This is a genomic window from Actinomycetospora flava (assembly GCF_037400335.1).
Lineage (GTDB): Bacteria > Actinomycetota > Actinomycetes > Mycobacteriales > Pseudonocardiaceae > Actinomycetospora > Actinomycetospora flava.
Map to the genome: position 1 here is coordinate 112,954 of NZ_JBBEGM010000001.1, position 227,414 is coordinate 340,367.

Annotated in this window: 213 protein-coding genes and 1 pseudogene (2 of these 214 only partly in view); 67 read left to right on the forward strand and 147 right to left on the reverse strand. The window is 74.5% G+C overall.

All coding sequences use genetic code 11. From position 1 onward, the window contains the following. The 4 genes in view from WCD58_RS00560 to WCD58_RS00575 are tightly spaced (at most 40 nt apart) and all read right to left on the reverse strand, a layout consistent with a single transcriptional unit that may run on beyond the window. Positions 1–1,071, reverse strand: partial view of a glutamate--tRNA ligase gene (locus WCD58_RS00560; RefSeq protein ID WP_337698685.1) — the 5' portion only. The gene continues 588 nt to the left of window position 1, outside the view; the window shows 1,071 of its 1,659 coding nt (coding positions 1–1,071); its start codon is at positions 1,069–1,071; the stop codon falls past the left edge of the window. A 30-nt stretch (positions 1,072–1,101) separates the two neighbouring features. Next, positions 1,102–2,283, reverse strand: a complete 1,182-nt coding sequence (locus tag WCD58_RS00565) for an SPFH domain-containing protein (RefSeq protein ID WP_337698686.1) — start codon at positions 2,281–2,283, stop codon at positions 1,102–1,104. Further along, positions 2,283–2,771, reverse strand: a complete 489-nt coding sequence (locus WCD58_RS00570; RefSeq protein ID WP_337698687.1) for an NfeD family protein — start codon at positions 2,769–2,771, stop codon at positions 2,283–2,285. Before WCD58_RS00570 ends, WCD58_RS00565 begins: the two co-directional genes overlap by 1 nt. A 40-nt stretch (positions 2,772–2,811) precedes the next feature. Further along, complete coding sequence (locus tag WCD58_RS00575; protein WP_337698688.1) at positions 2,812–3,756, reverse strand: DUF3097 domain-containing protein; 945 nt, start codon at positions 3,754–3,756, stop codon at positions 2,812–2,814. Between the two features lie 327 nt (positions 3,757–4,083). On the opposite strand from WCD58_RS00575, the gene WCD58_RS00580 reads away from it, so the two are divergent. Next, positions 4,084–4,875, forward strand: coding sequence for an Rv1486c family protein (locus tag WCD58_RS00580; RefSeq protein WP_337698689.1), 792 nt, complete (start codon positions 4,084–4,086; stop codon positions 4,873–4,875). A 27-nt stretch (positions 4,876–4,902) separates the two neighbouring features. On the opposite strand, the gene WCD58_RS00585 is transcribed toward WCD58_RS00580, so the two are convergent. The 3 genes from WCD58_RS00585 to WCD58_RS00595 are packed head-to-tail and all read right to left on the reverse strand — an operon-like array spanning position 4,903 to position 7,525. Then, positions 4,903–5,355, reverse strand: a complete 453-nt coding sequence (locus WCD58_RS00585) for an FmdB family zinc ribbon protein (RefSeq protein ID WP_337698690.1) — start codon at positions 5,353–5,355, stop codon at positions 4,903–4,905. Positions 5,356–5,374: 19 nt separating this feature from the next. Next, the gene (locus WCD58_RS00590) at positions 5,375–6,667 is read right to left on the reverse strand and encodes a hydroxyacid-oxoacid transhydrogenase (RefSeq protein ID WP_337698691.1); all 1,293 of its coding nucleotides are present in this window, start codon (positions 6,665–6,667) and stop codon (positions 5,375–5,377) included. Between the two features lie 33 nt (positions 6,668–6,700). After that, positions 6,701–7,525, reverse strand: a complete 825-nt coding sequence (locus tag WCD58_RS00595) for an N-acyl homoserine lactonase family protein (protein WP_337698692.1) — start codon at positions 7,523–7,525, stop codon at positions 6,701–6,703. Between the two features lie 263 nt (positions 7,526–7,788). On the opposite strand from WCD58_RS00595, the gene WCD58_RS00600 reads away from it, so the two are divergent. Further along, positions 7,789–8,577, forward strand: a complete 789-nt coding sequence (locus tag WCD58_RS00600; protein ID WP_337698693.1) for a hypothetical protein — start codon at positions 7,789–7,791, stop codon at positions 8,575–8,577. On the opposite strand, the gene WCD58_RS00605 is transcribed toward WCD58_RS00600, so the two are convergent. Genes WCD58_RS00605 through WCD58_RS00615 form a run of 3 tightly spaced genes read right to left on the reverse strand, consistent with a single transcriptional unit; the run spans position 8,574 to position 11,154 of the window. Beyond that, entirely contained in the window at positions 8,574–9,626 is a 1,053-nt protein-coding gene (locus WCD58_RS00605) for a ferrochelatase (RefSeq protein WP_337698694.1), read from the reverse strand. The genes WCD58_RS00600 and WCD58_RS00605 overlap by 4 nt on opposite strands. An 18-nt stretch (positions 9,627–9,644) precedes the next feature. Then, the gene (fabI, locus tag WCD58_RS00610) at positions 9,645–10,409 is read right to left on the reverse strand and encodes an enoyl-ACP reductase FabI (RefSeq protein ID WP_337698695.1); all 765 of its coding nucleotides are present in this window, start codon (positions 10,407–10,409) and stop codon (positions 9,645–9,647) included. A 40-nt stretch (positions 10,410–10,449) separates the two neighbouring features. Then, entirely contained in the window at positions 10,450–11,154 is a 705-nt protein-coding gene (locus WCD58_RS00615; protein WP_337698696.1) for a beta-ketoacyl-ACP reductase, read from the reverse strand. Positions 11,155–11,324: 170 nt separating this feature from the next. On the opposite strand from WCD58_RS00615, the gene WCD58_RS00620 reads away from it, so the two are divergent. Next, on the forward strand, positions 11,325–12,440 hold the full coding sequence (locus tag WCD58_RS00620; protein WP_337698697.1) for an alpha/beta hydrolase fold domain-containing protein: 1,116 nt from the start codon (positions 11,325–11,327) through the stop codon (positions 12,438–12,440). A 72-nt stretch (positions 12,441–12,512) separates the two neighbouring features. Here the strand turns inward: WCD58_RS00620 and WCD58_RS00625 are convergent, their stop codons facing one another. From WCD58_RS00625 to WCD58_RS00640, 4 genes are all read right to left on the reverse strand, one after another. Continuing rightward, positions 12,513–13,484, reverse strand: coding sequence for a VWA domain-containing protein (locus WCD58_RS00625; protein WP_337698698.1), 972 nt, complete (start codon positions 13,482–13,484; stop codon positions 12,513–12,515). Continuing rightward, positions 13,484–14,482, reverse strand: coding sequence for a DUF58 domain-containing protein (locus tag WCD58_RS00630; RefSeq protein ID WP_337700743.1), 999 nt, complete (start codon positions 14,480–14,482; stop codon positions 13,484–13,486). The genes WCD58_RS00625 and WCD58_RS00630 overlap by 1 nt, the downstream gene beginning before the upstream one ends. A gap of 137 nt (positions 14,483–14,619) precedes the next feature. After that, positions 14,620–15,741: an AAA family ATPase gene (locus WCD58_RS00635; protein WP_337698699.1), complete on the reverse strand. Its 1,122-nt coding sequence runs from the start codon at positions 15,739–15,741 to the stop codon at positions 14,620–14,622. Positions 15,742–16,009: 268 nt separating this feature from the next. Continuing rightward, a complete protein-coding gene (locus WCD58_RS00640; protein WP_337698700.1) occupies positions 16,010–17,374 on the reverse strand; it encodes an NlpC/P60 family protein in 1,365 nt (454 codons plus the stop codon). Between the two features lie 389 nt (positions 17,375–17,763). Here WCD58_RS00640 and WCD58_RS00645 point away from each other — a divergent pair, with 389 nt between their 5' ends. Then, positions 17,764–20,586: an aconitate hydratase gene (locus tag WCD58_RS00645; protein WP_337698701.1), complete on the forward strand. Its 2,823-nt coding sequence runs from the start codon at positions 17,764–17,766 to the stop codon at positions 20,584–20,586. A gap of 70 nt (positions 20,587–20,656) precedes the next feature. On the opposite strand, the gene WCD58_RS00650 is transcribed toward WCD58_RS00645, so the two are convergent. Next, entirely contained in the window at positions 20,657–21,523 is an 867-nt protein-coding gene (locus tag WCD58_RS00650; RefSeq protein ID WP_337698702.1) for a siderophore-interacting protein, read from the reverse strand. Positions 21,524–21,598: 75 nt separating this feature from the next. Between WCD58_RS00650 and WCD58_RS00655 the strand changes: the two genes are divergently transcribed. The 3 genes from WCD58_RS00655 to WCD58_RS00665 all read left to right on the forward strand — a co-directional run bounded on the left by WCD58_RS00655 (position 21,599) and on the right by WCD58_RS00665 (position 25,127). Next, entirely contained in the window at positions 21,599–22,612 is a 1,014-nt protein-coding gene (locus WCD58_RS00655) for a class I fructose-bisphosphate aldolase (RefSeq protein WP_337698703.1), read from the forward strand. A gap of 200 nt (positions 22,613–22,812) precedes the next feature. Beyond that, complete coding sequence (locus tag WCD58_RS00660; protein WP_337698704.1) at positions 22,813–24,396, forward strand: HlyD family efflux transporter periplasmic adaptor subunit; 1,584 nt, start codon at positions 22,813–22,815, stop codon at positions 24,394–24,396. Next, positions 24,393–25,127: an HlyD family secretion protein gene (locus tag WCD58_RS00665; protein ID WP_337698705.1), complete on the forward strand. Its 735-nt coding sequence runs from the start codon at positions 24,393–24,395 to the stop codon at positions 25,125–25,127. Before WCD58_RS00660 ends, WCD58_RS00665 begins: the two co-directional genes overlap by 4 nt. Before the next feature lie 6 nt (positions 25,128–25,133). On the opposite strand, the gene WCD58_RS00670 is transcribed toward WCD58_RS00665, so the two are convergent. The 8 genes from WCD58_RS00670 to WCD58_RS00705 form a co-directional block, all read right to left on the reverse strand. Further along, positions 25,134–26,744, reverse strand: coding sequence for a DHA2 family efflux MFS transporter permease subunit (locus tag WCD58_RS00670; RefSeq protein ID WP_337698706.1), 1,611 nt, complete (start codon positions 26,742–26,744; stop codon positions 25,134–25,136). A gap of 62 nt (positions 26,745–26,806) precedes the next feature. Continuing rightward, on the reverse strand, positions 26,807–28,594 hold the full coding sequence (locus WCD58_RS00675; RefSeq protein ID WP_337698707.1) for a choline/carnitine O-acyltransferase: 1,788 nt from the start codon (positions 28,592–28,594) through the stop codon (positions 26,807–26,809). A 29-nt stretch (positions 28,595–28,623) separates the two neighbouring features. Further along, positions 28,624–29,475, reverse strand: a complete 852-nt coding sequence (locus tag WCD58_RS00680) for a HalD/BesD family halogenase (RefSeq protein ID WP_337698708.1) — start codon at positions 29,473–29,475, stop codon at positions 28,624–28,626. 135 nt (positions 29,476–29,610) lie between these two features. Further along, positions 29,611–31,182, reverse strand: a complete 1,572-nt coding sequence (locus WCD58_RS00685) for a GMC family oxidoreductase (RefSeq protein ID WP_337698709.1) — start codon at positions 31,180–31,182, stop codon at positions 29,611–29,613. Then, a complete protein-coding gene (locus tag WCD58_RS00690) occupies positions 31,182–32,744 on the reverse strand; it encodes an APC family permease (RefSeq protein ID WP_337698710.1) in 1,563 nt (520 codons plus the stop codon). Before WCD58_RS00690 ends, WCD58_RS00685 begins: the two co-directional genes overlap by 1 nt. Next, the gene (locus WCD58_RS00695) at positions 32,741–34,231 is read right to left on the reverse strand and encodes an aldehyde dehydrogenase family protein (protein WP_337698711.1); all 1,491 of its coding nucleotides are present in this window, start codon (positions 34,229–34,231) and stop codon (positions 32,741–32,743) included. Before WCD58_RS00695 ends, WCD58_RS00690 begins: the two co-directional genes overlap by 4 nt. Positions 34,232–34,376: 145 nt before the next feature. Continuing rightward, complete coding sequence (locus tag WCD58_RS00700) at positions 34,377–34,895, reverse strand: class I SAM-dependent methyltransferase (RefSeq protein ID WP_337698712.1); 519 nt, start codon at positions 34,893–34,895, stop codon at positions 34,377–34,379. Positions 34,896–34,905: 10 nt separating this feature from the next. Beyond that, entirely contained in the window at positions 34,906–35,745 is an 840-nt protein-coding gene (locus WCD58_RS00705; protein WP_337698713.1) for an SAM-dependent methyltransferase, read from the reverse strand. Between the two features lie 177 nt (positions 35,746–35,922). On the opposite strand from WCD58_RS00705, the gene WCD58_RS00710 reads away from it, so the two are divergent. The 6 genes from WCD58_RS00710 (at position 35,923) to WCD58_RS00735 (ending at position 39,991) form a co-directional block, all read left to right on the forward strand. Next, positions 35,923–36,798, forward strand: coding sequence for a Sco1979 family transcriptional regulator (locus WCD58_RS00710; RefSeq protein ID WP_337698714.1), 876 nt, complete (start codon positions 35,923–35,925; stop codon positions 36,796–36,798). 138 nt (positions 36,799–36,936) lie between these two features. Further along, positions 36,937–37,194, forward strand: coding sequence for a DUF397 domain-containing protein (locus tag WCD58_RS00715; RefSeq protein WP_337698715.1), 258 nt, complete (start codon positions 36,937–36,939; stop codon positions 37,192–37,194). Further along, positions 37,191–37,454 (forward strand): hypothetical protein, encoded by a 264-nt coding sequence (locus WCD58_RS00720; protein ID WP_337698716.1) that lies wholly within the window; start codon positions 37,191–37,193, stop codon positions 37,452–37,454. Before WCD58_RS00715 ends, WCD58_RS00720 begins: the two co-directional genes overlap by 4 nt. A 302-nt stretch (positions 37,455–37,756) precedes the next feature. Beyond that, positions 37,757–38,812, forward strand: a complete 1,056-nt coding sequence (locus WCD58_RS00725; protein ID WP_337698717.1) for a hypothetical protein — start codon at positions 37,757–37,759, stop codon at positions 38,810–38,812. Then, the gene (locus tag WCD58_RS00730; RefSeq protein ID WP_337698718.1) at positions 38,809–39,249 is read left to right on the forward strand and encodes a hypothetical protein; all 441 of its coding nucleotides are present in this window, start codon (positions 38,809–38,811) and stop codon (positions 39,247–39,249) included. The genes WCD58_RS00725 and WCD58_RS00730 overlap by 4 nt, the downstream gene beginning before the upstream one ends. 28 nt (positions 39,250–39,277) lie before the next feature. Further along, the gene (locus WCD58_RS00735) at positions 39,278–39,991 is read left to right on the forward strand and encodes a hypothetical protein (protein ID WP_337698719.1); all 714 of its coding nucleotides are present in this window, start codon (positions 39,278–39,280) and stop codon (positions 39,989–39,991) included. Here WCD58_RS00735 and egtD read toward each other — a convergent pair. The 7 genes from egtD to WCD58_RS00770 all read right to left on the reverse strand — a co-directional run bounded on the left by egtD (position 39,942) and on the right by WCD58_RS00770 (position 48,771). After that, positions 39,942–40,913 (reverse strand): L-histidine N(alpha)-methyltransferase, encoded by a 972-nt coding sequence (gene egtD / locus WCD58_RS00740; RefSeq protein WP_337698720.1) that lies wholly within the window; start codon positions 40,911–40,913, stop codon positions 39,942–39,944. The two genes, WCD58_RS00735 and egtD, sit on opposite strands and share 50 nt — an antisense overlap. Positions 40,914–41,007: 94 nt before the next feature. After that, positions 41,008–41,808, reverse strand: a complete 801-nt coding sequence (gene egtC, locus WCD58_RS00745) for an ergothioneine biosynthesis protein EgtC (RefSeq protein ID WP_337698721.1) — start codon at positions 41,806–41,808, stop codon at positions 41,008–41,010. A 3-nt stretch (positions 41,809–41,811) separates the two neighbouring features. Continuing rightward, positions 41,812–43,170 (reverse strand): ergothioneine biosynthesis protein EgtB, encoded by a 1,359-nt coding sequence (gene egtB, locus WCD58_RS00750; RefSeq protein ID WP_373696166.1) that lies wholly within the window; start codon positions 43,168–43,170, stop codon positions 41,812–41,814. Then, positions 43,167–44,576 (reverse strand): ergothioneine biosynthesis glutamate--cysteine ligase EgtA, encoded by a 1,410-nt coding sequence (egtA, locus tag WCD58_RS00755; protein ID WP_337698722.1) that lies wholly within the window; start codon positions 44,574–44,576, stop codon positions 43,167–43,169. Before egtA ends, egtB begins: the two co-directional genes overlap by 4 nt. A 152-nt stretch (positions 44,577–44,728) precedes the next feature. After that, a complete protein-coding gene (locus WCD58_RS00760; protein WP_337698723.1) occupies positions 44,729–46,591 on the reverse strand; it encodes an ABC transporter ATP-binding protein in 1,863 nt (620 codons plus the stop codon). Positions 46,592–46,755: 164 nt separating this feature from the next. Then, a complete protein-coding gene (locus WCD58_RS00765; protein WP_133828818.1) occupies positions 46,756–46,965 on the reverse strand; it encodes a helix-turn-helix domain-containing protein in 210 nt (69 codons plus the stop codon). 180 nt (positions 46,966–47,145) lie between these two features. Continuing rightward, complete coding sequence (locus WCD58_RS00770; RefSeq protein WP_337698724.1) at positions 47,146–48,771, reverse strand: ABC-F family ATP-binding cassette domain-containing protein; 1,626 nt, start codon at positions 48,769–48,771, stop codon at positions 47,146–47,148. 92 nt (positions 48,772–48,863) lie between these two features. Here WCD58_RS00770 and WCD58_RS00775 point away from each other — a divergent pair, with 92 nt between their 5' ends. The 5 genes from WCD58_RS00775 to WCD58_RS00795 all read left to right on the forward strand — a co-directional run bounded on the left by WCD58_RS00775 (position 48,864) and on the right by WCD58_RS00795 (position 52,884). Then, entirely contained in the window at positions 48,864–49,640 is a 777-nt protein-coding gene (locus tag WCD58_RS00775; RefSeq protein WP_337698725.1) for an SDR family oxidoreductase, read from the forward strand. Positions 49,641–49,726: 86 nt separating this feature from the next. After that, complete coding sequence (locus tag WCD58_RS00780) at positions 49,727–50,119, forward strand: hypothetical protein (protein ID WP_337698726.1); 393 nt, start codon at positions 49,727–49,729, stop codon at positions 50,117–50,119. Continuing rightward, positions 50,116–51,360, forward strand: a complete 1,245-nt coding sequence (locus WCD58_RS00785; RefSeq protein WP_337698727.1) for a lycopene cyclase family protein — start codon at positions 50,116–50,118, stop codon at positions 51,358–51,360. Before WCD58_RS00780 ends, WCD58_RS00785 begins: the two co-directional genes overlap by 4 nt. Positions 51,361–51,427: 67 nt before the next feature. Continuing rightward, positions 51,428–51,874: a universal stress protein gene (locus tag WCD58_RS00790; protein WP_337698728.1), complete on the forward strand. Its 447-nt coding sequence runs from the start codon at positions 51,428–51,430 to the stop codon at positions 51,872–51,874. Further along, positions 51,871–52,884 (forward strand): adenylate/guanylate cyclase domain-containing protein, encoded by a 1,014-nt coding sequence (locus WCD58_RS00795; protein WP_337698729.1) that lies wholly within the window; start codon positions 51,871–51,873, stop codon positions 52,882–52,884. The genes WCD58_RS00790 and WCD58_RS00795 overlap by 4 nt, the downstream gene beginning before the upstream one ends. 77 nt (positions 52,885–52,961) lie before the next feature. Here WCD58_RS00795 and WCD58_RS00800 read toward each other — a convergent pair whose 3' ends face one another. The 7 genes from WCD58_RS00800 to WCD58_RS00830 are packed head-to-tail and all read right to left on the reverse strand — an operon-like array spanning position 52,962 to position 59,463. After that, positions 52,962–53,366, reverse strand: a complete 405-nt coding sequence (locus WCD58_RS00800; RefSeq protein ID WP_337698730.1) for a metal-sulfur cluster assembly factor — start codon at positions 53,364–53,366, stop codon at positions 52,962–52,964. Next, positions 53,363–53,824 (reverse strand): Fe-S cluster assembly sulfur transfer protein SufU, encoded by a 462-nt coding sequence (gene sufU, locus WCD58_RS00805; RefSeq protein ID WP_337698731.1) that lies wholly within the window; start codon positions 53,822–53,824, stop codon positions 53,363–53,365. The genes WCD58_RS00800 and sufU overlap by 4 nt, the downstream gene beginning before the upstream one ends. Further along, positions 53,821–55,122: a cysteine desulfurase gene (locus WCD58_RS00810; RefSeq protein ID WP_337698732.1), complete on the reverse strand. Its 1,302-nt coding sequence runs from the start codon at positions 55,120–55,122 to the stop codon at positions 53,821–53,823. The genes sufU and WCD58_RS00810 overlap by 4 nt, the downstream gene beginning before the upstream one ends. Further along, the gene (gene sufC / locus WCD58_RS00815) at positions 55,119–55,889 is read right to left on the reverse strand and encodes a Fe-S cluster assembly ATPase SufC (RefSeq protein WP_337698733.1); all 771 of its coding nucleotides are present in this window, start codon (positions 55,887–55,889) and stop codon (positions 55,119–55,121) included. The genes WCD58_RS00810 and sufC overlap by 4 nt, the downstream gene beginning before the upstream one ends. A gap of 36 nt (positions 55,890–55,925) precedes the next feature. Next, positions 55,926–57,188 carry a Fe-S cluster assembly protein SufD gene (gene sufD, locus WCD58_RS00820; protein ID WP_337698734.1) on the reverse strand — a complete coding sequence of 421 codons (1,263 nt, stop codon included), beginning with the start codon at positions 57,186–57,188 and terminating at the stop codon, positions 55,926–55,928. Then, positions 57,185–58,636, reverse strand: coding sequence for a Fe-S cluster assembly protein SufB (gene sufB / locus WCD58_RS00825; RefSeq protein ID WP_337698735.1), 1,452 nt, complete (start codon positions 58,634–58,636; stop codon positions 57,185–57,187). The genes sufD and sufB overlap by 4 nt, the downstream gene beginning before the upstream one ends. Further along, complete coding sequence (locus WCD58_RS00830) at positions 58,633–59,463, reverse strand: helix-turn-helix transcriptional regulator (RefSeq protein ID WP_337698736.1); 831 nt, start codon at positions 59,461–59,463, stop codon at positions 58,633–58,635. Before WCD58_RS00830 ends, sufB begins: the two co-directional genes overlap by 4 nt. A gap of 68 nt (positions 59,464–59,531) precedes the next feature. Between WCD58_RS00830 and mptB the strand changes: the two genes are divergently transcribed. The 6 genes from mptB (at position 59,532) to WCD58_RS00860 (ending at position 65,956) form a co-directional block, all read left to right on the forward strand. Continuing rightward, the gene (gene mptB / locus WCD58_RS00835; protein WP_337698737.1) at positions 59,532–61,076 is read left to right on the forward strand and encodes a polyprenol phosphomannose-dependent alpha 1,6 mannosyltransferase MptB; all 1,545 of its coding nucleotides are present in this window, start codon (positions 59,532–59,534) and stop codon (positions 61,074–61,076) included. A gap of 10 nt (positions 61,077–61,086) precedes the next feature. Continuing rightward, a complete protein-coding gene (locus WCD58_RS00840; RefSeq protein ID WP_373696167.1) occupies positions 61,087–62,016 on the forward strand; it encodes an ABC transporter ATP-binding protein in 930 nt (309 codons plus the stop codon). Continuing rightward, positions 62,013–62,783 (forward strand): ABC transporter permease, encoded by a 771-nt coding sequence (locus WCD58_RS00845; protein WP_337698738.1) that lies wholly within the window; start codon positions 62,013–62,015, stop codon positions 62,781–62,783. The genes WCD58_RS00840 and WCD58_RS00845 overlap by 4 nt, the downstream gene beginning before the upstream one ends. A 65-nt stretch (positions 62,784–62,848) precedes the next feature. Continuing rightward, positions 62,849–63,817, forward strand: coding sequence for a COX15/CtaA family protein (locus tag WCD58_RS00850; RefSeq protein WP_337698739.1), 969 nt, complete (start codon positions 62,849–62,851; stop codon positions 63,815–63,817). 2 nt (positions 63,818–63,819) lie between these two features. Further along, the gene (locus WCD58_RS00855; protein WP_337700749.1) at positions 63,820–64,785 is read left to right on the forward strand and encodes a quinone oxidoreductase family protein; all 966 of its coding nucleotides are present in this window, start codon (positions 63,820–63,822) and stop codon (positions 64,783–64,785) included. 214 nt (positions 64,786–64,999) lie between these two features. Next, a complete protein-coding gene (locus WCD58_RS00860) occupies positions 65,000–65,956 on the forward strand; it encodes a hypothetical protein (RefSeq protein ID WP_337698740.1) in 957 nt (318 codons plus the stop codon). On the opposite strand, the gene WCD58_RS00865 is transcribed toward WCD58_RS00860, so the two are convergent. Beyond that, a complete protein-coding gene (locus WCD58_RS00865) occupies positions 65,953–66,888 on the reverse strand; it encodes a heme o synthase (RefSeq protein ID WP_337698741.1) in 936 nt (311 codons plus the stop codon). The two genes, WCD58_RS00860 and WCD58_RS00865, sit on opposite strands and share 4 nt — an antisense overlap. A 363-nt stretch (positions 66,889–67,251) precedes the next feature. Between WCD58_RS00865 and tkt the strand changes: the two genes are divergently transcribed. The 7 genes from tkt (at position 67,252) to WCD58_RS00900 (ending at position 75,851) form a co-directional block, all read left to right on the forward strand. Then, positions 67,252–69,339 carry a transketolase gene (gene tkt / locus WCD58_RS00870; protein WP_337700751.1) on the forward strand — a complete coding sequence of 696 codons (2,088 nt, stop codon included), beginning with the start codon at positions 67,252–67,254 and terminating at the stop codon, positions 69,337–69,339. 35 nt (positions 69,340–69,374) lie between these two features. Next, a complete protein-coding gene (tal, locus tag WCD58_RS00875) occupies positions 69,375–70,499 on the forward strand; it encodes a transaldolase (RefSeq protein ID WP_337698742.1) in 1,125 nt (374 codons plus the stop codon). Further along, entirely contained in the window at positions 70,496–72,199 is a 1,704-nt protein-coding gene (locus WCD58_RS00880) for a phosphoglucose isomerase-related protein (RefSeq protein ID WP_337698743.1), read from the forward strand. Before tal ends, WCD58_RS00880 begins: the two co-directional genes overlap by 4 nt. Further along, a complete protein-coding gene (gene zwf / locus WCD58_RS00885; protein WP_337698744.1) occupies positions 72,196–73,740 on the forward strand; it encodes a glucose-6-phosphate dehydrogenase in 1,545 nt (514 codons plus the stop codon). Before WCD58_RS00880 ends, zwf begins: the two co-directional genes overlap by 4 nt. Before the next feature lie 22 nt (positions 73,741–73,762). Continuing rightward, on the forward strand, positions 73,763–74,728 hold the full coding sequence (locus WCD58_RS00890) for a glucose-6-phosphate dehydrogenase assembly protein OpcA (protein ID WP_337698745.1): 966 nt from the start codon (positions 73,763–73,765) through the stop codon (positions 74,726–74,728). After that, the gene (gene pgl / locus WCD58_RS00895) at positions 74,725–75,486 is read left to right on the forward strand and encodes a 6-phosphogluconolactonase (protein WP_337698746.1); all 762 of its coding nucleotides are present in this window, start codon (positions 74,725–74,727) and stop codon (positions 75,484–75,486) included. Before WCD58_RS00890 ends, pgl begins: the two co-directional genes overlap by 4 nt. A gap of 68 nt (positions 75,487–75,554) precedes the next feature. After that, entirely contained in the window at positions 75,555–75,851 is a 297-nt protein-coding gene (locus WCD58_RS00900; RefSeq protein WP_337698747.1) for an aldolase/citrate lyase family protein, read from the forward strand. Here WCD58_RS00900 and WCD58_RS00905 read toward each other — a convergent pair. Next, positions 75,773–76,090, reverse strand: coding sequence for a hypothetical protein (locus tag WCD58_RS00905; RefSeq protein WP_337698748.1), 318 nt, complete (start codon positions 76,088–76,090; stop codon positions 75,773–75,775). The two genes, WCD58_RS00900 and WCD58_RS00905, sit on opposite strands and share 79 nt — an antisense overlap. Before the next feature lie 121 nt (positions 76,091–76,211). On the opposite strand from WCD58_RS00905, the gene yczR reads away from it, so the two are divergent. Then, complete coding sequence (gene yczR, locus WCD58_RS00910; protein WP_337698749.1) at positions 76,212–77,735, forward strand: MocR-like transcription factor YczR; 1,524 nt, start codon at positions 76,212–76,214, stop codon at positions 77,733–77,735. On the opposite strand, the gene WCD58_RS00915 is transcribed toward yczR, so the two are convergent. After that, complete coding sequence (locus WCD58_RS00915; protein ID WP_337698750.1) at positions 77,719–78,000, reverse strand: hypothetical protein; 282 nt, start codon at positions 77,998–78,000, stop codon at positions 77,719–77,721. The genes yczR and WCD58_RS00915 overlap by 17 nt on opposite strands. Before the next feature lie 84 nt (positions 78,001–78,084). Here WCD58_RS00915 and WCD58_RS00920 point away from each other — a divergent pair, with 84 nt between their 5' ends. Then, positions 78,085–78,576, forward strand: a complete 492-nt coding sequence (locus WCD58_RS00920; RefSeq protein ID WP_337698751.1) for an Lrp/AsnC family transcriptional regulator — start codon at positions 78,085–78,087, stop codon at positions 78,574–78,576. A gap of 5 nt (positions 78,577–78,581) precedes the next feature. Here the strand turns inward: WCD58_RS00920 and mdlC are convergent, their stop codons facing one another. The 42 genes from mdlC to pyrR form a co-directional block, all read right to left on the reverse strand. Then, positions 78,582–80,150, reverse strand: a complete 1,569-nt coding sequence (gene mdlC / locus WCD58_RS00925) for a benzoylformate decarboxylase (protein ID WP_337698752.1) — start codon at positions 80,148–80,150, stop codon at positions 78,582–78,584. 217 nt (positions 80,151–80,367) lie between these two features. Beyond that, positions 80,368–81,654, reverse strand: a complete 1,287-nt coding sequence (locus WCD58_RS00930; protein WP_337698753.1) for a TrpB-like pyridoxal phosphate-dependent enzyme — start codon at positions 81,652–81,654, stop codon at positions 80,368–80,370. Between the two features lie 14 nt (positions 81,655–81,668). After that, positions 81,669–82,013 (reverse strand): RNA polymerase-binding protein RbpA, encoded by a 345-nt coding sequence (locus WCD58_RS00935; protein ID WP_337698754.1) that lies wholly within the window; start codon positions 82,011–82,013, stop codon positions 81,669–81,671. A gap of 57 nt (positions 82,014–82,070) precedes the next feature. Next, on the reverse strand, positions 82,071–82,307 hold the full coding sequence (gene secG / locus WCD58_RS00940; protein ID WP_116707491.1) for a preprotein translocase subunit SecG: 237 nt from the start codon (positions 82,305–82,307) through the stop codon (positions 82,071–82,073). A 157-nt stretch (positions 82,308–82,464) separates the two neighbouring features. Beyond that, positions 82,465–83,250, reverse strand: a complete 786-nt coding sequence (gene tpiA, locus WCD58_RS00945; RefSeq protein WP_337698755.1) for a triose-phosphate isomerase — start codon at positions 83,248–83,250, stop codon at positions 82,465–82,467. Further along, positions 83,250–84,458, reverse strand: coding sequence for a phosphoglycerate kinase (locus WCD58_RS00950; RefSeq protein WP_337698756.1), 1,209 nt, complete (start codon positions 84,456–84,458; stop codon positions 83,250–83,252). Before WCD58_RS00950 ends, tpiA begins: the two co-directional genes overlap by 1 nt. Before the next feature lie 55 nt (positions 84,459–84,513). Next, the gene (gap, locus tag WCD58_RS00955; protein WP_337698757.1) at positions 84,514–85,530 is read right to left on the reverse strand and encodes a type I glyceraldehyde-3-phosphate dehydrogenase; all 1,017 of its coding nucleotides are present in this window, start codon (positions 85,528–85,530) and stop codon (positions 84,514–84,516) included. Between the two features lie 131 nt (positions 85,531–85,661). Continuing rightward, positions 85,662–86,651: a DNA-binding protein WhiA gene (gene whiA / locus WCD58_RS00960; protein WP_337698758.1), complete on the reverse strand. Its 990-nt coding sequence runs from the start codon at positions 86,649–86,651 to the stop codon at positions 85,662–85,664. Continuing rightward, positions 86,642–87,715 (reverse strand): gluconeogenesis factor YvcK family protein, encoded by a 1,074-nt coding sequence (locus tag WCD58_RS00965; RefSeq protein WP_337698759.1) that lies wholly within the window; start codon positions 87,713–87,715, stop codon positions 86,642–86,644. The genes whiA and WCD58_RS00965 overlap by 10 nt, the downstream gene beginning before the upstream one ends. Positions 87,716–87,744: 29 nt before the next feature. Beyond that, positions 87,745–88,653 (reverse strand): RNase adapter RapZ, encoded by a 909-nt coding sequence (gene rapZ / locus WCD58_RS00970; RefSeq protein WP_337698760.1) that lies wholly within the window; start codon positions 88,651–88,653, stop codon positions 87,745–87,747. Then, positions 88,650–90,662 carry an excinuclease ABC subunit UvrC gene (uvrC, locus tag WCD58_RS00975; RefSeq protein WP_337698761.1) on the reverse strand — a complete coding sequence of 671 codons (2,013 nt, stop codon included), beginning with the start codon at positions 90,660–90,662 and terminating at the stop codon, positions 88,650–88,652. Before uvrC ends, rapZ begins: the two co-directional genes overlap by 4 nt. 119 nt (positions 90,663–90,781) lie before the next feature. After that, positions 90,782–91,915, reverse strand: a complete 1,134-nt coding sequence (locus WCD58_RS00980) for a cobalamin-independent methionine synthase II family protein (protein WP_337698762.1) — start codon at positions 91,913–91,915, stop codon at positions 90,782–90,784. Positions 91,916–91,943: 28 nt separating this feature from the next. Then, positions 91,944–92,927, reverse strand: coding sequence for an MBL fold metallo-hydrolase (locus tag WCD58_RS00985; RefSeq protein WP_337698763.1), 984 nt, complete (start codon positions 92,925–92,927; stop codon positions 91,944–91,946). Between the two features lie 58 nt (positions 92,928–92,985). Continuing rightward, the gene (locus WCD58_RS00990) at positions 92,986–93,567 is read right to left on the reverse strand and encodes a MarR family transcriptional regulator (RefSeq protein WP_337698764.1); all 582 of its coding nucleotides are present in this window, start codon (positions 93,565–93,567) and stop codon (positions 92,986–92,988) included. A gap of 209 nt (positions 93,568–93,776) precedes the next feature. Continuing rightward, positions 93,777–94,070 (reverse strand): hypothetical protein, encoded by a 294-nt coding sequence (locus tag WCD58_RS00995; RefSeq protein ID WP_337698765.1) that lies wholly within the window; start codon positions 94,068–94,070, stop codon positions 93,777–93,779. A 163-nt stretch (positions 94,071–94,233) separates the two neighbouring features. Continuing rightward, complete coding sequence (locus WCD58_RS01000) at positions 94,234–94,980, reverse strand: PIG-L deacetylase family protein (protein ID WP_337698766.1); 747 nt, start codon at positions 94,978–94,980, stop codon at positions 94,234–94,236. A gap of 10 nt (positions 94,981–94,990) precedes the next feature. After that, positions 94,991–95,830, reverse strand: a complete 840-nt coding sequence (locus tag WCD58_RS01005) for an SWIM zinc finger family protein (protein ID WP_337698767.1) — start codon at positions 95,828–95,830, stop codon at positions 94,991–94,993. Next, complete coding sequence (locus tag WCD58_RS01010) at positions 95,820–98,840, reverse strand: DEAD/DEAH box helicase (protein WP_337698768.1); 3,021 nt, start codon at positions 98,838–98,840, stop codon at positions 95,820–95,822. The genes WCD58_RS01005 and WCD58_RS01010 overlap by 11 nt, the downstream gene beginning before the upstream one ends. 6 nt (positions 98,841–98,846) lie before the next feature. Further along, positions 98,847–99,302, reverse strand: coding sequence for a Rieske (2Fe-2S) protein (locus WCD58_RS01015; RefSeq protein WP_337698769.1), 456 nt, complete (start codon positions 99,300–99,302; stop codon positions 98,847–98,849). 99 nt (positions 99,303–99,401) lie between these two features. After that, on the reverse strand, positions 99,402–100,106 hold the full coding sequence (locus tag WCD58_RS01020) for an HAD family hydrolase (protein ID WP_337698770.1): 705 nt from the start codon (positions 100,104–100,106) through the stop codon (positions 99,402–99,404). Next, on the reverse strand, positions 100,103–101,113 hold the full coding sequence (locus WCD58_RS01025; RefSeq protein ID WP_337698771.1) for a quinone-dependent dihydroorotate dehydrogenase: 1,011 nt from the start codon (positions 101,111–101,113) through the stop codon (positions 100,103–100,105). Before WCD58_RS01025 ends, WCD58_RS01020 begins: the two co-directional genes overlap by 4 nt. Further along, positions 101,113–101,583 (reverse strand): PH domain-containing protein, encoded by a 471-nt coding sequence (locus WCD58_RS01030; protein ID WP_337698772.1) that lies wholly within the window; start codon positions 101,581–101,583, stop codon positions 101,113–101,115. The genes WCD58_RS01025 and WCD58_RS01030 overlap by 1 nt, the downstream gene beginning before the upstream one ends. Continuing rightward, the gene (ribH, locus tag WCD58_RS01035) at positions 101,580–102,053 is read right to left on the reverse strand and encodes a 6,7-dimethyl-8-ribityllumazine synthase (RefSeq protein ID WP_337698773.1); all 474 of its coding nucleotides are present in this window, start codon (positions 102,051–102,053) and stop codon (positions 101,580–101,582) included. The genes WCD58_RS01030 and ribH overlap by 4 nt, the downstream gene beginning before the upstream one ends. Then, the gene (locus tag WCD58_RS01040) at positions 102,050–103,333 is read right to left on the reverse strand and encodes a bifunctional 3,4-dihydroxy-2-butanone-4-phosphate synthase/GTP cyclohydrolase II (protein ID WP_337698774.1); all 1,284 of its coding nucleotides are present in this window, start codon (positions 103,331–103,333) and stop codon (positions 102,050–102,052) included. The genes ribH and WCD58_RS01040 overlap by 4 nt, the downstream gene beginning before the upstream one ends. Positions 103,334–103,339: 6 nt before the next feature. After that, positions 103,340–103,966 (reverse strand): riboflavin synthase, encoded by a 627-nt coding sequence (locus tag WCD58_RS01045; RefSeq protein ID WP_337698775.1) that lies wholly within the window; start codon positions 103,964–103,966, stop codon positions 103,340–103,342. 106 nt (positions 103,967–104,072) lie between these two features. Further along, positions 104,073–104,741 carry a ribulose-phosphate 3-epimerase gene (gene rpe, locus WCD58_RS01050; RefSeq protein ID WP_373696184.1) on the reverse strand — a complete coding sequence of 223 codons (669 nt, stop codon included), beginning with the start codon at positions 104,739–104,741 and terminating at the stop codon, positions 104,073–104,075. 103 nt (positions 104,742–104,844) lie between these two features. After that, positions 104,845–106,299 (reverse strand): RsmB/NOP family class I SAM-dependent RNA methyltransferase, encoded by a 1,455-nt coding sequence (locus WCD58_RS01055; RefSeq protein WP_337698777.1) that lies wholly within the window; start codon positions 106,297–106,299, stop codon positions 104,845–104,847. A 28-nt stretch (positions 106,300–106,327) separates the two neighbouring features. Continuing rightward, positions 106,328–107,254 (reverse strand): methionyl-tRNA formyltransferase, encoded by a 927-nt coding sequence (gene fmt / locus WCD58_RS01060; RefSeq protein WP_337698778.1) that lies wholly within the window; start codon positions 107,252–107,254, stop codon positions 106,328–106,330. Positions 107,255–107,257: 3 nt separating this feature from the next. After that, positions 107,258–107,809 (reverse strand): peptide deformylase, encoded by a 552-nt coding sequence (def, locus tag WCD58_RS01065; protein WP_337698779.1) that lies wholly within the window; start codon positions 107,807–107,809, stop codon positions 107,258–107,260. A gap of 78 nt (positions 107,810–107,887) precedes the next feature. Further along, positions 107,888–108,448 (reverse strand): TIGR03086 family metal-binding protein, encoded by a 561-nt coding sequence (locus WCD58_RS01070; protein ID WP_337698780.1) that lies wholly within the window; start codon positions 108,446–108,448, stop codon positions 107,888–107,890. A 67-nt stretch (positions 108,449–108,515) separates the two neighbouring features. Beyond that, positions 108,516–110,600: a primosomal protein N' gene (locus WCD58_RS01075; protein ID WP_373696168.1), complete on the reverse strand. Its 2,085-nt coding sequence runs from the start codon at positions 110,598–110,600 to the stop codon at positions 108,516–108,518. Positions 110,601–111,186: 586 nt separating this feature from the next. After that, complete coding sequence (metK, locus tag WCD58_RS01080; RefSeq protein ID WP_337700755.1) at positions 111,187–112,383, reverse strand: methionine adenosyltransferase; 1,197 nt, start codon at positions 112,381–112,383, stop codon at positions 111,187–111,189. A 146-nt stretch (positions 112,384–112,529) separates the two neighbouring features. Further along, entirely contained in the window at positions 112,530–113,786 is a 1,257-nt protein-coding gene (coaBC, locus tag WCD58_RS01085) for a bifunctional phosphopantothenoylcysteine decarboxylase/phosphopantothenate--cysteine ligase CoaBC (protein ID WP_337698781.1), read from the reverse strand. Continuing rightward, complete coding sequence (rpoZ, locus tag WCD58_RS01090) at positions 113,783–114,064, reverse strand: DNA-directed RNA polymerase subunit omega (protein WP_208114446.1); 282 nt, start codon at positions 114,062–114,064, stop codon at positions 113,783–113,785. Before rpoZ ends, coaBC begins: the two co-directional genes overlap by 4 nt. Beyond that, on the reverse strand, positions 114,061–114,651 hold the full coding sequence (gene gmk / locus WCD58_RS01095; protein WP_337700757.1) for a guanylate kinase: 591 nt from the start codon (positions 114,649–114,651) through the stop codon (positions 114,061–114,063). The genes rpoZ and gmk overlap by 4 nt, the downstream gene beginning before the upstream one ends. 40 nt (positions 114,652–114,691) lie before the next feature. Continuing rightward, positions 114,692–115,009, reverse strand: coding sequence for an integration host factor, actinobacterial type (gene mihF, locus WCD58_RS01100; protein ID WP_133830239.1), 318 nt, complete (start codon positions 115,007–115,009; stop codon positions 114,692–114,694). Between the two features lie 245 nt (positions 115,010–115,254). After that, a complete protein-coding gene (pyrF, locus tag WCD58_RS01105) occupies positions 115,255–116,136 on the reverse strand; it encodes an orotidine-5'-phosphate decarboxylase (protein WP_337698782.1) in 882 nt (293 codons plus the stop codon). Beyond that, a complete protein-coding gene (gene carB / locus WCD58_RS01110) occupies positions 116,133–119,522 on the reverse strand; it encodes a carbamoyl-phosphate synthase large subunit (RefSeq protein ID WP_337698783.1) in 3,390 nt (1,129 codons plus the stop codon). Before carB ends, pyrF begins: the two co-directional genes overlap by 4 nt. After that, positions 119,522–120,637, reverse strand: a complete 1,116-nt coding sequence (gene carA, locus WCD58_RS01115; RefSeq protein ID WP_337698784.1) for a glutamine-hydrolyzing carbamoyl-phosphate synthase small subunit — start codon at positions 120,635–120,637, stop codon at positions 119,522–119,524. Before carA ends, carB begins: the two co-directional genes overlap by 1 nt. Further along, positions 120,634–121,959: a dihydroorotase gene (locus WCD58_RS01120; protein ID WP_337698785.1), complete on the reverse strand. Its 1,326-nt coding sequence runs from the start codon at positions 121,957–121,959 to the stop codon at positions 120,634–120,636. Before WCD58_RS01120 ends, carA begins: the two co-directional genes overlap by 4 nt. Then, entirely contained in the window at positions 121,956–122,915 is a 960-nt protein-coding gene (locus WCD58_RS01125) for an aspartate carbamoyltransferase catalytic subunit (RefSeq protein ID WP_337700759.1), read from the reverse strand. Before WCD58_RS01125 ends, WCD58_RS01120 begins: the two co-directional genes overlap by 4 nt. Before the next feature lie 26 nt (positions 122,916–122,941). Beyond that, on the reverse strand, positions 122,942–123,526 hold the full coding sequence (gene pyrR / locus WCD58_RS01130) for a bifunctional pyr operon transcriptional regulator/uracil phosphoribosyltransferase PyrR (protein WP_337698786.1): 585 nt from the start codon (positions 123,524–123,526) through the stop codon (positions 122,942–122,944). 315 nt (positions 123,527–123,841) lie between these two features. Between pyrR and bldD the strand changes: the two genes are divergently transcribed. Further along, the gene (gene bldD / locus WCD58_RS01135; RefSeq protein ID WP_337698787.1) at positions 123,842–124,336 is read left to right on the forward strand and encodes a transcriptional regulator BldD; all 495 of its coding nucleotides are present in this window, start codon (positions 123,842–123,844) and stop codon (positions 124,334–124,336) included. Positions 124,337–124,419: 83 nt separating this feature from the next. Here the strand turns inward: bldD and nusB are convergent. From nusB to WCD58_RS01150, 3 genes and pseudogenes are all read right to left on the reverse strand, one after another. Then, positions 124,420–124,883 (reverse strand): annotated as a pseudogene (gene nusB, locus WCD58_RS01140) (transcription antitermination factor NusB); the annotation flags it as partial. Position 124,884: 1 nt separating this feature from the next. Then, positions 124,885–125,448, reverse strand: coding sequence for an elongation factor P (gene efp / locus WCD58_RS01145; protein WP_337698789.1), 564 nt, complete (start codon positions 125,446–125,448; stop codon positions 124,885–124,887). A 14-nt stretch (positions 125,449–125,462) separates the two neighbouring features. Beyond that, positions 125,463–126,590, reverse strand: coding sequence for a M24 family metallopeptidase (locus WCD58_RS01150; RefSeq protein ID WP_337698790.1), 1,128 nt, complete (start codon positions 126,588–126,590; stop codon positions 125,463–125,465). A gap of 40 nt (positions 126,591–126,630) precedes the next feature. On the opposite strand from WCD58_RS01150, the gene WCD58_RS01155 reads away from it, so the two are divergent. Then, positions 126,631–127,596, forward strand: a complete 966-nt coding sequence (locus tag WCD58_RS01155) for a hypothetical protein (protein WP_337698791.1) — start codon at positions 126,631–126,633, stop codon at positions 127,594–127,596. 128 nt (positions 127,597–127,724) lie between these two features. Here WCD58_RS01155 and aroB read toward each other — a convergent pair whose 3' ends face one another. From aroB to WCD58_RS01225, 14 genes are all read right to left on the reverse strand, one after another. Further along, positions 127,725–128,816 (reverse strand): 3-dehydroquinate synthase, encoded by a 1,092-nt coding sequence (aroB, locus tag WCD58_RS01160; RefSeq protein WP_337698792.1) that lies wholly within the window; start codon positions 128,814–128,816, stop codon positions 127,725–127,727. Beyond that, positions 128,803–129,330 carry a shikimate kinase gene (locus WCD58_RS01165; RefSeq protein WP_337698793.1) on the reverse strand — a complete coding sequence of 176 codons (528 nt, stop codon included), beginning with the start codon at positions 129,328–129,330 and terminating at the stop codon, positions 128,803–128,805. The genes aroB and WCD58_RS01165 overlap by 14 nt, the downstream gene beginning before the upstream one ends. Then, a complete protein-coding gene (gene aroC / locus WCD58_RS01170; RefSeq protein ID WP_337698794.1) occupies positions 129,327–130,523 on the reverse strand; it encodes a chorismate synthase in 1,197 nt (398 codons plus the stop codon). Before aroC ends, WCD58_RS01165 begins: the two co-directional genes overlap by 4 nt. 27 nt (positions 130,524–130,550) lie before the next feature. Then, the gene (locus tag WCD58_RS01175; RefSeq protein ID WP_337698795.1) at positions 130,551–131,168 is read right to left on the reverse strand and encodes a prepilin peptidase; all 618 of its coding nucleotides are present in this window, start codon (positions 131,166–131,168) and stop codon (positions 130,551–130,553) included. Between the two features lie 300 nt (positions 131,169–131,468). Further along, the gene (locus WCD58_RS01180) at positions 131,469–132,362 is read right to left on the reverse strand and encodes a shikimate dehydrogenase (RefSeq protein ID WP_337698796.1); all 894 of its coding nucleotides are present in this window, start codon (positions 132,360–132,362) and stop codon (positions 131,469–131,471) included. 10 nt (positions 132,363–132,372) lie between these two features. Then, entirely contained in the window at positions 132,373–133,761 is a 1,389-nt protein-coding gene (locus WCD58_RS01185; RefSeq protein ID WP_337698797.1) for an endolytic transglycosylase MltG, read from the reverse strand. A 98-nt stretch (positions 133,762–133,859) separates the two neighbouring features. Then, positions 133,860–134,312, reverse strand: a complete 453-nt coding sequence (ruvX, locus tag WCD58_RS01190; protein WP_337700761.1) for a Holliday junction resolvase RuvX — start codon at positions 134,310–134,312, stop codon at positions 133,860–133,862. After that, positions 134,302–136,971: an alanine--tRNA ligase gene (gene alaS / locus WCD58_RS01195; RefSeq protein WP_337698798.1), complete on the reverse strand. Its 2,670-nt coding sequence runs from the start codon at positions 136,969–136,971 to the stop codon at positions 134,302–134,304. The genes ruvX and alaS overlap by 11 nt, the downstream gene beginning before the upstream one ends. 54 nt (positions 136,972–137,025) lie before the next feature. After that, positions 137,026–137,328, reverse strand: coding sequence for a hypothetical protein (locus WCD58_RS01200; protein WP_337698799.1), 303 nt, complete (start codon positions 137,326–137,328; stop codon positions 137,026–137,028). Continuing rightward, on the reverse strand, positions 137,325–137,726 hold the full coding sequence (locus WCD58_RS01205; RefSeq protein WP_337698800.1) for a DUF948 domain-containing protein: 402 nt from the start codon (positions 137,724–137,726) through the stop codon (positions 137,325–137,327). The genes WCD58_RS01200 and WCD58_RS01205 overlap by 4 nt, the downstream gene beginning before the upstream one ends. 152 nt (positions 137,727–137,878) lie before the next feature. Next, positions 137,879–138,670 carry a hypothetical protein gene (locus WCD58_RS01210; protein WP_337698801.1) on the reverse strand — a complete coding sequence of 264 codons (792 nt, stop codon included), beginning with the start codon at positions 138,668–138,670 and terminating at the stop codon, positions 137,879–137,881. 279 nt (positions 138,671–138,949) lie between these two features. Next, a complete protein-coding gene (locus WCD58_RS01215) occupies positions 138,950–140,356 on the reverse strand; it encodes a replication-associated recombination protein A (protein WP_337698802.1) in 1,407 nt (468 codons plus the stop codon). Continuing rightward, positions 140,353–140,796, reverse strand: coding sequence for a hypothetical protein (locus tag WCD58_RS01220; RefSeq protein ID WP_337698803.1), 444 nt, complete (start codon positions 140,794–140,796; stop codon positions 140,353–140,355). Before WCD58_RS01220 ends, WCD58_RS01215 begins: the two co-directional genes overlap by 4 nt. Beyond that, entirely contained in the window at positions 140,796–141,686 is an 891-nt protein-coding gene (locus tag WCD58_RS01225; RefSeq protein WP_337698804.1) for a polysaccharide deacetylase family protein, read from the reverse strand. Before WCD58_RS01225 ends, WCD58_RS01220 begins: the two co-directional genes overlap by 1 nt. 46 nt (positions 141,687–141,732) lie before the next feature. Here WCD58_RS01225 and WCD58_RS01230 point away from each other — a divergent pair, with 46 nt between their 5' ends. After that, on the forward strand, positions 141,733–142,212 hold the full coding sequence (locus WCD58_RS01230; RefSeq protein WP_337698805.1) for an Lrp/AsnC family transcriptional regulator: 480 nt from the start codon (positions 141,733–141,735) through the stop codon (positions 142,210–142,212). Beyond that, the gene (locus tag WCD58_RS01235) at positions 142,212–143,381 is read left to right on the forward strand and encodes an aminotransferase class I/II-fold pyridoxal phosphate-dependent enzyme (protein ID WP_337698806.1); all 1,170 of its coding nucleotides are present in this window, start codon (positions 142,212–142,214) and stop codon (positions 143,379–143,381) included. Before WCD58_RS01230 ends, WCD58_RS01235 begins: the two co-directional genes overlap by 1 nt. A 41-nt stretch (positions 143,382–143,422) precedes the next feature. Here the strand turns inward: WCD58_RS01235 and WCD58_RS01240 are convergent, their stop codons facing one another. Beyond that, positions 143,423–144,196, reverse strand: coding sequence for an isocitrate lyase/PEP mutase family protein (locus WCD58_RS01240; protein WP_337698807.1), 774 nt, complete (start codon positions 144,194–144,196; stop codon positions 143,423–143,425). Positions 144,197–144,315: 119 nt separating this feature from the next. On the opposite strand from WCD58_RS01240, the gene WCD58_RS01245 reads away from it, so the two are divergent. Next, positions 144,316–144,978: a hypothetical protein gene (locus WCD58_RS01245; protein ID WP_337698808.1), complete on the forward strand. Its 663-nt coding sequence runs from the start codon at positions 144,316–144,318 to the stop codon at positions 144,976–144,978. Positions 144,979–144,985: 7 nt separating this feature from the next. On the opposite strand, the gene WCD58_RS01250 is transcribed toward WCD58_RS01245, so the two are convergent. From WCD58_RS01250 to WCD58_RS01265, 4 genes are all read right to left on the reverse strand, one after another. After that, positions 144,986–146,218 (reverse strand): hypothetical protein, encoded by a 1,233-nt coding sequence (locus WCD58_RS01250; RefSeq protein WP_337698809.1) that lies wholly within the window; start codon positions 146,216–146,218, stop codon positions 144,986–144,988. Positions 146,219–146,278: 60 nt separating this feature from the next. After that, positions 146,279–148,078, reverse strand: a complete 1,800-nt coding sequence (gene aspS / locus WCD58_RS01255) for an aspartate--tRNA ligase (protein WP_337698810.1) — start codon at positions 148,076–148,078, stop codon at positions 146,279–146,281. 69 nt (positions 148,079–148,147) lie between these two features. Further along, positions 148,148–148,558, reverse strand: a complete 411-nt coding sequence (locus tag WCD58_RS01260) for a PPOX class F420-dependent oxidoreductase (RefSeq protein WP_337698811.1) — start codon at positions 148,556–148,558, stop codon at positions 148,148–148,150. Positions 148,559–148,577: 19 nt separating this feature from the next. Next, positions 148,578–150,101, reverse strand: a complete 1,524-nt coding sequence (locus WCD58_RS01265) for an Rv2578c family radical SAM protein (protein ID WP_373696169.1) — start codon at positions 150,099–150,101, stop codon at positions 148,578–148,580. A 112-nt stretch (positions 150,102–150,213) separates the two neighbouring features. Here WCD58_RS01265 and WCD58_RS01270 point away from each other — a divergent pair, with 112 nt between their 5' ends. Next, positions 150,214–151,062, forward strand: coding sequence for an SCO6745 family protein (locus WCD58_RS01270; protein WP_337698813.1), 849 nt, complete (start codon positions 150,214–150,216; stop codon positions 151,060–151,062). Positions 151,063–151,098: 36 nt separating this feature from the next. Then, positions 151,099–152,469 (forward strand): acyl-CoA dehydrogenase family protein, encoded by a 1,371-nt coding sequence (locus tag WCD58_RS01275; RefSeq protein WP_337698814.1) that lies wholly within the window; start codon positions 151,099–151,101, stop codon positions 152,467–152,469. A 96-nt stretch (positions 152,470–152,565) separates the two neighbouring features. Here WCD58_RS01275 and WCD58_RS01280 read toward each other — a convergent pair whose 3' ends face one another. Further along, a complete protein-coding gene (locus tag WCD58_RS01280; RefSeq protein ID WP_337698815.1) occupies positions 152,566–153,582 on the reverse strand; it encodes an alcohol dehydrogenase catalytic domain-containing protein in 1,017 nt (338 codons plus the stop codon). Between the two features lie 54 nt (positions 153,583–153,636). Here WCD58_RS01280 and WCD58_RS01285 point away from each other — a divergent pair, with 54 nt between their 5' ends. Further along, positions 153,637–155,136 carry a YibE/F family protein gene (locus WCD58_RS01285; protein WP_337698816.1) on the forward strand — a complete coding sequence of 500 codons (1,500 nt, stop codon included), beginning with the start codon at positions 153,637–153,639 and terminating at the stop codon, positions 155,134–155,136. After that, complete coding sequence (locus WCD58_RS01290; protein WP_337698817.1) at positions 155,133–156,683, forward strand: hypothetical protein; 1,551 nt, start codon at positions 155,133–155,135, stop codon at positions 156,681–156,683. The genes WCD58_RS01285 and WCD58_RS01290 overlap by 4 nt, the downstream gene beginning before the upstream one ends. 43 nt (positions 156,684–156,726) lie before the next feature. Here WCD58_RS01290 and eutC read toward each other — a convergent pair whose 3' ends face one another. The 4 genes from eutC to WCD58_RS01310 all read right to left on the reverse strand — a co-directional run bounded on the left by eutC (position 156,727) and on the right by WCD58_RS01310 (position 161,684). Beyond that, a complete protein-coding gene (gene eutC, locus WCD58_RS01295; protein ID WP_337698818.1) occupies positions 156,727–157,452 on the reverse strand; it encodes an ethanolamine ammonia-lyase subunit EutC in 726 nt (241 codons plus the stop codon). A 10-nt stretch (positions 157,453–157,462) separates the two neighbouring features. Continuing rightward, a complete protein-coding gene (locus tag WCD58_RS01300) occupies positions 157,463–158,836 on the reverse strand; it encodes an ethanolamine ammonia-lyase subunit EutB (RefSeq protein WP_337698819.1) in 1,374 nt (457 codons plus the stop codon). Continuing rightward, the gene (eat, locus tag WCD58_RS01305; RefSeq protein WP_337698820.1) at positions 158,833–160,263 is read right to left on the reverse strand and encodes an ethanolamine permease; all 1,431 of its coding nucleotides are present in this window, start codon (positions 160,261–160,263) and stop codon (positions 158,833–158,835) included. Before eat ends, WCD58_RS01300 begins: the two co-directional genes overlap by 4 nt. Positions 160,264–160,355: 92 nt before the next feature. After that, complete coding sequence (locus WCD58_RS01310; RefSeq protein WP_337698821.1) at positions 160,356–161,684, reverse strand: MFS transporter; 1,329 nt, start codon at positions 161,682–161,684, stop codon at positions 160,356–160,358. Positions 161,685–161,799: 115 nt separating this feature from the next. On the opposite strand from WCD58_RS01310, the gene WCD58_RS01315 reads away from it, so the two are divergent. After that, positions 161,800–162,675 carry a PaaX family transcriptional regulator gene (locus WCD58_RS01315; protein WP_337698822.1) on the forward strand — a complete coding sequence of 292 codons (876 nt, stop codon included), beginning with the start codon at positions 161,800–161,802 and terminating at the stop codon, positions 162,673–162,675. A gap of 14 nt (positions 162,676–162,689) precedes the next feature. Here the strand turns inward: WCD58_RS01315 and WCD58_RS01320 are convergent, their stop codons facing one another. Beyond that, positions 162,690–163,133, reverse strand: a complete 444-nt coding sequence (locus tag WCD58_RS01320; RefSeq protein ID WP_337698823.1) for a MarR family winged helix-turn-helix transcriptional regulator — start codon at positions 163,131–163,133, stop codon at positions 162,690–162,692. Between the two features lie 126 nt (positions 163,134–163,259). Between WCD58_RS01320 and WCD58_RS01325 the strand changes: the two genes are divergently transcribed. The 7 genes from WCD58_RS01325 (at position 163,260) to WCD58_RS01355 (ending at position 172,125) form a co-directional block, all read left to right on the forward strand. Beyond that, positions 163,260–164,045 carry a crotonase/enoyl-CoA hydratase family protein gene (locus tag WCD58_RS01325; RefSeq protein ID WP_337698824.1) on the forward strand — a complete coding sequence of 262 codons (786 nt, stop codon included), beginning with the start codon at positions 163,260–163,262 and terminating at the stop codon, positions 164,043–164,045. Further along, the gene (locus WCD58_RS01330) at positions 164,045–165,937 is read left to right on the forward strand and encodes an acetoacetate--CoA ligase (protein ID WP_337698825.1); all 1,893 of its coding nucleotides are present in this window, start codon (positions 164,045–164,047) and stop codon (positions 165,935–165,937) included. Before WCD58_RS01325 ends, WCD58_RS01330 begins: the two co-directional genes overlap by 1 nt. Positions 165,938–165,986: 49 nt before the next feature. Then, positions 165,987–166,826: a 3-hydroxyacyl-CoA dehydrogenase NAD-binding domain-containing protein gene (locus tag WCD58_RS01335; RefSeq protein WP_337698826.1), complete on the forward strand. Its 840-nt coding sequence runs from the start codon at positions 165,987–165,989 to the stop codon at positions 166,824–166,826. Next, positions 166,823–167,686, forward strand: coding sequence for an amidohydrolase family protein (locus WCD58_RS01340; protein ID WP_337698827.1), 864 nt, complete (start codon positions 166,823–166,825; stop codon positions 167,684–167,686). The genes WCD58_RS01335 and WCD58_RS01340 overlap by 4 nt, the downstream gene beginning before the upstream one ends. Before the next feature lie 30 nt (positions 167,687–167,716). Then, on the forward strand, positions 167,717–170,584 hold the full coding sequence (locus WCD58_RS01345) for an ATP-binding protein (protein WP_337698828.1): 2,868 nt from the start codon (positions 167,717–167,719) through the stop codon (positions 170,582–170,584). Positions 170,585–170,650: 66 nt separating this feature from the next. Further along, positions 170,651–171,379, forward strand: coding sequence for an oxygen-binding di-iron domain-containing protein (locus WCD58_RS01350; RefSeq protein ID WP_337698829.1), 729 nt, complete (start codon positions 170,651–170,653; stop codon positions 171,377–171,379). Then, a complete protein-coding gene (locus WCD58_RS01355) occupies positions 171,379–172,125 on the forward strand; it encodes a maleylpyruvate isomerase family mycothiol-dependent enzyme (RefSeq protein WP_337698830.1) in 747 nt (248 codons plus the stop codon). The genes WCD58_RS01350 and WCD58_RS01355 overlap by 1 nt, the downstream gene beginning before the upstream one ends. Before the next feature lie 2 nt (positions 172,126–172,127). Here the strand turns inward: WCD58_RS01355 and hisS are convergent, their stop codons facing one another. Continuing rightward, positions 172,128–173,402 (reverse strand): histidine--tRNA ligase, encoded by a 1,275-nt coding sequence (hisS, locus tag WCD58_RS01360; RefSeq protein ID WP_337698831.1) that lies wholly within the window; start codon positions 173,400–173,402, stop codon positions 172,128–172,130. Next, positions 173,399–174,091, reverse strand: a complete 693-nt coding sequence (locus tag WCD58_RS01365) for an MBL fold metallo-hydrolase (RefSeq protein WP_337698832.1) — start codon at positions 174,089–174,091, stop codon at positions 173,399–173,401. The genes hisS and WCD58_RS01365 overlap by 4 nt, the downstream gene beginning before the upstream one ends. A 92-nt stretch (positions 174,092–174,183) precedes the next feature. Between WCD58_RS01365 and WCD58_RS01370 the strand changes: the two genes are divergently transcribed. Then, entirely contained in the window at positions 174,184–174,999 is an 816-nt protein-coding gene (locus WCD58_RS01370; protein ID WP_337698833.1) for a peptidylprolyl isomerase, read from the forward strand. Between the two features lie 74 nt (positions 175,000–175,073). Further along, on the forward strand, positions 175,074–175,877 hold the full coding sequence (locus WCD58_RS01375) for an alpha/beta fold hydrolase (RefSeq protein ID WP_337698834.1): 804 nt from the start codon (positions 175,074–175,076) through the stop codon (positions 175,875–175,877). Here the strand turns inward: WCD58_RS01375 and WCD58_RS01380 are convergent. After that, positions 175,870–176,625 carry an SDR family oxidoreductase gene (locus WCD58_RS01380; RefSeq protein WP_337698835.1) on the reverse strand — a complete coding sequence of 252 codons (756 nt, stop codon included), beginning with the start codon at positions 176,623–176,625 and terminating at the stop codon, positions 175,870–175,872. The genes WCD58_RS01375 and WCD58_RS01380 overlap by 8 nt on opposite strands. A gap of 61 nt (positions 176,626–176,686) precedes the next feature. Between WCD58_RS01380 and WCD58_RS01385 the strand changes: the two genes are divergently transcribed. Together WCD58_RS01385 and WCD58_RS01390 are read left to right on the forward strand one after the other, a co-directional pair. Next, positions 176,687–177,676, forward strand: a complete 990-nt coding sequence (locus WCD58_RS01385; RefSeq protein WP_337698836.1) for a helix-turn-helix transcriptional regulator — start codon at positions 176,687–176,689, stop codon at positions 177,674–177,676. A gap of 9 nt (positions 177,677–177,685) precedes the next feature. Next, on the forward strand, positions 177,686–178,063 hold the full coding sequence (locus WCD58_RS01390; RefSeq protein WP_337698837.1) for a nuclear transport factor 2 family protein: 378 nt from the start codon (positions 177,686–177,688) through the stop codon (positions 178,061–178,063). Positions 178,064–178,124: 61 nt separating this feature from the next. Here the strand turns inward: WCD58_RS01390 and WCD58_RS01395 are convergent, their stop codons facing one another. From WCD58_RS01395 to WCD58_RS01435, 9 genes are all read right to left on the reverse strand, one after another. After that, complete coding sequence (locus tag WCD58_RS01395; protein ID WP_337698838.1) at positions 178,125–179,639, reverse strand: glutamate synthase subunit beta; 1,515 nt, start codon at positions 179,637–179,639, stop codon at positions 178,125–178,127. After that, the gene (gene gltB, locus WCD58_RS01400; RefSeq protein ID WP_337698839.1) at positions 179,632–184,239 is read right to left on the reverse strand and encodes a glutamate synthase large subunit; all 4,608 of its coding nucleotides are present in this window, start codon (positions 184,237–184,239) and stop codon (positions 179,632–179,634) included. Before gltB ends, WCD58_RS01395 begins: the two co-directional genes overlap by 8 nt. 233 nt (positions 184,240–184,472) lie before the next feature. Further along, positions 184,473–185,597: a prolipoprotein diacylglyceryl transferase gene (gene lgt, locus WCD58_RS01405; protein WP_337698840.1), complete on the reverse strand. Its 1,125-nt coding sequence runs from the start codon at positions 185,595–185,597 to the stop codon at positions 184,473–184,475. Between the two features lie 24 nt (positions 185,598–185,621). Further along, complete coding sequence (trpA, locus tag WCD58_RS01410; RefSeq protein WP_337700763.1) at positions 185,622–186,413, reverse strand: tryptophan synthase subunit alpha; 792 nt, start codon at positions 186,411–186,413, stop codon at positions 185,622–185,624. Between the two features lie 17 nt (positions 186,414–186,430). Then, positions 186,431–187,720, reverse strand: a complete 1,290-nt coding sequence (gene trpB / locus WCD58_RS01415; protein WP_337698841.1) for a tryptophan synthase subunit beta — start codon at positions 187,718–187,720, stop codon at positions 186,431–186,433. A gap of 74 nt (positions 187,721–187,794) precedes the next feature. Next, on the reverse strand, positions 187,795–188,604 hold the full coding sequence (trpC, locus tag WCD58_RS01420; RefSeq protein WP_337698842.1) for an indole-3-glycerol phosphate synthase TrpC: 810 nt from the start codon (positions 188,602–188,604) through the stop codon (positions 187,795–187,797). Between the two features lie 40 nt (positions 188,605–188,644). Beyond that, the gene (locus WCD58_RS01425) at positions 188,645–189,340 is read right to left on the reverse strand and encodes a TIGR02234 family membrane protein (RefSeq protein WP_337698843.1); all 696 of its coding nucleotides are present in this window, start codon (positions 189,338–189,340) and stop codon (positions 188,645–188,647) included. Continuing rightward, positions 189,337–190,962, reverse strand: a complete 1,626-nt coding sequence (locus WCD58_RS01430) for an anthranilate synthase component I (RefSeq protein WP_373696170.1) — start codon at positions 190,960–190,962, stop codon at positions 189,337–189,339. Before WCD58_RS01430 ends, WCD58_RS01425 begins: the two co-directional genes overlap by 4 nt. A 58-nt stretch (positions 190,963–191,020) precedes the next feature. After that, a complete protein-coding gene (locus WCD58_RS01435) occupies positions 191,021–192,013 on the reverse strand; it encodes a DMT family transporter (RefSeq protein ID WP_337698845.1) in 993 nt (330 codons plus the stop codon). Between the two features lie 74 nt (positions 192,014–192,087). Here WCD58_RS01435 and WCD58_RS01440 point away from each other — a divergent pair, with 74 nt between their 5' ends. Further along, a complete protein-coding gene (locus WCD58_RS01440) occupies positions 192,088–193,071 on the forward strand; it encodes a LysR family transcriptional regulator (protein WP_337698846.1) in 984 nt (327 codons plus the stop codon). Here WCD58_RS01440 and hisI read toward each other — a convergent pair. The 11 genes from hisI to WCD58_RS01495 form a co-directional block, all read right to left on the reverse strand. Continuing rightward, positions 193,026–193,415 (reverse strand): phosphoribosyl-AMP cyclohydrolase, encoded by a 390-nt coding sequence (gene hisI, locus WCD58_RS01445; RefSeq protein ID WP_337698847.1) that lies wholly within the window; start codon positions 193,413–193,415, stop codon positions 193,026–193,028. The two genes, WCD58_RS01440 and hisI, sit on opposite strands and share 46 nt — an antisense overlap. Next, positions 193,412–194,185, reverse strand: a complete 774-nt coding sequence (gene hisF, locus WCD58_RS01450) for an imidazole glycerol phosphate synthase subunit HisF (RefSeq protein ID WP_337698848.1) — start codon at positions 194,183–194,185, stop codon at positions 193,412–193,414. The genes hisI and hisF overlap by 4 nt, the downstream gene beginning before the upstream one ends. 10 nt (positions 194,186–194,195) lie before the next feature. After that, complete coding sequence (gene priA, locus WCD58_RS01455; protein WP_337698849.1) at positions 194,196–194,939, reverse strand: bifunctional 1-(5-phosphoribosyl)-5-((5-phosphoribosylamino)methylideneamino)imidazole-4-carboxamide isomerase/phosphoribosylanthranilate isomerase PriA; 744 nt, start codon at positions 194,937–194,939, stop codon at positions 194,196–194,198. Positions 194,940–194,965: 26 nt separating this feature from the next. Then, positions 194,966–196,183: an RNA polymerase sigma factor gene (locus WCD58_RS01460; protein ID WP_337700765.1), complete on the reverse strand. Its 1,218-nt coding sequence runs from the start codon at positions 196,181–196,183 to the stop codon at positions 194,966–194,968. A 53-nt stretch (positions 196,184–196,236) separates the two neighbouring features. Further along, complete coding sequence (locus WCD58_RS01465; protein WP_337698850.1) at positions 196,237–196,659, reverse strand: YciI family protein; 423 nt, start codon at positions 196,657–196,659, stop codon at positions 196,237–196,239. Positions 196,660–196,691: 32 nt separating this feature from the next. Continuing rightward, a complete protein-coding gene (locus WCD58_RS01470) occupies positions 196,692–197,126 on the reverse strand; it encodes a YciI family protein (RefSeq protein WP_337698851.1) in 435 nt (144 codons plus the stop codon). Positions 197,127–197,262: 136 nt separating this feature from the next. Then, positions 197,263–197,886, reverse strand: a complete 624-nt coding sequence (hisH, locus tag WCD58_RS01475; RefSeq protein ID WP_337700767.1) for an imidazole glycerol phosphate synthase subunit HisH — start codon at positions 197,884–197,886, stop codon at positions 197,263–197,265. A gap of 47 nt (positions 197,887–197,933) precedes the next feature. Beyond that, complete coding sequence (locus tag WCD58_RS01480; protein WP_337698852.1) at positions 197,934–198,587, reverse strand: class I SAM-dependent DNA methyltransferase; 654 nt, start codon at positions 198,585–198,587, stop codon at positions 197,934–197,936. 78 nt (positions 198,588–198,665) lie between these two features. Next, on the reverse strand, positions 198,666–198,824 hold the full coding sequence (locus tag WCD58_RS01485) for a CG2302 family histidine operon protein (protein ID WP_337698853.1): 159 nt from the start codon (positions 198,822–198,824) through the stop codon (positions 198,666–198,668). A gap of 31 nt (positions 198,825–198,855) precedes the next feature. Then, positions 198,856–199,461 (reverse strand): imidazoleglycerol-phosphate dehydratase HisB, encoded by a 606-nt coding sequence (hisB, locus tag WCD58_RS01490; RefSeq protein WP_337698854.1) that lies wholly within the window; start codon positions 199,459–199,461, stop codon positions 198,856–198,858. Between the two features lie 28 nt (positions 199,462–199,489). Beyond that, complete coding sequence (locus tag WCD58_RS01495) at positions 199,490–200,149, reverse strand: dihydrofolate reductase family protein (protein ID WP_337698855.1); 660 nt, start codon at positions 200,147–200,149, stop codon at positions 199,490–199,492. A gap of 102 nt (positions 200,150–200,251) precedes the next feature. Here WCD58_RS01495 and WCD58_RS01500 point away from each other — a divergent pair, with 102 nt between their 5' ends. Beyond that, complete coding sequence (locus WCD58_RS01500; RefSeq protein ID WP_337698856.1) at positions 200,252–200,746, forward strand: winged helix-turn-helix transcriptional regulator; 495 nt, start codon at positions 200,252–200,254, stop codon at positions 200,744–200,746. Here the strand turns inward: WCD58_RS01500 and WCD58_RS01505 are convergent. From WCD58_RS01505 to WCD58_RS01520, 4 genes are all read right to left on the reverse strand, one after another. Beyond that, positions 200,743–201,870: a histidinol-phosphate transaminase gene (locus WCD58_RS01505; RefSeq protein WP_337698857.1), complete on the reverse strand. Its 1,128-nt coding sequence runs from the start codon at positions 201,868–201,870 to the stop codon at positions 200,743–200,745. The genes WCD58_RS01500 and WCD58_RS01505 overlap by 4 nt on opposite strands. 3 nt (positions 201,871–201,873) lie before the next feature. Beyond that, complete coding sequence (gene hisD / locus WCD58_RS01510) at positions 201,874–203,202, reverse strand: histidinol dehydrogenase (protein WP_337698858.1); 1,329 nt, start codon at positions 203,200–203,202, stop codon at positions 201,874–201,876. Between the two features lie 13 nt (positions 203,203–203,215). After that, positions 203,216–203,686, reverse strand: a complete 471-nt coding sequence (locus WCD58_RS01515; RefSeq protein ID WP_373696171.1) for a GtrA family protein — start codon at positions 203,684–203,686, stop codon at positions 203,216–203,218. A 75-nt stretch (positions 203,687–203,761) separates the two neighbouring features. Continuing rightward, complete coding sequence (locus tag WCD58_RS01520) at positions 203,762–204,541, reverse strand: GH12 family glycosyl hydrolase domain-containing protein (RefSeq protein ID WP_337698860.1); 780 nt, start codon at positions 204,539–204,541, stop codon at positions 203,762–203,764. Positions 204,542–204,669: 128 nt separating this feature from the next. On the opposite strand from WCD58_RS01520, the gene gnd reads away from it, so the two are divergent. Next, complete coding sequence (gene gnd, locus WCD58_RS01525; protein ID WP_337698861.1) at positions 204,670–206,109, forward strand: NADP-dependent phosphogluconate dehydrogenase; 1,440 nt, start codon at positions 204,670–204,672, stop codon at positions 206,107–206,109. Between the two features lie 16 nt (positions 206,110–206,125). Here the strand turns inward: gnd and WCD58_RS01530 are convergent, their stop codons facing one another. Then, a complete protein-coding gene (locus tag WCD58_RS01530; protein WP_337698862.1) occupies positions 206,126–206,419 on the reverse strand; it encodes a YrhK family protein in 294 nt (97 codons plus the stop codon). A gap of 145 nt (positions 206,420–206,564) precedes the next feature. Here WCD58_RS01530 and WCD58_RS01535 point away from each other — a divergent pair, with 145 nt between their 5' ends. Then, positions 206,565–207,266 (forward strand): DedA family protein, encoded by a 702-nt coding sequence (locus WCD58_RS01535; protein WP_337698863.1) that lies wholly within the window; start codon positions 206,565–206,567, stop codon positions 207,264–207,266. A gap of 52 nt (positions 207,267–207,318) precedes the next feature. After that, positions 207,319–208,806, forward strand: coding sequence for an FAD-dependent oxidoreductase (locus WCD58_RS01540; protein WP_337698864.1), 1,488 nt, complete (start codon positions 207,319–207,321; stop codon positions 208,804–208,806). Here the strand turns inward: WCD58_RS01540 and typA are convergent. Together typA and WCD58_RS01550 are read right to left on the reverse strand one after the other, a co-directional pair. Beyond that, complete coding sequence (gene typA, locus WCD58_RS01545; RefSeq protein WP_337698865.1) at positions 208,745–210,658, reverse strand: translational GTPase TypA; 1,914 nt, start codon at positions 210,656–210,658, stop codon at positions 208,745–208,747. The two genes, WCD58_RS01540 and typA, sit on opposite strands and share 62 nt — an antisense overlap. A 43-nt stretch (positions 210,659–210,701) precedes the next feature. Beyond that, positions 210,702–211,688, reverse strand: a complete 987-nt coding sequence (locus WCD58_RS01550; protein ID WP_337698866.1) for an FAD-dependent oxidoreductase — start codon at positions 211,686–211,688, stop codon at positions 210,702–210,704. Positions 211,689–211,766: 78 nt separating this feature from the next. Between WCD58_RS01550 and WCD58_RS01555 the strand changes: the two genes are divergently transcribed. Continuing rightward, the gene (locus WCD58_RS01555; RefSeq protein WP_337698867.1) at positions 211,767–211,976 is read left to right on the forward strand and encodes a hypothetical protein; all 210 of its coding nucleotides are present in this window, start codon (positions 211,767–211,769) and stop codon (positions 211,974–211,976) included. A gap of 3 nt (positions 211,977–211,979) precedes the next feature. Here WCD58_RS01555 and WCD58_RS01560 read toward each other — a convergent pair whose 3' ends face one another. Then, positions 211,980–212,873, reverse strand: a complete 894-nt coding sequence (locus tag WCD58_RS01560) for an SCO6745 family protein (protein WP_337698868.1) — start codon at positions 212,871–212,873, stop codon at positions 211,980–211,982. A gap of 52 nt (positions 212,874–212,925) precedes the next feature. Here WCD58_RS01560 and WCD58_RS01565 point away from each other — a divergent pair, with 52 nt between their 5' ends. Then, on the forward strand, positions 212,926–213,771 hold the full coding sequence (locus WCD58_RS01565; protein ID WP_337698869.1) for an esterase/lipase family protein: 846 nt from the start codon (positions 212,926–212,928) through the stop codon (positions 213,769–213,771). Between the two features lie 81 nt (positions 213,772–213,852). Continuing rightward, positions 213,853–214,146, forward strand: coding sequence for a DUF1330 domain-containing protein (locus WCD58_RS01570; protein ID WP_337698870.1), 294 nt, complete (start codon positions 213,853–213,855; stop codon positions 214,144–214,146). A gap of 49 nt (positions 214,147–214,195) precedes the next feature. Here the strand turns inward: WCD58_RS01570 and WCD58_RS01575 are convergent, their stop codons facing one another. The 5 genes from WCD58_RS01575 to WCD58_RS01595 all read right to left on the reverse strand — a co-directional run bounded on the left by WCD58_RS01575 (position 214,196) and on the right by WCD58_RS01595 (position 220,517). Further along, on the reverse strand, positions 214,196–215,782 hold the full coding sequence (locus tag WCD58_RS01575) for an HNH endonuclease signature motif containing protein (RefSeq protein WP_337698871.1): 1,587 nt from the start codon (positions 215,780–215,782) through the stop codon (positions 214,196–214,198). Positions 215,783–216,233: 451 nt separating this feature from the next. Further along, complete coding sequence (locus WCD58_RS01580; RefSeq protein WP_337698872.1) at positions 216,234–217,250, reverse strand: ABC transporter permease; 1,017 nt, start codon at positions 217,248–217,250, stop codon at positions 216,234–216,236. Continuing rightward, the gene (locus WCD58_RS01585) at positions 217,247–218,251 is read right to left on the reverse strand and encodes an ABC transporter ATP-binding protein (protein WP_337698873.1); all 1,005 of its coding nucleotides are present in this window, start codon (positions 218,249–218,251) and stop codon (positions 217,247–217,249) included. The genes WCD58_RS01580 and WCD58_RS01585 overlap by 4 nt, the downstream gene beginning before the upstream one ends. After that, positions 218,248–219,372: a hypothetical protein gene (locus tag WCD58_RS01590; protein WP_337698874.1), complete on the reverse strand. Its 1,125-nt coding sequence runs from the start codon at positions 219,370–219,372 to the stop codon at positions 218,248–218,250. Before WCD58_RS01590 ends, WCD58_RS01585 begins: the two co-directional genes overlap by 4 nt. A 77-nt stretch (positions 219,373–219,449) precedes the next feature. Then, positions 219,450–220,517: a TerC family protein gene (locus WCD58_RS01595; protein WP_337700770.1), complete on the reverse strand. Its 1,068-nt coding sequence runs from the start codon at positions 220,515–220,517 to the stop codon at positions 219,450–219,452. Between the two features lie 309 nt (positions 220,518–220,826). On the opposite strand from WCD58_RS01595, the gene WCD58_RS01600 reads away from it, so the two are divergent. The 3 genes from WCD58_RS01600 to WCD58_RS01610 all read left to right on the forward strand — a co-directional run bounded on the left by WCD58_RS01600 (position 220,827) and on the right by WCD58_RS01610 (position 225,253). Then, complete coding sequence (locus WCD58_RS01600) at positions 220,827–223,724, forward strand: alpha/beta fold hydrolase (protein ID WP_337698875.1); 2,898 nt, start codon at positions 220,827–220,829, stop codon at positions 223,722–223,724. Next, the gene (locus WCD58_RS01605; protein ID WP_337698876.1) at positions 223,721–224,557 is read left to right on the forward strand and encodes an ABC transporter permease; all 837 of its coding nucleotides are present in this window, start codon (positions 223,721–223,723) and stop codon (positions 224,555–224,557) included. Before WCD58_RS01600 ends, WCD58_RS01605 begins: the two co-directional genes overlap by 4 nt. A 315-nt stretch (positions 224,558–224,872) precedes the next feature. Next, complete coding sequence (locus WCD58_RS01610) at positions 224,873–225,253, forward strand: DUF1761 family protein (RefSeq protein WP_337698877.1); 381 nt, start codon at positions 224,873–224,875, stop codon at positions 225,251–225,253. Here the strand turns inward: WCD58_RS01610 and WCD58_RS01615 are convergent. Next, positions 225,243–225,743, reverse strand: coding sequence for a hypothetical protein (locus WCD58_RS01615; RefSeq protein WP_337698878.1), 501 nt, complete (start codon positions 225,741–225,743; stop codon positions 225,243–225,245). The two genes, WCD58_RS01610 and WCD58_RS01615, sit on opposite strands and share 11 nt — an antisense overlap. A 128-nt stretch (positions 225,744–225,871) precedes the next feature. Here WCD58_RS01615 and WCD58_RS01620 point away from each other — a divergent pair, with 128 nt between their 5' ends. Continuing rightward, positions 225,872–226,129, forward strand: coding sequence for a hypothetical protein (locus tag WCD58_RS01620; protein WP_337698879.1), 258 nt, complete (start codon positions 225,872–225,874; stop codon positions 226,127–226,129). A gap of 14 nt (positions 226,130–226,143) precedes the next feature. Beyond that, positions 226,144–227,414: the 5' portion of a glutamine--fructose-6-phosphate transaminase (isomerizing) gene (glmS, locus tag WCD58_RS01625; protein ID WP_337698880.1), read on the forward strand. The gene runs 541 nt beyond the window's last position; the window shows 1,271 of its 1,812 coding nt (coding positions 1–1,271); the start codon lies at positions 226,144–226,146; the stop codon falls past the right edge of the window.

Sequence of the window (227,414 nt, forward strand, 5' to 3'; positions counted from 1 at the left end):
CAGCGGGCCGGCGAGCCCGAACTCGTCGAGGCGCAGCGGGGTGGTCAGGGCCTCGGCCAGCGGCATCTCGGCGAGCCGGGGGTTGGCGAGCCCGCGCAGGTAGTACTGCACGGCGGGCACCGGGAAGCCGGCCTCGAGGTAGAAGTCGACCGACGCCTCGGGGTCCTTGCGCTTGGAGAGCTTGCGCTTCGACCCGCCCTCCTGCTTCATCAGCGGCGCGAGGTGGGCGTAGTCGACCGGCTCGAAGCCCAGCGCGGCGAACAGCTGGCGGTGCGTCGGCACCGACGACAGCCACTCCTCGGTGCGCACGACCAGGTTCGTGCGCATGAGGTGGTCGTCGACGGCGTGCGCGAAGTGGTAGGTCGGGAGGCGGACCGGGCTGGCCGAGGTCTTGAGGATGACCACGTCGTTGTGGTTGTCCTCCATCTCGACCCGCCCGCGCAGGCGGTCGGAGAACGCGAACCGCTCCCCCACCTTGCCGTCCGAACGGAACCGCGCGACCCACGGCTTCCCGGCGTCGAGGGCGGCGCGCACGTCGTCCTCGCTCGCGTCGCGCCACGGCGCCCAGCGGCCGTAGTAGCCGGTGGGCAGCTTGAGGGTGCGCTGCGCGTCGGAGATCTCGGCGAGCTCGGACTTCGTGGCGAAGTCCGGGTAGGCCTTCCCCGCGCGCATGAGCTCGCGCACGAAGCTCTGGTAGATCGCCGCGCGCGCCGACTGGTGGTACGGCCCGTAGTCGCCCTGCGGCGCCGGCAGCGCGACGTCGCCCTCGTCGGGCACCAGGTCGAACGCCTCGAAGGCGCGCCGGAACTGCGCGTCGGCGCCCTCGACCTCGCGGCTCTGGTCGGTGTCCTCGATCCGCAGCACGTAGACGCCGCCGGTGGAGTGGGCGAGGTCCCGGGACACCATCGCCGTGTAGAGGCCGCCGACGTGCACGAACCCGGTCGGGCTCGGGCCGAAGCGCGTCACGAGGGCCCCGTCGGGCAGCGAACGCGGGGGGTAGCGCTCCTCGAGCTCGGCGGGCTCGGGCAGGTCGGCCGGGAAGAGGCCGTCGACGAGGGCGCGATCGAGCATGACGCCCGATCCTACGAGGTGGCCGGACGGTCAGACCGTGTCGGGCGGCGCTCCGTCCCCGCTCGCGTGGCGCCCGGCGCCGTTCGACTCCGGCTCGGCCGAGCTCGCCGCCTCGGCGCGCTGCTCGGCGGCGGCCACGACCTTGGCGATCTCCGGGTCGGTGCTCGTGTCGAACCAGTCCGCGACGTCGGCGTCGGTCTCGCCGGGCCGCGTCGCGGGCGCCCCGTCGTCCGGGGAGGGCGTGTAGCGGAAGACGCCGTCCTCGCCGGGCGCGCCGAGCATCTTCGTGAAGCCCTCGAGGGCCTTGCCGAAGTCGCTGGGCACCATCCAGACCTTGTTGGCCTCGCCCTGCGCCATCTGCGGCAGCGTCTGCAGGTACTGGTAGGCCAGCATCTCCGGGGTCGGGCGGCCGGCCTTGATGGCGGCGAACGTCTTCTCGATCGCCTTCGCCTCGCCCTGCGCCTGGTAGTACTGCGCGGCCCGCTCGCCCTGGGCGCGCAGCATCGTCGACTGCCGGTCGGCCTCGGCCTCGAGGATCGCGGCCTGCTTGGCGCCCTCCGCGGAGAGGATCGCGGCCTGCTTGTTGCCCTGCGCCTGCGCGATCGCGGCCTCGCGGTGGCCCTCGGCGGTGAGGATCATGGCGCGCTTCTCGCGGTCGGCCTTCATCTGCCGCTCCATCGAGTCCTGGATCGAGGGCGGCGGGTCGATCGCCTTGAGCTCGACGCGGACCACCCGCAGGCCCCAGGGCCCGGTGGCGTCGTCGAGGGCGCGGCGCAGGCGCGAGTTGATCGTCTCGCGGGACGTCAGCGCCTCCTCGAGGCTCATGCCGCCGACGACGTCGCGCAACGTCGTGGTGGTGAGCTGCTGGACGCCGTTGATGTAGTCGGAGATCTCGTAGACCGCGTTGCTCGGCTCGGTGACCTGGTAGTAGACGACGGTGTCGATCGAGACCGTCAGGTTGTCCTGGGTGATCACCGGCTGGGGCGGGAACGAGACGACCTGCTCCCAGAGCGCCACCCGCTCGCGGATGCGGTCGATGAACGGCACGAGGAACGTGAGCCCCGGGGCCGCGGTGCGCTGGTAGCGCCCGAGCCGCTCGATCACCGCGGCCTCGGCCTGGCGGACCACGGTGATGCTCTTGACCACCGCCGTGATGATGAGGATCAGCGCGGCGGCGATGACCACGTAGAGCACGAGCGTCGCGGGCTCCATCAGCTCTCTCCCTGGAGGGGCGGGCGCGACGGGCGGGACGGGTCGGGCGCGTGGCCCGGGCCCGTGACCACCGCGGTCGCCCCGCGGATGTCGACGACGACCACGGGGTCGCCGGTGGCGAGGGTGTCGCTCTCGTGCAGGGCGCGCGCGGTCCACAGCGCGCCGCCGATCCGCACCGTGCCGGCGTCGCCCGTGGTGATCGGCTCGACGACCTCGGCCTCGGCGCCGAGCAGCGCCTGCGGCCCGGCGTTGACCCCCTCGGGCCGGTCGGTGCGGAACCGGCGCTGCAGCGCGGGGCGGGCGAGCAGGATCAGCGCCAGCGCGCTGAGCCCGAAGACGGCGACGTCAGGGCCCAGCGGGACCCCGAGCGCGGAGGCCCCGGCGGTGACGAGCGCGGCGAGCCCGAGCATGAGCAGCACGAAGGTGCCGGTCACGAGTTCGACCGCGACGAGCACCACCCCCGCGATCGCCCACAGCAGCGGGATCACGGCCCGAGTGTGCCAGACGCCACTTCCCGTGAGCGTGAGTTCAGGGATCGACGGTGACGAAGTCGATCAGTTGCTCCATCGCCGTGATCAGGGGCGTCTCGAGATCCGCCCAGGTCGACACCGACGAGAGCACCCGGCGCGCGCCGGCGCGGTCGTCGCCCCAGCCCAGGGCCTCGCAGACCCCGCTCTTCCAGTCGATGCCGCGCGGGACGGTGGGCCAGGCCTCGATGCCCACCGCGCGGGGCTTCACGGCCTCCCAGATGTCGACGTACGGGTGGCCGAGCACGAGCACGTGGGCCGCGGCGGGACCGAGGTCGCGACGCAGCCCCTCGGCGATCCGGGACTCCTTAGAGCCGGTGACGAGGTGGTCGACGAGCACCCCGAGGCGCCGGTCCGGGCCCGGCCCGAACTCCCGCGCGGCCTCGACGAGCACGTCCGCCCCGTGCAAGGGCTCGACGACGACGCCCTCGACGCGCAGGTCGTGGCCCCAGACCCGCTCCACGATCTCGGCGTCGTGCAGGCCCTCGACCCAGATCCGGTGCGGGAGCGCGGTGCGCGCCTTCACGTTCTCGACGCGGCGCGAGCCCGAGGCCGAGCGCTGCGGGGCCTTCTCGGGGGTGGCCGCCCGCTGGGGCGGGACGAGCGTCGCCGGCCGGCCCTCGTGGAGGAACGCGGCGGGCTTGTTCGGGAAGAGGCGTCGGCGGCCGGCCGCGTCCTCGAGCACGACCTCGCGCACGTCGGCGCGGATCACCGCGCCGCAGAAGGTCTCGGCGGCGTCCTCGACGACCAGCCCCGGCTCGGCGACGACCGACACCACCTCGCGGGCCGGCTTGTGCGGTGCCAGCCCCGGCAGCCCGCCGGTGCGCCCGGCGCCCGACGACGGCCCGCCGCCGCCCCGGCCCGGGGCGCGCACCGCCCCGCCGGTCGATCGGAATCCGGGGTCGCCGGTGGAGCCGTGCATCCCCCGGCCCTGCGTCCTCGCCACGATCGGCGACGCTAACGGCGCAGCGTGATCGTCCGGGGCCGACACGCCCGTGCGCCGTCCGAGCGGTCGGCCCGCGACCTGCCGGACCGGGCGGGGTGCTCGTCGCGAGCGGCACCCTGAGCACGAGCGAGCCGCCCGGTCGCCTGCGGACGGTGCCGCTCGCGGCGACGTCTCCCACCCGATCTCTCGAGGATGTCGTCAGGGTCGATGGGCGCCCCTGCCGAAGGAGCGAGGGTCACCCTCGCTGCGTCCCACGCAGCCGGGGAGTCCCTCGCTCACACCGCGGACGGCGCGCCCCGGTCGGGGGACGCCGGTAGCGTTGATCGGGTGCCCTGTGCGAGTGCCTCCCTCGCGGTCTGGAGTGCGGCGTGGCTCGCCGGCGCCGCGGCGGCCGACGACGTCCTCGACGCGCTGGCCCCGTGGTCCGAGGCCCACGACGTCGTCGCCGCCGACACCGCGACCGCCGCGGTGACCGACCTGCCCACCCCGGACCACGCGGGGTCGGGGCTCGCGGCGCTGCTGGTGCTCGCCCGGCAGCGGGTGTCGCCGGCCGGGTCCGACGCGCGGCTCGTCATGCCGGCACCCGGGGACGTGCGCGGGCTGCCGGGTCCCGAGGCGCTGCGGACCGCGGCGATGGAGGCCGGCGAGTGCGCGGTGCTCGCCGGGGTGGGGCTGGCCGCCGTGCCGTCCCCGGTCGCCGACGGCGTCCTGCGCTGGACCGTGCACCTCGTCGACGACGTCCCGCCCGCCGCGCACCCGAGCCTGCCCGACGCCGAGCACGAGCTGCGCACCTCCGTCCGCGACGCCGCCGACACCCTCGCCGCGATGGACGTCGCCAAGCACCGCGCGGGCGTGCGCGAGGAGATCGCCGACCGCCTGCGCCGCCGGCCCCACCCGAGCTGGCCCGCCGGCACCCCGGGCCGTCCGCTGCGCGTGCTCCAGCACGCCGACGAGGTGGAGGCGATCCTCGTGGCCGCCTCGGGCGACGACCCGGGCGGCGCGGTGTCGGCGACGGCGGCGCTGGCCCGCACCGACGCCCTGCGCCCCCTCGCCACGGCGGTCCGCGCCGCGCGGGTCGCCGCGGTCGCCGAGACCGTGCGGGCGCTGACCGCCGCCTAGGAAGCGGCGGCCAGCACCCGTCAGGGCCTAGTGCCCGTGGCCGTGCCCGTGACCGTGGCCATGACCGTGGCCGTGCCCCGAGTCCTTCTTCGGGGACGAGGACTCCGACGAGGACGAGCCGGAGTGCCCCAGGTACGGCTCCCCCGCCCGCAGGGGCGCCTGCTCGTAGCGACCCTCGTGGGCCGCGACGGGCCGGGTGTCCCCGCGGAGCTCGGGGTGCTTCGCCTCGAGCTTCTGCCGCTGGTCCCACTGCTTCTGGAGACCGGTGACGTACTCCCGGTTGCCGCGGTAGGTGCCCTTCCAGGTCTGCGGCATGTACTCCTTGGACGGTCCGGGGTCGGCGGTCCCGTGGAGTGCGGGGCGGGACGGCACCTTGCGCGTCTCGCCACCGCACTCCGGGCACGCCGGCGCCGGGGCGTCCCGGCCGATCAGCCGCTCGAACCGCAGGCCGCAGTCGCAGCGGTAGTCGTAGATCGGCACAGTCTCACCCCCTCTTGGGCTACCAGTTCTCGATCGACTTGCGGAAGATGTCCGCGATGTCGTCCTCGGTGGGCATCCGGGGACACGTCGCGAGCAGTCGCTGCTGCTTCATCGTCCCGTCGACGAGGTCGGGGATGTCGCCCTCGCCGAAACCGACCGCCCCGATGCCGTTGGGGATGTCGATGTCGCGCATGAGCTGGGTGACCACGTGCGGCAGCTGCTCCGACGCGCTGTTCTGCGTCTCGGCGTTCGGTCCGAGCATCCGCGCGGCGGCCATATGCCGGTCGGGCGCGGAGTCGAAGCTGAACCGGAAGGCCTCCGGCGCCGTCAGCGACACCGACATGCCGTGCGGCACCATCGCCTCGTCCGAGGGGTAGCCGGCCGGGTGGAAGTCCCGGACCTGCCCGGCGATCGGGTAGGCGTTGGCGTGCGGGATGTGCACGCCGGAGTTGCCGAAGCCCATGCCGGCGAAGGTCGCCGCCATCATCATGTCCATCCGGGCGTCGACGTCCTCGCCGCCGCGCTCGACCGCGGTGCGGAACGAGCGGGCGAGCAGCGACATCGACTTCTCGCACCAGAGGTCCGAGACCGGGTTGGAGCCGCAGTAGGTCACCCGCTCCTCGGGCTTCTTGCGGTCGAACGTCGTGTACCAGCGCGCGGTGTACGACTCGAGCGCGTGGCAGACGATGTCCATGCCCGACGCCGCGGTGACCTCCGGCGGGAGGGTCATCGTCAGCAGCGGGTCGACGACGGCGAGGGTCGGGCGCAGCCGCCAGTGGCTGATGCCCGTCTTCACCCGCAGCGACAGGATGTCCAGCACGCACATGGCGGTGGACTCCGAGCCGGTGCCCGCCGTGGTGGGCACGGCGATCAGCGGCTTGAGCTGCCCGGGCGGCACCTGGGCGTTGCCGACCGGCTTGTTCACGTAGTCCATCAGCTCGCCGGGGAAGGTCGTCAGGAGGTTGACGGCCTTGGCGGTGTCGATGGCCGAGCCGCCGCCGACCGCGACCAACCCGTCCCACGGGCCCTGCTCGCTGGCGTAGCCGACGGCCTTGTTCATGGAGTCGTCGGTGGGCTCGACGTGGACGCCGTCGAAGATCTCGACGGTCATGTCGTAGCGGCGGATCTGGTCGGCGATGCGGTCGGGCAGGCCCGTCTGCTGCATGCCGGGGTCGGTGATCAGCAGGATGCGCTTCGCGCCGTACTGGGCGAGGTCGAAGCCGATCTCGTCGCAGGCACCCGCGCCGAACTTCAGCGGCGGGGCGCCCCACGTGAACACCGACTCGTCGGTGGGAACCGGGGGGACGGTCATACCGGTGCGATCTCCGATCAGGTTGCCGAATCGTCAGGTGTAGTGGCCGCCGCCGTTGCCCACGGTCTTGAGCTGGTGGATCTGCTCGGCGTCGTGGCCGAAGACGACCGTCGCGTTGGTTTTCTCCGCGACGCCGCGGATCTTCTCGACCGACGAGTAGAACTGCCCCATGTCGTTGACGATGGCGGCGGGCGTGGTGGGCGGGCCGTAGCTCTCGCCCATGTAGACGGCGTCCGAGGTGAAGATCATGGTGCCGGTGTCGGGCAGGTCGACCTGCATCGACATCGTGCCCGGCGTGTGCCCCGGGGTCTGGAGCAGCGTGACGCCGGGGAGGAACTCGGTGTCGCCGGACACCGTCTCCCAGTTCAGCTCCTCGTAGTCGGTCTTGAGGTGGGCGCCGTTGAACAGGCCGTCGAAGCCGAAGGCCCAGTCCTTCTCCTTGTCACTGCAGATGAGCTTGGCCGACGAGTCCTTGAACATGTCGGCGTTGCCGCAGTGGTCGAAGTGCAGGTGCGAGAGCACGACGTAGTCGATCTGGTCGACCCCGATGCCGAGCTGGCGCAGGCGCGAGTCGAGGTACTCGTCCTCGTTGACCTTGTCGTACGGGAAGAAGTCCTGCAGCCCCGTCGGGCCCCAGCGGTCCTCCCAGTCGCGGGGGCAGCTGGTGTCCCACAGGAGCGTGCCGTCGGGGGTCTCGACGAGCACCGTGTGCGTCGGGACGTCGGCCCACTCGGTGGGCTGGTCCCGCATCTGACGGGGCCGGATCGAGCGCCCGGGCTTGAGGAGCAACCACGTCAGGTCCGCGGTCATCATGCCGCAGTCCAGGATGCTCACCTTGATCTCGCCACTCGCAGCCATCAGCGCTCCTCCGCGTGCCGCGTGCCGATCGGGGACCGCGGCCGGGAGGCGCCGACACCGATGATGCATGCATCACCGACCACGTGATGCGGGACACTAGCCATGCTCACCATCGACGGCAAATGATCAGCTGAGACGTCTCAGCAGGTCGCCCTACTGCTCCGAACGGGTGGCCTGATCTGTGACGGAGGGTGACGATCGGGCAGGCTGACGCCGTGGCCGCCCCGCATTCGACACCCGGTACGTCGACCCACCGTCGCGCTGTGTGGGCGCGACGTTCCCGGCTCGCGACGGCCCGCCGGGGCCCGTTCTGGCTCCTGCTGACGGCTGGTGTGGTCGCGGGGCTGTCGGTGCCGATGATCCACCTCGCGATGACCGACCGGTGGCGTGACGCCGAGGGGATCCTTCCCGAGAACCTGGTCCGCCTCACCGTGCTGGCCGCCTTCGGCCTGATCGTCGCCGTGCTGGCGACCGCCGCCGGCGTGTTCCTGGTCCTCGGTGCCCTCGGAGAGGCGCCCACCGACGACGTCGAGCACTACGGCGGCGGCCGGCGCGTCGATCTCGCCTGGACCGACCGCTACGCCACGACCGGGCGGACGACGCTCGAAGACGCCCCCGACGCGCGCGTGGCGGCGGGCCGCGACACCCAGGGGCGGCGGGCGCTGCCGGCCACGGTCGCCGGGACCCGGGTCGCCGCGGCCCGCGAGCGCCTGTCCGCACCCGCGGACTACACGGTGACCGACCCCGTGACGGTCACGGCCCACGAGGGCCCGCGCGGCCTCGTCGACTGGACCCTCGACGACGGGCGGGGCACGACGCTGCGGTGGCGCCACCACGTCGCCGACCGCGTGCCGCGCCTGACGCTGATCGACGCCCACGGCACCGGGTGGTGGGTCCGGCGCATCGGCCGGGCGGCGCTCGCGGCCGAGGTCCCCGACGAGCTCGACCCCGCGGCCGCCCGGGTGCTCCTGCTCGTCGTCGACGACCAGCTGACCAACGCCCGGCACCTGCGCTCGGCGATGGCCGCGTCGGGCGCGGGCGGGGGCGACTAGCGGGGCGGACGTTTCGTCGGCTCGCAGCACCCCGCGTGGCAGAGCTCCCCGTTGCAGCCCACTCCCGCCCGCGGCGCCGCCCCGAGCGCCCGGACCGGCGCCCCGTCGACCTGCTCGGCGATCAGCTCGACGACCATCTCCACGAACCGGGGGTCGGAGCCGGCGCTCGCCGCGCGGGCGAACCCCATCCCGAGCTTGCCGGCGTGCTCGGCGGCCTCGTTGTCGAGGTCCCAGACGACCTCGAGGTGGTCGGACACGAACCCGACGGGGCTCACGACGACCGCGCCGACGCCGCGGTCGTGCAGGTCGTCGAGGTGGTCGACGATGTCGGGCTCGAGCCACGGGATCTGCGGGGGGCCGGAACGCGACTGCCACACCAGGTCGTGGTCGGGGGCGTCGACGGCGACGGCGACCAGCGCCGCGGCCTCGGACATCTGCCGCGAGTACCGGTGACCGCCCTCCCCGGGCGGGCCGGCGGTGCGGTCGGCCGACTCGGGGATCGAGTGCGCGGTGAAGACCAGCCGGGCGTCGTGCCCGGCGTCGAGGGTCTCGCGCGCGGCCCGCACGCCGTCGGCGACGGAGGCGACGAACAGCGGGTGGTCGTAGAAGTGGCGGAGCTTGACCAGGTCGGGCGCGCTCCCGGTCCTCGCGATCGCCGCCTCGCGGGCCCGGGCGATGTCCTCGTGGTACTGGCGGCAGGCCGAGTACCCGCCGTACGCGCTGGTCGCGAACACGAGCGCCCGCCGGACGCCGTCGCGGGCCATGCCCTCGACGGTGTCCTCGGCGAGCGGGTGCCAGTTGCGGTTGCCGAAGTAGACGGGCAGGTCGCGCCCGGACTCCCGCAGCGCGCGCGACAGGTCGGCGACGAGGCGCCGGTTCAGCTCGTTGATCGGGCTGACGCCCCCGAAGTGCTGGTAGTGCTCCTCGACGGCGTCGAGCCGCTCGGGCGGCACCCCGCGGCCCCGCGTGACGTTCTCGAGGAACGGACGGACCTCGTCGGGACCTTCCGGCCCGCCGAAGGACAGGACCAGCACGGCGTCGTAGGGCACGGCCCCAGGATGCCCCGCTCAGGCGCCCATCGCGTGATAGCCCCCGTCGGCGTGCACGACCTCACCCGTGGTCGCCGGCATCCAGTCCGAGAGCAGCGCGCAGATCGTCCTGGCGACGGGCGTGGGGTCGGCGAGGTCCCAGCCCAGCGGCGAGCGCTGCACCCAGGCCTCCTCGAAGGTGTCGAAGCCCGGGATCGACTTCGCCGCCATGGTGCGCACGGGGCCGGCGGCCACGAGGTTGGCGCGGATGCCGTCGGGCCCCAGGTCGCGGGCCAGGTAGCGCGTGGTGGCCTCGAGCGCGGCCTTGGCGACGCCCATCCAGTCGTAGCCGGGCCAGGCGACGGTGTTGTCGAAGTCCATGCCGACCAGCGACGAGCCGGGGCCGAGCAGCGGCTTGCACGCCATCGCGAGCGACTTGAAGGAGTACGCGGACACCTCGACGGCGGTCGCGACGTCCTTCCACTCGGTGTGCAGGAAGTTGCCGCCCAGGGCGTCCATCGGCGCGAAGCCGATCGAGTGCAGGACGCCGTCGAGGCCGTCGACGTGCTCGCGGACCTGGTCGGCCAGGCCGTCGAGGTGCTCCTGGTTCTGGACGTCGAGCTCGATCACCGGCGCCTCGGTGGGCAGCCGCTTCGCGACGCGCTTGACCAGCGAGAGGCGCCCGAAGCCGGTCAGCACGACCGTGGCGCCCGCCTCCTGGGCCGCCTTCGCCGCGTGGAAGGCGATCGAGGCGTCGGTGATGATCCCGGTGACCAGGATCCGCTTGCCCTCGAGCAGGCTCACTGTGGCTCCGTCCGTGGCGTGGATGTACTGCGGCTGATGTCTAGTGGCCCATGCCGATGCCGCCGTCGACCGGCAGCACCGCGCCGGTGACGTACCCGGCGTCGTCGGAGGCCAGGAAGGCGACGGCCTTGGCGATGTCCTCGGGCGCGGCGGTGCGGCCCAGCGGGATCGACGCGAGGATCTCCTCGCGGCGCTTGTCGGTCAGCTCGGCGGTCATGTCGGTGTCGACGTAGCCGGGCGCGACGACGTTGGCGGTGACCCCGCGGCCCCCGAGCTCGCGCGCCGTCGAGCGCGCCAGCCCCACGAGCCCCGCCTTCGACGCGGCGTAGTTCACCTGGCCGGGCGCGCCGGCGAGCCCGACGACGCTCGAGATGTAGATCAGGCGGCCGAAGCGGGCCTTCATCATCCCGCGGACCGCGCGCTGGGTGACCCGCCAGGCGCCGGTGAGGTTGGCGTCGAGGACCTCGGTGAACGCGTCCTCGGGCATCCGCATGAGCAGGCCGTCGCGGGTGATGCCGGCGTTGGCGACCACCACCTCGACCGGCCCGTGCTCGGACTCCACCTGCGAGAACGCGGCGTCCACCGAGGCGGAGTCGGTGACGTCGGCCTGCACGCCGTGCAGACCCTCCGGCGGCTCCCCCGAGCGGTGGGTGACCACCACCGTGTGCCCGCGCTCGGCGAGCTCCCGCGCGGTGGCGAGCCCGATCCCTCGGTTGCCTCCGGTGACCAGCACGACGCGGCTCACGCGGCTCCTCTCCACGGTGCGTACGGCGGCGGAAGGCTACCGACTACCCGGACCGTGAGCCCACCGGAACCCGTCCGTGATCGCGGCCGAACGGCGCTTTGCGGGGTGTGTCCCACGCCATAGGGTCGATCGCGGAGTCGATCAATCCTGCCGCTGCACCCGGAGGCCCGATGACCGCGACCGACGCACCCACGACCCTCCCGGGCCGGCTCGGCGACCCGTCGCTCGACCTGCGCACCGACCCGCGCGCGAAGCCCGACCTCGTCGCCGCGCTCGCGGCGTTCGGGCTGGACGGACCCGCCGCCGAGCCGCCGCTGACCCGGGAGGCCGGCCGGGAGGCGGTGGCCGAGGCCGTCGGCGGGCTGCACGAGGCGTTCAGCGGCCTCTACGCGAACATCCCCCTCGACCTGCCGGGGGACGCGCCCGACGACGCCGTCGAGGTCACCGAGACGTCGGTGCCGTCCCCGGACGGTCACCTCGTCCCGGTGGTCCTGTACCGCCCCGCCGGGGTCGAGGGCCCGCTCCCGTGCGTCGTCTACATCCACGGCGGCGGGATGACGATCCTCGACGCCGAGACCCGCGTGCACGACCGCTGGTGCCGCGAGCTCGCGCTGACCGGGGTCGTCGCCGCGCGGGTCGGGTTCCGCAACGCGTGGACCGAGCTGGGCCCGCATCCGTTCCCCGCGGGCCTCGACGACTGCGCGACGGCCCTGCGCTGGCTCGACGACCAGCGCGGCGAGCTGGGACTGACCCGCATCGTGCTGCAGGGCGAGTCCGGCGGCGCGAACCTCGTGCTCGCGACGACGCTGCGGGCCAAGCGCTCCGGCGACCTCGACGCCATCGACGGCGTGTACGCCTCGGTGCCCTACGTCAGCGGCGGCTACGGGTGGGACCGCGCGCGCAAGCTCCGCGAGCTCCCGTCGATGGTCGAGAACGACGGCTACTTCATCAACTGCGCCCTCATGGACCTGCTGGTCGCGCAGTACGACCCGCACGCCCGGCACACCGAGGACCCGCTGGCCTGGCCGTACTTCGCGACCGCCGACGACCTCGCCGGCCTGCCGCCGCACGTCATCACGGTCAACGAGCTCGACCCGCTGCGCGACGAGGGGCTGGCCTACTACCGCAAGCTCCTCGCGGCCGGGGTGCCCGTCGAGGGGCGGGTGAACCTCGGCATCGTCCACGGCGCGGAGATGATCTTCCGGCAGGCGCTGCCCGCGGAGCACCGCGCCGCGATCGCCGACATCCGGGCGTTCGTCGACCGGCTGTCCGTCGACCACATCTGACTAGGGCTCTCACAGCGACGAGGAGACGGCCCGACAGCGCTCCTTCGTCGCGCTGCCCTGCCGTTCCCGCGCCTAGGGCAGCCGCTGCCCCGTGACGATCGCGGTGGCGGCGCCCAGCACGACCAGGATCGTGGCCGCGAGGAACCAGCGCCCGGAGAGGTCGACCGTGCGCTCCTCGTAGCCCACCTGCTCGGCGAGGTTGGCGTAGGTCTCGCGCAGGTCGAGCTCGGTGGACGCGCGGCGGAAGTCGCCGCCGGAGAGCTGGGCGATCTCGCGCATCTGGTCGTCGGCGACCGCGACCGACACCGGGCGCCCGTCGATCTCGATCTCGCCGTACTCGGTGCCGAAGGAGATCGCCGAGATCGGGACGCCGGCGGCCCGGGCCTCGGCGGCGGCCGGGAAGGCGCCCCGGTCGTCGGCGGGGTCGGTGGTCGGCGTCGTCTGCTTGCCGTCCGAGAGCAGGATGATCCGCGCCGGCGGCGGGCCCTCCGGGCCCCGGATCTGGCTGCCGAACGCGCGGATCGCGGCGAGGCTCGCGCGGATCGCGTCGCCGGTGCCCGTCGACTCGGCGAGCTGCAGGCTGCCGATCGCGTTCTTCACCGCCTGGCGGTCGGTGGTGGGCGTGACCAGCGTGCTCGGGGTCGCCGCGAACGACGAGAGGCCGAGGTTGATGCCGGCGGGGAGCTGGTCGGCGAACGCGGAGGCCGCGGTCTCGGCGACCTGCAGCCGCGAGGGCTCGACGTCGGTGGCCCGCATGGACAGCGACACGTCGATCGTCAGCATCACCGTCGCCCGGTTGCGGGGCACCTGCGCGGTGCCCTGCGGGCCGGCCAGCGCGATCGTCATGAGCACCAGCGCGACCAGCACGAGCGCCATCGGGACGTGGCGCCAGCGCCCCGGCCCCTTCGGGGCGACGCGCTCGAGCAGCGCGAGGTTGGTGAAGCGCATCGTGTAGCGCTGCCGGCGCCGGTTGATCCACCAGTAGCCGACCGCCAGCGCGGCCACGACCAGCAGGAACAGGAACCACCAGGGGTGCGCGAACATCAGCGGCTCCCCGCGGGAGACGAAGCGGAGCGGAGCTCGACCAGTGCAGTGGGCTCCGGGACGCGGCCGGTCGTCGCCCCGCCCGACCAGCCGCGCTTGCGGGCCACGGCGAAGCGCACGACGTCGGCGATCCAGTCGCGGTCGGTGCGCAGCACGAGGTGGCCCGCCCCGCAGGCGCGCAGGGCCGCCGCGACCCGGTCGCGGTGGGCGGCGGCCTCGGCGGCGAAGCGCCGGCGCAGCGTCGGGGTGGTGGTGACCTCGCGGTGGTGCCCGGTCTCGGGGTCGGCGAGCACGACGGTGCCGACGTCCGGGAGCTCCTCGTCGCGGGGGTCGACGACCTCGACGGCGAGCAGGTCATGGCGCGCCCGCAGGGCCCGCAGCGCGCGCTCCCAGTCGACGTCGCCGAGGAAGTCCGAGACCACGACGACGAGTCCGCGCCGGCGCGGCGGGCGGCGCAGGGCCTCGAGCGCGCCGGGCAGGTCGCCGCGGGTGCCCTCGGGCGCGAGCGGGGTGGAGGCGATCCGGCGCAGCAGGTCGCGGGCGGCCGCCTCGCCGCCGCGGGCGGGCAGGCGCACGGTGTCGGCACCGGTGGCGACGACGGCACCGATCCGGTTGCCGCCGCCACGGGTCAGGTGCACCACCGCGGCGCACGCGGCGACGGCGAGGTCGCGCTTCTCGCAGGCCGCGGTGCCGAAGTCGAGGCTCGGCGAGAGGTCGACGACGAGCTGGGTCTCCAGCTCGCGGTCGGCGATCGTCTCGCGGATGTGGGGCTCGGTGGTGCGGGCGGTGACTGACCAGTCCATGCGCCGCACGTCGTCACCGGGCTGGTAGGGCCGCGGCTCCCCGGCCTCGGTGCCCGGCCCGGGGACCAGGCCCAGGTGGTTGCCCTGCAGCAGCCCGTCGAGGCGGCGGCGGACCGACAGCTCGAGGGTGCGCAGCGACGCCGAGAGCCGGGCCTGGGTGCGCTCGCCGGCGACCTCGTCGGGACCCGAGGGCACCGGGGCCGTCGGCGGCGGCGCCCACGCCGGGCGGGGGTCGCCGGTGGGGGTCGTCGCCGGCGGGGCGCCCGGCGGCCGCGGGCCGGGCTCGGGGACCGTGGCCGAGGGCGAGTCGTCGGGCGGGTCCCCCGGTGAGGTCACCGACCCGCCGCCGGCACGGGCGCCGGGCCCATCCCGACCGGGCGGGCCGACACCTGCGGCAGCGGGACGGTCTGCAGCACGCGGGTGACGACGTGATCGACCGGCACGCCGTCGGCCAGCGCGTCGTAGGACAGCACCAGGCGGTGGCGCAGCACGTCGGGGGCGATGTCCACGACGTCCTGGGGCAGCACGTAGTCGCGCCCGCGGACCAGGGCGAGCGCCCGCGCGCCGGCGATGATGCCCAGCGACGCGCGCGGCGAGGCCCCGTAGGCGACCCAGCCGCCGACGTCGGCCATGCCGTGCTCGGCGGGCGAGCGGGTCGCGACGACGAGCCGCACGACGTAGTCGACGAGGGCGTGGTGGACGAACACCTGGGCCGCGACGTCCTGCAGGCGGCGCAGCTCGGCGGGGTCGAGCACCCGGTGCGGGGAGGGCGGGTCCACGCCCATCCGGTAGACGATCTCGCGCTCCTCGTCGGCCGTCGGGTACTCGACGAGGATCTTGAACAGGAAGCGGTCGCGCTGCGCCTCGGGCAGCGGGTAGACGCCCTCGTTCTCGATGGGGTTCTGCGTGGCGAGCACGAGGAACGGGTCGGGCATCGCGTGGGTCTCGCCGCCGATGGAGACGTGGCGCTCGGCCATCACCTCGAGCATCGCCGACTGCACCTTCGCGGGCGCGCGGTTGATCTCGTCGGCGAGCACGAAGTTCGAGACGACCGGGCCCAGCTCGACGTCGAACTCCTCGCGGCCCTGGCGGTAGATGCGCGTGCCGAGGATGTCGGCGGGCACGAGGTCGGGCGTGAACTGGATGCGGGCGAACGAGCCGCCGACCACGCGGGCGAAGGTCTCCACCGCGAGGGTCTTGGCCACGCCGGGCACGCCCTCGAGCAGCAGGTGGCCCTTGGCGAGCAGGCCGACGAGCATCCGCTCGACCAGGCGGTCCTGGCCGACGATGACGCGCTTGACCTCGAGGACGGTGCGCTCGAGCTGCTCGGCGTCGTGGGCCGGTGTCGAGGGCTGGCCCGACCCGGTCCCCGTCTGCGCCGGGGGCGCCGGCGATCCCGACGGGCCCTGCCGTCCCGTCTGGCCCGTCTGGCCGGCGTCCGTGGGCTCGGTCACCGCTGTCCCTCTCTGCTCGGCGCACGCTGCGCCCCCGACCGCGCCGGACGGGGGCGTCCGGGGCGGCACGCTACCCGCCGGTCCACCAGGCAACCCGGTGGCCGGTGTGGGTGCGGTGAATGCGGCACGCAGCGCAGCGGAGCTGCCGCGCCGGAGGCCGTGAATGCGGCACGCAGCGCAGCGGAGCTGCCGCGCCGGAGGCCGTGAATGCGGCACGCAGCGCAGCGGAGCTGCCGCGCCGGAGGCCGTGATTGCTGGTCACACCAGCTCACACCAGTCGGGTGACCGTCGGGACGATCTCGTCGTCGAACCGCACGGACGCGATCCGCACGGTCTTGCCGGACTCCGGGGCCTCGACCATCTGGTCGCCCCCCAGGTAGAGCGCGACGTGGTGCACGGCGCCCTGCCCGTCGTCGTCGGCCCAGAAGAGCAGGTCCCCGGGCTTGCGGTCCTCGATCGCCACCCGCTGCCCCGCCTCGGCCTGGTAGCCGCTGTAGTGCGGGAGGTCCTTCCCGAGCGCGGCGAACGCGTAGATCATCAGGCCCGAGCAGTCGAAGCCGGTCTTGTCGTAGTCGCCGTGCTGGTCGGCGACCCCGCCGTCGCGGATGCCCTGGGTCGGGCCCTGCTCGTCCCCGCCGCCCCAGGCGTAGACGACGCCGAGCTGCGAGAGCGCGCGCTCGAGCACCGTGCGCACCTCGTCGGTCATCCCGTCGGTGCTGATGCCGGCGTCGGCGAGGGGGTCCTCGGCAGCGGCTGCCCGCGGGGTCGCGGCCCGCGCCGCCCGTGCCTCCAGCCCGGCGCTCGCGGCCCGGCGGACCCGCTGGTCGCGCGCGGTGTCGCGGGCCGTGGCGGCGGCGTCGAACGCCTCGGCGCGGTCGCGCTGCGCGGCGAGGGCCGGGTCGGCGTCCTCCAGGTCGCGCAGGCGGGCCTCGGCGGCGTCGCGCCGGGCGGTGAGGTCGCGCAGCTGCGCCTGCTGCGCGTCGGTGTCGGTGCGCACGCGGGCGAGCTCGGCGTCCGCGGCGACCCGCGCCGCGGCCGCCTGCACGGCGAGGTCGTCGGCGGCGATGCGCGCGGCGCGGGCCCGCGAGTCGGCGTTGGCGGCCTCGATGCGGGCGCGCTCGGCGCCGTCGAGGGCGGCCCGCTGGTCGGAGGTCACCACGTCGCGCAGGTGCGCCCGCGCGGCGACGTCGTCGGGACCCGACGAGCCGGAGAGCACCGAGAGCGGCCCGAGGACGTCCGCCTGCTGGAACCAGGCGGTGATCCAGGCGTCGACGTCGGCGCGGGCCCGCTCGGCGGTCGCGGCCGCGGCGTCGGCCCCGCGCCGGCTCTCCTCGGCGGCCTTGCGGGCGTCGTCGGCGCGGCGGCGGGCGGTGGTGTCGTCGGCGAGGGCGCGGTTGGCGAGCTCCTGGCGCCTGCCGAGGTCCGCGGTGAGGCGGTCGAGGTCCGCGCGGGCGGTGGCGATGCGCGCGACGAGGGAGCCGGCCTCGTCGGCGGAGTCCTGAGCGCTCGGGGCGGGCGGCGTCGGCGGCGTCGGTGACGGGCTCGGCGGTGCGGCGAGGGCGGGCGGGACGAGGGTCAGCGCCGTCGTGAGCACGAGAGCGACCACGGCCGGGACCGCGATCGCACCACGCACGCCGTCCTCCACTCCCCCGGTGCCGGCTCTCGGGCGGGAGGAGGATCGCGGCCTGCGGAGCCGCGCACGGGCTCCGACACGCGGTGGTGTGGCGTGAATCGCCCGCTCGTGGGGCCATCCGCCCCCGTACGGACCGCAGGTGGAGCCATACGGAGGGGTACCCGGTCGTAGGCTGGTGAGGGCGGGGGTGCGGCAGCCGTGAGGGTGCGCGAGACTCCCGCCCGACCCCCGGGCCGGGCGTCGCCACTGCATCGTTCGCACGGGCCGGACCGGACCACCACCCGGACCGGCCCGGCCTGCACCGGGCGACGCCGCCGGGACCGTAGCGACCCCGGGTCGCGGCCGACCACCACTCGCCGCGCCCGCGAGGAACGAGGAGGAACGTGTCCGTGAGCTCGTCAGACCAATCCGCCGACTCCTTCGGTGCGAAAGGCACCCTCGAGGTCGGCGGGCAGTCGTATGAGATCTTCCGCCTGTCCGCGGTCGAGGGCTCGCAGCGCCTTCCGTTCAGCCTGAAGGTGCTGCTGGAGAACCTCCTGCGGACCGAGGACGGTCTCGTCACCACCGAGGCGTCGATCCGGGCGCTCGCCGAGTGGGACCCGACCGCCGAGCCGGACACCGAGATCCAGTACGTCCCGGGCCGCGTGGTGATGCAGGACTTCACCGGCGTCCCCTGCATCGTCGACCTCGCGACGATGCGCGAGGCGGTCACCGAGCTGGGCGGGGACGCGCAGAACGTCAACCCGCTCGCGCCGGCCGAGCTCGTCATCGACCACTCGGTCGTCGCCGACCTGTTCGGCACCCCGGACGCCTTCGAGCGCAACGTCGAGCTGGAGTACCAGCGCAACGAGGAGCGCTACAAGTTCCTGCGCTGGGGTCAGACGGCCTTCGACGAGTTCAAGGTCGTCCCGCCGGGCACCGGCATCGTCCACCAGGTCAACATCGAGCACCTGGCCCGCGTCGTCATGACACGGAACGGCCAGGCCTACCCCGACACGCTGGTCGGCACCGACTCGCACACCACGATGGTCAACGGCCTGGGCGTGCTCGGCTGGGGCGTCGGCGGCATCGAGGCCGAGGCGGCGATGCTCGGCCAGCCGGTGTCGATGCTCATCCCCAAGGTCGTCGGCTTCCAGCTCTCCGGCGAGCTGCCCGCGGGCGCCACCGCCACCGACCTCGTGCTGACGATCACCGAGATGCTGCGCGAGCACGGCGTCGTCGGGAAGTTCGTCGAGTTCTACGGCGAGGGCGTCGGCGCGGTGCCGCTGGCCAACCGCGCGACGATCGGCAACATGAGCCCGGAGTTCGGCTCCACGGCGGCGATGTTCCCGATCGACGACGAGACGCTGACCTACCTGCGCTTCACCGGGCGCGACGACGAGCAGGTCGCGCTCGTCGAGGCGTACGCCAAGGAGCAGGGCCTCTGGCACGACCCGACGGCCGAGCCGGACTACTCCGAGACGCTGTCGCTGGACCTCTCGACGGTCGTCCCGTCGATCGCCGGCCCGAAGCGCCCGCAGGACCGCATCCGGCTCGACGCCGCGAAGGAGTCGTTCCGCCAGTCGCTGCCGGAGTACGTGAGCAACGGCGCGGAGCCGAAGGCCGGGTCCGAGGAGTGGTACTCCGAGTCGTTCCCGGCGTCCGACCCGCCCGCCGAGACCCGCGACGAGGAGGCCGACAAGCCGGCGGTGCACAAGCAGCCCGTCGACCCGGCCGGCCGCCCGTCGCACCCGACGCCGGTCACCACGGCCGACGGCGTGGAGCTCGAGCTCGACCACGGCGCGGTGACGATCGCGGCGATCACGTCGTGCACCAACACCTCGAACCCGTCGGTGATGATCGGCGCGGCCCTGCTGGCCCGCAACGCCGTCGACAAGGGCCTCGAGCGCCGGCCGTGGGTGAAGACCTCCCTGGCCCCGGGCTCCAAGGTCGTCATGGACTACTACGAGCGCTCGGGCCTGCTCCCCTACCTGGAGAAGCTGGGCTTCAACCTCGTCGGGTACGGCTGCACCACGTGCATCGGCAACTCGGGCCCGCTGCCCGAGGAGATCTCGAAGGCGATCAACGACGAGGACCTCGCCGTCACCGCGGTGCTCTCGGGCAACCGCAACTTCGAGGGCCGCATCAACCCCGACGTCAAGATGAACTACCTGGCCAGCCCGCCGCTGGTCGTGGCGTACGCGCTCGCCGGGACGATGGACCTCGACCTCGCCACCGAGCCGCTCGGATACGACACCGACGGCAACCCGGTGACCCTCGAGGACATCTGGCCCTCCCCGCAGGAGATCCAGGACACGATCTCCTCGGCGCTCTCGCCGGAGCAGTTCACCGAGGGCTACGCCGACGTGTTCGCCGGCGACGAGCGGTGGACCTCGCTGCCGACCCCCGAGGGCGAGACGTTCACGTGGGACGAGGCGTCGACCTACGTGCGCAAGCCCCCGTACTTCGAGGGCATGTCGCGCGAGCCCTCGGAGGTGTCGGACATCGAGGGCGCCCGCGTGCTGCTCAAGCTGGGCGACTCGGTGACCACCGACCACATCTCCCCCGCCGGGTCCATCAAGGAGGACTCGCCGGCCGGCCGGTACCTCAAGGAGAACGGCGTCGAGCGCAAGGACTTCAACTCCTACGGCTCGCGGCGCGGCAACCACGAGGTGATGATCCGCGGGACGTTCGCCAACATCCGGCTGCGCAACCTGCTGCCCACCGGCGACGGCGGCTCGCTCGACCAGGGCGGCAACACCGCCGACTACACCCAGGGCGGGAAGCAGGTCGCCGTGTACGACGCGGCGCAGAACTACGCCGCCGAGGGCACGCCGCTCGTGGTGCTGGCCGGCAAGGAGTACGGCTCGGGCTCGTCGCGCGACTGGGCGGCCAAGGGCACGACGCTGCTGGGCGTGCGCGCGGTCATCGCCGAGTCCTACGAGCGCATCCACCGCTCCAACCTGGTCGGCATGGGCGTGCTGCCCCTGCAGTTCCCGGACGGGCAGAACGCGGACTCGCTGGGTCTGACGGGCACCGAGACGTTCGCGATCAGCGGGGTGACGGCGCTCAACGACGGCGGCGTGCCCGACACGGTGCACGTCACCGCGACGCCGGAGTCCGGCGACGCGATCGAGTTCGACGCGCGCCTGCGCATCGACACCCCGGGTGAGGCGCAGTACTACCTCAACGGCGGCATCCTGCCCTACGTCCTGCGCAAGATGCTGGGCTGAGCGGGACCGTTCTTCCTGAGCGAAGGGCCCCTCCGGTCGACTCTTTCGACCGAAGGGGCCCTTCGCTCGTTCAGTCGTCCTGTTCCGGGGGCGCGGTGCCGTCCATCGCGGCGCGCACCTCCTGCTCCTCGGTGCGCCCGCGGCGCCAGTAGCCGGTGAAGCAGACGTCGCGCTTGTCGACGCCGCGCTCGCGCACGATGTGCCGGCGCATCGCCTTGACCTCCGAGGCCTCGCCGGCGAGCCACACGTAGGGCCGGTCGCCGGGGAGGTCGAGCTCGCGGAGGCGCTCGGCGAGCCGGTCCGGCGAGGTCCAGTAGGTGGTGACGTCCCCGTCGGTCGCCCAGACCTGCTGCTCGGTGACGTCCCGGACGCTCGCCAGCACCGTCACCCGCCGGCCGGGCGGGAGGCCCTCGACGATGGCGCCGATCGCCGGCACCGCGGTCTCGTCGCCCGCGAGCAGGACGCCGTCGTGCTCGTCGCGCGGGTCGTAGAGCCCGTACGGGCCGGTGAACGCGATGTGTGCGCCCGGCGCGGCCCGGACCGCCCAGTCGCGCGCGGGGCCCTCGTCGTGCAGGACGAAGTCGACGTCGATCTCGACCGGGTCCTCGCGCCGCTGCCGCAGGGTGAACGTGCGCATGGACGGGCGCACGTCGTCGGGCATCGCCAGGTAGCGGGCGAACCAGCCGGCGATGTCGGGGCCGTCGCCGGTGTCCTCGACGAGCGGCGGCAGCTGGGGCTCGACCTCGCCGGGACGGGGGAAGAAGAGCTTCATGTAGCCGTCGGGGGCGACCACGGGGAGGTCCGCGAGGTCGGGCCCCGCGAACGTCACCCGCACCACCCGCGGTGTCGGACGGGCCACCGCGCGCACCACCGCGCGCCGCAGCCGGACCGCCGGACGTGTCGACGCCGCCGTCACGCACTCCCCTTCCGTCGCCACCAGGTGAGGTCACCCTAACTCGGGCATGCCGATCGCCGCGCCGGTCAACCCCGGGCGGAGACGGAAGGAGTAGCGATGACGCTGCAGGACACCGCGCGCGAGATCCTCGCCGGCTCGAAGGGCATCCTCGCCGCGGACGAGAGCACCGGGACGATCACCAAGCGGTTCGAGGCGGTCGGGGTCGAGTCGACCGAGGAGACGCGGCGCCGGTTCCGGGACCTGCTGTTCACCACCAAGGACGTCGAGGAGCGCCTCGGCGGGGTGATCCTCTACGACGAGACCGTGCGGCAGGACGCCCTCGACGGCACCGGGATGGTCGACCTGCTGCGCCGGCGCGGGATCGTGCCCGGCATCAAGGTCGACGGGGGCGCGAAGGACCTCGTCGGCTTCCCCGGGGAGAAGGTCACCGAGGGGCTCGACGGGCTGCGCGAGCGGTTCGCGGAGTACGCCGACCTCGGGCTGCGCTTCGCCAAGTGGCGCTCGGTGATCACCGTCTCGGACGCCCTCCCGACCGCCACGGCGATCGAGCTCAACGCGGCGGGCCAGGCCCGCTACGCGGCGCTCGCCCAGGAGGCAGGCCTGGTGCCGATCGTCGAGCCCGAGTCGATCATGGACGGCGACCACGGGATCGCCCGGTCCGCCGAGGTCACCGAGCAGGTCCTGGCGGCGACGATCGAGGCACTGCGCCGCCAGCGGGTCGCGCTGGAGGGCGTGCTGGTGAAGACCAACATGGTCGTCTCCGGCTACGCGGGGTCCGACCAGGCCGGGCCCGACGAGGTCGCCGACCGCACCCTCGAGGTACTGAGCCGGACGATCCCGGCCGCCGTCCCCGGGGTCGTCTTCCTCTCCGGCGGGCAGGACGACGAGCAGGCCAACGCCAACCTCGACGCGATCGCCCGCCGCGGCCCGCAGCCGTGGACCGTGAGCTTCTCCTACGCCCGCGCGCTGCAGGGCCGCCCGATGGCGGTCTGGGCGGGCGCGGAGGAGAACGTCGCCTCGGCCCAGGACGCCTTCGCCGAGCGGCTGCGGCTCACCGGCGCCGCCAACCGTGGCGAGTGGAGCGCGGACGCGGAGCGCGCCACCGGGTGAGACAGCCCGTGATCGTCGTTTCGGTGACGTTCGCCGGTGGATCGACCGGGGTTCGTCACCGGGATGACGATCAACGTCGATTGCGCGCGCTCTACTCCGCCAACCGGTCGAGTGTTCAACACCCGAACGTCGGTGTGACATGACCCGCACGGTGGCTCACACGGACGTCACTCAGCTGCTTGAAGCTCGTTTGGCCGAGCATGATCTTCTCCCCCCGGAGGGCGGTCGGGGCCACGGCGCTGATCACGGCGGTGCTGGTGGTCAGCGGATGCGGCGGGGGGTCGGCGCCGCCGCCCCGGACGGTGCCGGTGGCCCGGGCGGCGGTGGAGACGGGTGTCTCGGCGCAGGGCTCGGTGTCGGCGACCGCCAACAACAACATCGGCTTCCCCAAGGGCGGGCAGCTCACCGAGGTCAACGTCGACGTCGGTGACCAGGTCCGCGCGGGCCAGGTCCTCGCGAAGATCGACGACTTCAACGCCCGCCAGGCCGTCGACCAGGCCGAGGCCGCGCTCGCCGGGCAGCAGGCCGCCTACCAGCAGGCGCTCGACAACACCGCCGTCGACGGCGCCGGGAACTCGGTCGCCCAGGCGCGGCGGATCGTGCAGGCGACGGAGCGCCAGGTCGACGCGACCCTCGACGCCGACGGCGAGGCGATCCACCAGGCCGAGCGGGCGGTGAACCAGGCAAAGAAGGGCGCGGCCGCGGCGCAGGCCCAGTACGCAGCCGACCAGCAGAGCTGCGCTTCTCAGGGAGGCGCCAGCGCCTACGGGCCTCCGCGCATGCCGTTCCTGCCCGTCCCGGGGCAGACCCAGCAGCAGCAACAGGCCGGGGCGGCGGCCACCAACTCCTGCATCACGCTCCCGGGGTCCCAGAACCAGGCCGCCATGGCCCAGCAGGGCGTCGCGCAGGCCGAGGCCCAGCTCTCCCAGGCGCGGTCGAAGAAGCAGATCGACGAGGCGTCCGGCCGCGTGCAGATCGAGCAGGCCCGCAACGGTCTGGTCCAGACCCAGAACCAGCTCGACGCGTCCCGCGCCGACCGGCCCCACCAGCTCGACGGGGCCCAGGCGCAGGTGGACAACGCGCGGGTCGGGGTCGAGAACGCGCAGCGCGACCTCGCCAACACGACGCTGCGCGCCCCGGTCGACGGCGTCGTCACCGCCATCAACGGGGCGGTCGGCGAGTTCCTCCAGCCGAGCTCGGGCACCACGCCGCTGGCCCCCGGCGGCGAGGCCGCCATCCCCGGCGCGGCGTCCGCCAACGCCGGTGCCGCAGCCGCGTCGATGGGCGGCGGCGGGGCCTCCCCCGGCCGCCCGGGCGGCTCCCAGTTCCTGGTCCTGCAGAACACGTCCGGGTTCTCGGTGGTCGCCCCGTTCCAGGAGATCGACGCCGCCGCCCTCGTCCCCGGCCAGGCCGCGCACGTCACCCTCGACGCGCTGCCCGACGTGACGCTCGACGGCACGGTGCTGGCGGTGTCGCCGGCCTCGACCGACATCGCCAATGTGATCAACTACTACGTCACCGTCGCGGTCGCCCGGCCCGACAGCCGGCTCAAGGACGGGCAGACGGCCCAGACCTCGGTGATCACCGGGGAGGGTCCGGACGCGATCAGCGTCCCGAACTCCGCGGTGATCCGGCAGGGCGACCGGACCTCGGTGGTCGTGGTGGAACCCGGCGGGCGCCAGGTGCCGACGCCGTTCACCCCCGGGCTCGTCGGCGCCGACCGCACCGAGGTCCGCAGCGGCCTCACCGAGGGCCAGCAGGTGCTCGTGGCGGCCCGCCGATGAGCGACCACGACACGACCACGGGCCCCGTGGCCACCGACACCCCGGAGACGACCGAGGACGGCGGGCGCCGCCCCATGCGCCGCGGCACCCGCATCGCGCTGATCGTCATCGTGGTCATCGCGCTGCTGGCGGCGGTCGGCTTCACGCTGAGCTACTTCCTCGACGCCCGCCAGTACGTCTCCACCGACAACGCCCAGGTCGACGGCACCCAGATCCCGATCGTCGCCCCGACCAGCGGCACCCTCATCGGCTGGACCGGCACCCAGGGCTCGGTCCTGCGCGCCGACCAGGTCGTCGGGCGCATCGAGATCGACGGCGGATACGTCCGCCCCCAGCGCAGCATCCGCGCCCCCGCCGCCGGCACCGTCGCCATGGAGGACACCACCGACGGCGCCTACGTCACCGCGGGCCAGCAGCTGGCGATCGCCTACGACCCGGCGGGCGTCTACGTCACCGCCCGCGTCGACGAGACCGACATCGACGCCGTCCGGGTCGGCCAGGAGGTCGACTTCGCCGTCGACGCCTATCCCGACCGCACGTTCACCGGCTCGGTCCGCGAGATCCAGGGCGGGGCGGCGGGTGTCTTCTCGCCGCTGCCGCAGTCGAACAGCCAGGGCAACTTCCAGAAGGTCACCCAGGTGATCCCGGTCAAGATCACGATCGACGACCTGCAGGGCTTCGAGCTGATCCCCGGCATGAACGTCGAGGTCAACATCCACCGCAACGGCTGAGCGGGCTCAGCCCTCCATCACCCGCGGCCCCTCGCTCGGCGCCGGCTTCCCGCTGGGCAGCATCAGCGCCAGCAGCACCGCCCCCGCGGTGAGCACCGTGGTCACGACCATCAGGTCGCCGAACGCGGTGTCGAACACGCGGGTCTGCAGCTGCTGGTACATCGAGTACTCGCCGAGCACCGAGCCGAACGTCTCCGGGTCGGCGGGCACCAGGCTCGCCCGGTCCGCGTAGCCCTGGGACTGCTGCGCGGTCATGAGCGCGGTCATGGCGGCCAGCCCGATCGCCGACGACGAGCGCTGCACGACCGTGTTGAACGCGCTCGCGCCGTCCACGCGGTGCGGCGGCAGCGCCGAGAGCCCACCGGTCATGATCGGCATCATCGCGAGCCCGATCCCCGCCGCGCGGAAGCCGAGGATCCACGCCAGGTCCCCGTGCGAGGTGTCGATGGTGAGGTCGCGCAGCATCCACGTGCCCCACGCCGTGATGACCAGACCGGCCACGGCCGGCCAGCGGGCGCCGATCCGGTCGTAGATCTGCCCCGCCAGCGGCATGATCACCGCCATCACGAGCGCCTGCGGGAGCAGCAGCAGGCCGGTCTCGAACGCCCCGAGCCCCTGGTTGAGCTGCAGCGACTGCGGGATGTAGAAGAGCACCCCGAACAGCCCGGCCGAGATGACCGCGATGAGGATCAGCGAGTTCGTGAACGGCCAGGAGGCGAACACGCGCACGTTGAGCAGCGGGTGGTCGACCTCGAGCTCGATCACCACGAACAGCGCCATGGCCAGGACGCCGTAGGTGATGAGGATGAGCACCGGGTACGACGTCCAGCCCCAGTCCTCGGCCTCGTGGAGCCCCAGCAGCAGGGCGAACAGCCCCGTCGCGATGGCCAGGAAGCCGGGCAGGTCGAACTTCCGCGCCGTGCCGCCCCCGAAGTTCGGCAGCCACACCATCGCCGCGATCGTGCCGACGATGCCGATCGGCACGTTGATGAAGAAGATCAGCCGCCAGTCGACGTACTCGACGAGGTAGCCCCCCAGCGTCGGCCCGATCGCCGGCGCGAAGACGATGCCGAGCCCGTACATGCCCATCGCCGCGCCGAGGCGGTCCTTCGGCACGATCTTGTAGAGCATCGTCAGCGCCACCACGGGGATCACGCCGCCGGGGATCGCCTGCAGGATGCGGAAGGCGATCATGGAGTTCAGGTCCCAGGCGAGCCCGCACAGCACCGACCCGATCGCGAAGCCGACCATCGCGACGATGTACGCGCGGCCCAGCCCGAGCCGCAGGCCCAGCCAGGCGCTCGCCGGGACGATCACGCCCTCGGCGAGCGAGTACGACGTCGACACCCACGAGATGTCCTCGGTGGTGACCCCGAAGTCGTTCTGCATGACCGGGATCGCGACGTTGACGATGCTGATGTCCAGCACCGACATGAACATCCCGGCGACGAGCACGAGCAGCGCGACGACCCAGCTGGTCTCCCGGGCGGGCGCCGGCGTGGTGGGCTCGACGTGCTCGGGGACGGCCGGGACGGGTCGGTGACCGTTCGTCTCCACCGGCTCCGGGAGCGGGGTCGGCGCCGCCTCGGTCTCCCGCGTCTCGGGCCTCGCCGTCACCGGTCGAGGCTACGTCGACCGGCGCAGCGCTTCACGCCGAACGCACAGTGACGGTGATCGCCTCATCGCCCCTGGAGCAGGGCGACGATCTCGTCCACGGCCCGGCGCAGCTCCGTCGCGAACCGCTCCATCTCCTCGCCGACGGTCGCCGGCGTGCTGAGGTGCACGACCAGCCGCGCGGGCAGGAGCACGTACGCGACGCCGATGCACTGGGTGCTCGTGGAGCCGAAGCCGAAGACGCGCACGTTCTCCGACGGCGCCGAGCTCGTCGACAGGTAGTCGTCGCGCATCACCGTCCATCCGGGCGACGAGACGACCTCCAGCGGCTCGGTCGCCCCGAGCTCGCCGCCGCGGCGCTGCTGGATCAGCGAGAGCTCCCAGAGGTGCTGCTCGGGCGCGTGGCCCGCCTGGCACTCCTGGGCGCGCCGGACGTGGGCGGAGGCCGCGGCGTCGAACGCCTCCCGGCGGGCCGTCCCGTCGGCGCCGGGGTCGTCCATGGCGGCCGTGAGCGCGAGGATCTCCGGCGTCACCACCCGCATCGCCTCGGTGCGCCCGTGGTGGAACTGCAGCGTGGCGATCGACTCGTAGGTCGCGCCCACGAAGCCCTTCGCGCGCACGTGGGCCAGCTGGTAGGCCATCTGCACGAAGGCGTCCGGCGACACCCCGAGCTTCTTGATGCGGTCGCTGCCGAGGTCGTCGAACACCACCAGCTGCGTCGCCACCGACGCGGTGAACCGCGCGAAGTCCTCCCCCGCCGCCGCGATGTCGGCCGCGCGCTCGTCGGTCACGGCGAACGGCAGGGGCGACGCCGCCGGCACCCCCAGCGGGCGTGCGCCCAGGGCCGCCGCGTGCTCCGCGGTCGTCGCGCCGAGCACCCCGTCGACCAGCGCGAGCACCGTCGTGCCGTCGAGGCGGCAGTGCTCGGTGTTGATCCCGGCGGTGCCGTCGGGGAGCACGACGAAGGTGACGGCCTTGTCGAACCACCGGTTCGCGCTGTCGCCGCCGAGCAGCTGCTTGCCGACCGCCCGGTCGTCGCCGGGATGTTCGTCCTCGAGCGCCACGCAGAACAGCGCGGTCTCGAGGGCGTCCAGCGCGGCCTCGTTGCCCTCGGCGAGCAGCGCCCGCCGGCTCGCCGCCCACTCCGCGCGAGCCTTGGTGGTCAGGTGCCCGACCCCCGGGCCGCGGCTCTCCCCCACCTGCGCGCGGATCGCCCGCAGCCCCTCGGCGATCTCCTCGGCGGTGTGCGCGGTGCCGTCGGGCCCGAGCACGTCCATCCGGTACGCGTGCCCGCGGACGAGCACGACGACGTGGCGCTCGGCCGACGGGCCGGGCCAGGCGACGGTGTAGGGCGTGCGGGCGGTGTCCTGCTCGTCGCCGGGGATCCGCGTCGAGGAGAACAGGAACTTGTGCTGCTCCATCGTCATCGGCGCGCCCTTGCGGGTCGCCGGCGGCAGCGTCTCGGTGTCGACGCGGTGCTTGTGGTCGAGCGCGCCGAGCACGAGGCCCGCGGCGCGGGTGGCCTGGTCGTCCTCGCCGGCGGCGTCGGCGAACAGGAAGAAGAAGTTGGCGTTGAGCGCGATCCGGTCGCGGCGCCCCAGGTAGCGCGACTCCCAGAAGTCGTCGAGCCAGCTGTGGGTGGAGGGCTCGGCGTCGTAGGCCTCGAGCGCGGCCTGCAGCACCGGGCCGGGGCCGTCGGGGCGCAGCAGCTGGTCGACGGCCGCCCGCGTCCGCGCGCGCTGCTCGTCGTCGAGCAGCGGCTCGCTCCAGGCGAGGAACTGCTCGGCGCTGGCGGCCAGGGTCGGCACCGGGACCCGGGGCAGGTCGTCCTCGGCGTCGAACGTCCCGGTCATGGGTGTCCTCTCGGGTCAGGGCCGGTCGGTCAGTCGAGCAGGGTGTCACTACGGACGCTCGCCCCGGCCAGGTGCTCCGGGGCCACACGGCCGAAGAGCTGGCGCGTCCGCGCCGGCGAACCGACGACACCGGGGCGCTCGCTGTAGGCGAGGATCGCGGCGTGCCGTGGCGTCGTGCCGCCCACGGGTGTCACACGGTGCAGCGAGAACCGGCCGCGGAACAGCTGCAGGTCACCGGGGCGCAGCTCGAGGCTCCGCACCGGGGCGCGGTCGCCGTCGAGCACCGCGCGCACCCCGGCGTGGTTCTCGTCGCCGGCGGCGCGGATGCCCGGGCAGTACTCGAACAGGCCGCCCGACGCGGGCGCGCGGGTCAGCAGGCTGACCGCGAGCTCGTTGGTGTCGAAGTGCCACGGGTGGTCGTCACCCGGGGCCACGACGTTGAGGGTCAGGCCGGCGTACGGGTCGGCGAGCCCGTGCACCGCGCGGACCTCGAAGCAGGCCGCGACCAGCCGCTGCAGGCCCGGGTGCGTGTAGAGGCGCTGGACCAGGTGGTCGGCGGGGATGTGGTCGCGCGCCACGAACGCGTTGCGTCGCTGCAGCACGACCCGCGCCGGGTGGTCGTCGGGCAGCGCCGGGTCCGGGTCGGTGTTGTAGACGTTGACCTCGGCGACCTGCGCGTGCGCGGCCCCGGCGACCGCGTCGCCCTCGTCGCGCAGCCGGTCCCGGTGCGCGGCGGGCACCACGTCGCGCAGCACCGTGCACCCGTCCGCCCGCAGGTCACGGCGCGCCTGCTCGACCACGGCCCGCCAGACGGGGTCAGCGGGGTCGTCGAGCGGATAGCGCCGGGTGTCGACGACGCCGTCGGATGCCTGCGAACCCACGGACGGGAACCTAGCGACGATCACCCGTCCGTGGCCCGCCCGGCACGCCGGGCCCGCCCCGTCCTGTTCGTCAGGGCGGGGCGGGCGGCACGGAACCTGCGGAGCTGCCGCGCCGGAGGCCGGTGACGGTCCTCGCTAGCGCGGGTTCTTGATGAAGTCGGCGCAGCGCTCACCGATCATCATCGTGGTGATGCACGGGTTCACCGTGATCAGGTCCGGCATGACCGACCCGTCGGCGACGCGCAGGCCGTCGACACCCCGGACGCGCAGCTGCGGGTCCACCGGGGCGAGGGGGTCGTCCTCGGCACCCATCTTCACCGTGCACGACGGGTGGTAGACGGTGTTGTGGGTGTTCTTGATGTAGTCGAAGAGCTCCTCGTCGGTCTGCGCGCCGTCTCCGGGCGCGAGCTCCTTGCCCACCCACTCCTTGAGGGCCGGCGCCGACGCGATCTCCCGGGCCACCCGGATCCCGCGGATCATCACCTCGCGGTCGTGCTCGTGGGTGAAGTACCGCGGGTCGACCCTGGGCTTGTCGTGGAAGTCGCGCGACGACAGCCGCACCGTGCCCTTCGACTGGGCCCCGGTGACGTTCGGCGTGAGGCAGAACGTGTTGTCCGCCGTCGGGTAGCCGTAGCGGACGATGTTCATGTCGAACGGCACGGACCCGTAGTGGAACATCAGGTCGGGGGTCGTCCGGCCCTCCGAGCCGGCGAAGATCCCGATCTGCCACCACTGCGTCGACGCCGTCGGCATCGGCTGCAGGGCCTCCCACTGCACGAGGCCCTCCGGGTGGTCCTGCAGGTTCTCCCCGACCCCCGGGGCGTCGACGACGACCTCGATCCCGATCTCGCGCAGGTGCGCGGCGGGCCCGATGCCCGAGAGCATCAGCAGCTTGGGCCCGTCGATCGCCCCGGCCGAGAGGATCACCTCGCGGCGCGCGGAGACGTCGACCGCGTGCCGGGTGTCCGGGGTGCGCAGGCGGGCGCCGGTGGCCCTGGGGCGGGCGCCGGAGGTGTCGAGGTTCAGCTTCTCGGCCCGGTAGCCGGTCATCACCGTGAGGTTGGGCCGGTCCAGGTTCGGGTGGACGTAGGCCACCGACGCCGACGACCGCGAGCCGTCGGGCTTGGCGTTGACCTGGAACCAGTTGGCTCCGCGCAGCACCGTGCGCCCGGTGTTGAACGGCGTGGTCGGGAGCCCCACCTGCTCGCAGGCCTCGAGCAGCGCCTCGCCGCAGGGGTCCTGGTCCCCCACCGTGCGGATGGTCACCGGCCCGTCGGTGCCCCGGCCCGGCGCCTCGGCCTCCTCGGTCGTGTCCAGCGCGGTCTCGAGCTTGCGGTAGAAGGGGTAGCACTCCTCCGCGCTCCAGCCCGTCGCCCCGCCAGCGGCCCAGTCGTCGAGGTTCTCCCGCGGCGCCCAGAAGGCGATCGCCGAGTTGTGCGACGAGCACCCGCCGAGCACCTTCGCGCGGGCGTGCCGCATCCAGGAGTTGCCCGACTCCTGGGGCTCGATCGGGTAGTCCCAGTCGTAGCCGGACTCGAGCAGCTCCATCCAGCGGCTCAGGTCGAGGATCTGGTCGTCGCCGACGTCCGACGGCCCGGCCTCGACGAGGCACACCGAGACGTCCCGGTCCTCGGAGAGCCGGGAGGCCACCGCACAGCCGGCGGTGCCCCCGCCGACGACGACGTAGTCGAATTCCCTGTCGGCCATCACGCCTCCTGGACGGGCTTGTCGGTGGGCTGGACGGACTCGACGCGCGCGTGCTCGGCGACGACGCCGGTCTTGTGCCGCTGGACCGTCCAGTAGTAGGCGAACCCGGCCCCGAGGATGACCCCGGGCAGCAGCACGCCGCCCCACTGCAGGTACCAGTGGAACGGCTCGCTGGCGTTGTAGACCTCGTTGCGCGGCCACGCGAGGTTCACCGTCATGAACCCGCCCCAGATGATCGCGAGGACGTTGACGGGCAGGCCCCACCGGCCCAGCGAGAAGCCGTCGGGCCGGGGCTGCCACGTCCCCCGCACCCGCTGGATGAGCATCGGGACCGTCACCAGCAGGTACGCCGTGTAGATCATGATGATCGCGATCGACGTGACCACCGTGTAGATCTGCGGGCTGAAGGTCACGAACAGCAGGACGATCGCGATGACCCCGATCGTCACCGAGGACACCACCGGCGTGCCGAAGCGGGGGCTGATCGTGCAGAGCTTCGAGCCCGCGGGCAGGTTGTTGTCGCGGCTCATGGCGAACGCGAGCCGGATCGCCGCGGCGTGCACCGCGAGGTCGCAGACGACGACCGCGATGACGACGGCGATGAGGATGACGACGCCGACACCGCCCCCGAGCACCTGGAGGATCAGCGTCTGCAGACCGCCCAGCGAGCTCAGCGCCGGGTCGGACAGGTCGGGCGCCGACATGATCGCGAACAGCAGGATGAGGCCGCCGAGGACGAACGAGAAGAACAGGGCCCGCAGGATCGCCTTGGGGGCGTTGCGGCGCGGGTCGTGCGACTCCTCGGCCAGCGAGCTCGCCGTGTCGAACCCGTACATCACGTACAGCGACGCGAACATCGCCACGAGGAACGCCCCGGCGTAGCCGAGCGGCCGCCCGCTCGCGTCGATCCCGCCGGTGTCGAACACGATCTGCGGCCCGCGCACGATGTTGACGGCCAGCAGGATGATCAGGACGACGGCGGCGATCAGCTCGAGGAACACCCCGGTCGAGTTGATCTGCGCCATGAGCTTGGTGCCGAAGGCGTTGATCAGCGTGGTGAACACGATGAGGGCCGTGGCGAGGATGACGCCGTTGAGCGCCTCGGCGTTGGTCACGTCCTCCGGGATGAACTGGAACCCGGACCAGATCTCCGGCAGCGTCGCCTGCAGCGCCAGGGCGACGGCCGCGAGGGAGACGATGGAGGCGGTCAGCATCGTCCAGCCGGCGAGCCACGAGACGCCGTGGTTCGAGAGCCGCTTGCTCCAGTTGTAGATCGACCCGGCGACCGGGTACCGGGCGGCCAGCTCGCAGAAGCAGAGCGCGACCATCAGCTGCCCGACGAAGACCAGCGGCCACGACCACCAGTACGCCGGGCCGGCCGAGCCGAGCCCGAAGTAGAAGAGCTGGAACGTGCCGGTGAGGATCGAGATGTAGCTGATCCCCGCCGCGAACGTGTGGAAGCTGCCGAGCGACCGCACGAGGCTCGGCTTGTAGCCGAACTCGTCGATGTCCTCGGCGTCGGCCGCGCTCGCCTGCTTGTGGGCTTTCTCGGGACTGCTCATGAACCACTCCCTGAGGTGGAAGAGGGGAACCACCCGGTCGGACCCGGCCGGGTGTTGGTCCAGATGTGCTTCGGCTCCTGGTACTCGGCGAACCCCGCGCGGCCGAGCTCGCGCCCGACCCCGGAGTGGCCGAAGCCGCCCCACTCGGCAGCCGGGACGTACGGCCCGAAGTCGTTGATCCAGATCGTGCCGTGGCGCAGCCGCGCCGCGACCTCCTCGCACGTGCCGTGGTCGGACGAGAAGACCGCCCCCGCCAGGCCGTACTCGGTGTCGTTGGCGATGCGCACCGCGTCGTCGATGTCGGTGAACGTCTCGACGGTGAGCACCGGGCCGAACGACTCGTCGTGCACCACGGACATGTCCTGGGTGCAGCGGTCCAGGATCGTCGGCGGGTAGAAATAGCCGTTCTGCAGCGCCGGGTCCGTGGGCCGCTCGCCGCCGCAGCGCAGCACCGCGCCCTCGGCGACGCCGGCCGCGACGTAGGCCTCGACCTTGTCGCGGTGCGCCGCGGAGATCAGCGGGCCGGTCTCGGTGCCCGGGTCGTCGGGCCCGCCGAGACGGATCCGCCGGGCGCGCGCGACGAGGTCGTCGACGATCCGGTCGTGCGCGGACTCCTCGACGACCAGCCGCGCGCCGGCGGAGCACACCTGCCCGGAATGCAGGAAGATCGCGGTGAGGGCGTTGTCGACCGCGGTCTCGTGGTCGGCGTCGGCGAACAGCACGAACGGGTTCTTGCCGCCCAGCTCGAGCGCCACCTTCTTCACCGTGGGCGCCGCCGACTCCATGATCTTCCGGCCGGTGACCAGCCCGCCGGTGAAGCTGACCATGTCGACGCGCGGGTCGGTCGACAGCGGTGCCCCCGCGGTGGCCCCGGCCCCGAGCACGAGGTTCGCGACGCCGTCGGGCAGGCCGGCCTCGGCCAGCAGCTCCATGAGGATGATCGCGGTGCTCGGCGTGAGCTCGCTGGGCTTGAGGACGAACGAGCACCCCGCCCCCAGCGCCGGCGCGACCTTCCACGCGGTCTGCAGCAGCGGGTAGTTCCAGGGCGTGATCAGCCCGCAGACCCCCACCGGCTCGTGCACGACCTTGCTGCGGGCGGCGGCGATGCCCGTGTCGACCAGCCGCCCGTCGTCGGTGGAGGCGAGGTGCCCGAACCACCGGAAACAGTTGGTGATGTCGTCCATGTCGATCTCGGACTCGACGACGCGCTTGCCGGTGTCGTCGGTCTCGGCGCGCGCGAGCCGCGCCCTGTCCCGCTGGAGGAGGTCGGCCACGCGCAGCAGCAGGGCACCCCGCTCCGGGGCGGGCACCGACGACCAGCGGTGGTCGTCGAACGCCCGTCGCGCCGCCGCGATCGCGAGGTCGGTGTCCTTGGCGCCCGCCTCGTCGACCTCCGCGACGAGCGAACCGTCCGCGGGCGAACGAATCTCCCGCCTTCCCCCGTCGACCGCTGTCGTCCACGCTCCGTCGATGAACAGCTGCCCCACTCCTGGCGCCTCCTCGTCGTCGTCACCCGGTCGGCCCTGACCGACCGGTCGCCCGAGTATCGACCTGACGCACCGTCCGCACCATGCCTTGACACGGACCACACGCGCTGTCGTCCCGGGGTGACGCAGGGAGCACGGCGACAGCTCAGCCGCGCGCGACCAGGCTCTCCTCGCCGTGGCCCTCGGCGTGGTGGAGCACGGCGAGCCCGCCGAACGCCGCGAGCAGCTCGCCCGGCGGGGCCCGGAACGGCCCGCCGGCGTCACCGGCCTGCGACAGCACGCTGATCACGAGCAGCCCGCCGGGGGCGAGCGCGCCGATCAGCGCCGGGTGGAGCGCCGGGTCGCGGAAGCGCTGGCAGACGATCACGTCGTAGGGCCCGGTGACCGGCAGGCCGTCGTCCAGGTCGGCCCGGATCCAGTGCACCTCGGGAGCCTGGGCGCGCCCGGCCGCGAGCCCCACCGGCGACACGTCGACCGCGTCCACCTCCAGGCCGCGGCGCGCCAGCCAGACCGCGACCGTGCCGCGCCCGCAGGCCAGGTCGAGCGCGCGCCCGGAGGCAGGAACGAGGTGCTCGCGGCCGACGAGCGCCCCCGGCGGGCCGGGCTCCCCGGGCCCGAGGCCGGTGAAGCGGGCGTCCCAGCGCTCTCTGTCGGAGTCGGTCACCGGGCCGGGCTCAGGGCTTGCGGCCCACCACACCCGCGATGCAGTGCTGCGCGGGCAGGAGCGGGGCGAGCTGCGGGCCGTCCGGCCACCACTTCACGCAGAGCTCGAGGCCCGGGTCGACGAGCTCGAGGCCCGGCATCATCGCGAGGATCTGCTCGCGGGTGCGGTACACGCCGGTGCCCAGCGGGCTGTGGAGGAAGACGTCCTCCATGCGGCGGGCGACCACGCTGTGCTCGTTCTCCGGGTCGAGGAAGTGGCTCAGCGCCACCCAGGAGCCCGACGGCAGCGCGTCGACGTACTGCTGCATGATCTCGGCGCAGGACAGCCGGCTCTCGTCGTAGTGGTGCAGCGTGCCGAGCTGGAGCAGGGCGATCGGCCGGTCGAAGTCCAGGTTCTTGGTGACCACCGGGTCCGCGAGCACCTCACTCGGCACCGTGAGGTCGCCCGGCGAGAAGAACGTCCGGTCGTTCTCCTCCAGCAGGGCGCGCCCGTGGGCGACGACGCTGGGGTCGTTGTCGACGTAGACCACGCGGGCCTCGGGACGCAGGCGCTGCGCGGCCTGGTGGGTGTTCTCGGCCGTGGGCAGGCCGGAGCCGAGGTCGAGGAACTGGTCGATCCCGGCCGTGCCCGCGAGGAAGCGCACGGCGCGCACGAGGAACGCCCGGTGGTCGACGGTGAACTGGCCGATCTCGGGCGCGACCTGGCGCAGCTTCTCGACGACCTCGCGGTCGGCCGGGTAGTTGTCCTTGCCGCCGAGCGCGGTGTCGTACACGCGCGCGATGCTCGCCTTCGTGGTGTCGACGTAGGCGGGAGCCGACCCCGAGCGGGAGGACGAGTGCGCAGCGGTCATCGGGTTCCCATCGGGGCGTACGTCACGGTCGGGCGCTCACCCTAGGAGGGTACTGATGTTCCTCCCGGCACGGGTCGATCAGCGGACACCCGGACACGACGCCGTGTAACGTCTCGGATTCGGCGACCCGACCGGCGCCGGCAGCGGGGCCCGAGGACAGCGGGGAGCGCACCAGACGTGGCCGAGCAGGAGCACACCGAGCCGGAGGGCACCGGGCCCACCGCGCGCCGGATCATCCTCGGAGCCCAGCTGCGGCGCTTGCGTGAACGCGCCGGCGTGGCGCGCTCCGACGCCGCGTGGTCGATCCGCGGGTCCGACTCGAAGATGAGCCGCCTCGAGGCCGGCAAGGTCGGCTTCAAGGAGCGCGACGTCGCCGACCTCCTGACGATGTACGGCATCACCGCGGACGCCGAGCGCGAGCTCCTGCTCGACATGACCCGGCGCTCCAACGAGCCGGGCTGGTGGCAGCCCTACGGCGACGTGCTCCCCGACTGGTTCGAGGACTACGTGGGCCTGGAGACCAGCGCTTCGCGCATCCAGACCTACGAGCTGCTGTTCGTGCCCGGCCTCCTGCAGACCGAGGACTACGCCCGCGCGATCATCACGTCCGGCCACCCGGACCGCGCCACGCCCGACGACGAGCGCCGTCTCACCGTCCGCATGCGCCGCCAGCAGATGCTCGGCCGCCGCGACTCGCCGACGCTGTGGGCGATCATCGACGAGTCCGCGCTGCACCGGCCGATCGGCGGCCACTCGGTGCTCGTCGGGCAGGTCGAGCGCCTGCTCGAGCTCTCGGCGCTCCCGAACGTCGTCGTGCAGGTCCTGCCGTTCACCCTGTCCGGGTACGCCGCGGAGAGCACGTTCTCGATCCTGCGCTTCTCCGAGCCCGAGCTGCCCGACCTGGTGTACCAGGAGCACCTCACCCACGCGACGTACCTGGACAAGCGCAACGAGGTCGAGCAGTACAGCCGCGTCATGGACCGGGTGGCCGTCGACGCGCTGACGCCGGACGAGACCCGGCAGTACCTCACGAAGATCGCCGCCGAGCGCTGAGCCGGTCCGGCCGGGGTCACGCCGCCCGAACCGGTCGGTAACCGGACGACCCGCCCGCGTCACATGCACGTGCAGATGATCGGCACGCTTGCTATCGTGCTCTCGACGGATGCACGTGCAGACGATCGAGGCGGTCGCATGGGCCAGGTGCCGAATGCACACGACGCTCTGCCCGACGTGATCTGGCGCAAGAGCGCCCGGTCCGGCAAGCAGGGCAACTGCGTGGAGCTCGCCCCGGTGCGCTCGCAGGGGGTCGCGGTGCGCAACTCCCGCTTCCCCGAGGGTCCGGCCCTCGTGTTCTCCGTCGCCGAGATGAGCGCCTTCCTCGCCGACATCAAGGGCGGGGCGTACGACGACCTGCTGGGCGCCGACGGCGTGGCGGGTGTCGCGTCGTGAGGCGCAACCGCCCGATGTGGCTGACGTGCGCCGTCGACGGCGCCGACCACGCCGTCTCCGACGCCGCCTTCCTCGCCGCGCAGGGCGGCGACGGCCGGTTCGAGGCGATGTGCCACGCCACCGTCTGGGCGTCGTCGCTGTCGGCTCCCCCCGCCTCCCGGTGCGAGACGTGCGCCTCGGAGGCCGGCGAGCCCGCCGACACGTCGCCCGACCGCCGTGGTGGCCTCTGGTCGCGCCTGGTCCCGCGCGCGTCGGCCTGAATCGTTCCCGAGGCTGTCGATCCGCCGTTCCGGTCACGGCGTCACCCTCGTGCGTCGACGCTTTCCGGGAACACTGAGACCACACGGCCGTTCGGCGTAGAGTAATCACTCCGTCCACGGACGAACGGTTGCATCACCCGGCTAGGCACTGTCAGCCGAACGGCCAATTGCTCTCCGTAACTCTCGTACCTAGGCTCGTGACTCCACCGAGCAGCGAGCGAGAGGATTCCGTGACCACGGCGGCGACACGTCCGGCGACCCCCACAGGGCCCGCCCCGGGAGCTCCACCGAGCCCCGCCGCCGTGATGTCCCCCGCCGCGCCCGCGCAGCCCGCGCTGCTGCTCACCTCGTTGCGCGACCTCCCGGGCTTCGCCCACGCGCTGCTCACCGACACCGACCCCGACGGCCACGACCGGCGTGTGGTCGCGGAGGTCGGCACCGACGAGGGCACCGCCGCCGCCGTGCTCGGGTGGGGCCGGCGCGCCGCGGGCGTGGCGGGCGACCGCGACCTCGCGCTCGACGACGTCATCGTCACCACCGACACGGCCCACCACCTGCTGCGCGCCGTCGGCACGCCGATCACCGGCTGGATCTACCTGCGCGTCCGGCGCGACGGCGGCAACCTCGCCCTCGCCCGCCGGCGCCTCGCGGCCCTCACCGCCCCCCAGGCCCCCGCGGCGGGCCGGGCCCCGGCTCCGGCCGGGCCGCCCGAGCTCCCCGCGGGTCCGTCGTCGACACCCTCGGCGACGCCGCCCCTCGCGGCCCGGTCCACCCCGTGGCCGGACCGCGTCCCACCCCCGACCCGCCCGCCGGCAGCGACGCCGACGGGCGCAGGTCCGGCGACGGTCACGGCCGCGACGACGCCGGGAGCCCCGGCCGCGCTGCCCGCCCCGCCGGGCCCGGCCCCCTCGCGACCGCGGGACGAGGCACCGGCCCCCGCGCCGGCGCCCCCGCCCCGGTCCGTCCCGGCGACGCCCTGGGCGCCGCCGCCGGCGCGCGTCGCGGCACGGGGACCGTCACGCACGGCGGCGGCATCGGCGCCGCCGCCGGCGCGGGAGATCCCGGACATCGCTCCGGAGCTCCCCTGGCCCCGGCGCCCACCGGCCGCGTCCGCCCTGCCCGCAGTCCCGGCCCCTCGGCCGGACCCGGCGTCGGACACCGGACCGGACGGCGACCCGGGAGCACCGAAGGACTCGGCCGGCGTGCTCGGCCAGCGCTGGCGCTCCGACCCCGAGACCTTGCGGCGCGTCCTCGCCGGACTGCTCCGCCTGGGACGAGCGCCGCAGACGGCTCTCGCCGGCCCCGAAAGCACCACCACCCGCTCCCCCGGAGCGACCCCGACACGGAGGAACCCATGAGTGATGTCGAGTACGCCCTGAACGCCGCCGCCAACATCAAGGGCGCGTTCGCCGTGGCGATCGTCGACTACGACAGCGGTATGACCCTCGGGTCACGCGGAGGCAGTGCCGAGTTCGACCTCGACGTCGCCGCCCCCGGCAACAGCGAGGTCGTGCGCGCGAAGTTCGACGTCATGCAGAAGCTGGGCCTGCGCGAGACGATCGAGGACATCCTGATCACGCTCGACACGCAGTACCACCTCATCCGCCCGATCTACTCGAACGGCGACGACAAGCTGTTCTTCTACCTGGTGCTCAACCGGCAGCAGGCCAACCTGGCGATGGCCCGCCGGGACCTCAAGGTCATCGGCCAGCGCTTCTACCTCGACGACCCGTCGTCGCAGGCGTCCGTGCCGGCGCAGGACCAGGGCTACTACCAGCAGGTCGGCCGGCGCTGACGCCGGTCACGGAAAGGGAGCCGCGAGGGTGGGGCGACATCGCCACCTGACGTGCGTGCGGTCGGACGGGCTGTCGGCGGTGCTCCGCCCGCTGCTCGACGACCGCCGCATCGTCGCCGCCACACTCGTGGACGTCGACAGCGGGCTGGTCCTCGACGGCTACGTCGACGACCCGGGCGAACACCCCGGGCTCGCCGACCTCGAGCTGCTCGGGGCCGCCCACGCCGACATGGTCAAGGCCGCCACGGTCGTCTCCGCGTCGCTCGCGGAGCTGACCGTGAGCACCGACGACGGCCACCACCACGTGCTGCACGCCGTGCCCGACCCGCACGGCGAGCGGCTGGTGGTGGCCGTCGTCGTCCACGGCGCGCCCCGCCACGTCACGCGGGCGCGCCTGCGCCTGCGCACGGTGTCCGTGGAGGCGCTCACGGCCGGGCCCACGCTCGCGCGCCGGCCCGTCGACGGCAGCTGGGTCGTCGAGGAAGCCGCACCGGAGATGCCCGACACGGACGACGAGGACAGCGAGGAGCCCGCCGAGGCCCCGGTGCCCAGCGGCGCGCCGCTGTCGGCCATGGCCCCGCGGGGCGCCACGGCGCCCAGCACCGACCGCACGCCGTCGCCCACGGTCTCCTCGGTGGCGTCGTCGCTGGCCACGGGCCTGGGCGCGGGGATCTCGTCCCCTCTCGTGCCCCTCAGCGACGCACGGCGAGGGACAGCGCGAACCGGCCCTGCGGGTCGGTGAACCACCCGTCGTGGGAGAACCCCGCGGCGGCCAGCTCGTCGCGGATGCGCTCGCGGGTGAACTTCGTCGAGATCTCGGTGCGCATCTCCTCGCCCTCGGCGAAGTCGATCTCGAGGTCGAGCTCGGGGACCCGCACGTGCATGGCGCGCCGGGCCCGCAGCCGCATCTCGATGCGGCTGGCCTGCGGCACCCAGACGGCGAGGTGCTCGAAGCCGTCGGGGTCGAAGTCCGCGCCCAGCACGCGGTTGAGCACGCCGAGCACGTTGAGGTCGAACGCGGCGGTGACGCCCGCGGGGTCGTCGTACGCGGCCACCAGCGTCGCCTCGTCCTTGACGAGGTCGGTGCCCACGAGGAACGCCTCCCCCGGGTCGAGCGCGTCGGCGAGCGCGGCGAGGAACGCCTTGCGCCCGTCGGGCTCGAAGTTGCCGAGGGTGCCGCCGAGCAACGCCACGAGCCGGCGGCCGTCGCGCGGGACGCTGCGCAGGTCGCTGGTGAAGTCGGCGACGACCCCGTGCACGTCGAGGCCCGGGTACGCCGCGATCAGACCCGGCACGGCCTCCTCGAGCGCCGAGGGCGACACGTCGACCGGGATGTAGCGGCGCAGCGTCCCGGCGCGGTGCAGGGCGTCGAGCAGCACCGGGGTCTTCGACGACGACCCGGAGCCCAGCTCGACGAGGGTGTCGGCGTCGGCGGTGCGCGCGATGGCGTCGGCGTTCTCGGTGAGGGCCTCGCGCTCGGCGGTGAACGGGTAGTACTCGGGCAGTGCGGTGATCTGCTCGAACAGCTCGCTGCCGCGGGCGTCGTAGAGCCACTGCGGGGTGAGGACCTTCGGGGTGGAGGTCAGCCCGCGGCGGGCGTCCTCCCGCAGGGCGGCGTCGGCGTCGTCGGCGGTGAGATGGATGTCGAGCGCGGGCAGGCTCATCGGTCTCGGGTCACGTCCTGGGGTCGGGGCCCGCGCCCGGTGGGGCGCGCGCAGGCGTTCACGGCATCGGGAACGGCGGTGTGGCGGCGCCGGGTCACAGCGCCGACACGGTCACGGCGGGTGGGTCGTGCGACCCGCCGGGACGGGCGACGAGCAGGGAGCCGTCGGGGACCGGGACCCAGGCGGGGTCGGGGTCCAGGGGTTCGGAGGCGACGGTGACGGCACCGTCGGCGTGCGTCCGGTAGGACAGGGCGTGGTCGACGGCGGTGGCGACGATCTGCTCGCCGTCGCCGACCAGCAGGTTCAGCCGCGAGCCGGGGGCGGCCGCGAGGGTCTCGGCGACGACGCCCGCGATCGCGTCGGCGACGTCCTTGCCGGCGGCCAGGCGCGCGCGGACCAGGGCCCACAGCAGCGCCGAGTCGGTGGCCGCCTCGAGGGTCAGCAGGTCGAGCGCGGGCAGCGTGGCGGCGAGGTCGGCCATGCTGTGCGGCCAGCCCCGCACGACGCCGTTGTGGCTGAACAGCCGCCCGTCGGCCCGGAACGGCGCGCACGCCGCGGTCGACACCGGCATGCCGACCGTCGCCGAGCGCACGGCCGCCACCAGCGCCGTCGTCGTCACCCCGCGCGCGAGGTCGAGGAACGACGCGTCGGTCCACATCGGGTCGTCCCGCCGGTACAGGAGGGCTTCGCCAGGTGAGTGGAACGGGTCGCCATGGCGACCCATTTCACTCACCTGGCGAAGCCATCCCACGCCGAAGCCGTCGGCGTTGACCGTGCCGCCGCCGCGCATGTCGGCGGGCGCGTAGCTCTGCACGAGCAGGGAGTGCGCGGGCTCGGTCAGCAGCGACGCGAGCGTGACCGGGGTCGGGCCCACGTGGGCCAGATGTCGGCACACCTCTCAGACGTCCCGCGCGCAGCGGAAGCCGGAGAAGATCTGGCGCCGGATCGGCAGGTCCCAGTTGCGGAAGGTCGCACGGGCGTTCGGGGTGCCGACGCCGAACGAGGAGCCGCGCAGCATCCGGAAGTCGCCGCCGAAGAAGACCTCGGAGTACTCCTTGTACGGGAACGGCTCGAAGCCCGGGTAGCCCTCGAACCCCGAGTCGCACCACTCCCACACGTCACCGATGAGCTGGTGCACGCCCAGCGGGGACGCGCCCGCCGGGTAGGCGCCGACCGGGGCGGGCTGGAGGTGGCGCTGGTCGAGGTTGGCGCGCTCGGGGGTCGGGTCCTCGTCGCCCCACGGGTAGCGCCGGGTGGTGCCGGTGGCGTGGTCGTGGCGCGCCGCGAACTCCCACTCGACCTCGGTGGGCAGGCGCTTGCCCGCCCAGGCGGCGTAGGCGGCGGCCTCGTGGAAGCAGACGTGCAGCACCGGCTGGTCGGCGACCTCGTCGATCGCCTCGCGCACGCCGAACGACGTGCGGTGCCAGCGCCGCGTCCCGTCCTCCTGGCTGACCTGCTCCCACGTCATCGGCGCGGTCCAGCCCTCGCCGGTGATGTGGTCCCAGCCGGCCTCGGACCAGAACGACCGGTCGCGGTAGCCGCCGGCGTCGACGAAGCGCGCGTACTCGCCGTTGGTCACCGGGGCGGCGTCGAGCCAGAAGTCGGCCACGGTGACGGGGTGGGCGGGCTTCTCGTTGTCCAGCGCGGCGGTCTCGGTGGAGGTGCCCAGCAGGAACTGCGCGCCCGGGTGGAACACCTCGGTGCCCGCCAGGCCCGGCACCACCGACGGCGGCGGGGGGTCGGCGTGCAGCACCGGCGCGCCGGCGCGCAGCTGGTGGGTCGCGAGCATCGTCTCCACGTGCTGCTGCTCGTGCTGCACGATCATGGAGAAGACGAAGCCGTCGGCGAGCGTGCGGCGCTCGTCGAAGGACCCGGCCTCGAGGTGCTCGAGCGCCTTCTCGCGCACCCGGTCGCCGTAGACCCGCGCCTCGGCCGGGTCGAGCAGCGGCAGCGCCGGGCGCCCGGCGCGCGGGTTGGTGAACGCGTCGTAGAGGTGGTCGATGTCCTCGCGCACGCCGGTGACCAGGTCGGTGTCGGGCGCGCCGCGGCGCACCAGCCAGTAGTCCTCCATGTTCGCGATGTGCGCGAGGTCCCAGTGGAACGGCGACATCAGCGGGGAGTGCTGGTGGGTGAAGTCGGGGTCGTCGCCCGCGAAGACCCCGTGCGTGAGCGAGCGGGTGCGCGCCCGGGCCGCCGCCAGCTCGGCGGCGAGACGGCGGCGCAGGGTCGTGCGGTCGGTGGGGGTGCCGGCGGTCACGAGCGTTCACCTCCGAGGAGGGTCGGGGGCCCGGCGACGGTGTCGGTGTCGTCGGGGGGCGGGTCGTCGGCGCCGGCCAGGGGCGCGAGGCCCGCCTCGGCGTCGTCGAGCGGGTCGTCGGCCGGGCAGCGCCCGCGCAGGACCCGCTCGCTGATGACGCGGTCGACGAGCTCGTGCACGTCGGCCGGGAGGTCGGCGAACGCCGGGCCGGCGAGCGTGCGGTGCGCCTGCGCGAAGACGTCGCCGGCGGCGCGGCGCAGGACACGGTCGGCGAGGCCGTGGCGCGCGGCGGCGGTCCACCGGTCGACGGCGGGCTCGGCGGCGGCGCGGGCACGGGCGACCGTGTCCGGGTCCTGCATCAGCGCGGCCACGACGACCAGCGGGACGACCCACTCGTCGCCGGCCTGCTGGTCGAGGTAGCGGACCTCGAGGTGGCCCTGCGGGCGCACGGGCGGGAACAGGGTCGTGAGGTGGTAGTCGAGGTCGGCGCGGGTCGGGGCGGGCTCGAGCGCGCCGTCGATCCACTCGGCGAACGTGACGTCGGGCGCTTCCCAGGACACGCCGTCGGCGCCCTCGCGGCGCACGCACAGCAGCCGGGTGTCGAGCGCGCGACGGGCGTACTCGGCGGCCGGGTCGCCGTCGAGGGTGCGCGGCGGGCTGGTGCGCTCGGGGTCGAGCGCCATCCACGCCGCCCACCGGGAGGACTTCCAGCCGGTCCGGCGGCCGTGGACGGCGGGCGAGTTGGCGAACGCGGCGAGCAGGACGGGCCCGAGCTCGTGCAGCGCGGCCCACCGCCGGGCGATCTCGTCCCCCTCGCCGGCGTCGACGCAGACCTGCACGGCCGTCGTGGAGCACATCATCGTGCGCCCGTGCGGGCCGATCCGGTCGAACGTCGCCTCCATCGCCGCGTAGCGCGGGACCTGGAGCAGGCGTCGCGGGGGACGCAGCGGGTCGCTCGCGCGCGGGGTGGTGGTGAGTCCCTCGGCGGCGAGCAGCGTGTGCAGACCCGCGACGTCGGTGCGCACGGCGTCGACGAGGGCGCCGACGCGGGGCAGGGGCCGGCTGGCGATCTCCACCTGGCCGCCGGGCTCGACGGTGATCGTGCCGCCTGCGGGGAGGGGCGCGGGACCGGAGCCGTTGGTGGTGCGCAGGGAGCCGAGGGTGTCGGGGGCGTGCGGTCCGAGGGCGCGGGCCAGCACGGCGGGGTCGAGGGGGCGGGCGGGGTCGTCGACGTGGCGCACGAGCCACTCGAGCTCGGTGCCGACCAGCCGCGGCGGGCCGTGCTTGAAGCACACCGACGCCACGTAGGCCTCGGCGACCGCGCGCTCGGTCAGCGGGGCCGCCGGGTCGAGCGCGATACCGGGCCGGGCACCACCGGAGCGCACGGACGGGGTCGGAGCCGACACGAACCCTCCCTGGTCGGCCGACACCGGCGGTGATCACCGGACGGCCGCGGCGAACGAACACGGACGCGAAACGACGCTACACGCGGGTACGTCGCCCCGCAGGGGGTCGAGCGGCGAGTGGCCGCGATGCGAAGATCACAGTGAGTGATCGCTCAGGCCGCGGTCTGCGACGGCGCGAACTGGGTGTGGTAGAGGTCCGCGTACCGCCCGCCGCGCTCCAGCAGCGACGTGTGCGTGCCCTGCTCGACCACGCGCCCGTGCTCGACCACCGCGATGGTGTCCGCCGCCCGGACCGTCGAGAGCCGGTGCGCGATCACCACCGAGGTCCGCCCGACCAGCGCCTCCGTCAGCGCCTCCTGCACCGCGTGCTCGGACTCGGAGTCCAGGTGGGCGGTGGCCTCGTCGAGGATGACGACCCGCGGCGACGCCAGGAGCAGCCGCGCGATCGTCAGCCGCTGGCGCTCGCCGCCCGACAGCCGGTGCCCCCGCTCCCCCACCACGGTGTCGAGCCCGGCGGGCAGCTCGTCGAGCAGGTCGCCGAGCCGCGCCCGCACCATCGCCGCGCGCAGCTGGGCCTCCGTGGCGTCCGGCGCCGCGTAGAGCAGGTTGGCGCGGACGGTGTCGTGGAACAGGTGGCCGTCCTGGGTGACGACGCCCACGGCCCCCCGCAGGTCCGCGAACGAGAGGTCGCGCACGTCCACCCCGCCGACGGTGATCACGCCGGAGTCGACGTCGTAGAGCCGCGGGATCAGCGAGGCGATCGTCGACTTCCCCGCCCCGGACGGCCCCACCAGGGCGAGCATCCGCCCGGGCGCCACCGCGAGGTCCACGCCGTGCAGGACCTCGTGGCCGGCCCGGTCGTCGAGGCGGCTGACCTCCTCGAGCGAGGCCAGCGACACCGCCGACGCCGAGGGGTAGGTGAAGTGCACGTCGCGGACGGCGACCCCGACCGGGCCCTCGGGCAGCGGGGCCGGGCGCTCGGGCTCCTTGAGCGCGGGCTCGAGGTCGAGCACCTCGAAGACCCGCTCGAAGCTCACCAGGGCGCTCATGACGTCGACGCGCGCGTTCGCCAGCGAGGTCAGCGGCGAGTACAGGCGCGTCAGCAGCAGCGCGAGGCTGACGACGGTACCGGCGTCGAGGCGCCCGGTGACGGCGAGCCAGCCGCCGAGGCCGTAGACCGACGCCTGGGCGAGGGCGGCGACGAGGGTCAGGCAGGTCAGGAAGACGCGGCTGACCATGGCCGTGCGCACGCCGACGCCGCGCACGCGGTCGGCGCGGTCGCCGAACTCCTCGGCCTCGGCCTCCGGGCGCCCGAAGAGCTTGACCAGCGTCGCGCCGCCCGCCGAGAAGCGCTCGGTCATCTGGCCCGTCATGGCGGCGTTGAGGTCCGCGGACTCGCGCTGCAACGACGCGATCCGGCGGCCCATCCGCCGGGCGGGCAGCAGGAAGATCGGCAGCAGCACCAGCGCGAGCAGCGTCACCTGCCACGCGAGCGCCACCATGACGACGACCGCGAGCACGAGCTGGATGACGTTGGTGACCAGCCCCGAGAGCGTCGAGGTGAAGGCGCGCTGGGCGCCGATCACGTCGTTGTTGAGCCTGCTGACCAGCGAGCCCGTGCGGGTGCGGGTGAAGAACGCCAACGGCATGCGCTGGACGTGCGCGAACACCGCACGCCGCAGGTCGTAGATCAGCCCCTCGCCGATGCGGGCCGAGAGCCAGCGCTCGCCGAGGGTCAGGCCGGCGTCGACGACGGCGAGCCCGGCGATCACCAGGGCGATCGTGACCACGACCGACGGCGCCGACCGGTTGGTGATCGCCGTGACCACGCGCCCGGCCAGCACGGGCGTCGCGACGCCGATCACGGCCGAGGCGGTCGCGAGCAGCAGGAACACCGCGAGCGTCCGGTGATGGCGCCCGGCGAAACGCCAGATCCGGGGCAGCGTCCCCCGCGGTACGGACCGCGGGACGCTGTCCGCCCGTGCCGCGGACTGCATCAACGACCAGGCGTCCATGCCCGCTCCCGTCGCTCGTCAGGACCGTGTGTCCCACGAGCGTGCGACCTCGACGATGGTCGAGGTCAAGCGGGCGCCCGCTCGGGACCGGCGTGTGGTGTACACCGGGTCCGTCGCGGTCGGGATACCCCTCGCTCGCCCCCGCAGGCGAGAGGTGTCCTGTCCTACTTCTTCTTCGTGCGCGTGGCGCCCCCGCGCCCGCGCAGGGTCACGCCCGATTCGGAGAGCACGCGGTGCACGAATCCGTACGAGCGACCCGTCGACTCGGCCAGCGAACGGATGCTCGCGCCCTTCTCGTACTTCTTCTTGAGGTCGTTGGCGAGCTTGTCGCGTTGGGTGCCGGTGATCCGAGCACCCTTCTTCAGGTCGGCCATCTCGTGTTCCACCCCTCGTCCCACCGCAGGTCCGGTCGACCCATGATGATCGTTGAGTGGAGTGTGCGCCATCGCACATTTCCCGTGATCGGTAAGCGGTTCGGCCGATCGGAGTGATCGACGTCCGTTTGTCTGATCCTTCGGGAGCTGCACGAACTCGCTCGGTGAAGAACCGTTCAGTCAGGCGAGCTCGACGAGTTCCAGGTGATCGGCGGAGAAATGGTCCTCGGTGCCGTCGGGCAGCAGGATGACGCGTTCCGGCTCCAGCGCCTCGACCGCACCCGGGTCGTGGGTGACGAGCACGACCGCGCCCTCGAAGCGCCGCAGGGCGTCGAGCACCTTCTCCCGGCTCGCCGGGTCGAGGTTGTTGGTGGGCTCGTCGAGGAGCAGGACGTTGGCGGCGCTCGACACGAGGCCGGCGAGCGCGAGCCGGGTGCGCTCGCCGCCGGAGAGCGTGCCGGCGGGCTGCTCGAGCTGCTCGCCGGAGAACATGAACGCGCCGAGCAGCGTGCGCAGCTGCTGCTCCGGGGTGTCCGGGGCGGCGCTGCGGGCGTTCTCCCAGACGCTGCGCTCCATGTCGAGCGTGTCGTGCTCCTGCGCGAAGTACCCGGTCCGCAGCCCGTGGCCCGCCAGCACCGAGCCGGTGTCGGGCGTCTCGGCGCCGGCGAGGATGCGCAGCAGCGTGGTCTTGCCGGCGCCGTTGAGGCCGAGGATGACCACCCGCGAGCCGCGGTCTACCGCGAGGTCGACCCCGCTGAACACCTCGAGCGAGCCGTAGGTCTTCGACAGCCCCTCGGCGGTCATCGGCACCCGGCCGCACGGGGCGGGCGCCGGGAAGCGGATGTGCGCCACCTTGTCGTCGACGCGCTCGTCGTCGAGGCCGTCGAGCATGGCCTGGGCGCGCCGGGCCATCTGCTTGGCCGCGACGGCCTTGGTGGCCTTCGCCCCCATCTTCGCGGCCTGGGCCTGCAGGGCGCCCGCCTTCTTCTCGGCGTTGGCGCGCTCGCGGCGGCGCCGGGCCTCGTCGTCGGCGCGGGCCTGCTGGTACTTCTTCCAGCCCATGTTGTAGACGTCGAGCTCGCCGCGGGTGGCGTCGAGGAACCACACCTTGTTCACCACGGCCTCGATGAGCTCGGTGTCGTGGCTGATGACCACGACGCCGCCCTCGTGGGCCTGGAGGAACGAGCGCAGCCAGCCGATCGAGTCGGCGTCGAGGTGGTTGGTGGGCTCGTCGAGCAGCAGCGTCGTGCCCGCGTTGCCGCCCGAGTCGCCGCTGGCGGCGAACAGGATGCGGGCGAGCTCCACGCGCCGGCGCTGACCGCCCGACAGCGTGCGCAGCGGCTGGGCCAGCACGCGCCCGGGCAGGCCGAGGTTGGAGCAGATCCGCCCGGCCTCGCTCTCCGCGGCGTAGCCGCCGAGGTCGGCGAACCGCTCCTCGAGGCGCCCGTACCGCGCGATCGCCTTGTCGCGCGCCGCGTCGTCGGCCAGCTCGGCCATCGCGCTCTGCGTCTTCTCCATCTCGCGCAGCAGCTCGTCGAGGCCGCGCGCCGAGAGCACCCGGTCGCGCGCCAGCACGGTGAGGTCGCCCTCGCGCGGGTCCTGCGGCAGGTAGCCGACCGGGCCGGTCGACCGGATCGTGCCGCCGTAGGGCTCCCCGACACCGGCGAGGCAGCGCAGCGACGTCGTCTTGCCCGCGCCGTTGCGCCCGACGAGACCGATCCGGTCGCCCGGCTGGACGCGCAGCGTGGCCCCCGCGAGCAGGACGCGGGAGCCGGCGCGCAGCTCGAGATCGGACGCGGTGATCACAGGGAGGTCCTCGGGGAGGTGTCGGTGCGGACGAATGCCGACTCTCCAGTGTAGGCGGCGCCCCGCGTCCCACCCCGATCTAGGGTGCGCGCATGACCGACGCCACGCCCCCTGTCCCCCGGGATCTCGCCGGCCGTGCGGCGCTCGTCACCGGCGCGAGCCGCGGCATCGGCCACGGGATCGCCCGCCACCTGCTCGAGCGCGGGGCCGCGGTGACGATCACCGCCCGCAAGCAGGCCGAGCTCGACGAGGCGGCCGCGGCGCTGGGGGCGCCGGACCGGGTGCTGGCGGTCGCGGGCAACGCGGGCGACGCCGCGGCGCGCACGGAGGCCGTCGACCGGACCGTCGAGCGGTTCGGGTCGCTGGACGTCCTGGTCAACAACACCGGCATCAACCCGCAGTACGGCCCGCTGGTGCACGCCGACCTCGCCGCCGTCTCGAAGATCTTCGACGTGAACGTCGTCGCCGCGCTCGGCTTCGTCCAGGAGGCGTACCGGGCCTGGATGGGCGAGCACGGGGGCACCATCGTGAACATGGCGTCGGTGGGCGGGCTGCGCTCCAGCGGCGTCATCGGCGCCTACGGGGCGTCGAAGGCCGCGCTGATCCGCCTCACCGAGGAGCTCGCCTTCCAGCTCGGCCCGACGATCCGGGTCAACGCCGTCGCGCCGGCGGTGGTGAAGACGAAGTTCGCCGAGGCCCTCTACATCCAGGGCGAGGACGAGGTCGCGTCCCGCTACCCGATGAAGCGGCTCGGCACCCCGCAGGACGTCGCCGCCCTCGTCGGGTTCCTCGTCTCCGACGCCGCGTCCTGGATCACCGGGGAGACCGTGCGCGTCGACGGCGGCATGCTCGCGACCGGGAGCACGTGAACCCGCCGTCACGAACCCAACGGCCATCTCAACCGGACACCGGCACAATGGTGATGATCGGGAGTTGGCCAAAGAGGTGACACAGCATGGGTCTCTTCAGCAGGTGGCGCCGCGGCGGTGGCAGCGGGGTAGGGGCCGGTGGCCAGCGCCAGGTGCTCGACCGCGAGGGCGGTCCGGCCGACCTGGAGCACCTCCGAGCGTTCGCGAAGAGCCGCGAGGGCGTCGCGTTCTACGTCGAGCCCGAGACCACGGCCACCGACACGACGGTGGTCGCCGTGGCGTTCGACGGCGAGTGGACGCGCCGGCGCGTCGGGACCCCGAGAGCCGCGGAGAAGCTCGCGCGCTCGGTGAAGGTCGCGTGCCACGACGTCACGGTCACCGGCTACCCGCCGGAGATGCGGCGCTGGAACGCCCGCGCGAAGGCCGACCGCGCCGCGCTGGAGGAGATGGCGCAGGCCGAGGAGGACCGCAACCGGTGAGTCCCTCCGCCCCGGTCGCGGACGTCGTCGTGGCCGGCGCGGGACCCGCCGGCCGGGCGCTGGCGCGGTCCTGCGCCGCCCGCGACCTGCGCACCCTGCTCGTCGACCCCCGCCCGCAGCGGGCGTGGACGCACACCTACGGCGCCTGGGTCCACGAGCTGCCCGACGACCTGCCGGGCGAGATCGTCGCCGCGCGCGGGCGGGGCGTGGCCATCGCCCAGCGCACCCACGAGCTCGACGACGAGTACGCCGTGCTCGACACCGCCGCGCTCCAGCGCCACCTCACCGACCCCGCGGTGGCCGTCCGGCGCGCCCGGGCCGTCGGCGCGACGCCCGCCGGCGCCGGGCGCCACCCCGGGCTGGTCCTCGAGGACGGCAGCACCGTCACCGCGCGCGTCGTCGTCGACGCCACCGGTGCCCGGCAGGCCCTCGCCCGGCGCGGCACGGCCCACGAGCTCGACAGCGGGCGCCGACGGGCCGAGCAGACGGCGTTCGGCGTGGTCGTGCCCCGCGCGGTCGCCTCGCGGGTGAGCGGCGACCGGCTGCTGTTCATGGACTGGCGACCCACCCACGGGCGGCCCGGCTGGCCGACGTTCCTCTACGCGGTGCCCCTCGACGACGACCGGGTGCTGCTCGAGGAGACCTCGCTCGCCCGCCGCCCGGGGCTGCCGATGCCCGAACTGCGCACGCGGCTGCGGGCGCGCCTGCGGGCCGCGGGGCTGTCCGACGCCGAGATCCCCGACGACCCCGCCGACGTCGAGAAGGTGCGCTTCCCCGTCGACTCGCCGCGGCACCGGTCGCCGTCGGGGGTGGTCGCGGTCGGCGCGGCCGACCCGCTCGTGCACCCCGCGTCCGGGTTCAGCCTCGCGACCTCGCTGCGCCTGGCCCCCCGCATCGCCACCGTGCTCGCCGACGCGCTGCGGGGCGGCACGGAGCCGGTCGGCGTCGCCCGCGCGGCCCGGCGGGTCGTGCGCTCCCCCGCCGCGGTCACCGTGCACGCCCTGCGCCGCCGCGGGCTCGAGACGCTGCTCGCGATGCCGCCCGGCGAGGTGCCCGCGTTCTTCGACCGCTTCTTCTCGCTCCCGCAGGCCCACCGGCGGGCCTACCTCGACGCGCGCGAGGACGTCGGCGCATCGTTGGCGGCCATGTCCTCGTTGTTCGGACGACTGACACCCCGACTGCGCGGCCACCTGATCAGGGGAACGCTCCTCGGGGCCCAGAGCGTCCGAACGGAGCAGTAGCGGTACGCTCGCGAACCGTATTCGTGACGGGTTCGTGACCCGCCACCGAGGAGGAGGGTTCTCCGCGATGGGTGCTTACCAGACCGTGGCCGTCGGCACGGACGGCTCGGAGTCGTCGTTCCGCGCCGTCGACCGCGCCGCCACGATCGCGGCCGACAGCAAGGCCCAGCTGCTCATCATCTGCGCCTACAAGCCGGCCAAGTCGACCGGCGAGGCCGAGCAGGCGCTCGGCGAGGACGCGGCCTTCCACGTCGTCGGCTCCACGCCCGCCGAGGAGACGCTGCGCGACGCCCGGGAGCGCGCCGCCTCCAAGGGCTCGACCGACATCGACACCGTGGCCGTCCAGGGCGACCCCATCGAGCGGGTCATCGAGGTCGTCACCGACCGCAAGGCCGACCTGGTCGTCGTCGGCAACCGGGGGCTGAACAGCCTCGCGGGCCGCCTGCTCGGCTCGGTCCCCCAGGGCATCTCCCGGCGCGCCGGCAGCGACGTCCTCATCGTCCACACCACGTGACGGCGGGTCCGGACCCCGCGTCCACCGACCCGGAACGGTGGGCGCGGGCGCAGGAGCGGATCGAGGATCTGCTCCTCCGCGGGCCCCGGACCATGACGCGCGGCGAGGTCCAGAGGCGCACCGGGTTCTCCCCGGAGCACACCTCGCGGCTGTGGAGCTCGCTCGGCTTCCCGGCGACGCCCGACGACGTCCGCGGGTTCGCGGAGGCCGACGTCGACGCCCTCGAGCTCTCCGGGCGCCTGCTCGACGAGGACACCTTCGACGAGGCCGAGGAGCTGGCCGTCGCCCGCGCGCTCGGCCAGGGCCTCGGCCGGCTCGCGGAGTGGCAGGCCACGCTGGTGCGCCGCACCATCGCCGACGCGGGCCTCGCGCACGACCCGGACGCGATCGTCGACGCGGTCGAGGCGCTGGTCCCGACCCTCGAGAAGCTGCAGTCCTACGTCTGGCGCCGGCACCTCGCGGTGACCGCCGGGCGGATGCTGTCGACCCTCGCCGACCCGGACGGTGACGGGCAGCCCGAGAACCGCGTGGTCGTGGGCTTCGCCGACATCGTCGGGTTCACCGCCCTCTCCCGCAAGATCGACGAGGTCGAGCTGCGCGCGCTGCTCGAACGCTTCGAGACCGTGTCCGCCGAGGTCGTCGCGCGCCGGCGGGGGCGGATCGTCAAGACCCTCGGCGACGAGATCCTGTTCGTGTGCGAGCGCGTCGAGGACGCCGTCGACATCGCCTTCCGCCTCCACGAGGAGGTCACCGGCGGCGAGGAGCGCCTGACCCTGCGCGTCGGGCTCGCGCTCGGCGAGGTCCTCCCCCGCTACGGCGACGTCTACGGCCCCGTCGTGAACATCGCCAGCCGCCTGACCTCCGAGGCCCGCCCGGGCACGGTGCTCGTCGACGAGGACCTCACCGAGGCCCTGCGCGCCTCGGACCTCGAGCTCGACATCCGCTCCGTGCCCGGCGTCGCCGTCCGCGGCTACCGGCACCTGCGCCCGCACGTGGTGCGCGAGAAGTAGTCGCCCTGGACGCACGAACGGCGCCCTCGCTGCCTCGGAAGCAGCGAGAGCGCCGTTCGTTCGCTCGCGGGGTGGTGCTAGACGGTGAAGCCGAGCGCGCGGAGCTGCTCGCGCCCGTCGTCGGTGATCTTGTCCGGACCCCACGGCGGCATCCAGACCCAGTTGATCCGCACGTCCTTGGCCAGTCCCCCGCCGGGGCCCTGGGTGAGGGCGGCGCGGGCCTGGTCCTCGATGACGTCGGTCAGCGGGCAGGCCGCCGAGGTCAGCGTCATGTCGAGGGTGACCACCGGGCCGCCGTCGTCGCCGTGGACGTCGATGCCGTAGAGCAGGCCCAGGTCGACGACGTTGATCCCGAGCTCGGGGTCGACGACGTCGCGCATGGCCTCCTCGAGGTCGTCGTAGGAGGGCAGGTCCGCGCCGGGGGCCGGGGCCTCGGGCATGCCGGCCGCACCGCGCTGGACGGTCTCGTCGATCTCGGTCATGGGTTACCTCCAGCTTGAGCCTGCGCGACGGCGTCCTTGAACGCCAGCCAGCCGAGCAGGGCGCACTTCACGCGCGCCGGGTAGGCCGCCACGCCCGCGAAGGCGACGGCGTCGTCGAGCACGTCCTCGTCGGGTTCGACCTTGCCGCGACCCTGCACCATCTCCTGGTAGGCCTCGAGGGTCTCGAAGGCCTCCCCGACGGTGTGCCCGACCAGCAGGTCGTGGGCCACCGACGTCGCCGCCTGGCTGATCGAGCAGCCGAGCGCGTCGTACGAGAGGTCCTCGACCTTGGCGTCGCGTCCCTCGCCGCCCGACAGGTGCACGCGGACGGTGACCTCGTCGCCGCAGGTCGGGTTGACGTGGTGGACCTCGGCCTCGAAGGGATCCCGCAGCCCGCGGCCGTGCGGGTTGCGGTAGTGGTCCAGGATGATCTCCTGGTACATCGAGTCGAGCTTCATCGTGGCTGCACTCCGAAGAACTCCTGGGCGCGACGCACGCCCGCCACCAACGCGTCGACCTCCTCCAGCGTGTTGTACACGTGGAAGCTGGCGCGGATCGACGACTGCACGCCGAACGCGCGGTGCAGCGGCCACGCGCAGTGGTGCCCGACGCGCACGGCGATGCCGGAGTCGTCGAGCACCTGCGAGGCGTCGTGGGGGTGGATGCCCTCGATCTCGAAGGCCACCGCTCCCCCGCGCGCCTCGGTGGTGCGCGGACCGATGATCGTGACGCCGGGCAGGTCCTGGAGCTTCACCAGTGCGGCGCCGGTCAGCTCGTTCTCGTGGGCCTTGACGGCGTCCATGCCGATCGCCGAGAGGTAGTCGACGGCCGCGCCGAGCCCGATGGCCTGCGAGGTCATCGGCACGCCGGCCTCGAACCGCGCCGGCGGCGCCGCGTAGGTCGAGCCCTCCATGCGCACCAGCTCGATCATCGAGCCGCCGGTGAGGAACGGCGGCAGCGCCTCGAGCAGCTCGCGCCGCCCGTAGAGCACGCCGATCCCCGACGGCCCGAGCATCTTGTGCCCGGAGAACGACGCGAAGTCGACGCCCAGGGCGTGCAGGTCGACCGGCGCGTGCGGCACCGACTGGCAGGCGTCGAGCACGGTGTACGCACCGACAGCGCGGGCCCGCCGCACCAGCTCCTCCACCGGCGGGACGGTGCCCAGCACGTTGGACTGGTGGGTGAACGCGACGACCTTGGTGCGCTCGTTGATCGGGTCGTTCTCGAGGTCGAGCCGCCCGTCGGACGTCACCGAGAACCACCGCAGCGTCGCCCCGGTGCGCCGGCAGAGCTCCTGCCAGGGCACGAGGTTGGCGTGGTGCTCCATCTCGGTGGTGACGACCTCGTCGCCCGGCCCGAGGCGGAACCGCTCGGCCGCGGCCTCCACGCCGTCGCCGACGGACGCGTTGCTCATGCCGTACGCGACGAGGTTGAGCCCCTCGGTCGCGTTCTTGGTGAACACGATCTCGCCGACGTCCGCGCCGACGAACGCCGCGATCCGCTCGCGGGCGGACTCGTAGGCGTCGGTGGCCTCCTCGGCCAGGGCGTGGGCGCCGCGGTGCACGGCGGCGTTGGACGTCTCGAGGAACGTGCGCTCGGCGTCCAGCACCTGGCGCGGACGCTGGGAGGTCGCGCCCGAGTCCAGGTACACGAGCGGCTTCCCGTCGCGGACGGTGCGGCTCAGGATGGGGAAGTCCGCACGGATCTTCGCGACATCCAGGGTCGCACCCGGGGAACTGGGTGCGAGGGCCGTCATGCCGGCTGCTCCTCCTTCGTACCGACGAAGCGCTCGTAGCCGTTGGCCTCGAGCTCCTCGGCGAGCTCCGGCCCGCCGGACTCGGCGACCCGGCCGTTCACGAACACGTGGACCTTGTCCGGCGCGATGTAGCGCAGGATCCGCGTGTAGTGCGTGATCAGCAGGATGCCGACGTCGGAGGCCGCCTTGTAGTCGTTGACGCCCTTGCTCACGACGCGCAGGGCGTCGACGTCGAGGCCGGAGTCGGTCTCGTCGAGCACGGCGATCTTCGGCTTCAGCAGCGCCATCTGCAGCACCTCGTGGCGCTTCTTCTCGCCGCCGGAGAAGCCCTCGTTGACGCTGCGCTCGGCGAACGCCGGGTCGATGTCGAGGTCGGACATCGCGCCCTTGACCTCCTTGACCCAGTGCCGCACCTTCGGCGCCTCGCCGCGCGTGGCGGTGGCCGCGGAGCGCAGGAAGTTCGACATCGAGACGCCGGGCACCTCGACGGGGTACTGCATCGCCAGGAACAGCCCCGCGCGGGCGCGCTCGTCGACGGCCATCTCCAGGACGTCCTCGCCGTCGAGGAGCACCTGGCCCTTCGTGACCGTGTACTTCGGGTGGCCCGCGATCGAGTAGGCGAGCGTCGACTTGCCGGAGCCGTTCGGACCCATGATCGCGTGGGTCTCGTTCGAGCTCACGGTGAGGTCGACCCCGCGGAGGATCTCCTTGGGGCCGGACTCGGTCTCGACCTCGACGTGGAGGTCGCGGATCTCGAGGGTGGACATCAAGCCTCTTTCAGCAGTACGTGGTGGAAGGGTGCTCTAGGTACCGATCGCTTCGAGCTCGGCCTCGATCGCCGCCTCGAGCCGGTCGCGCAGCGCGGGCACGCGGACCTTCTGGATGACCTCGCCGAAGAATCCGCGCACGACCAGCCGCCGCGCCTGGGGCTCGGGGATGCCGCGCGCCATCAGGTAGAACAGCTGCTCGTCGTCGAACCTTCCGGTCGCGCTCGCGTGGCCGGCGCCGACGATCTCGCCCGTCTCGATCTCGAGGTTCGGCACCGAGTCGGCGCGGGCGTTGTCGGTGAGCAGCAGGTTTCGGTTGAGCTCGTAGGTGTCGGTGCCCTCGGCCGCCTTGCGGATCAGCACGTCGCCGATCCAGACGGTGTGCGCAGCCGTGCCACCCTCGGCACCCTGCAGCGCGCCCTTGTACATCACGCGCGAGCGGCAGTTCTCTACGGAGTGGTCGACGAGCAGGCGCTGCTCGAAGTGCTGACCGCCGTCGGCGAAGTACAGCCCGTCGAGCTCGACGTCGCCGCCGGGCGCCCGGTAGTTGATGACCGGGGACAGCCGGACGAGGTCGCCGCCGAGCGTCACCGACGTGTGCCGGATGGTGGCGTCGCGCCCGACCGACAGGTGCTGCGCGCCTACGTACACGGCGTCGTCGGCCCAGTCGTGCACCTCGACGACCTCGAGCTTCGCGCCGTCCGCCACCACGAACTCGGTGTTGGCGGCGACCGTGCCCGACCCGCGGTGGTCGAGGACCACCACGGCCTCGGCGTGGTGCTCGAGGCGCACCTGCACGTGGGCGTAGGCGGTCGTGCCCGCGCCGGGCCCGCCCACCGTCACGGTGAGCGGCTCGTCGTCGGAGCGCGCCTCGTTGACCGACACCACGTGGGCCTCGGTGAACGACGACCACGCCTGCGCGGCGACACGGTCGGCGGGGATGCCGCCGTCGCCGAGGCGCGGGTCGTCGCGGCCGACCTTCTCGTGCTTCGTCCCGGTGCCGGTGAGGTCGGTGGCGCTGTCGCCGAAGCCGGCGCGCACCGTCACCTCGATGGCGCCGTCCGCGCTCGCCGAGCCGTCGTGGAGCCCGCGCAGGCGGCGCAGCGGCGTGAAGCGCCACTGCTCCTCACGCCCGCGCGGGACCTCGAAGGACTCGACGTCGTAGGAGGTGTGTCGCTCCTCCCACGGCGCGGTCTTCGGGCTGGAAGCGGTCTTGATTCCGGGGTCTACGTCGAGGACCGGAGCCCCGGGGGCGGTCGTCGTGCCGCCCCCGGTGCTCGCGACAGTTCCGTCGGTCATCCGACCGCGCCCTCCATCTGCAGCTCGATCAGGCGGTTGAGCTCGAGGGCGTACTCCATGGGGAGCTCGCGCGCGATGGGCTCGACGAACCCGCGCACGATCATCGCCATGGCCTCGTCCTCGGTGAGGCCGCGGGACATCAGGTAGAAGAGCTGGTCCTCGCTGACCTTCGAGACGGTCGCCTCGTGGCCCATCGTCACGTCGTCCTCGCGGACGTCGACGTACGGGTAGGTGTCGCTGCGGCTGATCGTGTCGACCAGCAGCGCGTCGCACTTCACCGTCGACCGCGAGTGGTGCGCGCCCTTGTTGACGCGCACGAGACCGCGGTAGCTGGTGCGCCCGCCGCCGCGCGCCACCGACTTCGAGATGATCGTCGACGACGTGTGGGGCGCGAGGTGCACCATCTTGGCGCCCGCGTCCTGGTGCTGGCCCTCGCCGGAGAACGCCACCGAGAGCACCTCGCCCTTGGCGTGCGGACCGGTCAGCCAGACGGCCGGGTACTTCATGGTCACCTTGGAGCCGATGTTGCCGTCGACCCACTCCATGGTCGCGCCCTCTTCGGCCTTGGCGCGCTTGGTGACCAGGTTGTAGACGTTGTTCGACCAGTTCTGGATGGTCGTGTAGCGGCAGCGGCCGCCCTTCTTCACGACGATCTCGACGACCGCGGAGTGCAGCGAGTCCGACGAGTAGATCGGCGCCGTGCAGCCCTCGACGTAGTGGACGTAGGCGTCCTCGTCGACGATGATCAGCGTCCGCTCGAACTGGCCCATGTTCTCGGTGTTGATCCGGAAGTAGGCCTGCAGCGGGATGTCCACGTGGACGCCCTTGGGCACGTAGATGAACGAGCCGCCGGACCACACCGCGGAGTTCAGCGCGGAGAACTTGTTGTCGCCGGCCGGGATGACCGAGCCGAAGTACTCCTCGAACAGCTCCGGGTGCTCACGCAGGCCGGTGTCCGTGTCCATGAAGATGACGCCCTGCGCCTCCAGGTCCTCGCGGATCTGGTGGTACACGACCTCGGACTCGTACTGCGCCGCGACGCCGGCGACGAGGCGCGCCTTCTCCGCCTCGGGGATGCCGAGCTTGTCGTAGGTCGACTTGATGTCCTCGGGCAGGTCCTCCCAGCTCTGGGCCTGCTTCTCCGTGGACCGCACGAAGTACTTGATGTTGTCGAAGTCGATGCCCGAGAGGTCGGAGCCCCACTGCGGCATCGGCTTCTTCTCGAACGTGCTCAGCGCCTTGAGCCGCGCCTGCAGCATCCAGTCCGGCTCGCTCTTCTTGTCCGAGATGTCGCGCACGACGGCCTCGTTCAGGCCTCGCTGCGCACTCGCCCCGGCGACGTCGCTGTCGTGCCACCCGAACTGGTACTGCCCGAGCGCCGCGAGGGTCTCCTCCTGGGTGAGCTCGGCCGGGGCGGTGGGGGTGGTCCGCTCCGCGGAGGTGGTCATACGACCTGCCTTCCCTTGACGTCGGTGGTGGTGGAGCCCTGCTGCCCTTGTTGCTGGCGGGGCACGTGCGTGGTGCACGCGGCGTCGCCGCGCGCGATGGTGGACAGCCGCTGGACGTGGGTGCCCAGGAGCTCCGCGAAGACCTCGGTCTCCGCCTCGCACAGCTGCGGGAACTCGGCGGCCACACCGGCCACCGGGCAGTGGTGCTGACACAGGGCCTCGCCGGCCGTGGTGGCCCGGGACGAGGCCGCGTAGCCCTCGTGGGAGAGCGCACCGGCGAGCGCGTGCACCCGCTCGGCGTGGTCGGCGTGGGACCCGATCTCCTCGCGGTGCTCGGCGAGCATGCCCTCGACGCGCTTGCGGGCGAACGCGCGGACCGCGTCCTCCCCCAGCACGTCGGACAGCTCGCGCATCACCGCGACGGCGAGCTCGGCGACGTCGTCCTCGTCGCCCCCGGCACGCCGGCGGCCCTGCTCGGTGAGCAGGTGCTGTCGTGCGGGACGACCACGCCCGCGCCCGGCGCGGGGAGCGTCCCGGGTGGTCACGGCCGCCTCGGCGATCAGGGCGTCGAGGTGCCGCCGCACCGCCGCCCCCGACAGCCCCAGCACCCCGGCGAGGTCGTTCGCCGTGGTGGGGCCGTGCTCGAGGAGCCGGCGGACGATGAGGTCCCGTGTCCGGCCGTCGTGGCCGTCTCCCATGGTCCTCACCTCCTGGGCGTGCTTCTTAGGTCTGCCTTCTTTTTGACAACACCAGTCTTGCTTATTTGTCGCCGCCCGGCAAAGCGGACCCCCGCACCGGGCGAGGTGATCGCACTCACCCAGGGTCACCTAACCCGAACCCGCGGCCGGGGTACGGCGGGCGGGAGCCGCGATCGGCCTCGGTATCGTCCCTGCCCGTGACCGGCACGACGGAGGCCCCCGCGCCGGTGCCCGCTGCCGTGTCGCCGTCCGTGACGCCGCCGGGCGCGCAGCCTCCCCCGCCGACCCCCGACGAACGCCGCCGCCTGCGCACCGTGCGGCGCTTCGGCACCACCGGCTCGCTGCTCATGGCGATCGGGGCGCTCGGCTGCGGGGCGACCCCCGCGCCGGCGTACAACCCGCTGCTCGGCACGCGGGTGCTCGGCCTCTGGGGCCGGATGCCGACCGTGTCGCTGACGCTGGCCTACATCGGCATGGGCATGCTCGTGCTCGCCTGGCTCTGGCTCGGGCGGCTCGCGTGGCCGGGCCGCGTGCGCCTCTCGGTGCGCCAGCTGACCCGGATCCTCGTCATGTGGATGGCGCCGCTCGCCGTCGCGCCGCCCCTGTTCTCCACCGACGTCTACGGCTACCTCTCGCAGGCCGAGGTCGTCTCCCGCGGGTTCGACCCCTACATCTACGGCGCCGCGCAGGCCCTCGGGCTCTCCGACCCGCTGGTCGCGAGCATCCCGACGATCTGGCGCACCACGCCGTCGCCGTACGGGCCGGGCTTCCTCTCCTTCGGGCGCCTCATCACCGCCATCGCCGGGGACGACATCGTGCTCGGCGTCTACCTCCACCGGGCGCTGGCGCTCGCCTCGCTGGGCCTCGTGATCTGGGCGGTGCCGCACCTCGCCCGCCGCGCCGGCGTCGAGCCGATCGCCGCGCTCTGGCTCGCGATCAGCCCGCTGGTGCTCTTCCACCTGGTCAGCGGCATCCACAACGACGCGATCATGATGGGCGTCGTCCTCGCCGGCATGGAGCTGGGGATGCGCCGCTCCTGGGTGCTCGGCGCGCTGCTCATCGGGCTCGGCGCCTCCGGGAAGATCCCCGCGGTGGTGGCGCTCGGCTTCCTGGCCGCGCACGTCGCCCACGAACGCGGCGGCGGGTTCGCGCGCCTGGTGCGCTACGGCGCGGGCTGCTCGGCGCTCGGGCTCGGCATGGTCGTCGCCGTGTCGGTCGGCAGCGGGCTGGGCTTCGGGTGGATCCAGGCGCTCGCCGTGCCGAACCTGCTGCGCAGCTGGCTCTCGGTCACCACCGACCTCGGGGTGCTGGGCGGCTGGCTCGGCGGGATCCTCGGCCTCGGCGACCACACCGACGCGGTCCTCGACCTCACCCGCTCCGCCGGGCTGGGCGTCGCGGGCGTGGTGTGCCTGATCCTCGTGTTCATGGTGCTCAACGGGCGCCTGCACGCCGTCGCCGGCATGGGCTACGGCTTCGGCGCGGTGTTCCTCGCCGGGCCCGTGCTGCACCCCTGGTACCTGCTGTGGGCGGTCGTCCCGCTCGCGGCGTCGGTGCGCAACCCGAGGATCCGGGGCTTCGCCGTCGCGATCTGCGCGATCGTGGCCCTGCTGGTGCCGCCCACGGGCGCGGACTTCTCGTTCCGCACCTACCAGCTGCCCATGGCCATCACCGCCGCCGCGCTGCTCGCGCTGGTCCCGCTGCTCGCGGTGCGCGGGCGCGTGACGCGCACCCCGGCGACCTAGGCTGTCGGCCGTGTCGGGATCCGCAGGCGCGCTGGAGGTGCGCGACCTCGTCGTGCGCTACCAGGGCCAGGCGGCCGTCGACGGGCTCGACCTCGACCTCGCGCCCGGCCAGGTGCTCGCCCTCCTCGGGCCCAACGGCGCCGGCAAGACCACGACCGTCGAGGTGTGCGAGGGCCTGCGGGACCGCGACTCGGGACAGGTCCGCGTGCTCGGCACCGACCCGGCCGGCGCGCCGGACGCGCTGCGCGCCCGCATGGGCGTGATGCCGCAGGGCGGCGGTGCCTACCCCGGTGTCCGCGTGCGCGAGATGGTCGGCCTCGTCGCGGCCTGCTCGGCGCACCCGCTCGACCCCGACTGGCTCGTCGAGACGCTCGGGCTGGGCGCCTGCGCCCGCAAGCCCTACAAGCGGCTCTCGGTCGGCCAGCAGCAGCGCCTGGCCCTGGCGTGCGCCGTCGTCGGGCGCCCGGAGCTCGTCTTCCTCGACGAGCCGACCGCGAGCCTCGACCCGCAGGGCCGCCGCCTCGTGTGGGACCTCGTGCGCGCCCTGCGCGCCGACGGCGTCGCGGTGCTGCTGACCACGCACCTCATGCAGGAGGCCGAGACCCTCGCCGACCACATCGTGATCATCGACCACGGCCGGTCCGTCGCCGAGGGCAGCCCGGACACCCTGACCGCCGCCGGCGCCGACCGCGAGCTGCGCTTCCGCGCCGCCGCGGGCATGGACCTGCGCCTGCTCGCCGACGCCCTGCCCGAGGGGTGCACGGTGTCGGAGCCGACGCCGGGCAGCTACCTCGTCGAGGGCTCCATCGACCCGCAGGTGCTCTCCACGGTAACGTCGTGGTGCGCGCGCCAGGGCGTGCTCGCCGACGACCTGCGCGTCGCGCGCCGCAGCCTCGAGGACGTGTTCCTGGAGCTCACGGGCCGAGAGTTGCGCTCATGACGTTCCCTGCCGGCACCTTCACCCCCGCCCCCGAGCGCGGCCCGCTCGGGCGCATGCTCGCGACCCAGGTCGCCCTCGAGACGCGGCTCGCGCTGCGCCAGGGCGAGCAGGTGCTGCTGACGCTGATCATCCCGCTCGCCCTGCTCGTCGGGCTCTCGCTGCTGCGGGTCGTGCCGCTGCCCGAACCCCGCCCCGCGTCCGCGCTGGGGACGGTGCTCGCGCTCGCGGTGATGTCGACGGCGTTCACGAGCCAGGCGATCTCGCTGGGCTTCGACCGCCGGTACGGGGTGATGCGCCGGCTCGCGGCCACCGCGATCCCCCGCTGGCTGATCGTGCTCGGGCGCCTCGGCGGCATGGCCGCGGTCGTGCTGGTGCAGCTCATGGTGCTCGCGGCGGTCGCCCTCGCGCTGGGCTGGCGTCCCGAGGCGGGGTCGCTCGGCGCGGTGCTGCTGCTCGTCGTGCTCGGCACGGCGGCGTTCGGGGCCGTCGGCGTGCTGCTCGGCGGCAGCCTGCGCGCCGAGCTCGTGCTCGCGGTGGCCAACATCGTCTGGTTCGTGCTGCTCTTCGCCGGCGGTGTGCTCGTCCCGACCGCCGACCTGCCCGGCCCCCTCGCCGCCGTCGTCCAGCTGCTGCCCTCGGGGGCCCTCGCCGACGGCCTGCGGGCGGCGCTGCTCGGCGACGGGGTCACCGGCGGGCAGATCGCCGTGCTGCTCGTGTGGGCCGTGGTCGGCGGGGCCGTCGCCACCCGCACCGTGCGCTGGTCCTGAGTCCCTACGACGACCCGTAGGACTGGGTCCGGCTCGGCGGGGCTCCGCGTCCTAGGATCAGCCCTGTGCTGGAGCGTCTCCCCGCCACACCGCCCCGGCTGATGCTCGGCCTCGCCATGGCCGCGGTCGTCGGCCAGGCCGGCATCGCGGTCACGGGTGCCGTCGTCCGCGTGACCGGATCCGGGCTCGGCTGCCCCACCTGGCCCGAGTGCTTCCCGGGCAGCCTCGTCCCGGTGCCGCACCCCGAGATCGCGGTGCTGCACCAGTGGGTCGAGTTCGGCAACCGCCTGCTCGGCATCGCCCTCGTGCTGATCACCGGCGCGTGCCTGCTCGCCGCCCTCAACGTGCGGCCGCGGCGTCGGCGGTTGATCCTGCTCGCCGCGACGATGCCCCTCGGCGTCGTCGCACAGGCCGTCATCGGCGGCGTCACCGTGCTCACCGGCCTCGCCTGGTACACCGTCGCGCCGCACTTCCTCGTGACGATCCCACTGATCTGGCTCGCGGTGCTGCTGGTGCGCGAATCCTCCCCCGCCGCCCTGGCCACCCCGCCCGGCACGCCCTGGACCCCCGCGGTCCCCGCCGCCCTGCGCGGGCTGCTCGCGGTCACCTCGGTCGTGCTCGTGGCCCTGCTCGTCGCGGGCACGCTGGTCACCGCGGCCGGCCCGCACGGCGGCGACGCCGCGACCCCGCGCCTCGAGGTGGTCCCGCTCCCCACGCTCGCGACGGCCCACGCGCACCTGCTCTTCGCCTTCCTCGGGCTGCTCGTCGGCGTCGGCTTCATGGCGCACGCGGTGGCCGTGCCCCGCGCGGTGATCGTGCGCCTGCGCGTGCTCGTGCTCCTCACGCTCGCGCAGGGCGCCCTCGGCGGCATCCAGTACGCCCTGGGCGTCCCGGAGCTGCTCGTGGCCCTGCACGTCCTCGGCGCGGTCCTCACCGTCGCCGCCGCGGCCTGGCTGTGGTCCGCGACGGCCACGGTCGACCCGGCGCCCGACCCCGTCGACACCCCCGCGCCCGCCCTCGCCGGGAGGCCGTGACCGTGCACGCGATCCAGGTCTCGCAGCTCGGCGGTCCCGAGGTCCTCGAACCCGCCGACCTCCCCGACCCCGCGCCCGGCGACGGCCAGGTCCTCGTCGAGCTCGCCGCGGTCGGCGTCAACTACATCGACACCTACTTCCGCACCGGCCTCTACCCCACCGCGCTGCCCTTCGTGCCCGGCCTCGAGGGCGGCGGGACCGTGCGCGCCGTCGGCTCCGGCGTCACCACCGTCGCGCCGGGCGACCGCGTGGCGTGGACCAACACCCTCGGCGCCTACGGGACGCTCGCGGTGGTGCCGGCGACCGACCTCGTGACGGTCCCCGCCGGCGTCGACCTCGAGACCGCGGCCGCCGTCGCCCTCCAGGGCATGACCGCGCACTACCTGCTCCACGACACCTACCCCGTGGCGCCGGGCGACGACGTCCTCGTGCACGCCGGGGCCGGCGGCATGGGCCTGCTGCTCTGCCAGATGGCGCGCTCGCTCGGTGCGCGGGTGATCGCGACGACCTCCTCGCCGGAGAAGGACACCCTGGCCCGCGAGGCCGGCGCGGACGAGACCCTGCGCTACGGCGACGACCTCGCCGACCGCGTGCGGGCCCTGACCGGCGGCGAGGGTGTCGCCGTGGTCTACGACGGGGTGGGCACGTCCACCTTCGACTCCTCGCTGGCCAGCCTGCGCATCCGCGGCGTGCTCGCCCTCTACGGCGCGGCGAGCGGTCCGGTGCCGCCGGTCGACCCTCAACGGCTCAACAGCGCAGGCTCGCTGTACCTCACCCGCCCGTCCCTGCACTGGCACGTGCGCACCCCGGAGCAGCTCGCCGCCCGCGCCGCGGCGGTGTTCTCGGCGGTGGCCGCCGGCGACCTCTCGGTGCGCCTCGGCGGCCGCTACGCCCTGGACGACGCCGCGACGGCCCACCGCGACCTCGAGTCCCGCCGCACCACGGGGAAGCTCCTGCTGCTGCCCTGAGCCCGGCGAGCGCGTCGTGCCAGTTCCCCAGGGGGTCACCGCCGCGCGCGGTGGCTCTCTCTTTCGACGAGCTCTAGGAACAGCGCACGTAGCTCTCCATCTCGATCTCTCGACGATGTCGCCACGGCTCAGCCCAGACGACATCCCCGAGAGATCGGGATGGAGAGCACGGGCGAGACGGAACCGTTCGGGCCCGGGCGGCGTCGAACCCCGCATGGAGCTCGACCGACCGTTCCGCGGGTCGGAGGTGATGGCGCGCGGCGAGGTCAGCAGGGGACGGCTGCGCGGTCACGGGTTCGTCACGCTGGGCCATGACGTCTACCTCGCCGCGGGCGTGCCCGTGGACCAGGTGACGATGGCGCGTGCCGCGATGCTGCGCCTTCCCGACGGCGCGATCACGGGCCTCGCGGCGGCCGTGCTCTGGGGTGCCGGGACCGCCGTCGCCGACGTCGACGCCTCGCTTCCGGACGCGCCCGGCACCACGGAGGTGATCGTCCCCGGGACCGGCACACGATCGCGCGGCGACCTCGACGTCCGGCGCGCCGAGCTCCCCGACGACGAGGTCGTCACCTGGCGGGACGGCCCCGACAGGCGGATCCTCCGGCTCACCTCGCCGGCGCGCACCGTGCTCGAGGTCGCGCGACGCCTGCCCACGGTCGAGGCCGTGGTGGTCGGGGATGCGCTGGCCCGCCGCACCGGGGTCACCGCCGCCGACATCGTCTCGCTCGCCGATCGGCACGCCCACGAGCGCGGCATCGCCCGGGTGCGGGCGGTCGCGGCGCTCATGGACCCGCGGAGCGACACGCCGCGGCGCACGCGGGTGCGGCTCGGGGTCCTGCTCGCTCAGCTGCCGGCTCCGACCGTCGACGCGCTCGTCACGCACACCGCGACCGGGCAGACCGTCGGCGCGCTGGACCTCGGGTGGTCCGAGACGTCCAGTGGCGTGCTCGTCGACCGGCATCCTGCGCAGGCCCGCCTGTGCGCGGAGGAGCTGATCGCGCACGGCTGGGAGGTGGCGTCACTCGGACGAGAGGGCGAGCAGCCCGTCGCCGAGGTGGTGGCCGACGTCGTCACCTTCCTGGCGCGCGTCGACCGGCGGCGGTGGCGCGACCTGCCGGACCTCCGCGGGCGGTACCCCCGGCGGCCGACTCGTCCGAAGGTCTGGGCCTAGAAGGGCCAGCCGAAGGCCGGCCAGCCGAAGGCCGAGTCGACCGCCACCGCCACGAACAGGCCCGTGAGGTAGGTGTTCGAGAGGTGGAACAGGCGCATCGACTGCACGACCTCGTCGCGCTTCACCGCGGCGTCGAGGCGGTGGGCCGCGACCAGGAACCAGACGCCGCCGAGGGCCGCGACGGCGAGGTAGATCCAGGAGGTCGCGGGGATCAGCAGCGCCGACCAGGCCACCATCGCCCACGAGTAGGCGACGATCTGACGGCTCACGCGCCGGGGCGAGGCGACGACCGGGAGCATCGGGATGCCCGCGGCCGCGTAGTCGTCGCGGTAGCGCATCGCGAGCGCCCAGAAGTGCGGCGGCGTCCAGAAGAAGATGATCGCGAAGAGCACCCAGGCGGGCCACCCGACGCCGCCCGTGACGGCCGCCCAGCCGATCACCACGGGCATGCAGCCCGCGGCGCCGCCCCAGACGATGTTCTGGGCGGTCCGGCGCTTGAGCAGCAGCGTGTAGACGAGGATGTAGAAGGCGATCGCGGCGACGGAGAGGCCGGCGGCCACCCAGTTCGCGGTGAACCCGAGCCAGACCGCCGACAGCGCGCCCAGCACGAGCCCGAACACCAGGGCGTGCGAGCGCGGGACGGCGTCGCGGGCGAGCGGGCGCTTGCGGGTCCGCGCCATCTTGGCGTCGATGTCGGCGTCGACGACGCAGTTCAGCGCGTGCGCGCTGGCCGCGGCGCCGGCCCCGCCGACGAGGACGGAGAGCACGAGCCACAGGGACGGCACCGACCGCTCGGCGAGCATCATCGCCGGCACCGTGACCACGAGCAGCTGCTCGATGATCCGGGCCTTGGTCAGCGCCAGGTAGGCCCGCACGGTGGTGAGCAGGCCGCCCCGCCGCGTCGCGGGGACCGGGCCGACCGCCGTGCTCACTCGGTGGCACCTCGCTGTGGTGGACGAACTTGCTTCGGGCACGACCCGCGTCTCCTACACGCTGTCGTCGGTGAAGTCTGCACCCCCGCGGCGCCGTCCGCTCGCGGGGGTCGTCCCTCGACCGGTGCGGTGTCCGCCACGTCACGACCCGACGACGCCAGGATGATAGGTGGACGGTGTCCGCGCCGGGGCGCGAGGGTATCTCCGGGGCAGTCCCACCACGGGGGATCGACGCAGGTCCGTAGGGACTTGAATCGATCCCGTGGGAGCATCGCCCGCACTCCGGACCGACACGCAGGAAGGCACCTCGTGACCGCCACCGATGTGAGCAACACGCAACCCGCGAGCGAGGACCCCGACGAGATCCAGGCACTGCTCACGCCGCACCGTCCCGACGACTGGTCGGAGCTGGACCAGAAGGCGGTCGACACCATCCGCGTGCTCGCCGCCGACGCGGTGCAGAAGGTCGGCAACGGCCACCCGGGCACCGCGATGTCGCTGGCGCCGCTGGCGTACACGCTCTTCCAGCACACGATGCGCCACGACCCGTCCGACCCGGGCTGGCAGGGCCGCGACCGCTTCGTCCTGTCCTGCGGGCACTCGAGCCTGACGCTGTACCTGCAGCTGTTCCTCGCGGGCTACGGCCTGGAGATGCGCGACCTCGAGGAGCTGCGCACCTGGGACTCGGCGACGCCGGGCCACCCCGAGTACAGCCACACCCCCGGCGTCGAGATCACCACCGGCCCGCTGGGCCAGGGGCTCGCCTCCGCCGTGGGCATGGCGATGGCCGCCCGCCGGGAGCGCGGCCTGTTCGACCCGGACGCCCCGCAGGGCGAGAGCCCGTTCGACCACTTCGTCTTCGTCATCGCCTCTGACGGCGACATCGAGGAGGGCGTGACGGCCGAGGCGTCCTCGATCGCCGGCCGCCAGGAGCTCGGCAACCTCGTCGTGATCTACGACGACAACCACATCTCGATCGAGGATGACACCAGCGTCGCCCTCGACGAGGACGTGGTGAAGCGCTACGAGGCCTACGGCTGGCACACCCAGGTGGTGCGCGGCGGCGAGAACGTCGTCGGCATCCGCGAGGCGCTGGCCAACGCGAAGGCCGAGACCGGGCGCCCGAGCTTCATCGCGCTGCGCACGATCATCGGCTATCCGGCGCCGGACAAGATGAACACCGGCGCCGCGCACGGTGCCGCCCTCGGCGAGCCGGAGGTCCGGGCGGTCAAGGAGATCCTCGGGTTCGACCCCGACCAGCACTTCGCGATCGACGCCGACGTGCTCGCGCACGCCCGTTCGGTCGGCGAGCGGGGCAAGGCCGAGCACGAGCAGTGGGACAAGCAGTTCGCCGACTGGGCCGAGGCCAACCCCGAGCGCCGCGCGCTGCTCGAGCGCATGGCCCGCCGCCAGCTGCCCGACGGCTGGCACGACAAGCTCCCGAGCTGGGAGGCCGGCGGCGACCCGGTCGCCACCCGCAAGGCGCTGCAGAAGATCCTCGGCGAGATCGGGCCGGAGCTCCCCGAGCTCTGGGGCGGGTCGGCCGACCTCGCCGAGAGCAACAACACGACGATCAAGGGCGCCGACTCGTTCGGGCCCTCGACGGTCTCCACGAACATGTGGGGCCAGATGAGCCCGTACGGCCGCACGATCCACTTCGGGGTCCGCGAGCACGCGATGGGCTCGATCCTCAACGGGATCGCGCTGCACGGCGGCACGCGCGTCTACGGCGGCACGTTCCTGATCTTCTCGGACTACATGCGGCCCGCGGTCCGGCTCGCGGCGCTGATGAAGCTGCCGACCACCTACATCTGGACCCACGACTCGATCGGGCTCGGCGAGGACGGCCCGACCCACCAGCCGATCGAGCAGCTCGCCTCGCTGCGCGCGGTGCCGGGCCTGTCGATCGTGCGTCCCGCCGACGCCAACGAGACCTCGGCGGCGATCCGCGCGGTGCTCGACAACCCCACCGGCCCGGCGGGGCTCGCCCTGACCCGGCAGAACCTGCCGATCCTCGAGGGCACCGACGCCGACGGCGTCGCCCGGGGCGGCTACGTCCTGGCCGACGCGAGCGGCGGGCAGCCCCAGCTGATCCTCATCGCCACCGGCTCCGAGGTGCAGCTCGCCGTCGAGGCCCGGAAGGTCTTCGAGGCCGAGGGCGTTCCCACCAGAGTGGTGAGCATGCCCTGCGTGGAGTGGTTCCAGGCGCAGGACCGCTCGTACACCCGCCACGTCATCCCGCCCGAGGTCAAGGCCCGCGTGTCCGTCGAGGCCGCGATCGCCCTGACCTGGCACCAGTTCGTCGGCGACGACGGCGAGTGCGTCTCGATCGAGCACTTCGGCGCCAGCGCCGACTACAAGACGCTGTTCCAGCAGTTCGGCTTCACGACGCAGCACGTGGTCGAGGCCGGACGCCGCACGCTCGCGCGCGCGGCCGAGCACTCCGCCTGACCGGCCTGAACGCGCGTCTCGAGGAGGACACCCTCATGGCCACCGACACCCCCCTCGCCGACCTCTCCGCGGCCGGCGTCTCCATCTGGCTGGACGACCTGTCCCGCCAGCGCATCGAGTCCGGCAACCTGACGTCGCTGATCCAGGACGACCACGTCGTCGGCGTCACCAGCAACCCGACGATCTTCGCGAGCGCCTTCGCGGACGCCGACCACTACGCCGAGGACCTCGACGCGCTCGCCGCGCGCGGTGCCTCGGTCGAGGACGCGATCCGCGAGCTCACCACCGAGGACGTGCGCCGCGCCTGCGACGTGTTCCGCGGCGTGTGGCAGCAGACCGGCGGCGTCGACGGGCGCGTGTCCCTCGAGGTCGACCCGGGCAAGGCCCACGACACCGAGGCCACCGTGGCCGAGGCCGCCGACCTGTGGAAGACGGTCGACCGGCCCAACCTGATGATCAAGATCCCGGCCACCCGCGAGGGCATCCCGGCGATCACGCGCACGCTCGCCGAGGGCATCAGCGTCAACGTCACCCTGATCTTCTCGGTGCAGCGCTACCGCGAGGTCATGGAGGCCTACCTCGCCGGCATGGAGCAGGCCCGCGCCAACGGGCACGACCTCACCGGCATGGCCTCGGTCGCGTCGTTCTTCGTCTCGCGCGTCGACTCCGAGGTCGACAAGCGCCTCGACGCGATCGGCAGCGAGGCCGCGCTGAACCTGCGCGGCACCGCGGCGATCGCCAACGCCCGCCTCGCCTACGCCGCGTTCCTCGAGGTGTTCGGCACCGAGCGCTGGGCGGCGCTCAAGGGCGCGGGCGCCAAGCCGCAGCGCCCGCTGTGGGCCTCGACCGGCGTGAAGAACAAGGCCTACCCGGACACGCTCTACGTCACCGAGCTGGTCGCCCCGAACACCGTGAACACGATGCCGGAGGCCACGCTCCGTGCGTTCGCGGACCACGGCGAGCTGCACGGCGACGCCGTGACGGGCACCGAGGACGCGGCCCGCGAGGTGTTCGCGAGCCTCGCCCACGTCGGCATCGACGTCGACGACGTCTACCAGGTGCTCGAGGACGAGGGCGTCAAGAAGTTCGACGACTCCTGGTCCGAGCTCACCGAGACCGTCTCCGACCAGCTCACCCGCCGCAGCCCGGGGCAGAAGTGAGTGCCGGCGCCGAGGTTCGCATCGTCGACCGGGCGCTCGCGGACGCCGCGAACGCGCTGGTCGAGAAGCTCGTCGGCGACGGCGCGGCGTCCAAGCTGTCGGCGAAGGACGCCACCCTGTGGGGCCCGGACGCCGAGCCCGAGGCGAGCAAGCGCCTGGAGTGGGTGAGCCTGCACGAGACGTCGCGCCCGCTGGTGGACGAGCTCGCCGCCCTGCGCCGCGAGCTGCACGACGACGGCGTCGACCGCGTCGTGCTCGCGGGCATGGGCGGCTCGTCGCTCGCACCGGAGGTCATCTGCGCGACGCGCTCGGGCGGGTCGGTGGGCGGCGAGTTCCCGCTGGTCGTGCTCGACACCACCGACCCGATGCAGGTCTCCGACGCGCTCGCCGGCGACCTGACCCGCACGGTGCTCGTCGTGTCGTCGAAGTCCGGCGGCACCGTCGAGACCGACAGCCAGCGCCGCGTGTTTACCGAGGTCTTCGAGGCCAACGGCATCGACGCCGCGTCGCGGATGGTCGTCGTCACCGACCCGGGCACGAAGCTCGCCGACCTCGCCCGCGACGAGGGCTACCGCAAGCTCGTCGAGGCCGACCCCGGGGTCGGCGGGCGCTACTCGGCGCTCACCGCCTTCGGGCTCGTGCCCTCGGCGCTCACGGGCGTCGACATCGGCGAGCTGCTCGACGAGGCCGCCGCGGTGGCCCCGGAGCTCGCGCGCGACAGCGCCGACAACCCGGCGGTCGTGCTGGCGGCGGCCATGGCCGCGGCCCACAACGCCGGCGCCGAGAAGCTCGTCCTCGCCGACACCGGCTCCGGGCTCGTCGGCTTCGGCAACTGGGCCGAGCAGCTCATCGCCGAGTCCACGGGCAAGCAGGGGACCGGCCTGCTCCCGGTGGTCGTCGAGGGCAGACCCACATCGGATCCTGGGACAGCCCCGGGCTTCAGCGACCACGGCAGCGACGCCACCCCCGTGGCGATCGGCCCGGCGGACGCGGGCGCCCAGGTGTCGGTCACCGGCACGCTCGGCGGGCAGTTCCTGCTCTGGGAGCACGCGGTCGCGCTGGCCGGGCGCCTCATCGGCATCAACCCGTTCGACCAGCCCGACGTCGAGTCGGCGAAGCAGGCCACGCGCGACCTGCTCGCCTCCGCCGAGAGCGGTGCCGGCGACGCCGGGTCGAACGGAGGGGCCGACGACGCCCCGATCGCGACCGACGGCGTCATCGAGATCCGCGCGGCGGGCGACGCGAGCTGGCTCGGGACGCCGGAGACGGTGATCGACGCGCTCCAGGCGCTGGTTGATGCCGCGCCGGACCACGGCTACATCGCGATCCAGGCCTACCTCGACCGGCTCGACGACGCGTCGTTCGCGACGCTGCGCCCGGAGCTGGCCAAGGCCACGGGCCTGCAGACGACGTTCGGGTGGGGCCCGCGGTTCCTGCACTCCACCGGCCAGTACCACAAGGGCGGCCACCAGAACGGCGTGTTCCTGCAGGTCACGGGCTCGGTCGCCGACGATCTGGCGATCCCCGGGCAGCCGTTCTCGTTCGGTACGCTCGAGCACGCGCAGGCCCGCGGCGACGCCGGCGTGCTCGCGGCGGCCAAGAACGGGGGCTCGCCCCGTCCCGTCCTGCGGCTGCACCTGGCCGACCGCGCGGCCGGGCTGGTGGCGCTCGCGAACGCGGTGCGGGCGGTGAGTCGGTGACCCCTGCGACGGGGCACGAGGACTGGATCAATCCTCTCCGCGATGCGCGGGACAAGCGGCTCCCGCGCATCGCCGGGCCCTCGGGGCTGGTGCTCTTCGGGGTCACCGGTGACCTGGCGCGCAAGAAGCTGATGCCCGCCATCTACGACCTGGCCAACCGCGGCCTGCTGCCGCCGGGCTTCGCGCTCGTCGGGTTCGCGCGCCGCGACTGGGCCGACCAGGACTTCGCGGAGGTCGTGCACGACGCGGTGCGCGAGCACTCCCGCACCCCGTTCCGCCAGGAGGTGTGGGACCGCCTCGCCGAGGGCCTGCGCTTCGTGCAGGGCACGTTCGACGACGACGAGGCGTTCGACAACCTCGCCGCCTGCGTCGCCGAGCTGGACAGCGAGCGCGGCACCAACGGCAACCACGCGTTCTACCTGTCGATCCCGCCGTCGGCGTTCCCGACCGTGTGCAAGCAGCTCTCGCGGTCGGGCCTCGCCGACGACGAGGGCGACGTCTGGCGCCGCGTCGTCATCGAGAAGCCGTTCGGCCACGACCTGCGCTCGGCGCAGGAGCTCAACGGGATCGTCAACGACGTCTTCCCCGAGGACTCGGTCTTCCGGATCGACCACTACCTCGGCAAGGAGACCGTCCAGAACCTGCTGGCGCTGCGGTTCGCCAACGAGCTGTTCGAGCCGATCTGGAACGCCCACCACGTCGACCACGTGCAGATCACGATGGCCGAGGACATCGGGGTGGGCGGGCGCGCCGGCTACTACGACGGCATCGGCGCGGCCCGCGACGTCATCCAGAACCACCTGCTGCAGCTGCTCGCGCTCACCGCGATGGAGGAGCCGGTCTCCTTCTCGCCGCACGACCTGCGCGAGGAGAAGATCAAGGTCCTGTCGGCCACGACCCTGGCCGAGCCGATCGACGAGACCACCGCCCGCGGCCAGTACACCGCGGGGTGGCAGGGCAGCTCGGAGGTCAAGGGCCTGCAGCAGGAGGAGGGTTTCCCTCCGGACTCGGTCACCGAGACCTACGCGGCGATCACCTGCTCGGTGAACACCCGGCGCTGGGCGGGCGTGCCGTTCTACCTGCGCACCGGCAAGCGCCTGGGGCGGCGGGTCACCGAGATCGCCGTGGTGTTCAAGCGGGCCCCGCACCTGCCGTTCGACCAGACCATGACCGAGGAGCTCGGCCAGAACGCGCTGGTCGTGCGCGTGCAGCCGGACGAGGGCGTCACCCTGCGGTTCGGCTCGAAGGTGCCGGGCTCGGGCATGGAGGTCCGCGACGTCACGATGGACTTCGGCTACGGCACGGCGTTCACCGAGGCCTCGCCGGAGGCCTACGAGCGCCTGCTGCTCGACGTCCTGCTCGGCGAGCCGTCGCTGTTCCCGACCAACACCGAGGTCGAGCTGTCCTGGCGGATCCTCGACCCCGTGATCGACAAGTGGCACCGCGAGGGCTCCCCCGACAGCTACGCGGCCGGCACGTGGGGCCCGCCGTCGGCCGACGTGCTGCTCGAGCGCACCGGGCGCCAGTGGCGCCGGCCCTGACGCCTCTCCGAAGGGACTTCCCGTGATCGTGGACCTGCCGTCGACGGACACGTCGGCGGTCAACCGCACGATGGTCGACCTGCGCGAGAGCGCGGGGGCGGTGGCGCTCGGCCGCGTCCTGACGCTGCTGATCATCACCGAGGACGGCCCGGAGGCCGAGGCCGCCATCCAGGCCGCCAACGACGCGAGCCGTGAGCACCCCTGCCGCGTGCTCGTCCTGGCCCGGGGCGTGCGCCGGGCGGCCTCGCGCCTCGACGCCCAGATCCGCATCGGCGGCGACGCGGGCGCCAGCGAGGTCATCGTGCTGCGTATGTACGGGCCGCTGGCCGACCAGGGTGGGGCGATCGTCGTGCCGCTGCTGCTGCCCGACGCGCCGATCGTGGCGTGGTGGCCGGGCGAGGCGCCCGCGGTGCCCGCCGAGGACCCGGTGGGCAGCGTCGCCGGGCGCCGGATCACCGACGTCTCGTCGGCGAAGTCGCCGTCGAAGGCGCTCGCCAAGATGCGCCAGCGCTACCACCCGGGCGACACCGACCTCGCGTGGAGCCGCATCACGAGCTGGCGCGCGCTGCTCACCGCGGCGCTCGACCAGCCCCCGCACGAGCGGATCACCGGGGCGACCGTGTCCGGCGCGCCGGACTCCGCGTCCACCGACCTGCTCGCGGGCTGGCTCTCGTCGCGCCTGCACTGCCCGGTGACCCGGAGGAGCGAGGACGTGCCCGGCGGGCAGGGCGGCCAGATCGCCGCCGTGCGCCTCGAGCGCGCCGGCGGGGCGGTGGAGCTGCGCCGCCTCGACGCGAAGAGCGCGGTGCTGTCCCAGCCGGGCCAGCCCGACCGCCGCGTGGCCCTGTCCCGGCGCACGACCCGTGAGTGCCTCGCCGAGGAGCTGCGCCGCCTCGACCCCGACGACATCTTCGCCGAGGCGCTCGAGGCCTCGCAGAACAAGCCGCCGGGACGCTCGCGGTCGGCGACGAAGAAGGTGAGCGCATGACCACGGAGATCGTCGTCCACGCCGACGAGGACACCGCGGCCCGCGACGCCGCCGACCGGCTGCTGACCGCGCTCGCCGCCGCCCAGGCCGCGCGGGGCCTCGCCTCGGTGGTGCTCACCGGCGGCGGGATCGGCATCGCGATGCTGCGGGAGGTCGCGGCGTCCGCGCGCCGCGACGCCGTCGACTGGGGATCGGTCGAGGTGTTCTGGGGCGACGAGCGCTTCGTCCCCGCCGGCGACGCCGAGCGCAACGACGCCCAGGCCCGCGAGGCGCTGCTCGACGCGCTGCCGCTCGACCCGGCGCGCGTGCACCCGATGGCGGCCTCCGACGCCCCCGAGGACGCCGGTGGCGGCGACCCGGACCTCGCGGCCGACGCCTACGCCAAGACCCTGTCGGCCGCCGCGACCCGGCTGGGCGGCACGGAGGCGATCCCCGCCTTCGACGTGCTGCTCGCGGGCTGCGGCCCCGAGGGCCACGTGCTGTCGGTGTTCCCCGACTCCCCCGCCGTGCACGCCGGCGGGGCCGGTGTCGTCGGGGTGCGCGACTGCCCGAAGCCGCCGCCGACGCGCGTGAGCCTCACGCTGCCGGCGGCCCGCCACGCCCGCGAGATCTGGCTCGTCGCGGCGGGTGGCGGCAAGGCCGAGGCGCTCGCGCGGGCGCACGGCGGCGCGTCGGAGATCGACGTCCCGATCGCCGGCCTGCGCGGGACCGAGCGGACGCTCTGGTTGCTCGACCAGGAGGCTGCCGCGCAGCTCTGAGGCGCGGCAGGATCGGCCCCACGGCGGCAGACGTTGCGCCGAGGGGGCGGACACATGGGCGGTGGGGCGTGACCGGGCTGCGGGCCCGGTGGCGGGCCGGGGACGTCGACGCCGCGGTGATCGGCACCCACGACCTCGCGGTGAGCATGGGCCACCGCGGGCGGCCCGACCATCCCGAGGTGCAGGCCGCCGTCGCCCGGGCCGAGGCCGCCGTCCTCGACAGCCCCGTGGTGCTCGGCGGCAACGCGTTCTCGCCGGCCGAGGCCCGGGCGATGGCCGACCGCGGCTACCAGGTGATCGCGCTGGGGTTCGACTGGGTGCTGCTCCAGCGGGGCGCCACCGCGGTCCTCGACGGGCTGCGCTGAGCGTCCGCCTCCCACGGCCGCAGGGTCTGCTCGAAGAGCTCCCAGCAGCGGCGGTGGGCGAGCCAGGCACGCACGAGCCGCAGGTCCGAGGCGGGCGTGTGCTCGCGGGTCGGGCGGGACGGCCACATCGGGTCGCGACCGGTGGGGTCGCCGGTGGGACGGGAGTCGGCGCCGTAGCGCGCGACGAGCAGGAGCCCGGCGACGACCGCGACGCCGAGCACGGTGACGGTGATGACCATCGGAGGCTCCTCGGGGAGAAGTGGCTGGACGTCATCCAGAGTGGCTTCCATTGGCAGCGCGCGCCACGGCCAATCACGAGCAAGTGGCACCCATAGTGGCAGAAGTGGCAGACTGTGTGGCATGGACGACCACCTCGGCGCCGGGAGCCTGGCCCGCCTGCTCGGCGGATGGCGCGAGGGCGCCGGTCCGGGGGTCAGCGCGCAGGCCGCGCTGGCGGGCCGGATCACCACGCTGCTGTCCGACGGCCGCCTCGCGGTGGGGACGCGGGTGCCCAGCGAGCGCGAGCTCGCCGTGGCCCTCGGCGTCGGGCGCGGGACGGTCGCGGCCGCCTACCAGGAGCTGCGCGAGGACGGCTACCTCGTGCGCCGCCGCGGGTCGGGCACGTGGACCGCGTCGCCCGCGACGCCGGCGTCGGGCGCAACCGGCGGGACGCCGCTCGACGGGCCGCTGCCCGTCGGGCCCTCGGCCATCGCGCCCTTCGCGCCGATGGGCACGCCGACCGGGCAGCTCGGCGACCGCGCGGTCATCGACCTCGCGCACGCGGCCCCCTGGGCGCCGATGGAGGCGATGGGCGCCGCGGCGGCCCGCGCCCTCGCCGAGCTGCCGATGCACCTGGCCTCCACCGGGTACGACGTCCTCGGCCTGCCCGCGCTGCGCGAGGCCGTCGCCGCCCGGCTCACCGCGCAGGGCCTGCGGACCTCCGCCGACGAGGTGATGATCACCGCCGGCGCCCAGCACGCCCACTCCCTCGTGGCCCGCACGCTGGTGCGTCCCGGCGACCGCGTGCTCATCGAGCAGCCCACCTACCCCGGCGCCATCGACCTGTGCCGCCACGTCTCGGCGCGGGCGGTGCCGGTCGCGATGGTCGAGGACCCAGCCAGCGGGCGGCCGGGCTGGGACCTCGACGCGCTGTCCGCGGCGATGCGGGCCGCGACGCCCACGCTCGGCTACCTCGTCGTCGACCACCAGAACCCGACGGGCGCGGTGATGAGCCCGGAGACCCGGGCCGCCGTGGTGGCCGCCGCCGGGCGCCACGGGGTCACGCTGGTGGTCGACGACTGCCTGCGCGACATGTGGCTCGACACCCCGGTCCCGCCGCCGCTGGGCGCCTGGGCCGGTGGCACGCCGGTGATCACCACGGGCGGCCTGTCGAAGACGGTCTGGGGCGGGCTGCGCATCGGGTGGCTGCGGGCCCCCCGGACCCTCCTGCGCCGGATCGCGGCCGCCCGGGCCTCGGACGACATCTCCACGCCGGTCCTCGAGCAGCTCGTGGCGGTCGGCCTCCTCGAGCGCCTGGACGAGCTGGTGGAGCAGAGCCGCGGGGTGCTGGCCCAGCGCCGCGACCACCTGCGCGGGGCGCTCGCGCGGGCCCTGCCGGAGTGGCGGGTGCCGAACCCCTCGGGCGGCTTCAGCCTCTGGGTCGATCTCGGCGTCCCGCGCTCGAGCGCCTTGGTGGAGGCGGCGGGGCGGTTCGGCGTGCACCTCGCCGCCGGGCCCCGCTTCGCCACCGGCGGCGCGTTCGAGCAGTACCTGCGCCTGCCCTACACCCTCTCCCCCGACGCCCTCGACGACGCCGTCGCGCGGCTCGCCGAGGCGTGGGACTCCCTCGGCGTCGACACCACCACGCTCACGACCGTCGTGTGAGCTCGCGCCGCTCCTGCTCGTCGGTCTCCCACGGTCGCAGACTGCGGTCGTAGGCGGCCCACAGCCGCCGGTGGGCGTCGATCCGGCGGGCCAGCTCGCCCAGCAGCACCGCGTCCCCGCGCAGCGTGTGCGGCCGGCGCGTCACCGGCCAGGCCGGGTCGCGACCGGTGGGGTCGGAGCCGCTGCGGCTGTCGACGCCGTAGCGCGCGACCGCCAGGAACCCGACCACCAGGAGCACCCCGAAGAACGTGACCATCTCGACCATCCCCTCGTCCGTCGTGCCGATGAGGACAATTGTCGAAGGCCCAGGCTCTGGACTCCATGGCGTTCTCACGGGGATAGTGGCCAGATGACTGCAGTTTCCGAAGTCCGGGGCACGTCGCGCCTGGAGAACGACAAGGTGCTCGACGAGACCAACCGGCGCATCCTCGCGGAGCTCGAGGAGGACCCCCGCCAGAGCATGTCGGCGCTGGGCCGGCGGGTCGGGATGTCCGCCCCGGCGGTCACCGAGCGGGTGCAGCGCCTCGAGCGCACGGGTGTGATCCGGGGCTACCGCCTCGACATCGACCCGGGGGCGCTCGGCTACCCGATCGCCGCGTGGGTGCGGGTCCGCCCGGCGCTGGGCCAGGGGAAGATCTCCGAGCAGCTCGCCGCCCGGCAGCCCGAGGTCGTCGAGTGCCACAAGATCACCGGCGAGGACTGCCTGCTCATGCGCGTGCAGGTCCGCGACGTCGCCGACCTCGACCGCGTCCTCGAGATCTGGCAGGACCACGCCGCCACGGTCACCGCGGTCGTGAAGTCGAGCCCGGTGGAGCTGCGGAACATGCCCGTCGACTCCTGACCGCGTCAGGCGACGATCACGTCCAGCACCACCGGTCCGGGCGCCCGCAGCGCGTCGGCGAGGGCGGGCTCGAGCTCGTCCGGGTGCTCGACGCGCACCCCCGCGACGCCCTGGCCGGCGGCGAGGGCGACGAAGTCGAGGCCGGGCAGGGCGGTGCCCACGGGCTTGGTGATGCCGAAATGCTCGGCGAACTGGTCGAGGGCGCGGTAACGGGCGTTGTGCACCACGACGACCGTCAGCGGCACGCCGAGCTGCGCGGCCGACCAGAGCGCCTGGATGCCGTACATCGCGGAGCCGTCGCCGATCAGGGCGACCACCCGCTCGGAGCGCGCCAGTGCCATCCCCACCGCGGCGGGCAGGCCGTGGCCGAGGCCCCCGCTCGCGCAGGTGTAGAAGCTGCCGGCGCGGTCGAAGGGCAAATGGGCGTGCATCGGCCCGCGGGTGGCCGGCGCCTCCTCGACGACGACGGAGTCGGCGGGGCGCAGGTCGGCGAGGGTCTGCAGCAGCAGCGCCTCGGTGATGACGTCGCCGTCGGCCGCGACACGCTCCACCCGCGGCGCCGGGGCCGGCAGCGGGCGGTCCGGCGGGGGCGGCCCGGCGAGCAGGGCCCGCACGCCGTGCCGCACGCCCGTGACCACCGAGGTCCCGACGGGCGTCCAGGCGGCGTGCGCGGGGTCCTCGGTGAGCTGCATCAGCTCGGTGCCCTCGGGGACGGCGGTGTCGCCGGGCACCGCACCCTCGGTGTGGAAGGGGAACACCGGCGAGCCGAGCACCAGCACGAGGTCGTGGGCGTCGAGCGCGGCGCGGATGCCGTCGTGCGCGGCGGGCAGGAAGCCGCCGAAGAGGCGGTGGCGCTCGGGGAAGCCGCAGCGCGGGGACATCGGCGCGACGTACACGCGCGCGGCGTGCCGCTCGGCGAGGGCGACGACGTCGGCGAACGCCCCGTCGCGGTCCACCTCGCCGCCGACCAGGAACGCGGGCGACCGTGCGGCGGCGAGGCGGGTGGCGACGTCGGCGAGCACGTCGGGGTCGCCCGCCACCGTGCCCGCGACGGCGTGGGCGGGCACCGGCGTGGCGGGCTGGTCCCAGTCGTCCACCGGCACCGAGAGCAGCACCGGACCGCAGGGTGGGGTCGTGGCGACGTGGATGGCGCGGGCCAGCGTCGCCGGCACGTCGACCGCGCGGGCGGGCTCGCGGCTGAACTTCACGTAGGGCTCGGGGAACTCCGCCGGGCGCTCGGCGAACAGGAACGGCTCGCCGATCAGCAGCGAGCGGGCCTGCTGCCCGGCGACGAGCACCAGTGGCGTCCGGTTGCGGAACGCGGTGAACACGTTGCCCAGCCCGTGCCCGACCCCGGCGGCGGAGTGCAGGTTCACCAGCGCCGCCCGCCCGGTGCCCTGCGCGTAGCCGTCGGCCGCGCCGACCGCCACCGACTCCTGCAGGCCGAGCACGTAGCGGAAGTCGTCGGGGAAGTCGCGGAACATCGGCAGCTCGGTCGAACCCGGGTTGCCGAAGATCGTCGTGATGCCGTGGCGGCGCAGCACGGCCAGGGACGCCTCCCGGACGGTCACCATGCCGTCACCTCATCACGGTGCGGTGCCCGCCCGCGAGGTCCCTCCCGCTGCCCGGAACCCGCGGGGCGTGGCGATTCCGGCGAAAGGTGCCCCTCACCCGTCTGTCCGACCGAAGGCACCCCTCGCCGGAACGCGGGCCCTCGCCCCGTTCTGGCGAAAGGGTGCCCCTCGCCCATCTATCCGACCGAGGGCGCCCTTCGGTCGGAAACGCGCGGGGTCACGCCGTGGGCTCGTCGACGAGCTCGCCCGACAGGTACTCCTGGTAGGCGGCGAGGTCGAGCAGGCCGTGGCCGCAGTAGTTGAAGAGGATCACGCGCTCCTCGTCCTTCTGCGTCGCGTCGTCGGCCTCCTGGATCACCGACGCGATGGCGTGGCCGGCCTCCGGCGCCGGGACCTTGCCCTCCACGCGCGCGAACAGCACGTTCGCCTCGAACACCGCGCGCTGACGATGGGCCACCGCCTCCATGCGGCCCTCGTGGACCAGCTTGGAGATGATCGGCGAGTCGCCGTGGTAGCGCAGCCCGCCGGCGTGGATGCCGGGCGGCACGAAGTCGTGGCCGAGCGTGTACATGTTCATCAGCGGCGTGAACCCGGCGGTGTCGCCGAAGTCGTACTCGTAGCGGCCCTGGGTCAGGGTCGGGCAGGACGCCGGCTCGGCGGCGAGCAGGCGCACCGACGGGTCGGGCAGGAACGGCAGCGCGACGCCGCCCAGGTTCGAGCCGCCGCCGCACGGCGCGATGACGACGTCGGGCCGGGTCTCCCCCGCGCTCGCCAGCTGCTGCTGCGCCTCGAGGCCGATGACGGTCTGGTGCAGCAGCACGTGGTTGAGCACGGAGCCGAGCGCGTAGTGGGTGTCGTCGCGCCCCACGGCGTCGCGGACCGCGTCGGAGATCGCGGCACCGAGCGAGCCCGGGTGGCCCGGGTCGTCGATCGGCGACGGGACGACGGTGCCGCCCCACGTCTCCATGATCACCTTGCGGTAGGGCTTCTGCTCGAAGCTCTTGCGCACCATGTAGACCGCGCACTCGAGGTCGTACTGCGCGCACGCGAACGCCAGCGCCGTGCCCCACTGGCCCGCGCCGGTCTCGGTGGACAGGCGCGTCATGCCCTCCTTGGCGTTGTAGAACGCCTGGGGCACCGCGGAGTTCGGCTTGTGCGAGCCGGCGGGCGACACCGACTCGTCCTTGAAGTAGATCCGCGCGGTGGTGCCCAGCGCCTTCTCGAGGCGGCGGGCGCGCACCAGCGGCGTGGGCCGCCAGAGGCGCAGGACGTCGAGGACCTCGCCCGGGATGTCGATCCACGGGTCGGCCGACATCTCCTGGCCGATCAGCTCCTGCGCGAAGAGCGGGGCGAGGTCGTCGGGGCCGACGGGCTCCCGTGTCGCCGGGTGCAACGGCGGGTCGAGCGGCGAGGCCAGATGCGGCGCCACGTTGAACCACGCCGTCGGCAGCGCCGACTGCGGGAGGGAGAAGCGGGTGTCTGTGGTGTCAGCTGGAGCCGCCATGACCCCGCATCATGTCAGCTCTCGCCGCGCCGGGCCCGCAGCTTCGCGAGCGCCTCGTCGAGCAGCGCCTCGCCGTCGGCGTCGGAGCGGCGCTCCTTCACGTAGGCCAGGTGGGTCTTGTACGGCTCGGTGCGCTTCGCCGGCGGCGGGTTCTTCTCGTCGGTGTTGGCCGGCAGCCCGCAGCGGGGGCAGTCCCACGACGTGGGGATCTCCGCGTCGACCGCGAAGGACGGGCGCGTCTCGTGCCCGTTGGAGCACCAGAAGGAGATCACGGTGCGCGCCGCGCTCTCCCCGCGCTCGGACTCCCCCATGGGGCCCGAACCCACCCGGGTGCCTCGGATCGCGTTGCCAGTCGCCATCGCCGGAGTACCTCCGCGTCCAGGGGCGGCCCGGCCGCAGGAGGCCCGGGCCGCCCGTCAGCCTTCGATCTTGACGAGCAGCCCGGTGCCGACGATCGAGATCAGCCAGATGGCACCCACGAACAGGGTGAGCCGGTCGAGGTTCTTCTCGACGACGCTCGACCCGGCGAGGCTCGACTGGACACCGCCGCCGAACAGCGACGACAGCCCGCCGCCCCGCCCGCGGTGCAGCAGCACCAGCAGCACCAGCAGGACGCTGGACGCGATGAGCAGGATGTCGAGGAACAGTCGCATGTCGGTGTCCGAGACCTCCGGGTGCCGACCCCGCCCGGTGTGAGCGGGGTTCTGGCCGTCCCGACGTGCGGGATCGGCGCTTGTGGTGCACGATACCCCGCCCCGGTGACGGGCCGGCGTCGACCCGGCGGCCGAACGGGGCATCGTGCCCGGGACGTCAGGGAAGCGGTCCGCCCGCCGCCAGCGCGCACAGCTCCGCGAAGCCCTCCGGGTCGAGGCTGGCCCCGCCGACCAGGGCGCCGTCGACGTCGTCGGACTTCACGAGGTCGGCGACGTTGTTCGACTTCACCGAGCCGCCGTAGAGGATGCGCAGGCCGTCGGCCGTCGGTCCCCCGTGCACCTCGCGGACCCGCTCGCGCAGCGCGTGGCACACCTCCTGGGCGTCGGACACCCCGGCGGTCTTGCCGGTGCCGATCGCCCACACCGGCTCGTAGGCGATGACGATCTTGGCGACGTCGTCGGCCGACAGCCCCGTCAGCGCGGCGTCGAGCTGCTCCGTGCAGTGCGGGACGTGCTCGCCGGCGTCGCGGACCTCCTCGCCCTCCCCCAGGCACAGGATCGGGGTGAGGCCGTGGCGCAGGGCCGCGCGCACCTTGCGGTTGACCAGCTCGTCGTCCTCGCCGTGGATCGTGCGGCGCTCGGAGTGCCCGACGACCACCCAGGTGCAGCCGAGCTTCGCGAGCATCGCCCCCGACACGTCGCCGGTGAACGCCCCGGAGTCCTCCGGAGAGAGGTCCTGGCCGCCGTAGGTGATCGGCATCGAGTCCGCGTCCACGAGCGTCTGGACGCTGCGCAGGTCGGTGAAGGGCGGGAGCACCGCGACGTCGACGACGTCGAAGTACTTGCCGGGCAGCGCGAAGGCGAGCTTCTGGGTCACCCCGATGGCCTCGAGGTGGTTGAGGTTCATCTTCCAGTTGCCGGCGATGAGCGGCTTGCGGGCCATCAGGCGCCCTCCTCGAGAACGGCGATGCCCGGCAGGACCTGGCCCTCGAGGAACTCCAGGGAGGCCCCGCCGCCGGTCGAGATGTGGCCGAAGCGGCTCTCGTCGAGGCCCGCCGCGCGGATCGCCGACGCCGAGTCGCCGCCGCCGATGACGCTGAACGCGGCCGAGTCCGCGACCGCCTCGGCGACCCCGGTGGTGCCCGCCGCGAACGGGGCCATCTCGAACACGCCCATCGGGCCGTTCCAGAACACGGTGGCCGCGTCCGCCAGGTGCGAGCCGAAGAGCCGGACGGTCTCCGGGCCGACGTCGAGGCCCAGCCAGCCCTCGGGCATCTCCGACACCGACACGGTGCGGGTCTGCGCGTTCGCGGAGAACTCCGACGCCACGACGACGTCGGTCGGCAGCACGAGCGTGTCGGCGTACTTGGTCAGCAGTTCCTTGCAGGTGTCGATCTGGTCGGACTCGAGCTTCGAACCGCCGACGTCGTGGCCCTGCGCGGCGAGGAACGTGAAGCACATCGCGCCGCCGACCAGCAGCTTGTCGACCTTCGGCAGCAGGTTCGACAGCACCCCGAGCTTGTCGGACACCTTCGAGCCGCCGAGGATCACGACGTACGGGCGGGCCGGGTCGCCGACCAGCCGGCGCAGCACCTCGGTCTCGCGGGCGACGAGGTCGCCGGCGTAGGCCGGGAGCCGCCGGGCCACGTCGACCACCGACGCCTGCTCGCGGTGCACCACGCCGAACCCGTCGGAGACGAACGCGCCGCCGGGCACCAGGGCCGCCAGCGCGGCCGCCAGGTCCGCGCGCTCCTCGGCGCTGCCGGTCTCCCGCGCGTCGCAGCGCACGTTGGCGAGCATCGCGATCCCGCCGGGCTCGATGCGCCCGACCATCTGCTCGGCCGACTCGCCGACGACGTCCTTCGCGAGGAAGACCCGCTCGTCGAGCAGCTGGCCGAGCCGCCCGGCGACCGCCGAGAGGCTCTCCACCTGGTCGCGCCCGGGCGGCGGGCCGCCCTTCGGCCGGCCCAGGTGCGCGGTGACGACGATCTTCGCCCCGGCCTCGCGGAGCTTGCGGATCGTCGGCAGCGCGGCCTGGATGCGGCCGTCGTCGGTGATCGTGTAGCCGTCGACGGGGACGTTGAGGTCGGCCCGCAGCAGGACGAAGCGGTCCTGCACGCCGTCGGCGATGAGGTCGTCGAGCGTCTTCATCGAATGGTCCAGCTCCCCCATCGGCGTGCTCGATCCGATGCTTCGTGTCCCGACATCAGAGCTTGGAGCCCACGAGCGTCGTCAGGTCGACGACGCGGTTCGAGTAGCCCCACTCGTTGTCGTACCAGCCGACGATCTTCACCGTGCGGTTGCCGAGCACCTTGGTCATGCCGGCGTCGAACGTGCAGGACGCGGGCTCGCCGACGATGTCGGTGGAGACGATCGGGTCCTCGGTGTAGACCAGCACGTTCTTCAGCTCGCCGTCGGCGGCCTTCTTGAATGCGGCGTTGACCTGCTCGACCGTGACGTCGCTGTTCAGCGTCGCGGTGAGGTCGGTGACCGAGCCGTCGATGACCGGCACGCGGTAGGCCAGGCCGTTCAGGCGGCCCTCGAGCTCCGGCAGCGCCAGCGCCGTGGCCTGGGCGGCACCGGTGGTGGTCGGGATGATGTTGTCCGCGGCGGCGCGGGCGCGACGCAGGTCCTTGTGGGGGGCGTCGTGGATGCGCTGGTCGCCGGTGTAGGCGTGGATCGTCGACATGAAGCCGGTCTCGAGCCCGAACGCGTCGTGCAGCACCTTGATCATCGGCGCGACGCAGTTCGTCGTGCACGAGGCGTTGGACAGGATGCTCTGGCTGCCGTCGTAGGACGAGTCGTTGATGCCCATGACGACCGTGAGGTCCTCGCCCTTGGCCGGGGCGGAGATGACGACCTTCTTGGCGCCGGCCTTGAGGTGCTTCCCGGCCGAGTCGGCGTCGGTGAAGATCCCCGACGACTCGATGACGACGTCGACGCCGAGGTCGCCCCACGGCAGCGACGCCGGGTCGCGCTCGGCGAGGGCCTTGATGCTGCGGCCGTTGACGATCAGCGCGTCGTCGGAGACCTCGATGGTGCCGTCGAAGCGGCCGTGCACCGAGTCGTACTTGAGCAGGTGCCCGAGCGTCTTGTTGTCGGTGATGTCGTTGACCGCGAGCACCTCGATGTCGGCGGTGCCCGCCGCGCGCTGCTTCTCGAGCGCGCGGAACACATTCCGTCCGATACGACCGAACCCGTTGATCCCGATACGGACCGTCACTGAACCTCGCCCTGCCTCTCGTGCCTCGGTCGTCTCGCCAGGGGGGTGTCCCCTCTCGCGCCGCACCCTAACGAATCCGGCGCTCCCGTCCTGGTCACGCGAACGACGTCACGGCGCCGCCCGGGGCCGGATCAGGTGTCGGCCATCTCGGCCATCTCCTCGGTCACCACCGAGGACGTGTCGGGGACGCGCATGTCCTTGGCCTTCTTGTCCGCCATCGCCAGCAGACGCCGTATGCGGCCGGCCACCGCGTCCTTGGTCATCGGCGGCTCGGCGAGCTGGCCCAGCTCCTCGAGCGACGCCTGCTCGTGCTCGACGCGCAGGCGCCCGGCCTGCACCAGGTGGTCGGGCACCTCGTCGCCGAGCAGCTCCAGCGCCCGGTTGACGCGCGCCGACGCCGTGACGGCCGCCTTGACCGAGCGGCGCAGGTTGGCGTCGTCGAAGTTCGCCAGGCGGTTGGCCGTCGCGCGCACCTCGCGGCGCATGCGGCGCTCCTCCCAGGCCAGCACCGAGGTGTGCGCGCCGAGGCGGGTGAGCAGGGCGCCGATCGCGTCGCCGTCGCGGACAACGACCCGGTCCGCGCCGCGGACCTCGCGGGCCTTGGCGACCACGCCGAGCCGGCGGGCGGCGCCGACCAGCGCCATCGCCGCCTCCATGCCCGGGCAGGTGATCTCCAGCGCGGAGCTGCGGCCCGGCTCGGTGAGCGAGCCGTGGGCGAGGAACGCCCCACGCCACGCGGCCTCCGCGTCGCACACGCCCCCGGACACGACCTGCGGCGGCAGGCCGCGGACCGGGCGCCCGCGCGGGTCGAGCAGGCCGGTCTGGCGGGCCAGGGAGTCGCCGTCGGCGGCGACCCGCACCACGTAGCGCGTGCCCTTGCGCAGCCCGCCCTGGGACAGGACGTGCACCTCCGGGTTGTGCCCGTACAGGTCGTGGATCTCCCCGCGCAGGCGCCGGGCGCCGGCGCCGGTGTCGAGCTCGGCCTCGACGACGACCCGGCCGCCGACGATGTGCAGGCCCCCGCCGAAGCGCAGGAGGGCCGCGACCTCGGCCCGGCGGCAACACGTCTTGGTCACCGCCAGGCGGCTGAGTTCGTCCTTGACCGCTGCGGTCATGGCCACCTTCGGTCCTCCTCCTGGTGCGGGCGGGCGGGATCGGCTCCCGGCACGGCGACGCCCCCGTGGGCGTCGGTGCCGTTGGTCGCCGGGCCGCCCGAAGGGCCTTCCACCCGGTGGTGGGCGGCCTCGGCGAGGGCCGATGCGAGGGCATCGGGGTCGTGCTGCGGGCTGCCGTCGGCGGCGCCGACGGTGGTGAGCAGGGTGTCCGCGCCGAAGGCCTCGGCGCCGCGGCGCAGCAGGTCCGGCTCGGGGACCGCGGCGGTGTCCGCGACGACGACGTCGAGGCGCAGACGCGGCGCGTGCGCGGCGAGCACCTCGAGGTGCTGCTCGGGCGAGAAGCCCGCCGTCTCGCCGGGCTGCGGGGCGAGGTTGAGCACGAGCACCCGGCGGGCCTCGCTCTCCACCAGCGCGCTGAACAGCTCCGGCACCAGCAGGTGCGGCAGGACGCTGGAGAACCACGACCCCGGCCCGAGGGTGATGACGTCCGCGGCCCGCAGCGCCTCGCAGGCCTCCGGGCACGCCTTGGGCCGGCGGGGATCCAGGCGCACCTGCTGGACGCGCCCGGGGGTCGTCGCCACGGCGACCTGGCCGCGGATCCGGTGGGCGACGTCCCGGTCGTGGTCGCTGCCGGACGATCCGCGGATGCCGGTGACGTCGGCCTCGATGTCGACCGGGTGCGGGCTCATCGGCAGCACCCGGCCGGTGACGCCGAGCAGGTGGCAGGCCTGGTCGAGGGCGGCCACCGGGTCGTCGAGGACCTCCAGCAGGCCGGCGAGCACGAGGTTGCCGACGGCGTGCCCGGCGAGCGCGCCGTGGCCGCCGTAGCGGTGCTCGAACACCCGCTGCCACACGGTGGTCTCCGGGCCGGGGTGCTCCTGCCCGGACAGCGCGCCGAGGGCCATCCGCAGGTCGCCCAGCGGCAGGATGTCCAGCTCGCGGCGGATCCGGCCCGACGAGCCGCCGTCGTCGGCGACCACGACCACGGCGGTGATGTCGTCGGTGAGCCGGCGCAGCGCCGAGAGCGTCGCGTGCAGCCCGTGGCCCCCGCCGAGGGCCACCGCTCTCAACGGACGCTGCGGTCCCCCGCCCACCCCGGTCACTCGCGCCCCACGTCGCGGTGCGACACCGTCACGTGCACGCCGTCCTCGCCGGCCATCCGGCGGGCGAGCTCCTCGGCGACCGCGACGCTGCGGTGCTTGCCCCCGGTGCAGCCCACGGCGACGGTCAGGTAGCGCTTGCCCTCGCGCCGGTAGCCGGCCCCGACCAGGCGCAGCAGCTCGAGGTAGCGGTCGAGGAACTCCTCGGCGCCCTCCTGCGAGAGCACGTAGTCGCGGACCACGTCCTCGCGCCCGTCGTGCTCGCGCAGCTCGGGGATCCAGTGCGGGTTGGGCAGGAAGCGCATGTCGACGACGAGGTCGGCATCCGGCGGCAGGCCGTGCTTGTAGCCGAAGGACACGACGGTGACGCTGTGGCCGACGTCGGCGGCCTCGTCGCCGAACGCCGCCTCGATCGCCGTGCGCAGCTGGTGCACCGACCGGTTCGAGGTGTCGACGACGAGGTCGGCCTGGTCGTGCAGCGGGGCCAGCAGCTCGCGCTCGGCGCGGATCCCGTCGCTGATCCGGCCGTCGCCCTGCAGCGGGTGGGAGCGCCGGTTGGACTCGAACCGGCGGATGAGCACCGCGTCCGACGCGTCGAGGAACAGCACCCGCGGGCGGTGGCCGCGCGCGTCCAGCTCCTTGATGACGGCGCCGAGGTCGGCGGTGAAGGCGCGGCTGCGCACGTCCATCACCACCGCGATGCGCGTGACCTGGCCCGACGAGCGCGCGCCGAGGTCGACCATCGTCTCGATGAGCTCGGGCGGCAGGTTGTCCACGACGAACCAGCCGAGGTCCTCGAGCACCTTGGCGGCCGTGCTGCGCCCGGCCCCCGAGAGGCCCGAGACGATCGCGACCTCGATCCCGCCCGGGTGCGCGGGGTGCACCGGTGGCACCGCGCGTCCGGTCATGTCGTCCCCCCGTCGTTCAGTGCCGCCAGCACCGCCTCGGCGGTGCGCCGGCCGACGCCGGGCACCTCCGTGATGGCCTCGACCGAGGCGGCGCGCAGCTTCTTGACCGAGCCGAAGTGCTTGAGCAGGGCGGTGCGCCGGGCCTCGCCGAGCCCGGGCACGCCGTCGAGCGCCGAGGCGGTCATCCGCGTCGAGCGCTTCTGGCGGTGGTAGGTGATCGCGAAGCGGTGCGCCTCGTCGCGGATGCGCTGGAGCAGGTAGAGCGCCTCGCTCTGGCGCGGCAGGATCGCCGGGTCCTCCTCGCCGGGCAGCCAGACCTCCTCGAGGCGCTTGGCCAGCCCGACCACGGCGACGTCGGTGATGCCGAGATCGCTCAGCACCTCCGCTGCCGCCGCGACCTGCGGAGCGCCGCCGTCGACGACCAGCAGGTTCGGCGGGTACGCGAACTTCCGCGGGCGCCCGGTGGTCGGGTCGATGCCGGGCAGCGGGCCGTCGTCGGCGGGGTCGATCTCCCCCGAGGCCGGGGCACCGTCGCTGGTCTCCCCGGCGCACGCCGTGTCCGTGTGGTCGGGCGCCTCCTCGGCCGTCTCCTTGAGATAGCGGGCGAACCGCCGCCGCACCACCTCGGCGATCGCCGCGACGTCGCCGCCCTCGGCCCCGCCGCGGATCGAGTAGCGCCGGTAGTCGGCCTTCTTCGCGAGCCCGTCCTCGAACACCACGAGGCTCGCGACCACGTCGGAGCCCTGGACGTGCGAGACGTCGGTGCACTCGATGCGCAGGGGCGCGGTGTCGAGGCCCAGCTGCTCCTGGAGCTCCTCGAGCGCCGCGCTGCGGGCGGTGAGGTCGCCGGCGCGGCGCAGCTTGTGCCGGGTCAGCTCCTCGCGGGCGTTGCGCTCGACGGTCTCGGCGAGGGTGCGCTTGTCGCCGCGCTGGGCGACGCGCAGCGACACCCGCGAGCCCCGCAGCTCGGTGAGCCAGGCGGAGATCGCGGCGTTGTCGGGCGGCAGGGCGGGGACGAGCACCTCGCGCGGCACGGGCTGCGCGGCGTCGTCGGCCGAGCCCGCGAGCGCGGCCTGCTCGCCGTAGAACTGCGAGAGGAACTGCCCCACGAGGTCCGGGACGTCGCTGTCGGCCTCGGTCTCGACCACCCAGCCGCGCTGGCCGCGCACCCGCCCGCCGCGGACGTGGAACACCTGCACCGCGGCCTCGAGCTCGTCGGTGGCGAACGCGACGACGTCGGCGTCGGTGCCGTCGCCGAGCACGACCGCCTGCTTCTCGACGACCCGCTTCAGCGCGCCGGCGTCGTCGCGCAGCCGCGCGGCCTTCTCGAAGTCCATGTCGGCCGCGGCGACCTGCATGTCCTTCTCGATGCGGCCGATCAGCTGGTCGGTGTGGCCGCCGAGGAAGTCGCAGAAGTCGAGGACGATCTCGCGGTGCTCCTCGGCGCTGACCCGCCCGACGCAGGGCGCCGCGCACTTGTCGATGTAGCCGAGCATGCACGGGCGCCCGATCTGCCCGTGACGCTTGAACACGCCGCCGGAGCACTGGCGGGCCGGGAACACCCGGGTCAGCAGCTTGACCGTCTCGCGGATCGCCCAGGCGTGGGCGTACGGGCCGAAGTACCGCACGCCCTTGCGCCGCGGGCCCCGGTAGACCCGCAGCTGCGGGTACTCCTCGTTCAGCGTCACCGCGAGGACCGGGTAGGTCTTGTCGTCGCGGTAGCGGACGTTGAACCGCGGGTCGAACTCCTTGATCCAGTTGTACTCGAGCTGGAGGGCCTCGACCTCGGTGGTCACGACCGTCCACTGCACGGCCGCCGCAGTGGTCACCATCCGGCGCGTGCGCGGGTGCAGCCCGGCCACGTCGGCGAAGTAGGAGTTGAGCCTGCTGCGCAGGCTCTTGGCCTTGCCCACGTAGATGACGCGCCCGTTCTCGTCCGAGAACCGGTACACGCCGGGCGCCTCCGGGATGCTCCCCGGCGCGGGTCGGTACGTCTGCGGGTCGGCCATGGTGACCCCCAGCGTAGGCGCGTCCGTCCGGAGACCCGGCGTGCACCCGGATGGGTGGAATCGGCGTGTCGCGCGGCGTGTCTCGGCGTGTCGGCGTCACGCCGCGCCGTGGTCGCGCGTTAGGAGCGGACCAGTGCCGCCCCCTCCGCGATGGCGCGCAGCTTCATCTCCGCGACCGTGGGGCCGACCCGCCCGAAGCCGACGAACGTGCCGAAGCCGCAGTCGGTGCCGGCCATGACGCGGTCGGTGCCCACGACCCTCGCGAACCGCTCGAGGCGCTGCGCGATGAGCCGCGGGTGCTCGACGATGTTGTTCAGCGTGTCGACGACCCCGGGCAGCAGGACCTTGTCCTCGGGGATCGCCATCTCCGCGACGTCGGCCCACTCGTGCTCGTGACGGGGGTTGGCCGCCTCGAACGAGATCGTCTGCGGGCGCCCGGCGAGCACCGGCGGGAGCAGCTCGGCGAGCGGGGCGTCGAAGTGGTGCGGGCCCTCGTAGTTGCCCCAGCACAGGTGCAGGCGCACCCGGGAGGGGTCGATGCCCTCGAGGGCCCGGTCGATGGCCGCCATGTGGCGCTCGGCGAAGCCGACGAGGCCCCGGCGCTCGACCTCGTCCCCGCACCAGAACCGGGTGTGCCCGGCCATCGGGATGTCCGGGCAGTCGAGCTGCAGGACCAGGCCCGCGTCGACGATCGCGCGGTACTCGTGCGCCATCGCGTCGGCGAGCGCGTCGAGGTAGCTGTCGTAGTCGGGATAGTGCAGGTTCGGGCTGCAGGTCGCGATGCAGCCCGGCGAGGCGGCGGGCATGAACGCGCCGGCGTCCGCGGTGTGGCCGGTCTTGTCGAGCGCGAGGCGCAGGGTGTCGATGTCCTTCTGCACCGCGGCGGCGCCGGTGTAGCTCACGGGGCCCTCGCAGTTCGCCGGCATGATGTGCGCGCCGGCCTCCCCGCCGTACTGCGCGATCGCCAGCTCCGGCGCGGCCTCGAGGTCGTCGATGCTCCAGGCGCCGGCCTGCCCGCCGAAGCCGTCGAGACGCTCGCGGACGTAGTTGACGAAGCCCGGCTTGCCCATCTCGCCGTCGGAGACGACGTCGATGCCGGCGCCGTGCTGCATCGCCACCACGTCGTGCACGGCGTCGGTGATCGCGGCGTCGAGCTCGCCGGCGTCGCCCTTGCCCTCCTGGTGGAGATACATCAGGCGGGTCAGCGTCTCCGGGCGCGGGAGGCTGCCGACGTGGGTGGTGCGAACGGTCATGATCGTGTCCTCGGGGTCGGGAGGCGTGTCAGGAGGCGGGGGTGGCCGTGGCCCGGGTGAAGGTGTCGGGCGCGAAGCCCTCGAGCGCGGCGATCTTGGTGAGCACCGTCAGCCGGTCCGGCCGCGGGATCGTCGGGTCGAGCTGCTGGTAGACGTTCAGGACGTTCTGCGCGAGGCGGCCGTGCTCGGGGAGCCCGGCGAACTTCCCGAGCTCGATCGACTCGATCGCGGCGTCGACGTCCAGCCCGTCCTCGTAGCGCTGCCGCGCCTGGGTCTGGACGGTCACGAGGTACTCGCGCATCAGGGAGACCTCCGGCTTGCCGCTGACCGGCCCGTGACCCGGAACGATCACCGTCACGTCGAGGTCGAGGATGAGGTCGAGGGCGGCGATCCAGCGGTCGATCGGCCCGGCCCAGGCGATCGGGGTGCCGCCGACGAACAGGATGTCGCCGGCGTAGAGCAGGCGTGCGTCCGGCACGTGGACGAGCGCGTCGCCGGGCGTGTGCGCCGGCCCGACCTGGATGAGCCGGACCTCGCGGCCGCCGACGTCGACGCTCTCCTCGCCGGTGAACGTGCGGTCCGGGCCGGTCGCGGTGATCCCGTCCAGGGCGAACGGGCCGAAGATGTGCCGGGCGAAGTCGCCGAGCGTGCCGTCGAGGCGCTTGACGAGCGCGACCGCGTCCACGGTCTCCTGCGTGATCAGCTCGGCGGCCGCGGCCGACGCGAGGATCTCGACGTCGCGCGAGGCGACGAGCTCGTTGCCGTTGATGTGGTCCGGGTCCGAGTGGGTGTTGACCAGCGTGCGCAGCGGGTGCGCGTCGGTGATCGGCCGCAGCCCGTCGAGCATCTCCCGCGTCAGCGGGAGGTCGAACAGCGTGTCGACGAGCAGCGAGGCGCCCGACCCCGTGATCAGGCCGGCGTTGCTCCAGCCCCAGCTCCCGTCGGGCTGCAGCCAGGCGTGGCAGCCCTCGCCGAGGTCGTGGAGTCCTTTGCGGTAGTCCAGGGCGCTCATCGCCGTCCTCTCCCGGGGTCCCCGAACCCGTACTCGGGTACGGATTCGAGTTCGGAACCTAGGACAGGGTGTGATCCGAATCAACACTGGAGTACAGGTTCGTACGCCGCGTATCGGGTCGTGTACGGCGCGCGAGCCGGTCGCGGGCGTCGGTGAGGCCGGCGGCGCGCTGGTGGAGGGCGTCCCCCATCGCGACGATCCAACGGGTCACGACCTGCAGCTCGGCGTCGCTGAAGCGGCTCTGGCGGGCGACCAGCTCCTCGACCAGCTGCCGCCACGGCGCGGTCTCGCCGGGCGGGACGTCGGCCGTGACGACGGTGCGGCGCCGATCCTCCTCGTCCTGCCGGCGCACGACCTTGCCGAGGGCCACGAGCCGGTCGACGACCGGCGTCGTCCCGGCACGCGTGAGCCCGAGGCGTTCGGCGAGCGCCGTCATCGACATCGCCCGCGGGCGGTCGAGGATCTGCAGCGCGGCGAGCTCGACCTCCCGGAGTCCGAGCAGCCGCGCCTGCTCGTGGTGGTGGCGCCGGAGCGCGACCGCGAGGACCTCCACGAGGGCCGCGGCGGGCCACCGGCGGTCGGCGAGCCGGTAGCGCTCCAGCTCGGCCTCGGCCGCCGCCTGCCGCTCCGCGTCGTCCACCGACTCCTCCCCTGGTCCGGACCGACGCTACGGAGATGACGTCCCGGCCGGGGGCGCTTCCGGGGAAACCGACGAGGACGTCCTGGCTTTCGTGAGAACGCTTCGGAAATCGAAGCGTTCTCACCGAAGAGACGGCGTCCTCGACCGGACCCACACGACGACGGCCCGCGAGCCGGAGCTCGCGGGCCGTCGGGAAGAGCAGTGTCGGGTCAGGCGGGGGTGGCGTCCGCCGGGGCGGGCTCGCCGGGCCGGCGGCCGAGGATCTCGGCGAAGAACGCCTCGAGGTGCGTGGGGCGCCCGGCGGCGTCGAGCGTGGGGTGCTCGCGGAGACCGGCGGCCGCTTCGTCGACCGCCGCCTCCACGAGCGCGCGCTCCTCCGAGCTCACGACGAGGAAGCCGCGCAGGGAGCCGTGCCACGGACGGCGCCACTGGAGGTAGGTGAGGTCCGTGTCGTCGATGTCCTGCATCTGGACACGGTTGCCGAGCCACTGGAGGTCGCTCATGAGGTTTCTCCTCTACGGCCGGGGAGCGGTGCCGACGTGTCAGGTGGAGACGACGTCGGCCCCTCGCGGCAGATACCAGGCTGACCGCTCGCGCACCGTCGGTAAACCGTAGGCGACGTTGTGTAGCTCACCTCGTCGGGTGCATCACTCGGTCGGCCGCGCCCTAACGGGTGTCGAGGACGAGATAGCCCTCGGCCAGGCGCTTCTCGCCGAACTCCGCGGCCTTCGCCTGGGAGCGGCCCCACCCCCACATGCGCCCGCTGAGGTCGTCCATGTGGGCGGTCTGGCTCTTGTGCGCCCGCAGCGCGTCGACCTTGCGCTCGAACGCGTCGGTGGTGTCCACGTAGTGGTCGGCGCCCTCCCCCATGTGGCTGATCCAGACCTCGGCGACCGTGTGCGCCGCCAGGCCCTCCTCGGCGAGGAGCTCGGGGTGGGCGAACGGGTTGCGGGCGTCCGGGTAGACCGCGCACATGACGGCCTCGCCGGCCGCGGTGTGGTCGGGATGGCTGCCGTACATCGAGCGCAGGTTGCGCGTCGGGGACTGGGTGACGACCCGGTCCGGGCGGACCTGGCGGATGACGCGCGCGAGATCGCGGCGCAGCTCGTGGGTGACGTAGAGCCGGCCGTCGGGCCAGCCGAGGAAGTGGAACTCGTCGACCCCGAGGATCGCGCCCGCGGCCTGCTGCTCCTCGCGGCGGAGGGTCGCCATGTCGGTGCGGCTGACCTCCTCGTCGAACCCGCCCGCGTCGCCGTCGGTGATCAGGCAGTAGACGACGCGGTGGCCCGCGTCGGTCCACGTGGCGACCGATCCGCCGTTGCCGAAGTCGATGTCGTCGGGGTGCGCGACCATCACGAGGATGGTCAGCGGCGCGGTGCCTCGTTCGGTCTCAGGGGTCTGATCGGACTCCACCCCTCCAGTCCTACCCCACCTCACCGACACCCGGCTCGGCGAGCCGCCGGTACAGCGGGCGCAGCACCTCGCGGACGTCGGTGCCGTCGTCGAGGGTCAGCGGCGGCAGCTCGTCGAGCAGGGCGTCGGCGGCCGGGGCGCGGGTGTGGTCCGGCGGGTCCGGGATCGGGACGCCGGGGCGGTGGAAGCGGTCGAGGAGCTCCTCGAGCGCGGTGGGGGCGCCGGCGCCCGCGTCGCGGCGGTCGCGCAGCGCGGCGAGCAGGGTGGCCCGATCGCGGCCGCGCCAGCGCAGGAGGGCGAACGGGTCGACGTCGAACTCCTCGGCGGCGAGGTACGCGACGGCCGCGAGGTGCTTGCAGGGCACCGACCAGTCCGGGCACGAGCAGTCCATCGGCAGCTCCGCCGACCCCTGCGGGAACAGCGAGAGGCCCACGCGCGCGAGGACGTCCTCGAGGTCGTCGGGGACCTCCCCGGCGAGCAGGGCGGCCGCGTACCAGGAGTCGGCGGCCAGGGCGTCGAGCACCGCGTCCCACGCCTCGTCGGCGAAGGGCCGCAGGCCGATGCGCGCGCGGTAGGGCTCGTCGCGGCTGCCCTGGACGGTCGCGGTGATCGCGCCGGCGTCGATGGTGAGGTCGACGACCTGCCCCGCCCGCGCGTAGGTCTTGCCCCGCGTGAGGCGTCCGCCGACCCCGAGCTCGGTGAGCACGGCGAGGAAGCGCCCCGACCACCACGACTCCCCGATGTCGCCGCGGCGGCTGCGGGCGACGATGCCGTCCTCGACGGGCTTGCGCCTGCCGAACTCCTCGAACCTCTCGGAGAACCGGGGCCCCGAGCGCGTCTCACGCACCATCGTCGTCGTCCTCCTCCCCCAGGTCCTCCTCCGCCTCGGCGTCGAGCGTGAGCACCTTCGCGAGCTCGTCGGTCGACAGGTCGGTGAGCCAGTCCTCGCCGTCGCGCACCGCGAGGTCGGCGAGCGCCCGCTTGTTCGCGACGAGCTCGTCGATCCTCTCCTCCAGCGTGCCCGCGCAGACGAGCTTGCGGACGCCCACGGTGCGCTTCTGGCCGATGCGGAAGGCGCGGTCGGTGGCCTGGTCCTCGACGGCGGGGTTCCACCAGCGGTCGAGGTGCACGACGTGCTGGGCGGCCGTGAGCGTGATGCCGGTGCCGCCGGCGCGCAGCGAGAGCAGGAAGAGCGAGGGCCCGTCCCCGGACTGGAAGCGCTCGACCATCGTGTCGCGCGCGCTGCGCGACACCCCGCCGTGCAGCCAGGCGACCTCGGTGTCGAAGCGGGCGGCGAGGTGCGGGGCGAGCATGTCCCCGAACGCCGCGAACTGCGTGAACAGCAGCGCCCTGTCCCCCGCCGCGAGCACCTCGGCGAGGATCTCCTCGAGCCGCGCGATCTTCCCGGAGCGCCGCCCGACCGGGGAGCCGTCGTGCAGCAGCAGAGCCGGGTGGTCGCAGACCTGCTTGAGCTTGGTCATCGCGGCGAGCACGCGGCCCCGGCGCTCGATCCCCGGCTCGACGTCGTCGAGCTTGTCGAGCATCTCGTCGACGACGACGCGGTAGAGCGAGGCCTGCTCGCCGGTGAGCCCGCACCGTTCGACGGTCTCGATCTTGTCGGGCAGGTCGTCGACGACCGTGGGGTCGGTCTTGAGGCGCCGGAGCAGGAAGGGGCGGGTGCGCCGGCGCAGGTCCTCGGCGACGTCGACCCGTCCGTGGCGCTCGACGGGCACGGCGTAGCGCTCGCGGAAGGCGGTGGCGCTGCCGAGCATGCCCGGGTTCACCGCGTCCATGATCGACCAGAGCTCGGCGAGGCGGTTCTCGACCGGCGTGCCGGTGAGCGCCAGGCGGTGCTCGGCGTCGAGGCGCCGGACGGCCTTCGCCCCGCGGGACCGGTTGTTCTTGACCATCTGGGCCTCGTCGAGCACGACCCGGTGCCAGGCGATGTCGCTCAGGGCGTCGGTGTCGCGCACGAGGGTGCCGTAGGACGTGACGACGAGGTCGGCGTCGGCGGCCTTGCCGGCCGGGTCGTCGCGCCCGGCGCCGTGATGCACGGCGACCCGCAGCTCCGGGACGAACCGCTCGGCCTCGCGCCGCCACGTGGAGACCACCGAGGTGGGGCAGACGAGCAGGGTGGGACCGGGGTCGTGGCCGGCGCGCTCGTGCGCCTCCAGAGCCAGGACCTGCAGCGTCTTGCCCAGCCCCATGTCGTCGGCGAGCACGCCGCCGAGGCGGAGGTTCGCGAGGAAGGCGAGCCACGACAGCCCGCGCCGCTGGTAGGGGCGCAGGGTCGCGCGGACGGTCGCGGGGGCGTCGAGGGGCTCGAGGGTGCTGCCGCCGGCGAGGAGGTCGCCGAGCTCGCCGCCGAGGCGCAGCGACTCGACCGGCAGCGGCGCCGGGACGTCGTCGGGGTGCGTGATCGCGAGGTGCAGGACGTCGCCGACGGTCGGGCGGTCGCGCCGCTCGGCGAGGAACGCGAGCCCGTCGCGCAAGCGGTCGGCGTCGAGGGCCACCCAGCGCCCGCGCAGGCGCACCAGCGGCGCCTTGGCGCGCACGAGGGCGTCCATCTCCTCGTTCGTGAGCTCCTCGCCGTCGACCGCGAGGCGCCAGGAGAAGTCGACGAGGTCGTCCTTGCCGATCTTCGCGCCGGTGTCGACGACGCCGTCCGGGCGCTCGGCGTGCCCGCCGGCCGCGGCCAGCCCGAGGCGCGCGGGACCCGCCCGCCAGCCCGTCGGGAGCAGGACGCCGAAGCCGGCGCGGTCGAGGTCGGCGGCGACGTGGGCGAGGAAGTGGTGGGCGCCGGCGAGGTCGAGGTCCATGCCGCCGGGGCGCGGGACGCGCAGCGCCTCGCCGAGCTCGGGGTAGACGCGCGCGGCGCGGCCGAGCTCGCCGAGCAGGACCTCGGCGGGGTCGTCGAGCCAGCGGCGCAACGCGGTGGGGTCGCGCCACACGGTGTCGGCGTCGACGGTGAGGCTGGGGTCCTGGGCCGACTGCAGCGAGAAGGTCAGCCGGAAGACCGGTTCGGGCTCCTCGAGCGCATGCCCGAGACGGTCGACGACCACCTCGTCGAGCCGGAACGACACCCGCGCCGGCCCGGCGTGCGGGGCGCCGACGACGGCCCAGCGGCGCAGCCCGGCAGCGAGCGCGTCGGGCGGGGCGGGGTCGCCGAGCACGGGCTCGTCGCCGAGGGCGTGCGCCCAGTCCGGGGCGGCGGCGAGCTCCTCGGAGCCGGTGATCCGGGCGCGGGCGTGGGCGTCGACCGCGGCGGCCAGCGCGCCCTCCACGACCGCCGGGGCGCTCACCGGCTCCTCCCCCGGCACGCGCTCGCAGCGGCAGACCGGCGGCAGCGCGGCGGCGAGGGTGTCGGCGGCGACGAGGTCGGGACCCTGGAGGACGGGGCGCCAGGTCAGGCCGGCGTGCTCCTCGTCGGGCTCCGGGAGCACCCGGCCCCGCGTCACGAGGTCGGCGGCCAGCGCGTCGACCGCCCGCAGCGCGGCCACCGAGGGGCTCGCGCGCATCCCCGCCGGCGGCGCCGGCGGCGGGGCCCCGGGCGGGAGCTCGAACACCGGGACGGTCCAGTCGGCGAGCACCGGGGTGCCGGGCGCGGGGCCGGTCTCCTCGCGGTCGAGGTCGTCGGAGTCGCGCGGGGCGTCGGGGTCCGAGGGCAGGGCGAGGACCGCGACGCCCGCGGTCGCCGTCGTCGTGCCCCACACGGCGGCCAGCCGCTCGGCCGGCACCGCGAACGGGTGCGGGCGGGCGCCCCGGCGCGCACGGCTGGTGCTGCGGGGCGGGAGCTCGGGGTCCTCGGCCCAGACGCAGACACCGCGTCCCGGCGACCAGAGGGCGTGCAGGGCGAGCACGGGCGCTCAGTTCACCTGCACGGTGCCGTTCATGACGCTGACGGGCACCTCGGTGAGCCCGGTGTCGGCCGGGCCCTTCCGCAGGGCGCCGGTGGCGGCGTCGAACTGGCTGAAGTGGTTCGGGCAGGTGATGACGCCGTTCTCCGGCGGGTCGACCGTGGTGCCCTGGTGCGGGCAGGAGGCGTCGAAGCCCTTGAACTCCCCCGCGGTCGGCTGGACCAGGAGGACCTCGCGGTCGCCCGCGGTGACGATCGTGCCGCCGCCGACCGGGATGCGGGAGACCGGCGTGCCGCCCCCGACCGTCGTCTCGGTGCCAGGCGCGGGCGTCGGGGACGGCGCCGGGGCCGCCGCCGGCGCTCCCCCGCCGCCCGACGAGCAGGCCGCGAGCGCGCCGGGTGCGGTGAGGGCGACCGCGAGCCCGCAGAGCATCGTGCGACGGCTGGGACCGGTGGTGGTGGACACCGAGCAACCTCCGTGATCGTCAGGGTGACCGAGTGATCGTGGAACCCCAGTCTGCCCGCGCCCCCCGTCACCGCCGGGTGAGGGCCCTTGCTCACATGACTACGGGGTCGGCTCCGCGGGGAGGGCGAGGAGGCCTTCGACGACGTCGTCGAGGGCGGGGCCGGTGACGTGCGGGACGGCGACGGCGTCGGGGATGCGGCCCTCGAGACGCTCGCAGAACGCGCCGATCAGCCCCGCCGACACCGCGCCGTGGACGTCCCACGAGTGCACGGCGACCAGGGCCGTCCGGGCCGGCGGCGTCGCGATCCGCTCGCACGCCCAGTGGTACACGCGCGCCGGGGGCTTGAACATCCGCAGCTCGGCGCACGACATCACGTCGGTGAGCAGGTCGCGCACCCCGCCGGCCTCGAGCGCCGCGCCCGCGACCTCCGCCGACCCGTGGGTGAACCCGTAGGCCGGCACCCCGGCCTCGGCGAGCCGCCGCAGCGCCGGCGCCACGTCGGGGTGCACCGGCAGCTCCCGGAAGCCGTCGAGCACCGACGCGACCTGGTCGTCGGTGAGGTCGCGCCCGCTCGTGCGCCGCAGCATGTCCGCCGCCACGACCGCGAACGGCGGCGCCTCGCCCGCCAGCGTCATCGCCATGCCCTGGTGCAGCAGCCGGGCGAAGAACAGCTCCAGCTCGTGGCCGGGGCGCCCGAGCGCCTCGAAGCGTGGCCGCAGGCCCTCGAGCTGCAGGCACGTCTCGAAGAGGTCGAACAGCACGACCTGGGGCCGGCGGGCAGGGGCGCGCAGCGGGGCGGTCACGCCTGCCAGGTACCCGCCAGCTCGCCCAGCACCCGCCGCGGCCACGCCGGCCCCCCGTACACGAAGCCCGTGTACGCCTGGACGAGCGTCGCGCCGGCCTCGAGGCGGGCTCGGGCCTCCTCGCCGGAGTCGATGCCGCCCACCGAGACCAGCGTCAGCCGCCCGCCCACCCGGGCGTGCAGCCGGGCGAGCACCGCGCGGGCGGGGCCCACCAGCGGCGCACCCGACAGCCCCCCGGACCCGGCCGCCGCGACGACGTCGGACGGCGAGGCCAGGCCGGTGCGCGCCACCGTGGTGTTGGTGGCGACGATCCCGTCGAGGCCCTGGGCCACCGCGAGGTCGGCGACGGCGTCGACGCCCTCGTCGTCCAGGTCGGCGGTGATCTTCACGAGCAGCGGCGTCGACCCCACCTCGGCGCGCACCGCGGCCAGCAGCGGCTCCAGCGCGTCGACACCCTGCAGGTCGCGCAGGCCCGGCGTGTTCGGCGAGCTGACGTTGACGACCACGTAGTCGGCGTGCGGGCCGAGGATCCGCGCCGAGTACCGGTAGTCCGCGACGGCGTCGGTGGCGGTCTTGGAGCGGCCGATGTTGACCCCGACGACGGTGCCCGCGCCCCGCTCCCGCAGCGTCGCGAGCCGGGCGGCGACGACGTCGGCGCCGGCGTTGTTGAAGCCCATCCGGTTGACGAGCGCCCGGTCGGCGGGCAGCCGGAACAGGCGCGGGCGCGGGTTGCCGGGCTGCGGGCGGGCGGTCACCGTGCCGACCTCGACCGCACCGAAGCCCAGGCGCGCGAGCCCCCGCACGCCCTCGGCGTCCTTGTCGTAGCCGGCGGCGACGCCGAGCGGGTTGGCGAAGCGCAGGCCCATGGCCTCGACGGGTGCCGCCGGGCTCGCGCCCGGGGAGAGCACCGGCGTCGCCGCGCGCAGCGCCGTCACGCCCACCCGGTGGGTCAGCTCGGCGGGCACACGCGTCGCGACGTGCCGGAACAGCGAGTCGTAGAGGCCCATCAGTGGTACTGCGCGTGCAGCTTCCGCAGCGCGCTCACCCCGCGGGCGGCGTGCCCCCGGTCGACGGCCTGCAGCGCCGAGATCGTCAGGTACTCGTCGTCGGGCAGCTCGAGTCGGGCGAACTGCGCGCCGTCGGGGAAGCTCACCGCGAGGATCCCGGACCACGGCACGCGGCGCGTGAGGATCGTGGCGCGCACCTCGACCCCGCCGGGCCCGGCGCGCAGCCGCGGGCGGGTGAACAGCAGCGCGCAGCCGGCGAGGATCGTCCCGAGCACGACCATCGCGACCTGGTCGGCGGGCCGGAAGTTGAAGCCCGACGACTCGACGAACACCAGCAGCGCGCCCGCGCCGAAGAACGCGAAGAGGAAGACGGCGAGCACCCAGGCGACCAAGCGGATCCGCACCGGGCGCACCTCGAGCTCGACCTCGCCGAGGTCGAGGCCCTCGGGCGGCACGACGGGGCTGGTCATCGCGCGAGCTGCTTCAGAGTCAGCGCCGCATCCAGCGCCGCCACGGTGGCCTCGAAGCCCTTGTCCTCGCTGGAGGTCGGCGTGCCGGCGCGCGCCCAGGCCTGCGCCTCCTCGTTGACGGTCAGCACGCCGTTGCCCACCGGCGTGCGGGCGTCGAGCCCGACGCGCAGCAGGCCGGCGGTGACGGCGTCGCAGACGTAGTCGAAGTGCGGGGTCTCGCCGCGGATGACGACGCCGAGCCCGACGACCGCGTCGTGGTACTCGGCGAGGCCCTGGCACACCACCGGCAGCTCCATGGCCCCGGCGACGCGCACGACCGTCGGCTCCGCGGCCCCGGCCTCGGCGGCCGCGTCGCGGGCGCGCTCGAGCAGCACGTCGGTGATCGTCGCGTTCCAGCGCGTCACCGCGATGCCCAGCGTCAGGCCCGCCGCGTCCGGGACCTCGACCTCCGGGCGCCCCTCGCCGCTCACGCCCGCGTCCCGCCCACGGCCTGCTCGCCGTCGGTCGGCTGCGCGACGACCCCGTCGTCCTCGGTGTCGAGGCCCTCGAGGTCGTGGCCCATGCGGTCGCGCTTGGTGCGCAGGTAGCGCAGGTTCTCCGGGGTCGCCCGCGCCGGGAGCGCCACGCGGCCGAGGATCTCCAGGCCGTAGCCCTCGAGCCCGGCGCGCTTCTCCGGGTTGTTGGTCAGCAGGCGCATCGAACGAATGCCGAGGTCGGCGAGGATCTGCGCGCCGGTGCCGTAGTCGCGGGCGTCGGCGGGCATGCCGAGCGCGAGGTTGGCGTCGACGGTGTCCGCGCCGGCGTCCTGCAGCTGGTAGGCCTGCAGCTTGTGGATCAGGCCGATCCCCCGGCCCTCGTGGCCCCGCACGTAGAGCACGACGCCGCGGCCCTCGGCCACGACCGCCGCCATCGCCGCGTCGAGCTGGGGCCCGCAGTCGCAGCGCCGCGAGCGCAGGACGTCGCCGGTGAGGCACTCGGAGTGGACGCGGACCAGCACGTCCTCGCCGTCGCCGATCTCGCCGTGCACGAGCGCGACGTGCTCGATGCCGTCGAGCAGCGAGTCGTAGCCGTAGGCGACGAACGTGCCGTGGTCGGTCGGGATGTTGGCGTGCGCGACCTGGACGACCTGCTTCTCCGAACGGCGCCGGTAGGCGATCAGGTCCTTGATCGTGATGAGCGAGAGCTCGTGCTCGTCGGCGAAGACCTGCAGCTCGTCGAAGCGGGCCATGTCGCCGTCGTCCTTCTGCGACACGATCTCGCAGATCGCGCCGGCCGGGGACAGCCCGGCGAGGCGGGCCAGGTCGACCGCGGCCTCGGTGTGCCCGGGGCGGCGCAGCACGCCGCCGTCGCGGGCCCGCAGCGGCACGACGTGCCCGGGCCGCGAGAGGTCGGTGGGCCCCGACTCCGGGTTCGCGAGCACGCGGATCGTGTGCGCCCGGTCGGTGCCCGAGATGCCGGTGCCGATGCCCTCGCGGGCGTCCACCGACACCGTGTACGCGGTGCCGTGCCGGTCCTGGTTGATCGAGTGCGCGGGCGGCAGGTCGAGCCGGTCGCAGCCCTCGCCCGTCAGCGGCACGCAGATGTACCCCGACGTGTAGCGCACCATGAACGACACGAGCTCCGGCGTCGCGCACTCCGCGGCGAACACGAGGTCGCCCTCGTTCTCGCGGTCCTCGTCGTCGACGACGACCACGGCCTTGCCCGCGGCGATGTCGGCGATCGCCCGCTCGATGTGCTCGAAGCCCTCCACCTGCTCCTACTTCCCCTGTGACGTGCCCGCGGTGTGGGCTCCCACGAGGCGCTCGACGTACTTGGCGACCACGTCGACCTCGAGGTTGACCGTGGATCCCACGGCACGCTCCCCCAGGGTCGTCTCGCGCAGTGTGGTCGGGATGAGCCCGACGGCGAAGGACTCGTCGTCGACCTCGGTGACCGTGAGGCTGACCCCGTCGACGGCGATCGAGCCCTTCTCGACGACGTACCGGGTCAGGCCGCCGTCGACCCGGAACCGGACGGTCGTCCACGCGTCGTGCTCGGTGCGCTCGACGACGGTGGCGGTGCCGTCGACGTGACCCTGGACGATGTGCCCGCCCAGCCGGTCACCGGCGGCCACGGCACGCTCGAGGTTCACCCGCGTGCCCGCGGTCGCACCGGCCAGCGAGGAGCGCCGCAGCGTCTCGCCCATGACGTCGACGCCGAACTCACCGGTGGCGGGGTCGACGACCGTCAGGCAGACGCCGTTCACCGAGATCGAGTCGCCGGGGCGCGCGTCGGAGGTGACGACGGGGCCGCGCACGCGCAGCCGCGCAGACCCTCCCGCGCCGTCCTCCTGCGCGACGACGTCGACGATCTCGCCGACCTCCTCGACGATCCCCGTGAACACAGCGTTCCCCTTCGTCCCTGGCTCGTCCTGGCCCGGCCGTGGCGACCCGACCGCCATCATCCTCACGACGCGCTCCGGTGGCAGTGCCACCGTGGTGATGCCGCTCTCACCCCTGCCCGAGGTACGCGGCCACGCGCACCGCCTGGTCGCGCAGCGCCTCGACCGCCCGTTCGGGGTCGTCGGCGCCGTACACCGCCGACCCCGCGACGAAGCAGTCGACGCCGGCCTCGGCGGCCGCCTCGATGGTGTCCCGGCTGATCCCGCCGTCGATCTCGACGATGACGTTGAGGTGCCCGGTGTCGACGAGCCGCCGCGCCGTGCGCACCTTGTCGAGCACCTCGGGCATGAACTTCTGCCCGCCGAAGCCCGGCTCGACGCTCATGACGAGCAGCGTGTCGTAGTCGCGCAGCACCTCGACCCAGTCGTCCAGCGGCGTGCCCGGCTTGATCGACAGGCCGGCGAGCGCGCCCGCGGCCCGGATGTCGCGCGAGCACTTCCGGGGGTCGTTGGCCGCCTCGGCGTGCACGGTGACGTTCTGCGAGCCCGCCTCGGCGTAGCCCGGCGCCCAGCGGTCCGGGTCGTTGATCATGAGGTGGCAGTCGAGCGGGATGTCCGTGGCCCGCTCCAGCGCCTCGACCACCGGCAGCCCCAGCGTCAGGTTCGGCACGAAGTGCCCGTCCATGACGTCGACGTGCAGCCAGTCCGCGCCGGGGACCGCGTCCGCCTCCTCCTTGAGGCGGGCGAAGTCCGCGGACAGGATGCTCGGAGCGATCATCGGGGCACGCGCCACGTGACGGATGGTAGTCGCCTCGTTGGTCCGGGTGGTCACACGGGAGACGAAGCGTCAAGACGAGCACGCCGATAGGGGAGCTCGACCATCAGCGTCTGCGCAGAACGGCGGCGTACATGGCGTCCGTGCCGTGGCGGTGCGGCCACAGCTGGATCCCCGGCCCGTCGTGAGCGGTGGTGTCCGGCACCTCGGGCAGCAGCGCGGGCGTGTCGAGCAGCTCGGCACCGGTCTCGGCCGCGACGGCGGTGACGACGGCCGTGGTCTCCTCCGGGTGCGGCGAGCAGGTCGCGTAGGTGACGACGCCGCCGGGGCGGGTGCGCTCGATCGCCGTGCGCAGCAGCGCGCGCTGGAGCTCGGTGAGCTCGGCGACGTCCTCGGGCTGCCGGCGCCACCGGGCCTCGGGCCGGCGGCGCAGTGCGCCGAGCCCGGTGCACGGGGCGTCGACGAGGACGCGGTCGTAGGCCTGCTCGGGGTGCGCGATCTCGCGGGCGTCGCCCGTGTGGACCCGCACCGGCAGGCCCTCGACGGCCTGCTCGACGAGCCGCGCGCGGTGCGGCGCGCGGTCGACGGCGTCGAGCGTGGCGCCCTCGATCGCGGCGAGCGCCCCGAGCATCACGGCCTTGCCGCCGGGGCCCGCGCAGAGGTCGAGCCAGCGGGTGTCCTCGCCGGGGACCGGTGCCCGGGAGGCCACCAGCGCGACCAGCTGGCTGCCCTCGTCCTGGACCACGGCCAGGCCCTCGCGCACCGGGGCGAGCTCGCCCGGGTCGCCGCCCTCGGTGAGCAGCACGCCGTACGGCGAGTACGGGGACTCGTCGCCGCCGGTGATGGCGGCGAGCTCCTCGGCGGAGATCTCGCCGGGGCGGGCGGCGAGGTGCACGGCGGGGCGGGCGTCGTCGGCGGCGAGGGCGGCGCCGAGCTCGTCCTCGGAGCCGAGGGCCTGCGCGAACACCTCGGCGATCCAGCGCGGGTGCGCGTGGGCCAGCGCGAGCCGACCGAGGGCATCCGGCGGGGCGAGGCGCTCGACCCAGGCGGCCTCGTCGCGCTCGGCCACCCGGCGCAGCACCGCGTTGACGAACCCGGTCGGCCGCGACCCGGCCCGCGAGCGGACCAGCTCGACCACCGCGCTCACCGCGGCGTGCGGGGGGATCCGGGTGCGCAGCAGCTGCTGGGCGCCGAGGCGCAGGGCGTCGAGGACCACCCCGTCCAGCTCGTCGAGCGGGCGGTCGCAGCACGCCGCTAGGACGGCGTCGAGGAGCCCCTGGGCGCGGCAGGCGCCGTAGGTGAGGTCGGTGGCGAGCGCCGCGTCGCGCCCGGAGATCCGCCGCTCGCGCAGCAGCGCGGGCAGGGCGAGGTTGGCGTACGCCGCGTCCTCGCGGACGGCGCGCAGGGTGTCGAGCGCGGCCTCGCGGGCCGGGTCGCCGGACGGCGGGCGGCCCGGGCCCTGCCGGCCGCGGGGCGGTCCGCTGCGTCGCCTGCGGTCGTCCTTGCGGCGCGGGCCCTTGCCGGAACGGTGCCCGCCGGGCGGGACGGAGCTGTCGGTCATACCCACCCCGTCGCTTCGCTCGCCCCGGTCATACGAACCGCTCCCCCGCCTCGGGGCGCACGCCGCGGGCCCAGTCGACCGCGGGCATCGCCTTCCTGCCCTGGGGCTGGACGTCGCCGAGCGCCACGGTGGCCGTGGCCGTCCCGACCAGGACCCGCTGGCGCTCGACGCGGATCGAGCCCGGCTCGAGGCCCGCCTCGCCGGTGGTGAGCACCGGGCCGAGCTTGAGCCGGGCGTCGCGGAACGTCGTCCAGGCGCCGGGGGCGGGGGTGACCGCGCGGATCAGCCGGTCGACGGCGGGCGCCGGGTGGGTCCACAGCACGCGGGCGTCGTCGACGGTGATCTTCGGGGCGTACGAGACGCCGTCGGTGGGCTGGGGCACCGGGGCGAGCTCGCCGTCCTCGATGCCGTCGAGCGTGCTCGCGAGCAGCGCCGCACCGGACGTCGCGAGCCGCTCGAGCAGGACGCCGGCGGTGTCGTGGCGGCCGATCTCCTCGGTGACGGTGCCGTAGACGGGGCCGGTGTCCATGCCTTCTTCCAGGGCGAACGTGCTCGCGCCCGTGATCTCGTCGCCCGCCCGGATGGCGGCCTGGACGGGCGCGGCGCCGCGCCAGGCCGGCAGCAGCGAGAAGTGCAGGTTCACCCAGCCGTGGCGGGGCACGTCGAGGGCCTCGCGGCGCAGCAGGTTGCCGTAGGCGACGACGGGGCAGCAGTCGGGGGCGAGGCCGGTCAGCTCATCGAGGAACGCGGGCTCGTTCGCCTTGTGCGGCGTGAGGATCGGGATCCCGGCCTCGTCGGCGAGCGCGCCGACGGGGCTGCGCTGCGGGCGGCGCGAGCGTCCGGCCGGGGCGTCGGGCCGGGTGACGACGGCGACGACCTCGTGGCGCGCGCTGTCGAGGAGGCGCTGGAGGGAGGGCAGGGCGGGCTCGGGCGTGCCCGCGAAGACGACGCGCACGGGCTACAGGGCTCGCCCGAACAGCGGGTGCGGGCTCGTCTTCACGGTGGGCGGGGCGCCGGCGTCGAACCAGGGCGCCTCGCGGATCGCCTTCATCGCCTCGCGGCGGGTCGCCGGGTCGAGCTTGTCGAGGAAGAGGACGCCGTCGAGGTGGTCGGTCTCGTGCTGGATCGCGCGGGCGACCAGCGCCGTCCCCTCGACCGTCTGCGGCTCGCCGTACATGTCCCACCCGGTCGCGACCACGTGCTCGAAGCGCCGGCAGTCGAAGCGCAGCCCCGGGATGGACAGGCAGCCCTCGGGGCCGACCTGCTCGGTGTCGTCGGCGGCGTTCCACGTCGGGTTGATCATGTGGCCCTCGACGTCGTCCGCGCGGAAGGTGAACACCCGCAGCCCGACGCCGATCTGCGGTGCCGCGAGGCCCGCTCCGCCCTGGTCGCGCATGGTCTCGTGCAGGTCGGCGACGAGGGTGCGCAGCTCCCGGTCGAAGTCGACGACGGGGTCGGCCTTCGTGCGCAGGACGGGGTCGCCGAAGAGGCGCAGGGGCTGGACGGTCATCGGTCCTCTCTCACCGGAGACGGCGTGCACCGGGAGCTCGGACCCGTGCTGTCTCGACCGTCCAGCGTAGTCCTCGCGTCAGGGCTTCCACGCGGGGTCGCGGCCGATGAACCCGAGCAGGCGGGTCTGCGCGTCGGCGTCGTCGGGCACGGCGACGCGGGGGCCGTACTGCCCCGAGCTGCGGATGATCTCCTCCATGCCCTCCATCCCGTCGACCAGCACGGCGCACTCGCCGGGGTCGAGGCGGTCGTCCTGGCCGGTGGCGCGGGCGAGGTCCCACGTGTGCATGAGGACGTCGGTCGTATAGATCATGTCGAGCATCGCGGCCAGCTCCATCGCGCCCATGTGCGGGTTCTCGATGACCCGCCCGGCCGTCCCGGGGTCGTCGAGGAGGGCCTGGACGGCCGCGACGTGGGCGTCCCAGGCGGCGACGGGGTCACCGTCGCCCGGGCCCGGCGGGAGGTCGACCCCGGACGAGGCCAGGAACCCGGTCGACCAGCCCGTCAGGTGCCCGACGACGTCGCGCGCCCGCCACTCGGGCACCGGCGTCGGGACGTCCCAGTCGCCCGTTCCGTGGACGCGCTCGGTGAAGGCGGCGGCGATCCGGCGGTGACGGTCGGCCGGGGTTTCGGTGGTCATGGCGTGGCTCCCTTGTTCAACCTGTTGGTTGATTACGGTGGCACGTGTCTGCTCCGCGGTCAACGACTCAGAGCGGGTCGAGCGGGTCGAGCAGCACCCGGACCGGCTCGCGCTCCTTGCGCGCCGAGCGCACCGCCTGGGCCGCGTGGAGCTCCCTGGCCAGGGTCCGGCCCTCGGTGCGCGGGACGCGGACGAGGCAGCGCTCGGCGCCCTCGGTGCGCTCCTCGGCGCCGGGCAGCTTGGTGCCCGGCGGCAGCTCGACGGGTCCGAGCACCTCGACGGTGTCGGGCAGGGCGGCGAGCAGGTCCGCGACCGCGGGCGGCGGCCCGTCGACCGCGGCCATGCGCATCGCCGGCGGCAGGGCGAGCTCGTCGCGCGCGGCGAGCTCCGTCGCGGCGGAGCCGGCGGGGTCCCAGCGCACGAGCGCCTGCACCGCCGGGGTCGACGAGTCGGCGACGACGACCACCCGTCCCCCCTCGCCCGCCGGGCGGACCAGCGCGGCGGCCCCGAACCACCGGCGCAGCGTCTCCTCCCCCGCGCGCAGCTCGGGGCGGGCGAGCAGCACGGCGCCGTCGAGCAGCAGCGCCGCGCCGTAGCCGCCCTCGGCCACCGGCTCGGCGCCCGGGGTGGCGACGACCAGGGCGGGGTCGCCGGGCACGTGGTCGAGCACCGTGGCGCCGCCGCCGGAGCTGCGCACCACCGTCTGCGGGAACGCGCGGCCCAGCTCCTCGGCCGTCCGGGCCGACCCGACGGCGAGCGCCCGGAGCTTCGGCGAACCGCAGGCACCGCAGCGGTAGGCGGCATCCGGGTGCCCGCACCAGCGGCAGACGGGGGCCGCCTCGCCACCGGTCGGAAGGGCGAGCGGACCGGCGCAGCGGCGGCACCGGGCGGGCTCGCGGCAGTTCGCGCACGCCACGGCGGGCAGGTAGCCCTTGCGCGGCACCTGCACGAGCACCGGTGCCCCGGCGGTCAGGGCGGCCCGGGCGGCCTCGAACGCCACCGACGGCACGCGGGCGGCGCGCGCGGCGGGGTCGCGCATCAGCTGGCGGTCGTCCTCGCCGATCGCGGTGACGCGCGGGCCCCGGGCGCGGACGGTGGCGCGGTCGGCGACGACGTCGTGCGCCCAGCCGCTGGCCACGAGCAGGGCGGCCTCGGCCGTGCGGGCGAACCCGCCGACGAGCAGGGCGGCGCCGTCGCGGTGCGCGCGCGTCATGGCGACGTCGCGGGCGTGGGGGTAGGGCGCGCGGGGCTCGGCGTGGGAGTCGTCGCCGTCGTCCCACACGACGATCAGCCCGGGGTCCCGGACCGGCGCGAACGCCGTGGCGCGGGTGCCGACGACGATGCGGACCTGCCCGCGCGCGACCGCCAGCCAGCGGCGGTAGCGCTCGGCGGGGCCGAGGTCGGCGGCGAGCGCGACGACGGCGTCGGCGCCCGCCACGGCCTCGCAGGCGGCCTGGACGCGGTCGAGGTCACGGCGGTCGGGCACGACGAGCACGGCGCTGCGCCCGCCGGCGGCCGTCGTCGCGGCGGCCTCGGCGAGGCGGGCGGGCCAGTCCTCGCCGGGCAGGGCCTGCCAGACGGCGTGGGCTCCGCGGCCCTGGGCGAGCGCCTCGAGGAGCGCGGGGCCGCGGGGGTAGGCGCCCCAGCCGTGCTCCTCGGGGGCGCGGGGTTCCGGGCGCTCCGGGGGCGTCTCGGCCTCGACGCGGGCGTGACGCGGCGGGACCGCGAGGCGCAGGACGTCGGCGAACGTGCCGGCGTAGCGGTCGGCGACGGCGCGGCAGAGCCCGGCGAGCTCGGCGCCCAGGACCGGCTCCGGCGACACGACCTTCTCGAGCCACCCCAGCCGCCCGGTGTGCTCGCTGGTGTCCTCGCGGGCGAGCACGAACCCGTCCACGAGGCGCCCGGCGAACCGGACCCGCACCCGCGCGCCGGGCACGGCGTCGGCGGAGAGCTGCTCGGGGACCTGGTAGTCGAAGGCGCGGTCGAGGTGTGCGAGGTTCACGTCGACGGCCACCCGCGCGACCGGGCGTTCCTCGGCGGGCAGGCGCTCGTTGCGGTGCGGCTTCTTCGGCGCCGGCGCGGGCTTCTCGGCGGGCTTCTCCACGCGGGGCGGCGCCGCGAACAGCGCATCGCTCCCCTCGCCGGCCCTCACGGACCCCGGTCTACCAGAGCCGGCCGACGATCATCGCGCCCTCCGCCCACCTCGCCCCGACCGCGCCCCGACCTCGCCCCGACCTCGCCCCGACCTCGCCCCGCCGCCGGTGATCAGCAGGCGGAAAGACACCTCGCGGGCCCTCGTCGACGTGGGTTTCGACCTGCTGATCTCCGGCGCTGTACCCGACGTCCGGCGACCGGCACGTCACGCGGGTCCGGGGTCGCGTCGACGATGCGCGGCGCGCCTCTCGCGCCGCGCCACCAGTCCCCGACCCGTGATCAAGGGCGTCGTCATGCACCTCGAACCGGTCCGGGAGGTTGATGGCGGCGCCCGTGATCTCCCCGCGCGTCGCCGACCCGGCCCCGTGCCGATCGAGCTGGCGGATTCTCTGACGTTGAACGCGAGCGTGGCCGCCACGCTGGAACACCCCGCGCCACGCTGGAACACCCCGGGCACACGCCGCCGAGCACACGAACGGCCCGGTCACCCCGCGGACGGGGTGCCGGGCCGGCGTGTCGCGAACCGAGCATGTGGCGATCCTGGCGTCAGACGCCAGCAACGCCGCATCGCTCGTACTGAGACCTCAGCTGGCGATCGACTTCAGCGCGTCGGCGCGGTCGGTGCGCTCCCAGGGGAGGTCGAGGTCGTCGCGGCCGAAGTGGCCGTACGCCGCGGTCGGCTGGTAGATCGGGCGCAGCAGCTGCAGGTCGCGCACGATCGCGCCGGGGCGCAGGTCGAAGACCTCGTGGATGGCCTTCTCGATCTGCTCCGGGTCGACGTTCGCCGTCCCGAAGGTCTCGAGGAACACCCCGACGGGCTCGGCCTTGCCGATGGCGTAGGCGAGCTGGACCTCGGCGCGCTTGGCCAGGCCGGCGGCGACGACGTTCTTCGCCACCCAGCGGCCCGCGTAGGCGGCCGAGCGGTCGACCTTCGACGGGTCCTTGCCCGAGAAGGCGCCGCCGCCGTGGCGGGCGTAGCCGCCGTAGGTGTCGACGATGATCTTGCGGCCGGTCAGGCCGGCGTCGCCCATGGGGCCACCGGTGACGAAGCGGCCGGTCGGGTTGACCAGGACGCGGGTGTTCGAGGAGTCGAGGTCGATCCCCTCGAGCACCGGCTGGATGACCTTGGACCGGATGTCCGGGGCCAGCAGGTTGTCCAGGTCGATGTCGGCCGCGTGCTGGGTCGACAGGACCACGGTCTCGACGCTGACGGGCTTGTCGCCGTCGTAGGCGATGGTGACCTGGGTCTTCCCGTCCGGGCGCAGGTACGGGAGCGTGCCGTCGCGGCGCACCGCGGTCAGCTTGCGGGCCAGACGGTGCGCGAGCCCGATGGGCAGCGGCATGAGCTCGGGGGTGTCGGCGTCGGCGTAGCCGAACATGAGCCCCTGGTCGCCCGCGCCCTGCTTCGCGATCTCGTCCTCGGAGCCCTCGACGCGGGACTCGTAGCCCTCGTCGACGCCCTGCGCGATGTCCTTGGACTGCGCGCCGATGGAGATCGAGACACCGCAGCTCTCGCCGTCGAAGCCCTTGGCCGACGAGTCGTAGCCGATGTCCAGGATCGTCTTGCGGACGATGTCCACGTAGTTGACCTGGGCGTTGGTGGTCACCTCGCCGGCGACGTGCACCTGCCCCGTCGTGACCATGGTCTCGACCGCGACGCGCGACTTCGGGTCCTGCGCCAGCAGGGCGTCCAGGATGCCGTCGCTGACTGCGTCACAGATCTTGTCTGGGTGGCCCTCGGTGACGGATTCGCTGGTGAACAGACGCCTAGCGGGCACAATCTCTCCCTGCCTCGACAATGGGACCCGTCCACACTAACGGCATCCCGCTCTTCCGCGAGGACGCTGACCTGGCTGAATGCCATGCCTGTCACAGAACGGTTGTGTTCATCGCCGAATCGTGGGAATGCGCCGACCAGAGCAATACGTCAGGGCAGCCGCTCGGCGACGGCATCCCAGACACGCGCGGCCAGCGCGGCTTTCGAGCCCATGGGCAGGCTCGTCGTCGAGCCGTCGGCGCCGAGGAGCCAACCCTCGTTGTCCTCCGTCTCGAACGCCTTCCCGGCGCCGACGGCGTTGACGACGAGTAGGTCACACCCTTTGCGCTCGAGCTTGGCGCGCGCGTAGTCGAGCACGCTGCCGCGCTCGTCGCCGGTCTCCGCCGCGAAGCCCACGACCAGCCGGCGCGGGACGTCCTCGGTGACCAGCTCGCGCAGGATGTCCGGGTTGAACTCGAGGGGGATCGAGGGCGCCTCCTCCCCCTTTTTGATCTTGCCGACCGACGTCGACGCGGGCCGGAAGTCGGACACGGCGGCGGCCATGACGACGACGTCCGCGGCCTTCGACGCGTCGAGCACGGCGTCGCGCATCTCGCGGGTGGTCTGCACGCGGCGCAGGTCGACCGCGGCGGGCGGGTCGAGGTCGGCGATCGTGCCGGCGACGAGGGTCACGTCGGCGCCGCGCTGGGCCGCGACGCGGGCGAGGGCATAGCCCTGGCGGCCCGACGAGCGGTTGCCCAGCGTGCGCACCGGGTCGAGCGGCTCTGCGGTGCCGCCCGCGGAGACGACGACGCGCCGTCCCTCGAGGTCGCGCGGCAGCGGGAACGGCTCGGTGCCGCCCGCGGCGTGGCCCGTGCCCCACTCGAGCAGCAGGCGGGCGAACTCGGCGATCTCGGGCGGCTCGGGCAGGCGCCCGGGGCCGGTGTCGGCGCCGGTGAGACGCCCGGACGCGGGCTCGAGCACCACCGTGCCGCGCCGGCGCAGCGTCGCGACGTTGTCGACCGTCGCGGGGTGCTCCCACATCTCGGTGTGCATCGCGGGCACGGCGAGCACCGGGCAGCGCGCGGTGAGCAGCGTGGAGGTGAGCAGGTCGTCCGCGCGGCCGTGGGTCATCCGCGCCAGGAGATCGGCTGTCGCGGGGACCAGGAGCACGAGCTCGGCACGCCGCCCGAGGGCGACGTGCTCGACGTCGTGGACGTTCTCGAAGACCCCGGACATGACCGGGCGCCCGGACAGCGCCTCGAACGTCGCGGCGCCGATGAACTCGAGCGCCGACCGGGTGGCGACCACCTGCACGTGGTGGCCGGCCTCGCGCAGGCGCCGCAGCACCTCGCAGGCCTTGTAGGCGGCGATGCCGCCGGAGACCCCGAGAACGATCTCCCGGGGTCGGTCGACGGCCTCGGTCACTCGCCCTCGGTGTGCTCGAGCAGGCCGGAGTGGATCTCGCGCATGGCCACCGACAGCGGCTTCTCGCGCGGGCCCGGCTCGACGAGCGGGCCGACGTACTCGAGCAGCCCCTCGCCCAGCTGGGCGTAGTAGTCGTTGATCTGACGGGCGCGCTTGGCCGCGTAGATGACCAGCGCGTACTTGGAGCTCACCGTCTCCAGCAGCTCGTCGATCGGGGGGTTGGTGATGCCCTCGGGCCCCTCGAGAATGCTGCCGGTCCGCCCGGTGGGAATGCTCACTCGCTCGCTCCTGCAGAGGTCGCGCCGGACGCGGAACGGTCCGACGATGTGGGAACACTCAACTCTACCAACCGGCGAGCGGTCTCCCCGATGTCGTGGTTGACGACGGTGACGTCGAACTCGCTGCTCGCGGCCAGTTCCTCGCGGGCCGTGGCCAGCCGGCGGTCGACCACCTCGGTCGCCTCGGTGCCCCGGCCGATCAGGCGGTCCACCAGGACCTCCCACGACGGGGGCTCCAGGAAGACGAACAGGGCGTCCGGCCGCTGACCGCGCACCGCCCGGGCACCGGCCAGGTCGAGCTCGAGCAGCACCGCCTCACCGGCGGCCAGGTGCTCGTCCACCGGGGCCCGCGGCGTGCCGGAGCGATGCATGCCGCCGTGGATCTCCGCCCACTCGAGCAGCTCGCCCTCGGCGATCATGCGGTTGAACTCGGCGGCCGAGACGAAGTGGTAGTCGCGCCCGTCGACCTCCCCGGGCCGGGCGGCCCGGGTGGTCGCCGAGACGCTGAACCACAGGGGTGCGCGGATGCGCCGGAGCTCGGCGACCACCGTGCTCTTCCCGACTCCCGAGGGCCCGGCCAGCACCATCAGCCGGCCGGGCCCGCGGGCGGGGGAAGGACTCACAGGCTCACTCGCCGGAGAACTCGTCGAGCAGAGCCTTGCGCTGACGCTCGCCGAGGCCGCGCAGCCGGCGGCTGGGGGCGATCTCGAGGCGCTCCATGATCTGCTGGGCGCGGACCTTGCCCACGCCCGGCATGGCCTCGAGCAGTGCCGAGACCTTCATCTTGCCCAGCACCTCGTCCGAGTCGGCCTGCTCGAGCACCTCGGAGAGGCTGGTGCCTCCCCGCTTGAGCCGCTCCTTGAGCTCGGCCCGGGCACGGCGAGCGGCGGCGGCCTTCTCGAGCGCCGCGGCCCGCTGCTCCTCGGTCAGCTCGGGTAATGCCACGTTCTCCTCCGGGGGTCGTGACGGCGGACCGGCTCAGGGGATCCGGCCCGTGGTGGCGAATGGGCTTTGACCAGTGGTGCGAACGTACCGCGCGAGCCCGACACCGACAGTCCGTGGGGCGGGAATGTCCGCAGGTCGGGGCCTCTCTCGTACGGGGTCACACGGGGAACGGCCGACACCGTGACCGGACGGAGGTCGCGCCCACCGGAGCGTGATCCCCGATCATCGGCCGTCCCCGCGACGGGCTACCCCGTCAACGCCCCGTTCAGCGCATCGACCGCTGCTCTCAGCGCTCCGTGGGAGGGGCCGGCGGTCAGGACCTCCCGCGCGCTCACGGGCACGACCGGTCCCCCGTCAGCGCCCAACGCCCCGCCGGCACCGAAGACATCGGCCACATCGGCGGGCGTGCCGCCCTGCGCGCCGAGCCCCGGGACGAGGACCGGCCCGCCGAGCGCGGAGAGATCCAGGCCGTGGTCGCGGCCGGTCGTGCCGCGGGTCAGGCCCACCACGGCGCCGGCCGAGCCGTCGCCGTGGGCGGCGTTGTGGTCGGCCAGGGCGTCGACGACGGACTGGGCGACCTCCCGCATGCCCCGCGCGGAGCCGCCCGACCCCGCCACCCACGCCTGCGCCGACTGCACCCCGGCGGCCTCGGGGTTGGACGTGCGGGCGAGCACGAACACCCCGCGCCCGGTGGCGACGGCGAGGTCGAGGGCCGGCGCCAGCGCGCCCACCCCGAGGTACGGCGAGAGGGTCACGGCGTCGGCACGCAGCGGGGCGTCCTCGGCCAACCAGGCGTGCGCGTAGGCGGCCATCGTCGAGCCGATGTCGCCGCGCTTGGCGTCGGCGATCGTCAGCACCCCGGCCTCGCGGGCGTCGGCGAGCGCCCGCTCGAGCACCGCGAGCCCGCCGGACCCGAACGTCTCGAACAGCGCGACCTGCGGCTTGAGCAGGGCCACGTGCCCGGCCATCGCCTCGACGACCTGCCGCGTGAACCGCTCGAGCCCCGCGACGTCCACGTCGAGCCCCCAGGCCTTCAGCAGGCCCGGATGCGGGTCGATCCCGACGCACAGGGGGCCGTACTTCCCCACCGCCTCCTGCAGCCGCCCGCGGAACGGCGCGCGGCTCACTCGCCCGCCCCGAGCTGCGCGCGCGCCTTGGCGAGCCGCTCGTGGAACACCTGCAGGGGCGTCACCGCGACCTCGCCGCGGATCGCGGCCTCGACGGCCTGCACCGCCGCGGCCGCGCCCTGCACGGTGGTCACGCACGGCACGCCGACGTCGAGGCACGCCGCGCGGATCTCGTAGCCGTCGATGCGGGGCCCGGAGTGGCCGACCGGGGTGTTGACGACGAGGGCGACCTCGCCCGCGGCGATCCGGTCGACGATGTTGTCCGGCCCCTCGAAGTGCTTGCGGACCACCTCGCACGGGATGCCGTTGCGCTCGAGCACGCTGGCCGTGCCCGCGGTCGCGAGGATCTCGAAGCCCAGGTCGGCGAGGCGCTTCACCGGGAAGATCAGCGAGCGCTTGTCGCGGTTGGCCACCGAGACGAACACCTTGCCGCTCACCGGCAGCGGTCCCGACGCGGCCGCCTGCGACTTGGCGAACGCCGTCGAGAACGCGTGGTCGATGCCCATGACCTCGCCCGTCGACTTCATCTCCGGGCCGAGCAGGGAGTCGACGCCGCGGCCGTCGGGGCGGCGGAACCGGTGGAACGGGAGCACGGCCTCCTTGACCGCGACGGGGTGCTCGCGGGGCAGCTCGGTCCCGTCCCCCGTCGCCGGCAGGAGGCCCTCGGCGCGCAGGTCCGCGATCGTCGCCCCGAGCATCACCCGGGACGCCGCACCGGCCAGCGGGACGCCGGTCGCCTTGGAGACGAACGGGACGGTGCGCGACGCCCGCGGGTTGGCCTCGAGCACGAACAGCACGTCGTCCTTGAGCGCGTACTGGATGTTCATCAGGCCGCGCACGCCCAGGCGGCGGGCCAGCGCGACCGTCGACTCGCGCACGGTCTCGAGCTCGGCGACCCCGAGCGTGATCGGCGGCAGCGCGCACGACGAGTCGCCGGAGTGCACCCCGGCCTCCTCGATGTGCTCCATGACCCCGCCGAGGTAGACGTCGCCCTCGGCGTCGCAGAGCGCGTCGACGTCGATCTCGATGGCGTCGTCGAGGAAGCGGTCGACGAGCACCGGGTGGTCCGGCGTGACCTCGGTGGCGCGGGCGATGTAGTCGGCCAGCGTGGCGTCGTCGTACACGATCTCCATGCCGCGCCCGCCGAGCACGTACGACGGGCGCACGAGCACCGGGTAGCCGACCTCGGCGGCGATCTCCCGGGCCCCGTCGAAGCTGGTCGCGGTGCCGTAGGGGGGCGCGGGCAGCTCGGCGTCGGCGAGCACGCGGCCGAACGCGCCGCGGGACTCCGCGAGGTCGATCGCCGCGGGCGGCGTCCCCACCACCGGCACCCCGGCGGCCTCCAGCCCGGCCGCGAGCTTCAGCGGCGTCTGCCCGCCGAGCTGCACGACGACCCCGACGAGCCCCGGTCCCCCACCGCCCGACACCTGCTCCGCGTGCACGACCTCGAGCACGTCCTCCTGCGTGAGCGGCTCGAAGTACAGCCGGTCGGAGGTGTCGTAGTCGGTGGAGACCGTCTCGGGGTTGCAGTTGAGCATCACGGTCTCGAATCCCGCCGCCCGCAGCGCGGTGGCCGCGTGCACGCAGGAGTAGTCGAACTCGATGCCCTGCCCGATCCGGTTCGGCCCGGAGCCCAGGATGATGACCTTGGGGCGCTCGGTCTGGGGCTCGACCTCGGTCTCGGCCGCGGGGTCGGACTCGTAGGCCGAGTAGTGGTACGGGGTCCGCGCGGCGAACTCGGCCGCGCAGGTGTCGACCGTCTTGTAGACGGGGCGAACGCCGAGACGGTGGCGCAGTGCCCGCACGCCCGCCTCGCCGGCGAGCTCCGGGCGCACGGCCGCGACCTGCGCGTCGGACAGCCCCGCGCGCTTGGCCCGCCGCAGCAGCACCCCGTCGAGCACCGGCGCGTCGGCGAGCTCGGTGCGCAGCGCGACCAGGCCCTCGATCTGCTCGACGAACCACGCGTCGATCCCCGAGGCCTCGGTGACCTGCTCCACGCTCGCCCCGAGGCGCAGCGCGCGCTCGACGGCGTAGAGCCGCCCGTCGCGCGGCAGCGACGCCTGGTGCAACGCTGCCTCGATGGTCGAGCTCCGCTCCCCTATCGGCGTGCTCCCCTCGATGTCTCCCGCCTCGGGGGTCTCGTCGGGGTCCGGCTGCGTCCAGAACCCGAGCGCCTTCGTCTCCGCCGAGCGCAGCGCCTTGTTCAGCGCCTCCGGGAAGCTGCGGCCCAGCGCCATCGCCTCGCCGACCGACTTCATCGTCGTGGTCAGCGTGGGGTCCGCGCCGGGGAACTTCTCGAACGCGAAGCGCGGCACCTTCACCACGACGTAGTCGAGCGTGGGCTCGAAGCTCGCCGGGGTCTCGCCGGTGATGTCGTTGGTGATCTCGTCGAGCGTGTAGCCCACGGCGAGTCGCGCCGCGATCTTCGCGATCGGGAAGCCGGTGGCCTTGGACGCCAGCGCCGACGAGCGCGAGACCCGCGGGTTCATCTCGATGACGACGAGGCGCCCGGTGTCCGGGTGGATCGCGAACTGGATGTTGCAGCCGCCGGTCTCGACGCCGACCTCGCGCAGCACGGCGATGCCGGTGTCGCGCATGACCTGGTACTCGCGGTCGGTCAGCGTCATCGCCGGCGCGACGGTCACCGAGTCACCGGTGTGCACGCCCATCGGGTCGACGTTCTCGATCGAGCACACGACGACGACGTTGTCCTTGCCGTCGCGCATGAGCTCGAGCTCGAACTCCTTCCACCCGAGCACCGACTCCTCGATGAGCACCTCGTGCACCGGGCTCGCCGACAGGCCCGTGCCGGCCAGGCGCTCCAGCTCGTCGTGGGTGTACGCCAGCCCCGAGCCGAGCCCGCCCATGGTGAAGCTGGGCCGGATGACGACGGGCAGCCCGACCTCCGCGACGGTCGCGCGCACCTCGTCCATCGAGTGGCAGACCTCGCTGCGCGGGACGTCGCCGCCGATCGAGCGCACGATCTCCTTGAACTTCAGCCGGTCCTCGCCGCGCTGGATCGCGTCGATGTCGGCGCCGATCAGCTCGACGCCGTAGCGCTCGAGCACGCCGGCGTCGTGCAGGGCGATCGCCGTGTTCAGCGCCGTCTGGCCGCCGAGGGTGGCGAGCAGCGCGTCCGGGCGCTCGGCCTCGATGACCTTGGTGACGTGCTCGACGGTGATCGGCTCGACGTAGGTGGCGTCGGCGATCTCCGGGTCGGTCATGATCGTCGCCGGGTTGGAGTTGACCAGCGAGACGCGCAGGCCCTCCTCGCGCAGCACGCGGCACGCCTGCGTCCCGGAGTAGTCGAACTCGGCGGCCTGCCCGATGACGATCGGGCCGGAGCCGATGACCAGGACGTGGCGGATGTCGTCGCGGCGCGGCATCAGTGACTTCCCATCAGGTCCGCGAAACGGTCGAAGAGGCCCGCGGCGTCGTGCGGACCGGCCGCCGCCTCCGGGTGGTACTGCACGCTGAACGCCGGGACGTCCTCGCAGGTCACGCCCTCGACGGTGCCGTCGTTCGGGCAGGAGTGGCTCAGGTGGACCGTGCCGACCGGGGAGCTCACGCGCGACCCCGGCTCGCCCGCCACCGCGAACCCGTGGTTCTGGCTCGTGATCGCCACCGTGCCGGTGGTGTGGTCGACGACCGGGATGTTGATCCCCCGGTGGCCGTAGCGCATCTTGTACGTCTCCAGCCCCAGGGCGCGGGAGAGGATCTGGTTGCCGAAGCAGATGCCGAACAGCGGCACCTCGCGCCGCAGCACCTCGCTCGTCAGGGCCACCGCGTGCGACGCCGTCGCCGGGTCCCCCGGGCCGTTGGAGAGGAAGACCCCGTCGGGGCCGCCCTCGAGCAGCTCCTCGATGTGCGCGGTCGACGGCAGGACCCGCGTCTCGATGCCGCGCTCGGCGAGCATCCGGGGGGTGTTGGCCTTGATCCCGAGGTCGAGCGCGGCCACCCGGAAGCGGGTCGTGCCGACCGCGGGCACCGTGTAGGGCTCCGTCGTCGTCACCGCGCCGGCGAGGTCCGCGCCCGCCATCTCCGGGCTGTCGAGGACCGTGGCGCGCATCGACGTCGCGTCGCTCAGCGCGTCGCCCGAGAAGATGCCGGCGCGCATCGAGCCGGCCTCGCGCAGCCGCCGCGTCACCGCGCGGGTGTCGACGCCGGCCAGACCGACCACGCCCTGCCGGGCGAGCTCGTCGGCCAGGTCGCGCTGCGAGCGCCAGTTCGACGGCCGCCGCGCGGGGTCGCGCACGACGTAGCCGGCGACCTGGATGCGCGCGGACTCGTCGTCCTCGTCGTTCCACCCCGTGTTGCCGATGTGCGGCGCCGTCGCCACCACGATCTGGCGGTGGTAGCTGGGGTCGGTCAGGGTCTCCTGGTAACCGGTCATCCCGGTGGCGAAGACCGCCTCCCCCAGCGTGCGGCCGCGGGCGCCGAAGGCCTCGCCGCGGTGGAGGCTGCCGTCCTCGAGGACCAGCACCGCCTCATCAGCGGTCAACGGTCCAGCTCCCGCTTCGCTCCGTGTCCATCATTGCCCACTACCTTCCCGTCCCGCACCGTCCACCGGCCCCGCAGCATGGTGTGCACCACGGAGACCGGCATCTCCATCCCCTCGTACGGGGTGTTGTCCGCGAGGCTCGCCAGCGCCGCGCCCCGCACGGTCCACGCCGCGTCGGGGTCGACGAGCGTCAGCGTCGCCGGCTCGCCCGGCGTCAGCGGCCGTCCCTGGTCGGGGAGGCCGGCGATCCGCGCGGGGGCCTCGCTGCACACCCGCGCGACGCCGCGCCAGTCCAGGAGGCCGGTGGCGACCATCGTCGTCACCACCACCGGCAGCGCCGTCTGCAGACCCAGCATGCCGGGTCGCGCGGCGGACCACTCGCAGTCCTTCGCCTCGACGGCGTGCGGCGCGTGGTCGGTGGCGACGCAGTCGAGCGTCCCGTCGGCGAGCGCGCGGCGCAGCGCCTCGGTGTCGGCCGCCGGCCGCAGCGGCGGGTTGACCTTGTGCACCGGGTCGTAGTCCTCGGCCGCGGTGTCGGTGAGCAGCAGGTGGTGCGGGGTGACCTCCGCGGAGACCCGCACGTCCAGCGTCTCCCGGGCCCAGCGGAGGATCTCCGTGGAGCGCGCCGTCGACAGGTGGCAGACGTGCAGGCGCGCGCCCGCGGCAGCGGCGAGCATCACGTCGCGCGCGATGATCGACTCCTCGGCCGTCGGGTCCCACCCCGCGAGCCCGAGCCGCGCCGCGACCGGCCCCTCGTGAGCCTGGGCGCCGACGGTGAGGCGGTGGTCCTCGGCGTGCTGGGCGACGACGGCGTCGAGGGCGCGGGCGTACTCCAGCGCCCGGCGCATGATCAGCGGGTCGTTCACGCAGCGGCCGTCGTCGGAGAACATCCGCACGCCGGCGGGCGAGGCGGCCATCATGCCCATCTCGGCCAGCTTGGCGCCCTCGAGCCCGACCGTGACCGCCCCGACCGGGTGGACGTCGACCAGCCCGACCTCGCGCCCGCGGCGCCACACGTGCTCGACGACGACCGGGGAGTCGGCCACCGGGTTCGTGTTCGGCATCGCGAACACGGCGGTGTAGCCGCCGAGCGCGGCCGCCGCCGAGCCGGTCTCGACGGTCTCGGCCTCCTCGCCGCCCGGCTCGCGCAGATGGGTGTGGAGGTCGACGAGGCCCGGGAGCGCGACGAGGCCGTCGGCGTCGACGGTCTCGTCGGCGTCTGAGACCTCCCCGGCCTCGATGAGCGTGCCGTCGCGGACGTACAGGTCGGTCGGGTCCTCGCCGTAGGGGCGGACGCCCTTCAGCTTGATCGTGCCCGTCACGCGACGTCCTCTCCGGCGAGCAGGTGGTAGAGCACGGCCATCCGCACGTGGACCCCGGCGGTGACCTGCTCGGCGATGGCGGCACGGCTCGAGTCGGCGACCGAGCTGGCGATCTCCATGCCGCGCACCGCGGGTCCGGGGTGCAGGACGACCGCGTGGTCGGGCAGGCGGTCGGCGCGGCGCTGGGAGAGCCCGAAGCGCACCGCGTACTCGCGGGCCGACGGGAAGAAGCCGCCGTGCATGCGCTCGGCCTGCACGCGCAGCATCATCACGGCGTCGGGTCCCTCGCCCAGCGTCGCGTCCAGGTCGTGGGACACGGTCACCGGCCAGTCGCCGACGCCGACCGGGAGCAGCGTCGGCGGCGCCACGAGCGTCACGCGGGCCCCGAGCGTCGCCAGCAGATGGGCGTTGGAGCGGGCGACACGGCTGTGCAGGATGTCGCCGACGATCGCCACGTGCGCGCCCTCGACCCGCCCGAGCCGCGCCCGCAGGGTCGCCGCGTCGAGCAGGGCCTGGGTGGGGTGCTCGTGGGTGCCGTCGCCGGCGTTGACCACCGCGACGTGCCCTTCCCCGCCCAGGTGGGAGTGCCCGACCTCGTCCAGCCAGGCGGCGATGCGGTGCGGGGCGCCGGAAGCGGGGTGGCGCACGATGAGGCAGTCGGCGCCCGCGGCGCCCAGGGTGGCGGCGGTGTCGCGCAGGGACTCGCCCTTGCTCACCGAGCTGGCCGACGCGCTGACGTTGATGGTGTCGGCGCTCATCCACTTGCCCGCGACCTCGAACGACACGCGCGTGCGGGTGGAGTTCTCGTAGAAGAGGGTCACGACCGTGCGCCCGCGCAGCGTGGGCAGCTTGCGCACCGCCCGGCCCGTCAGCGCCTGCTCCATGCCGGCGGCGGTGTCGAGCAGCGCCTCGGCCTGCTCGCGGCGCAGGCCCTCGGTGGAGAGCAGGTGGCGCAGGCCGATGCCGGTGCTGACCGACTCCGTCATCGCAGGCTCACCCCGTCCTCGCCGTCGACCTCGGTCATGCGCACCGCGACGTCCTCCGAGCGGTTGGTCGGCACGTTCTTGCCGACGTAGTCCGCGCGGATCGGGAGCTCGCGGTGCCCGCGGTCGATGAGGACCGCCAGCTGCACGGCCCGCGGCCTGCCGTGGTCGCGCAGGGCGTCGAGCGCGGCGCGCACCGTGCGCCCGGAGAACAGGACGTCGTCGACGAGCACCACGACCGCGTCGTCGATGCCGCCGGGCGGCAGCTCGGTCTCCGCGAGCGCGCGGGTGGGGCGCATCCGGAGGTCGTCGCGGTAGAGCGTGGGGTCGAGCGTCCCGGTGGGCACGGTGGCCCCGGTGATCTCGGAGATGCGCTCGGCGAGCCGCCGCGCGAGGTAGGTCCCTCGTGTCGGGAGCCCGAGGAGGACCACCCGGGCGGACGCGCCGTCGGGGGTGGTGCGTTCGATGATCTCGTGGGCGACGCGGGCCACGGTGCGCGCGAGGTCTGCCGCGGAGAGGAGCTCGCGCTCACCCTCGGCACTCGCGCCACCCGACCCGGGTTCGCCCCGGCGCCTCGACGGCACTGGGGGGACCCTCCTTCTCCGCCTCGCCGGACGGCTCTTAAAGGATGTCGGTCAGGACTCGCTCCGACACTATCAGCGACGACACGCCGGTCCGGCGGCGCCCGTGTGATGGCCGTCGTCGCGCTGCTCCGGGTGGGGCACTACAGGGCGTGGTCCGTGTCCGGACGGAGTGCCACGGGCCACACCGGCGACGATCCGTGCGGATCCCGGCTTGACCATGTGACGGCACTGGGCGCATCATCACTCTCCGTATCGACTTCGCTGAGTGCACGGGCGGGGCGAGCCGGGCGACGCGAGAGGACGGGTGTCCGCCAGATGGGTGACTATGCGAAGGCGCTGGGGTCGAAGCTCCGGGGCATCCGCCAGCAGCAGGGTCTGTCACTGCACGGGGTCGAGCAGAAGTCGGGCGGGCGGTGGAAGGCCGTCGTCGTCGGGTCGTACGAGCGCGGTGACCGCGCCGTGACCGTGCAGAAGCTCGCCGAGCTCGCCGACTTCTACGGCGTCCCCGTCGCCGAGCTCCTCCCCGAGGGCCGCGTGCCCTCCGGCTCGGAGCCGGCCGCGAAGATCGTGATCAACCTCGAGCGGCTGCAGCAGCTGCCCGCCGAGAAGGCGGGACCGCTGGCCCGCTACGCCGCCGCCATCCAGAGCCAGCGCGGCGACTACAACGGCAAGGTCCTCTCGATTCGTAACGAGGACCTGCGCTCGCTCGCGATCATCTACGACATGAGCCCGGGCGAGCTGTCCGACCAGCTCGTCGACTGGGGCGTCCTGCCCCCGGAGGCGCGCGTGGCCCGGGCGCTGGACGAGTAGGGCGAGCTCAGCCCTCGGTCGGCTCGTCGTCGGCCGGGGGTGCACCGTCCGCCGAGCTCAGCTCGACCCCGGCCGGCAGGTCGACGCGGTCCGGGCTCGGCGCCGCGACCGTGCCCGGCCGCCCCGACGACACCCCGGCGAGCACGCCGTTGACGAACCGCGGCGAGTCGTCGGTCGACAGCTCGCGCGCGAGGTCGATGGCCTCGTCGATCGCGACCGGGTCCGGCACGTCGTCGGACCACCGGATCTCGAACACGCCGATCCGCAGGATCATCCGGTCGACCGCGGGCATGCGCGCCATGGTCCAGCCGCGCGCATAGGACGAGATGACCTCGTCGATCTCGTCGCGGTGGGAGACGACGCCCTCGACCAGCGTGGCGGCGAAGTCGGACACCGGCGGCGCGTCGGCGCCGGCGATGCGCCGGGCGAGCACCTCCTGGGCGTCCTCGCCGCGGGCCTCGGACTCGAAGAGGATGTCGAGGGCCCGCTTGCGGGCCTTGGAGCGCGACCCCTTGCGGGGTGTGGCGGGTGAGGCAGGGCCGACCACGTCAGCTGCTCACGCGGCCCAGGTAGCGCCCGTCCCGGGTGTCGACCTTGACCCGGGTGCCGGTCTCGAGGAACAGCGGGACCTGGATCTCCGCGCCCGTCGACACCGTCGCCGGCTTGGTGCCACCGGTGGAGCGGTCGCCCTGCAGGCCCGGGTCGGTCTGCGTGATCTCGAGCTCGACCGAGGCCGGGAGCTCGATGTAGAGCGGCACACCGTCGTTGAACGACACCTGGACCTCCTGGTTCTCCAGGAGGAAGCGTGCCTGGTCGCCGACCGTCTGCTCGGGCAGCGGGATCTGCTCGTAGTCGGCGGCGTCCATGAAGATGAACTCGGAGCCGTCGCGGTAGAGGTAGGTCATGTCGCGGCGGTCGACGTTGGCGGTCTCGACCTTGGTGCCCGCGTTGAAGGTCTTGTCGACGACCTTGCCGGTCATGACGTTCTTCAGCGTCGTGCGGACGAAGGCCCCGCCCTTGCCGGGCTTGACGTGCTGGAACTCGGTGACGGTCCAGAGGTTGCCGTCGATCCGCAGCACGAGGCCGTTCTTCAGGTCGTTCGTCGTCGCCACGGGAGCGCTCTCTCCTACGGGTCGTTCCGGAACTCGAGGTCCCGGGGGCTCTGCGTGAGGGGCACGGCACCGGCGTCGGTGACGACCAGCGTGTCCTCGGTCCGGACCCCGCCCCGTCCGGCCAGGTAGACACCCGGCTCGACGGTGACCGTCATCCCCGCCTCCAGGGTAGCGGTCGCCGTCGCGGACACCGCCGGAGCCTCGTGGATGACGAGCCCCACGCCGTGCCCGAGTCCGTGCACGAACTGCTCGCCGAACCCGGCGGCGGTGATGACGTCGCGGGCGGCGGCGTCGACGTCGCGCGTCGCCGTGCCCGGCCGCAGGGCCGCGCGTCCGGCGGCGGCCGCCTCGGCGACGAGGGCGTGCAGGTCGCGCTGCCAGTCGGCCGGGGTCCCGACGATCAGGGTGCGCGTCATGTCCGAGTGGTAGCCGTCGACCAGCGCCCCGAAGTCCATGGTCAGCAGGTCTCCGACGGCGAGCGGCGCGTCGGTCGGGTGGTGGTGCGGGATCGCGGCGTGCGCGCCGGCGGCGACGATCGTGTCGAACGACGGTGCCTCGGCGCCGGCCTCGCGCATGCGCTCCTCGAGCTCGCGGGCGACCTCGCGCTCGGTGCGGCCGGGCTCGAGCCCGCTGTGGGCGATCATGCCGGCCAGCGCGACGTCCGCGGCGGCGCACGCCTGGCGCAGCGCGTCGATCTCGCCCTCGTCCTTCACCGCGCGCAGTCGCTCGACGAGGCCGGGGGCCCTCGCCAGCTCGCCGTCGGCCAGCGCCGTCATCAGGTCGGCGTGGCCGTCGACGGTGACGTGGGCGCTGTCGAAGCCGATCCGCCCGTCGCGGCCGGTGAGCAGGGCCGGGGCGCACGCGCGCTCGACGAGCATCGCGAGGTCGGGCGTCTGCGCGGCGGCCTGCGTGGTGTAGCGGGCGTCGGTGGCGAGCACGGTGCGGTCCTCGCCGCCGTCGGCGTCGTCGCCGGCGTGGACCAGCAGCGCGGCGTTGGAGCCCGTGAAGCCCGTCAGGTAGCGGACGTTGATCAGGTCGGTGACGAGCAGGGCGTCCAGCCCGGCCTCGCGCAGCAGGTCACGCAGCGCGTCGCGGCGCCGCGCGTGGCCGCCGGGCGCGCGCTCCGGACGGGTGGGCTCCACACCCGTCAGCGTAGGAGACGGCGGGTCGTACGGTGTCACCGTGCGTCCTGCCTCCACGTTCGGGCTCCGCCCCTGGGTCCTCCGCGCGATCGTCCTGACCGTGGTCTACGGCGTGGCCGAGGCACTGTTCGTGGCGCTGCGGTCGTGGTCGCCCGACCTGCTGCGGCTCTGGAGCATCGTGCTCCTGCTGGTCGTGGTGGCCGTGGTGATCGGCTGGGTGGGCGCGGAGATCGTGCTCGACCGGCGCCCGCCGGAGTGGACCTGGTTCATCGCGGCCCTGGTCACCGCACCCGCCGCGGGCCTGCTGAGCTGGATCCTGCTGGCCCTGCTCGTCGACGGCACCGGCGTCGCCGACCTCCAGGCGGCGCTCGTGGGGCGCGCCTCGTTCACCGCGCTGCTCATCCTCGCGGCGGTGTTCGTCGGGTCCCGTCTCGGCTGGCTGTCGATGCGACGCCACGGCGAGGGCGCCGACGACCCGATGCTCGACGCGGACGACGACGAGCTGGAGCGCGAGATCGCCGACGAGCGCGCCCCCTCCGCCGCGCGCGCCGCCGCCCGGGTGGGCGTGGTGCCCGCACGGGTCGTGCCGGCCGCGGACCCGGCGGTGGCCGGTGTGCGCACGCCGCGGCGCCGGTCGGCGGAGCGGGTGCCCGCTGCTCCTGGACCCGAGATCAGCGAGCGGGAGCGCATGCCCGAGGCGCCGCGACTCGCCGGGCAGCGCCGGGCGTCCACGGTGCGGCCGGCGGCTCCCGCCCCGGCACCCGGGCCCGTGGCGTCGCCGTTCGGTACGACCCCGGAAGCCCCGGCGGGCGACCAGGCCGAGTCCCTCGAGCCGCCGGTCGTCGCGGTCCTGCCGGCGTTCCCCCGCCCCGGCGGCCCCCTCGACTCGACCGGCTCGCAGCCGGCCGTGGACCCCGAGCCCGGCGCTCCCCCCGCTGCGTCTGAGCCCGAGGAGCCGGAGCGCGGCTCGCGTCGCAAGTTCGGCCTGCGCCGCCCGAAGGGCTGAGCGGGCGCCCGGGCACCCTGCCGGCGCGCCGGTGCCTCGCGCGGTCGGCGTGGGGGATCAGGAGCGCGCTGTGCACCGGGGCCCGCGCCAGGGGTGCACCAGGTGCTCGTGATCAGCGGGCGGACGCCTCAGCTCGCGAGCGCCGCGTACGCCGCGGCGAGGTCGGCCGGGTCGGGTCCCTCGAGTCGGCCGGGGTTCGCGAGGCCGTCGAGCACGACGAAGCGCAGCAGCGCGCCGCGGGACTTCTTGTCCAGGCGCATCGTGGCGACGAGGTCGTCGAAGGCGTCGGCGGGGTAGGTCGTCGGGAGCCCGACCGCCCGCAGCGTCGCCGCGTGCCGGTCGGCGGTGGCGTCGTCCAGGCGCCCGGCGCGGCGGGCGAGCTCAGCGGCGAACACCAGGCCCACCGACACCGCCTCGCCGTGGCGCCAGCGGTAGTCCTCGCGACGCTCGACGGCGTGGCCCAGGGTGTGGCCGTAGTTGAGGATCTCGCGCAGGTGGGACTCGCGGAGGTCCGCGGCCACCACGTCGGCCTTGACCCGCACCGAGCGCACGACCAGCTCGCCCAGCGTGTCGCCGGCGGGGTCGAGGGCGCCCTCGGGGTCGGCCTCGACGAGCTCGAGGATCGCGGGGTCGGCGATGAACCCCGTCTTGATCACCTCGGCCATGCCGGCGGCGAGCTCGGGACGGCTGACGGTGGCGAGGGTGTCGAGGTCGGCGACGACCGCGGCGGGCTCGTGGAAGGCCCCGACGAGGTTCTTGCCGGCGGCGGTGTTGATGCCGGTCTTGCCGCCGACCGCGGCGTCGACCATCGCGAGCAGCGTGGTCGGCACGTGCACCACCCGCACCCCGCGCATCCAGCCGGCGGCGACGAAGCCGACGAGGTCGGTGGCCGCTCCGCCGCCGACCGCGACCAGTGCGTCGGAGCGGGTCAGCCCGAGCCGGCCGAGCTCCTCCCAGCACGCGCCGGCCGTGGCGAGGTCCTTGCCGTCCTCGCTCTCCGGCAGCACGAGCAGGTGGGTGCGGGTGCCCGCGGCGTCGAGCGCGTCGCGGACCGCCGTCGCGATCCCGGCCACCGCGGGCTGGTGGCAGACGACGACGGTGGCGGTGCCCGCGAGGGTCTCCGCGACGGCCCCGGTGACCCCGCGGCCGACGACGACGTCGTAGGGCGAGGCGCTCGCGACGTGCAGGCGCTGCTCGGCGAGCGAGCTACCGGCCGGCACGGTCGGCCTCCGGGGAGAGCGCGGCGAGCACCGCGTCGGCGACGGCCTCGGGCTCGAGGTCGTCGGTGGCGATCTCGTGGCGGGCGACCGCGCGGTACACCGGCAGGCGCTCCTGGAGCAGCGCCGAGAACGTGGCCCGCGGGTTGACGCCGGCGAGCAGCGGGCGTGCGGTCGACAGGCCGACCCTCCGGACGCCGGCGGCGAGCCCGACCGCGAGGAAGACCACGGGGTGGCCGTCGAGGTCCGCGCGCACGCCCTCGGTCATCGGGGCGCCGCCGCCGAGGGCGAGGACGCCGTCGTGCTCGGCGAGAGCACCGGCGACCGCCTCGCGCTCCATCACCCGGAACGCCGCCTCGCCGTCGGACAGGAAGATGTCGCTGATCGCCCGGCCCTGCTGCGTCTCGACGATCGTGTCGCTGTCGGTGAACGGCACCCCGAGGCGCTCGGCGAGCAGCTGCCCGACCGTCGACTTGCCCGCGCCCGGCGGGCCGATGAGCACCGCGACCGGGCTCACGACTCGCTCCGCAGCAGGTTCGGGTCGATCGCGCCCCGGTAGGCCTGCAGGTTGCGGGCGGTCTCCCGGAGCGAGTCGCCGCCGAACTTCTCGAGCGCCGCGTCGGCGAGCACGAGCGCGACCAGCGCCTCGGCGACGACCCCGGCCGCGGGCACGGCGCAGACGTCGGAGCGCTGGTGGTGGGCGACGGCGGCCTCGCCGGTGGCGGTGTCGACGGTCGCGAGGGCCCGGGGCACCGTGGAGATCGGCTTCATGGCCACGCGCGCCCGCAGGGGCTCGCCGTTGGTCATGCCGCCCTCGATGCCGCCGGCGCGGTTGGAGGCGCGGCTGATGCCGGGCTCGGCGACGTGCATCTCGTCGTGGGCGGCGGAGCCGCGGCGCCGGGCCGTGGTGAACCCGTCGCCGATCTCGACGCCCTTCATGGCCTGGATGCCCATCAGCGCACCGGCCAGGCGCGCGTCGAGCCGGCGATCGGCCTGCACGTAGGAGCCGAGCCCCACGGGCAGCCCGTGCGCGACGACCTCGACGACGCCGCCGAGGGTGTCGCCGTCCTCCTTGGCGGCGTCGACCTCGGCCACCATCGCCTGCGTCGAGGCCTCGTCGACCGCGCGCACCGGGCTGGCGTCGATGCGCTCGCCGTCGCCGGGCAGCGGGATGGCGCCGGGGGTGGCGTCCGCGGTGCCGAGGCTCACCACGTGCGAGAGCACCTCGACGCCCAGGGCCTGTGCGAGGAACGCCTTCGCGACCGCGCCGAGCGCCACCTTGGCGGCCGTCTCGCGCGCGCTCGCCCGCTCGAGCACCGGGCGGGCCTCGTCGAAGTCGTACTTCGTCATGCCCGCGAGGTCGGCGTGGCCGGGGCGGGGGCGCGTGAGCGGCGCGTTGCGCGCCCGGCCCTCGATGAGGGCGGGGTCGACGGGGTCGGCCGACATGACCGTCTCCCACTTCGGCCACTCGGAGTTGGCGATCCGGATGGCGATCGGGCTCGCGAGCGTCACGCCGTGGCGGAGTCCGCCCGAGATCTCGATCTCGTCCGCCTCGAACGCCATCCGCGCGCCGCGCCCGTAGCCCAGGCGCCGCCGCGCCAGCTCGGCCGACACCTCCTTGGAGCTCACCGAGACGCCCGCGACCATGCCCTCGAGCACGGCCGTGAGCGCCGCTCCGTGCGACTCTCCCGCCGTCAGCCACCGCAACACGCGTCCATCGTTCCACGTCACCTCCCCTCACCCGCCCGTCAGGGACGCCGTGAGGACGAGCCACGTCGCGACCAGCAGCGGAGGCCCGAACGGGACGCGCCGCACCCGCTGGATCGACGCGAGCAGGAGGACACCCAGCGCCGCCAGGACGACCGCGAGCACCGGCGCGGTCCAGGAGGCGGCGGCGAGGGGCGCGCCCAGGGTGGGGGCGAGCTTCACGTCGCCGGCCCCGAGGGCGGTGGGCACGGCGAGGTGCACCGCCGCGAAGACCGCGCCGGTGGCCACGCCGCCGAGGATCCCGGCGCCGAGGGTGAGCGGGTCGAGCGGGACGAGCGCGGCGAGCACGGCCACCGCCGCCGTGCCGGTGAGCGCGTCGGGCAGGCGGCCCGCGGCGAGGTCCACCGCGCTGCCGGCCACCACGAGCGCGCCCAGGACGAGCTGCGCGGGCAGCCAGACCGCGGGCACCACGTCGGCGGCGACGAGGGCGCCCGCGACGGCCCAGAGCAGCCCGAGCGCCCCGGCGCAGGCGAGCGCCGGGACCAGCGCCCCGCGTCGCAGGCGGGCGAGCCACGCGCGGATCGCGAGCCCGCCGAGGACTCCCGCTCCCCCGCCCGCCGCGCCGGCGAGCACCACGTCCCTGATCACGTCGACGAGCGTGGCCTGACCAGCACCGATCCGTCACGCGCCGGCCTCGGACCCTGTGGAAGCATCCGGCCGATGGGGACGGCCGACGGAGCAGCGCCGCTCCGGTCCGTCGAGCGAGCCGGCGGATTTCGTGACGTTGAACGCCTGCCGTTCGCCTCCGGTGCGGCAGCTCCGCTTCGCTTCGTGCCGCCCGTGGCCCCCACGCTGGAACACCCCGCACCACGCCTGCTCCCCCGGCGTGTCGCGCGAGCGAGGCTGTGGCGATCCTGGTGTCAGACGCCAGCAATGCCGCATCGCTGGTCAGACGGGCAGGGGCAGGAGGGGGGTGTCGGAGGTCGCCGCGAGGGCAGCGTGCATCGCGGCCCGGGGCGCCGCCCGGCCCGTGAACTGTTCGACCTGGCCGAACGCCTGGTGCAGGAGCATGTCGAGGCCCGTCGCCACGGCCAGACCGCGGGCCGCGGCCGCGGCGGCCAGGGGCGTCGGCCACGGGTGGTACACCGCGTCCAGCACGACCGCCCAGTCCGGCAGGGGCGCCACGAGGCGTGCGGCCAGCTCGGCGTCCACCGACCCCGCCGGCGTCGTGTTCACGAGCGCCTTGGCGGTCTGCAGGTCGGACGGAGCGAGGTCCGCCCACGTCACCGCCCGCCGCGCGAACCCGAAGTCGCGGGCCACGTCCAGCGTCCCGGCGGCGCGGCCGGGATCCCGCACCACGAGGGTCACCCCCTCGCAGCCGACCTCGTAGATCCCGCCCAGCGCCGCGCACGCCGTCGCCCCGCTGCCCAGCACCACGGCGTCCGCGGCGAACACGGTCGGCGGGAAGTCCCGCACGCCCGCGGCGCGCAGGGCGCCGGCGACGCCGTCGACGTCGGTGCAGTCCGCGTGCCACCCGCCCTCGCGCGGGACGAGCGTGTTCGCCGCCCCCACCCGGCGCGCGCGCAGCGAGACCGAGGTCGCCGTCTCCAGCGCCGCGCGCTTGCTCGGCATGGTCACCGAGAGGCCCACCCAGGACCCGTCGAGTCCGACGACGAACGACGGCAGCTGCTCGGCGGTGCACTCGACGGTCTCGTAGGTCCAGTCGTCGAGCCCGAGCGCGGCGTAGGCGGCGCGGTGCAGCACCGGCGAGCGGGAGTGCGCGACCGGCGAGCCCAGGACAGCGGCGTGCCGGGAGACGCAGCGGAGCGGAGCTCGACCCATCGACACGGCCCTAGTAGACCCCGCGCTCCTGCGCGAGCCGCCGGTTGGCGTCGTGCTCGGCGGGCGTCACCGCGAAGCACGAGATGCCGTCGGTCTGGCACTTCACGAAGTACACCCAGGGCCCCGGCTCCGGCTCCAGCGCCGCCCGCAGGGCGTCCGGGCTCACCGCGCCGATGGGGGTCGGGGGCAGCCCGAGGTTGAGGTAGGAGTTGTACGGGCCGGGACGGGCGCGGTCGTACGGGCTGGTCAGCAGCGTCTGGCGGTCGAGCGGGTAGTTCACCGTCGAGTCGAACTGCAGCCGCATCGGGATCGCCAGGCGGTTCACGATCACCCGGGTGACCTTCGCGAAGTCCGCGGGCACGCCCTCGCGCTCGGCCAGGGATCCGAGGATCAGCGTGTCGTAGGGCGCCATGCCCGCGGCCTCGGCCTCGCGGACGAGCCCGCCCGCCTCCAGTCGCGGCGCCGACGCCCGCACGACGATCTCGAGGGCGTCGCGGGCGCTCGTGCCCGGCGCGATGTCGTAGGTGCCGGGGGCGAGCAGGCCCTCGAGGCGGCGGTTGGGCTCGGCGCGCCGGGCGCCGTCCTGCGCCCAGGTCGGCACCCCGAGCTGGGCGGGATCGGTGTCCGCCATCGCCTTGCGGAGGTCCGCGACGGTCGCGCATCGCTCGGCGCCCGTCTCGTCGACGGTGCACGTGGCCCGCGCGATCGCGGACAGCACGCCCGGGACGGTCGCCGTGCCGGCCCCGACGGTGTCGTCGAGCTGGACCCCGCTGCGGATCTCCAGGCGCCCGACACGGCTGGCGGGGTCGAGGAGCGCGGTGACCGCGCCCGCCGAGGACATCCGGTGCGCCAGCTCGTAGAAGCCGGGCTGGATGGCGCGTCCGTTCGGGTCCTCCTCGGCGGCGTCGGCGAAGGCCCGCGCGGACGCGACGACGTCGGCGCGGGCGAGCTCCTCGCCGATCGCGCGGGTGGACGAGCCGTCCGAGACCTCGACGACGACGCGGCCGTCACCGGGCCCGTCGTAGTCGGGTGGGAACAGGATCGGCCACAGGTCGCGGGTGAAGAACACGCCGCCGAGCAGCGCGAGCACGATCACCGCGGCGACCGCGGGCCACAGCCAGCGGCGCCGTCGCGGGCGCCGGCCCTGCGGCAGCGCCTCGGTGACGGCGTCCCCGCCGGGGCGGTCCGGCTCGTCGTCACCGAGCAGCCACCCGGCGTCCGGCTCCGGGGCCTCGTCCGACGAGGACGACGACGCCGTCGACCCCGTCGACGACGCCGAGTCGGACGGCGGGGGCACCCGCCACGCCGCCGCGTGGTGCCGGTCGGTCTCGGCGTCGGGGTGCGCCACGTAGCGGTCCCGCGGCACCGCCGTCCGCGCCCGGCCCGTCGTCGCCGACATCCGGATCACACGACGCTCACCGTGGGAGCCGTGGGAGCCGTGGGAGCCGTGCGACCCCTGCGAGCCGTGCGGCCGCCCGGGGCCGGGGTGACGTCCGGTCACGAGTCCTCCGCGCGGCGCGCGGCCCGGCGCCCGTCGAGGTAGCCCTGCAGGATCTCCACCGCCGCCGCCTGGTCGATCACGCGGCGCTGCTTGCGGCCCTTGACGCCCCGGTCGGACAGCGTCCGGGTGGCCGTCACCGTGGTGAGCCGCTCGTCGGAGAGCACCACCGGCACCGTCAGGCGGCCGGTGAGCGCCTCGGCGTAGGCGCGCGCGGTCTGCGCGGCCGGGCCGTCGCGACCGGCGAGCGTCCGGGGAAGTCCCACGACCACCTCGACCACCTCGTGCTCGTCGACGAGCGCCACGAGCCGGTCCAGGTCGGTACCGGCCTCATCGTGATCGAGGGTAACGAGCGGCGTGGCGAGCACCCCCGCCGGATCCGAGAGCGCCACGCCCACCCGCACGCTGCCGACGTCGACGCCCAGGCGCCGGCCGGTGTGGTCACCGGCCAGCGCGGTCCACCTCCGCGCGGAGGGCGGCGATGGCGTCGTCGATGCCGGCGACCCCGCTGCCGCCGCCCTGGGCGAGGTCCGGCTTGCCGCCGCCGCGCCCGTTCACCGCGGGGGCGAAGGCCTTGACCAGGTCGCCGGCCCCCAGACCCCGCTCGCGGGCGCCCTCGGTGGTGGCGACGACGAATGACACCTTGTCGCCGTCGGAGGCGTAGAGCGCCACGACGGCGGGGCGGGCCTGCAGCCGGCCGCGGACGTCGAGGGCCAGCGAGCGCAGGTCTCCCCCGCCGACGCCGTCGGGCGTGCGGGCGGCGACCAGCGCGACCCCGCCGACGTCCTCGGCGCCGTCGGCGAGCGCGCCCGCCGAGGAGAGGACCTCGCGGGCCCGGACGGCCTCGAGCTCCTTCTCGGCGGCGCGCAGGCGGTCGACGACGCCGGCGATGCGCTCGGGCAGCTCGTCCGGCTGGGCGCGGAACTGCTCGGCGAGCTGGTTGACCAGCACGTGCTCGCGGGCCAGGAACCGGAAGGCGTCGATGCCGACGAGGGCCTCGACGCGCCGCACCCCGGAGCCGATCGAGCCCTCGCCGAGCAGCTTGACCAGCCCGAGCTGCCCGGTGCGCCCGACGTGCGTGCCGCCGCAGAGCTCGCGGGAGTAGTCGCCGATGTCGACGATGCGCACCTCGTCGCCGTAGCGTTCGCCGAACAGCGCGATGGCGCCGAGCTTGCGGGCCTCGTCCATCGAGGTCACGTAGGGCCGCACCTCGTCGTCGCCGAGGAGCACCGAGTTGACCTCGTCCTCGACGTCGGTGAGCACGGAGGCCGGCACGGCCCCGCCCGGCGAGGTGAAGTCGAACCGCAGCCGCCCCGGGGCGTTGAGCGACCCGGCCTGCGCGGCGGCGTCCCCGAGGGCGCGGCGCATCCCGGCGTGCACGAGGTGGGTGGCCGTGTGCGAGCGCGAGATGGCGTGCCGGCGCTCGATGTCGACCTCGGGGTGCACTCCTGCGTCCCGGAGGGCCTCGCCGGTCACGACGCGCCCGCGGTGGACCTCGAGGCCCGGCACCGGCGTCTGCGTGTCCTCGACGGCGATGACGAAGCCGTCGCCGACGATCCGCCCGGTGTCGGCCTGCTGGCCGCCGCCCTCGGCGTAGAACGGGGTGCGGTCGAGGATGACCTCGACCTCGGCGCCCTCGCCGGCCGCGAGCACCGGCTCGCCGCCCACGATGAGCCCGACGATGGTCGCGTCGGCGTGGAGCAGCTCGTAGCCGAGGAACTCCGTGAGCCCCGAGCGCTCGAGGATGTCCCGGTAGGCGTGGGTGTCGCCCCCGCCGGTCTTGCGGGCGGCGGCGTCGGCCTTGGCGCGGGCCCGCTGCTCGTCCATGAGCGTGCGGAAGGCGCCCTCGTCGACCTCGAGGCCCTGCTCGGCGGCCATCTCGAGGGTGAGGTCGATGGGGAAGCCGTAGGTGTCGTGCAGGGCGAAGGCGCTGGCGCCCGGGATGGTGCGCCCGCCCCCGGCGCGCGTCTCGGCCACGGCGCCCTCGAAGATCTTCGAGCCGGTGGCGAGCGTGGCGAGGAAGCTCTCCTCCTCGGTGCGGCACGCGGCGGCGATGCGCTCGTAGGAGGTGTACAGCTCCGGGTACGACGGCCCCATGGCGTCACGGACGACGCCCACGAGGTCGACGAGCACGGGCTGGGTGCAGCCGAGGATCCGGGCGTTGCGGATCACGCGGCGCATCAGCCGGCGCAGCACGTAGCCGCGGCCCTCGTTGCCCGGGGTGGCGCCGTCACTGATGATCATCGCGGCGGTGCGGACGTGGTCGGCGATGACCCGGAAGCGGACGTCGTCGGCCTCGTCGTCGCCGTAGCGCCGGCCGGTGAGCTCCTGGGCCCGGTCGATCACCGGGCGCAGCAGGTCGGTCTCGTAGACGTTGTCGACGCCCTGCAGCAGGAAGGCGACGCGCTCGACCCCGAGCCCGGTGTCGATGTTCTTCTGCGGGAGCTCGCCGATCGGCGCGGCCCCGTACTTGGGGCTGGCCTCCCCGCGGATGTCCTGCATGAAGACGAGGTTCCAGATCTCGAGGTACCGGTCCTCGTCGGCGACCGGGCCGCCCTCGACCCCGTACTCCGGGCCGCGGTCGTAGTAGATCTCCGAGCACGGGCCGCCGGGACCGGGGATGCCCATGTCCCAGTAGTTGTCGCGGCCGTCGCGGCGCTGGATGCGCTCGGGCGGCAGGCCCGCGACCTCCTGCCACAGGCGCTCGGCCTCGTCGTCGTTCTCGAAGACCGTGACCCAGATCCGCTCGGGGTCGAAGCCGAAGCCGCCGTCCTCGAGGCTCCCGGTGACGAGCGACCAGGCGTGGCGGATCGCGCCTTCCTTGAAGTAGTCGCCGAAGGAGAAGTTGCCCGCCATCTGGAAGAACGTGTTGTGGCGGGTGGTGTGGCCGACGTTCTCGATGTCGCCGGTGCGCACGCACTTCTGGATCGACGTCGCCGTCTTCCAGGGGGCCGGGGCGTCGCCGAGGAAGTACGGCTTGAACTGCACCATGCCGGCGTTGACGAACAGCAGCGTCGGGTCGTCGAGGATCAGCGAGGCGCTGGGGACGGGGGCGTGGCCGGCGTTCTCGAAGTGGGCGAGGAAACGACGGCGGATCTCGTGGGTCTGCACGGTGTCCTGCTCGGGAAAGGTGCGGATGGGGGCGCGAGGGGCGCGGGGACGTGCTCAGCGGGCGTGCGAGTCTCCCCGCCGGGGCGCTCGCGCGTGCCGGGCCGACGACGGCGGGTCGGGTCGCACGGGGATCTCGGTCGTGTCCTCCACCATCGCGTACAGCTCCTCGGAGCGTTCGTTCATTCCGGCGCGCACCTCCGCGCCGAACGCCCCGAGGCCCGCCCCGAGCTCGCGCAGGCCCTCGCCCAGGCTCGTGCCGACGCCGGCCGGCGTGGCCTTCTGCGTCAGCTCGTTGACCTTGCGGGTGGCGGTGACGCCCACCGCGACGCCGACGCCGACCCAGAACAGACGCCTCATGCGCGCACACTCCGCTTCGACTTGCGGCCCTTGGCCGGCGGCGCGTTCTTGAGCCTGCGCGCCTGCTGGGCCTTGCGCAGCCCGTAGGACAGGGCGGCGACCTTGACGAGCGGCCCGCCGAGCGTCGCCGTGAACAGCGTGCTCAGGGCCTTCGTGTTGGCCGCGACGGCCTGGGCGCTGGCGGTGACGCCGTCGACCCGCTCGAGCTGGGTGTTCACCGTGGTCAGCGTGACCCCGGCGTCCGAGAGCAGCGGCTCGGTGCCCTCGTGGGCCTTGCGGATCGCGATCGTGGCCTCGTCCAGCGTCCGTCCGAGCTTGATCAACGGGATGGCGAGCAGCACCACCAGGATCACGAATGCCACCGCAGCGACGATCGCCGCGATCTGGCCGACCGACACGGGTCCTCCTCGGGTGCTGGGTGCGGTACAGGTCCCCGGACCGACGCCCGCCGACACCACCCGGAGGCGGGACGCGGACGACACCTGGCGCAGGTGGCGGCAGGTTACCGTGCGCCGTCCGGGCGACCTCCGGCCCCGCCGCCCCATCTTGATCAGCAGGCCGGGAGCCCCAGACCGCCCCGGTAGGCCGGCGCGAGGTAGACCTCGGAGATGTAGCCGACGCGCCCGTCGGGGGCCCGCGCGCCCAGCCAGACCTCGGACACCGCGGCGTTGGGGTTCTGCCCGATGTTCGTCGAGGTGACGTCGGCATTGGTGATCACCTCGCCGACGATCTGGCACACCGCCACGAAGGTGAAGCCGCTGCCCACGTCCGTGCCGGGGATCTTGCAGCCGGGCATGTTCGCGCACCGGGCGACGGGCCGGGACGACAGGTACGACGGGCTCCGGTCCTCGACGAGCGCCCCGTCGCCGATCGCGACGCGGTTCTGGACGACGACGGTGCGGTACGGCGGCGCGTCCGGCGCGGCGGCGAGCACGAGGACGAGCGCGGTCGCGAGGCCCGCCACGAGCACGACGAGCACGGCGACCACCGCGATCTCGACGTGGCGGCGGGTGGAGCGCCGGGGAGGTGCTGGGGCCGCCGGTGGCGCTGGTGGTGCGGACGGCGGCGGTGGCGCGTCCGGCTCGCGCAGCCGCTCGTGGCGGGACCGCCAGGCCGCCACCTCGTCCGGGGTCAGACCGACGGCGCCGAGCACGTCGGTGACGAGGTCCGCGTTCGGCAGCCCCGGCCCGCGCGTCGCCGCGGCGATGGTCGACTTGCCCCACCCGGAGAGCTCCTCCGCCCGCCGGAACGACACGTCGCGGGCGCGCAGGGCGTCGCGGAAGTCCGCGCAGAAGCGCTCCGGGGAGTCCCGCGCCCCGGGCTGCCCCGCCTGTGGTCCCACACCCTCGCCGTCGATGACGTCCCCCTCAGGTACCCCTGTGGTCCCCCCGGACCTCACGCGTGATCGTCCGGCACGCGGGCCCCGATGCCCAGCCGCCGTCCGGCCGCTGTCCGGGACGGCGCCCGGACGGCGCCCGGACGCCGCGGGACGCGTTCGGCGAAACCCCGCGGTGATCGCCCGCGAAGATGCGGGCGTGGCCACCACCGTCGGGGGGCGGTGGCCCCGCGATCGAGGTGCCGCGGGCAGCCGGGGGGCGTGCCCGCGGCATCTCACCCTCGCTCAGCTGCCGCTGCGTCCGCGCACGACCTCGCGGAGCCGGGCCAGCCGCTCGGAACGTTCGCGCTCGTCGCCGCGCCCGCCCGGGCGGTAGTAGTCGCGGCCGACCAGCTCGTCGGGCGGGTACTGCTGGGTGACGACCCCGGCGCGCTCGTCGTGCGGGTAGACGTAGCCGACGGCGTTGCCCATGGCCTGGGCGCCCGCGTAGTGCCCGTCGCGCAGGTGCGGCGGCACCGGCCCGGCCGCGCCGGTGCGCACGTCGCCCATCGCCTCGTCGATCGCGGTGATCACGGCGTTGGACTTCGGGGCCGTCGCGAGGTGGATCGTCACCTGCGCGAGGTTGATCCGGGCCTCGGGCAGGCCGATGAGCTGCACCGCCTGGGCCGCGGCCACGGCGGCGGGCAGCGCGGTGGGGTCGGCGAGCCCGACGTCCTCGCTGGCGTGCACAACCAGGCGGCGCGCGATGAACCGCGGGTCCTCCCCCGCGACGATCATGCGCGCGAGGTAGTGCAGGGCGGCGTCGGGGTCCGAGCCGCGGATCGACTTGATGAACGCCGAGATGACGTCGTAGTGCTGGTCGCCGGCGCGGTCGTAGCGCACGGCGACCTCGTCGACGACCCGCTCGACGTCGGCGAGCGTGATCTCCCCCGAGCCCCCGACCGCGTCGGCGGCCGCCTCGAGCGCGGTCAGCGACCGCCGCCCGTCGCCCGCGGCCAGTCGCACGAGGTGGGCGCGCGCGTCGGGGTGCAGGGTGACCTTCCCGCCGAGGCCGCGGGGATCGGCGACGGCGCGGTCGAGCAGCGTGCCGACGGACTCGTCGTCGAGGGCGTGCAGGCCCAGCACCAGGCTGCGCGAGAGCAGGGGGGCGACCACCGAGAAGCTCGGGTTCTCGGTGGTGGCGCCGACGAGCAGCACCACGCGGTCCTCGACGGCGGCGAGCAGGGCGTCCTGCTGGGTGCGCGAGAAGCGGTGGATCTCGTCGATGAACAGCACCGTGCGGCGGGGTTCGGACGCGGCGAGGCGGCGGCGCGCGACCTCGATGACCCCGCGCACCTCCTTCACCCCGGCGTTGAGCGCGCTCAGCGCCTCGAAGGCCCGGCCCGTGGCCTGCGAGATCAGGCGCGCGAGCGTCGTCTTGCCGGTGCCGGGCGGGCCGTGCAGCAGCACCGACGCGGGTGCGGCGCCCTCGACGAGCCGCCGCAGGGGCGCGCCGGGGGCCAGCAGGTGCTGCTGGCCGACGACCTCGTCGAGGCTCGCCGGGCGCATCCGCACCGCCAGGGGCGCCGCGACCCCCTCCGCCGCCGGGGCCGGGCGGTCCTCCACGACCCCGCGCGTCACCGGACGGTCCGGGTCCGGGCCCTCGTGGACGGGCTCCGGAGCCGCGACCTCGAACAGGCCCTCCTCGCTCATGCTCCGAACGGTACTGACGCCCCCCGACGGGTGACGCTCCACCGGTGCGCGGCGGCGGGACGCACGTCGACGGGCACGTCGCCGTGGACGAGGACCCGCCGCGCCGGCCCCGGCTCGGGACCGGCCAGCACGAGCGGCTCGCGGTGGACGAACGCGGCCACCGACACGTGGACGACGGCGTCGGCGAGGGTCGGACCGATCTCGGCGACGGTCCCGGGCCGCACCCGCGCGACGATCTCGTCCACGCACCCGGCCGGCGGCAGCGGACCGAGCGGGCCGGCGAGCGTGTAGCCGCCGGCCCACGCCGCCACCCGCCAGCGCCGCGGCGCGAGCCACCGGGTCAGCGCGGCCGCCCGGCGTCGCGCCGCGCCGGGGTCGGGCGGGCCGAGCGTGTCCTCCCAGGGCGCGCGGACCCGCCCGGAGCCGCAGGCACCGCACATCAGGAGCGGGGGTTCCGGGCGACGAAGTCCTGCGCGATCTCGTCGAAGGTCGCCCAGCGGACGCCGTCGTGGCCGTTGATGTGCTCGATGAGCCGCTCGAGGGCCAGCAGCACCTGCGGGCGCCCGGAGACGTCGGGGTGGATCGTCATCGTGAACGCCGCGTAGTCGCACTCGCGGTAGGTCCAGTCGAACTGGTCGCGCCACATCTGCTCGATGTCGCGCGGGTTGACGAAGCCGTGGCTGTTCGGGCTGCCCTTGATGAACATCATCGGCGGCAGGTCGTCGAGGAACCAGTTGGCCGGGATCTCGACGAGGTCGGTCTCGGTGCCGCGCTCGAGCGGCTTCATCCACGTCTGCGCGGGCTGGTCGTAGTCGATCGGCGTCCACGAGTCGCCGACCCGCACGTAGTACGGCGTGACGTCGCGGTGCATCAGCGAGTGGTCGTAGCGGATGCCGCGGTCGAGGAGGATCTCGTTGGTGACGCGGCTGAACTCCCACCACGGCGCGACGTAGCCGGTGGGCCGGCGCCCGCTGCGGCGCTCGATGAGGTCGACGCAGTGGTCGAGGATCGTCTCCTCCTGCTCGCGACTCATCGCCAGCGGGTTCTCGTGGCTGTAGCCGTGCACGCCGGTCTCGTGGCCGGCCGCGACGCAGGCGTCGAACTCGGCGGGGAACGTCTCCACCGAGTGGCCGGGCCAGAACCACGTCTGGGTCAGCTCGTGGCGGCGGAACAGCTCCAGCAGCCGCGGCACCCCGACCTCGCCGGCGAACAGGCCGCGGGAGATGTCGTCGGGCGAGTCCTGGCCGCCGTACGAGCCGAGCCAGCCGGCGACGGCGTCGACGTCCACCCCGAACGCGACGAAGATGTCCTTTTCTCCTGCGGCGGCCATGGTGCTCCTCCCGACGGTCCTGACGCTCGCCGACTAGGGTTCCCCCATGCGCGAGATCCTCAGCGTGCTCGAGTCCGACGCCCGTGCGACACCCGACCGGATCGCCGCGCTGACGGGGATCGCGGAGGACGAGGTCCGCGCGCAGATCGCGGCGTGGGAGGCCGAGGGCGTCATCCGCCGCTACAAGACGGTGATCGACCGGGACCGGCTCGGCGAGGACCGCGTCACCGCGTTCGTCGACGTCACGGTCGCGCCGGAGCGGGGCCGCGGGTTCGACGACGTGGCCGAGCGGATCGCGCGCTTCCGGGAGATCCGGGCGGTGCACCTGGTGAGCGGGGCGCAGGACCTGCGGGTCGAGGTGGAGGGGGCCTCGATGAAGGAGGTCGCCGACTTCGTCGCCCAGAAGCTCTCGGGCGTCGACCGCGTTACCGCGACGAGCACCCACTTCCTGCTGCGCCGGTACAAGGACGACGGCCAGCTGCTCACCGAGCCCGAGCCCGACCAGCGCCTGTCGGTGATGCCCTGATGGGTGCTCCGCAGAAGCCGCTGTCCCGGGTCGTCGAGGCCTGCCCGCCGTCGGGCATCCGGAAGTTCTTCGACCTTGCGCAGACGATGAAGGGCGTCATCACGCTCGGCGTCGGCGAGCCCGACTTCCCGACGCCGTGGGGCGTGCGCGAGACGGCGATCCACGCGCTGACCCGCGGGGCGACGACGTACACCGGCAACTCGGGCCTGCTCGAGCTCCGCGAGCTCGTCTGCGCCGACCTCGAGGCGCGCCACGGCATCACCTACCGCCCGGCCGACGAGTGCCTGGTGACCTCCGGGGTCTCCGAGGGGCTCGACCTGGCGCTGCGGGCGATGATCAACCCCGGCGACGAGGTGATCGTCCCGGAGCCGTCGTACGTCGCCTACCAGCCGTGCGTGGCGTTCGCGGGCGGTGTCGCGGTGCCTGTGGCGATGGACCCCGCCGAGGGCTACCGGCTCGACGCCGAGCGGATCGCGGCCGCCGTGACCCCGCGGACCAAGGCGGTGCTGTTCGGTTCGCCGTCCAACCCGACGGGGGCGGCGCAGTCGGCGGCGGACCTCACCGCGCTGGCGGCCCTCGCCGAGCGCGAGGACCTCTGGCTGGTCAGCGACGAGATCTATGACCGGCTGACCTACACGGGCACGCACACCAGCACCGCGGCGATCCCCGGCGCGTGGGACCGGACGGTGCTGCTCAACGGGTTCTCGAAGTCGTACGCGATGACCGGCTGGCGCGTGGGCTACGTCTGCGCGCCGGAGCCGCTCGCGGCGCTGATGCACCGCATCCACCAGTACACGATGCTGTGCGCGCCGCACGTCAGCCAGGTCGCGGCGATCGAGGCCCTGCGCAGCGCGGAGCCCGACGTCGCCGAGATGGTCGCCGACTACGACCGGCGCCGGCGGCTGTTCGTCAAGGGCCTCGACGAGCTCGGGCTGACGTGCCCGGAGCCGGGCGGGGCGTTCTACGCGTTCCCGTCGATCCGGGCGAGCGGGCTGTCGTCGCAGGACTTCGCCGAGCAGCTGCTGAACGAGCAGAAGGTGGCCGTCGTGCCGGGCGACGTCTTCGGCCCGTCCGGCGAGGGCCACGTCCGCTGCTCCTACGCCACCGCGCTCCCCCTGCTCGAGGAGGCCCTCGACCGCATGGGCCGGTTCCTCTCCACACGTGCGTGATCTTCTGAGCCCTACCTCAGAAGATCACGCACGGAGGGCGCTCAGTTCAGCTTGCGGGTGCCGTCGGGGAGGCCGCCGCCGGCGTAGGCGTCCTCGGCGAGCTTGGCCAGGGCGGTCAGCGCGACGTTCTGGCTCCACGGGCCGAAGGAGCAGCGGGCGACGCCGAGCTCGCCCAGGCGCTTCGTGCCGGGCATCCCGGGCACGCCGATGACGTTGACCTTGCGCTCGCCCAGCTCCGAGACCAGCGCCTGGATCGTCTCCTCGTCGAGCTTGCCGGGCACGAAGAACGACGTGGCGCCGGCCTCGAGGTAGGCGCGGCCGCGCTCGATCGCGTCGTCGAGGATGACCTTGGGGTCGCGGTCGCCGCCGCGGACCCAGGCGTCGGTGCGGGCGTTGAGGGCGAACGGGACGCCCGCCTTGTCGGCCGCGGCGACGGCGGCCTCGACGGCCTTGACCGACTCCGACAGCGGCTTGAGCTGGTCCTCGAGGTTCGCGCCGACGATCCCGACGTCGATGGCACGGGCGATCGTGCCGCCCGGGTCGCCGTACCCGCCCTCGAGGTCGGCGCTCACCGGCAGCTCGGTCTGGCGGGCGATGAGCCCGACCTCGCTGATCATCTCGTCGCGCGGGATCACCTCGCCGTCGGGATAGCCGCGCGAGGCGGCGATGCCGTGGCTGGCGGTGGCGAGGGCCTTGGTGCCGGGGGTGTTCGCGACCGTGGTCGCCGTGATCGCATCCCACACGTTGACGACCACCAGCAGCTCGGGGTCGTCGTGCAGGCGGCGCAGTTCCTGTGCCTTGTCGGCGGTGCTCATGATGATCTCCTACCCGCGAACGGCGGCGGCCACCACTCGCTCACCGGTGTGGTCGTTGCCGCCTGTGGTGCCGGTCACATAGTGTCCCCACACCAGGCGACCGACGGGCGGCGAGAGCGATGGACGACGCGACGCGGGCCGTGCTCGATCTGTGGGACGTCACCGAGGACGCCGTCGCCGGGCTGGACGCGGACGACTGGACGCGCCCCGCCCCCGGCCCGGAACCGACGGTCGGCGACCTCGTGGCCCACCTCGCGGGCGTCCACGGCGGCGTCCACTACGCCGGCCCCGAGCGCCTGCAGACCTCGCTGGCCGGCGCCCGCCGGCGCACCGCGCTGCGCCTCGACGGCCGTCCCCCGGGCGACCGGGAGCGCAGCGCCGACTGCCTGGACCTGTGCCTGCACGCCCACGACCTGACGACGGCCCTCGCCGCGCCGGTCGACCTCGCCGACCACGCCGCCGCCACCGTCGAGGCCTGCCGGCTGATCATCGACATGGCGCCGCGCCTGCTCGTCGCCGCCCTCGGGGCGCGCGAGGCGACCGTGCGCCTCGTGGTGCGCCGCCCGGCGGGCGCCGCCGCGCTGGAGCGCACCGTGCACGTCGTCGGCGGGCGCTGCACCGGCGCACCCGACGCCGACCCGGACGTGGTCGAGATCGATGCGGACGCCCTGCTGCTCCTGCTCGCGGGCCGCCGCCGGGCCGAGGCGCTCGCCGCCTCGGGAGCCGCGGCGTGGTCGGGCGACGCGGCGGACGCGTTCGTCCACCGCGCGCGCCTCTCGTGAGGTCAGCTCACGCGAACGCCGGGTAGGGCGGCAGCACGACGTCGCCGCCGTGGCGTCCGAGCGCGCCGACCGTCGCGGCCGCGAGCTCGGCGGTCGCGACCCGCCCCGCCCGCTCGGCGTCGGTGCCGAGACGCCGCCAGAGGGCGCTGAGCACCGACGGCGCGTCGTGACCCGGGTCGGCGACGACCACGTGCGGCGGGCGCTCCGCCTCCTCGGCGCCGACGACCCCGGGCAGCAGCGCCCGGGTGGCGAGCCAGACCCACAGCACCTCGGCGTGCAGGAGGCGCTCGCGCAGGACCTCGGGGTCGGCGAGGTCGGCCCACACCGGCGTCAGCTCCGCCTGCCAGGCGGCGACCATCGCCTCGGCCATCCCCGGCGGCTGGGCGTGCGCCGGCCCGCCGCTGGGCAGGGGCAGGCGCAGCGAGGCGCCGGTGAGGGCGACGTCGCGGAAGCAGGCCCACTCGAAGTCGAGGAACCGCGACCCGCTGCCGGTGACCAGGCAGTTGTCCGGGCGGATCTCGGCGGGGCTGAACGCCCGGTAGCCGGACCCGCCGAGCAGGCGCGCCGCCCCGCGCGCCTCCGCGACCGCGGCCGGCGCGGCCTCGACGCGCAGGAGCTGGGCCAGCTGGTCGGGCACCTCGGCCAGCGCGGCGCGGGCGTCGTCGGCCAGCGGGTCGCGCCAGGTGCGCTCGCCGAAGCGCCGCAGCAGGGCGCCGAAGTCGTCCTCGCGGCCCGCGGTGGACGCCTGCATCCGCCCGAGGGCGCGGGCCCAGCCGAGCAGCGCGCGCTCGGCTGCCTTGGGGTCGCGCTCGTCGAGACGGTCCGCGAGCGTCGCGCAGCGCCCGAGGTCCTCGAGGACCAAGAGCCGGTGCGTCGGGTCCTGGGCCACGAGCATCGGGCTCGCCCGCTCCTCGGACGGCATCGCCGTCAGCAGCTGGCAGGACGCCGCCTCGTAGCTGAACCGGTCCGCGCCGTGCACGGCCGGCTCGTCGAGGTAGTGCTTGACGACGAGCGTGCGCGGCAGCGAGAAGGGGTTCTCGGTGACGCGCACGCGCACCACCAGCGAGCGCTCGCTGCCGCCGAGATCCTCCGCGCCGGCGAGCCGCACGGTGGCGCCGTGGCGCCGGGTGAGCAGCTCCTCGGCCAGCGCGACCAGCTCGGCGGCGCGGTCGGACGAGCCCGGAGCACCACCTGCCCGACCGTCGGAGGGGCCTGCGCTGTCCGTCGTGAGGGAGGCCATCAGCCGGTGAACTCTACCCGCTCGCGGTGTGCGTGAGGTAGGAATCGACGGCTCCGGTCGCTACTGGACGGGGCGCTCCGGCGGCTTGACCGGTGCGGCCGGCTTGGCGGGCGCGTCGACCCCGGCCTCCTTGCGCTGCAGCGCGGTGATGGGCGCGGGCGCCGCCGTGAGCGGGTCGTAGCCGCCGCCGGTCTTCGGGAAGGCGATGACCTCGCGGATCGAGTCGAGCCCCGCCAGCAGGGCGCAGATCCGGTCCCAGCCGAAGGCGATCCCGCCGTGCGGCGGCGGGCCGTAGGCGAAGGCGTCGAGCAGGAAGCCGAACTTCTCCTCCTGCTGCTCGGGGGTCAGGCCCATGAGCGCGAACACCCGCTGCTGGACGTCCTTGCTGTGGATACGGATGGACCCCCCGCCGATCTCGTTGCCGTTGCAGACGAGGTCGTAGGCGTAGGCCAGGGCGTGCTCCGGGTCGCTCTCGAAGGAGTCGATCCAGTCCGGGTTGGGCGAGGTGAACGCGTGGTGCACCGCGGTCCACTGGCCCGACCCGACGGCGACGTCGTCGGTGCTGCCGGCCGCCTCGAACAGGGGCGCGTCGACGACCCACACGAACGACCAGGACCCCGGCGGGATCAGGTCGAGGCGCCGCGCGATCTCGCCGCGCGTGGCGCCGAGCAGGGCACGGCCCTCGGCGGGCGTGCCCGCGCCGAAGAAGATGCAGTCGCCGGGGTTGGCGCCGGCGGCCTTGGCCAGGCCCTCGCGCTCGGCCTCGCTGATGTTCTTGGCGACGGGGCCGGACAGGGTGCCGTCCTCGCCGACGAGGACGTACGCGAGGCCCTTGGCGCCGCGCTGCTTGGCCCAGTCCTGCCAGCCGTCGAGCGTGCGCCGCGGCTGGGACGCCCCGCCGGGCATGACGACCGCGCCGACGTAGGGCGCCTGGAAGACGCGGAACGGGGTGTCGGCGAAGTACTCGGTGAGCTCGACCAGCTCGATGTCGAAGCGCAGGTCCGGCTTGTCCGAGCCGTAGCGCGCCATCGCCTCGAGGTAGGGGATCCGCGGGATCGGCGTGGGGATCTCGTACCCGCCGAGCTCGGACCACAGCGCGGACACGATCGCCTCGCCGAGCGCGATGACGTCGTCCTGGTCGACGAAGCTCGCCTCGATGTCGAGCTGGGTGAACTCGGGCTGGCGGTCGGCGCGGAAGTCCTCGTCGCGGTAGCAGCGCGCGATCTGGAAGTAGCGCTCGAGCCCGGACACCATCAGCAGCTGCTTGAACAGCTGCGGCGACTGCGGCAGCGCGTACCAGCTGCCCGGCTTCAGGCGGGCCGGGACGAGGAAGTCGCGCGCGCCCTCGGGCGTCGACCGGGTCAGCGTCGGCGTCTCGATCTCGACGAAGTCGCGGTCGGACAGCACGTCGCGGGCGATCTTGTTGGCGCGGCTGCGCAGCCGGATCGCCGCGGCCGGGCCCTCGCGGCGCAGGTCGAGGTAGCGGTACCGGAACCGGGCGTCCTCGCCGACCTCACCGTGCTCGTCGAGCTGGAAGGGCAGCGGCGCGGACTCGGACAGGACGGTGAGCGCGGTGGCGCTGACCTCGACCTCGCCGGTGGCGAGCTCGGTGTTCTCGCTGCCCGCCGGGCGCTGCTCGACGACGCCGGTGATCTGCACGCAGAACTCCGAGCGCAGCCGGTGCGACTCCTCGGCCACGTCGCCGAGGCGGAACACCACCTGCACGACACCGGACGCGTCGCGCAGGTCGATGAACACCACGCCGCCGTGATCGCGCCGGCGGGCCACCCATCCGGCGAGGGTGACGGTGGCGCCGACGTTCTCGGCGCGCAGCGTGCCGGCGGAGTGCGTGCGCATCATCTGGGGTGGTGCTCCCGGGTCGGCTCGGAACGTGTCCCCAGAGGCTATCGACCGTCACGAACCGGGATCTCAGCCGCTCACGTTCGGGCCCGCCCGGTCGAGGTGGACGCGCAGCAGGACCCGGCGCTCGCGGCGCATGGCCTCGTCGAAGTCGTCCCAGTCGGGGTGCTCGCCGGACACCGCCCGGTAGTAGGCCCGCAGGCCCTCGAGGGCGTCGGGGAGCTCGACGATCTCCACGTCGCCCTCGACCTGGATCCACCGCCCGAAGAAGCCGTCGGGCAGGACGCAGAGCCAGGCCCTGGGCTCCCGGCGCAGGTTCTTCGTCTTGAGCGCGGTCTCCCGGGTGCTGATGACCGCCGCGCCGTCGTCGTCCACCGCGACGGCGACCGGCGACATCTGCGGCGCGCCGTCGCGACGCCGGGTGGCCAGCACCGCGTGGTGCTGCTCGCGCATCACTTCTCGTGCTTCGTCGAGGTCCATGCACGCAGGCTAGGACTCCTCAGAGCAGGGAGAGCTGTTCGGCGGGCGCCTCCTCCACGAGCTTCCGCGGGACGTCCGGCACCGAGCCGGCCGGCCAGGAGTCGGGGCTCTCCTCCCCCTGGCGCCCGCCCATCGCGTGACCGCCGCCGGTGAGGCCGTGGCGCTCCAGCAGCGGGCCCACCCGCGCGGCGAGGTCGCGCCGGTAGGCGACGTCGACGTAGGCACCGCGGCGGTAGAGCGCGGCGTAGCGCTCGAGCAGCCCGGGGTGCTCCCGGGCCAGCCAGGCGTGGAACCACTCCCGCGTCCCCGGTCGCAGGTGCAGCGCCAGGACCGTGGCGCCGTTGGCCCCCGCGTCGGCGATCGCGGCGAGCAGGGCGTCGAGGGCCTCGTCGGTGTCGGTGAGCCCGGGCAGCACCGGGGCGACGAACACCCCGCACGGCAGCCCGGCGTCACGGATGCGGCGCACCAGGTCGAGCCGCGCGCGGGGCGTCGGGGTGCCCGGCTCGACGCGGCGGTGCAGCTCCGGGTCGAGGAGGGCGAGCGACACCCCGACCCCCACCGGCACGTCGCGGGCCGCGGCCGCCAGCTCCGGCAGGTCCCGGGCGAGCAGCGTGCCCTTGGTGAGGATCGAGAACGGCGTCCCGGACCCGCCGAGCGCCCGGATGATCCCGGGCATGAGGGCGTAGCGGCCCTCGGCGCGCTGGTACGGGTCGGTGTTGGTGCCCATCGCGACGTGCTCGCGGCTCCAGCGCGGCGCCCGGAGCTCGCGGGCCAGTACCTCGGGCGCGTTGAGCTTCACGACGACCTGCCGGTCGAAGTCGTCGCCCGCGTCGAGGTCGAGATAGGTGTGGGTGTTGCGGGCGAAGCAGTTGTGGCTGACGACGCCGTCGGCCACGAAGTCGCCCGTGCCGGTGGTGAGGTCGGCCAGCGCGTGCTCGCCGGGCAGCTCCTCGACCGCGGTGACGACCCGCCCGCCCGGGACGTCGCCCGGCGGGGCGGGCGCCACCGGCGGCGTGCCGGGCCGGCGGAACGCCTCGTCGGCCAGCGTCTCCGCGCCGACCAGCGCGTCGCCGACCCGCAGGTGGGGCCGCTCCTCGCCCACACCGCCCTCGCAGCCCTCGGGCCGCACGTGCACCCAGCCGCGGGGCGTGAGGAACCGGTGGTCCGCGCTCGCGACGAGCGTCGTGCCGTCGAGCAGCCGGACGCGCCAGGCCGGCTTCGTGGTGGTCCAGGCGTCGTGCACGGGCGTCGGGACCAGGCTGCGCACGCCCCCGCGCATCGCGGTGCCGACCACGAGGTCGCCGACGCGGACGTCGGCGAGCCGCACGCTGGTGCCGTCGACCATGAGCACGGGGGTGTCCGGCCCGAGGCAGTAGGTACAGGCGTGCGAGCAGCCGCGGTACGGGTTGACGGTCCACGAGAACGGCATCGGCGACTGCCCGGGCACGCGGTTCAGCACCGAGCGCGCCCGGACCTCGTGGAACGTGATGCCGGCGAACTCGGGCGTGCGGACGCTGCGGACCAGCCCCTTGAGCGCGGGCATGCCCGGCAGCTCCTCGGGCCCTCCGGCGACCTTCTGCGCTTCCCACCGCACCCGCTCATTCGAACACGTGTTCGATGTGCGGGCAACCGCTGCTCGGGCCACCATCATCGCCGTGGACGACGCCCGCCGCCTGTGGACCCTGCTCGAGCCGCTCCACGCCGTCACCTACTTCACGCGCGAAGCACGAGAAGCCGCCGACGCCGCGGGCCTGCGGGGTTTCTGGATGGGCTACGTGGCCCAGCGCGCCGCCCCGCTCGGCGCAGTCGGCCCCGACGCGGTGTGGGCCTGCTTCCACGGGTTCCACCGCGACCGCATCACGCGCGCGCTGCCCGACGCGTGGGGCTTCGCCGACCCCGCGAGGTGCCTCGCGGCCCGCCTCGAGGGGGCCGACCGCTCGCTGCGCCGCCTGCTCGCCGACGTCCCGGGCGGTCCGGAGGGGCCGTCGGTCGCCGAGGCGGCCGAGCTGGCCTGGACGGCCGCCGGCGCGGCGGACACGGCCGGCCGGGTGCTCGGGGCGGCGAACCAGGGCCTGCCCCGCCCCGCGGAGCCCCACCTCGCGCTCTGGCAGGCGGCGACGACGCTGCGCGAGCACCGGGGCGACGGGCACGTCGCGGTGCTCGTCGCCCACGACGTCGGCCCCGTCTCCGCCCACCGGCTCAAGACCGCCGCCCGGGAGTCGGGCTCGCTGCAGGAGTCCCGCCGGCTCGACGACGCGGTGTGGGCGACGGCCGGGGAGGGCCTGCTCGCGCGGGGCTGGCTCGACGGGGAGGGCGCGCTGACCGCGACGGGCCACGAGGCGCACGCGGCGATCGAGCGCGACACCGACCGGGCCGCCGCCGGACCCTGGCGCGCGCTCGGGGGCACGGGCACCGACCGTCTGGCGGAACTACTCCGCCCGCTCGCCGCAGCCGCCGCGGACGCGATCCCGTTCCCGAACCCCATCGGCCTGCCCCGCGCCTGAAGGTTTCGGTACCGCCGGTACGCGGTACCGGGTGTCATGAGTTCCTTCACCCTGGAGCTGACCCCGGCCCACCACGAGCTGGTGCGGCGGACGCACGCCTTCGCCGAGGACGTCGTGCGGCCGGCCGCCGCGCACTACGACGCGGCCGAGGAGTGCCCCTGGGAGATCGTCGACAAGGCGGCTCAGGAGGGCTTCTACAACGCGCTCTTCTACGCCGACCTCATCGCCGACCCCACCGGGCTGTCGCTGCCGCTGTTCCTCGAGGAGATGTTCTGGGGCTGCGCGGGGATCGGGCTGACGGTCGTCCTGCCGGCCCTGGCGCTCTCGGCGCTCAACCAGGCGGGCACGCCCGAGCAGGTCGCGCGCTGGGCGCCGGAGATGTTCGGCGAGCCCGGCGACATCAAGCTCGCCGCGCTCGCCGTCTCGGAGCCGCAGGGCGGCAGCGACGTCGCCAACCTGCAGACGCGCGCCCGCCGCGAGGGTGACGACTGGGTGCTCGACGGCGAGAAGATCTGGATCGGCAACGGCGGGATCGCCGACGTGACGATCGTGAACGCCGTCGTCGACCCCTCGCTGGGGACCAAGGGCCAGGCGATGTTCGTCGTCGCCAAGGACACGCCGGGCATGGAGCAGGTCCGGCGCCTGCGCAAGCTCGGCCACCGCGCGTCGCATACCGCGGAGCTGTCGTTCAGCGGGTGCCGCATCCCCGGCGACCAGCTCCTCGGCGGCGCGGACAAGCTCGAGCACAAGCTGGAGAAGGCGCGCCGGGGCGAGGGGAAGCCCGCCGCGCTGGGGACGTTCGAGCAGACGCGCCCGATGGTGGCGGCGATGGCGCTGGGCGTCGCGCGGGCGTCGTTCGAGTACGCGTGTGGGTACGCCCGGGAGCGCGAGGCATTCGGCGGCCCGATCCTCGACAACCAGGGCGTCTCGTTCCCGCTCGCGGACCTCGCCGCCGACATCGACGCCGCCCGGCTGCTGTGCTGGCGCGCGTCGTGGATGGCGGCCAACGGGGTGCCGTTCCGGCTCGGCGAGGGCTCGATGTCGAAGCTCAAGGCCTCCGAGGTCGCCGTCCGCGCCGCCGAGCAGGCCGTGCAGACGTGCGGCGGCTGGGGCTACGTCGACGACCTCCCGGTCGAGAAGTGGTACCGCGACGCCAAGCTCTACACGATCTTCGAGGGCACCAGCGAGATCCAGCGCATGGTGATCGGACGCTCCCTCGGCGACCCCGAGGCCACCGCCACTCCCCTGCACCACCACCTGCCCGGCGACCACGGCGGCCTGAGCCGTCGGTTCGGCCACGGCTCGCTCGCCCGCGCCCGCGCCGGCGAGACCTTCCTGCGCCTGGCGAAGAAGGCACCGGAGTCGGTCCTGCGCCTCGGCGGCCGCCTCGCCTCCCCCGGCGCCTGAGCGTGTTCCCGCCTGGCGGCCACGGGCGGCACGCAGCGCAGCGGAGCTGCCGCGCCGGAGGCGAATGACTCGCGTCGGCCGTCAGGAGCCGCCGGCTCAGGGCTTGATCGCGACGATCTCGCCGGGCACCGGTGGTGCGGCCAGCGCCGTCGGCGCGGCGTCGAGGCCGATCGTGCGCGTGACGAGCCGGGCCACGTCGAGGCGTCCGCTCGTGACGAGGTCCGTGAGCCGCGGGTAGTCCGCCGCCGCCATGCCGTGGCTGCCGAGCAGCGCGAGCTCGCGCGCGATCATGTCGGGCACCGGCACGGGTGGTTCGGCCGCGAGGAGCCCGACCTGCACGAGCGTCCCCTGGCTGCGCAGTGCCCGGACGCCGAGCGCGAGTGAGTCGGCGCGCCCGGACGCCTCGACCGCGACCCGCGGGCCGCCGCCCCCGACGACGTCGCGGACCCCGTCCGGCCCGGCGTCCGGGTGCAGCACCGCCGTCGCGCCCAGCTCGAGGGCACGGTCCCGCGCGGCGGGTGCCGGGTCGACGACGACGGCCTCGGCGTCCAGCGCCCGGGCGACGAGCACCGCGGCCAGCCCCACCCCGCCGGCGCCGAGGACCAGCAGCCGGTCCCCGGCCCGCAGCCCGCCGCGGTCGACGACGGCGCGGAACGCGGTCGCGACCCGGCACCCCAGCAGGGCCGCCCCACCCGCGTCGACGTCGTCCGGGACCGCGACGAGGTTGGCGTCGGCGTGGCGCAGGGCGACGAGCTCGGCGAACGAGCCGTCGTGGGTGAAGCCGGGCTGTTCCTGGTGCGGGCACACCTGCGCCTGGCCCGCGAGGCAGCTCGGGCAGCGCCCGCAGCCCTGGACGAACGGGGTGGTGACGCGGTCCCCGACGCGGGCCCGCCGGACCTCGGCGCCCACCGCGACCACGCGCCCGACGAGCTCGTGGCCGGGCACGAACGGCAGCACGACGCCGTCGTCGTGGCCGCGCCAGGCGTAGCGGTCGCTCGCACAGAGCCCGGTCGCCTCGACGGCCACCACGACGCCGTCGGGCGCCGGCTGCGGATCGGGCCGTTCCACGACGGCCGGCTCGACCCCGAACTCCTCGATCAGCACCGCGCGCACGTGCCGAGTCTGCCCCGACGTCCGATTCGGGAACGTCCCGGCGATGATGGGCGGGTGACGTCCTCCCGGCCGCCGACGCGACACGCGCGTCCCCAGGCGGCCGCGGCGGCGACGTCGAGCGAGGACGACGCGCCGACCGGCCCGATCCGTGTGCCGCGGAACGGCAGGGCCTCGGCGGAGGACCCGGCCCCGCCGACCCTCCGCCGAGCTGGGGGAAATCCTGACGTTGAACGTGGGCGTGGCCGCCAGGCTGGAACACCGGCACGGCGCCGACGGCGGGCCGAGGCGCCGGCCGCGAGCGGGCACGGCCACGGCCACGGCCACGGGCACGGCGGCGGGGACCTCGACGGTCCCTCGGGGCGACGGGTCCGGATCCTGCTCGCCGCGCTGCTCGTGCCCTGCGCGCTCGCGGTGCTCGTCGGTCTCGTCGTGCTCGCGCCGTCGCCCGGCGAGTACGCCGACGTCGCCGCGCGGGCCGCGACGGGTCAGGGCGCACCGGGGCTCGGCGCGCAGACGCCCGTCGACGCCGAGGTGACGCGGGCCGCCGCCGAGTCGGACTGCACCGACCCGAACCTGCCCTCCCCCGGCCCCGGCGAGGGCTGCGTCGCGGTCACCCTGCGGCTCGACGAGGGCCCGGCCGCCGGCTCCACGATCGTCACCCTCGCGCCCGCCACCCCCGGCTCGCCGCGCTTCGCCGTCGGCGACCCCGTGGTGCTCGGCTGGGCCGGGGGCGACCCCGCCGACCCCCTCACCTACACGATCGTCGACTTCCAGCGCGGCGCGCCGCTGCTCGTCCTCGGGGCCGCGTTCGCGCTCGCCGTCCTGCTGCTGGGCCGCTGGCAGGGCCTCGCGGCGCTCGTCGCGCTCGGGGCGACCCTCGGGGTGCTCGCCCTGTTCGTCCTCCCCGCGCTCGCGACCGGGTCCCCGCCGGTCGCGGTCGCCCTCACCGCCTCCGGGCTCATCGTCGGCATCGTGCTGCCGCTGACCCACGGGCCCTCGGCGCGCACCGCCACCGCGGCGCTCGGCACGCTGGCGAGCCTCGGGCTGATCGGGGTGCTCGCGGTGCTCTTCGCCGCGACCTCCCGGCTCACCGGGCTCGGCGAGGAGTCCTCGGAGCTCGCGGGGGTGCTCGGCGCGGGGCTCGACGTCCGCGGGCTGCTGCTCGCGGGCGTGGTCATCGGCGCGCTGGGCGTGCTCGACGACGTCACCGTCACCCAGACCAGCGCCGTCTGGGAGCTGCACCGCGCTGACCCGGCCGCGCGGCTCGCGGACCTCTATGGTTCCGCCATGCGTGTCGGTCGTGATCACGTCGCGTCGGCGGTGAACACGCTGGTGCTCGCGTACGCCGGGGCGGCGCTGCCCCTGCTGCTGCTGTTCGGACTGGCGGGACGGGGTCTCGGCGACCTGCTGACCGCCGAGGACGTGGCGCAGGAGGTCGTGCGGACCCTGGTCGGCAGCATCGGCCTGGTCGCGTCGGTCCCGCTGACCACGATCCTCGCCGCCGTCGTCGTCCGCGCCGTCCGCAGCACCGAACCCCGGGGTGAGACCGCATGAACCGTCCCGCGCTGCCCCGGTCGGTCGAGAGCCCCCCGAGCGGCATCCTCGACACGGCCCGCGCGCTGGTCGTCGCGTCGACGCGCACCGCGGTGGAGTTGACGCTGCACGGCCCCGCGATCGTCCGCGGGATCGCGGACATCGCCACCTCCGGCGCGCGGACCACCGCCGACCTCAGCCCGCTCGTCGCCGACGCGCTGCGCGCCGTGCCACGGCTCGTGTCGATGCTCGAGCAGCTCCTGCCCGTGGCCTCTGGGCTGCAGCACACGCTGGCCGAGCTCGCGCCCGACCTCACCCGCCTCTCGTATGCCACCGACGCGCTCGACCGCCTCGGCGGCGCGGTCGACGACCTGCACGCCCTGGCCCGGGCGGTCCCGACGCTCGACCGGATCGCCGACGCCGCCCCGGCGCTCGACCGCCTCGCCGACGCCGGACCCGCGCTGACCCGGCTCGGCGACGCCACCGACGACCTGCACGCCCTCGCCCAGGCGGCCCCCGCCCTGCAGGCCATCGCCGGCGCGGCGCCCGACATCCACGCCCTCACCGAGGCGGTGCCGGCCCTGCAGCAGATCGGCGCGGCCGGCGACGACATCGCCGCGCTCGCCCGGGCCGTGCCCGCGCTGCAGGCGATCGGCGAGGCCCGCGGCGACATCGCCGCGCTGGCCGGCGCGGTCCCCGCGCTCCAGGCGATCGCCGGCGCCGCCCCCGACATCCACGCGCTCTCCGAGGCCGTCCCCGCCCTGGCGCGGATCGGCGAGGCCCGCGACGACATCGCCTCGCTCGCTCAGGCCGTCCCCGCCCTCCAGCAGCTCGGCGACGCGGCCCCGCGGCTCGGGCAGCTCGCCGAGGCGGCGCCCGCGCTGCAGCAGCTGGGCACCGCGGTGCCGCACCTCGAGGAGCTCGCCGGCGCCGTCCCCACCCTCGCGCGCATCGCCGCGGCCGTCGACGACCTGGGCACCCTCGCCGGGGCCACCAGCGACCTGCGCACCATCGCCGGCGCCACCGGTTCGGTCTCGCAGATCGCGCACGGCGTGCCCTCGGTCGGCCGGCTCGCGGACGCCGTGCCCACCGTGGCGTCCCTGGCCGACGCCGTCCCCACCCTCACGCAGCTGGCCGAGGCGGTGCCGACGCTGCGGTCCCTCGCCGCGGCCGCGGACGACCTGCACGCGCTCACCGGCGCCGTCGACGACCTGCACGCCCTCGCCGCCGCGGCCCCGTCGCTGGAGCAGATGGCGGGCGCGGTGGACGAGGTCCGCAAGCTCACCGGGGCGATCGAGCACGTCGAGACCCTCGCCCGGCACGCCGACTCGACGTTCCCCGAGGTCCCGGCGCGGCTCGGCACGCTGGACACGTCGCTGACCACCGCGGCCGGCGAGCTGCAGAAGGTCAGCCCGGACCTGCGCACCCTGGCCGGGCGGATCGACAACCTCGACGAGCAGATCAAGGTCCTCGCCGACGCCCTGGCACCGCTGCAGGGCACCACGGAGCGGCTCGGGCGCCTGGTGGACCGCCTCCCCGCCGGCCGGAAGGGCCGCTCGGGCGAATAGCCCTGGGCACGGCGGCGGCTCGGGGCCGTCGCCGGCGTCCGGGTCAGCCTGCCGCGGACGGCAGGGCCGCGCCCGTGTCCTTGAGGTCCACGCCCGAGAGCTGCCGGCGGAAGGACTCCGTGAGCAGGGCCGCCAGCACCTCGGCCGCCGCCTCGTAGGTCAAGCCGTCGGGCGGGCGGATGTTGGAGACGCAGTTGCGTTCCGAGTCGACGCGGCCGGGGCGCGGTGCGAAGGTCAGGTAGGCGCCGAGCGAGTCGGGCGCGGACATGCCGGGGCGCTCGCCGATGAGCACGAGCACCAGCGACGCCCCGAGCGCGGCGGCGATCACGTCGCCGAGCGCCACCCGGGCCTGCTCCGCGACGACGACCGGCGCCACCGCCCACCCCTCCACGCGCGGCAGCAGCGCGTCGACGAGGCCCCCCGCGTGCTCGTGCACCGCGGTTGCCGAGAGCCCGTCGGCCACCACCACGGCGAGGTCGTACTCGCCGGACGCGAGCCCGTGGTCGGACGCGAGTCGTCGGCCGAGGTCGGGGCGCTGCAGGTACTCGGTGCGGTCGGCGACCTGCGAGCGCACCACCGGCCCGGCCCGCTCCCCCAGCGCCGCGAGCACGAGGTCGGTGTCCAGCGGCGTGTGGACGGCGTCGCGCGCCTGCGCGTGGGCGGCGGCGAGGCGGAGGTTCTCGGCGGTCGACAGCCCGTCCCCGGCGCGGCCGAGTCCCACCCGCGCGCGGGTGGCGGCGCGGAGCGTCTCCCACGGGTCCGAGCTCATGCCGTCCCCCTCATGCCATCAAGGCCCGGATCGGCTCCGGCACCAGCTGCGGCACGCGCCCGGCGTCGTCGAGCAGCCCCACCGACCCCAGCCACGCCTCGAACTCGGGCGCGGGCCGCAGGCCGAGGGTCTGGCGGACCTGCAGGACGTCCTGGAACGACAGCGACTGGTAGTTGAGCATGATGTCGTCGCCGCCCGGCACCGTGATCACGAAGGCGCATCCCGCCGCGCCGAGCGTCAGCAGGAGCGTGTCGGTGTCGTCGGCGTCGGCCTCGGCGTGGTTCGTGTAGCAGACGTCGACGCCCATGGGGACGCCGAGCAGCTTGCCGCAGAGGTGGTCCTCGAGCCCGGCGCGCAGGATCTGCTTGCCGTCGTAGAGGTACTCCGGCCCGATGAAGCCGACGACGGTGTTGACCAGCAGCGGGTCGAACGCCCGGCACACCGCGTAGGCCCGGGCCTCGAGGGTCTGCTCGTCGACGCCGTGGTGGGCGTCGGCCGACAGCGCCGAGCCCTGGCCGGTCTCGAAGTACGTCACGTTCGACCCGACCGTGCCGCGGCCCAGCTCGAGCGCGCCGGCCCGCGCCGCCGCCAGCTGGTCCAGCGTCACCCCGAACCCCCGGTTGGCGGCCTGTGTGCCGGCCACGGACTGGAACACCAGGTCCACCGGCGCGCCCCGCTCCAGGAGCTCCAGCGTCGTCGTGACGTGGGTGAGCACGCAGGACTGGATGGGCGCGTCGAGCCGGCGGCGGGCGTCGTCGATGAGCTCGAGCAGGGCGAGCACCGTCGAGGGCCGGTCGGTGGCGGGGTTGATGCCGACCACCGCGTCGCCCGCGCCGTGCAACAGCCCGTCGACGAGCGAGGCGGTGATGCCGACGGCGTCGTCGGTGGGGTGGTTGGGCTGCAGCCGCGTCGCGAGTCGCCCCTCCAGGCCGATGGTGGTGCGCAGCGCGGTGACGACGCGGGTCTTGCGGGCCACGGCGACGAGGTCGCCGACGCGCATGAGCTTGCTCGCGGCGGCCACCATCTCCGGGGTCAGCCCGGGCGCGAGCGCCGCGAGGGTCGCCGTGTCGGCCTCCCACGACAGCAGCCAGTCGCGGAAGCCGCCGACGGTCAGCGACCGCACCGGCGCGAAGGCCTCGGCGTCGTGCGAGTCCATGATCAGCCGGGTGACGTCGTCGTCCTCGTAGGGCACGACGGCCTCGTCGAGGAAGTGCGCGAGCGGGAGGTCGGCGAGCACGGTCTGGGCGGCGACCCGCTCGGCCGCCGACTCCGCCGCCACGCCGGCGAGCACGTCGCCCGAGCGCAGCGGGGTCGCCCTGGCGAGCAGGTCGCGCAGGTCGGCGAAGGAGTACGAGTGACCGCCCAACGTGGTGGACCAGCTCATTCGAGCTCCTCCTCCGCCTTCGCCAGCGCCGCGAACTCCTCGTCGGGCGCCGCGGCGACGAGGTGGTGCCGCGAGTAGAACCCGAACCACGCCATGAGTACCGCGAACGCCCCCAGCGCGCACAGGGCCGCGACGACGTCGACGAGGAACGTCGCCACCACCGCGGCGAGGGCGAGCACCAGCGCGACGCCGGTGGTGATCCGCCCGCCCGGGGTGCGGTAGGGCCGCTCCATCTCCGGGTGGCGGGCTCGCAGCACCTGGTGCGCGACCATCATCAGCACGTAGGACAGCGTCGCCCCGAAGACGGCGAGGTTGATCAGGATGTCGCCGTTGCCGGTGGCGGCGAGCACGAAGCCGATGATCGCCGGGACGACCAGCGCGAGGGTCGGGGCCTTGCGGGCGTTGGTCTTCGACAGCGCCCGGGGCAGGTAGCCCGCCCGCGAGAGCGCGAAGGTCTGCCGCGAGTAGGCGTAGATGATCGAGAAGAAGCTCGCGATGAGCCCGAGCAGGCCGATGTAGTTGACGGTCGTCGAGAGCCACGACGGGCCGCCCAGCCCCACCTCGAGGGCGCTGACCAGCGGGTTCTCGCTCTCGGAGAGGGCCTGCGCGCCCTGGGCGCCAGGGGCGAGGAACAGGACCGCGGCCGCCGACACGACCAGCACCGCCATCGCGACGATGATCCCGCGCGGCACGGCTCGCACGGGGTCGCGCGCCTCCTCCGCGGCCAGCGGGACGCCCTCGACGGCGAGGAAGAACCAGATCGCGAAGGGGAAGCTCGCCCACACACCGACCAGCCCGAACGGCAGGAACGGCGACGCGCCGGCCGTGTCCGTGGGCGGGATGTCGGTGAGGTTGGCGGCGTCGAACGACAGGAGGCCGCCGACGGCGAAGAGGATCAGCCCGACCAGCGCGATCGCGGCGATGACGAAGCAGACCTTGAGCGCCTCGCCGACACCGAGCAGGTGGATGCCGACGAAGACGACGTAGCAGGCGAGGTAGACCCACCAGCCGTCGGTGATCCCGAACAGGCCCAGCGACTCGACGTAGCCGCCGATGAACGTGGCGATCGCCGCCGGGGCCACCGCGTACTCGAGCAGGATCGCCGCGCCCGTCGCGAACCCGCCCCACGGCCCCATGGCCACCCGCGCGAACGTGTAGCCGCCGCCGGCCGCCGGCAGGGCCGAGGACATCTCGGCGAGGCCCAGCACCATGCACGTGTACATCACGGCCATGAGGACGGCGGCGACCGCGAGGCCGCCCCAGCCGCCCTGGGCCAGGCCGAAGTGCCAGCCGGCGTAGTCGCCGGAGATCACGTACGCGACGCCCAGCCCGGCCAGCAGCACCCAGCTCGCCGAGCCGGCCTTCAGCTGCCGGGCGGCGAGGTACTCGCTGCCCGAGCCGCGAGGGGATTCGACCTGCTCCGCCATCCGCGTCCCCTTCCACTCCGTACGAAGGGGGACAGCGTGAGCCCCGTGTGAAGCCCGTGGGTGACGATCGGGTGACGATCGCCGACGTGAGGTCAGGCGACGGGGGTGCGGGTGGGGTCGGCGGCCGGGGTGTCGGCGTCGTCGAGGCCGCGCCGGCTGGTCTCGCCCGTGGCCAGCACGCAGCCGACGGTGAGCAGGCAGCAGGCGCCGATGACGACCGACACGAGCAGGGCGCTGCCGGTGCTCTGCAGCACGCTCGCGAACACCACCGGCCCGAGACCGGCCCCGATGCCGGCGACCTGGTAGCCCAGCGAGGCGCCGGTGTAGCGGGCGCGGGTGGAGAACAGCTCGGTGTAGAGCGCGGCGAGCGGCCCGTACATCGCCGCGTGCACGACGCCCTGCCCCACGACCACCGCGAGCACGAGCAGCCCCGTGGACCCGGAGTCGACGAGCGGGAAGAGCAGGAACGCCCAGACGGTCATGGCGAGCGCGCCCACGAGGACGACGGGGCGCCGGCCGACGCGGTCGGAGAGCGCCGCGAAGCCGATGATGCCGAAGATCGCGGCGATCGAGGAGATCGTCAGCGCGTTGAGCACGGTCTGGCGCGCGAACCCCGCCTGCACCGCGTAGGCGATGACGAACGTCGTCAGCACCCCCTGCGCGACGAAGGCGCCGAAGCCGACGCCGATCGAGAGCACGAGGTTGCGCGGGTGGCGGCGCAGCACCTCGAGCAGCGGCGGGGCCGACGGCGCCGCGTCGGTGCTGGCCCGCGCGAACACCGGCGTCTCGGTGACCCGGGCCCGCACGAACAGCCCGACGGCGAGCAGCACGGCGCTGAGCAGGAACGGCACGCGCCAGCCCCACGTCAGGAAGCCCTGCTCCCCCGCGATCGCGGCCGCCCCGGCGAGCGCCGCGGTGGAGAGCACCATGCCGCTCGGGGCACCGGCGTTGGTGAAGCTCGCCCACAGCCCGCGCCGCGTGGTCGCGTGCTCGGCGGACATCAGCACCGCGCCGCCCCACTCGCCGCCGACCGCGACGCCCTGCAGGACACGCAGCAGGATGAGGAGCACGGGCGCCCAGACGCCGATCTGCGCGTAGGTCGGCAGCACGCCGATGAGCACGCTGACCACGCCCATCAGCGTCATGGTGACCACGAGCATCTTCTTGCGCCCGACCCGGTCGCCGAAGTGCCCGAACAGCACCCCGCCCAGCGGGCGCGCCAGGTAGCCGGTGGCGAGCGTGCCGAAGCTCGCGACCGTGCCGACCAGCGGGTCGAGCGTCGAGAAGAAGACCTTGGCGAAGACGACCGCCGACGCCGTCGCGTAGAGCAGGAAGTCGTAGTACTCGATGACGCTGCCCAGGTAGCTGGACAGCACCGCCCGGCGGAGCTGGGTCCGCGAGCGCGGGTCGGCGTCGGTCACGCCGCACCTCCTGCTGATCGTGTGGTCGGCGTCACGGATGTCCGGGTCAATGTAGGCAGCATCGCGACGGGCGTCAACGATGTGCCCAACATCGTCGCGGCGCTAGGCTCCGGCCGTGTCCGGGGAGGTCGTGTCCGAGGAGACGCCGGCTGCGATCGACGAGGACGTCGACGCCCGGCGGCCCCAGGCGATCCTGCTGACCTTCCTCGGCGGCTACCTCCTCGGGCGCGGCGTGCACGTCGCGACGAGCAGCCTCGTCGACGTGCTGGGCCGCGCCGGCGTCTCCGAGCACGCGACCCGCTCGACGGTCAGCCGCATGGCCCGCCGCGACCAGCTCCACCGCGTGCGCCGCGGGCGCCAGGTCTACGTCGGGTCGACGCCCGCCACGCGCGAGGTGCTGCGCGACGGCGAGGCGCGCCTCTGGCGCACCGACGTCGTCAACACGCACTGGGACGGGTCGTGGACGCTGTTGTCGTTCTCGCTGCCCGACGCCTGGGCCCGGGAGCGGCACCTGCTGCGGGCGCGCCTGACCTGGGCCGGGTTCGGTCCCCTGCAGGGCGGGCTGTGGATCGCGCCGGGCGACGTCGACGTCGGCGCGCTCGCCGACGGGCTCGGCGTCGAGGGCCGGCTGCGCGCGTTCAGCGCCCGGGCGCTCGAGGGCACCGACGTCGACACGCTCGTCCGCGACGCCTGGGACCTGCCCGCGCTCGCCGCGCGCTACGAGGCGTTCCGGGCGCGTTGGGGCGATCCGGCGACGCACCCGCCCGTCACCGATCCCCTCGCGGCGCAGCTCGTGCTGCAGACCGACTGGCTGCAGGCGATCCGGCGCGACCCGCGCCTGCCCCGGCGCCACCTGCCGCCCGACTGGCCCGCCGAGCCCGCGCACGCCCTGTTCCGCGAGCTCTACACGTCCTACGAGCGCGGCGCCCGCGCCGGCGCGGCCGCCCTCGACGTCATCCCCGACGAGGAGGCGGCCGAGCGGACTACGTGAGCGGAATGGGCCGGTCAGACCAGGTTGGTGCGGCACTGGTTGAGCAGGGTGCGCAGGGCGGCGCGCTGGTCGGGGTCGAGGCCGCTGACCATGCGCTCCTCGACCTCGGCCGCCCCCGGCGCCACGTCCTCCAGCAGCGCGCGGCCCGCGTCGGACAGCCCGATGAGCACGCGGCGCTTGTGCGCCGGGTCGGGGGTGCGGGTGATCCAGTGGCCGCGCTCGAGGGCGGCGAGCAGGTCGCCCATCGCCTGGGGACTGACGAAGGCGTTGCGCGCGAGGTCGGCGCCCGTCTGCCCCTCGCGGCGGGCGAGGACGGTCAGCGCCGTCCATTGGGGCACCGTGACGCCGGTGGTGCGCAGGAGGTCGTCGAGGCGGGCGCGGACCGCGAGCTCGACCTGCTTCACCGCGTAGAGCAGCGACGGCGCCTCCGCCACCCGGTCCTGTTCCTGTACCGCCACCGTCGTCCCCCTCGTCCACTACCGTCCGCGCTCGCCGACCCCTAGTCTCAAGGTTCCTGATAACGAAGGAGGGCCGATGAGCGCGACGTCACGCGCCGCCATGGTCCCGCGCCGCCGAGGAGACCGATGACCGAGCCTCAGGCTCTCCTGCCGCGGTCGCTGACCCTCCACCGCGACGGGCCCGTCGCCGTGCTGCGCCTCGCCCGCCCGGCCAAGCGCAACGCGCTCGACGACGCCACGGTGCTCGGCCTCGAGACCTTCTTCGCCGCACCGCCCGCCGACGTGCGCGCAGTCGTCCTCGACGCCGAGGGCGACCACTTCTGCGCCGGCCTGGACCTCGCCGAGCTCGGCGAGACCGACGCCGTCACGGGCGTCGAGCACTCCCGGTTCTGGCACCGCGTCTTCACGCGCATGGAACGGGGCCGGCTGCCGGTGGTCAGCGTGCTCAAGGGCGCCGTCGTCGGCGGCGGGCTCGAGCTCGCCGCCGCCACCCACGTCCGCGTCGCCGAGCCCAGCGCCTTCTACGCGCTGCCCGAGGCGCGGCGCGGCCTGTTCGTCGGCGGCGGCGGGTCGGTGCGCGTGCCGCGGCTCATCGGCGTCGCGCGGATGACCGACCTCATGCTCACCGGCCGCGTCCTCGACGCCCGCGAGGGCCTGGAGCTGGGCATCTCGACCTACCTCACCGAGCCGGGCGGCGGGTTCGCGAAGGCCCTCGAGCTGGCCCACCGGATGGCCGGGAACCCGCCGGTGAGCACGTACGCGGTCCTGCAGGCCCTGCCGCGCATCGCCGCGGCCCGCGACGAGGACGGGCTCTTCATGGAGGCCCTCATGGCGGCGATCTCGTCGAGCAGCCCCGAGGCCCAGGAGCGGATGAGCGCGTTCCTCGACGGCCGCGCCGGGAAGGTCCGCTGATGGCGCCTCCTCCCGCCGGCACGGTCACCGCGCGGTTCGTCGAGTGGCTCGGCCGCGAGCGCGGCCTGACCTTCGACGACTACGACGCCCTGCAGCGCTGGTCGGTCACCGACCTCGACGGCTTCTGGTCGGCGATCGCGGCGTTCTACGCCGTGCCCTTCCACGAGCCGCCGCGCGCCGTGCTCGAGGACCCCGTGATGCCCGGCGCGGTCTGGTTCCCGGGCGCCACGCTCAACTACGCCGAGGCCGCCGTCGAGGCCGCCACCACCGGGACCGCGCTCCTCGCGTACTCCCAGACCCGCGAACCGCAGGAGTGGAGCCGCGAGGAGCTGCGCGACGCCGTCGCCCGCGCCCGCGCGGGCCTGCAGCGGCTCGGCGTGCGCCGCGGCGACCGGGTCGTCGCCTACGCCCCGAACATCCCCGAGACCGTGATCGCCCACCTCGCCGCGGCCAGCCTGGGCGCGGTGTGGGCGTCGTGCGCCCCGGAGTTCGGCGCGCGCAGTGTCGTCGACCGCTTCGCCCAGATCGAGCCGACGGTCCTGCTCGCCGTCGGCGGCTACGTCTTCGGCGACAAGCCGATCGACCGCACCGACGAGGTCGCCGCCCTGCGCGCGGCCCTGCCGACCCTGCGCCACGTCGTCGCGATCCCCTACGGTCCCGGCGACGTGCCGGACGCGCTGCCGTGGTCCGAGCTGGTCGGCACCCCCGCCGAGCCCGCCTACGACCCGGTGCCCTTCGACCACCCGCTGGTCGTGCTCTTCTCCTCGGGCACCACCGGCCCGCCCAAGGCGATCGTCCACGGGCACGGCGGGATCACCGTCGAGCACCTCAAGAACCACGGCCTGGCCTGGGACGTCCAGCCCGGCGACCGCATGCTCTGGTTCTCGACCACCGCGTGGATGATGTGGAACGCGCTGGTCAGCGGCCTGATGCACGGTGCCGCGCTGATCCTCGTCGACGGCAACCCGCTGCACCCCGACCTCGGCTGGCAGTGGCGCCTCGCGGCGGACGCCCGCGCCACGCACTTCGGGGCGTCGCCCGGCTTCCTCATGGCCTGCCGCGGCGCGGGCATCCACCCCGCCCGGGACCAGGACCTCACGCCGCTGCGCCAGGTCTGCGTGGCCGGCAGCCCGCTGCCGCCCGAGGGCTACCGCTGGGTGGCCGCCGAGTTCGGCCCCGAGGTCCTGCTGCTCGTGGGCAGCGGGGGCACCGACGTCTGCACCGGGATCCTGCAGGGCGGCCCGTGGCAGGAGGTGGTCGAGGGCGAGATCTCCGGGCGCGAGCTCGCCGTCGACACCGCGGCGTTCGACGAGGAGGGCCGCGAGGTGGTCGGCGAGCGCGGCGAGCTCGTCATCCGCTCCCCCATGCCGTCCATGCCGCTGTTCTTCTGGGGTGACGACGCCGCCGGCACCCGGCTGCGCGCCACCTACTACGACGTCTACCCCGGCGTGTGGCGCCACGGCGACTGGGTGCGGTTCGCGCCGAGCGGCTCGGTGGTCGTCTCCGGGCGCTCCGACGCCACCCTCAACCGCGGCGGCGTGCGGCTCGGTACCGCCGAGTTCTACGCCGTCGTCGAGGAGATGCCCGAGGTCGCCGACAGCCTCGTGGTGCACCTGGAGGACACCGACGAGCTGGTGCTCTTCGTCGTGCCGGCCCCCGGGCACGACATCGACGAGGCCCGCGTCCGCGCCGAGCTCCGCTCCGCGCTCTCGCCGCGCCACGTCCCGGACCGGATCCACGCCATCGCGGCCGTGCCGCGCACCCGCACCGGCAAGAAGCTCGAGGTGCCGGCGAAACGGATCCTGCTCGGCGCCGACCCCGACCGCGTCGCGTCCCGGGACTCGCTGGTCGACCCGACGGCTCTCGAGGCGTTCGTGGGGCTGGCCAGATGAGGCCGGAGGCGCAGCATCGAGGGGAGCACGCCGATAGGGGAGCTCGACCATGAGGATCGCGGTGATCGGGACCGGGGTGATCGGCACGAGCTGGGCGACGTTGTTCCTCGAGCACGGCCACGACGTCGTCGCGTGGGATCCGGCGCCGACGGACCTGCCCGGTGTCACGGTCGCCGCCGACCCCGCCGCGGCGGTGGCCGGCGCCGACTTCGTCCAGGAGAACGGGCCCGAGCGCCTCGAACTGAAGCACGAGCTGCTCGCGGTGCTCGACGCCGCCGCGCGCCCTGAGGTCGTCATCGCCAGCAGCTCGTCGATGCTGCGCCCGACCGACCTCGCCCGCGGGGCGCCCGCCCACCCGGAGCGCGTGCTCGTCGGGCACCCGTTCAACCCGCCGCACCTGGTCCCGCTCGTCGAGGTCGTGCCCGGCGAGGCGACCTCGGAGGCGGCCGTCGAGGCCGCGATGAGCTTCTACACCTCGGTCGGACGCACCCCGCTGCGCCTGCGCGCCGAGCTCCCCGGCCACCTCGCGAACCGCCTCCAGGCCGCCCTGTGGCGCGAGGCGTACTCGCTGGTGGAGCGCGGGGTGGCCACCGTCGCCGACGTCGACACCGCGATCACCGAGGGCCCCGGCCTGCGGTGGGCCGCCGTCGGCCCGATCACCGGCCAGCACCTCTCCGGCGGCGACGGCGGCCTCGCGCACGTCCTCGAGCACCTGCACCCCGGTACCGAGGCGCTGTGGTCCGACCTCGGGACCCCGACGATGACCCCGGACCTCGCCGATCGCCTCATCACGCAGGTGAGAGAGGCCGCCCCGAACCCCGACGCCCTGCTCGCCCGCCGCGACGCCGTGATCCGCGCCGCGCTCGACGCCCGAAAGGCCGCTGGGTGAACCTCGACGACCTCACCGCCATCGACGTCCACACCCACGTGGAGCAGGACGCCCACGGGTGCTTCGCGCTCACCGACGAGCTGCTCGACGCCTCGGCGCAGTACTTCCGCAGCGACCAGGACCGCACGCCGACCGTCGAGGCGATCGCCGCGCACTACCGCGAGCGGTCGATGGCCGCGGTGGTCTTCACCGTCGACGCCCCGGCCGCGACGGGGCACCCGCCGCTGTCCAGCGAGGAGATCGTCGAGCGGGCCGCGGCGTTCCCCGACGTGCTCATCCCGTTCGGATCGGTCGACCCGCACGGCGGCCGGGCGTCGGTGGAGCGCGCCCGCCGGCTCGTCGACCGCGGCGCCCGCGGGTTCAAGTTCCACCCGACCCTGCAGGGCTTCGCGCCGAACGACCGCACCTACTACCCGCTCTACGAGGCGATCGCCGAGGCCGGCGTCCCGGCGCTCTTCCACACCGGCCAGACCGGAATCGGCGCGGGCCTGCCCGGCGGCGCGGGGCTGAAGCTGCGCTACTCCGACCCGATGCTGCTCGACGACGTCGCCGCCGACTTCCCCGAGCTGACGATGATCTTCGCCCACCCGTCGGTGCCGTGGCAGGACGCGGCGATCTCGATCGCCGGGCACAAGGCGAACGTGTTCATCGACCTCTCGGGCTGGGCGCCGAAGTACTTCCCGCCCCAGCTCGTCCGCGCCGCGTCGCGCCAGCTGCGCGACAAGGTCCTGTTCGGCTCCGACTTCCCGGTCATCACGCCGGACCGGTGGCTGCGGGACTTCGCGGATCTGGACATCCCCGACGATGTCCGGCCGAAGATCCTCAAGGGGAACGCCGCGAGGGTGCTCGGCCTGCTCTGAGCGCCCTACGATCCCCGCCAGGGGGATCGCATGGGGCCGTCACTGCTGTGCCCGGCGCTCATCGGGCGCGGGGACGAGACGGCGGCCCTGCACGCGCACCTCGCGGCCGCCGGCAGCGGGCACGGCGGGGTGGTCCTGCTGGTCGGCGAGCCCGGCACCGGCAAGAGCCGTCTCGTGCGCGAGGCCGTCGACCTCGCCCGCGGACAGGGCCTGCGGGTGCTGTCGGGCCGCGCCGTGCCGGGCGGCGGCCCGGTGCCCTACCGCCCGCTGATCGAGGCGTTCCTCGCCGCGTTCCGGTCGGCGCCGCCGCCCACGGCCCCGGAGCTCGACGGGTTCGGGAGCCAGCTCGCCCGCCTCGTCCCCGCGTGGCGCAGCGCCCCGGCCGGGGCCGAGGACTCCCCCGTCGTCCTGGGCGAGGCCGTCGTCCGCCTGCTGCGCCCGGACGGCCCGTGCGTGCTCGTCCTCGAGGACCTGCACTGGGCGGACACCGAGACCCTCGGCGTACTCGACTACCTCGCCGACGCGCTCGCCGACGAGGCCCTGCTCGTGCTGGGCACGACGCGGCCCGAGGGGACGGCGACCGAGGTGCTCGCGCGGCTCCCCCGCCGGGATCCGTCGTCCGTCCTCGCCGTCGGTCCCCTCGACGAGGCCGGGGTGGACCGGATGCTCGTCGCGTGCCTGGCCACGGCCGGTCCGCCGCCCGAGGTCCGGGCGTTCCTGCGCCGCCACGCGGAGGGCGTGCCGCTGCTGGTCGAGGAGCTGCTGGCCGGCCTGGTCGCGGCGGGCGAGCTGCACTTCGCCGACGCCGGGTGGGTGAGCGCCGGCGAGCTCACCCCGCGGGTGCCGGCGAGCCTGCGGGAGTCGGTCGCGCGGCGGCTCGCGGACCTCGACCCCGTCGCCCGGCACGTGGTCGCCGCGGCGGCGGTGCTCGGCCGGCGGTTCGACTGGGAGCTGGTGCCGGGGATCGCCGAGGTCGACGGGCGCGCCGTCGTGGAGGGGCTGCGGGCGGCGGTCGGGCGGCAGCTCGTGGCCGTCGACGGCGACGGCTTCGCGTTCCGGCACGCCCTGACCCGCGAGGCGGTCCTCGACGACCTCCTGCCCCCGGAGCGCCGCGCCCTCGCGCGGCGCGCCTGGCCCGCCGTCGAGCGTGCCCACCCCGGGCTCCCCGGCACCGCCTGCGAGCTCGCGGCGGAGCTCGCCGAGGCCGCCGGCGCCCCGGTGGAGGCCGCGGCGCGCCTGGTCACCAGCGCCCGCCGGGCGCTCGACGAGGGCGCCGTGGCCAGCGCGGAGGTCACCGCGCGGCGCGCCCGCCGCCTGGCCCGCGGCGACGCGGCGGCCACCGTCGACGTCGACGAGCTCGCCGTCGACGTCCTCGTCGCCGCTGGCAAGCCGCGGGAGGCGCTGGCCCTCGGGCCCGACCTCGCCGCCCGCCTGCTCGGCGACCCCGACCGCCGCGCCGCGCTCCTGCTGACGCTCGCGCGTGCCGCCCTCGCCGCGGGCGAGGTCGACGAGGCCGCCCGGCTGGTCGGCGAGGCGCGGCAGGAGGAGCACGCGCCGCTCGCCGCCCGGCTCGACGCCGTGGCCGCCCACGTCGCCCTCGAGCAGGGCCGGCAGGACGACGCCACCGCCCTCGCCCACCGTGCGGTCGCCGCCGCCGTGGACGCCGCGCAGCCCGCGGTCGAGTGCGAGGCTCTGGAGGTCCTCGGGCGGGTGCAGCGCGAGTTCCGCTCCGGGCGCGCCGCGCGGTGGCTGGCGCGGGCCGCGGACGTGGCGGAACGCGCCGGGCTCGCCACCTGGCACCTGCGCGCGCAGCAGGAGCTCGCCCTGATCACCTGGAACGCGGACGCGCTGCGGGCCACGCGCGCGCTCGCCGCCCGCTACGGAGCCCTGACCACGGTCGCCGTCATGGACCTCAGCCTCGCCGACCTCGCCCTCGGCGACTTCGACCGGGAGGGCGCCCTGGAGGCCGCCCGCGCGTGCGCCGAGGCGAGCCGGCGCTACGGGCTCGCGACGGGGCCGGTCGCCCACCTCTGGCTCGCGAACGCCCACGCGCTGGCCGGCGACGACGCCGCGATGGAGGCCGCCGTCGCCGACGCGCTCGCCCCCGACCCGGACGACCCCCGCATCCTCGGCGACCTCTACGGGCGCGTGCTCGTCACCCGGGCCTTCGCCGTCGACGACCTCGACGCCCTGCGCGGCCTCCTCGACACGATGATGACCCACGTCCGCCGGGCCGACCCGGGACGCTCGGTCTTCCCCGGCCGCGCGCTCTGGGCGCTGGTGCACACCGCCGAGGACGACGACCTCGGCGTCGACGCGCGGGCCGAGTTCGCCGAGGTCGCCGACCAGGTCGGGCTGGACGTGTTCGGGTGCGCCCACCTCGCGGCGGAGGCCGTCGCCCGGGGGCGGGCGGGGGCACCCGCGGAGGCCGTGGCCCTCATGGAGCGCGCCCGCCCGGCGGGTCGGACCCTCGACGGCGGCCTCGGCCTGCTGCAGTGGGTGCAGCTCCTCGTCGCGCGCGCCGCGATCCGCGACGGCTGGGGCGACCCGGTCGCCTGGTTGCGTGAGAGCGAGGCGTTCTTCGCCGCCGTCGGCCTCGAGCGCACGGCGCGCCGCTGCCGCCTGCTGATGGGCGAGGCCGGCGCGCCGGTCCCCCGGCGGGGGCGCGGCGCGTCGGCGGTCCCGGAACCGCTGCGCGCCCTCGGGGTGACGAGCCGCGAGACCGACGTGCTCGGGCTGGTCGCGCTCGGCCTGTCCACCCCGGAGATCGGCGCCCGGCTCCACCTCTCACCGCGCACCGTGGAGCGCCACCTCGGCAACCTCTTCGCGCGCACCGGGCTGCACGACCGCCGCGCGCTCGCGGAGCTGGCCCGCCGCCACGGCGTCCAAGCTGGGTGACCGCCCGCGCTAACTGAGGGAGCGCTCCCGATGTGGCCGCGCTCACCGCGGGCGCACGCTGGCGCCATGGACACCTCCGTGCACGAGATCGCCGACGGCGTCTACCGCCTGTCGACCTGCCTGCCCGACGTCACCCCCGACGGCTTCACCATGAACCAGTACCTCATCGACGCCGAGGAGCCCCTGCTCTTCCACACCGGGCTGCGGGGGCTGTTCCCGCTGGTCTCGGACGCGGTGGGCCGGGTCATCGACCCCACCCGGCTGCGGTGGATCAGCTTCGGCCACGTCGAGGCCGACGAGTGCGGCGCGATGAACGAGTGGCTCGCCCTCGCGCCCGACGCCCGCGTGCTGTTCAACCGCCTCGGCTGCATGGTCTCGCTGTCCGACCTCGCCGACCGCCCGCCGGAGCCCGTCGGCGACGGCGAGCGCCGGGACCTCGGCGGCCACGTCGTCCGCACCATCGTCACCCCCCACGTCCCCCACGGCTGGGAGGCGCAGGTGATCTACGACGAGACCACCGGCACCCTGCTGTGCGGCGACCTCTTCAGCCGCACCGGGGACGGTCCGGCGCTCGTCCACGACACCGACATCGTCACCCCCGCCCTCGCCGCCGACGAGATCTTCGGCGCCACGGCGCTCACCACCGGCACCGCTCCGGCGATCCGCGGTCTCGCCGAGCTCGCACCGCGCACCCTCGCCCTCATGCACGGTCCCGCCTACGCCGGCGACGGCGCCGCGGCCCTCTCCGGGCTGGCCGACGCGTACGCCGCACGCCTGCGGCAGGCGGTGGCGTGATGGACACCGCGGTGCGCACCGCGGACGTGCCCCCGATCGCCCGCCCGGAGTGCGTGGCGCTCGGCGCCGCCGAGACCGCCCGCACGGCCGACCTCCTCGCGGCGCTGCGCCCCGACGAGTGGCGGGCGCCCACCGACTGCCCGGCCTGGGACGTCCGCGCGATGGCCGGTCACGTGCTGGGCATGACGGAGACCTTCACCGGCGCCCGCCGCATGATGACCGACATGACCCGCGGCGGACGCCGCGCGGGCGACGGGCCGTTCATCGACGGGCTCACCTCGCTCCAGGTGGAGGCCAACGCCGGTCTCGACACCGCGGAGCTCGTGCGCCGCATGGAGACGGCCGGACCGCGGCAGGCGCGCTGGCGCGGCCGGGTCCGGCTGCTGCGCGCGATGCCGTCGAAGGAGGAGATCAACGGGGCGACCGAGACGTGGCGCCTGGGCTTCATCCTCGACGTCATCCTGACCCGCGACACCTGGATGCACCGCGTGGACGTCTCGCGGGCCACCGGCCGCACGATGGTCCTGACGCCCGGACACGACGGCCGGATCGTCGCCCACGTCGTCGCCGAGTGGGCCCGCCGGCACGGGCGGCCGTTCGTCCTGCACCTCACCGGGCCGGCGGGCGGCACCTTCACCCAGGGCACGGACGGCCCCACGATCACGCTCGACGCCGTCGAGTTCTGCCGAATCCTCTCCGGACGCGCGCCCGGGGAGGGGCTGCTGGCGACCGAGGTGCCGTTCTGAGATCAGCCGTCATGCAGCGCCCGGTCGACCGCGGCGGCCGCGCCGTCCAGGGCGATCGCGGCCTGGCTGCCGTCGGCGAGGTCCTTGAGCTGGATCTCCCCGGCCTCGAGGTCGCGCTCGCCGAGCACGAGCGCGAAGCGGGCGCCCGAGCGGTCGGCGGCCTTCATCGCGCCCTTGAGCCCGCGGTTGCCGTAGGCGAGGTCCGCGCGGATGCCCGCCCGCCGCAGGGACCCGACGATGCCGACGAGGCGCTCCTTCGCGGCGTCGCCCAGCGGCACCCCGAAGACCTCCACGCGCCCGGCGGCGTCGTGGCCGGCCTCCTCGACGCGGCACGCCAGCAGCGCCCGGTCGACCCCCAGCCCGAAGCCGACCCCGGAGAGCGCCTGCCCGCCGAGCTCGGCCATGAGCCCGTCGTAGCGCCCGCCGCCGCCGATGCCCGACTGCGAGCCCAGGCCGTCGTGGACGAACTCGAACGTCGTCTTCGTGTAGTAGTCGAGCCCGCGCACCATCCACGGGTTCTCGACGTACGCGACACCGAGGTCGTCGAGGTAGCGCTTCACCGCCACGTGGTGCGCGGCCGCCTCGTCGGAGAGGTGGTCGACCATCAGCGGCGCGCCGTCGAGCTGGGCGCGGACCTCGGGGCGCTTGTCGTCGAGAACGCGCAGCGGGTTGATGCGGGCGCGCTCGCGGGTGGCCTCGTCGAGGTCGAGCTTCTCGAGGAACCCGGTCAGCTCGGCGCGGTACTGCGGGCGCGTCGTCGCGTCGCCCAGGCTCGTGATCTCCAGCCGGTAGCCGCGCAGGCCCAGCGCGCGGAACCCGGCGTCGGCGACGGCGAGCACCTCGGCGTCCAGCGCCGGGTCGTCCACGCCGATCGCCTCGACGCCGACCTGCTGCAGCTGGCGGAACCGGCCGGCCTGCGGGCGCTCGTAGCGGAAGAACGGGCCGTCGTAGCGCAGCTTCACCGGCAGCCCGCCCCGGTCGAGACCGTGCTCGATGACCGAGCGCACGACGCCCGCCGTGCCCTCGGGGCGCAGGGTGACCGAGCGGCCGCCGCGGTCGTCGAACGAGTACATCTCCTTGGAGACGACGTCGGTCGACTCGCCCACCCCGCGGGCGTAGAGCGCGGTGTCCTCGAAGACCGGCAGCTCGATGTGGGCGTAGCCCGCGCGGTCGGCCTCCCGGATGAGGGTGTCGCGGACCGTCGTGAACTCGGGCCCGACGTACTCGGGGACGCCCTTGGGCGCGGCGAAGCCGCCGGCCGGCACCGACGCGCTCACAGGTGACGCCCGGGCGCGCTGGTCAGGCCCTGCACGAACGGGTTGGAGGCGCGCTCCTGGCCGACGGTCGTCATCGGCCCGTGTCCGGGCAGGACGGCGGTGTCGTCGGACAGCGACAGGATCTTGTCGCGGAGCGAGGCCATCATCTCCTCGGTGGAGCCGCCGGGCAGGTCGGTGCGCCCGATGCCGCCCTGGAAGAGCGTGTCGCCGGCCAGCAGGAACGGCTGGTTGTCCTCGGTCGCCGACCGGAACACCACCGAGCCGCGGGTGTGGCCGGGCGTGTGGTCGACGGTGAGGCGCAGCCCGGCGAGCTCGAGCTCGGCGCCGTCGGCGAGGACCTCGACCGAGCGCGGCTCGCGGAACTCCAGGCCCGGGTACATCGCGGCGATCTGCCGGCCCATCGGCCCGACCGACCCGAGCGGGTCGGCGAGCATCCCGCGGTCCTCGGGGTGGATGAAGGCGGGGATGTCGTCGCCGTCGCACACCGGCGTCACCGACCACATGTGGTCGAGGTGACCGTGGGTGAGCAGCACCGCGACGGGGGTCAGCCGGTGGCGCGCGAGCACCTCGCGCAGCCCCTCCTCGGCGTCCTGGCCCGGGTCGACCACCACGGCGGACTCCCCCGGGCCGGGCGCGACCACGTAGCAGTTGGTCTGGAACACCCCGGCCGGAAAGGCCTCGACCAGCACGTTCTCGTCCTCCTCGCGCGTCGACCTCGCTCGGCCCACCCTAGTCGAGACCCTCACGGGGACCGGTCGGCGCGGTTCCTACGATGTCCGCCGTGCCGACGAACGAGCAGCGCCGCAAGGCCGCCAAGCGCAAGCTGGAACGCCAGATCGAACGGCGGGCCGAGCGCACCCGGCGGCGTCGGCAGCGCCTGGCCGTCATCTCGGTCATCGCGGTCGTCGCCGTGCTCGCCGTCGGCGCGGGGGTCTACTTCCTCGTGACCGGCTCCGACGAGCCCGCGCCCGCCGCCGCGGCCCCCTCGACCTGCACGTACAACCCGTCGGAGCCGGCGTCCAAGCCGAACACCCCGCCCGACGGGAACCCGCCGACGACCGGCACCGTCGACGTCACCCTGGAGACCACGCAGGGCGCGATCCCGATGACGCTCGACCGTGCGTCCGCGCCGTGCGCGGTGAACGCCGTCGTCAGCCTCGCGTCGCAGGGCTTCTACGACGACACGCCCTGCCCCCGGCTCGTCTCCAGCGCGGGGAGCCTGCAGGTGCTCCAGTGCGGTGACCCGACCGGCTCGGGGTCGGGCGGCCCCGGCTACCAGTACGCCGAGGAGCCCCCGCAGGGCCTGCCGCCCTTCCCGGGCGCCGAGGGCCAGGCCTCGACCTACGCCCGCGGCCTGATCGCCATGGCCAAGAGCTCGCAGCCGGGCTCCACGGGCAGCCAGTTCTTCCTCGTCTACGGCGACTCGGCGCTCCCGCCCGAGTACTCGGTCATCGGCCGGATCGGCGGCGGCGGGCTCGCCGTGCTCGACCGCGTCGCGCAGGCCGGCGACGACGGGTCCAACCAGGCCGGCGGCGGCGCCCCGCGCACCCCGGTCCAGATCCAGCGCGCGGTCGTCGCGGCGCCGCCCGCGCCCTGACCGGCAGCGGACCGGCAGCGGTCTGACAGCAGAGCGCGCCATCGTCGGGTCGGCACCCGACGAGAGGAGCTCTCATGCCCACCTTCCCCGGCGCCGCCGGCACCGTCTTCCACGACCAGTGGCTGCCCGCGACCCCGGCCCGCGGCGCGGTCGTCCTGGTCCACGGCCACGGCGAGCACCTCGGGCTCTACGACGCCCTGGCCCGGCGCCTGGCCGCCGACGGGCAGGCCGTCCACGCGCTCGACGCCGTCGGTCACGGCCGCAGCGAGGGCGAGCGGGCGCTCATCGCGTCGTGGGACCTGCTGGTCGACGACGCGCGGACGCTCACGACGATCGCGCGCGAGCAGCACCCCGGCGTGCCGCTGACGGTGATCGGCCACTCCGGCGGGGCGCTGGCGGCGCTCCTGCTCGCGCTGCGCTCGCCCGAGCCGGTCGACGCCCTCGTACTGTCCGCGCCGCCCGCGATCGCCCAGGACTGGATCCACGGGTGGCTGGCGCTCGGTGAGCCGGAGCTGCCCGTCGACGACCCGCGCGAGCTCCTGAGCACGCACCCGGACTACGTCGACGCCCTGCTCCACGACCCGCTGACCCACCACGGCGGCTTCCGGCGCGAGACGCTGCAGGCGGTCGCGGACACCTGGCCCGAGGTCGCCGACGGGCTGGCCGGCGGGCGCCCGGCGATGCCGGCCCTGCTCGTGCACGGGGAGGCGGACCCGCTGGTGCCGGTCGAGCACGCGCACCTCCTCGCGGGCCGCATGCCCGACGCGCGGGTCGTGACGTTCCCCGGCGACCTCCACGACGTGCTCAACGAGCACGACCGCGAGGCCGTGCACGAGGCGGTGGCGGCGTTCGTGAGCCGGGAGCTCGCCGTCAGGTGAGCCCCCCGTCGGCGCGGAGGTTCGCCCCGGTGACCCACCCCGCCTCCGGACGGCAGAGCAGCCCCACGACGTCGGCGACGTCGTGGGGCTCGCCGATCCGGCCCAGCGCCGTGAGGGCGGCCGCGCCGGCCAGCGCCTCGGGCGGGGCACCGGCGCGCAGGAGTTCGGTGTCGGTGGGGCCGGCGGACACGGCATTCACGGTGATCCCGCGGCCGCCGAGCTCCCGCGAGGCGACGCGGACGATCTGCTCCACCGCCGCCTTGCTCGCCGCGTAGACCGTCTCGCCGGGGCTCGGCCACGCCGTCCCGACGGTGGAGAGCGCGACGATCCGGCCACCGTCCAGCATCCGGGCGGCGGCGTGCTGCACCGACAGCAGCACCCCGCGCGCGTTGACGGCCATGACCCGGTCCCAGGTCTCCACGGTGACGTCGGCCAGCGGCCGGTGCTCGGCGACGCCGGCGCCCGCGACGAGGACGCCCAGCCCGCGGGCTCCTTCCCGCGCGAAGAAGGCCTCGGCGTTCGCGAACACCGGGGCGAACCACTCGGGGTCGGCGACGTCGAGCGGGAACGCGCGGGCGGTCCCGCCCTCGTCGAGGACGGAGGCGACCACGTCGTCGGCCGCGTCCCGGCGGTCGCGGTAGGTCAGCGCCACCGTGGCGCCGTCGCGGGCCAGGCGGCGGGCGACGGCGGCGCCGATCCCGCGGGAACCGCCGGTCACCAGGGCGCCGAGGCCGTCGAGAGGTGTCATGGCGGGAACGCTGCCGGGCGTTGCGGAAGGAATCGTTCCGCAACCCGGTCATGCTGGCCGTGTGTCCGAGACCGCGTCGCGGCTGCTGCGCCTGCTGACCCTGCTCCGGAGCAGACCGCGCTGGACCTCCTCCGAGCTCGCCGACCGGCTCGCCGTCAGCACCCGGACGGTCCGCGCCGACGTCGAGCGGCTCCGGGGTCTCGGCTACGACGTCGACGCGACGACCGGCACCGGCGGCGGCTACGTGCTGCGCCCGGGCGCGGCGCTCCCCCCGATGAGCTTCGCCGAGGACGAGGCGCTCGCGATCGCGGTGGCGCTGCGGACGGTCAGCGCCTCGGGGCTCGCCGACGCCGCGGACGCCACGGCGTCCGCCACCGCGAAGCTCGACCGGCTCCTGCCCTCGCACCTGCGCCACCAGGTCGCGACGCTCTCGGCGGTCGCCGACACGGTCGACGCCCCGCGCGACGCGGTCGCCTCCGAGGTCTTCGCGGCCGTCGCCCGGGCCTGCCGGGAGCACGTGACGCTGCGGTTCGCCTACCGCGACCGGGGCAACGCCGTGAGTGAACGCCGGGGCGAGCCCCACCGGCTGGTGCACGTCAGCGGGCGCTGGTACCTCGTCGCCCGCGACCTCGACCGCGACGACTGGCGCAGCTTCCGCCTCGACCGCATCACGCCGCGCGTCCCGACCGGTCCCCGCTTCGCCCCGCGGGACGCGCCCGAGGGCGGGTGGGACCGCCTCGTGGTCCGGGGACGCATGCAGGCGCTGTGGCGGTACCGGGCGCGGGTGGTCGTGCACGCGGGCGCGGAGACGGTGGCCGCGAGGGTCCCGGTCGGGAGCTGGTGCGTCGAGCCGCGGACCGACCACACCTGCTGGCTCGACGCCGGTGCGCAGACCGCGGACCTGCTCGCGGTGTACCTCGGGGCCCTCGACCTGGACCTCACGATCGACGCGGATGCATCCCCGGAGCTCCACCGGGCCGCGCGGACCCTCGCGGCGCGGTACGCGGCTGCTTCCGATTCGTCCAAGTCATCGGGGCCCGCTCCGGCATAGCGTGCGGGCATGACGACGACCGAGCACGAGCTGATCACGCTCCTCGACGACTGGGGCGCGGCGATCGTCTCCGACGACGCCGATCGGATGGCCGCATACATGGACGACGACTGGGCCATCGTCTCGTGGACGGGCATCACGTCCCGCGACGACTTCCTGGCCGTCGTCCGCTCCGGCGCGCTGGGGCACACGCGCATGGAGGGCGTCGGCGAGCGCCGCGTGCGCGTGCACGGCGACGTCGCCTACCTCAGCGTGCGCGTGCTCTCGACGGCGCAGTTCGGAGGGCAGGACATCCCCGCCGACGAGTGGACGACCGACGTCTTCGTGCGCCGCGACGGGCGCTGGCTCTGCACCCTGACCCACATCACGCCGGCCCGGAGCTCCTGAGCCCCGGATCGAGCGCGTGGCGTGACGGACACTCAACGTCTGCGACGCCACGCCGCTGACATCACCCCGCCGGCGAGAGGGGCAGGGCGCCGGGGTGCAGGGGCGCGGGGAGGTCCGTGGTGCCGTCGGGGTCGAGGTAGCGGTCGACCGCGGCGGCGGCCGAGCGGCCCTCGGCGATCGCCCAGACGATCAGCGAGGCGCCGCGGTGGGCGTCGCCGCACACGAACACGCCCGGCGCGTCGGTCTGCCAGTCCGACCCGCAGCCGATCGCGCCCTTCGGGGTCCGTTCGATGCCGAGCGCCGGGAGCAGCGCGGTGTCGTCGGGGCCGGTGAACCCGATGGAGAACAGCACGAGGTCCGCGGGCATCTCGTGCACCTCCTCGCTGGTGGGGACGACCTCCCGGCGCCCGTCGGCGTCGCGCCGGACCTCGACCGACGAGAGCTCGACCGCGCGCACGTGGCCCCGGTCGTCGCCGACGAACCGGCGCACGGCGGTGGCGAACAGGCGCTCGCCGCCCTCCTCGAGCGCCGGCGGGGTGCGGAAGACGTACGGCCAGGTCGGCCAGGGCGAGGTGGACTCCTGGCGCGTCCGCGGCGGCGGCGGGTACTGGTCGAGCTGGTGCACGGCGAGCGCGCCCTGCCGGGTCGCGGTGCCGTAGCAGTCGGCGCCGGTGTCGCCGCCGCCGATGATGACGACGTTGCCGCCGCGGGCGTTGATCGGTGAGGGCCCGTCGCCCTCGCACTCGCGGTTCGCCGGCACCAGGTAGTCCATGGCGAGGTGCACGCCGTCGAGGTCGCGGCCCTCGATCGTCCGGTCGTCGCGCCCGGCGAGCGCCCCGACGGCGAGCACCACCGCGTCGTGCTCGGCGCGCAGCCGCTCGACGGGCATGGCCGGCCCGCCGACCTCGCAGTCCACGACGAAGCGGGTGCCCTCGGCCCGCATCTGCTCGAGACGCCGGTCGATCTCCCACTTCTCGAACTTGAACTCCGGGATGCCGTAGCGCAGCAGGCCGCCGAGGCGGTCGTCGCGCTCGAAGACGGTCACGTCGTGCCCGGCGCGCGTGAGCTGCTGGGCCGCGGCGAGCCCCGCCGGCCCCGAGCCCACGACGGCCACGCGGCGACCGGTGCGGTTGCTCGGCACCTGGGGGGAGACCAGGCCGTCGGCCCAGCCGTTCTCGGCGATCGACCACTCGACCCGCTTGATCGCCACGGGCCCGGGCTGGCTGGTGATCGCCAGCACGCACGCCACCTCGCACGGCGCGGGGCACAGCGCGCCGGTGAACTCCGGGAAGTTGTTGGTGGCGTGCAGGCGCTCGCTCGCCCGGTCCCACTCCCCGCGGCGGACGAAGTCGTTCCACTCCGGGATGAGGTTGCCCAGCGGACAGCCCGCGCCGCCGGAGTGGCAGAACGGGATGCCGCAGTCCATGCACCGCGCCGCCTGGACCTCCGTGCCCTCGCGGACCGCCGGGTCGGTCAGCGGCGCGTACAGCTCGTGCCAGTCGGTGCGGCGCTGCTCGACGGGACGCTTCGGGTTGTCCTCGCGGGCGTACTTGAGGAATCCGCGCGGGTCAGCCACCGGCCGCCACCTCCATGATCACCTCGTTGGGGTCGCGACCCTCGGCCTGGGCGCGCTGGGTCGCGTCGATCACCCGCTGGTAGTCGTCGGGCATGACCTTGACGAACCGGCGAACGGCGTCGTCCCAGTGCGCGAGCAGGTCCGCCGCCCGCGGCGAGCCGGTCAGCTCGCGATGGCGCTCGACGACGCCGTGCAGCCAGTCGGCGTCCTCGTCGTCGACCTCGCGCAGCGACACCATCTCCGGGTTCACGCGCACCTCGGGCAGGTCGAGCACGTAGGCGACGCCGCCGGACATGCCCGCGCCGAGGTTGCGCCCGGTGGTCCCGAGCACGACGACCCGGCCGCCGGTCATGTACTCGCACGCGTGGTCGCCGGTGCCCTCGACCACGGCGAGCGCGCCCGAGTTGCGCACGCAGAAGCGCTCGCCGACCTGGCCGCGCAGGAACACCTCGCCGCCCGTGGCGCCGTAGGCGATGACGTTGCCCGCGACGACGTGCTGCTCGTCGGGGGAACCGACGAACGGTGCGTCCGGGTGCGGGCGGACGATCACCCGCCCGCCGGAGAGCCCCTTGGCGAGGTAGTCGTTGGCGTCGCCGACGAGGTCGAGGGTCATGCCCGGCGGCAGGAACGCGCCGAACGACTGGCCCGCCGAGCCGGTGAACTCGACGTGGATCGTGTCGTCGGGCAGCCCGGCGTCGCCGTACCGGCGGGTGATCTCGGCGCCGGTGAGCGTGCCGACGGTGCGGTTGACGTTGCGCACCGGCATCTCGAGGCGGACCGGGGTGGCGTCGGCGAGGGCACCCTCGGCGAGCTGGAGCAGCGTGCGGTCCAGGGCCCGGTCGAGCCCGTGGTCCTGGGGCCGCGTCCGGATGCGGTCGGTCGGCGCGCCCTCGGGCACGTCCGGCACGGTGAACAGCGGCGTGAGGTCGATCCCGCGGGCCTTCCAGTTGTCGACGGCCTCGGCGGCGTCGATCAGCTCCGCGTGCCCGATCGCCTCGTCCAGGGTGCGGAAGCCGAGCTCCGCGAGGTGCTCGCGGACCTCCTCGGCGATGAACCAGAAGAAGTTCTCGACGAACTCCGGGCGGCCCGTGTAGCGCTTGCGCAGCTCCGGGTTCTGGGTCGCGACACCGACCGGACAGGTGTCGAGGTGGCAGACGCGCATCATGATGCAGCCGTTCACCACGAGCGGCGCGGTCGAGAAGCCGTACTCCTCGGCACCCAGCAGCGCGCCGACGACGACGTCGCGGCCGGTCTTCATCTGGCCGTCGACCTGCACGGTGATCCGGTCGCGCAGCCCGTTGAGCATGAGCGTCTGCTGGGTGTCGGCCAGGCCGACCTCCCACGGGCTGCCGGCGTGCTTGAGCGACGTCAGCGGCGCGGCGCCCGTGCCGCCGTCCCAGCCGGAGATCAGGACGACGTCGGAATGGGCCTTCGCGACCCCCGCGGCGACCGTGCCGACCCCGACCGACGAGACGAGCTTGACGTGGATCCGCGCGTGCTCGTTGGCGTTCTTGAGGTCGTGGATGAGCTGTTTGAGGTCCTCGATGGAGTAGATGTCGTGGTGCGGCGGCGGCGAGATCAGCCCGACGCCGGGCGTCGAGTGCCGGACCTCGGCGATCCACGGGTAGACCTTCTGCCCGGCGAGCTGGCCGCCCTCCCCCGGCTTGGCGCCCTGCGCCATCTTGATCTGGATGTCCTCGGCGTTGACCAGGTACTCGCTGGTGACCCCGAACCGCCCCGACGCGACCTGCTTGACCGCCGAGCGCTTCGACGGGTCGTGGAGGCGGACCGGGTCCTCGCCGCCCTCACCGGTGTTCGACTTGCCGCCGATGTTGTTCATCGCGATCGCGAGGTCGGTGTGCGCCTCGGCCGAGATCGACCCGTAGGACATCGCGCCGGTGGCGAAGCGCTTGACGATCTCGGTGGCCGGCTCGACCTCGTCGATGTCGATCGGCGTGCGGTCCTCGGTGCGCAGCCGGAACATCCCGCGCAGGGCGCCGCCCTGCGACACCAGCCGGTTGACCTCCGCGGTGTAGCGGCGGAACACGTCGAACTGCCCGGTGCGCGTGGAGTGCTGCAGCAGGAACACGGTCTCCGGGCTGAACAGGTGCAGCTCGCCCTCGCGGCGGTAGGCGTACTCGCCGCCGACGTCGAGCGCGCGGTGGGCCCGCTCCCCCGGGTTCTCCGGGTAGGCCTGCCGGTGGCGCTCGGCGGTCTCGCGCGCGACGACGTCGAGCCCGCCGCCGCCCAGCTTCGACGAGGTGCCCCAGAAGTACTCGTCGACGAAGTCCTGCGAGAGCCCGACGGCCTCGAAGACCTGCGCCGCCGTGTAGCCCGACACCGTCGAGATGCCCATCTTCGACATGACCTTGCGGACGCCCTTGACCAGCGCCTGGATGTACCTCCCGACGGCGTCGGGGTACTCGACGTCGGTCAGCCACCCGCTGGCGATCATGTCCTCGAGGGACTCGAACGCCAGGTACGGGTTCACCGCGGCCGCGCCGTAGCCCAGCAGCAGCGCGATGTGGTGGACCTCCCGGGCGTCGCCGCACTCGACGACGAGCGCGGCCTGGGTCCGCTCCCGGGTGGCGACGAGGTGGTGGTGCACCGTCGAGACCAGCAGCAGCGCCGGGATCGGGGCCCACTGCGCGTCGGAGTCGCGGTCCGAGAGCACGAGGATCCGCCGGCCGGACGCGATCGCCGCGGAGGCCTCCCGGCGCACGCGGTCCAGGGCGTCGGCCAGCGCCCGCTCGCCGCCGTCGACCTCGTAGAGCCCGGAGATCACGGTGGCGGCGAAGCCCGGCATGTCGCCGTCCTCGTTGATCCCGATCAGCTTGGCCAGCTCGTCGTTGTCGATCACCGGGTTGGGCAGCACGACCTGGCGGCAGGACGCGGGGCCGGGGTGGAAGAGGTTCTGCTCGGGTCCGATGGCGCGCGCCATCGACGTCACCAGCTCCTCGCGGATCGCGTCGAGCGGCGGGTTGGTGACCTGGGCGAACAGCTGGACGAAGTAGTCGTAGAGCAGTCGCGAGCGCGCCGAGAGCGCCGCGGTGGGCGTGTCGGTGCCCATCGACCCGAGCGGCTCGGCACCCGTCGTCGCCATCGGCGCGAGCAGGATCCGCAGGTCCTCCTCGGTGTAGCCGAAGGTCAGCTGGCGCCGCACGACCGACGCGTGGGTGTGCACCACGTGCTCGCGGGGCCGCAGGTCGTCGAGGTGCACCAGCCCGGCGTGCAGCCACTCGCCGTACGGGCGCTCGGCGGCCAGGGCGCTCTTGTAGGCGTCGTCGTCGACGATCTCCCCGACGCGGGTGTCGACGAGGAACATGCGCCCCGGCCGCAGCCGGCCCTTCGCCAGCACGCGGGACGGGTCGACGTCGAGGACCCCGGACTCGCTGGCCAGCACGACGCGGTCGTCGTCGAGGTGCCACCAGCGCGCGGGCCGCAGCCCGTTGCGGTCCAGCGTCGCGCCCATCAGCGTGCCGTCGGTGAACGTGACGCACGCGGGGCCGTCCCAGGGCTCCATCAGGCTCGCGTGGAACCGGTAGAAGTCGCGCTGGTCGGCGGGCATCTCGGCGTGGTTCTCCCACGCCTCCGGCATCATCATCATGACCGCGTGCGGCAGCGGGCGGCCGCCGAGCGCGAGCAGCTCGAGCACCTCGTCGAAGCTCGCCGAGTCCGACGCGTCCTCGTGGCACACCGGCATCGCGCGCTGCAGGTCGCCGGGGAACAGGTCGGTGGCGAGCAGCGCCTCGCGGGCGCGCATGCGGTTCCGGTTGCCGCGCACGGTGTTGATCTCGCCGTTGTGCGCCATGCACCGGTACGGGTGCGCCAGCGGCCAGCTCGGGAACGTGTTGGTGGAGAACCGGCTGTGCACGATCGCGATGGCGCTGTCCAGGCGCTCGTCGCGCAGGTCGCCGAAGAACAGGGGCAGCTGGTCGGTGGTCAGCATGCCCTTGTAGGTCATGGTGCGGCTGGACAGTGAGGCGATGTAGACCTCGCAGTTCTCCTCGGCCGACTGCCGCTCGACCCGCTTGCGCAGGATCCAGGCGAGGCGGTCGAGCGCGATCCCGGCCACCGAGCGGTCGGGCACCGCGACCGCCAGCTGCGCGAAGTGCGGCATGGCGCCCCGGGCGACGGAGCCGACGTCGGCGCCGTCCGGGTCGACGGGGACGTCGCGCCAGCCGAGGACGTCGAGCCCCTCCTCGGCGGCGATGCGCTCGAGCAGCGAGATCGCCTTGAGCCGGTCGTCGGGGTCGGCGGGCAGGAACGCGAGCCCGGTCGCGTAGGCGAGCACGGGCGCGCCGCCGTCGGGCGAGGGCTGGGGCTCGGGGAGCTCGAAGTCGACGGTGGCGCGCAGCAGCGCGTCGGGCACCTGGACGAGGATCCCGGCGCCGTCACCGCTGGTCGGCTCGCTGCCGGCGGCGCCGCGGTGGTCGAGGTTGTGCAGCACCGCGAGCGCGTCGCGGACGATGGCGTGGCTGCGCTCCCCGCGGGCGTGCGCGACCGCGCCGACGCCGCAGGCGTCGTGCTCGTAGGCGGGGTCGTAGAGCCCCTGTCGTGTGCCCCCTGGTGTGCACTGGCGTGCGCTGAGTGCGGACATCCGGCGCCTCCTCCTCGTCGCGCGGGTGCTGGGGACCCGGGGACGACGGTGGCCCTGGATGGGTGCGGCGGTCGGCGTTCCCGCGCGCGCAGCGATGCGGCGGTACGCGCAGCGGGTGAAGGGACACCGACAGCGGCGCCGGACCCCGACGTCCCGCGCGGTGCCTCTGGATCGTAGACCGCCGGACGGACCCTGGCAGGCCCGTCGCGTGCGGTGGTGTCAGGTCGTGACGGTCAGCTCTTCGCGGCCGACGGCGGTTCCGCCGGCGCGTCCTCCTCGCGCTCCTGCGCGGGGTCGGCGGGCGCGGCGTCGACGCTGCTGGGGTCCGAGGCCCCGCCCTGACCCCCGGGCTCGGCCGCGGGCGACTTCTCGGTGCGGCGCGCCTCCACCTCGTTGTGGGCGCGCTGGTCCTCGTTCCCGTCCCCGGTGCTCTTGTCGGCCACGGACTCGGGCGTACCCGAGGTCCCGTCGGTCGAACCCGTCTCGGCCGCGCGGCCGAACACCTCACGCGGGCGGCCCCGGAAAACGATCATGTAGGCGACGGCGCCGAGGAACACGACGGCCGCCACCACCACGTTGATCCGGATGTCGCCGAAGACCCGGGTCGCGGGGTCGGTGCGCATGAGCTCGATGACGAAGCGCCCCGCGGTGTAGCCCGCGACATAGAGCGCGAAGGCCCGGCCGTGCGAGAGCCGGAAGCGCCGGTCGGCCCACACGACCAGCGCGGCCACCGCGAGGTTCCAGAGCAGCTCGTACAGGAACGTCGGGTGCACGATCGCGATCGGGGTGGGGTCGACGGCGACGCCGGTGAGGCTGTCGGTGACCCCGGTCGCCGGGTCGACGCGGCGGTAGATCTCGAGGCCCCACGGCAGGGTCGTCGGGCCGCCGTAGAGCTCCTGGTTGAACCAGTTGCCGAGCCGGCCGATCGCCTGCGCCGTGACGATGCCGGGCGCGGCGGCGTCCGCGAACGCCGTCAGCGGCACCCCGCGGCGCCGGCACGCGATCCAGGCGCCGACCCCGCCGAGCGCGATCGCGCCCCAGATGCCGAGCCCGCCCTGCCAGATGTAGAGCGCCGCCACCGGGTCGCCGCCCGGCCCGAAGTACGTCGGCCAGTCGGTCGCGACGTGGTAGAGCCGCCCGCCGACCAGGCCGAACGGCACCGCGAACACCGCGACGTCGGTGACCGTGCCGGGCTCCCCGCCGCGGGCCACGAACCGGCGCTCGGTCCAGAGGATCGCCACGACGATGCCCGCGATGATGCAGAGCGCGTAGGCCCGCAGCGGGATCGGCCCGAGCTCCCAGACACCTCGGGGTGGGCTGGGGAGATAGGTCGGGAGGGCGGACACCGCGGCGAGCACGGCCGCCACGCTATCTGTCGCGGGTCAGCGCCCGGTGTGCTGGCCCCGCACCCCGGCGGCGAGCTCGGTGGTCAGCCGCGCGATCGCCGCCCGCCCGTGCTCCGCGGCGCTCACCAGCGCCGAGCCGACGATGACGCCGTCGGCGAAGCTCGCGACCTCGCCGGCCTGGGCGCCGTTGCGCACCCCGAGACCGACGCCGATCGGCAGGTCGGTGTGGGCGCGGGCGCGGTCGACGAGTGTGGTCGCGGTGTCCGAGACCGCGTCGCGGGCGCCCGTGACCCCCATGGTCGAGGCCGCGTACAGGAACCCGCGGGTGGCCGCCGTGGTGGCCGCGATGCGCTCGTCGGTCGACGACGGGGCGACCAGGAAGATCGGCGCGAGGCCCTCGCGCTCGGCCGCGGCGAGCCAGCCCGCGCCCTCGTCGGGCACCAGGTCCGGGGTGATGACGCCCAGCCCGCCCGCGTTCGCGAGGTCGCGGGCGAAGGCGTCGACGCCGTAGCGCAGGACCGGGTTCCAGTACGTCATGACGACGGCGCGCCCGCCCCGGCCGGCGAGCTGCTCGACCACCCCGAGCGTGTCGCGCACACGCACCCCGGCCTTCAGCGCGGCGTCGACCGCGTGCTGGATCACCGGGCCGTCGAGCACCGGGTCGGAGTAGGGCAGGCCGACCTCGACGAGGTCCGCGCCCGCGTCGAGGGCCTGGGTGAGCAGGCCCAGCGAGCCCTTCACCGTCGGGTAGCCCGCCGGCAGGTAGGCGATGAGGGCGGCGCGGTCCTCGGCCCGGGCGGTGGTGAAGATCTCGCCGAGGCGATCCACGCCCGTCTGCACACCGGTCACAGCTCCCGCTCCCCCGTCTGCGCGTCGGTCTCGGCCGGCGGCTCCTCCGTGGGCAGCGCCTCCGGGTCGACCACGCCGAACCAGCGCGCGGCGGTGTCGACGTCCTTGTCGCCGCGACCCGAGAGGTTGACCAGGATCGTGGCGTCCGGCCCCAGCTCGCGCCCGAGGCGCACCGCGCCGGCGATCGCGTGGGCGGACTCGATGGCCGGGATGATGCCCTCGGTGCGGCAGAGCAGGCGGAAGGCGTCCATCGCCTCGGCGTCGGTGACCGGCTCGTAGGTCGCGCGGCCGGCGTCGGCGAGGAACGCGTGCTCCGGCCCGACACCCGGGTAGTCGAGGCCCGCCGAGATCGAGTGCGTCTCGAGGGTCTGACCATCCTCGTCCTGCAGCAGGTAGGACATCGCCCCGTGCAGAGCGCCGGGCGTGCCGCCCGTGATCGACGCGGCGTGCCGACCGGTCTCGACGCCGTCGCCCGCGGCCTCGTAGCCGACGAGCCGGACGCCGGCGTCGTCGAGGAACGGGTGGAAGATCCCGATCGCGTTCGACCCGCCGCCGACGCAGGCCACCACGGCGTCCGGGAGCGTGCCGTAGGCCTCGAGGACCTGCTCGCGGGCCTCCAGGCCGATGACGCGGTGGAAGTCGCGCACCATCTTCGGGAAGGGGTGCGGGCCCGCCGCGGTGCCGAGGATGTAGTGGGTGTGGCCGACGCTCGCGACCCAGTCGCGGTAGGCCTCGTTGAGCGCGTCCTTGAGGGTGCGCGACCCGGTGGTCACCGGCACGACCTCGGCGCCGAGCAGGCGCATGCGGGCGACGTTGAGCGCCTGGCGCTCGGTGTCGACCTCGCCCATGTAGACCAGGCACTCGAGGCCCAGCAGCGCCGCGGCCGTCGCGGTGGCCACGCCGTGCTGGCCCGCCCCGGTCTCGGCGATCACCCGGGTCTTGCCCATGCGCCGGGTCAGCAGCGCCTGACCCAGCACGTTGTTGATCTTGTGCGAGCCGGTGTGGTTGAGGTCCTCGCGCTTGAGCAGGATGCGCGCGCCGCCCGCGTGCTCGGACAGGCGCCGCGCGTCGGTGACCGGGGAGGGACGGCCGGCGTAGTCGCGCTGCAGGCGGTCGAGCTCGGCGAGGAACTCCGGGTCGTGGCGGGCCTTCTCGTACTCCGCGGCGACCTCGTCGACCGCGGCGATGAGCGCTTCGGGCATGAAGCGCCCGCCGTAGGGCCCGAAGTGGCCCCGGTCGTCGGGTTCGTGCGTGGTCCCGGCGAGACCCTGGCTGGCCGACGTCATCTCACGTACTTCTTCCTGCGCAGGCGGACGGGTCGCCGACGATGCTACGAGGCGCGGCGAGGGTCTTTCGGGATCTAGCGGGCCGGCTTCGGGCACGCCGGGTGCGACCCGGCGGTGACGAGCTGGCGCACCGCGGCGCGCGGGTCCTCGGCCGTGGCCATCGACTCGCCCACGAGCACCGCGTCGGCCCCGTGGCCGGCGTAGGTCATGAGGTCGCCGGGGCCGCGGACGCCGGACTCGGCCACCCGCAGCACCTCGCCGGGCAGGCCCGGGGCGATGCGGCTGAACACCGAGCGGTCGACCTCGAGGGTGTGGAGGTCGCGCGCGTTGATGCCGACGAGCTTGGCGCCGGCCCGCAGCGCCATGTCGGCCTCCTCCTCGTTGTGCACCTCGACCAGGGCGGTCATCCCGAGGGACTCCACCCGGTCGACGAGCGCGTCGAGGGCGTTCTGCTCGAGCACCGAGCACATGAGAAGCACGAGGTCCGCGCCGTGGGCCCGCGCCTCGTGCACCTGGTAGGTGCCGACCACGAAGTCCTTGCGCAGCACCGGGATGTCGACGGCCCCGCGCACCGCGTCGAGGTCGTCGAGCGAGCCGCCGAAGAAGCGCTGCTCGGTGAGCACGCTGATGACGCGCGCGCCGCCGTCGACGTACCGGCCCGCGAGCCACGCGGGATCCGGGATGTCGACCATGTGGCCCTTCGACGGGCTCGCGCGCTTGACCTCCGCGATGACCCCGATGCCGGGGCCCTGGAGGGCGGCGAGCGCGTCGCGCGCGGGCGGCGCGGAAGCTGCCTTGTCCTTGATGACGTCGAAGGGAACGGCAGCTTCCCGGGCGGCGAGGTCGGCCCGGACCCCTTCGAGGATCTGCTCCAGGACGCTCACGCCGGGTCTGCCCCTTTCCCCCGTCCGAGTTCGCTCCATGTTAACCCGCCCCTCCTCCGGTCCTGCCCACCCCGTCGGAGGGTCCGGCGCGGGGTCCGTCGGGAGGACCCGCCTCCGGCCCGGACGTGGGATCGCCGGTCGGGTCCCGCCCGTCGTCGAGAGCCTCCCAGAGCGCCGTGTCAGGATCGGCGGGACGCGCGGCGGCCGGGCGGGCGCCCGGCGCCTCGTACTGCGCCCCCATCCGCGGCAGCACCGCGGCCCAGCGGACCGTGAGCAGCCCCGCGGCGATCATGACCAGCGCGCCGAGGACGCCGAGCAGCGGTCCTGCGACCACGGCCTCGGACGGCAGCGGGCGGTCGCTCTGCGCGAGCCCGACCGGCAGGGCGTCCGCCCGTGGCGCGAGCAGCCCCGTCGCCGAGCGCAGCAGCGCCCAGAGCCCGGCGACGGCCACGAGCGTGCCGACGACCCGGCGCCCCCAGCCCGCCGTGGCGACGAGGCCGCCGATCGCGGCGAGGCACAGCAGCGCCCACGGCACCAGGATCGGCTCGGCGGTGGCCCCGTCGGCCGTGCTCGTCCGCGACCCGGCGACGCCCTCGACGACCTGGCTGACCCAGCTGACCCGCGAGGCCCCCCACAGCACCGCCGCCGCGACCGCGAGCAGCAGCGCGACGATCCCGAGCAGGCGCCCGGGCGGGGCTGTGCCGTCGCGCGGGGGCCGGCGCGGGACGGCGGTCACGACACGGCCGAGATCGGCGAGGCGGCCCCGGACCCGCCGGAGACCGTGGCCGGCGCAGCGACGGTGTCGGCGGCCGCGACCGCGGCGAGCACGGCGCGCGCCTTGTTGACGCACTCCGTGTCCTCGGCCTCGGGGTCGGAGTCGGCGACGATGCCGCCGCCGGACTGCACGTAGGCGACGCCGTCGCGCAGCAGCCCGGTGCGGATCGCGATGGCGGTGTCCGCGTCGCCGGCGAAGTCGAGGTAGCCGACGATGCCGCCGTAGAGCCCGCGGCGGGTGGGCTCGAGCTCCTCGATGATCTGCAGCGCCATCGGCTTGGGCGCGCCCGAGAGCGTGCCCGCCGGGAAGCATGCGGCGACGGCGTCGAACGCCGTGCGCTCCGGCGCGAGGCGGCCGCTGACCGTGCTCACCAGGTGCATGACGTGGCTGTAGCGCTCGATCTCGAAGAACCGCCGCACGGTGACCGTGCCCGGCACGCAGACACGCCCGAGGTCGTTGCGCCCGAGGTCGACGAGCATGAGGTGCTCGGCACGCTCCTTGTCGTCGGCGAGGAGGTCCTTCTCGAGGAGGGTGTCCTCCTCCTCGTCGGCGCCGCGCCAGCGCGTCCCGGCGATCGGGTGGGTGGTGGCCACCCCGTCCCGCACCGTCACCAGGGCCTCGGGGCTCGACCCGACGATCTCGAAGGGCCGGCCGTCGGCGTCGGCGAGCCGCAGGAGGTACATGTACGGGCTGGGGTTGGTCATCCGCAGCACCCGGTAGATCTCGAGTGCGTCGGCGCTCGTGTCCGCCTCGAAGCGCTGCGAGACGACGACCTGGAACGCGTCGCCCGCGCGGATCCGCTCCTTGGCGACCTCGATGGCCGCGTGGTGCTCCTCGGGCGAGCGGCGGCGCCGGACCGCGCCGGCACCCTGCGGGCGCTCCGCGGTGGCGACCGTCGACGGAGCCGGCGCGGCGAGCTCGGAGGCCATGCGGTCGAGACGCGCGAGCGCGTCGTCGTACGCGGCGTCCGCGCGCTCCGGGCTGTCGTCCCAGTTCACGGCATTGGCGATGAGCGTGACCGTGCCCTCGTGGTGGTCGAGCGCGGCCACGTCGGTGGCGAGCAGCATCACCAGCTCGGGGATCTGCAGGTCGTCCGTCGCGAGCTCGCCGACCCGCTCGAGCCGGCGCACCGCGTCGTACCCGACGTAGCCGACGAGCCCGCCGGTGAGCGGCGGGAGCCCGGGCAGCGGGTCGGTGCGCAGGCGCTGCAGCGTCTCGCGCAGGACGGCCAGCGGGTCGTCCCACGTCGCCTCGTCGTCGGGGCCGCCGGGCAGCCCCACCGGCACCTGCCCCGTCCACACCGCGCGCCCGTCCTGCTCGGTGAGCGTGGCGGCGCTGCGCGCGCCCACGAAGCTCCAGCGCGACCAGGACTCGCCGTGCGCCGCGGACTCGAGCAGGAACGTGCCGGGACGCCGCCCCGCGAGCTTGCGGTAGAGCCCGACGGGCGTCTCGCCGTCGGCCAGCAGGCGCCGCGTCACCGGGATGACGCGGTGGTGCGCGGCCAGGGCGTGGAAGCCCGCGCGATCGGGCACGACCGCGCCGAGCGGGGCGCTGGAGGCGTCGGACGGGGGCACGGAGCTCATTGTGGCCCCCTCCCCCGACAGGCCTCCCCCACCGGGTCCGGGATCTCCGGTGAGCGGGTCAGGCGCGCGACGCGTCGGTGGGTTCGTCGGACACCGCCGGCTCGCCGGCCGGTTCGGGCGGCGGGGCGGCGCGGGTCCGGGCGGCAACGGCGACCGCGCCGAGCACGACCGCGCAGCCGAGCAGCTGCAGCACGCCGGGCCGCTCGCCGAGCACGAGCGCGCCGAGCAGCACCGCCCCGACCGGCTGGAGCAGCAGGATCGAGGCGCCGGTGGACGACGCGAGCCGCGGGAGCGCCGACGCGATCAGCACCCAGCCGATCACCTGCCCGACGATCGCGAGGGTGATCAGCCAGCCCAGGGCGGGCCAGCCGGGCGCGAGGTCGACGCCCTGCCAGAAGGAGCCGACGACGAACGACGTGACCGCCGCGCCGACGGTGGCGATCGCGACCGGCGTGAACCGCTGCCCGGGACCGGCGCCGAGGCGCACGAAGAGCAGGTAGCCGGCGTAGGCGACCGCCGCGACCAGCGCCGTCACCGTCCCGCGCACCGGCGCGGGCGCCGACACGGCGTCGCTCCCCCCGGCCAGTCCGCCCGCCAGCGCGACGCCGACCAGCATGACCGGCACCGCGAGCACGAACGTCCGCCGCACCCGCTCGCCGAGCACCAGGAACGCGAGCAGCGGCAGGATCACGACCTGCGCGTTGACGACCACCGTCGACACGCCCGCGCCGACCGCGCGCACCGACTCCGCCCACAGCGTCATGTCGAGCCCGAGCAGCGCGCCCCCGGCGAGCAGCACGAGCGGACGGTTGCCGACGCGGGCGACCACCCGGCGCCGGCGGCGCCACTCGAGCAGCGCCAGCGGGGCGAGGATCGGCAGCGCGAGCGCGCAGCGGAAGAACGTCGCCGTCCCGGGGCTGACGTCGGCGAGCGCGATGAAGATCGGCGAGAACGCGATGCACAGGCTGCCGGCCACGGCGACGAGGCGCGGGTCGACGCGGACGCGAGGGGCGGCTTCGGAGGCGGTCGGGCGGGCGAGGGAGCGCGTCACGCCCTTGATGGTCGGTCGCCCGACCGTTTCCGACCAGCGATGATTCCTGCCCGACTTCCGTTACGTTCGCTGATGTGTTCGCGCTCGACCGCCTCCGCGCCCTCGACGCCCTCGCGCGGCACGGGTCGATCGCCGGCGCGGCGGCCGCCCTGCACCTGACGCCCTCGGCGGTCTCCCAGCAGCTGGCGAAGCTCGAGCGCGAGGCGGGCACCGGGCTCACCGAGCCGGCGGGCCGCGGGCTGCGCCTCACCACCGCCGGGCGGATGCTCGCCGAGCACGCCGCCGACATCCTCGCCCGCGTCGCCGCCGCCCGCCTCGACCTCGACCGCCTGCGCGACGAGGTGGTCGGCGAGCTGCGGATCGGCGCCATCCAGACCTCCGTGCACGCGCTCGCCCCGCCGACCCTGGCCCGCCTGCGCCTCGCCCACCCCGACCTGCGCGTGGCCCTGGCCGACGGCGAGGCCGAGGAGACGCTGCCCGCGGTGCTCGCCGGCGACCTCGACATCGCGGTGGTCGAGAACTGGGACGGCTCGCCGGCTCCGATCCCGCCCGGCACCTCGCGGGCGCGGCTCTGCGACGACGTCATCGACCTGCTGCTTCCGGCCGGTCACGGGCTGGCCACGCGCACGCCGGTCCGTCTGGGAGACGTCGACGACCTCGACTGGGTCGCCGACGGGTCCGACACCCGCGCCGGGGCGTGGCTCCTGCACACCCTGCGCGCGCAGGGCCTGGAGCCGCGCGTGACGTGCCAGGTCCGCGGCTTCGGCATGCACGTCGAGCTCGCGGCGGGCGTCGGGGTCGCCGCGCTGGTCCCCCGCCTCGCCCGGCCCCCGCTGCCCGCGGGCGTCGTCGCCGTCGTCACCGACCCGCCGCTGCACCGCAGCATCGACGCGGTGTGGCGCACCGACCGGGGCACGGCGGCCGTCCGGGCGGCCGTCGACATGTTCACCGCGGTCGCGGCCGAGCGCGACGCCGTCGCGGCCGGGTCGCCCGGGCGCACGAACGCGGTGGTTCAGCCGTCCGCGGGCAGCAGGACGTCGGCGTCGAAGCAGGTGTGATCGCCGGTGTGGCAGGCGGCACCGGACTGGTCGACGAGCACCAGGACGGTGTCGCCGTCGCAGTCGAGGCGGACCTCGACGACCTTCTGCACGTGGCCGGAGGTCGCGCCCTTGATCCAGAGCTCGTCGCGGGAGCGCGACCAGTACGTGCCCTCGCGCGTCGCGATGGTGCGGGCCAGGGCCTCGTCCGACATCCACGCGACCATGAGGACCTCGCGGGTGTCGTGCTGCTGCACCACGGCGCAGACGAGACCGTCGGGGGTGCGCTTGAGCCGCGCGGCCACCTCGGGATCGAGCGACCAGTTCGACGGTCCGGCTCCGCTCCGCGGCGCGTCCTGGCTCACCGGATCTCCACCCCGTCCTCGCGCAGCGCGTCCTTGACCTCGCCTATGCGCATGATCCCGAAGTGGAACACGCTGGCCGCGAGCACCGCGTCCGCCCCGGCCGCGACGGCCGGCGGGAAGTGCTCGACCTCGCCCGCGCCCCCGCTCGCGATCACCGGCACGTCCACGAGCGCGCGCACCTTGGTGATCATCTCGAGGTCGAAGCCGGCCTTGGTGCCGTCGGCGTCCATCGAGTTCAGCAGGATCTCCCCGACGCCGAGCTCCTGGCCGCGCTGGGCCCACTCGAGCGCGTCGATGCCCGTGCCGCGCCGCCCGCCGTGGGTGGTGACCTCGAACCCGGACGGCGTCGGCTGCCCGTCCGCGGGCACGCGCCGGGCGTCGACCGACAGCACGATGCACTGCGAGCCGTACCGCCTGCTCGCCTCGCCCAGGAACTCGGGCCGGGCGATGGCGGCGGTGTTGATGCCGACCTTGTCCGCCCCGGCGCGCAGCAGCTTGTCGATGTCGTCGTTGGTGCGCACGCCGCCGCCGACCGTGAGCGGGATGAACACCTGCTCGGCGGTGCGCCGGACGACGTCGTAGGTGGTCTCGCGCTCGCCCGACGAGGCGCTGACGTCGAGGAACGTGAGCTCGTCGGCGCCCTCGGCGTCGTAGAGCCGGGCCATCTCGACGGGGTCGCCGGCGTCGCGCAGGTCGACGAAGTTGACGCCCTTGACCACCCTGCCGGCGTCCACGTCCAGGCAGGGGATCACGCGGACGGCGACACCCATGTCGACCAGCCTAACCGCGCTGGCGACCCGTGATCGCCAGGGCGTCGCGGAGCGTGAAGTTGCCGGCGTAGAGCGCCTTGCCGACGATCGCGCCCTCGACGCCCTGGGGCGCGAGGGCGTTGAGCGTGCGCAGGTCGTCGAGCGACGACACCCCACCCGAGGCGACGACGGGCCGGTCGGTGCGCGCGCACACGGCCTCGAGGAGCTCGGTGTTGGGGCCGGTGAGCGTGCCGTCGCGCCCGACGTCGGTGACGACGTAGCGCGCGCAGCCCTCGGCGTCGAGGCGCGCGAGCACGCTCCACAGGTCGCCGCCGTCGGACACCCAGCCGCGCGCGGCCAGCCGGTGCCGCCCCTCGGTGATCTTGACGTCGAGGCCGACCGCCACCCGGTCGCCGAACTCCGCGATCGCCTTCGCGCACCACTCCGGGTCCTCGAGGGCGGCGGTGCCGATGTTGACGCGCCGGCAGCCGGTGTCGAGCGCCCGGCGCAGGGAGGCGTCGTCGCGGATGCCGCCGGAGAGCTCGACGGCGATGTCGGTCTGCTCGACGACGCGCGCGAGCAGCTCGGCGTTGGAGCCGCGCCCGAACGCCGCGTCCAGGTCGACGAGGTGCAGCCACTCCGCGCCGTCGTCGGCCCAGGCGCGGGCCGCCTCGAGGGGGTCGCCGTAGCCGGTCTCGGTGCCGGCCCGGCCCTGGACGAGGCGCACGGCCTGGCCGTCCACGACGTCGACGGCGGGGAGCAGGTCGATGGTCACGGCGGGCGATCGTAGCCACGCGCCCGTCACGTCCCGAGCAGCGCCGCCCGCCGCCGCTCCAGCAGCTCGCGCTCGGCGACCGTGCGGACCAGCTCCAGCGCCCGGTCGATCTCCCCGACGGCCTCGTCCACCCGGCCCAGCGTGGTGAGCATGTCGGCGCGCACCGCGGGCAGCAGGTGGTACCGGGCGAGGGTCGGGTCGTCGCGCAGCGGCGCGAGCACCGCGAGCCCGGCCTCCGGTCCCTCGGCGCGCGCCACCGCCACCGCGCGGTTCAGCTCCACCACCGGCGACGGCGCGAGCGCCGCGAGCTCGGCGTAGAGCGCGGCGATCGCGGCCCAGTCGGTGGCGTCGGTCGAGCGGGCGCGGGCGTGGCAGGCGGCGATGGCCGCCTGCAGCGTGTACCGGCCGCGCTCCCCCGACGCCTCCGCGCGCTCGAGCGCCGCGAGCCCCCGCCCGAGCAGCATCCGGTCCCACAGCGCACGGTCCTGGTCGCCGAGCAGCACCGGCTCGCCCGACGGCCCGACGCGTGCCCGCAGCCGCGAGGCCTGCAGCTCCATGAGCGCGACCAGCCCGTGGACCTCGGCCTCCTGCGGGCTCAGCGCCGCCAGCACGCGCCCGAGCCGCATCGCCTCGACGCACAGCGTCGGGCGCGTCCAGTCGACACCGCTCGTGGCGGCGTAGCCCTCGTTGAACACGAGGTAGATCACCTCGAGCACCGCGCCGAGCCGGTCCGCGAGCTCGTCGCCGACCGGGACGGCCAGCGCCTCCGGTCCGATCCCGGCCAGGCGCTTCTTGGCCCGCGAGATCCGCTGGCCGATCGTCGGGGACGGGACGAGGAACGCGTGCGCGATCTCGTCGGTGGTCAGGCCGCCGAACAGCCGCAGCGTGAGCGCCACCCGGGACTCGCGGGCCACCGCCGGGTGGCACGTCGCGAACAGCAGGGCGAGCACGTCGTCGCCGACCGCGGCGGCCCCGTCCCCGACCTCGGCGTCCGCCCCGGGCGCCAGGCCCGACTCCCCCGCCTCGAGCGTCTCGGTCTTGCGCGCGAGCGTCTGCTCGCGGCGGATCATGTCGATCGCGCGGCGCCGGGCCGTCGACGCCAGCCACGCCGCCGGGTTGTCCGGCACGCCCTGCGCCGGCCACTGCTCCATGGCCGCGACGAGGGCGTCGTGGGCGAGCTCCTCGGCGCGGCCGACGTCGCGCACCAGGCGCGCGACGCCGGCCACGATCCGGGCCGACTCCATCCGCCACACCGTCTCCAGGACGGCGTAGGGGTCGTCGGTGACGGTCCGGGTGGTCACCCGTGCTGCTGGGCCTGGCGGGCGCGCAGCTCCTCCTCGGCCTCGAGGACCTCCGGCGGGGCGATGCCCTCGAAGTCCTCGGCCTCGGTCACCCGGCGCACCTCGATGCGCTCGCCGTCGCGGAACGGTGCGCGGCGCGCCCACGACACGGCGTCCTCCAGCGAGTCGACCTTCAGGATCCAGAACCCGCCGACCAGCTCCTTGGCCTCGGCGAACGGGCCGTCGGTGACGGTGGGCTCCTCGCCGTCGAACGCGACGAGGGCGCCCTTGGCGCTCGGCAGCAGGCCCTCGCCGGCCATCAGGACGCCGGCGTCGACCATCGCGGTGTTGAAGGTGGCCATCTCCTCGAACAGCGAGGGGTCCGGCGGGGTGTCCGCCTGGGCGGCCTCGTCGTACTTGAGCAGCAGCATGAAGCGCATGACGATCTCCTGGGAAGTCGTTCGGGAGGGGGTCAGACCTGCTCGCGCTCGGCGACCCGCCGGCGCAGGGTGGCCTCGGCGTCGAGCACCTCGGCCGGGGCGATGTCCTGGAGGTCGGCCATCTCGGCGATCCGGCGGACCTGCAGCCGCACGCCCGGGCCGATCGGGCAGCGCCGCGCCCACTGCACGGCCTCCTCGCGCGAGGCGACCTCGAGGATCCAGAACCCGGCGACGAGCTCCTTGGCCTCGGCGAACGGGCCGTCGGTGACGGTCGGGGTCTCACCGTCGTGGGTGACGACGAAGCCGTCGCCGCTCGGCGCCAGGCCCTCGGCGGCGAGCAGCACGCCCGCGTCCACGAGATCGGTGTTGTAGCGGCCCATCGCCTCGAAGGCCTCCTCGGCGGGCGGGGCGTCGGGCTCGCCCAGCCTCATCGACTCCGGGGCCTCCATGATCAGCATGTAGCGCATCGGGATCTCCTCGCGGGTCGCCGGCGGGGTCGTCCACCCCGCCGCTCACCCCTGCGTCGAACGGGCCGGCCCGTCTTCGACACCGGTGCGGGAAGAGTTTCCGGGTCGGGCTCCGCTCCGCTTCGTCTCCCGGTTTCTACCGCAGGGAGCCGAGCCAGTTCGAGAGGAGTTCGGCCCCCGCGTCGCCCGACTTCTCGGGGTGGAACTGGGTGGCCGAGAGCGGCCCGTTCTCGACGGCGGCGACGAAGTCCTCGCCGTGGTGGGCCCAGGTGACCATGGCCGGGCGGAAGTGCTCCGGCGCCTCCTGCTCCCAGCGCCGCGCGGCGAACGAGTGCACGAAGTAGAAGCGGGTGTCGGGCCCCATGCCGGCGAACAGCACGCTGTCGGCCGGTGCGGTCACCGTGTTCCACCCCATGTGCGGCAGCACCGGGGCCTGCAGCTTCTCGACGGTGCCGGGCCACTGCCCCGCGCCGTGGGCCTCCTCGCCGAACTCGACGCCGCGCTCGAAGAGCACCTGCATGCCCACGCAGATGCCGAGCACCGGGCGCCCGCCGGCCAGGCGCTGCTCGATCAGCCGCTCGCCGTGCACCGAGCGCAGGCCCGCGGCGCAGGCGGCGAACGCGCCGACGCCGGGCACGACCAGCCCGTCGGCGTCCAGCGCGGCGCGGCCGTCGGCGGTGACCTCGACGTCGGCGCCCACGCGCTCCAGCGCGCGCTCCGCCGAGCGCAGGTTGCCCGACCCGTAGTCGAGGACGACCACGCGCGGGGTGCGCGTGGTCGGGCGCGGCACGGACGGCGCGGGGGTGCTCACGGGATCCAGATTACCGAGCGGCCCGGGCCCGGGACCTCCCGCGCCGCGAGGACGACGAGCCGCCCCGGGCCGGGGTCGCTCGTCTCCTCCACGACGTCGCCGTAGCCGTCGGACACCAGGCGCGCCATGACCTTGTCGTAGCCCTCCGCCGCCCAGGTGTCGTCGGCGACCGTGGCGACGAGGTAGCCGCCGGGCCTCAGCACGCGGAGGAGGCCGACGAGCGCGCCGGGGCCGAGGTGGCCGGGCGCGAGCGCGCCCACGCAGGTGACGACCCCGTACTTCCCGCCGGCCCCGGGCGTCGTGCGCCGCAGGTCGGCGGGCCCGACGTCGTGGTAGACCCCGCGCCGCCGGGCCCGGCGGAGCATGCCGGGCGAGAGGTCGAGGCCGTCGATCGACCGGAAGCCGCGGGCCGCGAGCTCGGCACCGACGCGGCCCGTGCCGCACCCTGCGTCGAGGACCTCGGTCTCGGGGCGCACGAGCGCGGCCACCCGGTCCGCCACCTGCGCCGCGCTCCGGTGGCCCATGAGGGCGCCGGCGTCCTCGTCGTCGTAGGTCGGGGCCCACTCGTCGTAGACACGGCGGGCGACCGCGGCGTCCGTCCCGCCGTCCAGGAGGCCCAGACGTGCTGCCGCGCCGGTGGCGCCGTCCACGCTGCCTCCTCGCTCGTCGGGTGCGCAGCGTGTTCCCGATCCGCGGCGCATGTATCACCCGAGTGACGCAGGCGTCAGCTAGACGAGACGCAGGACCGCTCCGCCGAGGGCGAGGGCGGCGAGGACACCGCAGATGACCGCGCCGACCTTGTTGCGCGGCCAGAAGCTCACGACGCCGCCGATGAGGAACCCGCCGAGGGCCAGGAGCCCGACGATCAGGACGTCGTCGCCGCTCATCGGGTCCAGCTCCGCTGCGCTCCGTGTCCCGTCACGACTCCAGGACACCCTTCGTCGACGCCGGGCCCTCGAGGCGCGGGTCGGGCTCGGTGGCCGCGCGCAGGGCGCGGGCGAGCGCCTTGTACTCGGCCTCGGTGATGTGGTGCGGGTCGCGGCCGCCGGTGACCCGCACGTGCAGGGCGATGCCGGCGTGGAAGGCGATCGACTCGAAGACGTGCCGGTTGAGCACCGTCGGGTAGTTGCCGCCGACGACGAACCCGGCCATCGACTCCGGCTCGCCGGTGTGCACGCAGTACGGCCGACCGGAGACGTCGACGACGGCCTGGGCGAGCGCCTCGTCCATCGGGATCCACGCGTCGCCGAAGCGGCGGATGCCCGACTTGTCGCCGAGCGCCTGCTTGAGCGCCTGACCCAGCACGATCGACACGTCCTCGACGGTGTGGTGGGCGTCGATCTCGACGTCGCCGGTGGCCCGCACGACGAGGTCGAGCGCGCCGTGCTTGCCCAGCGCGTCGAGCATGTGGTCGAAGAACGGCACGCCCGTGGCGACCTCGGTGCGGCCGGTGCCGTCGAGATCGATCTCGACGAGCACGCTCGACTCCTTGGTCACGCGCTCCACGCGTCCCGTGCGACTCACGCGCTCCAGGGTACGGAACGGACAGCGCTCAGCGCCGGACCACCTGCACGTGGACCGCGCCGCTCTCGCCGGGCACGAGGCTCTCGACGCGATAGCCGGCCGGCAGGGCGTCCAGGCCCTCGAACAGCCGCTCCCCCGCCCCGGCCAGGATCGGCGCGACCACGAGATGCAGCTCGTCCACGAGCCCCTCGGCGAGGAACGCCCGCACGGTCGCCACCCCGCCGCCGAGCCGGACGTCCTTCCCGTCCGCGGCCTTCGTCGCCGACGCCAGGACCTCGGCGGGCGAGCCCTCGACGAAGTGGAAGGTCGTGCCGCCGTCCATCGGCAGCGACGCCCGCGCGTGGTGGGTCATGACGAACACGTCGTGGTGGTACGGCGGGTCCTCGCCCCACCAGCCGCGCCAGCCCTCGTCGGGCCACGCGCCGCGCACCGGCCCGAACATGTTCCGGCCCATGATCGTCGCGCCGATGTTCTCCTCGCCGGCGAGGAAGGCGGCGTGGTCGACCCCGCTCCCCTCACTGTCCCGATGGTCGAGCTCCGCTCCGCTTCGTCTCCGGGCGAAGCTCGGCACCATCCACGCGTGGAGCTCGTCGACGCCGTCGCCGAAGGGCGCGTCGGCCCGCTGGTCGGTCCCGGCGCCGAAGCCGTCGAGGGTGAGGGTGAACGCGTGCACCCGGAGCCGGCTCATGACGCCCTCCGTGGATCAGTGGTTGCATCGTGCAACCGGTAGCCGAGAAGCTAGCCCCATGCAGTGGTAAAGTGCAACCACTGTCTCCCCGGGAGGTCGTGCATGCGGCAGGACGGACGGTCGGGCTGCCCGATCAACCGGGCGGTCGAGGCCCTCGGCGACCACTGGACGCTGCTCGTCCTGCGCGACATCACCTTCGGCGGGCGGCGCCACTTCCGCGAGCTGCTGGCCGGCTCCGAGGAGGGTATCGCGTCGAACATCCTCGCCGACCGGCTGCACCGCCTCGTCGCCGACGGGATGCTCACCCGCGACGACCCCGGTCGCGGCCGCCGCGCCACCTACAGCCTCACCGAGTCCTCGATCCAGCTCATCCCCGTCTTCGTCGCGCTCGGTTCCTGGGGCCTGCGCCACCGCGAGACCACCGAGGAGCTCGCCGTGCGCGCGCAGCTGCTCGAGGACGGCGGCCCGGCGATGTGGGACGACTTCATGGCCGAGCTGCGCGTGACCCACCTCGGCGCGCCCGCCCCGGCGCACCCCCGCGAGCCGGTCGTCGAGCGCCTCCGGGCCGCCCGCGACGCGGCGCGTCAGCCGAGCTAGATCCTGGCGCCGAGCACCTGAGCGCTGACCTCGAGGAACCGGTCGTTCTCCTCCGGCGTGCCGACCGTGACCCGCAGCATCCCCGGGATGCCGACGTCGCGGACGAGCACGCCCGCGTCGAGGTAGGCCTGCCAGGCGGCGTGGGCGTCGGCGTGCCGGGCGGGGAAGCCGCCGTAGAGCACGAAGTTCGCGGTGCTCGGCACGACGTGGGCGCCCATCCCGGTCAGCGCGTCCACGACCCGGTCGCGCTCGCGGGACAGGGTGGCGACCAGCGCCAGGGTGTCGTCGGCGTGCTCCAGGGCCGCGAGCGCCGCGGCCTGGGTGAGCGAGGACAGGTGGTAGGGCAGACGCACGAGCATCAGCGCCTCGATCACCGCCGGCGCCGCCGCCAGGTAGCCCAGCCGCCCGCCGGCGAACGCGAAGGCCTTCGACATCGTGCGGCTGACGACGAGCTTGTGCCCGAGGGGCTCGAGCAGCTCGACCGCGCTCGGGCCCGAGGAGAACTCGACGTAGGCCTCGTCGACGACGACCAGCCCGGTCGCGGCCTCGGCGATCGCCCGCAGCTCGTCGAGCTCGATCGACTGGCCGGTCGGGTTGTTGGGCGTGGTCACGAACAGCACGTCGGGCTGCTTCTCCCGCACGACGTCGACGGCCTGGGCGGCGTCGAGGGAGAAGTCGTCGCGGCGCGGGGCGGGCAGCCACTCCGTGCGCGTGCCCGCCGCGAGGATCGGGTGCATCGAGTAGCTCGGCTCGAAGCCCAGCGCGAGCCGCCCGGGTCCGCCGAAGGCCTGCAGCAGCTGCTGGAGCACCTCGTTGGACCCGTTGGCGGCCCACAGGTTCTCGGTGGCCAGGCGCACGCCCGTCGCCCGCGTCAGGTAGGCGGCCAGCGCCGAGCGCAGCGCGGTGTGGTCGCGGTCCGGGTAGCGGTGCAGCGACGCGGCCGCCTCGCGCGTCGCCGCGGCCACGCTCTCGACCAGCGCGGGCGGCGGCGGGAACGGGTTCTCGTTGGTGTTGAGCGCGACCGGGACCTCGATCTGCGGCGCGCCGTAGGGGCTGCGACCGCGCAGGTCGTCGCGCAGCGGGAGGTCGTCGAGGGTGACCCCGGCGCCGATGACGTCGGACATCCCCTACCGGTCCTTCCGGCGCCCGAACCGAGCGGTGACAGCCTGCCCGTGCGCGGGCAGGTCCTCGGCGTCGGCGAGGGCGACCACGCGGTCGGCGACCTCGGCCAGCGCGTCGGCGGAGTAGTCGACGACGTGGATGCCGCGCAGGAACGTCTGCACCGAGAGCCCACTGGAGTGCCGCGCGCACCCGGCCGTCGGGAGCACGTGGTTGGAGCCCGCGCAGTAGTCGCCGAGCGACACCGGGCTGTGCGGGCCGACGAACACCGCGCCCGCGTTGCGCACCCGGGCGGCCACCGCGCGGGCGTCCGCGGTCTGGATCTCCAGGTGCTCGGCGGCGTAGGCGTCGACCACCTGCAGGCCCTCGTCGACGCCGGACACGAGGATCGTCCCGGACTGCGGGCCGGAGAGCGCCGTGGTGATCCGCTCGGTGTGCTTGGTGGTCGCGACCTGCGCCTCGACCTCGGCGTCCACGGCGTCGGCGAGCTCCGGCGACGTCGTGACCAGCACCGACGCCGCCGCCGGGTCGTGCTCGGCCTGGCTGATGAGGTCGGCGGCGACGTGCACCGGGTCGGCGGTGGCGTCGGCGAGGATCGCGATCTCGGTGGTGCCGGCCTCGGAGTCGATGCCGATGCGCCCGCGCAGCACCCGCTTCGCGGCGGTGACGTAGACGTTGCCCGGCCCGGTGACCATGTCGACGGGCTCGAGCACGCCGCCGTCGGTGTCGACGCCCCCGTACGCGAGCAGGGCCACCGCCTGCGCGCCGCCGACCGCCCACACCTCGTCGACGCCCAGCAGGGCCGCGGCCGCGAGGATCAGCGGGTGCGGCCGCCCGCCGAACTCGGCCTGCGGCGGCGAGCAGACGACCAGCCCCTCGACCCCCGCCTCCTGGGCCGGCACGACGTTCATGACGACGCTCGACGGGTAGACGGCGAGCCCGCCCGGTGCGTAGAGCCCGACCCGCGACACCGGCACCCAGCGCTCGGTGACCGTGCCGCCGGGCACCACCTGGGTGGTCGTGTCGGTGCGGCGCTGGTCGGCGTGGACGGTGCGCGCCCGCTCGATCGAGGTCTCCAGCGCGGCGCGGACGTCCGGGTCGACCCCGTCGAGCGCCTCGCGCAGCGCGGCCGTCGGCACCCGGATCGACTCGGGGCGCACGCGGTCGAACCGCTCCGCGAACTCCAGGGCCGCCTCCGCCCCGCGATCGCGTACCGCGGCGATCACCGGCTGGACCCGCCCGACGACCTCGTCGACGTCGACCGCGGCGCGGGGGACGATGGCCCTCAGCTCGGCGGGGGCGGGGACGGCGGCGCGCAGGTCGATCCGGGACAGCACGGGTCCAGGGTAGTCATGTGCGGGTCCGTGTCCGGGTGCGCCCGAACACGAACCAGCGCATCGCGCAGTACATGAAGACGGCCTCGCACAGCCCGGCGGCGAGGCGCGCGAGCTGGTACGGCACGCCGAGGGCCGCGCCCGCGTGCGTCACCCCCAGCACGATCACGGCGTAGTTGACGGCGATCACCGCGACGTAGCGCCCGACCTGCGCACCGACGGGGCGCTCGGGGTCGAAGTTCAGCCACCGGTTGAGCACGAAGCTCAGCGCGAACGCCGTGCCGTAGGCGAGCGTGACCCCGGCCCACAGCGGCAGGCGCAGGCCGTCGACCAGGAGCGAGAGCAGCAGCAGGTCCACCCCGAAGGTGAACCCGTTGACGACCGCGAAGCCGACGAGGCTGGGCGCGACGATCCGGCGCAGCGGGCCCGGGAGGACGCCGACGACGGCGGCGCAGGCGCGGCGGAAGCGCTCGCGGGTGTCGGGCACGTCCCCCATCCCACCGAGCCGGCCCCCCGTCGCGCAGGGAATCCGACGGCGCCGGGATGACGGTCCGATGAACTCCTAGGCGCCGTTGCGCGTGACCGAGAACGAGGACGTCCGCAGCCCGGTGCCGCCGGTCCACGGCTCGAAGCCCGCCTGGACGCTCGTGAGGAACCAGGTCGGCTTGACGACGCCGACGCGCTGGGCCTCGCGGACGAAGTCGGTCAGCGGCAGGTTGGCCACCGACGTCACCGGTGTCTTGCGCACGAACGAGAGCACCGGCAGGTCGATCCGGCCGTACCAGACCTCCCACCGGGCCCCGGCCAGCGTGATCTCGTACCGCTTGGTGCCGATCGGCTGCACCCAGCTCGTCCGGTTGAGCCAGACCATCATCTCGGCCCCCGTGTTGCGCCCGGCCTGGGTCGCGACCGGGTCGAACCAGATGTCGTAGGCGGTGTTGTACTGCTGCGTCCCGGTGCCGGTCGGCCGCGAGGTCACCCAGCTCGAGCGCAGGTTCCCGAGGTCGGAGACCCGCCGGGGGAACGGGCTCTTCGCCGTGCAGTACCCGTAGACACAGCCGCGGTAGATCGACGGGTAGCCCGCCGGCCCCTGATTGTTGACGTGCCGGGCCGTGTCCACGGTGAAGCCGACGCCCGCGGCGGCGGCCGTGATGCACTGCTCGGTGCTCGCGCCCCACCGGTTGTTCTGCACGACGTAGGTCGCGCCGGCGAGCGGGAACGACCCGAACTGCTCGCACGTCCGCGCGGGCGCCGCGACGCCGCTGCCCGACCCCGTGAGCAGGCCGGTCGCGATCAGGCCGCCGATCACCGCGCCGGCGAGGTACCGCCGTGACTGTCGCACCGCCGTTCAACGACCGCGGGCTCCACGAGGGTGGTCACCCACTCGGTGTGTGACCGTCCGGTCACGGGGCGATCTGATCACCGATCGGGACTGGTGTGACCGGCAGTCCGGTGGGCACTCTGCACCGCGTGAGTGCGAAAGCCGAGATCGGCGTCAGCGGCCTGGCCACGATGGGGCGCAACCTCGCCCGCAACCTCGCCCGCCACGGGCACGTGGTGGCGGTGCACAACCGGAGCGAGTCGCGCACGCGCGAGCTCGTCGAGAACTTCTCCGACGAGGGCACGTTCGTCGGCAGCTCGTCGTCCCAGGAGTTCGTCGACGCCCTCGAACGCCCGCGCCGGATCGTGCTGATGGTCCCGGCCGGCGCGGCGACCGACGCGGTGATCGACGAGTTCGTCCCGCTGCTCGACCAGGGCGACGTCATCATCGACGCCGGCAACGCCCACTTCCTCGACACGCGCCGCCGCGAGAAGGCGCTCTCGGAGAAGGGCCTGAACTTCGTCGGCATGGGCGTCTCGGGCGGCGAGGAGGGCGCCCTCAACGGTCCGTCGATCATGCCGGGCGGCCCCAAGGAGGCCTACGACGCGCTGGGTCCGCTGCTCGAGGACATCGCGGCCAAGGTCGACGGCGAGCCCTGCTGCACGCACATCGGCGCCGACGGCGCGGGCCACTTCGTGAAGATGGTCCACAACGGCATCGAGTACGCCGACATGCAGCTCATCGCCGAGGCCTACGACCTGCTGCGCAAGGGCCTCGACCTCGACCCCGCCGCGATCGCGGACACGTTCCGCCAGTGGAACTCCGGGCGCCTCGACTCCTACCTGATGGAGATCTCCTCCGAGGTGCTCGCCCACGTCGACGCCGACAGCGGCAAGCCGTTCGTCGACGTCGTCGCCGACGAGGCCGAGCAGAAGGGCACCGGGCGCTGGACGGTGCAGGGCGCGCTGGAGCTCGGGGTGCCGGTCACGGGGATCGGCGAGGCCGTGTTCTCGCGGTCGCTCTCGGGCCACCGCGACCTGCGCGACGCCGCCCGCGACCTGCCGGGCACGTCCGGCGCGGTGCTCGAGGGCGCGGCGGCCGAGGGCTTCGCCGACGACATCGAGCAGGCGCTCTACGCGTCCAAGATCGTCGCGTACGCCCAGGGCTTCAACCAGATCCAGGCCGGGGCCGCCGAGTACGACTGGTCGATCGACCTCGGCGCGGTCGCCTCGATCTGGCGCGGCGGCTGCATCATCCGGGCACGGTTCCTCGACGAGATCACCGCCGCCTACCGCCGCGACCCCGAGCTGCCGACGCTGCTGACCGACACCTCGTTCCGCGAGGCCCTCGCCGGCGCGCAGGACGCGTGGCGGCGCGTGGTGTCCGTGGCCGCGCAGCTCGGCATCCCGGCGCCGGGCTTCTCGACGGCGCTGGCGTACTACGACGCGCTGCGCGCCGAGCGGCTTCCGGCGGCGCTCATCCAGGGCCAGCGCGACTTCTTCGGCGCCCACACCTACCGGCGCACCGACCGCCCCGGCGTCTTCCACACCCGCTGGGCCGAGGAGGGGCGTCCGCAGGAGGAGCGCTGAGGCGTGCCGCGGAGGGTCAGGTCGCGGGCTTCGCCTCGGCGACGGCCGCGACCTCCTCCGCGACCCTCGCGACCTCCTGCCGGCGTTGTTTCGCCTCGTAGCGGGCCAGGATCTCGCCGATGACGCCGATGAGCATGCCCCAGGAGGCGACGACGAACAGCCACGTCCCGGTCCGGGTCAGGGCGGGGTAGAGGAAGAAGATGCTGCCGACCACGAAGGCGAAGTTGCCGAACAGGGCCACGCCGAGGTGGACCCAGGGATAGTCATGGGCGGAGCGGCGGATGTGGCGGATGTAGATCAGCAACAGCATGCCGTCGAGGGTCGTCGCGCCGGCCCGCCGACGCGTCACCCGCCGGGCATGAACGGGTGACGGCGCGAACGGGACGAATCACACTCCCGGGTGGGAGAACGATCGCCGTCCCGTTCGTTCACCCCTCATGCCGACGCTCCTCCCCGTGATCAGCGCCGCCGCTCCCCCGGCTCCCCCCGCTCCGCCCACGGACTCCGGGCTCGCCGGGTGGGCCACCGACCTCATGGCGACCTTCGGCGCCCCCGGCGCCGGCCTGATCGTCGCGCTGGAGAACCTCTTCCCGCCGATCCCCAGCGAGATCATCCTGCCGCTGGCGGGCTTCGCGGCCGGGCGCGGCGAGTTCTCGGTGCTGTCGGCGATCGTCTGGACCACGGCGGGCTCCGTCGTCGGGGCGGTCGCGCTCTACCTCATCGGCATGCTCGCCTCGGACGCGTGGCTGCGCCGCACGCTCGCACGGATGCCGCTGGTCCACGAGCGCGACGTGGTGAAGGCCGAGCAGTGGTTCGACCGCAACGGGCGGCTCGCGGTCTTCGTCGGCCGGATGATCCCCGGCATCCGCTCGTTCGTGTCCATCCCCGCCGGCCAGCGCCGGATGCCGTGGTGGGAGTTCATCGGGCTCACGGCGCTGGGCAGCCTGATCTGGAACGCCGTCTTCGTCGGCGGCGGCTACGCCCTCGGCTCGCGCTGGCACCTCGTCGAGCGGTACGCGGGCGTCTTCCAGACCATCGTGATCGTTTTGCTCGGCGCCCTCGTGGTGACGATGCTGATCCGCCGCTACCGCCGCCACCGCGAGGTCAAGAAGATGGAGGCGCCGACCCAGGTGATCGAGCGCCCGACGTTCTGGTGACCACCGGCGGCGGGCCGCTACCGTCGCCGGGGGACGAGCGGGTGGGGCCGGCATGGACGTCGCGGTGGTGGGTGGCAGCGCGGGCGGGCTGTCGACGGCCCTGGTGCTGGCACGTCGCGGGCACCGCGTCACCGTGCTGGACCGTGACGACCTGACGCCCGCGCCCGACCTCGAGACCGCGGCCGCCGAGGCCCTGCGCCCGACGGCCCCGCAGATCGTGCAGCCCCACGTTCTCCTCGCGGGCACGCGCGTGCTGCTCGAGCAGCTCCTGCCCGACGTGCTCGCGGCCCTGTACACGGCCGGGGCGCGGGTCGCGCCGCTCGCGTCCCAGATGGCGGCGACCCTGCAGGACCGTTCCCCCCGCCCGGGCGACGACGAGCTGCGCCCGATCATGTGCCGGCGCGCCGCCCTCGACTGGGTGCTCGCGCGCGCCGCCGCCACCGAGCCGGGCGTCGGGGTGCGCCCGGGCGTCACGGTCACGGGGCTCCTGGCGGACAGGCCGGACGACGGGCCGGACGGGGCCGGGCCGCCCCGCGTGCGCGGCGTCCGGACGAGCGCGGGCGACGTGGCCGCCGACCTCGTCGTGGACGCCGCGGGGCGCCGATCCGCGATCGACCGGTGGCTCGACGGCATCGGGGCCCGGCGCAGCAGCGTCGAGTCGGCCGCGTGCGGGCTCGCCTACTTCGGCCGGCAGTATCGGATGCGCGAGGGCGCCCCGCTGCCCGGGCCGGAGACCGCCCGCGTCGTCATGGGGCTCGACGAGTTCACGCTCGGGATCTGGGCCGGGGACAACCGCACCGCCCAGATCGCGCTCGCCCCGCTCGCGGCCGACCGGCGGTTCCGCGCCGCCCGCGACCCCGACGTCTTCGACGCGACCCTGCGCACCGTCCCGTACTACGCCGCCTGGCTCGACGTCCTCGACCCGATCTCCGAGGTCGCGGTCATGGGCGGGCTGCACAACACCTTCCGGCGCCTCGTGGTCGACGGACGCCCCGTCGCCCTCGGGCTGTTCGCCGTGGGCGACGCGGTGTGCACCACGAACCCGACCTTCGGGCGCGGCATCGGCGTGGCGCTGCGCACCGTCGCCGACCTCGCCGAGGTCCTCGCGGCCCACCCCGACGACCCGGAAGCGGCCGCGCTGGCGATGGACCGGGCCGTCGTCGAGCACGTCCGCCCGTGGTTCGCCGACCAGGCCGCCTCCGACGCCGCCCGGCTCGCGGCGCTGCGCCACTCCGTGCTCGGCGAGCAGGCGCCCGACCCGCCGCCGCCACGCGCCGACCGCGTGAGCTTCACCGAGCTCCGCCGGGCCTCGCTGGTCGACCCGCTCGCCTTCCGTGCGGTGGTGCGGATCATGGGCATGGTCGGCGATCCGGGGACGCTCTACACCGACCCCGAGATCGTCGCCGCCACCCGCGCGGCCCTCGATCGCGTCGCCACGGCCGTACCCCAGCCGACGCGCGCCGAGCTCGAGGAGGCGCTCAGGCCAACCCCTGCTTCGAGCGGTTGCGCGCCTTGTGCCGCTCCTGCGCGTCCAGGATGACCTTGCGGATACGCACCGCGCCCGGGGTGACCTCGACGCACTCGTCCTCGGAGCAGAACTCCAGCGACTGCTCCAGCGACAGGATCCGCGGCGGCGTGAGGCGCTCGAGGACGTCCTGCGAGGACTGACGCATGTTGGTCAGCTTCTTCTCGCGGACGATGTTGACCTCCATGTCCTCCGAGCGGGAGTTCTCGCCGACGACCATGCCGGCGTAGACCGGGGTGGTCGGGCCGACGAAGAGGTCGCCGCGGTCGGCGAGCAGACCGACGGCGTGGCCGGTCACCGCCCCGGCGCGGTCGGCGATCAGCGAGCCGGAGATGCGGGCGCGCAGCTCGCCGACCCAGGGGCCGTAGCCGTCGAAGAGCTGGTTGGCGATGCCGGTGCCGCGGGTCTCGGTGAGGAACTCGGTGCGGAAGCCGATGAGGCCGCGCGAGGGCACCCGGAACTCCATCCGGACCTGGCCGGACGCCGAGTGCGCCATCTCGAGCATCTCGCCCTTGCGGGCCGCGAGGAGCTGGGTGACCGCGCCGAGGTGCTCGTCGGGGACGTCGACCGAGAGCCGCTCGAAGGGCTCGTGGGTCTTGCCGTCGACGACCCTCGTGACCACCTCGGGCTTGCCGACGGTGAGCTCGAAGCCCTCGCGGCGCATCTGCTCGACCAGGATCGCCAGTGCGAGCTCGCCGCGGCCCTGGACCTCCCAGGCGTCGGGGCGCTCGGTGGGCAGCACGCGCATGGAGACGTTGCCGACCAGCTCGGCGTCGAGCCGGTTCTTCACCAGGCGGGCGGTGAGCTTGGTGCCCGGCTTGGGGTCGCGGCCGGCGAGCGGCGAGGTGTTGATGCCGATGGTCATGGCGATCGCCGGCTCGTCGACCGTGATGCGCGGCAGCGGGCGGGGGTCCTCGGGGTCGGCGAGGGTGTCGCCGATGGTGACCTCGGCGATGCCGGCGACGGCGACGATGTCGCCGGCGTCGGCGTACTCGGTCGACACGCGCTCGAGGGCCTCGGTGCGCAGCAGCTCGGTGACCTTGACCCGGGTGACCGACCCGTCCGCGCGGCACCAGCCGACCTGCTGACCGCGGCGGATGCGGCCCGAGCGCACGCGGCACAGCGCGATGCGACCGAGGTACGACGACGCGTCGAGGTTGGTGACGTGGGCCTGCAGGACGCCGTTCGGGTCGTCGGACGGGGCCGGGACCTGCGACATCAGGATGTCGAACAGCGGCTGGAGGTCGGGCGAGTCCGGCACGGTGCCGTCGGCGGGGCGCTCGGTGGAGGCCTTGCCCGCGCGGGCGCTGGCGTAGACGACGGGCAGGTCGAGCAGGCCCGCGACGACGTCGTCGTCCAGGTCGAGGTCGGTGGCCAGCTCGAGCAGCAGCTCGAGGGACTCGTCGACGACCTCGGCACACCGGGCGTCGGCGCGGTCGGTCTTGTTGACGACCAGGATCACCGGCAGGTGCGCCGCGAGCGCCTTGCGCAGCACGAAGCGCGTCTGGGGCAGCGGACCCTCGCTGGCGTCCACGAGCAGCACGACGCCATCCACCATCGACAGGCCGCGCTCGACCTCGCCGCCGAAGTCGGCGTGACCGGGCGTGTCGATCACGTTGATCGTCGTGCCGTCGCGGTGGATCGCCGTGTTCTTGGCGAGGATCGTGATGCCCTTCTCGCGCTCGAGGTCGCCGGAGTCCATGACCCGGTCGACGAGCTCGGCACGCGCGGCGAAGGCGCCCGACTGGCGCAACATGGCGTCGACGAGCGTCGTCTTGCCGTGGTCGACGTGCGCGACGATCGCGACGTTGCGCAGGTCGGCGCGTCCCGCAGAGGACTCGGAACGCTCGGGGGCGGTGACGGACACGCAGGAACTCCAGCCGGAAAAGGGAGTGGACGTCCCCTCCAGGTTACGGGGCGTGATCTGCCGCACCGCCGCCGACCGGCGTGTCCCCCACCACGTCGGCCGCGACGACCTCGCCGATGCGGGGTGCGAGCTTGGCGAGGTTGTCCCCCCAGACCACGTGGACGGCGCCGGCGCGGGCCCGGTGGACACCGTCGCCCAGGCCCCGCATCGGGGTGCAGCGCAGCTCGTCGACGGGCGTCGGGTCGAGGTGGGGCAGCAGGCGGCGGACGTGGTCGACGACGGCCTCCCGGGAGCGGCGGGCGACCTCGTCGGCGCCCAGCTCCCAGGCGGTGTCGGTGTCGGGGAGGTGACCGCCGACCGCCCAGTGACCGACGCGGGTGCGGTGCTGGTCGGTGCTGGCGAGGTCGCCGTCGGCGCGGGCGTCGAGGTGGCAGGGCTGGTCGGCGGGGCCGGCGAACGTGAAGCGGGCGTGGTGCTCGAGCTCCGCGGGGACGTCGACACCCAGCGGGGCCACCAGCGCCGGGGTGCCGGCGCCCGCGGCGACGACGACGGCGTCGGGGTGGTCGGCTCCTCCGTCGGCGGTGTGGACGGTGCCGTCGGGGTCGATCGCCGTGACCTCGAGGCGCTCGGGGCGCACGGCGGCGGTGAGGAACTCCCGGGTGGCGACGAGGTCGAGCACGCCGCCGGCCGGATCGTGCAGGACGCCGTCGACCACCCGGTGGATCGCCCCGGCCGCGCTCATCGCCGCCGCCCACGCGGGCACCCGGGGCCCGCTGACCTTGGCGCGCTCGCCGCCGACCAGCGTCCGGCCGGCGGTCATCGACCAGTCGTCCCAGAGCTCCGAGGCGCGCCGGGCCTCCGCGACGAGCTCCGGGGTGCCGTGGGCGACGCGGAAGATGCGTGTGTCGCCCGCCGACCGCGCGCCCATGGGCTCGCCGACGTCGAGGCAGCGCACCCCGACGCCCCGGCCGACCAGCGTGTACGCCGCCGCGAGCCCGACGATCCCCGCGCCGACCACCGTGACCCTCATGCCGGCCTCCCCACCCTGAGCCGGGGATCAGGGTGCACCCCGATTCGCCGGGGCGCAGCGGCGCCCAGCATCGAGGTCATGAGGATCGTGGTGTGGGTTCTGGTGGGCATCGGCGCACTCGTGGTGGTCGGCGGGGTCGTCTGGCCGCTCGTGCAGTGGCTGTTCGGCGCGCTGCTGTGGCTGGTGCCGGCGGCGCTGGTCGTCGGCGGCGGCATCTGGCTGGCGCGTCGCGCCCGGGAGGACAAGAAGGTCGACGGCGCGCCGGGGACGCCGCAACAGCTGTCCTGACGGTCAGCGCGTCTGGTTCCGCGGCGACTTCGGCGCGAAGACGCCCTCGACGGCGAAGGCCGGCAGGACCGCCTTCGACAGCGGCTTCGACACCTCGGCGAGACGGGCCGTCCCGTCGGCGCCGAGGCGGCGCCAGGGGCCGAGCGACATGCGCGTGGTGTGGTCCTCGATCTCGCGGCGCAGCTCCTCGCCCTGCGGGGTGAGGGCGTTGTTGTCGGGGCCGTCCATGAGGCCCCGCTCGGCGAGGGCGCTCTTGGCGTCGGCCCACTGCTCGGGCGACCAGCCGCGGCTCTGCTGGGCGAACGCGACCGTGAAGCCGGTGCCCGTCGCGACGTGGGTGACCAGCGCCTCGAGGCCGGACAGCCCGGCGGACACGAGCGCGTGCAGGTGCGCGTCGCCGCGGTGCTCGCGCAGGAGCGTCACCGCGTGCCAGAGGGCGAGGTGCGGCTCGTCGGGCCAGGGCAGGTCGGCGTGGCCGGCGTAGAGCGGGCGGTCCTCGGGGGTCGCGCCCTCGAGCGCGCGGCGGGTCAGCGTGGCGGACTCGGTCACGGCCGCCGACGACACCTCCTCGCCGAGGAAGCGGCGCAGCGCGCGGTCGGCGGCGCGCAGGCGGGCGTTGACGATGTCACCGGGCGACGCGGACGCCCACACCCCGGGCACCGTGCGCGCGATCAGGGCGGGGTTGAAGTTGAAGAAGGTCGCCGCGACGAGCCCGGGCCCGACCGCGCCCATCGGGGCGGCGCGCTGGGCGAAGTACTGGTCGCGGGGGCGGACGCCGATCTCCTTGAGCTCCTCGCCCACCTCGGGGACGAAGTAGATCATCGAGTGCAGCGGCTCGAGGCGCTTCGCGAGCGCAGCGGCCTCGGCGGGGACGACGGTGTCGGTGGGTGCGGCCACGGATCCCACCGTCTCACGGGATCACGGCGTGGCGACGGGCAGACTGGGGGTCATGGGGTCTCCGCTCGTGTCCTGGCCCGAGCGGGCCCCGCTCGGCGGGCTGGCCCCGCGCCGGCGTGCCTTCGTGCTCGCGCTCCTCGCGATCGCGGCGGTGCTCGCCGTCCTCGTGGGCGTCGGCGTGGCCCAGGAGTACCGCGTGCCGCCGCCCGCCGACCCGGACGTCCCCGGGGCGGTCGTGCTGGTGCCGGGCTACGGCGGCAACCGCGCCGCGTTCATCGGGCTCACCGAGCGGCTGCGCGCCGAGGGACGGCGGGCCGTGATCGTCGAGCTGCCCTCCGGCGGCACCGGCGACCTCGTGGCCCAGGGCGCCGCGATCGACGACACCGTGCGCGGGCTCCTCGACGACGGCGAGCCGTCGGTGGACGTCGTCGGCTACTCGGCCGGCGGGGTCGCGACCCGCGTGTACCTCGACCGGGGCCGCACCGCGCCCGCCGTGCGGCGGGTGGTGACGCTCGGGTCGCCGCTGCGGGGCGCGGAGCTCGCGGCCGCGGGGGGTGCGCTGGTGCCGGGGGCCTGCCCGCGGGCCTGCCAGCAGCTCGCGCCGGGCAGCGCGCTGCTCACCGGCCTCGCGACCGCCCCGCCGGGCCTGCCGTGGCTGTCTTTGTGGACCGCCGACGACGAGACCGTCACGCCACCCGACTCCGCGGACCTGCCCGGCACCGACGCCGTCCGCCTCCAGGACGTGTGTTCCGACGCGACGATCGCCCACTCGCGGCTGCCGAGCGACCCGCTCGCGGTCGGGATGGTGCTCCGCGGGCTCGGCACCGGCCCACTCCCCACCGCCGACCCGGACCAGTGCGACGCGCTCCGGTCCGAGGGGGCGTCGGGGTCGTCCTGAGTCTTCCCGGCGACGAGGAGACGGCCCGACAGCGCTCCTCCGTCGCACTGCCCTGCCGTTCCCGCGCCTACGGTCCGAGGCATGGCGCGCGCGTACTGGATCAACACGTTCACGGCCGTCCACGACACGGAGAAGCTCGCGGCGTACGTCGAGCTCGCCGGCCCGGCGATGCTGGCGGGCGGGGGGCGGTTCCTCGCCCGCGGGGAGCCCGCCGCGGTGCTCGAGGGCGCCGACGTCCCGCGGGTCACGGTCATCGAGTTCCCGTCGGCGGACGCCGCGGTCGCCGCGTACCACTCCCCCGCCTACCAGCGGGCCCTGGAAGCGCTGGGCGACGGCGCGACGCGGGAGATCCGGGTCGTGAACGGGGTGGAGTAGCTCCTGTCCGGGGTCGGAACGGCGGCTGGTCTCAGAACGGCGGCTCCTCTCAGAACGGCGGCGGGTCGGCGGGGTCGCGGATCGCGGCGACCGGGGTGCGCCCGCGACGCACGCTGTCGAGCTGTGCTGTGGTCCTCCGGCGTCCCGGCGGATCGCCGTCGACCGGCCGGGACTCGGCGGCGAGGCTCCGCGAGCGTCCGCGTGTGAGGGTGCGCTCGTCGGTGTCGCCCCACGGCGTGCCGTCGTCCTGCTCCCGCCAGGGCAGCGGCCGGGCTGTCGCGGCGGGTCGCGGCGCCGGGAGGGGCCTCATGATCCGGGTGGGCCCGGTCTCGTAGCGGACGCCGGCACGGGTGGTGATGCGGAAGCGGCCCGGCGCGGGCTGCTCGACGCGCCAGCCGCCGTGGTGCTTGGCGCGATGGTGGTGGCGGCAGAACACGCCGAGGTTGCGGCTGAGCGTGGGCCCGCCGTGCGCGTGGTCGACGGTGTGGTCGAGGTCGGCGGCGTAGGCGGGTCGGCGGCACCCGGGCACGATGCAGCACCGGTCGCGGACCCGGACCCAGCGATCGACCTCGGCGCCGGGCCGCCGACGTCGCGCGTCGTCGGGGTGGACGTCGTCGTCGGGGGCGCGGGCCTGTCGGTCAGCGGGGTGCGCGCCGTTCTCGACCAGGCGATGCCGGAGCTCGGCGAGCAGACCGGTCCAGACCGGGTGATCGTCGGGATCGAGGGCGCCCAGCAGCGTCGTCGGGACCTGGAGCTCGACGACCGATGACCTTGCCCGCCCCCGCCGCGCGCCGCGGTGGGGGCCGGGCGGTCGGTCGGGTCGGCCCCGGGCGAGCAGTAGGTGCTGGAGGTGGCCGTCGTCGTCGGTGAGGACCACGCGCCACTCGCCCTCGTGGTGCCGGTCGAGCAGGGCGCGGGCGGTGGAGGCCAGCACGGTGCCCCAGCGGGGCACCGAGGCGGGCAGATCGTCGAGACCGAGCGCCGTGGTGAGGCGCAGCCGCACCTCGACCGTCCCGTCCCGCACCGCCGGCCCTCGGCGACCGTTCTCGCCGGTGGTCGCCGCGCCGGGGGTCGCTTCGCCGGAGGTCGCTTCGCCGTGCCCACCCTCGTCGGTCGCGTCCTCGCCGCCCGCGTCGTCGTCGGACTCACGGCCGTCGGGCTCAGGGCCGTCGGGCTCACCGCCGTCGGACTCACCGCCGTCGGGCTCAGAGCCGTCGGGCTCGGGCCAGCCCTCGTTCCCGGGCCACGCATGGTCAGGACCCGTGTCGTCGTCGGGACCGGCGTCGTCGGGACCGGCGTCGTCGGGACCGCGGTCGTCGTCGGGGCCCGGGTCGTCGGGACCCGGGTCGTCAGGACCGGGCCCGTCGCCTGAGCCCTCGTCACCGTCCGGCCCGGGCTCGGGACGGAGCTGAGCCGTGAGCAGGTCGAGCAGCGCGTCGTCGGTGAGGCCGGCGGCGGTGCCGTCGAACAGGGTCAGGTAGACGTGGGCCCGGAGGGCCTCGATCGTCATCGCGACCCCCCGGCGCAGCAGCTCCGCAGCCAGTGCCTCGTTGCGGGCCATGGCGACGACGGAGCGGTCCATCGGCAGGTCGTAGCCGCAGACGTTGGCGGTGCCCGAGGGGTTGCGGGAGGACACGACCCGCGCGCGTCGTGTAGCGCGACGAGGAAGGTGGCGGTGAGCTTGTTCCGGGCTCGATAGCAGTCGCGCGCGAACTCGACGACCTCGGCGCCCTCGAGCCCAGACAGATCGACCGGCAGCAGGGGCGGCACGACGCCGTCCCGTGGGCCCTGGTCGATGCTCATGAACCAGACGTTAGACCCGACCCCCGACAGCCTCTGTCGATCAAGAACCCCTGGTCACGGCCACTGCCGGCCGTCCCCACGGCGTCGGCGTGTCGCGCTGATCGACGTGGTGGCGTTTCTGACGTTCAACGTCAGCGTGGCCGCCACGCTGACACAGCACGGGTCCACGCGAGCCCCCGGCGTGTCGCGCCGGCGAGGATCTGGCGGTCCTAACGTCACACGCCAGCGATGCCGCATCGCTCGCACAACGGTGGCCGCATCGCTCGCGAAGAGACAGCCGCCGGTCAGCTCGTGACGTCCTTCGTCGTGAAGTTCGCCCACGCGGCCAGCATGAGCACGACCACGTAGCCGGCCTGGAGCCACAGGCCCGCGGTGATGTCGCGCAGGAAGATCGGGTCGCGGAAGAAGTCGACCCACGCGAGCCAGTAGCGCGTCGGCAGGTACGGGGTGACGGAGGCCGCCGCGTCGAGGCTGACCAGCACCTGGCTCGTGATCAGTGCGGCGAGGGCGCCGAGGGTGGCGCCGAGGGAGGACGTGGTGACCGTCGAGAGGAAGAGCGCGATCGCCGCGACGCCGAGCATCGACACCGTCACGTAGCCCATGGCGCCGAGCAGGCGGGCGGCGAGGTCGGCGGGCGAGAGCGCCTCCCCCGACAGCGACGACACCGAGGCCTGCGCCCGCTCCCGGGCGGCGTCGGGGTCGACCGCGGTGGCGTCGCCGGTGTCCGCGCCGGGCCGCTGGGCGCCCGCCTGTCCCCCGGACGACGCGTCGGAGCCCCCGACCTGTCCGCCGGCCGGCGGCGCCGCCTGCGGTCCCGTGCCGGCCACGGCGTCGTCGCCCCCGGTGACCTCCGGCAGCGCCCGCACCACCGCCACCGGGTCGCCCGCGCCGAACAGCGACACCCCGACCACGTAGGAGCTGCCCGCCACCGCGAGCACCGAGCCCACGACGAACACCACGACCGCGACGAGCTTCGCGAGCAGCAACGACGTGCGCCGCACCGGGCGCACCAGCAGATAGCGCAACGTGCCCTGCGACGACTCGCCGGCCACCGAGTCGCCCGCGATCACCGCCACCGCGACCGGCAGGAAGATCGGCAGCACCAGCGCCAGCGCGGCCGCGGGGTACAGCGACCCGGACTGCAGGACCGCCGACAGGAACGCCGCGCCCTGCCCGGGCGGCGGCGAGATCCGCGTCGTCGCCAGGAAGACGGCGACGATCGTCGGCAGCAGGCACAGCAGGCCGACCGCCACCCACGTGCGCGGGCGGCGGACCAGCTTCATCAGCTCGACGCCGATCACGGGCGCGCCCCGTTCCGCCGCGCACGCGAGGTGTCCGACCCGGGCCCCGTCAACGACACCACCACGTCCTCCAGGCTCCGGCGCTGCTCGACGAGCCCGTCGAGCGGGACACCGTGCTCGACGAGGTGGCGCGCGAGCGCGGGCGGGCCGCCGGGGGCGGCGTCGACGACGAGGGTGTGGTCGTACCGCTCGGCCACGGCGCGCCCGAGCAGCCGGGCCGCGGCGTCCGGGTCGGGCGTGCGGACCACCAGCCGCCCGGTCGGGCCGCGCACCGCGTCCAGGTCGTCCTCGAGCACCAGCCGGCCGCGGTCGACGACGCCGACCGTGGTGCACAGCGCCTCGATCTCCGCGAGCAGGTGGCTGGACAGGAAGACCGTGGTGCCGGCCGCGTTGAGCTCGATCAGCAGGTCGCGCACCTCGCGGATGCCGTGGGGGTCGAGGCCGTTGGTCGGCTCGTCGAGCACCAGCAGCCGCGGCCGGTCGAGCAGCGCCCCGGCCAGCCCGAGGCGCTGGCGCATGCCCAGCGAGTAGGCCCGCACCGGGCGCCGGTCGATGGCGCCCAGGCCGACCCGCTCGAGCACCTCCTCGATGCGGTCGCGCCGGCGCCGGGCGTGCCGCCGCCGCGGGCCGGCCGCGTCCAGCAGCGCGAGGTTCGCCCGCCCTGACAGGTGCGGGTACGCCGCCGGGCCCTCGACCATCGCCCCGATCTCCGGCAGCACCTCGGCCACCCGCGACGGCACCGGCCGGCCCAGCACCGTGATCTCGCCTCGCGTCGCGTAGACCAGGCCGAGCAGCATCCGGACCATGGTCGTCTTGCCCGACCCGTTGGGCCCGAGGAAGCCGTAGCGCGCGCCCTCGGCGACGTGCAGGTCGACGTCGTCCACCGCGGTGTGGTGGCCGAAGCGCTTGGTCAGACCTCGGGTCTCGATGACCAGCGCTGTATCGATGGGTCGAGCTCCCCTATCGGCGTGCTCCCCTGAACGCTCCGTCTCCCGACTCACTGTCGGCCTCCCGCCAGCAGGTCGGCGGCGCCGCTGTCGATCGCGGCCGGTGGCACGAGCCCCGCGAGCGCCCAGGCCCGCGCGCCGTCGTCGCTGCGCACGACGGCCAGGCTCAGCAAGGGGGTCTCCAGCGCCGAGGCCTGGCCCTGGACCGTCAGGGTCCGCCCGGCCCCGGCCCGGTCGATGCCCGCGAGCAGCGTGCCGGCGAGATCGGGGGGCAGCGGCACGGCGATGAGCTGCCCGAGCGTCGTCCCGTACTGCCCGAGCGCCGCGAAGCCCCGTTCCGGCGTCTCGCGGGAGCGCCCGGCGAGGGTGTCGGGCAGCGTCCGGCCGTCGCCGCGACCTAGCACCCCGAACAGGTCCGAGGTGGGGCTGCGGGTCGCGCCGGCGCCCGGGCCCCGGCGCGGCGTCAGGGCCGCGGGGTCGGGCGGGCCCTGCTCGAGCTCGCCGAACGCGGTCGTGATCATCGGGTCGGCGACGCCCTTGGCCCGCACCTCGACGGCCACCGGCAGCCCTGTCCCCGGGTCCGCCCACACGTCGACGGCGCCGACGGTCGTCTCCGGGTCCGCGACGGTGACGCGCACCCCGGCCGCGTCGACACCCGCCACCCGGCGCGCGGGCAGCTCGGTCGCCGGGTCGCCCGGCGCCGTCCCGGAGAGCAGGCGGCGCGCCAGCTCGGGTGGCATGAGGTCCTCGGGGCGGGGCAGGCGCACGCGCGGGTCGCGGGCGACGACGGTGAGCAGCTCGGCGCCGTAGTCCCACACCGCCTGCCCGTCCGGGGTGACGTAGCGGTCGCGCTCCCCCACCGGCGAGAGCACGTCGAAGCGTGCCTGATCGGATGCCGCGTACCAGCCGCGCATGCGCGTCACGCCCGACAGCAGCGTGGTGACGTCGGAGAGCTGGGCGATGCGCGGCAGCCCCAGGGTCGCCCGGGCCTCGGCGTACCCGGTCCAGGGGCGGTCCGCCGACGCGGCGATCCGGTCGCGCAGCTGCGCCGGGTCGGCGCGCGCGTCACCGGGCCGGGCCGCGATCGCGGCGGGAATGCCCACGAGGAGCGCCGCCACCACGGCCACCACGGCCCAGCGCCACGTGCGGCGTCCCGACAAGCCCAGTTCCGCCACCCGCGCCCCGACTCCCCTCGCTCATCCTCTACCGAGGGTGCCACCGAACCGCGGCGGCGGTGGGCCGGGCGTCAGGATCAGGGCCGCCGGAAGCCGCCGGTCGACGCGGGCTCGTGGTCGGTCGCCTGCTCCACGGCCTGCGGCGCCTCGTCATCCGGCGACTCTCCGGGGAAGTAGCGCACCTTGACCAGGCTGGCGACGGTGGTGATCAGGAGCACGCCGACGATCACGCCGAGCGAGAGCTCGATCCCGATCGTCGGGACGCCCAGGGGCTCGCCGCCGTTGATGAACGGCACCGTGTTGGTGTGCAGGGCCTCGAGGACGAGCTTCACGCCGATGAAGGCGAGGATCACGCCGAGCCCGTACGACAGGTAGACGAGCTTCGTGAGCAGCCCGCCGAGCAGGAAGTAGAGCTGGCGCAGGCCCATCAGCGCGAACATGTTCGCGGTGAAGACGATGTAGGGGTCGCGGGTCAGCCCGAAGATCGCGGGGATCGAGTCGAGCGCGAACAGCAGGTCGGTCATGCCGATCGCGATCATGACCATGAGCATCGGCGTGGCCATCCACCGCAGGCGGCCCTTCGCGTCGCGGTCGCGCACCACCGACCGGGAGCCGACGAAGTCGTCGGTGACGGGCAGGACCCGGCGCACGAGCCGCAGCGCGGCGTTCTCCCGGAACTCCTCGTCCTCGTCCCCCTCCATCACGACCTTGACGGCGGTGAGCACGAGGAAGGCGCCGAACAGGTAGAACACCCAGCTGAACCGCTCGATGACCGCGGCGCCCGCGAGGATGAACGCGCCGCGCAGCACGAGGGCGATGAGGATGCCGAAGAGCAGCACCCGGTGCTGGTGGACCTTCGGCACCGCGAACGCGCTCATGATCAGCAGGAACACGAAGAGGTTGTCGACCGAGAGCGAGTACTCGGTGATGTAGCCGGCCACGAACGCGGTGGCGGGATCCTGCCCGGCGACGAGGAACAGGCCGAGCGCGAACAGCGCCGCGAGACCGATGTAGACGCCGACCCAGCGGGCCGCCTCGCGCACGCTCACCTCGTGGGGCCGGCGGCCGACGATCGCCAGGTCGAGGGCGAGGACAGCGAGCAGGCCCACGATCGTGAGGGCCCAGACCCAGAACGGCACGTACATACGGGAGGTCTCCATCTCCGGCGACGTCAGGGCAGACGTGAACACCGGAGGTCTCTCCCGCCACCTCGACGAGGTGACCGACGACCCCGGGCACCGGCTCCGGTCTGGCGACCGGCCCGGCGGCCGTGTTGACGAGGCCGACGCGCGGGGATACTCCCCTCCGCCACTGAGTGTGTCACCCGCGTGAACCCGGCGCGACAGGACCCCGAGTGGCGCTGGGCACCCGGACGGTCTCGATGGTCCGGCTCCGCAGGCTCCGCGTCCCTCCTGCTCACGACCGACACAGACGGTGAGGGTTAACGTGCGCGGGTGATCAGCCGCCCGCTCCGGGTCCTCGGGGTCGTGCTCGCCGTCGGACTGCTCGGGCTCTCGACGGTCGCCGCCGCTCCCGGCACCGGTGGCGCCGTGCGCAGTGAGGACGTCCGCATCGACGTGCGTGACGGTCCCGCGCGCGACCAGCCGCAGAGCCTCGACGCCACCCTGTGGCTGCCCGCGACCTCCGGTCCGGCGCCCGCGGTGCTCGTCGCGCACGGTTTCGGCGGGAGCAAGCAGAGCGTGGCGGACGAGGCACGCACCTGGGCCGAACGGGGCTACGTGGCGCTGGCCTGGTCGGCCCGCGGCTTCGGGGCGAGCACCGGGCAGATCGCCCTGAATTCACCCGATTACGAGGTCGCCGACGCCCAGCAGCTCGTCGACTGGCTCGCCGCCCGCCCCGAGGTGCGCCAGGACGGCCCCGGCGACCCGCGCGTCGGCGTCACGGGGGCGTCCTACGGCGGAGCGCTCGCGCTGCTCCTCGCCGGGTACGACCGCCGCGTCGACGCCACCATCCCGGTGATCACCTGGAACGACCTCGGCCAGGCGCTCTTCCCGAACCGGGCGGGCGCGGAGCCCGCGACCACGCCCGCGGCGAGCGCCGGCGGTGCCGACGGGGTGTTCAAGCGCGCGTGGTCGGCCCTGTTCTTCAGCAGCGGCTCGCGCCCCGCCCCCGGACAGGAGCAGGACGCCCCGCAGGTGTGCGGGCGGTTCCTGCCCGAGGTGTGCGCGGGGTACGTCGCCGCCGCCACCTCCGGACGCGAGCCCGCCGAGCTCGCGAGCTTCTTCACCCGCGCCTCGCCGGCCAGCGTCGCCGACCGCATCACCGCGCCGACCCTGCTCGTCCAGGGCGAGCGGGACACGCTGTTCGGGCTCGACCAGGCCGACGCCACCGCGCGCCAGATCGCGGCCGGCGGGGGCACGGTGGCGGTGAGCTGGTTCGCCGGCGGCCACGACGGCGGCGAGCCGGACCGGCGCACCACCGAGCGCATGGACGCGTGGTTCGACCACCACCTCGCCGGCACCGCCCCGGACCCGGGCACCGCCTTCACCTACGTCGTGCCCTCGGGAGTGCAGGCGCGCAGCGCCCCCACCCAGCGCACGATCACCGCGAGCGTCTACCCCGGCCTCGACGGGGCGGGGGGCACGGCGCGCACGCCGCTCCCGCTGCGCGGCGACCCGCAGGACGTCGTCGCCCCGGCCGGCGGGGCGCCGTCGGCGATCTCCTCGGTGCCCGGGCTCGCGGGCCTCGCCGGGAGCGCGGCGGGCGGCTCGGGGTCCGGGGACGACGACGATGAGGACTCCGGTGACTCCGGCGGCTCCGGCGGCGGGGGCGGCGGGTCCGGCGGCGGGGGCGGCGCCGGCGGCGCGAGCGCGCTCCTCGGCCGCCTCGCGACGGATCTCCCCGGGCAGGCGGCGCGGTTCTCGACCGACCCGCTGCCCGCGCGCACGGTCGTCGCCGGGGCCCCGCAGGTCCGGGTGACGATCTCCTCGGTGCCCGACCGGCCGACGGGCGAGCCGGTGCTGTTCGCCAAGGTCTACGACGTGGCCGCGGGCGACGGTGCCCCCGGCAGCCGCACGCTGCTGGGCAGCGCCGTGTCGCCGCTGCGCCTGCCCGCGCCGGGGCCGGCGCCCACCGAGGTGTCGGTCAGCCTCCCCGCTGTGGTCGCCACGCTCGCCGCCGGGCACCGGCTGGAGGTCGTCCTCTCGACCACCGACCAGGCCTACGTCGCAGCGACCGCCCCCGCGGTGCACCGGATCGGGCTCGCGTCCGACGCCTCGCTCTCCGTCCCGACCGTGCCCGGCGACGTGCGCAGCGGGACCTCGGTGCCGCTCGGCCCGCTCGCCGCGGCGGGCGTGCTGCTGCTCGGTGTCCTCGTGGCCTGGCTCGTCGCGCGGGTGCTCGCCGCCCGGCGGCGTCGTCGCGACCTGGAGCCGGGCGGCGCGCTCGCCCTCGAGGAGGGGCTGGCCGACACGCCGCTGGTGGTGCGCGGGCTGTCGAAGTCGTGGCCGAGCGGGCTCGTCGCCGTCGACGACGTGTCCTTCACGGTCGAGCGCGGGCAGGTCCTCGGCCTGCTCGGGCCCAACGGCGCGGGCAAGACGACGACGCTGCGCATGCTGCTCGGTCTCATCGCCCCGACCGCCGGCGAGCTGCGGATCTTCGGGCGCCGGGTCACCGCAGGCGCGCCCGTGCTGGGTCGCGTGGGAGCGTTCGTCGAGGGCGCCGGGTTCCTGCCGCACCTCTCCGGGCGCGACAACCTCGAGCTGTACTGGGCCGCCACCGGCCGCCCGGCGCAGGACGCGCACCTCGAGGAGGCCCTGGAGATCGCCGGGCTGGGCGCGGCCGTCGACCGGACCGTGCGTACCTACAGCCAGGGCATGCGCCAGCGCCTGGCGATCGCGCAGGCGATGCTCGGGCTGCCCGACCTGCTCGTGCTCGACGAGCCCACCAACGGCCTCGACCCGCCCCAGATCCACGCGATGCGCGAGGTGCTGCGCTCCTACGCGCGCGCCGGGGACCGGACCGTCCTCGTGTCCAGCCACCTGCTCGCCGAGGTCGAGCAGACCTGCGACCACGTGGTCGTCATGCACCGGGGCAAGGTGGTCGCGACCGGCGAGGTCGCCGAGCTGGTGGCCGGCGGCCAGGTCGCCGTCACCGTCGACCCGGGCCGCCGCGACGACGCGGTCGCCGTCCTGCGGGGCCGCAACGGCGTCGGCGTCGAGCCGGACCCGGGCGACGCGGACGTCGTGCTCGTCGACCTGCACGGCACCGACCAGGCCGCCGTTGTCCGGACGCTGGTCGAGGCGGGCCACGACGTGCGCGGGGTCGGCCCGCGCCGCCGCCTCGAGGACGCGTTCCTGGCGCTGATCGGTGAGGAGGGGACGCGCTCGTGAGCACCGTCGTCCAGGAACCCCGCACGCTGCCCGTGCGCGTCGAGCTGCTGCGCCAGTGGCGGCGCCGGCGCACGCAGGTGACGCTGGCGCTGTTCGCCCTGCTGCCGGTGATCCTGTGGATCGCGTTCTCGGTCGGCGACGACCCCACCCCCGGCGCCGCCGCCACGAGCCTCACCGACCTCGCCCAGGCGTCGGGGCCGAACTTCGCGGTGTTCGCGCTGTTCTCGTCGGCGAGCTTCCTGCTCGTGGTGGTCGTGGCGCTGTTCTTCGGCGACACGATCGCGAGCGAGGCGTCGTGGTCGTCGCTGCGCTACCTGCTCGCGATCCCGGTGCCGCGGGTGCGCCTGCTGCGCCAGAAGGCGATCGTCGCGGCGATCCTGTCGCTGACCACGCTGATCGTGCTGCCGGTGGTGGCCGTCCTGCTCGGGACCCTGGTCTACGGGGCGGGCGACTACCTCTCCCCCACCGGCGAGTCGCTGCCCTACGGCACGGCGCTCGTGCGCATCCTGCTCGCGGTCGTCTACCTCGCGATCCACCTGCTCTGGGTGGCGGGCGTGGCGACGCTGCTCTCGGTGGTGACCGACGCCCCGCTCGGCGCGGTCGGCGGCGCGGTGCTCGTGTCGATCCTGTCGCAGATCCTCAACACGGTCGACGCGCTGGGCTCGCTGCGCAACCTCCTGCCGACCCACGAGGTCTTCGCCTTCGCCGACCTGCTCACCCTCGACGTCGACGGCACCGACCTCGCCCGCGGCGTCCTCTCGGCCCTGGTGTGGTGCATCGCCTTCGGCGCCACGGCGGTCTGGTGGTTCCGCCGCAAGGACATCACCAGCTAGGCGACCCGGCGCACAGGATGTGCCAGCGATGCGGCATCGCCGGCGTCTCACGCCAAGATCGCCACATGCTCGCTTCGGCGGCGTGCGCCCGGGCGTGTCGCATCGCCGGCCGGCACCCAGAGCTGCAGACCGCAGCCTCCGGCGCCCGACGATCATGCCGAGCGCGCCACTCGCCTCCGCCGCAGCGCACGGGGTGTCTCAGCGTGGCGGCCACGCTGACGTTGAACGTCAGAGAATCCCCCATGTGAGCTGTCGATCCGGCCGCTCCCGTTCGTGGTGGGGGTGACACCCACCCCGCACACCCGGGAGCCCGCCATGCTCACCACCGCCACGCTGATCGCCGTCCCCGCCGCCGCCGTGGCCGCGCTCGTCGCGAGCGGCGTCTACTACGGCGCCGTGCCCGCCCGCGCGACGGCGGGCCCCCCGCGCTCCGCCGGCGCCACGGCCGCCGTGGAGCTCGCCCGCAACGTCGTCCTCGCCGCCGGCGCCGCGCTGCTGCTCGCGGCGATCGGGATCGCCGGCCCCGCCCCCGCCCTGCTCCTGGCCACCGGGCTCTGGGTCGCGTTCCCGGTCGTGCTGCTCGCGGGCTCGGTCTTCCACGAGAACGTGCCCGCCGCCTCGGCCGCCCTGCACGCCGGCGACTGGCTGATCAAGCTCCTGCTCGTCCTCGGTCTCGTCGCGCTGATCACGAGCTGAGGTCCCGCTCCCGCACCAGGCGCCGCAACGCCCTGGCCACCTCCTCCGCCTCCGCCCGCGGGATCCGCCCGACGACGACGGTGGACCGGTTCCCCGCGCTCAGGACGACGTCGCTGCTCCGGTAGCGGTCCCGCGCCACCGCGGTGTGCACCACGGGCGCGCCCCCGAACGACCGCCGCCACGGCAGGCCGGACCCTGCCGCGGTCCAGGCCACGCAGTCGAGGTGCACCCCCGGCGTCAGCACCCGCTGGACCAGCATCCCGGCGCCGACCACGCCGAGGAGCACCACGACCGGCGCGAACACCCACGTCGCGACCGACAGCGGCGCCGACACGAGGACGACCGCGCCGACGACCCCGACGGCGAGCGCGCACCCGGCCGTCCAGTCGTCGCTGCTGCCCCCGTGCTGCCGGATCTCGATGACCGCGACCCGCGCGCGAACCGTCACGTGTGCGGTCCGGAGCACGACGGCGGACCCGTCGGTGCCCACCGCGAGGACGCTAGTGCACGATCGTGCCCGCTCCGCCGTGTGTCGCTCACCGCACCAACCGTCATTTCCTGCCCGTAATCGGGCAGGAAACTGGCCTGAATCGCGTCAGCGAGGCACTCTCGCTCCTCGTGGACCCCGAACTCGTGCGCCATGTCGCCGCGTCGACGGGTCTTCCCGGCGAGGTCGCCGCCCGCGTGGTGGCCGACGTCGTCGCCTACTACTCGGAGACCACCGAGGAATTCGTGCGGCGGCGCCACCGGGAGCTGCAGGCGCGCGAGCGCAAGAACGCCGAGATCTGGGCGGTGATCGCCGAGGAGCTCGCGCACCGTCCGGTCGCCCCGGGCGAGGTCAGCGAGCGGCGCCTGCGCCGGATCGTCTACGGATAATGGGGGAATCGATCATGTGCGGCATCGTGGGGTACGTCGGCCCGCGACCGGCGACCAAGATCCTGGTCGACGGGCTCGCGCGCCTGGAGTACCGCGGGTACGACTCGGCCGGCCTGGCCGTCGCCCACCGCAAGGCCCTGCGCACCACGCGGTCGGTCGGCCGCGTCGACGACCTGCGCGCCGCGCTCGGCGAGGACGAGGCACCCGGACGCACCGGCATCGCGCACACCCGCTGGGCCACGCACGGCGAGCCGAGCGAGCGCAACGCCCACCCACACACGGACGCCGCCGGGCGCATCGCCGTCGTGCACAACGGCATCCTCGAGAACGCCGACGAGCTGCGCGCCAAGCTGGCCGCCGAGGGCGTGACGCTGAAGTCGGACACCGACACCGAGGTCCTCCCGCACCTCGTCGCGCGCGCCCTGGACGGCGGGTCGAGCTCGCTGGAGGAGGCGGTCCGCGAGACCCTGCGCGTCGTCGAGGGCACCTACGGGCTCGTCGTGCTCGACGCCCGCAACCCCGACGAGCTCGTCGTCGCCCGCAACGGCAGCCCGATCGTGCTGGGCCTCGGGGACGGCGAGATGTTCGTCGCCTCCGACGTCGCCGCCCTCGTGCGGCACACCCGCCAGGTCGTCTTCCTCGCCGACGGCGAGCTCGCCACGCTGACCGCCGCCGGCTACGAGGGCTCGCGGCTCGGCCCGCCCACCACGGTGGACATCGACGACGCCGACTACGAGCTCGACGGGCACGAGGACTTCCTGTCCAAGGAGATCCACGAGCAGCCGGCGGCCCTGCGCCGCGTCCTGGCCGGTCGCCTCGACACGCGCTTCGCCACCGCACGCCTCGACGGGATGCGCCTCGACCCCCGCGAGCTGCGCGGCATCCGCCGCGTGACGTTCCTGGGGTGTGGGTCCGCGCTCTACGCCGGGCAGATCGGGGCGGGCCTGGTCGAGGAGCTCGCCCGCATCCCCGCCGACGCCGAGCAGGCCAGCGAGTTCCGCTACCGCAACCCGCTCGTCGACCCCGAGACGCTCTACGTCGCGGTCAGCCAGTCCGGCGAGACCATCGACACCCTCGCCGCCGTCGAGGAGCTCCAGCGCAAGGGCGGGCGCGTCGTCGGCGTCGTCAACGTCATCGGCTCGGCGATCGCGCGCCAGTGCGGCGCCGGCATGTTCCTGCACGCCGGGCCCGAGGTCTCGGTGGCCTCGACGAAGGCGTTCAGCTCGATGGCGACGTCGTTCACGCTGCTCGCGCTGCTGCTCGGCCGCGTCCGGGACCTCTCCGC

Excerpts from the sequence above, each read along its gene's own strand:
- WCD58_RS00565 (WP_337698686.1), bottom strand. The coding sequence starts at position 2,283 with ATGGAGCCCGCGACGCTCGTGCTCTACGTGGTCATCGCCGCCGCGCTG.
- WCD58_RS00590 (WP_337698691.1), bottom strand. The coding sequence starts at position 6,667 with ATGACCGTCCCCCCGGTTCCCACCGACGAGTCGGTGTTCACGTGGGGC.
- WCD58_RS00595 (WP_337698692.1), bottom strand. The coding sequence starts at position 7,525 with ATGGCTGCGAGTGGCGAGATCAAGGTGAGCATCCTGGACTGCGGCATG.
- WCD58_RS00620 (WP_337698697.1), top strand. The coding sequence starts at position 11,325 with ATGACCGCGACCGACGCACCCACGACCCTCCCGGGCCGGCTCGGCGAC.
- WCD58_RS00625 (WP_337698698.1), bottom strand. The coding sequence starts at position 13,484 with ATGTTCGCGCACCCCTGGTGGTTCCTGTTCCTGCTGGTCGTGGCCGCG.
- WCD58_RS00655 (WP_337698703.1), top strand. The coding sequence starts at position 21,599 with ATGACGCTGCAGGACACCGCGCGCGAGATCCTCGCCGGCTCGAAGGGC.
- WCD58_RS00660 (WP_337698704.1), top strand. The coding sequence starts at position 22,813 with ATGATCTTCTCCCCCCGGAGGGCGGTCGGGGCCACGGCGCTGATCACG.
- WCD58_RS00665 (WP_337698705.1), top strand. The coding sequence starts at position 24,393 with ATGAGCGACCACGACACGACCACGGGCCCCGTGGCCACCGACACCCCG.
- WCD58_RS00675 (WP_337698707.1), bottom strand. The coding sequence starts at position 28,594 with ATGACCGGGACGTTCGACGCCGAGGACGACCTGCCCCGGGTCCCGGTG.
- WCD58_RS00685 (WP_337698709.1), bottom strand. The coding sequence starts at position 31,182 with ATGGCCGACAGGGAATTCGACTACGTCGTCGTCGGCGGGGGCACCGCC.
- WCD58_RS00690 (WP_337698710.1), bottom strand. The coding sequence starts at position 32,744 with ATGAGCAGTCCCGAGAAAGCCCACAAGCAGGCGAGCGCGGCCGACGCC.
- WCD58_RS00705 (WP_337698713.1), bottom strand. The coding sequence starts at position 35,745 with ATGACCGCTGCGCACTCGTCCTCCCGCTCGGGGTCGGCTCCCGCCTAC.
- WCD58_RS00715 (WP_337698715.1), top strand. The coding sequence starts at position 36,937 with ATGGGCCAGGTGCCGAATGCACACGACGCTCTGCCCGACGTGATCTGG.
- WCD58_RS00730 (WP_337698718.1), top strand. The coding sequence starts at position 38,809 with ATGAGTGATGTCGAGTACGCCCTGAACGCCGCCGCCAACATCAAGGGC.
- egtD (WP_337698720.1), bottom strand. The coding sequence starts at position 40,913 with ATGAGCCTGCCCGCGCTCGACATCCATCTCACCGCCGACGACGCCGAC.
- WCD58_RS00760 (WP_337698723.1), bottom strand. The coding sequence starts at position 46,591 with ATGGACGCCTGGTCGTTGATGCAGTCCGCGGCACGGGCGGACAGCGTC.
- WCD58_RS00765 (WP_133828818.1), bottom strand. The coding sequence starts at position 46,965 with ATGGCCGACCTGAAGAAGGGTGCTCGGATCACCGGCACCCAACGCGAC.
- WCD58_RS00775 (WP_337698725.1), top strand. The coding sequence starts at position 48,864 with ATGACCGACGCCACGCCCCCTGTCCCCCGGGATCTCGCCGGCCGTGCG.
- WCD58_RS00780 (WP_337698726.1), top strand. The coding sequence starts at position 49,727 with ATGGGTCTCTTCAGCAGGTGGCGCCGCGGCGGTGGCAGCGGGGTAGGG.
- WCD58_RS00790 (WP_337698728.1), top strand. The coding sequence starts at position 51,428 with ATGGGTGCTTACCAGACCGTGGCCGTCGGCACGGACGGCTCGGAGTCG.
- WCD58_RS00800 (WP_337698730.1), bottom strand. The coding sequence starts at position 53,366 with ATGACCGAGATCGACGAGACCGTCCAGCGCGGTGCGGCCGGCATGCCC.
- sufU (WP_337698731.1), bottom strand. The coding sequence starts at position 53,824 with ATGAAGCTCGACTCGATGTACCAGGAGATCATCCTGGACCACTACCGC.
- WCD58_RS00810 (WP_337698732.1), bottom strand. The coding sequence starts at position 55,122 with ATGACGGCCCTCGCACCCAGTTCCCCGGGTGCGACCCTGGATGTCGCG.
- sufC (WP_337698733.1), bottom strand. The coding sequence starts at position 55,889 with ATGTCCACCCTCGAGATCCGCGACCTCCACGTCGAGGTCGAGACCGAG.
- sufD (WP_337698734.1), bottom strand. The coding sequence starts at position 57,188 with ATGACCGACGGAACTGTCGCGAGCACCGGGGGCGGCACGACGACCGCC.
- sufB (WP_337698735.1), bottom strand. The coding sequence starts at position 58,636 with ATGACCACCTCCGCGGAGCGGACCACCCCCACCGCCCCGGCCGAGCTC.
- WCD58_RS00845 (WP_337698738.1), top strand. The coding sequence starts at position 62,013 with ATGACGTTCCCTGCCGGCACCTTCACCCCCGCCCCCGAGCGCGGCCCG.
- WCD58_RS00860 (WP_337698740.1), top strand. The coding sequence starts at position 65,000 with ATGGAGCTCGACCGACCGTTCCGCGGGTCGGAGGTGATGGCGCGCGGC.
- tal (WP_337698742.1), top strand. The coding sequence starts at position 69,375 with ATGGCCACCGACACCCCCCTCGCCGACCTCTCCGCGGCCGGCGTCTCC.
- pgl (WP_337698746.1), top strand. The coding sequence starts at position 74,725 with ATGACCACGGAGATCGTCGTCCACGCCGACGAGGACACCGCGGCCCGC.
- WCD58_RS00905 (WP_337698748.1), bottom strand. The coding sequence starts at position 76,090 with ATGGTCATCACCGTCACCGTGCTCGGCGTCGCGGTCGTCGCCGGGCTC.
- yczR (WP_337698749.1), top strand. The coding sequence starts at position 76,212 with ATGGACGACCACCTCGGCGCCGGGAGCCTGGCCCGCCTGCTCGGCGGA.
- WCD58_RS00915 (WP_337698750.1), bottom strand. The coding sequence starts at position 78,000 with ATGGTCGAGATGGTCACGTTCTTCGGGGTGCTCCTGGTGGTCGGGTTC.
- WCD58_RS00920 (WP_337698751.1), top strand. The coding sequence starts at position 78,085 with ATGACTGCAGTTTCCGAAGTCCGGGGCACGTCGCGCCTGGAGAACGAC.
- mdlC (WP_337698752.1), bottom strand. The coding sequence starts at position 80,150 with ATGGTGACCGTCCGGGAGGCGTCCCTGGCCGTGCTGCGCCGCCACGGC.
- WCD58_RS00930 (WP_337698753.1), bottom strand. The coding sequence starts at position 81,654 with ATGGCGGCTCCAGCTGACACCACAGACACCCGCTTCTCCCTCCCGCAG.
- WCD58_RS00935 (WP_337698754.1), bottom strand. The coding sequence starts at position 82,013 with ATGGCGACTGGCAACGCGATCCGAGGCACCCGGGTGGGTTCGGGCCCC.
- secG (WP_116707491.1), bottom strand. The coding sequence starts at position 82,307 with ATGCGACTGTTCCTCGACATCCTGCTCATCGCGTCCAGCGTCCTGCTG.
- tpiA (WP_337698755.1), bottom strand. The coding sequence starts at position 83,250 with ATGGCCCGCAAGCCGCTCATCGCCGGCAACTGGAAGATGAACCTCAAC.
- WCD58_RS00950 (WP_337698756.1), bottom strand. The coding sequence starts at position 84,458 with ATGAAGACGCTCGACGACCTCATCGCCGACGGCGTGCAGGACCGCTTC.
- rapZ (WP_337698760.1), bottom strand. The coding sequence starts at position 88,653 with ATGACCGGACGCGCGGTGCCACCGGTGCACCCCGCGCACCCGGGCGGG.
- uvrC (WP_337698761.1), bottom strand. The coding sequence starts at position 90,662 with ATGGCCGACCCGCAGACGTACCGACCCGCGCCGGGGAGCATCCCGGAG.
- WCD58_RS00980 (WP_337698762.1), bottom strand. The coding sequence starts at position 91,915 with ATGACCGTTCGCACCACCCACGTCGGCAGCCTCCCGCGCCCGGAGACG.
- WCD58_RS00985 (WP_337698763.1), bottom strand. The coding sequence starts at position 92,927 with ATGAGCGCCCTGGACTACCGCAAAGGACTCCACGACCTCGGCGAGGGC.
- WCD58_RS00995 (WP_337698765.1), bottom strand. The coding sequence starts at position 94,070 with ATGAGCGACCTCCAGTGGCTCGGCAACCGTGTCCAGATGCAGGACATC.
- WCD58_RS01005 (WP_337698767.1), bottom strand. The coding sequence starts at position 95,830 with ATGGTGCGTGAGACGCGCTCGGGGCCCCGGTTCTCCGAGAGGTTCGAG.
- WCD58_RS01025 (WP_337698771.1), bottom strand. The coding sequence starts at position 101,113 with ATGGGCCTCTACGACTCGCTGTTCCGGCACGTCGCGACGCGTGTGCCC.
- WCD58_RS01030 (WP_337698772.1), bottom strand. The coding sequence starts at position 101,583 with ATGACCAGCCCCGTCGTGCCGCCCGAGGGCCTCGACCTCGGCGAGGTC.
- rpe (WP_373696184.1), bottom strand. The coding sequence starts at position 104,741 with ATGATCGCTCCGAGCATCCTGTCCGCGGACTTCGCCCGCCTCAAGGAG.
- WCD58_RS01055 (WP_337698777.1), bottom strand. The coding sequence starts at position 106,299 with ATGACCGACAGCTCCGTCCCGCCCGGCGGGCACCGTTCCGGCAAGGGC.
- def (WP_337698779.1), bottom strand. The coding sequence starts at position 107,809 with ATGACCGTCCAGCCCCTGCGCCTCTTCGGCGACCCCGTCCTGCGCACG.
- WCD58_RS01070 (WP_337698780.1), bottom strand. The coding sequence starts at position 108,448 with ATGACCACCGAAACCCCGGCCGACCGTCACCGCCGGATCGCCGCCGCC.
- gmk (WP_337700757.1), bottom strand. The coding sequence starts at position 114,651 with ATGGTGCTGGCCGGGCCCTCGGGAGTCGGGAAGAGCACGGTGGTCGCC.
- carB (WP_337698783.1), bottom strand. The coding sequence starts at position 119,522 with ATGCCGCGCCGCGACGACATCCGCCACGTCCTGGTCATCGGCTCCGGC.
- bldD (WP_337698787.1), top strand. The coding sequence starts at position 123,842 with ATGGGTGACTATGCGAAGGCGCTGGGGTCGAAGCTCCGGGGCATCCGC.
- WCD58_RS01180 (WP_337698796.1), bottom strand. The coding sequence starts at position 132,362 with ATGGGTCGAGCTCCGCTCCGCTGCGTCTCCCGGCACGCCGCTGTCCTG.
- WCD58_RS01185 (WP_337698797.1), bottom strand. The coding sequence starts at position 133,761 with ATGTCGGCGACGACGGGCCGGGCGCGGACGGCGGTGCCGCGGGACCGC.
- WCD58_RS01200 (WP_337698799.1), bottom strand. The coding sequence starts at position 137,328 with ATGAGGCGTCTGTTCTGGGTCGGCGTCGGCGTCGCGGTGGGCGTCACC.
- WCD58_RS01215 (WP_337698802.1), bottom strand. The coding sequence starts at position 140,356 with ATGAGCGAGGAGGGCCTGTTCGAGGTCGCGGCTCCGGAGCCCGTCCAC.
- WCD58_RS01220 (WP_337698803.1), bottom strand. The coding sequence starts at position 140,796 with ATGTGCGGTGCCTGCGGCTCCGGGCGGGTCCGCGCGCCCTGGGAGGAC.
- WCD58_RS01225 (WP_337698804.1), bottom strand. The coding sequence starts at position 141,686 with ATGGCCGCCGCAGGAGAAAAGGACATCTTCGTCGCGTTCGGGGTGGAC.
- WCD58_RS01230 (WP_337698805.1), top strand. The coding sequence starts at position 141,733 with ATGCGCGAGATCCTCAGCGTGCTCGAGTCCGACGCCCGTGCGACACCC.
- WCD58_RS01235 (WP_337698806.1), top strand. The coding sequence starts at position 142,212 with ATGGGTGCTCCGCAGAAGCCGCTGTCCCGGGTCGTCGAGGCCTGCCCG.
- WCD58_RS01240 (WP_337698807.1), bottom strand. The coding sequence starts at position 144,196 with ATGAGCACCGCCGACAAGGCACAGGAACTGCGCCGCCTGCACGACGAC.
- WCD58_RS01245 (WP_337698808.1), top strand. The coding sequence starts at position 144,316 with ATGGACGACGCGACGCGGGCCGTGCTCGATCTGTGGGACGTCACCGAG.
- WCD58_RS01250 (WP_337698809.1), bottom strand. The coding sequence starts at position 146,218 with ATGGCCTCCCTCACGACGGACAGCGCAGGCCCCTCCGACGGTCGGGCA.
- aspS (WP_337698810.1), bottom strand. The coding sequence starts at position 148,078 with ATGATGCGCACGCACTCCGCCGGCACGCTGCGCGCCGAGAACGTCGGC.
- WCD58_RS01260 (WP_337698811.1), bottom strand. The coding sequence starts at position 148,558 with ATGGACCTCGACGAAGCACGAGAAGTGATGCGCGAGCAGCACCACGCG.
- WCD58_RS01265 (WP_373696169.1), bottom strand. The coding sequence starts at position 150,101 with ATGCCCGCGCTCAAGGGGCTGGTCCGCAGCGTCCGCACGCCCGAGTTC.
- WCD58_RS01275 (WP_337698814.1), top strand. The coding sequence starts at position 151,099 with ATGAGTTCCTTCACCCTGGAGCTGACCCCGGCCCACCACGAGCTGGTG.
- WCD58_RS01290 (WP_337698817.1), top strand. The coding sequence starts at position 155,133 with ATGAACCGTCCCGCGCTGCCCCGGTCGGTCGAGAGCCCCCCGAGCGGC.
- eutC (WP_337698818.1), bottom strand. The coding sequence starts at position 157,452 with ATGAGCTCGGACCCGTGGGAGACGCTCCGCGCCGCCACCCGCGCGCGG.
- WCD58_RS01300 (WP_337698819.1), bottom strand. The coding sequence starts at position 158,836 with ATGAGCTGGTCCACCACGTTGGGCGGTCACTCGTACTCCTTCGCCGAC.
- eat (WP_337698820.1), bottom strand. The coding sequence starts at position 160,263 with ATGGCGGAGCAGGTCGAATCCCCTCGCGGCTCGGGCAGCGAGTACCTC.
- WCD58_RS01325 (WP_337698824.1), top strand. The coding sequence starts at position 163,260 with ATGACCGAGCCTCAGGCTCTCCTGCCGCGGTCGCTGACCCTCCACCGC.
- WCD58_RS01330 (WP_337698825.1), top strand. The coding sequence starts at position 164,045 with ATGGCGCCTCCTCCCGCCGGCACGGTCACCGCGCGGTTCGTCGAGTGG.
- WCD58_RS01335 (WP_337698826.1), top strand. The coding sequence starts at position 165,987 with ATGAGGATCGCGGTGATCGGGACCGGGGTGATCGGCACGAGCTGGGCG.
- WCD58_RS01345 (WP_337698828.1), top strand. The coding sequence starts at position 167,717 with ATGGGGCCGTCACTGCTGTGCCCGGCGCTCATCGGGCGCGGGGACGAG.
- WCD58_RS01350 (WP_337698829.1), top strand. The coding sequence starts at position 170,651 with ATGGACACCTCCGTGCACGAGATCGCCGACGGCGTCTACCGCCTGTCG.
- WCD58_RS01355 (WP_337698830.1), top strand. The coding sequence starts at position 171,379 with ATGGACACCGCGGTGCGCACCGCGGACGTGCCCCCGATCGCCCGCCCG.
- WCD58_RS01375 (WP_337698834.1), top strand. The coding sequence starts at position 175,074 with ATGCCCACCTTCCCCGGCGCCGCCGGCACCGTCTTCCACGACCAGTGG.
- WCD58_RS01380 (WP_337698835.1), bottom strand. The coding sequence starts at position 176,625 with ATGACACCTCTCGACGGCCTCGGCGCCCTGGTGACCGGCGGTTCCCGC.
- WCD58_RS01390 (WP_337698837.1), top strand. The coding sequence starts at position 177,686 with ATGACGACGACCGAGCACGAGCTGATCACGCTCCTCGACGACTGGGGC.
- gltB (WP_337698839.1), bottom strand. The coding sequence starts at position 184,239 with ATGTCCGCACTCAGCGCACGCCAGTGCACACCAGGGGGCACACGACAG.
- trpB (WP_337698841.1), bottom strand. The coding sequence starts at position 187,720 with ATGACGTCGGCCAGCCAGGGTCTCGCCGGGACCACGCACGAACCCGAC.
- WCD58_RS01430 (WP_373696170.1), bottom strand. The coding sequence starts at position 190,962 with ATGAGCTCCGTGCCCCCGTCCGACGCCTCCAGCGCCCCGCTCGGCGCG.
- hisF (WP_337698848.1), bottom strand. The coding sequence starts at position 194,185 with ATGGGTGTCGCCGTCCGCGTGATCCCCTGCCTGGACGTGGACGCCGGC.
- WCD58_RS01460 (WP_337700765.1), bottom strand. The coding sequence starts at position 196,183 with ATGGAGTCGGCCCGGATCGTGGCCGGCGTCGCGCGCCTGGTGCGCGAC.
- WCD58_RS01465 (WP_337698850.1), bottom strand. The coding sequence starts at position 196,659 with ATGCGCTTCATGCTGCTGCTCAAGTACGACGAGGCCGCCCAGGCGGAC.
- WCD58_RS01470 (WP_337698851.1), bottom strand. The coding sequence starts at position 197,126 with ATGCGCTACATGCTGATCATGGAGGCCCCGGAGTCGATGAGGCTGGGC.
- WCD58_RS01485 (WP_337698853.1), bottom strand. The coding sequence starts at position 198,824 with ATGAGCGGCGACGACGTCCTGATCGTCGGGCTCCTGGCCCTCGGCGGG.
- WCD58_RS01495 (WP_337698855.1), bottom strand. The coding sequence starts at position 200,149 with ATGAGCCGGCTCCGGGTGCACGCGTTCACCCTCACCCTCGACGGCTTC.
- WCD58_RS01500 (WP_337698856.1), top strand. The coding sequence starts at position 200,252 with ATGCGGCAGGACGGACGGTCGGGCTGCCCGATCAACCGGGCGGTCGAG.
- WCD58_RS01505 (WP_337698857.1), bottom strand. The coding sequence starts at position 201,870 with ATGTCCGACGTCATCGGCGCCGGGGTCACCCTCGACGACCTCCCGCTG.
- WCD58_RS01530 (WP_337698862.1), bottom strand. The coding sequence starts at position 206,419 with ATGCTGTTGCTGATCTACATCCGCCACATCCGCCGCTCCGCCCATGAC.
- WCD58_RS01540 (WP_337698864.1), top strand. The coding sequence starts at position 207,319 with ATGGACGTCGCGGTGGTGGGTGGCAGCGCGGGCGGGCTGTCGACGGCC.
- WCD58_RS01550 (WP_337698866.1), bottom strand. The coding sequence starts at position 211,688 with ATGAGGGTCACGGTGGTCGGCGCGGGGATCGTCGGGCTCGCGGCGGCG.
- WCD58_RS01555 (WP_337698867.1), top strand. The coding sequence starts at position 211,767 with ATGAGGATCGTGGTGTGGGTTCTGGTGGGCATCGGCGCACTCGTGGTG.
- WCD58_RS01565 (WP_337698869.1), top strand. The coding sequence starts at position 212,926 with ATGGGGTCTCCGCTCGTGTCCTGGCCCGAGCGGGCCCCGCTCGGCGGG.
- WCD58_RS01570 (WP_337698870.1), top strand. The coding sequence starts at position 213,853 with ATGGCGCGCGCGTACTGGATCAACACGTTCACGGCCGTCCACGACACG.
- WCD58_RS01595 (WP_337700770.1), bottom strand. The coding sequence starts at position 220,517 with ATGTACGTGCCGTTCTGGGTCTGGGCCCTCACGATCGTGGGCCTGCTC.
- WCD58_RS01610 (WP_337698877.1), top strand. The coding sequence starts at position 224,873 with ATGCTCACCACCGCCACGCTGATCGCCGTCCCCGCCGCCGCCGTGGCC.